This window comes from Paenibacillus tyrphae (assembly GCF_000722545.1).
GTDB classification, from domain to species: Bacteria; Bacillota; Bacilli; order Paenibacillales; family NBRC-103111; genus Paenibacillus_G; species Paenibacillus_G tyrfis.
The window spans coordinates 57672-288357 of the sequence record NZ_JNVM01000008.1 but is presented as its reverse complement, the minus strand read 5'-3'; the positions used below and the strand labels follow the sequence as shown (position 1 = coordinate 288357).

General features: G+C 52.6%; 229 protein-coding genes, 1 tRNA gene, 2 pseudogenes, 1 riboswitch and 1 other annotated feature (1 of these 234 running past the window's edge). Of the genes and pseudogenes, 188 read left to right on the top strand and 44 right to left on the bottom strand.

Annotated elements, in window-relative coordinates:
• Window positions 1–26: 26 nt before the first annotated feature.
• Entirely contained in the window at window positions 27–242 is a 216-nt protein-coding gene (locus tag ET33_RS11445; protein ID WP_036680807.1) for a DUF378 domain-containing protein, read from the bottom strand.
• A gap of 180 nt (window positions 243–422) precedes the next feature.
• On the opposite strand from ET33_RS11445, the gene ET33_RS11440 reads away from it, so the two are divergent.
• The 5 genes from ET33_RS11440 to ET33_RS11420 all read left to right on the top strand — a co-directional run bounded on the left by ET33_RS11440 (window position 423) and on the right by ET33_RS11420 (window position 5432).
• Window positions 423–1064, top strand: a complete 642-nt coding sequence (locus ET33_RS11440; protein ID WP_036680805.1) for a stage V sporulation protein AA — start codon at window positions 423–425, stop codon at window positions 1062–1064.
• Window positions 1061–1486 carry a stage V sporulation protein AB gene (locus tag ET33_RS11435; RefSeq protein WP_036680803.1) on the top strand — a complete coding sequence of 142 codons (426 nt, stop codon included), beginning with the start codon at window positions 1061–1063 and terminating at the stop codon, window positions 1484–1486. Before ET33_RS11440 ends, ET33_RS11435 begins: the two co-directional genes overlap by 4 nt.
• 45 nt (window positions 1487–1531) lie before the next feature.
• Entirely contained in the window at window positions 1532–3367 is a 1836-nt protein-coding gene (locus ET33_RS11430) for a spore germination protein (protein ID WP_036680801.1), read from the top strand.
• A 120-nt stretch (window positions 3368–3487) separates the two neighbouring features.
• On the top strand, window positions 3488–4822 hold the full coding sequence (gene lysA / locus ET33_RS11425) for a diaminopimelate decarboxylase (protein WP_036680799.1): 1335 nt from the start codon (window positions 3488–3490) through the stop codon (window positions 4820–4822).
• A 178-nt stretch (window positions 4823–5000) separates the two neighbouring features.
• Window positions 5001–5432, top strand: coding sequence for a peptidylprolyl isomerase (locus tag ET33_RS11420; RefSeq protein WP_036680797.1), 432 nt, complete (start codon window positions 5001–5003; stop codon window positions 5430–5432).
• Window positions 5433–5739: 307 nt separating this feature from the next.
• On the opposite strand, the gene ET33_RS11410 is transcribed toward ET33_RS11420, so the two are convergent.
• Window positions 5740–6009 carry a hypothetical protein gene (locus ET33_RS11410; protein ID WP_036680792.1) on the bottom strand — a complete coding sequence of 90 codons (270 nt, stop codon included), beginning with the start codon at window positions 6007–6009 and terminating at the stop codon, window positions 5740–5742.
• 425 nt (window positions 6010–6434) lie between these two features.
• Window positions 6435–6597: riboswitch (FMN riboswitch) on the top strand.
• Between the two features lie 303 nt (window positions 6598–6900).
• On the opposite strand from ET33_RS11410, the gene ribD reads away from it, so the two are divergent.
• The 20 genes from ribD (at window position 6901) to ET33_RS11310 (ending at window position 25378) form a co-directional block, all read left to right on the top strand.
• Window positions 6901–8022: a bifunctional diaminohydroxyphosphoribosylaminopyrimidine deaminase/5-amino-6-(5-phosphoribosylamino)uracil reductase RibD gene (gene ribD / locus ET33_RS11405; protein WP_268808315.1), complete on the top strand. Its 1122-nt coding sequence runs from the start codon at window positions 6901–6903 to the stop codon at window positions 8020–8022.
• 40 nt (window positions 8023–8062) lie between these two features.
• The gene (ribE, locus tag ET33_RS11400) at window positions 8063–8737 is read left to right on the top strand and encodes a riboflavin synthase (protein ID WP_036680790.1); all 675 of its coding nucleotides are present in this window, start codon (window positions 8063–8065) and stop codon (window positions 8735–8737) included.
• Between the two features lie 40 nt (window positions 8738–8777).
• Entirely contained in the window at window positions 8778–9992 is a 1215-nt protein-coding gene (locus tag ET33_RS11395) for a bifunctional 3,4-dihydroxy-2-butanone-4-phosphate synthase/GTP cyclohydrolase II (protein ID WP_036680788.1), read from the top strand.
• A gap of 36 nt (window positions 9993–10028) precedes the next feature.
• Entirely contained in the window at window positions 10029–10499 is a 471-nt protein-coding gene (ribH, locus tag ET33_RS11390; RefSeq protein WP_036680785.1) for a 6,7-dimethyl-8-ribityllumazine synthase, read from the top strand.
• Between the two features lie 38 nt (window positions 10500–10537).
• Complete coding sequence (locus ET33_RS11385) at window positions 10538–11323, top strand: segregation and condensation protein A (RefSeq protein WP_036680783.1); 786 nt, start codon at window positions 10538–10540, stop codon at window positions 11321–11323.
• Window positions 11292–11906, top strand: coding sequence for an SMC-Scp complex subunit ScpB (scpB, locus tag ET33_RS11380; RefSeq protein WP_036680781.1), 615 nt, complete (start codon window positions 11292–11294; stop codon window positions 11904–11906). Before ET33_RS11385 ends, scpB begins: the two co-directional genes overlap by 32 nt.
• Window positions 11907–12026: 120 nt before the next feature.
• Complete coding sequence (locus tag ET33_RS11375) at window positions 12027–12701, top strand: DUF2953 domain-containing protein (protein ID WP_036680779.1); 675 nt, start codon at window positions 12027–12029, stop codon at window positions 12699–12701.
• 151 nt (window positions 12702–12852) lie between these two features.
• Entirely contained in the window at window positions 12853–13347 is a 495-nt protein-coding gene (gene ytfJ, locus ET33_RS11370) for a GerW family sporulation protein (RefSeq protein ID WP_036680968.1), read from the top strand.
• A 274-nt stretch (window positions 13348–13621) separates the two neighbouring features.
• Window positions 13622–14728 carry an HD-GYP domain-containing protein gene (locus tag ET33_RS11365; RefSeq protein ID WP_036680777.1) on the top strand — a complete coding sequence of 369 codons (1107 nt, stop codon included), beginning with the start codon at window positions 13622–13624 and terminating at the stop codon, window positions 14726–14728.
• 17 nt (window positions 14729–14745) lie between these two features.
• Window positions 14746–15423, top strand: coding sequence for an SOS response-associated peptidase (locus ET33_RS11360; protein ID WP_036680775.1), 678 nt, complete (start codon window positions 14746–14748; stop codon window positions 15421–15423).
• Between the two features lie 189 nt (window positions 15424–15612).
• Window positions 15613–16785, top strand: coding sequence for a D-alanyl-D-alanine carboxypeptidase family protein (locus ET33_RS11355; RefSeq protein ID WP_036680773.1), 1173 nt, complete (start codon window positions 15613–15615; stop codon window positions 16783–16785).
• A 19-nt stretch (window positions 16786–16804) separates the two neighbouring features.
• Complete coding sequence (locus ET33_RS11350; protein ID WP_036680771.1) at window positions 16805–17404, top strand: nucleoside recognition domain-containing protein; 600 nt, start codon at window positions 16805–16807, stop codon at window positions 17402–17404.
• Between the two features lie 6 nt (window positions 17405–17410).
• The gene (locus tag ET33_RS11345) at window positions 17411–17944 is read left to right on the top strand and encodes a spore maturation protein (RefSeq protein WP_036680769.1); all 534 of its coding nucleotides are present in this window, start codon (window positions 17411–17413) and stop codon (window positions 17942–17944) included.
• A 137-nt stretch (window positions 17945–18081) separates the two neighbouring features.
• Window positions 18082–18423: a peptidoglycan recognition protein family protein gene (locus ET33_RS11340; protein ID WP_036680766.1), complete on the top strand. Its 342-nt coding sequence runs from the start codon at window positions 18082–18084 to the stop codon at window positions 18421–18423.
• Window positions 18424–18441: 18 nt separating this feature from the next.
• Complete coding sequence (locus ET33_RS11335) at window positions 18442–19203, top strand: pseudouridine synthase (RefSeq protein WP_036680764.1); 762 nt, start codon at window positions 18442–18444, stop codon at window positions 19201–19203.
• Between the two features lie 77 nt (window positions 19204–19280).
• Complete coding sequence (resA, locus tag ET33_RS11330) at window positions 19281–19820, top strand: thiol-disulfide oxidoreductase ResA (RefSeq protein ID WP_036680762.1); 540 nt, start codon at window positions 19281–19283, stop codon at window positions 19818–19820.
• A 2-nt stretch (window positions 19821–19822) separates the two neighbouring features.
• A complete protein-coding gene (gene resB / locus ET33_RS11325; RefSeq protein ID WP_036680760.1) occupies window positions 19823–21502 on the top strand; it encodes a cytochrome c biogenesis protein ResB in 1680 nt (559 codons plus the stop codon).
• Window positions 21499–22746 carry a cytochrome c biogenesis protein CcsA gene (gene ccsA, locus ET33_RS11320; protein WP_036680757.1) on the top strand — a complete coding sequence of 416 codons (1248 nt, stop codon included), beginning with the start codon at window positions 21499–21501 and terminating at the stop codon, window positions 22744–22746. The genes resB and ccsA overlap by 4 nt, the downstream gene beginning before the upstream one ends.
• A gap of 69 nt (window positions 22747–22815) precedes the next feature.
• The gene (locus tag ET33_RS11315; protein WP_025846431.1) at window positions 22816–23532 is read left to right on the top strand and encodes a response regulator transcription factor; all 717 of its coding nucleotides are present in this window, start codon (window positions 22816–22818) and stop codon (window positions 23530–23532) included.
• 1 nt (window position 23533) lies between these two features.
• Entirely contained in the window at window positions 23534–25378 is a 1845-nt protein-coding gene (locus tag ET33_RS11310; RefSeq protein WP_036680753.1) for an ATP-binding protein, read from the top strand.
• A 108-nt stretch (window positions 25379–25486) separates the two neighbouring features.
• Here the strand turns inward: ET33_RS11310 and serA are convergent, their stop codons facing one another.
• On the bottom strand, window positions 25487–27070 hold the full coding sequence (serA, locus tag ET33_RS11305; RefSeq protein WP_036680751.1) for a phosphoglycerate dehydrogenase: 1584 nt from the start codon (window positions 27068–27070) through the stop codon (window positions 25487–25489).
• 73 nt (window positions 27071–27143) lie between these two features.
• Window positions 27144–27385, bottom strand: a binding site (T-box leader).
• Window positions 27386–27547: 162 nt separating this feature from the next.
• Here serA and ET33_RS11300 point away from each other — a divergent pair.
• The gene (locus tag ET33_RS11300) at window positions 27548–27868 is read left to right on the top strand and encodes a rhodanese-like domain-containing protein (protein ID WP_036680748.1); all 321 of its coding nucleotides are present in this window, start codon (window positions 27548–27550) and stop codon (window positions 27866–27868) included.
• A gap of 63 nt (window positions 27869–27931) precedes the next feature.
• Here ET33_RS11300 and ET33_RS11295 read toward each other — a convergent pair whose 3' ends face one another.
• Window positions 27932–28846, bottom strand: a complete 915-nt coding sequence (locus ET33_RS11295) for a hypothetical protein (RefSeq protein ID WP_036680745.1) — start codon at window positions 28844–28846, stop codon at window positions 27932–27934.
• Window positions 28847–28914: 68 nt separating this feature from the next.
• On the opposite strand from ET33_RS11295, the gene ET33_RS11290 reads away from it, so the two are divergent.
• Together ET33_RS11290 and ET33_RS11285 are read left to right on the top strand one after the other, a co-directional pair.
• Window positions 28915–29511: a CPBP family intramembrane glutamic endopeptidase gene (locus ET33_RS11290; RefSeq protein ID WP_036680743.1), complete on the top strand. Its 597-nt coding sequence runs from the start codon at window positions 28915–28917 to the stop codon at window positions 29509–29511.
• Window positions 29508–29738 carry a hypothetical protein gene (locus ET33_RS11285; protein ID WP_036680742.1) on the top strand — a complete coding sequence of 77 codons (231 nt, stop codon included), beginning with the start codon at window positions 29508–29510 and terminating at the stop codon, window positions 29736–29738. Before ET33_RS11290 ends, ET33_RS11285 begins: the two co-directional genes overlap by 4 nt.
• Here ET33_RS11285 and ET33_RS11280 read toward each other — a convergent pair.
• Window positions 29728–30618 (bottom strand): polysaccharide deacetylase family protein, encoded by an 891-nt coding sequence (locus ET33_RS11280; RefSeq protein ID WP_036680739.1) that lies wholly within the window; start codon window positions 30616–30618, stop codon window positions 29728–29730. The two genes, ET33_RS11285 and ET33_RS11280, sit on opposite strands and share 11 nt — an antisense overlap.
• 121 nt (window positions 30619–30739) lie before the next feature.
• On the opposite strand from ET33_RS11280, the gene ET33_RS11275 reads away from it, so the two are divergent.
• From ET33_RS11275 to ET33_RS10975, 63 genes are all read left to right on the top strand, one after another.
• Window positions 30740–31081: a hypothetical protein gene (locus ET33_RS11275; RefSeq protein ID WP_036680737.1), complete on the top strand. Its 342-nt coding sequence runs from the start codon at window positions 30740–30742 to the stop codon at window positions 31079–31081.
• Window positions 31082–31372: 291 nt separating this feature from the next.
• Window positions 31373–31972, top strand: coding sequence for a genetic competence negative regulator (locus ET33_RS11270; RefSeq protein ID WP_036680733.1), 600 nt, complete (start codon window positions 31373–31375; stop codon window positions 31970–31972).
• An 88-nt stretch (window positions 31973–32060) separates the two neighbouring features.
• Window positions 32061–33566 carry a DnaB-like helicase C-terminal domain-containing protein gene (locus ET33_RS11265; protein WP_036680732.1) on the top strand — a complete coding sequence of 502 codons (1506 nt, stop codon included), beginning with the start codon at window positions 32061–32063 and terminating at the stop codon, window positions 33564–33566.
• Between the two features lie 200 nt (window positions 33567–33766).
• Window positions 33767–34459: a glutamic-type intramembrane protease PrsW gene (gene prsW, locus ET33_RS11260; protein WP_036680730.1), complete on the top strand. Its 693-nt coding sequence runs from the start codon at window positions 33767–33769 to the stop codon at window positions 34457–34459.
• A gap of 53 nt (window positions 34460–34512) precedes the next feature.
• On the top strand, window positions 34513–34677 hold the full coding sequence (locus ET33_RS39210; RefSeq protein ID WP_167336428.1) for a hypothetical protein: 165 nt from the start codon (window positions 34513–34515) through the stop codon (window positions 34675–34677).
• 141 nt (window positions 34678–34818) lie between these two features.
• On the top strand, window positions 34819–36180 hold the full coding sequence (gene ypeB, locus ET33_RS11255) for a germination protein YpeB (protein ID WP_036680728.1): 1362 nt from the start codon (window positions 34819–34821) through the stop codon (window positions 36178–36180).
• A 366-nt stretch (window positions 36181–36546) separates the two neighbouring features.
• On the top strand, window positions 36547–37200 hold the full coding sequence (locus ET33_RS11250; protein WP_036680726.1) for a flagellar brake protein: 654 nt from the start codon (window positions 36547–36549) through the stop codon (window positions 37198–37200).
• A gap of 65 nt (window positions 37201–37265) precedes the next feature.
• Window positions 37266–37499 (top strand): hypothetical protein, encoded by a 234-nt coding sequence (locus tag ET33_RS11245; protein ID WP_036680723.1) that lies wholly within the window; start codon window positions 37266–37268, stop codon window positions 37497–37499.
• A gap of 121 nt (window positions 37500–37620) precedes the next feature.
• Entirely contained in the window at window positions 37621–38301 is a 681-nt protein-coding gene (cmk, locus tag ET33_RS11240; protein ID WP_036680722.1) for a (d)CMP kinase, read from the top strand.
• A gap of 1 nt (window position 38302) precedes the next feature.
• Window positions 38303–38884: a lysophospholipid acyltransferase family protein gene (locus tag ET33_RS11235; RefSeq protein WP_036680720.1), complete on the top strand. Its 582-nt coding sequence runs from the start codon at window positions 38303–38305 to the stop codon at window positions 38882–38884.
• A gap of 91 nt (window positions 38885–38975) precedes the next feature.
• Window positions 38976–40193: a 30S ribosomal protein S1 gene (gene rpsA, locus ET33_RS11230; RefSeq protein ID WP_036680717.1), complete on the top strand. Its 1218-nt coding sequence runs from the start codon at window positions 38976–38978 to the stop codon at window positions 40191–40193.
• A gap of 51 nt (window positions 40194–40244) precedes the next feature.
• Window positions 40245–41297, top strand: coding sequence for a type 2 isopentenyl-diphosphate Delta-isomerase (gene fni / locus ET33_RS11225; RefSeq protein WP_200879204.1), 1053 nt, complete (start codon window positions 40245–40247; stop codon window positions 41295–41297).
• Window positions 41298–41373: 76 nt separating this feature from the next.
• A complete protein-coding gene (locus ET33_RS11220; RefSeq protein WP_051775254.1) occupies window positions 41374–42012 on the top strand; it encodes a YphA family membrane protein in 639 nt (212 codons plus the stop codon).
• Window positions 42013–42054: 42 nt separating this feature from the next.
• Window positions 42055–42969: a YIEGIA family protein gene (locus ET33_RS11215; RefSeq protein ID WP_036680713.1), complete on the top strand. Its 915-nt coding sequence runs from the start codon at window positions 42055–42057 to the stop codon at window positions 42967–42969.
• Window positions 42970–42974: 5 nt separating this feature from the next.
• Window positions 42975–43157, top strand: coding sequence for a capping complex subunit for YIEGIA (locus ET33_RS11210; RefSeq protein ID WP_036680711.1), 183 nt, complete (start codon window positions 42975–42977; stop codon window positions 43155–43157).
• Window positions 43158–43334: 177 nt separating this feature from the next.
• On the top strand, window positions 43335–44657 hold the full coding sequence (der, locus tag ET33_RS11205; RefSeq protein ID WP_036680709.1) for a ribosome biogenesis GTPase Der: 1323 nt from the start codon (window positions 43335–43337) through the stop codon (window positions 44655–44657).
• A 12-nt stretch (window positions 44658–44669) separates the two neighbouring features.
• A complete protein-coding gene (gene plsY / locus ET33_RS11200) occupies window positions 44670–45269 on the top strand; it encodes a glycerol-3-phosphate 1-O-acyltransferase PlsY (protein ID WP_036680707.1) in 600 nt (199 codons plus the stop codon).
• A gap of 24 nt (window positions 45270–45293) precedes the next feature.
• Complete coding sequence (locus ET33_RS11195) at window positions 45294–46343, top strand: NAD(P)H-dependent glycerol-3-phosphate dehydrogenase (protein WP_036680705.1); 1050 nt, start codon at window positions 45294–45296, stop codon at window positions 46341–46343.
• 82 nt (window positions 46344–46425) lie between these two features.
• Window positions 46426–46704, top strand: a complete 279-nt coding sequence (locus ET33_RS11190; RefSeq protein ID WP_036680703.1) for a stage VI sporulation protein F — start codon at window positions 46426–46428, stop codon at window positions 46702–46704.
• 112 nt (window positions 46705–46816) lie between these two features.
• Complete coding sequence (locus ET33_RS11185; RefSeq protein ID WP_036680702.1) at window positions 46817–46996, top strand: DUF2768 family protein; 180 nt, start codon at window positions 46817–46819, stop codon at window positions 46994–46996.
• 16 nt (window positions 46997–47012) lie between these two features.
• Complete coding sequence (locus ET33_RS11180) at window positions 47013–47306, top strand: 2Fe-2S iron-sulfur cluster-binding protein (RefSeq protein ID WP_036680700.1); 294 nt, start codon at window positions 47013–47015, stop codon at window positions 47304–47306.
• 27 nt (window positions 47307–47333) lie between these two features.
• Entirely contained in the window at window positions 47334–47948 is a 615-nt protein-coding gene (locus ET33_RS11175) for a nucleotidyltransferase family protein (protein WP_036680698.1), read from the top strand.
• Between the two features lie 16 nt (window positions 47949–47964).
• On the top strand, window positions 47965–48306 hold the full coding sequence (locus ET33_RS11170) for a 2Fe-2S iron-sulfur cluster-binding protein (protein ID WP_036680696.1): 342 nt from the start codon (window positions 47965–47967) through the stop codon (window positions 48304–48306).
• Window positions 48306–49031, top strand: coding sequence for a hypothetical protein (locus ET33_RS11165; RefSeq protein ID WP_036680695.1), 726 nt, complete (start codon window positions 48306–48308; stop codon window positions 49029–49031). The genes ET33_RS11170 and ET33_RS11165 overlap by 1 nt, the downstream gene beginning before the upstream one ends.
• Window positions 49032–49285: 254 nt before the next feature.
• Complete coding sequence (spoIVA, locus tag ET33_RS11160) at window positions 49286–50764, top strand: stage IV sporulation protein A (RefSeq protein WP_036680694.1); 1479 nt, start codon at window positions 49286–49288, stop codon at window positions 50762–50764.
• Between the two features lie 194 nt (window positions 50765–50958).
• A complete protein-coding gene (locus ET33_RS11155) occupies window positions 50959–51231 on the top strand; it encodes an HU family DNA-binding protein (RefSeq protein WP_010494971.1) in 273 nt (90 codons plus the stop codon).
• A gap of 166 nt (window positions 51232–51397) precedes the next feature.
• A tRNA-Pro gene (locus ET33_RS11150) sits at window positions 51398–51471 on the top strand.
• A gap of 177 nt (window positions 51472–51648) precedes the next feature.
• Complete coding sequence (gene hprK / locus ET33_RS11145; protein WP_036680691.1) at window positions 51649–52557, top strand: HPr(Ser) kinase/phosphatase; 909 nt, start codon at window positions 51649–51651, stop codon at window positions 52555–52557.
• A 198-nt stretch (window positions 52558–52755) separates the two neighbouring features.
• Window positions 52756–53682 (top strand): phosphatase PAP2 family protein, encoded by a 927-nt coding sequence (locus ET33_RS11140; protein WP_051775253.1) that lies wholly within the window; start codon window positions 52756–52758, stop codon window positions 53680–53682.
• 309 nt (window positions 53683–53991) lie between these two features.
• Entirely contained in the window at window positions 53992–54213 is a 222-nt protein-coding gene (gene mtrB / locus ET33_RS11135; RefSeq protein WP_036680686.1) for a trp RNA-binding attenuation protein MtrB, read from the top strand.
• A 108-nt stretch (window positions 54214–54321) separates the two neighbouring features.
• Window positions 54322–54843 carry a hypothetical protein gene (locus tag ET33_RS11130; protein WP_036680683.1) on the top strand — a complete coding sequence of 174 codons (522 nt, stop codon included), beginning with the start codon at window positions 54322–54324 and terminating at the stop codon, window positions 54841–54843.
• Window positions 54844–54932: 89 nt separating this feature from the next.
• Window positions 54933–55796, top strand: coding sequence for a heptaprenyl diphosphate synthase component 1 (locus tag ET33_RS11125; protein WP_036680678.1), 864 nt, complete (start codon window positions 54933–54935; stop codon window positions 55794–55796).
• 10 nt (window positions 55797–55806) lie between these two features.
• The gene (locus tag ET33_RS11120; RefSeq protein ID WP_036680674.1) at window positions 55807–56547 is read left to right on the top strand and encodes a demethylmenaquinone methyltransferase; all 741 of its coding nucleotides are present in this window, start codon (window positions 55807–55809) and stop codon (window positions 56545–56547) included.
• A gap of 4 nt (window positions 56548–56551) precedes the next feature.
• Window positions 56552–57427 (top strand): UbiA-like polyprenyltransferase, encoded by an 876-nt coding sequence (locus ET33_RS11115; protein ID WP_036680669.1) that lies wholly within the window; start codon window positions 56552–56554, stop codon window positions 57425–57427.
• On the top strand, window positions 57424–58029 hold the full coding sequence (locus ET33_RS11110; protein WP_010495117.1) for a UbiX family flavin prenyltransferase: 606 nt from the start codon (window positions 57424–57426) through the stop codon (window positions 58027–58029). The genes ET33_RS11115 and ET33_RS11110 overlap by 4 nt, the downstream gene beginning before the upstream one ends.
• Window positions 58022–58885, top strand: coding sequence for a menaquinone biosynthetic enzyme MqnA/MqnD family protein (locus ET33_RS11105; protein ID WP_036680659.1), 864 nt, complete (start codon window positions 58022–58024; stop codon window positions 58883–58885). Before ET33_RS11110 ends, ET33_RS11105 begins: the two co-directional genes overlap by 8 nt.
• Window positions 58882–59856, top strand: a complete 975-nt coding sequence (locus tag ET33_RS11100) for a polyprenyl synthetase family protein (RefSeq protein ID WP_036680656.1) — start codon at window positions 58882–58884, stop codon at window positions 59854–59856. The genes ET33_RS11105 and ET33_RS11100 overlap by 4 nt, the downstream gene beginning before the upstream one ends.
• Window positions 59857–60091: 235 nt before the next feature.
• The gene (ndk, locus tag ET33_RS11095) at window positions 60092–60535 is read left to right on the top strand and encodes a nucleoside-diphosphate kinase (protein WP_036680654.1); all 444 of its coding nucleotides are present in this window, start codon (window positions 60092–60094) and stop codon (window positions 60533–60535) included.
• 18 nt (window positions 60536–60553) lie between these two features.
• Window positions 60554–61333 (top strand): CheR family methyltransferase, encoded by a 780-nt coding sequence (locus ET33_RS11090; protein WP_036680651.1) that lies wholly within the window; start codon window positions 60554–60556, stop codon window positions 61331–61333.
• A gap of 84 nt (window positions 61334–61417) precedes the next feature.
• On the top strand, window positions 61418–61582 hold the full coding sequence (locus ET33_RS39205; protein ID WP_167336427.1) for a hypothetical protein: 165 nt from the start codon (window positions 61418–61420) through the stop codon (window positions 61580–61582).
• A gap of 204 nt (window positions 61583–61786) precedes the next feature.
• Window positions 61787–62950 carry a chorismate synthase gene (gene aroC / locus ET33_RS11085; protein WP_036680650.1) on the top strand — a complete coding sequence of 388 codons (1164 nt, stop codon included), beginning with the start codon at window positions 61787–61789 and terminating at the stop codon, window positions 62948–62950.
• A gap of 17 nt (window positions 62951–62967) precedes the next feature.
• Window positions 62968–64065 carry a 3-dehydroquinate synthase gene (gene aroB / locus ET33_RS11080; RefSeq protein ID WP_036680649.1) on the top strand — a complete coding sequence of 366 codons (1098 nt, stop codon included), beginning with the start codon at window positions 62968–62970 and terminating at the stop codon, window positions 64063–64065.
• 3 nt (window positions 64066–64068) lie between these two features.
• On the top strand, window positions 64069–64446 hold the full coding sequence (gene aroH / locus ET33_RS11075; protein WP_036680647.1) for a chorismate mutase: 378 nt from the start codon (window positions 64069–64071) through the stop codon (window positions 64444–64446).
• Window positions 64447–64768: 322 nt separating this feature from the next.
• Window positions 64769–66310, top strand: coding sequence for an anthranilate synthase component I (gene trpE, locus ET33_RS11070; RefSeq protein ID WP_036680646.1), 1542 nt, complete (start codon window positions 64769–64771; stop codon window positions 66308–66310).
• A 30-nt stretch (window positions 66311–66340) separates the two neighbouring features.
• The gene (gene trpD / locus ET33_RS11065; protein WP_036680643.1) at window positions 66341–67384 is read left to right on the top strand and encodes an anthranilate phosphoribosyltransferase; all 1044 of its coding nucleotides are present in this window, start codon (window positions 66341–66343) and stop codon (window positions 67382–67384) included.
• Window positions 67374–68183: an indole-3-glycerol phosphate synthase TrpC gene (gene trpC, locus ET33_RS11060; RefSeq protein ID WP_036680641.1), complete on the top strand. Its 810-nt coding sequence runs from the start codon at window positions 67374–67376 to the stop codon at window positions 68181–68183. The genes trpD and trpC overlap by 11 nt, the downstream gene beginning before the upstream one ends.
• Before the next feature lie 7 nt (window positions 68184–68190).
• Window positions 68191–68883 carry a phosphoribosylanthranilate isomerase gene (locus ET33_RS11055; RefSeq protein WP_036680639.1) on the top strand — a complete coding sequence of 231 codons (693 nt, stop codon included), beginning with the start codon at window positions 68191–68193 and terminating at the stop codon, window positions 68881–68883.
• On the top strand, window positions 68876–70081 hold the full coding sequence (gene trpB, locus ET33_RS11050; protein ID WP_036680637.1) for a tryptophan synthase subunit beta: 1206 nt from the start codon (window positions 68876–68878) through the stop codon (window positions 70079–70081). The genes ET33_RS11055 and trpB overlap by 8 nt, the downstream gene beginning before the upstream one ends.
• The gene (gene trpA, locus ET33_RS11045) at window positions 70068–70877 is read left to right on the top strand and encodes a tryptophan synthase subunit alpha (RefSeq protein ID WP_036680636.1); all 810 of its coding nucleotides are present in this window, start codon (window positions 70068–70070) and stop codon (window positions 70875–70877) included. The genes trpB and trpA overlap by 14 nt, the downstream gene beginning before the upstream one ends.
• A 332-nt stretch (window positions 70878–71209) precedes the next feature.
• A complete protein-coding gene (gene hisC, locus ET33_RS11040; protein ID WP_036680634.1) occupies window positions 71210–72310 on the top strand; it encodes a histidinol-phosphate transaminase in 1101 nt (366 codons plus the stop codon).
• Window positions 72307–73395: a prephenate dehydrogenase gene (locus tag ET33_RS11035; protein ID WP_036680632.1), complete on the top strand. Its 1089-nt coding sequence runs from the start codon at window positions 72307–72309 to the stop codon at window positions 73393–73395. Before hisC ends, ET33_RS11035 begins: the two co-directional genes overlap by 4 nt.
• 396 nt (window positions 73396–73791) lie before the next feature.
• Complete coding sequence (locus ET33_RS11030) at window positions 73792–74385, top strand: RNA polymerase sigma factor (protein WP_025846334.1); 594 nt, start codon at window positions 73792–73794, stop codon at window positions 74383–74385.
• Entirely contained in the window at window positions 74382–75008 is a 627-nt protein-coding gene (locus ET33_RS11025) for an anti-sigma factor family protein (protein WP_036680626.1), read from the top strand. Before ET33_RS11030 ends, ET33_RS11025 begins: the two co-directional genes overlap by 4 nt.
• A 66-nt stretch (window positions 75009–75074) precedes the next feature.
• A complete protein-coding gene (locus ET33_RS11020) occupies window positions 75075–75665 on the top strand; it encodes a histidine phosphatase family protein (RefSeq protein WP_036680623.1) in 591 nt (196 codons plus the stop codon).
• Between the two features lie 185 nt (window positions 75666–75850).
• Window positions 75851–76978, top strand: coding sequence for a hypothetical protein (locus ET33_RS11015; protein WP_036680620.1), 1128 nt, complete (start codon window positions 75851–75853; stop codon window positions 76976–76978).
• 87 nt (window positions 76979–77065) lie between these two features.
• Window positions 77066–77578: a gamma carbonic anhydrase family protein gene (locus ET33_RS11010; RefSeq protein WP_036680961.1), complete on the top strand. Its 513-nt coding sequence runs from the start codon at window positions 77066–77068 to the stop codon at window positions 77576–77578.
• A 54-nt stretch (window positions 77579–77632) separates the two neighbouring features.
• On the top strand, window positions 77633–77824 hold the full coding sequence (locus ET33_RS11005) for an IDEAL domain-containing protein (RefSeq protein ID WP_010501006.1): 192 nt from the start codon (window positions 77633–77635) through the stop codon (window positions 77822–77824).
• Between the two features lie 115 nt (window positions 77825–77939).
• The gene (locus ET33_RS11000) at window positions 77940–78383 is read left to right on the top strand and encodes a DUF2487 family protein (RefSeq protein ID WP_036680617.1); all 444 of its coding nucleotides are present in this window, start codon (window positions 77940–77942) and stop codon (window positions 78381–78383) included.
• A gap of 249 nt (window positions 78384–78632) precedes the next feature.
• Window positions 78633–79178: a ubiquinol-cytochrome c reductase iron-sulfur subunit gene (locus ET33_RS10995; RefSeq protein ID WP_036680615.1), complete on the top strand. Its 546-nt coding sequence runs from the start codon at window positions 78633–78635 to the stop codon at window positions 79176–79178.
• A gap of 19 nt (window positions 79179–79197) precedes the next feature.
• Window positions 79198–79869, top strand: a complete 672-nt coding sequence (gene qcrB / locus ET33_RS10990; protein WP_036680612.1) for a menaquinol-cytochrome c reductase cytochrome b subunit — start codon at window positions 79198–79200, stop codon at window positions 79867–79869.
• 57 nt (window positions 79870–79926) lie between these two features.
• On the top strand, window positions 79927–80823 hold the full coding sequence (locus ET33_RS10985) for a menaquinol-cytochrome c reductase cytochrome b/c subunit (RefSeq protein WP_036680611.1): 897 nt from the start codon (window positions 79927–79929) through the stop codon (window positions 80821–80823).
• A 157-nt stretch (window positions 80824–80980) separates the two neighbouring features.
• The gene (locus tag ET33_RS10980; RefSeq protein WP_051775261.1) at window positions 80981–81604 is read left to right on the top strand and encodes a DUF1405 domain-containing protein; all 624 of its coding nucleotides are present in this window, start codon (window positions 80981–80983) and stop codon (window positions 81602–81604) included.
• A 54-nt stretch (window positions 81605–81658) separates the two neighbouring features.
• Entirely contained in the window at window positions 81659–82546 is an 888-nt protein-coding gene (locus tag ET33_RS10975; RefSeq protein ID WP_036680608.1) for a sporulation protein YpjB, read from the top strand.
• 3 nt (window positions 82547–82549) lie between these two features.
• On the opposite strand, the gene ET33_RS10970 is transcribed toward ET33_RS10975, so the two are convergent.
• Window positions 82550–83416 carry a YitT family protein gene (locus tag ET33_RS10970; RefSeq protein ID WP_036680605.1) on the bottom strand — a complete coding sequence of 289 codons (867 nt, stop codon included), beginning with the start codon at window positions 83414–83416 and terminating at the stop codon, window positions 82550–82552.
• Window positions 83417–83624: 208 nt separating this feature from the next.
• Between ET33_RS10970 and ET33_RS10965 the strand changes: the two genes are divergently transcribed.
• The 14 genes from ET33_RS10965 (at window position 83625) to ET33_RS10900 (ending at window position 97039) form a co-directional block, all read left to right on the top strand.
• Window positions 83625–83960: a nucleotide pyrophosphohydrolase gene (locus ET33_RS10965; protein ID WP_010501017.1), complete on the top strand. Its 336-nt coding sequence runs from the start codon at window positions 83625–83627 to the stop codon at window positions 83958–83960.
• An 89-nt stretch (window positions 83961–84049) separates the two neighbouring features.
• Window positions 84050–84571, top strand: a complete 522-nt coding sequence (locus tag ET33_RS10960; protein ID WP_036680601.1) for a tetratricopeptide repeat protein — start codon at window positions 84050–84052, stop codon at window positions 84569–84571.
• Between the two features lie 43 nt (window positions 84572–84614).
• Window positions 84615–85418: a 4-hydroxy-tetrahydrodipicolinate reductase gene (gene dapB / locus ET33_RS10955; protein ID WP_036680598.1), complete on the top strand. Its 804-nt coding sequence runs from the start codon at window positions 84615–84617 to the stop codon at window positions 85416–85418.
• Window positions 85419–85503: 85 nt separating this feature from the next.
• On the top strand, window positions 85504–85929 hold the full coding sequence (mgsA, locus tag ET33_RS10950) for a methylglyoxal synthase (protein ID WP_036680596.1): 426 nt from the start codon (window positions 85504–85506) through the stop codon (window positions 85927–85929).
• Window positions 85926–86630 (top strand): bacillithiol biosynthesis deacetylase BshB1, encoded by a 705-nt coding sequence (gene bshB1 / locus ET33_RS10945; protein WP_036680594.1) that lies wholly within the window; start codon window positions 85926–85928, stop codon window positions 86628–86630. Before mgsA ends, bshB1 begins: the two co-directional genes overlap by 4 nt.
• A 42-nt stretch (window positions 86631–86672) precedes the next feature.
• Window positions 86673–87839, top strand: a complete 1167-nt coding sequence (gene bshA / locus ET33_RS10940; protein WP_036680591.1) for an N-acetyl-alpha-D-glucosaminyl L-malate synthase BshA — start codon at window positions 86673–86675, stop codon at window positions 87837–87839.
• Between the two features lie 22 nt (window positions 87840–87861).
• On the top strand, window positions 87862–89157 hold the full coding sequence (locus ET33_RS10935; protein ID WP_036680590.1) for a CCA tRNA nucleotidyltransferase: 1296 nt from the start codon (window positions 87862–87864) through the stop codon (window positions 89155–89157).
• On the top strand, window positions 89157–90128 hold the full coding sequence (locus tag ET33_RS10930) for a biotin--[acetyl-CoA-carboxylase] ligase (protein WP_036680955.1): 972 nt from the start codon (window positions 89157–89159) through the stop codon (window positions 90126–90128). The genes ET33_RS10935 and ET33_RS10930 overlap by 1 nt, the downstream gene beginning before the upstream one ends.
• Before the next feature lie 337 nt (window positions 90129–90465).
• Complete coding sequence (gene panB, locus ET33_RS10925; protein ID WP_036680953.1) at window positions 90466–91341, top strand: 3-methyl-2-oxobutanoate hydroxymethyltransferase; 876 nt, start codon at window positions 90466–90468, stop codon at window positions 91339–91341.
• A gap of 21 nt (window positions 91342–91362) precedes the next feature.
• Window positions 91363–92250: a pantoate--beta-alanine ligase gene (gene panC / locus ET33_RS10920; RefSeq protein ID WP_036680588.1), complete on the top strand. Its 888-nt coding sequence runs from the start codon at window positions 91363–91365 to the stop codon at window positions 92248–92250.
• Window positions 92251–92304: 54 nt separating this feature from the next.
• The gene (gene panD / locus ET33_RS10915; RefSeq protein ID WP_010501035.1) at window positions 92305–92688 is read left to right on the top strand and encodes an aspartate 1-decarboxylase; all 384 of its coding nucleotides are present in this window, start codon (window positions 92305–92307) and stop codon (window positions 92686–92688) included.
• 119 nt (window positions 92689–92807) lie between these two features.
• Window positions 92808–93455 (top strand): tetratricopeptide repeat protein, encoded by a 648-nt coding sequence (locus ET33_RS10910; protein WP_036680586.1) that lies wholly within the window; start codon window positions 92808–92810, stop codon window positions 93453–93455.
• Window positions 93456–93569: 114 nt separating this feature from the next.
• Window positions 93570–96422 (top strand): ATP-dependent DNA helicase DinG, encoded by a 2853-nt coding sequence (dinG, locus tag ET33_RS10905; RefSeq protein WP_036680584.1) that lies wholly within the window; start codon window positions 93570–93572, stop codon window positions 96420–96422.
• A complete protein-coding gene (locus ET33_RS10900) occupies window positions 96419–97039 on the top strand; it encodes a redox-sensing transcriptional repressor Rex (RefSeq protein ID WP_036680582.1) in 621 nt (206 codons plus the stop codon). Before dinG ends, ET33_RS10900 begins: the two co-directional genes overlap by 4 nt.
• Window positions 97040–97156: 117 nt before the next feature.
• On the opposite strand, the gene ET33_RS10895 is transcribed toward ET33_RS10900, so the two are convergent.
• Together ET33_RS10895 and ET33_RS10890 are read right to left on the bottom strand one after the other, a co-directional pair.
• Window positions 97157–98158, bottom strand: coding sequence for an inorganic phosphate transporter (locus tag ET33_RS10895; protein WP_036680579.1), 1002 nt, complete (start codon window positions 98156–98158; stop codon window positions 97157–97159).
• A 57-nt stretch (window positions 98159–98215) separates the two neighbouring features.
• Window positions 98216–98836, bottom strand: a complete 621-nt coding sequence (locus tag ET33_RS10890) for a DUF47 domain-containing protein (protein WP_036680576.1) — start codon at window positions 98834–98836, stop codon at window positions 98216–98218.
• A gap of 314 nt (window positions 98837–99150) precedes the next feature.
• Between ET33_RS10890 and ET33_RS10885 the strand changes: the two genes are divergently transcribed.
• From ET33_RS10885 to gyrA, 19 genes are all read left to right on the top strand, one after another.
• Window positions 99151–100410, top strand: a complete 1260-nt coding sequence (locus ET33_RS10885) for an amidohydrolase (protein WP_200879203.1) — start codon at window positions 99151–99153, stop codon at window positions 100408–100410.
• Window positions 100411–100446: 36 nt separating this feature from the next.
• Window positions 100447–100941: a cell wall elongation regulator TseB-like domain-containing protein gene (locus tag ET33_RS10880; RefSeq protein ID WP_036680570.1), complete on the top strand. Its 495-nt coding sequence runs from the start codon at window positions 100447–100449 to the stop codon at window positions 100939–100941.
• Between the two features lie 262 nt (window positions 100942–101203).
• A complete protein-coding gene (locus tag ET33_RS10875) occupies window positions 101204–101737 on the top strand; it encodes a hypothetical protein (RefSeq protein ID WP_235206690.1) in 534 nt (177 codons plus the stop codon).
• Window positions 101730–103229 (top strand): AAA family ATPase, encoded by a 1500-nt coding sequence (locus ET33_RS10870; protein WP_036680568.1) that lies wholly within the window; start codon window positions 101730–101732, stop codon window positions 103227–103229. The genes ET33_RS10875 and ET33_RS10870 overlap by 8 nt, the downstream gene beginning before the upstream one ends.
• A 217-nt stretch (window positions 103230–103446) precedes the next feature.
• Entirely contained in the window at window positions 103447–105249 is a 1803-nt protein-coding gene (locus tag ET33_RS10865) for an N-acetylmuramoyl-L-alanine amidase family protein (protein WP_036680566.1), read from the top strand.
• Window positions 105250–105262: 13 nt separating this feature from the next.
• The gene (locus ET33_RS10860) at window positions 105263–105871 is read left to right on the top strand and encodes a GerMN domain-containing protein (RefSeq protein ID WP_036680563.1); all 609 of its coding nucleotides are present in this window, start codon (window positions 105263–105265) and stop codon (window positions 105869–105871) included.
• Between the two features lie 44 nt (window positions 105872–105915).
• Window positions 105916–108669, top strand: a complete 2754-nt coding sequence (locus ET33_RS10855) for an S-layer homology domain-containing protein (protein WP_036680561.1) — start codon at window positions 105916–105918, stop codon at window positions 108667–108669.
• Window positions 108670–108839: 170 nt separating this feature from the next.
• The gene (gene nth, locus ET33_RS10850; protein ID WP_036680559.1) at window positions 108840–109547 is read left to right on the top strand and encodes an endonuclease III; all 708 of its coding nucleotides are present in this window, start codon (window positions 108840–108842) and stop codon (window positions 109545–109547) included.
• A gap of 21 nt (window positions 109548–109568) precedes the next feature.
• Window positions 109569–109841, top strand: a complete 273-nt coding sequence (locus ET33_RS10845; protein WP_036680557.1) for an NAD/NADP transhydrogenase subunit alpha — start codon at window positions 109569–109571, stop codon at window positions 109839–109841.
• Between the two features lie 100 nt (window positions 109842–109941).
• On the top strand, window positions 109942–113688 hold the full coding sequence (locus ET33_RS10840) for a dynamin family protein (RefSeq protein WP_081890285.1): 3747 nt from the start codon (window positions 109942–109944) through the stop codon (window positions 113686–113688).
• Window positions 113689–114101: 413 nt separating this feature from the next.
• Window positions 114102–115940, top strand: coding sequence for an ABC transporter ATP-binding protein (locus ET33_RS10835; protein ID WP_036680555.1), 1839 nt, complete (start codon window positions 114102–114104; stop codon window positions 115938–115940).
• On the top strand, window positions 115937–117787 hold the full coding sequence (locus tag ET33_RS10830; protein ID WP_036680553.1) for an ABC transporter ATP-binding protein: 1851 nt from the start codon (window positions 115937–115939) through the stop codon (window positions 117785–117787). The genes ET33_RS10835 and ET33_RS10830 overlap by 4 nt, the downstream gene beginning before the upstream one ends.
• 115 nt (window positions 117788–117902) lie before the next feature.
• Window positions 117903–118670 carry a sugar phosphate isomerase/epimerase family protein gene (locus ET33_RS10825; protein WP_036680551.1) on the top strand — a complete coding sequence of 256 codons (768 nt, stop codon included), beginning with the start codon at window positions 117903–117905 and terminating at the stop codon, window positions 118668–118670.
• Between the two features lie 164 nt (window positions 118671–118834).
• On the top strand, window positions 118835–120259 hold the full coding sequence (locus tag ET33_RS10820; RefSeq protein WP_051775252.1) for a M23 family metallopeptidase: 1425 nt from the start codon (window positions 118835–118837) through the stop codon (window positions 120257–120259).
• A 172-nt stretch (window positions 120260–120431) separates the two neighbouring features.
• The gene (locus ET33_RS10815) at window positions 120432–121367 is read left to right on the top strand and encodes a GDSL-type esterase/lipase family protein (protein ID WP_036680548.1); all 936 of its coding nucleotides are present in this window, start codon (window positions 120432–120434) and stop codon (window positions 121365–121367) included.
• Window positions 121368–121385: 18 nt separating this feature from the next.
• Entirely contained in the window at window positions 121386–122363 is a 978-nt protein-coding gene (locus ET33_RS10810) for an ABC transporter ATP-binding protein (RefSeq protein ID WP_051775251.1), read from the top strand.
• Complete coding sequence (locus ET33_RS10805) at window positions 122356–123348, top strand: ABC transporter permease subunit (RefSeq protein ID WP_036680545.1); 993 nt, start codon at window positions 122356–122358, stop codon at window positions 123346–123348. The genes ET33_RS10810 and ET33_RS10805 overlap by 8 nt, the downstream gene beginning before the upstream one ends.
• Window positions 123349–123402: 54 nt before the next feature.
• Complete coding sequence (gene parE, locus ET33_RS10800) at window positions 123403–125376, top strand: DNA topoisomerase IV subunit B (RefSeq protein WP_036680543.1); 1974 nt, start codon at window positions 123403–123405, stop codon at window positions 125374–125376.
• 14 nt (window positions 125377–125390) lie between these two features.
• Entirely contained in the window at window positions 125391–127826 is a 2436-nt protein-coding gene (gyrA, locus tag ET33_RS10795) for a DNA gyrase subunit A (protein WP_036680540.1), read from the top strand.
• On the opposite strand, the gene ET33_RS39200 is transcribed toward gyrA, so the two are convergent.
• Entirely contained in the window at window positions 127823–127990 is a 168-nt protein-coding gene (locus ET33_RS39200; protein ID WP_167336426.1) for a hypothetical protein, read from the bottom strand. The two genes, gyrA and ET33_RS39200, sit on opposite strands and share 4 nt — an antisense overlap.
• 198 nt (window positions 127991–128188) lie before the next feature.
• Between ET33_RS39200 and ET33_RS10790 the strand changes: the two genes are divergently transcribed.
• From ET33_RS10790 to ET33_RS37390, 3 genes are all read left to right on the top strand, one after another.
• On the top strand, window positions 128189–128602 hold the full coding sequence (locus ET33_RS10790; RefSeq protein WP_036680538.1) for a MarR family winged helix-turn-helix transcriptional regulator: 414 nt from the start codon (window positions 128189–128191) through the stop codon (window positions 128600–128602).
• Window positions 128603–128751: 149 nt separating this feature from the next.
• The gene (locus ET33_RS40260) at window positions 128752–128835 is read left to right on the top strand and encodes a putative holin-like toxin (protein ID WP_220389023.1); all 84 of its coding nucleotides are present in this window, start codon (window positions 128752–128754) and stop codon (window positions 128833–128835) included.
• A 298-nt stretch (window positions 128836–129133) separates the two neighbouring features.
• Entirely contained in the window at window positions 129134–129223 is a 90-nt protein-coding gene (locus tag ET33_RS37390; RefSeq protein WP_235206689.1) for a stalk domain-containing protein, read from the top strand.
• 77 nt (window positions 129224–129300) lie between these two features.
• On the opposite strand, the gene ET33_RS10785 is transcribed toward ET33_RS37390, so the two are convergent.
• The 3 genes from ET33_RS10785 to ET33_RS10775 all read right to left on the bottom strand — a co-directional run bounded on the left by ET33_RS10785 (window position 129301) and on the right by ET33_RS10775 (window position 132188).
• Complete coding sequence (locus ET33_RS10785) at window positions 129301–130008, bottom strand: RluA family pseudouridine synthase (protein WP_036680534.1); 708 nt, start codon at window positions 130006–130008, stop codon at window positions 129301–129303.
• A 3-nt stretch (window positions 130009–130011) separates the two neighbouring features.
• The gene (locus tag ET33_RS10780; protein ID WP_036680531.1) at window positions 130012–130875 is read right to left on the bottom strand and encodes a class I SAM-dependent methyltransferase; all 864 of its coding nucleotides are present in this window, start codon (window positions 130873–130875) and stop codon (window positions 130012–130014) included.
• A gap of 185 nt (window positions 130876–131060) precedes the next feature.
• Window positions 131061–132188, bottom strand: coding sequence for a peptidylprolyl isomerase (locus ET33_RS10775; RefSeq protein ID WP_036680530.1), 1128 nt, complete (start codon window positions 132186–132188; stop codon window positions 131061–131063).
• A 214-nt stretch (window positions 132189–132402) separates the two neighbouring features.
• Between ET33_RS10775 and glgB the strand changes: the two genes are divergently transcribed.
• The 4 genes from glgB to glgA are packed head-to-tail and all read left to right on the top strand — an operon-like array spanning window position 132403 to window position 138109.
• Window positions 132403–134343, top strand: coding sequence for a 1,4-alpha-glucan branching protein GlgB (glgB, locus tag ET33_RS10770; RefSeq protein ID WP_036680529.1), 1941 nt, complete (start codon window positions 132403–132405; stop codon window positions 134341–134343).
• Window positions 134336–135505, top strand: a complete 1170-nt coding sequence (locus ET33_RS10765; protein WP_036680528.1) for a glucose-1-phosphate adenylyltransferase — start codon at window positions 134336–134338, stop codon at window positions 135503–135505. The genes glgB and ET33_RS10765 overlap by 8 nt, the downstream gene beginning before the upstream one ends.
• 6 nt (window positions 135506–135511) lie before the next feature.
• Window positions 135512–136621 carry a glucose-1-phosphate adenylyltransferase subunit GlgD gene (gene glgD / locus ET33_RS10760; protein ID WP_036680526.1) on the top strand — a complete coding sequence of 370 codons (1110 nt, stop codon included), beginning with the start codon at window positions 135512–135514 and terminating at the stop codon, window positions 136619–136621.
• 42 nt (window positions 136622–136663) lie between these two features.
• Window positions 136664–138109, top strand: a complete 1446-nt coding sequence (gene glgA, locus ET33_RS10755; RefSeq protein ID WP_036680524.1) for a glycogen synthase GlgA — start codon at window positions 136664–136666, stop codon at window positions 138107–138109.
• Between the two features lie 79 nt (window positions 138110–138188).
• Here glgA and ET33_RS10750 read toward each other — a convergent pair whose 3' ends face one another.
• Window positions 138189–138449 carry a hypothetical protein gene (locus ET33_RS10750; RefSeq protein WP_036680522.1) on the bottom strand — a complete coding sequence of 87 codons (261 nt, stop codon included), beginning with the start codon at window positions 138447–138449 and terminating at the stop codon, window positions 138189–138191.
• A 302-nt stretch (window positions 138450–138751) separates the two neighbouring features.
• Between ET33_RS10750 and ET33_RS10745 the strand changes: the two genes are divergently transcribed.
• The gene (locus ET33_RS10745; protein WP_235206688.1) at window positions 138752–140143 is read left to right on the top strand and encodes an Nramp family divalent metal transporter; all 1392 of its coding nucleotides are present in this window, start codon (window positions 138752–138754) and stop codon (window positions 140141–140143) included.
• A gap of 122 nt (window positions 140144–140265) precedes the next feature.
• On the top strand, window positions 140266–140943 hold the full coding sequence (locus tag ET33_RS10740) for an MOSC domain-containing protein (protein WP_036680519.1): 678 nt from the start codon (window positions 140266–140268) through the stop codon (window positions 140941–140943).
• An 89-nt stretch (window positions 140944–141032) separates the two neighbouring features.
• Here the strand turns inward: ET33_RS10740 and ET33_RS10735 are convergent, their stop codons facing one another.
• Window positions 141033–141596, bottom strand: a complete 564-nt coding sequence (locus ET33_RS10735) for a nitroreductase family protein (protein WP_036680517.1) — start codon at window positions 141594–141596, stop codon at window positions 141033–141035.
• A gap of 200 nt (window positions 141597–141796) precedes the next feature.
• On the opposite strand from ET33_RS10735, the gene cls reads away from it, so the two are divergent.
• The 4 genes from cls (at window position 141797) to nagA (ending at window position 146076) form a co-directional block, all read left to right on the top strand.
• The gene (cls, locus tag ET33_RS10730; protein WP_036680515.1) at window positions 141797–143242 is read left to right on the top strand and encodes a cardiolipin synthase; all 1446 of its coding nucleotides are present in this window, start codon (window positions 141797–141799) and stop codon (window positions 143240–143242) included.
• A gap of 74 nt (window positions 143243–143316) precedes the next feature.
• The gene (locus tag ET33_RS10725; RefSeq protein WP_051775248.1) at window positions 143317–143928 is read left to right on the top strand and encodes a C40 family peptidase; all 612 of its coding nucleotides are present in this window, start codon (window positions 143317–143319) and stop codon (window positions 143926–143928) included.
• Window positions 143929–144068: 140 nt separating this feature from the next.
• Window positions 144069–144833: a class I SAM-dependent methyltransferase gene (locus ET33_RS10720; protein WP_051775247.1), complete on the top strand. Its 765-nt coding sequence runs from the start codon at window positions 144069–144071 to the stop codon at window positions 144831–144833.
• A gap of 94 nt (window positions 144834–144927) precedes the next feature.
• Window positions 144928–146076, top strand: a complete 1149-nt coding sequence (nagA, locus tag ET33_RS10715; RefSeq protein WP_036680513.1) for an N-acetylglucosamine-6-phosphate deacetylase — start codon at window positions 144928–144930, stop codon at window positions 146074–146076.
• A 28-nt stretch (window positions 146077–146104) separates the two neighbouring features.
• Here nagA and ET33_RS10710 read toward each other — a convergent pair whose 3' ends face one another.
• Entirely contained in the window at window positions 146105–147160 is a 1056-nt protein-coding gene (locus ET33_RS10710; RefSeq protein WP_036680511.1) for a LacI family DNA-binding transcriptional regulator, read from the bottom strand.
• Window positions 147161–147400: 240 nt separating this feature from the next.
• Between ET33_RS10710 and ET33_RS10705 the strand changes: the two genes are divergently transcribed.
• The 6 genes from ET33_RS10705 to ET33_RS10680 all read left to right on the top strand — a co-directional run bounded on the left by ET33_RS10705 (window position 147401) and on the right by ET33_RS10680 (window position 154547).
• Window positions 147401–148711 carry an ABC transporter substrate-binding protein gene (locus ET33_RS10705; protein ID WP_036680506.1) on the top strand — a complete coding sequence of 437 codons (1311 nt, stop codon included), beginning with the start codon at window positions 147401–147403 and terminating at the stop codon, window positions 148709–148711.
• Between the two features lie 17 nt (window positions 148712–148728).
• Window positions 148729–149667, top strand: a complete 939-nt coding sequence (locus tag ET33_RS10700) for a carbohydrate ABC transporter permease (RefSeq protein ID WP_036680503.1) — start codon at window positions 148729–148731, stop codon at window positions 149665–149667.
• Between the two features lie 16 nt (window positions 149668–149683).
• Complete coding sequence (locus ET33_RS10695; protein WP_036680501.1) at window positions 149684–150508, top strand: carbohydrate ABC transporter permease; 825 nt, start codon at window positions 149684–149686, stop codon at window positions 150506–150508.
• Between the two features lie 39 nt (window positions 150509–150547).
• The gene (melA, locus tag ET33_RS10690) at window positions 150548–151849 is read left to right on the top strand and encodes an alpha-galactosidase (protein ID WP_036680498.1); all 1302 of its coding nucleotides are present in this window, start codon (window positions 150548–150550) and stop codon (window positions 151847–151849) included.
• Between the two features lie 19 nt (window positions 151850–151868).
• Window positions 151869–152804, top strand: a complete 936-nt coding sequence (locus ET33_RS10685; RefSeq protein ID WP_036680495.1) for a carbohydrate kinase family protein — start codon at window positions 151869–151871, stop codon at window positions 152802–152804.
• Window positions 152805–152996: 192 nt separating this feature from the next.
• The gene (locus ET33_RS10680; protein WP_407668093.1) at window positions 152997–154547 is read left to right on the top strand and encodes a choice-of-anchor Q domain-containing protein; all 1551 of its coding nucleotides are present in this window, start codon (window positions 152997–152999) and stop codon (window positions 154545–154547) included.
• A 172-nt stretch (window positions 154548–154719) separates the two neighbouring features.
• Here the strand turns inward: ET33_RS10680 and ET33_RS10675 are convergent, their stop codons facing one another.
• A complete protein-coding gene (locus ET33_RS10675) occupies window positions 154720–156483 on the bottom strand; it encodes a sigma-54-dependent Fis family transcriptional regulator (protein ID WP_235206687.1) in 1764 nt (587 codons plus the stop codon).
• 246 nt (window positions 156484–156729) lie between these two features.
• Between ET33_RS10675 and adhP the strand changes: the two genes are divergently transcribed.
• The 5 genes from adhP (at window position 156730) to ET33_RS10650 (ending at window position 162831) form a co-directional block, all read left to right on the top strand.
• Window positions 156730–157743, top strand: coding sequence for an alcohol dehydrogenase AdhP (adhP, locus tag ET33_RS10670; RefSeq protein WP_036680493.1), 1014 nt, complete (start codon window positions 156730–156732; stop codon window positions 157741–157743).
• Between the two features lie 95 nt (window positions 157744–157838).
• Window positions 157839–159359, top strand: coding sequence for an aldehyde dehydrogenase (gene adh / locus ET33_RS10665; RefSeq protein ID WP_036680490.1), 1521 nt, complete (start codon window positions 157839–157841; stop codon window positions 159357–159359).
• 12 nt (window positions 159360–159371) lie between these two features.
• Window positions 159372–159737 (top strand): DUF779 domain-containing protein, encoded by a 366-nt coding sequence (locus ET33_RS10660; RefSeq protein ID WP_200879201.1) that lies wholly within the window; start codon window positions 159372–159374, stop codon window positions 159735–159737.
• A 604-nt stretch (window positions 159738–160341) separates the two neighbouring features.
• The gene (gene aac(2')-IIb / locus ET33_RS10655) at window positions 160342–161061 is read left to right on the top strand and encodes a kasugamycin N-acetyltransferase AAC(2')-IIb (protein WP_036680485.1); all 720 of its coding nucleotides are present in this window, start codon (window positions 160342–160344) and stop codon (window positions 161059–161061) included.
• A gap of 291 nt (window positions 161062–161352) precedes the next feature.
• Window positions 161353–162831, top strand: a complete 1479-nt coding sequence (locus ET33_RS10650) for an S-layer homology domain-containing protein (RefSeq protein ID WP_036680482.1) — start codon at window positions 161353–161355, stop codon at window positions 162829–162831.
• A gap of 81 nt (window positions 162832–162912) precedes the next feature.
• Here the strand turns inward: ET33_RS10650 and ET33_RS10645 are convergent, their stop codons facing one another.
• From ET33_RS10645 to ET33_RS10625, 5 genes are all read right to left on the bottom strand, one after another.
• Window positions 162913–163611: a response regulator transcription factor gene (locus tag ET33_RS10645; protein WP_036680478.1), complete on the bottom strand. Its 699-nt coding sequence runs from the start codon at window positions 163609–163611 to the stop codon at window positions 162913–162915.
• A complete protein-coding gene (locus ET33_RS10640) occupies window positions 163598–165844 on the bottom strand; it encodes a sensor histidine kinase (RefSeq protein WP_036680473.1) in 2247 nt (748 codons plus the stop codon). The genes ET33_RS10645 and ET33_RS10640 overlap by 14 nt, the downstream gene beginning before the upstream one ends.
• A gap of 136 nt (window positions 165845–165980) precedes the next feature.
• Window positions 165981–166454, bottom strand: a complete 474-nt coding sequence (locus ET33_RS10635) for a GNAT family N-acetyltransferase (protein WP_036680470.1) — start codon at window positions 166452–166454, stop codon at window positions 165981–165983.
• A gap of 42 nt (window positions 166455–166496) precedes the next feature.
• On the bottom strand, window positions 166497–166874 hold the full coding sequence (locus ET33_RS10630; protein WP_036680468.1) for a glyoxalase superfamily protein: 378 nt from the start codon (window positions 166872–166874) through the stop codon (window positions 166497–166499).
• Window positions 166875–166931: 57 nt separating this feature from the next.
• The gene (locus ET33_RS10625; RefSeq protein WP_036680466.1) at window positions 166932–167972 is read right to left on the bottom strand and encodes a flavin-containing monooxygenase; all 1041 of its coding nucleotides are present in this window, start codon (window positions 167970–167972) and stop codon (window positions 166932–166934) included.
• A 437-nt stretch (window positions 167973–168409) separates the two neighbouring features.
• Between ET33_RS10625 and ET33_RS10620 the strand changes: the two genes are divergently transcribed.
• A complete protein-coding gene (locus ET33_RS10620; protein WP_235206686.1) occupies window positions 168410–169594 on the top strand; it encodes an MFS transporter in 1185 nt (394 codons plus the stop codon).
• Window positions 169595–169719: 125 nt separating this feature from the next.
• Here the strand turns inward: ET33_RS10620 and ET33_RS10615 are convergent, their stop codons facing one another.
• The 3 genes from ET33_RS10615 to ET33_RS10605 are packed head-to-tail and all read right to left on the bottom strand — an operon-like array spanning window position 169720 to window position 171875.
• Window positions 169720–170253, bottom strand: a complete 534-nt coding sequence (locus ET33_RS10615) for a DedA family protein (protein WP_036680462.1) — start codon at window positions 170251–170253, stop codon at window positions 169720–169722.
• Between the two features lie 30 nt (window positions 170254–170283).
• Window positions 170284–170832, bottom strand: a complete 549-nt coding sequence (gene pssA / locus ET33_RS10610; protein WP_051775245.1) for a CDP-diacylglycerol--serine O-phosphatidyltransferase — start codon at window positions 170830–170832, stop codon at window positions 170284–170286.
• Between the two features lie 5 nt (window positions 170833–170837).
• The gene (locus ET33_RS10605) at window positions 170838–171875 is read right to left on the bottom strand and encodes an AI-2E family transporter (protein ID WP_036680461.1); all 1038 of its coding nucleotides are present in this window, start codon (window positions 171873–171875) and stop codon (window positions 170838–170840) included.
• 193 nt (window positions 171876–172068) lie between these two features.
• Here ET33_RS10605 and ET33_RS10600 point away from each other — a divergent pair, with 193 nt between their 5' ends.
• From ET33_RS10600 to ET33_RS10590, 3 genes are all read left to right on the top strand, one after another.
• Window positions 172069–172749 (top strand): response regulator transcription factor, encoded by a 681-nt coding sequence (locus ET33_RS10600; protein WP_036680459.1) that lies wholly within the window; start codon window positions 172069–172071, stop codon window positions 172747–172749.
• Window positions 172746–174500, top strand: a complete 1755-nt coding sequence (locus ET33_RS10595) for a sensor histidine kinase (RefSeq protein ID WP_036680458.1) — start codon at window positions 172746–172748, stop codon at window positions 174498–174500. The genes ET33_RS10600 and ET33_RS10595 overlap by 4 nt, the downstream gene beginning before the upstream one ends.
• Before the next feature lie 160 nt (window positions 174501–174660).
• Window positions 174661–176049 (top strand): family 16 glycosylhydrolase, encoded by a 1389-nt coding sequence (locus ET33_RS10590; protein WP_036680457.1) that lies wholly within the window; start codon window positions 174661–174663, stop codon window positions 176047–176049.
• 102 nt (window positions 176050–176151) lie between these two features.
• Here the strand turns inward: ET33_RS10590 and ET33_RS10585 are convergent, their stop codons facing one another.
• Together ET33_RS10585 and ET33_RS10580 are read right to left on the bottom strand one after the other, a co-directional pair.
• Window positions 176152–178107: a glycoside hydrolase family 15 protein gene (locus ET33_RS10585; protein WP_036680454.1), complete on the bottom strand. Its 1956-nt coding sequence runs from the start codon at window positions 178105–178107 to the stop codon at window positions 176152–176154.
• 14 nt (window positions 178108–178121) lie between these two features.
• Window positions 178122–179147: a LacI family DNA-binding transcriptional regulator gene (locus tag ET33_RS10580; RefSeq protein WP_036680452.1), complete on the bottom strand. Its 1026-nt coding sequence runs from the start codon at window positions 179145–179147 to the stop codon at window positions 178122–178124.
• A gap of 563 nt (window positions 179148–179710) precedes the next feature.
• Between ET33_RS10580 and ET33_RS10575 the strand changes: the two genes are divergently transcribed.
• The 4 genes from ET33_RS10575 (at window position 179711) to ET33_RS10560 (ending at window position 184319) form a co-directional block, all read left to right on the top strand.
• Entirely contained in the window at window positions 179711–181018 is a 1308-nt protein-coding gene (locus tag ET33_RS10575) for a sugar ABC transporter substrate-binding protein (RefSeq protein WP_036680450.1), read from the top strand.
• A 91-nt stretch (window positions 181019–181109) separates the two neighbouring features.
• Entirely contained in the window at window positions 181110–182423 is a 1314-nt protein-coding gene (locus ET33_RS10570; protein ID WP_036680448.1) for a carbohydrate ABC transporter permease, read from the top strand.
• Window positions 182420–183265, top strand: a complete 846-nt coding sequence (locus ET33_RS10565; protein ID WP_200879200.1) for a sugar ABC transporter permease — start codon at window positions 182420–182422, stop codon at window positions 183263–183265. Before ET33_RS10570 ends, ET33_RS10565 begins: the two co-directional genes overlap by 4 nt.
• A 583-nt stretch (window positions 183266–183848) precedes the next feature.
• The gene (locus ET33_RS10560) at window positions 183849–184319 is read left to right on the top strand and encodes a DinB family protein (RefSeq protein ID WP_036680446.1); all 471 of its coding nucleotides are present in this window, start codon (window positions 183849–183851) and stop codon (window positions 184317–184319) included.
• 160 nt (window positions 184320–184479) lie between these two features.
• Here ET33_RS10560 and ET33_RS10555 read toward each other — a convergent pair.
• Window positions 184480–185681 (bottom strand): annotated as a pseudogene (locus tag ET33_RS10555) (IS110 family RNA-guided transposase).
• Between the two features lie 348 nt (window positions 185682–186029).
• Between ET33_RS10555 and ET33_RS10550 the strand changes: the two are divergent.
• Window positions 186030–187091: a DUF2332 domain-containing protein gene (locus ET33_RS10550; protein WP_051775244.1), complete on the top strand. Its 1062-nt coding sequence runs from the start codon at window positions 186030–186032 to the stop codon at window positions 187089–187091.
• 102 nt (window positions 187092–187193) lie between these two features.
• A complete protein-coding gene (locus tag ET33_RS40255; protein WP_036680924.1) occupies window positions 187194–187322 on the top strand; it encodes a hypothetical protein in 129 nt (42 codons plus the stop codon).
• Between the two features lie 288 nt (window positions 187323–187610).
• Here ET33_RS40255 and ET33_RS10540 read toward each other — a convergent pair whose 3' ends face one another.
• The gene (locus tag ET33_RS10540) at window positions 187611–188240 is read right to left on the bottom strand and encodes a YfbR-like 5'-deoxynucleotidase (RefSeq protein ID WP_036680442.1); all 630 of its coding nucleotides are present in this window, start codon (window positions 188238–188240) and stop codon (window positions 187611–187613) included.
• Window positions 188241–188574: 334 nt separating this feature from the next.
• Between ET33_RS10540 and ET33_RS10535 the strand changes: the two genes are divergently transcribed.
• Window positions 188575–189120: a tyrosine-type recombinase/integrase gene (locus tag ET33_RS10535; protein WP_235206685.1), complete on the top strand. Its 546-nt coding sequence runs from the start codon at window positions 188575–188577 to the stop codon at window positions 189118–189120.
• 68 nt (window positions 189121–189188) lie between these two features.
• Window positions 189189–189557, top strand: a complete 369-nt coding sequence (locus ET33_RS37385; RefSeq protein WP_327204056.1) for a phosphoglycerate mutase family protein — start codon at window positions 189189–189191, stop codon at window positions 189555–189557.
• On the opposite strand, the gene ET33_RS10530 is transcribed toward ET33_RS37385, so the two are convergent.
• Window positions 189529–190308, bottom strand: a complete 780-nt coding sequence (locus ET33_RS10530; RefSeq protein WP_036680434.1) for an alpha/beta fold hydrolase — start codon at window positions 190306–190308, stop codon at window positions 189529–189531. The genes ET33_RS37385 and ET33_RS10530 overlap by 29 nt on opposite strands.
• Before the next feature lie 234 nt (window positions 190309–190542).
• Between ET33_RS10530 and ET33_RS10525 the strand changes: the two genes are divergently transcribed.
• Window positions 190543–191046: a hypothetical protein gene (locus tag ET33_RS10525; RefSeq protein WP_036680430.1), complete on the top strand. Its 504-nt coding sequence runs from the start codon at window positions 190543–190545 to the stop codon at window positions 191044–191046.
• Between the two features lie 163 nt (window positions 191047–191209).
• Here ET33_RS10525 and ET33_RS10520 read toward each other — a convergent pair whose 3' ends face one another.
• Window positions 191210–191959 carry an alpha/beta fold hydrolase gene (locus tag ET33_RS10520; RefSeq protein WP_036680426.1) on the bottom strand — a complete coding sequence of 250 codons (750 nt, stop codon included), beginning with the start codon at window positions 191957–191959 and terminating at the stop codon, window positions 191210–191212.
• 134 nt (window positions 191960–192093) lie between these two features.
• Here ET33_RS10520 and ET33_RS10515 point away from each other — a divergent pair, with 134 nt between their 5' ends.
• Together ET33_RS10515 and ET33_RS10510 are read left to right on the top strand one after the other, a co-directional pair.
• Complete coding sequence (locus ET33_RS10515) at window positions 192094–192675, top strand: TetR/AcrR family transcriptional regulator (RefSeq protein WP_036680422.1); 582 nt, start codon at window positions 192094–192096, stop codon at window positions 192673–192675.
• Between the two features lie 264 nt (window positions 192676–192939).
• Complete coding sequence (locus ET33_RS10510; protein ID WP_036680419.1) at window positions 192940–193845, top strand: aminoglycoside phosphotransferase family protein; 906 nt, start codon at window positions 192940–192942, stop codon at window positions 193843–193845.
• Between the two features lie 151 nt (window positions 193846–193996).
• Here the strand turns inward: ET33_RS10510 and ET33_RS10505 are convergent, their stop codons facing one another.
• From ET33_RS10505 to ET33_RS10490, 4 genes are all read right to left on the bottom strand, one after another.
• Window positions 193997–194332, bottom strand: coding sequence for a nuclear transport factor 2 family protein (locus tag ET33_RS10505; protein ID WP_036680416.1), 336 nt, complete (start codon window positions 194330–194332; stop codon window positions 193997–193999).
• A 271-nt stretch (window positions 194333–194603) separates the two neighbouring features.
• Window positions 194604–196346 (bottom strand): alpha-glycosidase, encoded by a 1743-nt coding sequence (locus tag ET33_RS10500; protein WP_036680413.1) that lies wholly within the window; start codon window positions 196344–196346, stop codon window positions 194604–194606.
• 187 nt (window positions 196347–196533) lie between these two features.
• A complete protein-coding gene (locus tag ET33_RS10495) occupies window positions 196534–198684 on the bottom strand; it encodes an alpha-amylase family glycosyl hydrolase (RefSeq protein WP_036680411.1) in 2151 nt (716 codons plus the stop codon).
• A 246-nt stretch (window positions 198685–198930) separates the two neighbouring features.
• Window positions 198931–199665, bottom strand: a complete 735-nt coding sequence (locus tag ET33_RS10490; protein ID WP_036680408.1) for a TylF/MycF family methyltransferase — start codon at window positions 199663–199665, stop codon at window positions 198931–198933.
• Window positions 199666–199894: 229 nt separating this feature from the next.
• On the opposite strand from ET33_RS10490, the gene ET33_RS10485 reads away from it, so the two are divergent.
• From ET33_RS10485 to ET33_RS10470, 5 genes are all read left to right on the top strand, one after another.
• A complete protein-coding gene (locus tag ET33_RS10485) occupies window positions 199895–200881 on the top strand; it encodes an ABC transporter substrate-binding protein (protein ID WP_051775243.1) in 987 nt (328 codons plus the stop codon).
• A gap of 80 nt (window positions 200882–200961) precedes the next feature.
• Entirely contained in the window at window positions 200962–201132 is a 171-nt protein-coding gene (locus ET33_RS38390) for a hypothetical protein (RefSeq protein WP_200879199.1), read from the top strand.
• Window positions 201133–201224: 92 nt separating this feature from the next.
• Window positions 201225–202049, top strand: coding sequence for a TrmB family transcriptional regulator (locus ET33_RS10480; RefSeq protein WP_036680402.1), 825 nt, complete (start codon window positions 201225–201227; stop codon window positions 202047–202049).
• Window positions 202046–202780, top strand: coding sequence for an AzlC family ABC transporter permease (locus ET33_RS10475; RefSeq protein WP_051775242.1), 735 nt, complete (start codon window positions 202046–202048; stop codon window positions 202778–202780). Before ET33_RS10480 ends, ET33_RS10475 begins: the two co-directional genes overlap by 4 nt.
• Window positions 202771–203109 carry an AzlD domain-containing protein gene (locus tag ET33_RS10470; protein ID WP_036680399.1) on the top strand — a complete coding sequence of 113 codons (339 nt, stop codon included), beginning with the start codon at window positions 202771–202773 and terminating at the stop codon, window positions 203107–203109. The genes ET33_RS10475 and ET33_RS10470 overlap by 10 nt, the downstream gene beginning before the upstream one ends.
• 53 nt (window positions 203110–203162) lie before the next feature.
• On the opposite strand, the gene cysC is transcribed toward ET33_RS10470, so the two are convergent.
• On the bottom strand, window positions 203163–203699 hold the full coding sequence (gene cysC, locus ET33_RS10465) for an adenylyl-sulfate kinase (RefSeq protein WP_152570617.1): 537 nt from the start codon (window positions 203697–203699) through the stop codon (window positions 203163–203165).
• A gap of 179 nt (window positions 203700–203878) precedes the next feature.
• Here cysC and ET33_RS10460 point away from each other — a divergent pair, with 179 nt between their 5' ends.
• Entirely contained in the window at window positions 203879–204619 is a 741-nt protein-coding gene (locus ET33_RS10460) for a sulfotransferase (protein ID WP_036680395.1), read from the top strand.
• 82 nt (window positions 204620–204701) lie between these two features.
• Here the strand turns inward: ET33_RS10460 and ET33_RS10455 are convergent, their stop codons facing one another.
• A complete protein-coding gene (locus ET33_RS10455; RefSeq protein WP_036680392.1) occupies window positions 204702–205670 on the bottom strand; it encodes a class I SAM-dependent methyltransferase in 969 nt (322 codons plus the stop codon).
• Window positions 205671–205892: 222 nt separating this feature from the next.
• Between ET33_RS10455 and ET33_RS10450 the strand changes: the two genes are divergently transcribed.
• Together ET33_RS10450 and ET33_RS10445 are read left to right on the top strand one after the other, a co-directional pair.
• The gene (locus ET33_RS10450) at window positions 205893–206345 is read left to right on the top strand and encodes a MarR family winged helix-turn-helix transcriptional regulator (protein ID WP_036680385.1); all 453 of its coding nucleotides are present in this window, start codon (window positions 205893–205895) and stop codon (window positions 206343–206345) included.
• A 92-nt stretch (window positions 206346–206437) separates the two neighbouring features.
• A complete protein-coding gene (locus ET33_RS10445; RefSeq protein ID WP_036680381.1) occupies window positions 206438–207472 on the top strand; it encodes a serine hydrolase domain-containing protein in 1035 nt (344 codons plus the stop codon).
• Window positions 207473–207477: 5 nt separating this feature from the next.
• Here ET33_RS10445 and ET33_RS10440 read toward each other — a convergent pair whose 3' ends face one another.
• Genes ET33_RS10440 through ET33_RS10430 form a run of 3 tightly spaced genes read right to left on the bottom strand, consistent with a single transcriptional unit; the run spans window position 207478 to window position 209464 of the window.
• Window positions 207478–208707, bottom strand: a complete 1230-nt coding sequence (locus tag ET33_RS10440; protein WP_036680377.1) for an adenosylhomocysteinase — start codon at window positions 208705–208707, stop codon at window positions 207478–207480.
• Complete coding sequence (locus tag ET33_RS10435) at window positions 208695–208895, bottom strand: hypothetical protein (protein WP_036680374.1); 201 nt, start codon at window positions 208893–208895, stop codon at window positions 208695–208697. The genes ET33_RS10440 and ET33_RS10435 overlap by 13 nt, the downstream gene beginning before the upstream one ends.
• A 2-nt stretch (window positions 208896–208897) precedes the next feature.
• Entirely contained in the window at window positions 208898–209464 is a 567-nt protein-coding gene (locus ET33_RS10430; RefSeq protein ID WP_081890280.1) for a class I SAM-dependent methyltransferase, read from the bottom strand.
• A 207-nt stretch (window positions 209465–209671) separates the two neighbouring features.
• On the opposite strand from ET33_RS10430, the gene ET33_RS10425 reads away from it, so the two are divergent.
• Window positions 209672–210328: a hypothetical protein gene (locus tag ET33_RS10425; RefSeq protein WP_036680368.1), complete on the top strand. Its 657-nt coding sequence runs from the start codon at window positions 209672–209674 to the stop codon at window positions 210326–210328.
• The gene (locus ET33_RS10420; RefSeq protein WP_051775241.1) at window positions 210325–211125 is read left to right on the top strand and encodes a metallophosphoesterase family protein; all 801 of its coding nucleotides are present in this window, start codon (window positions 210325–210327) and stop codon (window positions 211123–211125) included. The genes ET33_RS10425 and ET33_RS10420 overlap by 4 nt, the downstream gene beginning before the upstream one ends.
• Before the next feature lie 94 nt (window positions 211126–211219).
• On the opposite strand, the gene ET33_RS10415 is transcribed toward ET33_RS10420, so the two are convergent.
• Window positions 211220–212500 (bottom strand): zf-HC2 domain-containing protein, encoded by a 1281-nt coding sequence (locus tag ET33_RS10415; protein ID WP_036680366.1) that lies wholly within the window; start codon window positions 212498–212500, stop codon window positions 211220–211222.
• Window positions 212487–212975, bottom strand: a complete 489-nt coding sequence (locus ET33_RS10410; protein ID WP_036680365.1) for an RNA polymerase sigma factor — start codon at window positions 212973–212975, stop codon at window positions 212487–212489. Before ET33_RS10410 ends, ET33_RS10415 begins: the two co-directional genes overlap by 14 nt.
• 208 nt (window positions 212976–213183) lie before the next feature.
• Between ET33_RS10410 and ET33_RS10405 the strand changes: the two genes are divergently transcribed.
• From ET33_RS10405 to ET33_RS10380, 6 genes are all read left to right on the top strand, one after another.
• Window positions 213184–213879, top strand: a complete 696-nt coding sequence (locus ET33_RS10405) for a response regulator transcription factor (RefSeq protein ID WP_036680918.1) — start codon at window positions 213184–213186, stop codon at window positions 213877–213879.
• Window positions 213880–213883: 4 nt separating this feature from the next.
• Window positions 213884–215356: a sensor histidine kinase gene (locus tag ET33_RS10400; protein ID WP_036680363.1), complete on the top strand. Its 1473-nt coding sequence runs from the start codon at window positions 213884–213886 to the stop codon at window positions 215354–215356.
• Window positions 215353–216480 carry a hypothetical protein gene (locus tag ET33_RS10395; RefSeq protein ID WP_036680361.1) on the top strand — a complete coding sequence of 376 codons (1128 nt, stop codon included), beginning with the start codon at window positions 215353–215355 and terminating at the stop codon, window positions 216478–216480. The genes ET33_RS10400 and ET33_RS10395 overlap by 4 nt, the downstream gene beginning before the upstream one ends.
• Before the next feature lie 164 nt (window positions 216481–216644).
• Entirely contained in the window at window positions 216645–217400 is a 756-nt protein-coding gene (locus ET33_RS10390; RefSeq protein ID WP_051775240.1) for a polysaccharide deacetylase family protein, read from the top strand.
• A gap of 16 nt (window positions 217401–217416) precedes the next feature.
• Window positions 217417–218793: an ABC transporter substrate-binding protein gene (locus ET33_RS10385; RefSeq protein ID WP_036680358.1), complete on the top strand. Its 1377-nt coding sequence runs from the start codon at window positions 217417–217419 to the stop codon at window positions 218791–218793.
• A gap of 266 nt (window positions 218794–219059) precedes the next feature.
• Window positions 219060–219635 (top strand): GNAT family N-acetyltransferase, encoded by a 576-nt coding sequence (locus ET33_RS10380; protein WP_051775239.1) that lies wholly within the window; start codon window positions 219060–219062, stop codon window positions 219633–219635.
• A gap of 645 nt (window positions 219636–220280) precedes the next feature.
• Here the strand turns inward: ET33_RS10380 and ET33_RS10375 are convergent.
• Window positions 220281–221030: a hypothetical protein gene (locus ET33_RS10375; RefSeq protein WP_036680355.1), complete on the bottom strand. Its 750-nt coding sequence runs from the start codon at window positions 221028–221030 to the stop codon at window positions 220281–220283.
• Window positions 221031–221337: 307 nt separating this feature from the next.
• On the opposite strand from ET33_RS10375, the gene ET33_RS10370 reads away from it, so the two are divergent.
• The 3 genes from ET33_RS10370 (at window position 221338) to ET33_RS10360 (ending at window position 223466) form a co-directional block, all read left to right on the top strand.
• Entirely contained in the window at window positions 221338–222567 is a 1230-nt protein-coding gene (locus ET33_RS10370; protein ID WP_081890279.1) for a helix-turn-helix domain-containing protein, read from the top strand.
• A gap of 204 nt (window positions 222568–222771) precedes the next feature.
• On the top strand, window positions 222772–222987 hold the full coding sequence (locus ET33_RS10365) for an aspartyl-phosphate phosphatase Spo0E family protein (RefSeq protein WP_407668092.1): 216 nt from the start codon (window positions 222772–222774) through the stop codon (window positions 222985–222987).
• A gap of 26 nt (window positions 222988–223013) precedes the next feature.
• On the top strand, window positions 223014–223466 hold the full coding sequence (locus ET33_RS10360) for an AbrB/MazE/SpoVT family DNA-binding domain-containing protein (RefSeq protein ID WP_036680348.1): 453 nt from the start codon (window positions 223014–223016) through the stop codon (window positions 223464–223466).
• Between the two features lie 309 nt (window positions 223467–223775).
• Here the strand turns inward: ET33_RS10360 and ET33_RS39195 are convergent, their stop codons facing one another.
• Window positions 223776–223979 (bottom strand): hypothetical protein, encoded by a 204-nt coding sequence (locus tag ET33_RS39195; protein ID WP_051775238.1) that lies wholly within the window; start codon window positions 223977–223979, stop codon window positions 223776–223778.
• Window positions 223980–224151: 172 nt separating this feature from the next.
• Window positions 224152–224835: a DNA alkylation repair protein gene (locus tag ET33_RS10350; protein WP_036680345.1), complete on the bottom strand. Its 684-nt coding sequence runs from the start codon at window positions 224833–224835 to the stop codon at window positions 224152–224154.
• Between the two features lie 405 nt (window positions 224836–225240).
• Between ET33_RS10350 and ET33_RS10345 the strand changes: the two genes are divergently transcribed.
• From ET33_RS10345 to ET33_RS10320, 6 genes and pseudogenes are all read left to right on the top strand, one after another.
• Window positions 225241–226080: an SPL family radical SAM protein gene (locus ET33_RS10345; RefSeq protein WP_036680343.1), complete on the top strand. Its 840-nt coding sequence runs from the start codon at window positions 225241–225243 to the stop codon at window positions 226078–226080.
• A complete protein-coding gene (locus ET33_RS10340; protein ID WP_036680339.1) occupies window positions 226070–227314 on the top strand; it encodes an MFS transporter in 1245 nt (414 codons plus the stop codon). The genes ET33_RS10345 and ET33_RS10340 overlap by 11 nt, the downstream gene beginning before the upstream one ends.
• Window positions 227315–227328: 14 nt before the next feature.
• A pseudogene (locus ET33_RS37370) lies at window positions 227329–228150 on the top strand (hypothetical protein).
• A gap of 188 nt (window positions 228151–228338) precedes the next feature.
• Entirely contained in the window at window positions 228339–229250 is a 912-nt protein-coding gene (locus ET33_RS10330) for an acetamidase/formamidase family protein (protein ID WP_036680335.1), read from the top strand.
• A 652-nt stretch (window positions 229251–229902) separates the two neighbouring features.
• Entirely contained in the window at window positions 229903–230352 is a 450-nt protein-coding gene (locus ET33_RS10325) for a hypothetical protein (protein WP_036680332.1), read from the top strand.
• A gap of 329 nt (window positions 230353–230681) precedes the next feature.
• Window positions 230682–230686 carry the beginning of a hypothetical protein gene (locus ET33_RS10320; protein WP_036680330.1) on the top strand. It continues 574 nt past the right edge of the window, so only the first 5 of its 579 coding nucleotides appear in the window; its start codon is at window positions 230682–230684; its stop codon lies beyond the right edge, outside the window.

The window sequence follows — 230686 nt, the reverse complement described above, 5'->3', positions numbered from 1 at the left end:
GCGCGTTCTTGAGGACAGCCTTGCCGTTACCGGGCCCGGGCTCTGTCGTCGTCGCGGAACAGCAAGGCGATGCAGTACAGCCCCGCCAAACCAACCAATGTATAAATAATTCGGCTTAAGCCCGAAGATACCCGATGAGCGTCGCCTCCGAACAAGGCGGTAACCAAGTCCCATTGAAACAATCCGACCAACAGCCAGTTTAAAGCCCCGATGATTACGAGCGTTAAAGCTGTTTTTCTCATATGCTCGCACCTTCCTCTAAGAAAAGTTTGGGTGATCTTTGTACTTGCCCTTACTGTTTGTTATGCCGCTTTCCTTTATGCTTCGGCTCCCAGTGAAATTTTTGCCAAAGTCCGGGATGTTTACCGCCATGCGTTATTATTCATACTACCGTTAAATGCTTGGTAAGGGAGGATTCGGAGATGAACCGTGGTTCCCTTCCGTTCCTGTACATCCGATTGCGCAAACGGATGCGGGTCAGCCGCGGCGATCCGATCCGGCTCGGGCAAATTGCCGTCTTTTTGACGGAGCCCGAATACGAGGCGGAACTACTTGAGCTGGAATTGTACCGCCCCGAGGAGCGTGACGGCAGTTTACTGCTTATTGATATGATGCTGGTCGTGCGCAAAATCAAAGAGCGGTTTCCGGCCATGACTATCGAGCATTTCGGCGAACCGCATACGCTGGTTGAAATTTCGGGCAAAACGCGCCCTCCCAGCATATTTCTCATCGTTTTGGTATGGCTGCTGCTTTTTATCGGATCAGGTTTGGCCATTATGAACTTTCACGCCGACGTCAGCATGGCCGAAGTCCACCGGAGCCTCTATAAGCTGCTCACCGGCAAACAGACCGAGCGCCCGCTGCTGCTGCAAATTCCATATTCGTTTGGCATCGGCATTGGGATGATCGTCTTTTTCAATCACCTCTTCAAGAAAAAGTTCAACGAGGAGCCGAGCCCGTTGGAGGTGGAAATGTTCATGTACCAGGAAAACGTCAACCAGTATGTCATCGCCGAGGAATATGCCAAAATCAATCGCTCGCCGGGCCGGGAGCCGCCGTCTTGACCGGACTGCTGAGCGGGTTTATGGTTGCTTTTGTCGGCTTGGCCGGTGGTATTGCGGTGGGCAGCGGCATGATTGCTTTTCTGGTGGTGCTGGACATCATACCGAGGCTGGCGCAAATCAGCAAATCGTACCGGTCGATCCGTTTATACGAAGGGGCAGTCGTGCTGGGCGCGGTTTTTTTTACGGTGACGGATTTCTTTCAGTGGACCTTCCGGCTGTTTCCGTTGTCCGCCTCGCTGCTCGGCCTGTTGGCCGGCTGCTTTGTCGGAATGCTTGCCGCAGCGCTGACCGAGGTCATCAACGTTCTGCCGATTTTGGCTAAAAGAATCCGGATGGAAGAATATATGCTCTGGCTGCTGATGGCGATGATTTTCGGGAAGGTGCTCGGCTCGTTGATCGACTGGCTCGGGCTGGTGCAGTAATCCCCGAAGCTGCGTCGCAACAAAATTCGCTGGGAGGTGAAAGGCGTGAACAAGCAAATCAAACGTGCGAAATGGATAGGCGGAAAGCCGAAAAAACTTCGCAGCCTCAAGCCGCCGGAGGAAGATAAGCTGATCGTCGACCGGGAAGGCAACATTATCGGCAGCCTGTCGGCGGACGAACCGGAGGAGCGATCCGTAAAGGACGAAAAGGAGCGCGATACCGAATCGGGGGATTCCGAAACGGGAATGTCGCGCAAGATGCGTCAGGAGACGCAATTGACGGCGGAAGAGCAGGAGCTCAAGGAGAGCACGGAAATTTCCGAGGATTTCGACCGTCTGAAGCGTCAGTTGGAAGAAAAGGTAGGCTTGAACAAAAGCTTCGACGTCATCTTTCGCGAAATGGTGTTCGGCGGGCAAAAAACGGGAATTTTTTACTATAACGGGTTCATTAAAGATTATGTGCTGACCGAAATTCTGGAACGGCTTTCTTATGCCGATCAGGTGCATAAAGAAACGGAGCACCGAAAACCGGTGGAGGAGCACCGGAGACCGTACCGGAACTGGAGAACGGACCGCGCGGAAGAGCCGTCAGGGCGTCAGGAGGAGGGCGAGCGTCGCAATACCATCGGCTTGTTCGAAGAGGCCCTGATTCCTCACGTGCAGGTGAAGCGGGTCTGCAAGCTGAAGGAAGCGATCGATAATGTGGCGATGGGCGGTACGGCCTTTTTCTTCGAGGGCGAACGCGAAGCCGTGCTGGTTGATGCCAAGAACTTTCCGGCCCGTACGACCGAAGAGCCCGAGCTCGAACGGGTCGTGCGGGGCTCTCGCGACGGTTTTGTCGAGACGCTGCTTACCAATGTTACGTTGGTACGTCGCAGAGTACGGGACCCGCGGCTGAAGTTGGAAATTACGCAGGTCGGCAAACGAACGCAGACCGACGTTTGCATAGGTTACATTCAAGATATTTGTGACATGAAGCTGGTGGAATCGATCCGCGATAAAATCAAAGAAGTGAAAGTGGACGGGGTACCACTTGCCGAGAAACAGCTGGAAGAAGCGGTGGTTGGGAATAGCTGGAACCCCTATCCGTCGGTCCGGTATTCGGAGCGTCCCGATGTGGTGGCGGCTCACCTGCTGGAAGGCCATGTCATCGTGTTTGTCGATACGTCCCCTTCGGTTATGATTTTGCCGACGACGTTTTTCCACCATGTGCAGCATGCGGAAGAATACCGTCAGACGCCGATTGTGGGCACCTATCTCCGATGGGTGCGGTTTATCGGTATCGCCGCGTCGATCTTTCTGCTGCCGCTTTGGCTGCTTATCGTGACTTCGCCGGAGCTTAAACCGGCGGGACTCGAATTTCTGGGGCCGCAGAAGCCGGGAAAAATCCCGATCCTCGGCCAGTTTCTTATTGCGGAGCTTGGCATCGACTTGATGCGGATGGCCGCCGTACATACGCCTTCGCCGCTTGCGATCGCGATGGGCTTGGTGGCGGCAATTTTGGTAGGAGAAGTAGCCGTCAAGGCGGGTTTGTTTTCCAACGAAATCATTCTGTACTTGTCGGTTGCCGCGGTCGGTACGTTTGCGACCCCCAGCTACGAGCTCAGCTTGGCGAACCGTATTTGCCGGCTCGTCCTGCTCGTGATTTCTGCGGTTTTCAAAGTGCCGGGGTTTGTCATCGGCTCCACCTTGCTGCTGCTCATGCTGGCGCTGCAGCGTTCGTACAATACCCCGTACTTATGGCCGTTTATCCCGTTCAATATGAACGCGATGGGGCATATTTTGGTAAGAGTTCCGTTTCTGTCCATGAAAACGCGCCTAAGTCTGACAAGGCCGAAGGACAAAACTCGACAGCCCCGGCGGCCCCGGCGGCAAGAATAGTTTCACGCCTCGCGCCCCTTCGAACCGCCTTCGGAGGGGTGTTTTGCATATTGTGTTTTTGCGCTTGTCTGTGGTACTTTAAAAGTAATGTCTTTTCATGGGGAGAAGGAGTCGAACAAGATGTATCTACACGGCACCAGCAAGATTAACGACAGGGGACATCTGGAAATCGGCGGTTGCGACACAGTCGATTTAGCCGAGCGCTACGGAACACCGCTGTATGTCATGGACGAACAATTGATCCGCCAGCGCTGCCGCGAATTTGTGCAAGCTTTTCGCGCTACGGGCCTCCGGTTTCAGGTAGCATATGCCAGCAAAGCGTTCTGCGTTATGGCTATGTGCCGTATTGTCGAGGAAGAGGGTATGTCGCTGGACATCGTATCGGACGGCGAATTGTATACCGCACTGGAAGCCGGTTTTCCGGCCGAGCGGATTCATTTCCACGGCAACAACAAAACGCCGCAGGAGCTTGAGATGGCGGTTAATGCCAAGATCGGCTGCTTCGTCGTCGATAACTTCGTCGAGATGCACATGCTGAATGCCATTGCGGGAGAGAAACGGCAAAAAGTAAATGTTCTGTTGCGCATCACCCCAGGGGTGGATGCTCACACGCATGAATATATATCCACGGGCCAGACCGATTCGAAGTTCGGCTTCGATCTGGCCAATGGCGCGGCCGAGCAAGCGGTCAAGGAAGCGTCGGAGCTGCCGAATATCGAGCTGCTCGGCGTTCATTCGCACATCGGCTCGCAAATTTTCGAGGTCGGCGGCTTCCGGCTTGCGGTCGATAAAGTAGCCGATTTCGCAGTCCATATCCGGGAGCAGCTAGGTCTGACGTTCCCGGTCATCAATCTGGGCGGGGGCTTCGGCATCCGTTATATCGATGGCGATTCGCCGCTGCCTGTCGCCGAGTATGTGAATTCGATCGCCGAAGCGATCCAGACGAAATTCGGCCAAAACGGCTATCCGCTGCCCGAAATCTGGACCGAGCCGGGCCGGAGCATCGTTGGAGACGCAGGGACGACGCTGTACACGATCGGCACGTACAAGGATATTCCTGGCGTGCGCAAATACGTAGCCGTCGACGGCGGGATGACCGACAATCCGCGTCCGGCGCTGTACGAAGCGCAGTATGAAGCCATGCTCGCGAACCGGGCGTGCGAAGCGAATGAAGAGGTCGTATCCATCGCGGGCAAGTGCTGCGAGAGTGGCGATATGCTCATCTGGGACGTCAGCCTGCCGCAGGCGCGCACGGGCGATTTGCTTGCCGTAGCCTGCACCGGTGCGTACAATTACGCGATGTCTAGCAACTATAACCGAATTCGCCGGCCGGCGGTCGTTTTCGTGAAGGACGGCGAGGCCGATATCGTGGTAAAGCGCGAATCGTTTGAGCATTTGCTCGGCAACGATGTCGTCCCCGAGCGGATGCGGAAAGTGACGGCCAAAACGTTATAAGAAAGCGAGAGAGAACGTCCGGTCCTTGTGGCCGGCGTTTTTTTTCGTCGGTGTAAGCGATAAGGGGGGATGCGGATTTGTGCGGAACAGCTTTTCATAGTAAAATAGGAAGGGTTGTCCGGGGGCATCGCAGAAGGATGCGTCCGGCAGAACAAGCAATTAAAGGAGTGTTCGTCCTATGGCAAAACAGGCGATTATTAAAATGACCGACGGCAACGAAATCGTGCTCGATTTGTTCGAGAAAGATGCGCCGAATACGGTAGCAAACTTCGAAAAGCTTGCAAACGAAGGCTTCTACAACGGAGTCGTGTTTCACCGTGTCATTCCGGGCTTCGTAGCGCAAGGCGGCTGCCCGCACGGGACAGGCACCGGCGGCCCGGGCTATACGATCAACTGCGAGATCAACCCGAACAAGCATGAACGCGGAACGCTAGCGATGGCGCATGCCGGTCGTAACACCGGCGGCAGCCAATTCTACATCTGCTACCAGCCGCAGCCTCACCTGGACGGTCAACATACCGTGTTCGGGAAAGTCGTCAAAGGCATGGAGCATGTCGATGCGTTCAAAGGCCGCGACAAAATGGAATCCGTTCAAATCGCGGAAGTTTAATCGGTTTCCGACTTTAGTGTGCTTGGAGCGGAAAAACGCTGAATCCCCTAATGAAACAAGGGGGTTCGGCGTTTTTTTTAAGTTAACGCTGTCCTTTTTTCTTAGTGATGTTATTGTTGGTCACTTTAGTTTTCACGACACCTACGTCGGAAGCGTTGATGGCGAAGGCGTTGCCGCCCGTCGAGACCGCCTTTTGAAATATTTGGATGACGATGTCCCGGCGAATGCTATAAAGCGAAAATGGGACAGCGGCTGAATATTTAGAAACGTCAACAAGGAAAAAGCCCCAAAGAAGGGGCCCAGGCTCTTAATTCTGTTGAAAGATGTAAGCTCCGTTTGTCGGACCCTTAGTTCTAATTGCGATTTTTGTAGAAAAACCGCCGCTTAAAGAACCAATTCTAGCAATACCATAAGGTTTTACAGCAATGGTCACAGTATTATTCAATAGTAAAACAAAAGATTTATTGCTGTTGTTGGAAATCGCCAGAGTTCCATTAATTCCTTTGGGTACGGTAAACAATGTTTTTATGCCTGCACTCGTAAAATTAAACGATCCGGTATTGGCATATTTAGCCATCCATTATCACCTCCAATTTAAGTTATTCGGAATGGCGAAGTAGGTATGGGTGTTTGGATGGTACATATGCGAGGATGCGGCCTATCTCAATACGCTGGGGAGCGTTTTAGATGCTGATTCTCGATGTGAATATTTCCGGATAATTAACCATTTCGTGTTTAATACATAGGTAAGCGCGGAGTGATCAAAGCATCACGCGATGTATTTTCGATTGGCTCGAAGGAAAGAGGAGCAGCAAAAGCAGTTGCTTTTTTCATTTTGTAGTGGTAGTATTTCATTCAAGTTACATGATTTTCTTTGGTGATTTTTCGGTAGGATTTTTGGTAGGTTAAATAACCGTGAAATCGAGACAAGCCTTGTGGATACTGGTATGATCGGCACTACAAGGAACCCAAGAAATATCACAGGTAACAAACTTAATAATTCGTTTCCTTCGGGGCAGGGTGAAATTCCCTACCGGCGGTGATGTTTCGGCTGGTTTGTTATCGGCCGAGCTCAGTCCGTGACCCGTGCAGCCAGCTTCTGGTTGCCGGTGGACTCGGTGTAACTCCGAGACCGACAGTATAGTCTGGATGGGAGAAGGGAAAGCGGAATCGGCGATAGACTGTCTGCGTGCGTAATGTGCGTTATTTCACATACTCAAAAACTGCCACAGGTGTGTCTGTTCGAGCATGTCTTCTTGCCGTGTGTTTGGACACGGAGCAAGGTTTATTTAGGCATGCATCGACGCGGCTTGAGTGGCATGTACTGCATTGCGGTCTGTCTCTGCAAGGATTCCGCCTGCGTTTGTTTACCTAAACGCGACACTTCTCACAAGCCCCTTTTGCTAAGCAAAAAGAGGGCTTTTTCGCATTTTCCGGCAAGTTAATCTGGAGAAGGAGGCTGCGCCAATTGACTGCGAAGTTGCTGAACGACGAGTATTACATGAATCTGGCTTTGCAGTTGGCCGCTTCGGCGGCCGGACAGACAGGCATTAATCCGGTCGTCGGCTGCGTCATCGTCAAGGAAGGACGTATTGTCGGCATGGGCGCCCATCTGAAGCGGGGTGAAGCGCATGCCGAAATTCATGCACTGAACATGGCGGGGAGCGAAGCGGCGGGCGCCACCGCTTATGTGACGCTGGAGCCGTGCAGCCACTTCGGCAAGACGCCGCCGTGCAGCGACCGGCTAGTCCGCGAAGGCGTCAAGCGGGTCGTCGTTGCGGCGACCGATCCGAATCCGCTTGTGGCCGGCAGTGGGATCGCCCGGCTTCGGGCGAGCGGCATCGAGGTGACGGAAGGGGTGCTGGAACGGGAGGCGAACGCGCTGAACGAAGCGTTCAATGCATTCATCGTCCCCCGGCGGCCGTTCGTCACCATCAAATCGGCCAGCACGCTGGACGGCAAAATCGCAGCGAAGACAGGCGACAGCAAGTGGATCACGGGCGAGGCCTCCCGTGCCTACGTTCATACGCTGCGCCATCGCCATCAGGCGATTATGGTCGGCATCGGCACCGTGCTGGCCGACGACCCGTCCCTGACGACCCGGCTGCCGGTGCCGGGTCTGCACCCCATCCGCGTCGTCGTCGACTCGACGCTGCGGCTGCCGCACGAGGCGAAGCTCGTGCGGGACGGGGCTGCGCCGACGGTCGTGCTCACGACCGAACAGGCGCCGGCGGTACGCCGCCGCGAGCTCGAAGCGCGCGGCGTAGAGATCGTCGACTGCGGGCCGGGCCCCGCTGTCGATTTGGACGCCGCCATGGTGCGGCTCGGCGAGCGCGAGATCGGCTCGCTGCTCGTGGAAGGCGGCGGTAAGCTGAGCGGTGCACTGCTGGAACGCAGGCTCGCCCACAAGCTCGTGCTTTTCCTCGCGCCGAAGATCATCGGCGGAGGCGCGCTGGCGCCGGCGAACTTCAACTTCGCCGGCTTCGGGCAAATGCGCGAGGCGATTCGGCTGGAGCGCATGCAGGTCGAGACGTTCGGCGACGACCTGTGCCTGATCGGATACCCGAAGTATACGGAGCCTAGCGAATAGACAAGCTGCTCCGGAAAAGAGGGAAAAGGAGGGAGATTCCATGTTCACGGGAATTATCGAGGAAATCGGCACGCTGCGCCGCATAGCCAAGCAAGGTCAGGCGATGGTGCTGACGATCGGGGCGAAGCGTATTCTGGACGATGTGAAGCTTGGCGACAGCATTGCGGTGAACGGCGTATGCTTGACCGTCATCGCTTATGACGAGGCGTCTTTCACCGTCGACGTGATGCCGGAAACGTTCCGGCGGACGAACTTGTCCCGCCTGTCTAGCGCGTCTCCGGTCAACCTGGAGCGTGCAATGACGGCAGGCGGCCGGTTCGGTGGTCACATCGTGCAGGGACATGTCGATTCGACCGGCATCATCCGGGGACGGAATCCTGAAGAAAACGCCGTCGTCTTCCGCGTAGAGCCGCACGACCCGGGCATCTTAAAATATATCATCCCGCATGGCTCTATCACGATCGACGGGATCAGCCTCACGGTCGTCGAGCTGGGGGAAACGTCGTTTACCGTATCCATCATCCCCCATACGCTCGCGGAAACGGTACTGCGGCATAAGAAGCAAGGGGATGAAGTCAATCTCGAAGCCGACGTTCTTGGCAAATACATCGAGCGCCTGCTGGCCTTCCGGACAGGAGAAGGAGCTGCCGTAACCCAAAGGACAACCCTTGGCGGTCTGAACGCCGCATTTTTAACGGAGCACGGGTTCCTGTAATCCGGTTCCGGACTCACATAGACCTAAGGAGGAGAGAGGAATGGACGAATCGATCCGGTTCCATTTGATTGAAGAAGCGATATACGATCTGATGCTGGGCAAAGTCATTATCGTCGTGGACGACGAAGACCGCGAGAACGAAGGCGACTTCATCGCCCTGGCCGAGAAAGCGACGCCGGAGGTCATCAACTTCATGATCAAGGAAGGACGCGGGCTCGTCTGCGCTCCGATTACCGAAGAGCGGGCCCAGGAGTTGGACTTGCCGCAAATGGTATCGCGCAATACGGATTACCACGGCACCGCCTTCACGGTTTCGATCGATCATGTTGAAACGTCGACCGGTATTTCCGCATCGGAGCGTTCCCGGACTGTGCAGGCGCTGATCGACCCGCAGACGAAGCCGCAGAGCTTCCGTCGTCCAGGACATATTTTTCCGCTTACGGCCAAGAAAGGCGGCGTGCTGCGCCGCGCCGGACATACGGAAGCGGCGGTCGATCTAGCGCGCATGTGCGATGCATATCCCGCTGCCGTCATCTGCGAAGTGATCAAGGAAGACGGCGAAATGGCCCGTGTCCCGGACCTGATGGAGATCAGCCGCAAGCATGATCTGAAGATCGTCACGATCCAGGACCTGATCCGCTACCGCAATCAGAAGGAGAAGCTGGTGCAGCGCGAGGTCGAGGTGCGGATGCCGACGGATTTCGGCGTCTTTACCGCCATCGCGTACTCGAACGACGTTGACCGCAAGGAGCATGTCGCGCTGGTCAAAGGCAAGATCGACAGCGACCGTCCGACGCTCGTCCGCGTACACTCCGAATGCCTGACCGGCGACGTTTTCCACTCTCATCGCTGCGATTGCGGACCGCAGCTTGCAGCGGCGCTAAAGCAGATCGAAGAAGCCGGCTCCGGCGTGCTGCTGTACATGCGGCAGGAAGGACGCGGCATCGGCTTGATCAACAAGCTGAAGGCGTACAAGCTGCAGGAGCAGGGGCTCGATACCGTCGATGCGAACCTGAAGCTGGGCTTCGCCCCTGACCTCAGGGATTATGGGATCGGCGCGCAAATCTTGAAGGATCTCGGCATCGGACGCATCCGGCTCATGACGAACAATCCGCGCAAAATTCGCGGTCTGGAAGGCTACGGGCTTGAGGTGGACGAGCGCGTGCCGCTGCAAATGGAAGAAAACGAGGACAATACGAACTACCTGCACACGAAGCAGGCGAAGCTGGGGCATCTGCTTGATTTTACCATCTAAAAAATATTTCATCAAATGAAGGGAAGTTGAAGGGACATGGCGAAAGTATACGAAGGACATCTGGTCTCGCAAGGATTAAAATACGGGATCGTGGTCGGACGGTTCAACGAATTTATTACGAACAAGCTGCTGGGCGGCGCGCTGGATGCGCTGAAGCGGCACGGCGTACACGAAGACGAAGTCGAGATTGCCTGGGTTCCGGGCGCTTTCGAAATTCCGTTGATCGCCCAGAAAATGGCCGAGAGCGGCAAGTACGACGCCGTCATTACGCTTGGTGCGGTCATCCGCGGGTCCACTCCGCATTTCGACTACGTTTGCAATGAAACGGCCAAAGGCGTCGCTGCCATTTCGCTCAAAACCGGCATTCCCGTTATTTTCGGCGTGCTGACGACCGACTCGATCGAGCAGGCGGTGGAGCGCGCGGGGACGAAAGCCGGCAACAAGGGCTGGGAAGCGGCTGCGAGCGCCATCGAGATGGCCAATTTGACGAAACAGCTGACAACCTGACGAAAGCTGCATGAGGATTAAGGGGGAACGAGAGGAAAGTGAAAGTCACAGTAAAGCTGGAAACCTTTGAAGGCCCCCTTGATTTGCTGCTGCACTTGATCGATAAAGCGGAAGTCGATATTTACGACATTCCGATCAAAGAAATTACGGATCAATACATGGAATACTTGGACGCCATGCAGGAACTGGAGCTCGAAGTGACGAGCGAGTTCCTCGTCATGGCCGCGACGCTGCTTTCCATTAAGAGCAAGATGCTTCTGCCGAAGCCGCCCGTCGTGGATTTGGAATTCGACGATTACATGATGGACGAGGAGTACGACCCCCGCGCCGAGCTCGTAGCGAAGCTGATCGAATACCGCAAGTATAAGGCGATTGCGGATCATCTGCGGGACAAAGAGATGGAGCGCAGCCTCATTTATACGAGAGAGCCGGAGGATTTGACCCCGTATGTGCCTGCGGTGCAGGAGAACCCGGTCAAAGGGCTGCATGTGGCCGATCTCGTGAACGCGTTTCGCAAGGCGATGCGGCGGATGCAGAGCCGTCAGGCGATTGCCAAAATCCGCAAGGACGAAATCTCGGTGAAGGATCGCATGCATGAGGTGGTCGATACGCTCGAGAAGTGCGGGGGCAAAGTCATGTTTTCGAAGCTGCTGGACGATGACGCGACGAAAGACGCGATTGTCGTTACATTTTTGGCGCTGCTGGAGCTGATGAAAGTCAAGCGAATCGTCTGCTTCCAGCATAAGCTTTTTGACGATATTGTGATTCAGGCAAGAGAGGAAGGAACGGCGGATGGATTTTGGGCAGATGAAATCAGTTATTGAAGGCTTGTTGTTTGTGGCGGGAGACGAGGGATTGGACGCCAAACAGCTGGCCGATGTGCTGGAGCTCAGCGCCGAGTACGTGACCGACCTTGTGCTGGATCTGCAGGAGGACATGAAGCGTCAGGGCCGCGGGATTCAAATTGTCGAGCTGGCGGGTACCTATCAGCTTACGACCGTGCCAGAGCACGCGCCGTATCTTGAGCGGCTTGCCTACTCTCCCTCGCGGACATCGCTCTCTCAAGCGGCGCTGGAGACGCTCGCAATCGTAGCGTACAAGCAGCCGATCACGCGGGTGGAGATCGAAGAGATTCGCGGGGTGAAGTCGGATCGCGCGCTGCAGACGCTGGTGGCCAAAGATCTGATTCAAGAGGTAGACCGCGCGGATGCGCCGGGAAGGCCGATTCTGTACGGAACGACCAAATCGTTTCTCGATTATTTTGCGCTTAGTACGATTGAAGATCTTCCGGAGACGTCGATGTTCGAAAATGACGATAATTTGGAAGAAGAAGCAAGGCTGCTTTTCGAGAAGCTGGACGGTAAACAAATCACGTTCGAGGACGTGACGGAGCCGAACGGCATGTAACATACGCATGTTTTTCCAATGCTGGGCTATACTAACTCCTGAGGAAACGAAGCAGAAGCTTCCGGCTCAGGAGTATTTGTGCTGCCCGCAAGCGTCGGGGCTGAAGAGGAGGAGCATCGCATGATTTGGGCTTGGATCGCCGGAGCGGTCGCGGTCTTGATTTTGGCTGTAGCGCAAAGCAAGATCAAAATTTGCCTGTCTTTCGTACATATGGAGCAAAATGACGAAATTCGAATCGATGTCCGCTCCTTATTCGGACTGATCCGCTACAGGTACATCGTACCGATGCTCCGCTTCCACGGATGGCTGGAAGGGCTGGAACTGAAGTCGGAGAAAACGAATCCGAACAAGGGTGATTTTCAGGGCGAGTCTAAACGCAAAATCGACTTCGATAAAATTAAAGAGGCGATCGAGAACTTTCGTGTATTGCTGCACAACTGTTTTAAGTTTAACCAATGGTTCCGCCGGCTGCTCAGCCATTTTCATTGTACCGAGCTGAACTGGAAAACATCGGCCGGCATTGGGGATGCGGCGGAGACGGCTGTTGTCGTAGGCACCTTATGGGGACTCAAAACGTCGCTGTTGGGGTATATTTTTCGGACGGTTCGGCTCGAGACGAAGCCGGAGCTTCAAGTCATGCCGGTGTTTAATCAGAACGTATTTATGACCGAAGGCATTTGCCGCCTGCATATCCGCTTGTGGCATCTTGTCGTGGCGGGACTCCAGCTGCTTTTCCGGATTTTGAAAGTAAAAGGCGGGCTGCGCGCCTGGAAGAAAGTGCTGCTGCGTACCTGATGAAGCTGTCGTGAACTGCATTATGCAGAAGCGGCGGCTTTTCGGCATTTACGGACCGCATCCCGCATACCGTTTTCGGCTTTGGGCAATGCTAAAAAAGCAATCGAAAATTGTAGCGTTCAAGCCTTTTCGAAAAGGAGGATCTTCATTCATGTCTGAGCATCCGATTCAAGGACTCATGAAAACGGCCATGGAAAACATTAAAGAAATGGTCGACGTCAATACGATCGTGGGCGATCCGGTCGAAACCCCGGATGGCAGCGTCATTATGCCGATCAGTAAAGTAGGTTTCGGGTTTGCGGCCGGCGGCAGCGAGTTTGTGAGCGACGAATCCTCGGTTGCCGGCATTAGCCGCAACGATGCGCATAACGCCAATGTGGTCTTGCCGTTCGGTGGCGGCAGCGGCGGCGGGGTGTCCATCACGCCGATCGCTTTTCTGGTTGTAGGCAAGCATGGCGTCAAGGTCGTGCCGCTCGATAACCAGACCCACCTGCTGGAGCGCCTGATCGATTCGGCGCCGCATGTCGTCGATCGCATTCAAACGATGATCAAGAACGGGGCAAAATCCGGTGCGGGTGCGATGACGGAAGGAAACGGGGCTGCTACCGTTACGAACAACATCGAGAATCAGAACTTTATTGTCTGATTTGTCGGTGTTTGGAAAGAGTTGCTTAGCCTTCCAGCAACACTCCCTTTTCACCCGACCCTTTTTTGGTCATAATAAACCTGTAGACAAAAACATAATTGATATGAAAAGGTTAGATCGTATCATTCGGCGAGCTGCTCCCAGGAGCAGCTTTACATATTTTTTACTGTTTTTTGATTAATTAACATGGCACATATTGCTCTTTCCCGGCAGTTGCACTATAGTTATTTTTGTAACCGTAGGACCGAAGACATGGGGAAAGAGGTATACGTTCATGCGGCTGTTGCCCACCAGATCGTGCGAACCGGGTATGCGCCTCGGGAAGTGCATTTATAACGAAGAAGGCGTCATTTTACTGAATGAAGGAGTGGAATTGACGGGAGGATTACTCGGGCGTTTGGAGAGGCTCGGCATCGATTATTTATATATCGCCGATAAGGCGACGGAGGACCTTAAGATTGAGGAACCGCTTGCAGATGAAACGAGAATCAGAGCGCTAACCGAAATCCGCACTCATTTCCGCAGCTTCATGGAAAATGAAAGCCGATCCAAATTTTCTAAAAACCACGTGCTCGGACGTTCGTTCGGCAATGTCATGAAGATGATTATCGACGACCTGAACGAAAAGCAGGGCACTGCCATTATGCTGCTTAATATGAACGTTCTGAACAACTATTTGTATCAGCACTCTCTGAATGTTTGTATTTATACGACCATGCTCGGCATGGTAAGCGGCTATAACCGGGACGAGCTGATGGCGCTAGGGCTGGGCGCGCTGCTGCATGACATCGGCAAGACCAAGATCAACCTGGACATTATTAAGAAACCGGGACCGCTCACGGCGGAGGAATTCGAAGAGGTGAAGAAGCATACGGAGATCGGCTTCCGCTTGCTCAAGGACGAGCCGAATATGCCCCTGCTTTCCGCCCACTGCGCCTTTCAGCATCACGAACGGGAAAATGGCAGCGGATACCCGAGAGGGATCACGGGAAATGACATTCACGAATACGCCAAGTGGATTGCCGTCGCCGACAGCTACGACGCGATGACGACGCACCGGCCGCACCGGCTCGCGATGCTTCCGCATCAAGCGATGGAAGTGTTGTTTGCAGGCGTCGGAACTCTGTACGATCAGCGCAAAGTAGCGATGTTTCGGGATAACGTCGCCATCTATCCGCTCGGCTTGACCGTCACGCTAAGCACGGGGGAGCAGGGAGTTGTCGTCAATATTAACCCTGCGGTGCCGCAGCGTCCTGTCGTGAGGGTGCTGATCGACGCCTATGGCCAAGGGCTGGGGCAGCCATACGAAATCGATTTGGCCGAAAAGCTGACGGTATTTATTAATCATGCGGATAATCTAACTCAAGCCAGCCAAGCTTGAAAGGGGGACGCTCCGGCATGTGCGGACGCTATACCGTTACCGTTAGTTTCGAAGAGCTGGTGCTGCATTTTATGCTGGACCGGCGTCCGGCGCCGTATCAGCCGCGCTACAATGCGGCGCCGGGCCAATGGATTCCCGCGATCATCGGGGGGACAGGCGGCGGGGCAAACCGGCTTGGCGAGCTTCGCTGGGGCCTTGTTCCTTCTTGGGCGCAGGATGACAAATCCGGCGCGCGCATGATGAACGCGCGAGCCGAAACCGCCGCCGAGAAGCCCGCTTTCCGCAGCCTGCTGAATCGGAAGCGCTGCCTTATTCCGGCGGATGGCTTTTATGAATGGAAACGGATCGGTTCGCAAAAGCAGCCGGTCCGTTTCGTGTTGGCGGACGGAGGATTGTTCGGCATGGCTGCATTATATGACACGTGGCTGGCGGAGGATGGAGCGAAGCTGCACACTTGTACGATCCTTACGATAGCTGCGAACGAATTGGTGGCCGAGGTTCACGAGCGGATGCCCGTCATTTTACCGCGAGAGCAAGAGAGCTTGTGGCTGAACCGGATCGTGCAGGACGAAAGGGAGCTGCTGCCTGTATTGCAGCCGTACCCCGCCGAGCGCATGAGGTATTACGAGGTCGACCCGAAGGTCGGTCGTGTTTCGTACAATGAGCCCGATTGCATAGATCCTTTAGCCTTGTAGTCTGTAGGGGAACACCCACAGGCGCAAGGCTTTTTTTGTTTAGTTTCTTTTCCCATACGCTTCCAGAATGCTGCTTGTCATGGGCCGTTCATAACCTGGAATGACAAGCATATACATGTACAAAGACATGGAGTTGTCCGACCGATGATAGTCGGCCTTTCCTGTAGGATGGCGCGTGGGAGGATAAAGATGAGAAAAGGATGTCTGCTTTTGCTCGCATTGCTGCTGGTTTATATGGGCGCAATTCCGCCTGCGGGAGTCAGCGCCGCTCCGGGCGTATCGACCGGTGCGGAGGCTGTGGCGCTGATCGACGTCGCTTCCGGGCGTCTGCTTTACAGCTCCAGGGGGGACAAACCGATGCGCATCGCCAGCCTGACCAAAATCATGACGGCGATTGTCGCGATTGAGCATGGGCGTTTGACCGACCGGGCGAAAGTGAGCAAGAACGCTTTCGGCAAAGAAGGGTCGTCCATTTTCCTGAGGCTGGACGAGGAAATGAATCTCAAGGATATGCTGTACGGCTTGATGCTCCGTTCCGGGAATGATGCGGCGGTTACGATTGCCGAACATGTGGGCGGCAGCGTGGAAGGCTTCGCCTTCTTGATGAACGAGAAGGCGAAAGTCGTCGGGATGACGAATTCCAGCTTCAAAAATCCTTCCGGCCTGGACGAGCAAGGGCACTATTCGACTGCGAACGATATGGCCAAGCTAACCGCTTATGCGCTCAAAAACCCCGTGTTTCAGGAGATTGTGAAAACGAAAGTGAAGAAGGTGCCGAATCCGAACGATTCCTGGGATTACAGCTGGATCAATAAAAATAAAATGCTTTCGCTTTACGAAGGGGCGGACGGGGTGAAAACCGGATATACGAAGCTGGCCAAGCGGTGCCTTGTCTCCTCGGCGACCCGAGGCGGGCAGCAGCTCGCTGTCGTGACCTTGAACGATCCCGATGATTGGATCGACCACACCCGGCTGCTCGATTTCGGTTTCAAGCATTTTCCCCTGCTTTCTTTGGCCGAGAAGGGGGAGACGATTGAAGGGACCGGGCTTATCGCCGGGGCATCGTTTTCGTATCCGGCGGAGCAGGCGGAACGCGGGAGACTAGCGCGTCAGCCGATTTTATATGATGCGGCTTCCGTCGAAAGTCGGCTCGGGGAAGCGGGGCGGCTGCAGTTTCTGCTGGATGGCAAGCCGGTCGGCTCGGTCCCGCTTGTTGCCAAGGATAGCCCCCGGCTGAAGCAGAAGGAACGGTCCGCCTATTCGTTCGCGGAAGCGGAAGAGCTTGGCGGCGGCAGTTCGCGCAAATGGCTCTACATCTTGACCGAGCTGACCCGGGTGCTGTTTACCGGGCAAGCGGATTAAGCGGAAGGGAGCGGCGGGCATGGTCAACTGGATATGGTTGTTTTTCATTGTTGCGGGGTTTGTCGTCGCTGCTTTTCAGGGCAGAATCGAATTGGTCACGGAGGCGGTATTTGACGGCGCTAAGAGCGGAGTGACGGTCTGCTTCGGGCTCATCAGCATTATGGTGTTCTGGCTCGGCATCATGCGGATCGCCGAGGACGCGGGCTTGCTGCAAAAGCTGGCGAAATTGCTCTCGCCGGTCGTGCGCGCGCTGTTCCCCAGCGTGCCCAAAAATCATCCGGCGCTCGGATACATTATGTCGAACATGAGCGCCAACATCCTCGGATTGGGTAATGCCGCCACACCGATGGGCATTAAAGCGATGCAGGAGCTGCAGCTACTGAACAAGCATAAAGACATTGCAAGCCCCGCCATGTGCACGCTCCTTGCGCTCAATACGGCCAGCATCACGCTGATTCCGACAACGCTGATCGCCATACGAATGAATTACAATTCGGCGAATCCGGCGGAAATCGTCGGTACGACGCTGATAGCTACCTTTATCTCGACCTTGGCGGCCATCATGGTTGACCGGTGGTATCGCAAGCGATCAACGCCGCCCGGACAGGGGAAAGGATGAACCAGCGTGTATAACATAGTCAATTGGATATCGGCATGGGCCATCCCTGTCGTGATCGTTTTCATTCCTCTTTATGCAGCTTACCGCAAGGTTCCCGTCTACGAATCGTTTGTGGAAGGGGCTAAAGAAGGCTTCGATACGACGATCCGGATTATTCCGCATCTGGTCGGCATGATGGTGGCGATCAGTGTGTTCCGCGCATCCGGGGCGATGGATCTGATGATCGGCTGGCTGAAGCCGATTTGCGAGCGGCTTGGCATTCCGGGCGATATTATTCCGCTCGCTTTTTTGCGCCCGATTACGGGTGCCGGCTCTCTTGCCTTCACGACAGACCTGATCTCCGAGTTTGGCCCCGATTCGATGATCGGCCGGATCGCTTCCACGATTCAAGGAAGCACGGATACGACGCTGTATGTCATTACGGTTTATTTCGGCGCCATCGGCATCCGCAGGGCCGGCTACGCCCTCAAGGTCGGTCTTATTTCCGACGCCGTCGGATTCATCGCTTCGATTGCGATCTGCTCGCTGGTATTTGCCTGAACGCAGCAGGTGGATCGCAGGCCCATGCGAGCGGACCCGTCTTCCGCCCGCTCCGGCTTATTCGCCGGGCTCCGCATCACCCCCCATCCTCTCCGCACATATACTGTGAGCAGTCCAGCCTTAACGAGGTGAACCGCATGCAGTATTACGGCATTGTCATCCACCACTCCGCCTGCTCCTCCATTAACGGAAAAGGATATGATTATTTCATCGCCAAAAACGGCGACATCATCCCTTCTTCCGAGCAAACCGATCCGCTCTACATCCACCTGTGTCTCGAAGGGGACTTCTCCGGACCGCGCGCCGTCCGCACTTCTGCGGAGAAAGAGCAGCTGTTTTTGATGAACAAGCTGATCCTCCGGCTGGCGGAAACGTACGGTTTTCAGCCTGACGACATTTTTCCGCATTCGATTACGTGCCCTGGAGGCGATTTTCCGTGGGCGCAACTTGTGATTTCACCCGAGGATAGGTATCATTAGCTTGAGGTGAATCCACAGATGGATAGATTGCAAAAAGTGTTGGCCGAAGCGGGTGTGGCCTCCCGCCGCAAGTGTGAAGAATTGATTACCGCAGGGCGTGTGGAAGTCAATGACAAGGTAGTAACGACCCTGGGGGTGAAGGTTGACCCTTCCCAGGATTTCATTAAAGTGGACGGCAAGCCGATCCGCCGGCAATCGAAAGTGTATGTGATCTTTAACAAGCCGAAAGGCGTCATCACAAGCGCTCAAGATCCCGAAGGACGCAAAACGGTGACGGAGTTTTTCAAAAACATCAAGCAGCGCATCTACCCGATCGGCAGGCTCGATTACGAAACGGAAGGCTTGCTGCTGCTCACCAACGACGGCGAATTCGCCCATTTGCTGACCCATCCGAAGCACCACGTGCCGCGCACCTATTTGGCCACGGTCAAAGGTGTGCCTCACGGCAGCTTGCTGGACAAGCTGAAGAACGGGATTGAGCTGGAGGACGGCATGACCGCACCCGCCGAGGTGGAGTACCAGGACGTGCGTCCGGAATCCAATGAAGCCGTCGTGAAAATTACGATTTACGAAGGGCGCAACCGGCAGGTGCGGCGGATGTTCGACGCGATCCATCATCCGGTGATCAAACTGAAACGGATTCAATTCGGGCCGCTTCAGCTTTCCGGCATCCCCCGGGGCAAGTTCCGCCACCTGACCCCGCAGGAGGTCAACGAGCTTCGCCAGGAAGCGCTTAAAGCGGGAGAAAGCAAGTCACATAAAATTCAAAAAGGCGAATAATTACAAGGACCATTTTCGATATAATGGAAGTGTGATATTTGTCAGTCAGTCAACTCTCGTTTTAAAGGTGTGAGAATATGGGGAAACATAGACGATGGGTCCAAATTTCCATTTTTGCCGTCATTATCGTCATAGGCGCGCTCACGCTCGCGAGCAATCTGTTTGGGAGCGACAAGAAACCGACGCAAGGCTCGGAGGCGCCGGATTTTAAGCTGCTCGGCCTGGACGGCACCACCCGCAAACTATCGGATTACCGCGGCAAAGTCGTCGTCGTCAACTTCTGGGGAACGTTCTGCGAGCCCTGCCGCAACGAAATGCCGGCGCTAGAAAGACAGCATGCCAAGTGGGCGGATAAAAATGTCGAAATTCTCGGCCTCAATCTGGACGAGCCCAGAGTCGCGGTCGAAAACTTCGTCAGTCAATATAACGTTACGTTCCCGATTCTGCTCGACAAGAACGAGGAAACCCGCAAGCGTTACGGCGTTTCCCAGTATCCGACCACGTTCTTCATCGGACCGGAAGGGAAGGTCGACGTCATGCGGATCGGCGAAATGGACGAGGCATATATTGAGAAGACCATCACATCGCTATTACCGCAGAAACAAGGGTGGAAGTAGGCATGATTCAAAATACGAAGTGCGAATGCGGACACCAGAATCATGTCGGCACCCTACTGTGCGAGTCCTGTGGCAAGCCGCTTTCGGACGAAGGCGGCAGCGAGCCGCTTGAGATGCGGTATGACGGGGTCGCCCGGCGATCCCAGCGTGCCAATCCCGGCGTACTGGACCGGGTGTGGAATTTTTTCTCGTCCGTCAAAATCGCCGTTTATCTCATCGCGATCACGCTGCTGGGCTCGATTCTGGGGACCGTATATCCGCAGGAAAATACGTTTCTGAACATCGACCCTGCGGTGTATTATAAAGAAACGTACGGAACGATCGGGTACATTTATTATTTGTTGGGGCTATCCCATACATTCGAATCCTGGTGGTTCATTACGCTGCTGTTCATGATCGGCACGTCGCTCGTCGTCTGCAGTCTGGACCGCGTGCTGCCGTTGTACCGGGCGCTCAATAAGCAGCAGATCCGCAAGCATTTAAGCTTCATCACGCGTCAAAAAGTAACTTTTACAGGACCGCTTCCGGCCGCTGCCCAAGGCTCGGTACAGTCGCCGGAAGCTTGGACGGAGCAGGCGGCGGAGGTGCTCCGCAAGCAGCGCTACCGCGTACATACGGACGGCATGGCCCTGCTGGCGGAGAAAAACCGCTTCAGCCGCTGGGGACCTTATATCAATCATATCGGCTTGATTATTTTTCTGGGCGCCGTATTGATGCGCAGCATTCCGGGGTGGCATATGGATCAGCATATTGCTTTTCCGGAAGGCAGGCTTGTCAAAATTCCTGAGACTCCTTATTATTTGAAGAACGAAAAGTTTACGCTGGAATTTTACAAGCCGGAAGAGATGTCGGAGGGCTTCCGTTCGAAAGGGCAGGACGTTCCGAAGATATTTGAAACGAAAGCGGTGCTGTACAAGTGTAAGGCGGACTGCGACGATCCGGCGAAGGAGCCGGTGCTGGAAGAAGTACACCGCCAGAATATTGTCGTGAACGAGCCGCTGGAGTACAATGGACTTCTCGCGTATCAATTCGACTTCAAGCCGTCTCCGACGCTCATATCCGTCAAGCCGACGCTTAAAAACAAACAAACCGGAGAGACATACGGAAGCTTCGAGCTGCCGATGAACAAGCCTGCGGAATCGTACAGCGCGGGTCCTTACCAATTGAAGCTGAAGGCGTATTTCCCCGAATTTGCTTTGGATGACAAGGGCGTTCCGATGACCAAGTCCAACGAACCGAAAGCTCCGGCGTTCGTATTCGCCATTTCGGGACCGGGCTTGAAGCCGGAAGGGGAGCCTTACATGTACTTCCCGCGTCAGTTGGATAAAGTCAATTTCCGTCAAGACGAAATCAACGGAGCGCTTGGCGCCAAGCTGGAGCTGTCCGTTGGTTCGATGGCCGACGTAGCCATTTCGGATTATGTCAGTTACTTGAATATCCGGATCGACCGGGCAATGCCGTATATATGGGTCGGTGCGGCCATTTCGATGATCGGCTTGATCATGGGCTTTTACTGGCACCATCGCCGAATCTGGCTGCGCATCGATAACGGACGGCTTGCGCTGGGCGCTCATACGAACAAGAACTGGTACGGCATCCGGAAGGAAGTGGCCCAGGTCTTGATAAAAACGGGAATCGACATCGATCCGAAGACGCTGGAAAGAAAGGTGATTGAAACGTGAGTAGCACGTTTTTGCTGATTGCTTTTATCGTGTACGCCCTGGCATTGCTCGGCTTCGTCATAGCCGTTACTGGGAAAAAATCGATTCAAGAGGCGGATCCCGAAGGGTTCGCCAAGCGGTGGGGCTTCATCGGCTTCATCCTGACCGTGATCGGATTTTTGTGTCACGTGACGTTTTTCTTTACCCGCTGGGCGGAAGGCGGGCATATTCCGACGAGCAACATGTACGAATTCATGACGTTCCTCGGAATGATGAGCGTGCTCGCGTTTATCGTCGTCTACTTGATTTATCGCACGTCTGCGCTCGGCGTATTCGCGATGCCCGTATCGATTATCATCATCGCATATGCTTCCGTGTTCCCGCGCGAAGTGCAGCCGCTTATTCCGGCGCTACAAAGCTACTGGCTCAAAATCCACGTGACGACTGCGGCTCTCGGCGAAGCGTTCTTCGCCGTCGGGTTTGCCGCAGGCTTGATGTATCTGCTCCAGAACGTCAACTTCGCAGGAACATCCAAAGCGGACCGGAAGGAGCAGCGGGGCGTCGAGTTTACCATTTTTACCCTGCTTATGATTATCTCGTTCGTCGTTGCCATCTTCGGCTTTAACGCAGCAGGGTATAAAGCGAAGTTCGTCAGTGACGTCAAGATGACCGATATCAATAATGTCGAGCAAGTCGTGAAGCAAAACGTTGAGTACGTACTGCCTCCGATCGTCAAACCGTATCAGAGCGAGCAGTTGGAAATGAAGCCTTTTCTCGGGATGACCGAGCCGCTCTTCGAAGCTCCGTCCTGGATGGAGGGGGCGAATTCCGGGCGGAAGTTTAATACGGTGATTTGGTCGGTCCTTCTGGGCGCCTTGTTGTACGCGCTGATCCGTCTTGTGATCCGCAAGCCGTTGGGTCGAGCGCTTCAGCCGGCGATGCGAGGGATTGACTCGGAGGATGTGGATGAGATCGGCTACCGGGCGATTGCTATCGGTTACCCGATCTTCACGCTCGGGGCGCTCATCTTTGCGATGATTTGGGCGAATGAAGCGTGGGGACGCTTCTGGGGCTGGGATCCGAAGGAAGTGTGGGCGCTGATTGTCTGGCTGTTTTATGCGGTGTACCTGCATCTTCGTCTTTCCCGCGGCTGGCAAGGTAAAAAATCCGCCTGGCTGTCCGTGATCGGGTTTCTCGTCGTCATGTTTACGCTCATCGGCGTAAACCTGGTGATTGCCGGCTTGCATTCGTACTCCGGCACGTAAACCGGCATAGCGGCAGCATGCTGAGTTTCAAATAACGGTCGTTAATCTCAATTGAAAAGAGGTTCAGCCATGAGCGAGACGAAGTTGAACATATTGGTTGTCGATGATGAGGAACGGATTCGCCGCCTGCTGCGGATGTATTTAGAGAAAGAAAATTACAGCATTGACGAAGCCGAGGACGGCGAATCGGCGCTGCGCAAAGCGTTGGATCAGGATTACGATCTGATTTTGCTAGACGTCATGCTGCCGGGCATCGACGGCAACGAGGTATGCGCCCGGCTGCGCCAGGTGAAATCGACGCCGGTCATTATGCTGACGGCCAAAGGCGAAGAAACGAACCGCGTTCAAGGCTTCGAATCGGGAGCGGACGACTATGTGGTGAAGCCGTTCAGTCCCCGCGAGGTTATTTACCGCGTCAAGGCGATTTTGCGGAGATCTTCGGTCACCGCGTATTTATCCAAGGAAGTAAATTCGAGCAATAATATCGTATTCCCGAATTTGGTGATCGAGCACGACGCTCACCGCGTTACGGCCGGAGGACAGGAAGTGGCGTTGACTCCGAAAGAATACGAGCTACTTCATTATTTGGCGGTGTCGCCGGATAAGGTGTTTTCTCGGGAAGAGCTGCTTAAGGACGTATGGAACTACGAGTTTTTCGGTGATTTGCGCACAGTCGATACTCATGTGAAACGGCTGCGCGAGAAGCTGAATAAAGTGTCGCCGGACGCTGCCTCCATGATTACGACGGTTTGGGGCGTAGGCTACAAGCTCGAGGTCCCGAAATAACATGTTTATTTTAAAAAGCGTTGTCGGTAAACTGTGGATTACGATTATCGGGCTGGTTGTTGTCGTTTTATTGACGCTCAGCCTTTTTTTGTTCCGATATATCGAAACGTCGTTCCCCAAGTCGAAGGATCAGGCGGAAACGCTCACGAGGCTGGCGGTCAAAGTTGCTAATGAAATCTCCTTGCATAAGGAAGAGCAGCGGTATTTGCAAGTTGTCAATGAGCTGCTTAGCGCCCAAGGGGCGAGCATCCTGATGGTGACTGCCAATTTCGAGCAGATCGATCCGCCGTTCGGACAAGCGCAGGATAAGACGTTCCGTTATACCGATTTCTTCACGAAAGCGGATTTGCAAAAGGCGCTCTCCGGGCAGCCTGTCGACAACCGCAACACGAGCTCGGGCCTCCCTCGCGCGCCATTGAGCAATCAATACACGGCCGTAGCCGTGCCTTATATGAATGAAGGCCAGACGCAAACGGCCGGAGTGCTTATCATGTATCAGCTTACGCAATCGGCGGAGGAGACGCAGGCGTATGTCAAAAAGCTGTTCGTCGTTGTCGGCGTCGCCGGCTTTCTGATGACGACGTTCTTTGCCTTCTTCCTGCTGACCAAAATTACGCAGCCGCTGCTCCAGCTCAAGAAGGCGGCGGATCTTATCTCGAGGGGCGAATACGATACTCGGGTACCGATCACATCTTCCGACGAGTTGGGCGAGCTGGGCAAAACGTTCAACCATATGGGACAGAAGCTTTCGGATACGATCAAAGCGTTAAGTCACGAAAAGGAGCACTTGGCCAGCGTACTGCGAAGCATGGGGGATGCGGTGATTACGTTCGACGCCGACGGGAAAGTCATTCTGACCAATCCTCCGGGAGATAAGGTCGTACGGGATTGGAACGAGATTCACTGGACGGACGACTGGTCCGGTCAGGACGAAAGACAAATGCTGCAGAAGCCGGAAACGGTCCCCGAGCCGCTTCAGCCGTTATTCCAAGGGGTCATCTCCGAGGCAAAGGAAATGACGGCGAAGCTGCATGTACAGAGTGAAGTATGGTCCGTCGTGATGGCGCCGTTGTATTCGCATGAGATTGTGCGCGGGGTCGTCGCCGTTATGCGGGACGTCACGGAGGAATTCCGGCTCGACAAGCTGCGCAAAGATTTTGTCGCCAACGTATCGCACGAGCTGCGCACGCCGCTCTCAATGCTGCAGGGCTACAGCGAGGCGTTGATCGACGATATCGCAGCTACACCGGAAGAGCGCAAGGATCTGGCGCAGGTCATTCACGACGAGTCGCTTCGCATGGGCCGGCTCGTTAAGGATTTGCTCGACCTCGCGAAGATGGAGACGGGCAATATGGAATTGAACTTACGCGAGCTGGAAGTGAACACGTTCATAAAGCGGATACATCGTAAATTCGCCGGCTTGTCCAAGGAACACGGCATTACGATGACCTGCATCCTGCCTGAGGAGGAGCTGGTGCTGTACCAGGCCGATGAAGACCGGATGGAGCAGGTGCTGACCAATCTGCTGGACAATGCGATCCGGCATACGCCATCGCAATCGCTTATTCAACTGAGTGGGGCACGTACGCGTTACAAAGGGGAAGACGCGGTATTAATCGAGGTGGTGGACCAAGGCTACGGCATTCCGGCGGAAGACCTGCCGTATATCTTCGAACGGTTCTACAAGGCGGACAAAGCCCGTACGCGCGGAGCTACCGGCGGAACAGGATTAGGGCTGTCCATCGTAAAGAACATCATAGAAGCCCACGAGGGCAACGTACATGTCAAAAGTCAGCCGGGGCAGGGGACGACATTTTCCATCACGCTTCCCTGCAAAGCGGTGTAAAACCAGACAAAAGCCTCCGATTCGTCATCGGAGGCTTCTTTCTTTTTGTAGAACGAACGTCTTTTTTCTTGTTGTTCGTGAAACAATCATGGAGCGTCCAATATCCGATTAGAGCGTCAGCTCGTGGGCATTGGTCAATTCCGGAAGCTGGATGAGACGGTCGAGCACTTCCTTCGGCGTTTCTTTATCGGTGGTGAGTACCATGATGGCCGAGCCGCCGACCACTTTACGTCCGACTTGCATCGTCGCGATATTGACGCCGTTGTCGCCGAGCAGCGTTCCGACTTTGCCGATGATGCCCGGTTTATCGTTATGCGAGATCAGAAGCAGATGGCCGGACGGCGCGATATCGACAGGATATTGGTCGATTTGAACGATCCGCTCGCCGTAGCCGGAAAGCAGGGTGCCGGCAAGCACGCGTTCTTCTTGCTTCGTTTTCAGTGTAACGGAAACGAGGTTCGTAAAGCTCTTCGCTGTGGACGATTTTTGAACGACGACATTGAGTCCGCGCGTTTTGGCCAGATGCATCGCATTGACGATATTCACGCCTTCCAATTGGTTGTCGAGAATGCCTTTGACGATGTAGCGGGTGAGCGGTGTCGTATCGACGTCGGTCAAATCGCCGGAATAATTGACCACGATTTCGCTGACCGGTCCGTCGATCGTCTGACCGAGGAAGACGCCGAGCTTCTCGCCGAGGTTGAAATAAGGCTGCAGCGCATTGAGCACGTTAGCCGGCACCGGCGGCATGTTGACGGCGTTCTTGAACGGCTGGTCGCGCAGAATGTGGAGCACTTCCTCGGATACGTCGATCGCGACGTTCTCCTGTGCTTCGACCGTCGATGCACCGAGGTGCGGCGTGACGACAATTTTCGGATGGTTCAGGAACGGATGATCGGCAGCCGGAGGTTCCTTCTCGAACACGTCGAAAGCCGCTCCGGCGACGATGCCAGCATCGATCGCTTCGACAAGGGCCATTTCATCGATAATGCCGCCGCGTGCACAGTTGATGATGCGCGCGCCTTTTTTCATCAGCTCAAATTGCGGCTTGCTGATCATATGGCGGGTTTCGTTGGTCAGCGGCGTATGAACCGTAATGAAGTCCGCTGCGGCACAAATCTCGTTCACGGTGCCGAGCTTCACGCCGAGCTTTTCCGCACGCTCTTCGGTCAGGAAAGGGTCATAGCCGAGCACTTCCATACCGAACGCTTTAGCCCGCTTGGCGACCTCGCTGCCGATGCGGCCCATGCCGAGCACGCCGAGCACCTTGTTGCGCAGCTCTACACCGACGAACGTTTTGCGGTCCCATTCGCCGCCAACCGTTTTCTTGTACGCTTGCGGAATCATACGAGCGACGGACATCATCATTGCGAATGTCAATTCGCAGGTGGCGATCGTATTGCCGTCCGGTGCATTGATGACGACGATGCCGCGCTTCGTCGCCGCTTCTAGATCGATATTGTCGACGCCAACACCGGCACGTCCGACAACTTTCAATTTGCTGCCGGCGCCCATAATGCGTTCGGTTACCTTCGTGGCGCTGCGCACCAATAAAGCGTCATAGTCTGCAATAATCGCTACAAGTTCGTCTTCGGACAATCCGTTCTTTTTTTCCACCTCAACATCCGGTGCGTCATACAACAGTTGAATTCCCATGTCACTGATTCCATCCATAACTAGCACTTTGTACATTTTTCCCAGACCTCCATGAAGTAAATTACGAAAAAAACACAAAAAACTCCCCGCCCCGACACGACTAGCGTATACAAGGGACGAGGAGCTGATTCTCGTGGTACCACCCTACTTCGCTGTGCGCTCGCGCGCAACAGCCTCATGAGGTCTGCTATGAACAGACCGGGAAAAATAACGGTTTCCGGCCGGCTGCGCCTACTGTTATGTTCGGCACAACAACTCAGGAGTGCTCCGCATATCGAATTCGTCCGGTTCGCACCAACCACCGGCTCTCTGATCGATTCGGGTTATGCTTGGCTCCGTCAAAGTTTTGTTACAGGTGAAATTTTTCATTAGCGTAACATGACTATTTCGACATTGTCAATAGGGAGGCAACCGATTTGCAAATCCGAAATATTTGTGAAAAATAAATTCGTCGTGATAAAATAAACCGTGCAACCCGTATGAAATTATCGTACATAGAAAGGGGCATTCGTCATGTTCGAAAGTATAGAGCCCGAAGCGTTCCGGGCAAAAACGGACAATGGAGAGCTGGGGGACGCGCTGGTGGTCGACGTCCGGGAACCGTACGAATGGGAGTATTATCATTGGGAACAAGCGCAGCTGATGCCGATGAACAGCATACCGGGAAGGCTGGCCGAGCTTCCGAAGGATCGGACGATTTATGTCGTTTGCGCCCATGGCGTGCGAAGCGCCAATGTGTGCTACTATTTGAAGCAGAACGGCTTCAACGATGTGGTTAATGTCGAGGGCGGCATGGCAGCGCTCGCAGCCCTTCGCGGGTTCCAATACGATTAATAGACGCACGGCAAAAAGCCACGAGTACGGGAACCGGACGTCGTGGCTTCGGAAGCTTATGTATTAATTGGTGGTGAAAAACGGAAGTTGCGGCAGCGTTTCTTTGCCGTAATATTTGTCTTTGTTTTGGATAAAGTCGCTTTTGCGAACGGCATCGGTAGCCATTAGCACATCGACGACTTGCCCCACGTCGTTCAAATTCATTTTTTGCGCTTGACCGGACTGGATCATTTCGTCGATCCGACTTGTCAGATCTTGCGGGGTGAACGGTTTAAACAGCTTATTGCCGAGCATCAGCTGGGCGACATATTCGTTTTTCATATTCAGGCTTTGGCTCTTCCAATCATTTAGGGAGAGCGGTTTGGTCACATCGATAGACTTAAATTGCGGGTTGATCGTAGCATACCATTTATCGATCGATTCGTAGTAGCTTTTTTCAGCCTTGAGCGCGAATGTCTTCGCTTCGCCGAGATAAGGGTCCGCTTGAAGCTGTGCGATCAGCTCGGCCGCCGGAATGCCGTTTGCCTTGGCCGAATAGCTTTTCAGGCCCTCGCCGAACAGCTTTAAGCTTTTCATGTAATCCTTATGCGCTTCCTGCAGGAGCGGAGAGGAGTCCGGCATCGATTTCGAACCGAGACTGTCGTAGCTTTCCTGCGCGAGCTTGCTCAAGTCCTTGAGAATCAAGGAGGCGTCGGCCGTACGATTCGTTAGCAGCTCGTCGGTTTTCTCAAACCACTTTTTATGAAATTCCCTGTATGGCTGATAAATGGTATGATAGAAAGACACCAAGTACTGCTGATGGTAGGCGGTAAAACTCTTGGCCGCTTCATTTTGCTTGTTGAGCATATCTTCGTATTTCAGCGAAGATCGGTCCTGTCCCATTTTTAAACCGAAGAAGAAGGCCCCCATAGCCACGACAAGCATGAAAATGAAGGTAACGGCGAATAAGTAGTCCGTTCGGGTAAGCCGTTTTTCCATGATCGAGCACCTCAAATTCTTGTTCTATGCAGATAGTATAGGTGAAATTGTCGAAAAAGGGAATCAGAATGAAAAAATTTGACTTTAAACGGATCAAGCTGCGAAAAATCAATCCGGACGAAATCGACGAGCGCTTTCTGCTCGCAAACTTATATGTGACGCAGCTTCTCGTCTTCCTGGCAGCCGTCGTTCTGATGCTTTTTCAGAAGCCGGACCTGCGGGCGATGTTTTCCCCGGGATCGGGCTATACGATCCTGCTATGGGGAACGGGCTTTGCCGTCGCCGTTCTGCTCGTCGATCTGCTCGTTTCCAGATGGGTGCCTCCCGAAGTGACGGACGACGGGGGCATCAACGAAATGCTGTTTAAAAACAGGCCTCTTTGGCATATTGCACTCATCTCGCTCATTGTCGCATTTTGCGAAGAACTGCTGTTCCGCGGTACGATCCAAGCCTGGTGGGGACCGTACTGGACCAGCATCCTGTTCGCGGCCATTCACGTCCGCTATTTGCAGCACTGGCTGATGACGGGACTTGTCTTCAGCATCAGCTACGGGCTCGGCTGGGTTTATATTCAGACCGGGTCGTTGTTAACACCGATTATCGCCCATTTCCTGATTGATTTCGTCATGGGCTGCATTCTTCGTTACAGGAGAGAAGAATCATGAACAACAAGCATCTGCAACCTCCGTACCGACCGAAGGAGGAGGCCGATCATCAACCCGACCCGGAGAAAGAGGAGGGAACCGACGATCATTACCTGCCTCCCCGCAAAACCGTGCATCCGACAGAGAAAGAAAAGTGGCTGCCTTATTTTTATCGGTCGTTGCTATGGATTTTTATACTCCTTGTTGCAGGTCTTTCCGTTTGGGGCTGGAAACTCGTCATGATGTAGTTTCAATTTCTTCCGGATTCACGAATCCGTAGCCTTTTTCCTCGAGTTGTGTCAAAAGTTTGTCCAGCGCCTCCACCGTCCACGGCAGTTCGTGCATTAAAATGTTGCTCCCCGGGTGAAGCTGACTCAGCACGTTGCTGATCACTTGCTCGGGGCTGTTTTTCTTCACCGTCATTTCCCAATCCTTCGATCCGTTGGACCAGGTCATGAACAGCAGCCCTTCTTCCTTGGCCTTGGCCCGAACGTCATCGCTGCCGGAGCCGAACGGCGGACGGAAGAAGACCGGTGCTTTACCTGTCAGCTCTTTGATCGCTTTTTGCACATCTCCGATTTGTTGATTTACCTTTTCTTTAGTTTCCTTTTTCAAATCGATATGATCCCAGGAATGATTGCCGATCGTTTGGCCGCTGGAAGCAAGCAGCTTGACGAGCTCGGGTTTCTGCTTAATGCGGTAGCCGTTCAGGAAAAAGATCGCCTTCGCTTTATGCTTCTGCAGCGTATCGAGTAGCGCTTTGTTCATCTCAAGGTCCTTCGGACCGTCATCGAATGTCAGCAGAACGACTTTTTTGGACGCTCCGTTCGGATCGATCGGCACGATATCGTAGGTTTTCGGATTCATCGTATAGCGTTTCGCGACTTGCTGCTCTTGTTTTTTGACGCTATCCGCAGGCACAGTTTCTTTGCCTTCCTGGGCAGGACTCGGTGCAGGCTGATTCGAAACGGAGGCGCCGTCCGCGGATTTCGGTTTTTCGCCCCCCGAAACCGGCTGCGAAGCAGGCGGCTCCGTTTTGGCCGCGGCGTTAGGCGAAGCGTCCGGTTTGGAGCCGCAGGAAGTCAGAAGCAGAAGCGCGGCCAGAATAGCAATCCATTGTTTAGACATGTGTAATCCCCTCGTTAGGTTTGGTATGAATCTTTTGGCTTTTCCTTATTTTATCATGCATGATTCATAGGATGTAGCGAAAAATAGTAACGAATTAGAAAACAATACGGGAGGGATTGGCATGAGATGGGGTGCTTTTCTGCTTGGCGGGCTTGTCGGAGCGACCGCAGCGGTCGTACTCACGGGCAAAAGAAAACCGATGCTGTTCTCCGCAATGACGAATAGCGACGCCATTGGAGGTTTTCTGAACCAGGTCATGGATCGATCTGACAAAAAAGAAAAGGTTCTGACGGATTCGGCCGAGCCGAACGGCGATTACGGCAAGAGCGTCGCCGACGCGGCCACTTCCGCCGCGGGTCTCGGCAAGGTCCAGCAGTTGATAAATCGGGATTCGGGGCTTAAGACAGCAGTGAACGACATTTTGGCCAGCAACGGGGAAAAATCCGAAATTCGGGCGCATTAAGCGTTCGGTTTGCGCGTAAAGACACAACTCCGCCTCCTCAAAAAGGCGGCGTATGTGTCTTTTTGTATGAAAAGGGCATTTTTTCAGGCGACAACCGTTCTTTTCTTCGCGGTTTGTGATATAATAGACGTAGCATGGCAAACAAGCTGTACCGTTTCCGAGGGGGAAGGCAGGAGGACGCAAATTCGAACGCGTTTTCGAATCCTTTATATAGCGGAACGAACACGGCTCACCTTTGTTTACCAAACTTCATAAGCTGTTTATTATTAGTCGGCAAGGGAGGAATCCAGTATGAAAATGGAGCGTTTAAGTCAAGACAAGATACGGATTTTCCTCACATTCGATGACTTAACGGAGCGCGGGATTCACAAGGATGACATGTGGAGAGAAATCCCCAAGGTTCACGAGCTGTTCAGCGAGATGATGGACCAAGCCTATACCGAGCTTGGCTTCGACGCAACCGGACCGCTTGCCGTGGAAGTCCTCGCCATGCCGGCGCAAGGGATGATGGTGATCGTCACACGCGGCCGAATGAATTTCAGCCAAGGCGACGATACGCTAGAGGACGAAATGGAAGAAGTGTACGAGCTTGAAGTGACGATGGATGAGACCGATGAAATCATTTACGCTTTCCATGATTTCGAGGACCTGCTCCGGCTCGCCAAAGTCATCAATCCGCTCCTGACGGACGGAGGAACGTTGTATTCTTATAAAAATAAATGGATCCTGCTGCTGGATGCCGTCGAGATGGAGGAAAAGCGGCTACAATCGGTCGTGGCCGTCTTGTCCGAGTTCGGAGAAGCCACATCCGTCACGCAAGCGGTTCTGGAGGAATACGGCAAGGTCGTGATTGAATCCGATGCCGTAAAGGTGCTTTGTTCCAAGTTTTAATGAGACTTATTCAGCTTAATGAATCGTAAGCATTCTCAAAAACAGCGTTGTTTTTGCGGAATGCTTTTTTTGCGGGGGGAAGAACGTCATGAGCGAAGTTCAACACATTGGCGCAGCCAAGACCGCGTTTGATTTGGAGGAGCTTGTCACCCATTACCACAAACAGCTTCGGGAAGAAGCCTATGCTTATTTGGAGCGGCGGGGTATCCATCAGGAGACGGCGGAGCATTATCGAATTGGCTTTGAGCCGGGCAAGTTCGGGTTTTACATCAACTCGGACAAGCTGGGTGATTTTTTTGAAAACCGCATTATTATTCCGATTACGAACGCGGATGGGATCACGGTCGATTTAGTCGGACGATCGGTCGACCAGCGCGAGCCGAAATACAAATTGCTGCTCGGAGAGGGCGATTATTTATTCAACGAGTCGATTCTGGAGCAGACGGAGGACGTCATCGTGTGCGGTGGGGTGTTCGACGTGCTCAGCTTGGCTCAGGCGCATTTGCCGGCGGTATGCGTGCCGATCTGGATGTCCTTTAAAGAAATCCATGCGGACAAGCTGCGGGACAAGCGGGTGTTCATCTGTCTGGGCAACGATGAAGCGGGGCGTCGCGAAAGCGTCAGAATCCAAGCACTGCTGCAATCGACGGCCAAGCAAACGTTTATTATGCAACTGCCCGAGTCGATTCGCGACGTCAACGATTTCTTCGTTCGAGTGCAAAATCCTCTGGATTCGTTCATGCGGCTGTTGAACGAAACGATGGAAGAGACGATGCTGCTTCCGATTGCTCCCGATACGAAAAATATTACCATATATACCGAAGAATTCATGAAACGGCATCGTGGACAAGCGTCGGGCGTGCCGACCGGTTTCGCCACACTGGACGAAGCGTTGTTCGGCGGGCTTCGGAGCGGGTTGTATTTGCTGGCCGGAGCCGCTTCTTCGGGAAAAACAATGCTGATGAAGCAAATGGCGGACCATATCGCGCTGCACCAGACGCCGGTCGTTTACGTATCCTGGGACATGACGGGATTCGAGCTCTGGGCGCGAAGCATAGCCAGACTCATCGGCACCGAGCCGCAGAACGTGCTCAGCGGGAAGATCGAGCCGCGGCAAGTGGCCGAAGCCAATAAACGCTATATGCCCATCAGCAATATGCTTTGGACGATCGAATGCTCGCTCGATTCCACGATCGATCGCGTCATGACCAATGTCGAGCGGATTGCGGGAATGTCCGGCAAAACACCGGTCGTATTCATCGACCATATTAACCGCATCCCGGCAGGCGGATTGCCCAATCCGCCCCGCTCGTCCGCCGAGCATCAGACCGTAATCGCTTATATGCTCAAGCATTGGTCCAAGGAATGGGGAGGCCCGGTTATTGCGGCCGTTCCTTCGGATATCGGGGACGAGCGTCTGCCGGAAGGGGCGGAAGCCTCAGCCGACGTCATTATGCGGCTGAAGCCGGAGCCGGACGGAACGTCCGCTAACGGGATACGCTCTAGTCTGCAGCTTCTGAAACACCGCAATGGGACGTTGGCGACCATTCCGCTCCGGTTTTACGACCAGCAGGCGCGTTTTGCGGAAGAATGAAAGTCTTATGCCGGGTGAAAGCGGAAGTGTATGCCAGATTCCAAGAAATGATGGAAAAAGCGATTCAAAATGTCTATAATATTCATAGGATAAGAAGTATCGACAAACGCCTGCCCGGATCACGGTCGGCATCCGCACAGTTGCGGGGGCCGGCCGTTGCTGCGGGCGGGTTTAACCTATTGTGACGGAGGGGAGACACTTTGAGCGTCTTAACTGTCCTGACGGCGGCTATAGCGCCGGGTGTCGCTCTGCTGGCCTATTTTTATTTAAAAGACCGATACGATACGGAACCGATCTCATTAGTAATCAAGCTGTTCTTGTTCGGCGTTCTGATCGTATTCCCGATCATGGTGCTGCAGCGGGCTTTGGTGCATGGGCTCGGGGAGGACCCGTTCGTTTTTTCGTTCCTTATCTCTGCGCTGCCAGAGGAATTTTTCAAGTGGTTTCTTGTTTATTTCATAACCTTCAAGCATGCTTCGTTCGACGAACCGTACGACGGCATCGTGTACGCAGTAGCGGTGTCGCTCGGATTCGCCACGCTCGAAAACGTATTTTATGCGTTCTTGAATGGGTCCAGCTTTTCGTCGCTCATGATTCGGGCCTTCCTGCCGGTGTCCGGTCACGCCATGTTCGGTGTCATGATGGGCTACCATCTCGGAAAAGCCAAATTTACGCCGGAGCATACCCGCAAGCATCTGCTTTTGTCGTTGGCGCTGCCGATTTTTTGGCACGGGGTGTTCGACTACACGCTGCTCCTAAGCAAAGCGTACTGGGTCTGGTTCATGGTGCCGCTCATGAGCTTCTTGTGGCTGCGCAGCCTGCGCAAAGTGAACCGGGCCAATGCCAAATCGCCGCTCAGGGTCGCCACGCGGGAGGATCAGGTTAAAATTTAGCCGGAATGACTATAATGGATATATAAAACCATAGGTCGTACCGGAGGGATATGATGAATGTCGTTAGTCCGCGGGTGAAAGTTGCCATCCGCTGCAAGCATTGCGGCGAGAAATTCATCCTGAAGGGCCGGAAAGAAAAGGAAAAGATCGATACCGGGTTCAAGCAGTGCATATGCAACAATGAAAAAGATTTCGATATCGAAACCCTTGATTTCTAATCCGGGAAAAGAGTCGGCCACGCGCCGGCTTTTTTCTTTTTTGAACGGTTGGATTGCGATCTCTGCGTTTCGTGAATAATCCGTCTCGCTTCAGGCGAAAACTAAGCCCAAGTTTTGCTGATGAAGGGAGATTTCTCGAACATGTACAAAAGACTGAGCAGCGTCATGTTTCCGATTCTTTTGGTGGCACTCATCGGCACCGGGGTCTGGGGCTACTTGGAGCATCAAGAGAAAAACGCCGTCTTGATCAAGGCGGAAAACCATTATCAACGGGCGTTCCACGATTTGTCGTTTCACGTGGACAAGCTGCATACGGAGCTCGGCAATACGCTCGCGGTAAATTCGACATCCCAGGACGCCTACAAAAAAGGGCTGGTCAACGTTTGGCGGATCACAAGCGAGGCGCAGAACGAAATCAGTCAATTGCCGCTGACCATGCTGCCTTTCAACAAAACCGAGGAGTTTTTGGCTAATATTTCGAATTTTGCTTATCGGGCGGCAGTCCGGGACCTTTCGAAAAGTCCGCTGGACGGAAACGAAATGAAGACGCTCAATACGCTTTACGAGCACGCGGCGGAAATTTCCAAAGATTTGCGCGGGGTTCAAAGCAAGGTCATTTCAAACAACTTGCGCTGGATGGACGTCGAGCTGGCGCTGGCTACGCAGAAGGAGCCGCATGACAACGTCATCGTCGACGGGTTCGCTACAGTGGATAAAAAGGTGCAAGAATATCCGGAAATCAACTGGAGCCCGGCGGTCATGAGCATGTATCAGAAGCGGGACATGCACATGCTTTCCGGCCCGGAGGTGAATGCCGACGAAATTAAGCAGAAGGCCGCTCAGTTTCTTGGCATCCAGGACCCGTCCGGACTCCAGGTCGTAGAAAACGGTCCCGGGACCGAGTATCAGTCCTTTAGCGTGACGGCTCCTAAACAGGGCACGGCGGACGGCGCTCATTTGGACTATTCGAAAAAAGGCGGCCAGCTTCTGTGGTTTGCGGCTTCCCGCAATGTGCCCGAGAAGAAGCTCGACTTGCGGCAGGCGCGAGACATCGGGGCGCAGTTCCTGGATGAGCACGGCTACAAGAACATGACGGCTGTAAGCTACGACGAACATGGTAACGTCGCCCATATGACGTATGCGACGCGTACGAACAACGTGATCAATTACATGGAAAAGATCGCGGTTCAGGTGGCGATGGACAATGGCGAAGTGACGGGACTCGAAGCGACCGACTACGTGTACGGCAAGAAGGACCGCCAGATCAAAGCGCCTAAGCTGACGGCAGATGAAGCCCGCAAAGTGCTGAATACCGAATTTAAAGCGGACAGCGTCAACCAAGCGCTCATCAAGAACGATATCGACGAAGAGGTGCTCTGCTACCAATATATCGGTCGCGTCAACGGTGGCTTGTACCGAATCTACGTCAATGCCGAGACCGGCGCGGAAGAGAAAATCGACCGCCTGGGCGCGGAAGAAGCCACCGCCGTCACGCCAACCTGATGTTCAGTTTTCTACTCTCTCCCAAGCCCGATGCGTTCGGGCTTTTTTTGCTTTTGTATTAGGATTGCGGGGTGATGAGCCGAAGGCGAAATCGCGATTGGCGGCGAGTTTTTTGACCTGGTCCCAATTCCATAGAAAATTGTTCCATGGGACCGGGTCAAAACGTGTCTGAGCATTAGCCAATCGCGATTTCGCCGCAGGCCGCGCCACCGTTCATTCCACCATTCCTTCCACACGCTCCCCAACACTTCAAAGAAGCTCCAACAAAACTCCGAACGCTGGTCGTTCACCCCTTCCCATATTCGCTTCACGTGCTATAATAAAGCTTGGACTTATCGAAGTTTTCACTCCGGGGAGGTGAGCCGATTGCTGCCGAAAGTAAACCAGACGCTTTTTATCCAAATCAATTCCATCGATGAGGAAGAGGCGAAGCAGGAATATAAATCCAGAATTGCCGACGTCTCGGATACGTATATCAGCATGGAAGTTCCTATGAACGACAAATCCGGGAAGCTGAAGCGTTTGTATCCGGGCGACGAGCTTTCCGTTTATTTTATAACCGAGGGCGGCGTCAAGAACTACTTCTTCTCGTCTGTACTCGGATTTTCCGACGATGTAATCCGGCTTGTTCTGATCAAAAAACCGGATCCCGAATCGATTACGAAAGTGCAGCGCCGCAACTTTTTGCGCGTGCCGGCCATACTCGAAATCGCCGTGAAATTCTCGGAGCAGCTGCAGTTCGTATCGCTGACCGACGATGTCGGGGGCGGAGGCATATCGTTTTTATGCGAAGGCTACGTGCCGGTGGAGTCCGGCCATACGGTCGAGTGCTGGCTGCTCGTCCCGTTCAAGAACGGCCAGATCGAGCATGTGCCGTTCAAAGGCGAAATCGTGCGCGTCAAAGAGCTGGAGACGGGCAAAAAGCAGGTCATGATGCGCTTTTCGGAGATCACGGACCGAGACCGGCAAAAGATTATCCGGTACTGTTTTGAGCGGCAGCTTGATTTCCGCAAAAGATAATACATAATCGCTTGGCACGACGGGCACACTATCCCCCAAATATTGGATGGGGCGGGTGGCCGCGGATGAATACAAAGAATCAAAATGAATCGGACGATAGGTACGAAGAATTATTTTTGCAGTTCGCCCATCGGGCGGAACGATGGATTGCCTGGGCATTGGCAGGGTGCGCCATTGCTTTGGTCGCTTCCCAATTGCTGCTCCTTAACCCGCGAATCCGCTATGTTTTAGTTAAGGTGGAGCAGCTGGAGGGACTTCCTTATTCGATGTCTCGGCTTCAGGCCGCGGAAGGAAAATAATGGAGGGTGCGTGAGTTTTGCAATCCACGGTAAAACTATGGTATAATTTTCTTCGTTCGAGGCTTCGGCCTGTTTTTTTTTCAGGCTGCTCGTCCGCTTCATTTTGTAAGGAGGCCGCATCTTGGAAAAGTTTAACATCGCAATCGACGGTCCGGCGGGAGCGGGGAAAAGCACGATCGCTCGTCTGGTCGCCGGTGCGCTCGGCTTCGTTTATGTCGATACGGGAGCCATGTACCGAGCTGTGACTTGGAAGATTTTACGGGAAGGCCTTCAAGCGGAACAGATCTCGGACATGATTGCGCTCACAGGCCGTATGGACATTCGCTTAGTGCCGGGCAGCGATGGCCAAATGGTCTTTGTCGATGGCGAAGACGTGACGGGCATGATTCGCCTTGCGGAGGTGACCGGAAACGTCTCAAGAATCGCTTCCATCGCTGAAATTCGCAGTATCCTTACCGCCAAACAGCAGGAAATGGCCCGAAGCAAAGGAATCGTCATGGACGGCCGGGATATCGGCAGTCATGTGTTGCCGGACGCCGAGGTCAAGGTGTTTTTGACAGCAAGCGTTAGCGTCCGAGCCCAGCGCCGGTTCAAAGAAATTTGCGATTCGCAGCCGGACATCACGCTTGAGAGATTGGAGCGCGATATTGCGGAGCGGGACCGGATGGACGAGCAGCGCGAGGCTTCGCCGCTTGTGAAAGCGCCGGATGCCGTACTGCTGGATACGACCGAGATGACGATACCGCAAGTAGTGGATCGCATTTTGGAGCTTTGCAAGCTCCGGGTCGGTGGGGGGCAATAGCATGTTCTACGTCTTTTTTCGAGGGGTTTTTCGCGTCTTGTTCCGCTCCGTGTTTTTTTTGCGGGCGGAAGGGCTTGAGAACATTCCCTCCGAAGGCGCCGTCGTTCTGTGCGGCAACCACACCAGCAACTGGGACCCGCCGCTGATGGGGAGCCCGCTGAAGCGAAAGGTGCATTACATGGCCAAGGCCGAGTTGTTCGACGTTCCCGTTTTGGGATATGTTTTGCCGAAAATAGCGGCATTTCCCGTCAAACGGGGTGGTGTCAGCAAAGAGTCGATTCGCTTGTCTCTGCAACTGCTTAAAGACGGCGAGGTTATGGGCATTTTCCCGGAAGGGACGCGCAGCAATGCGGGAGGCATGGGTAAAAAGGGAGCGGCCAGCTTGGCATTGAAGTCCGGAGCTGCAGTCATTCCGGCAGCCATTATCGGCAATTATAAGCCGTTTCGGCAAATGAAGGTCGTGTATGGTCCGCCAGTCGATTTGAGCGAATTTGAGAACAGCGGTTCGGAAGGCTTGGAACAGGCGACCGACAAAATCATGAGTACGATCCGAAGCATGGTCAAGCAGCACGAATCGAAATGATAAATTGTGGCATACTTAAGAAAATGATGAAGTAAATTTTTTATCCAAATACATTACACGTTGTCAGGTTGTTTAAGGAGGGTAATTGGACATGTCAGAAGAAACAAAGTTCGATCAAGAAGTTCAATCCGCAGAGGTATCTCAGGAAGAGTCCATGGCGAATGTCAACATTATCAAAAAAGGTGACATCGTTACCGGCAAAGTCATTAAAGTGGATGCGGATCAAGCAGTTGTCGACGTAGGCTACAAATATGACGGCATCGTGTCTGTGCGCGAGCTTTCGTCCGTCCAATTGGACAATGCGGAAGAAATCGTACAAGTCGGTCAAGACATCGAACTGAAAGTTCTTACCATCGATGACAACAAGGAAAAGCTCGTGCTTTCCAAACGCGCCATTGACAGCGAGAAATCGTGGGAGAAGCTTGCAGCCGACATGGAAAACAAAACGATTCTCGAAGCGAAAGTCGCCGAAGTGGTTAAAGGCGGTCTTGTCGTTGACGTAGGTCTGCGCGGATTCGTTCCGGCTTCCATGGTAGAGCGCACGTTCGTCGAAGATTTCAGCGATTACAAAGGCCGCACGCTTCGTCTGCGCGTGAAAGAAATGGACCGCGAGAAAAACAAAGTCATTCTTTCTCAAAAAGACGTGCTGGATGAAGAGTTTGAAGCGAAAAAGCAAGAAACGATTTCCAAACTGTCGGTCGGTCAAGAGCTGACGGGTACGGTTCAACGTTTGACGCAATTCGGCGCATTTGTCGATATCGGCGGCGTGGACGGACTCGTTCATATTTCCGAGATGGCTTGGCATCATGTCGAGCACGCGTCCGAAGTCGTGAAAGAAGGCGACCAAGTCCGCGTTCAAGTTCTGAAATTGGATCCGGCCAACGAGCGCATCTCCTTGAGCATCAAAGCAACGCAGCCAGGACCTTGGGAATCCGTTAAGAACAAGATCAATATCGGGGATATCGTCACCGGTACCGTTAAACGGCTCGTACAATTCGGCGCGTTCATCGAAGTGGCTCCTGGGGTTGAGGGATTGGTTCATATTTCCCAAATCGCACACCGCCACATTGCAACGCCGTTCGAAGTGCTGAAGGAAGGTCAAGAGGTTCAAGTGAAAGTGTTGGATATGAACCCGGGCGAGAAACGCATCTCGCTCAGCATCAAAGAAACGGAAGAAGCGCCTGCTCGCGAACCGAGACCCGAAAGAGAGCGTGCGCCGAAACGGGAATCCGTTTCCCACGAAGAACTCCAAGGCCTGAACCTGACGCTCGGAGAGCGTTTTGGCGACAAGCTGAGCAAATTCAAGTAAACCGCTGTCTATAGACGAAGAGAGGAATCAGGGGTGCGCATACCGCGAAAAATGGAGCATGTTCATCATGCGCTCCAGCTTGGGCAAAGCGGCGAGCAGGGCTTCCGCGACATTAAGCTGGTCCATAATTGTCTCCCCGGTATTTCTTCGGAATCCATAGCATTGCATACCCGAATCGGCGAACTCTTATTGAGCTCGCCGATTGTTATTAATGCCATGACCGGAGGAGCCCGCGAGACCGAAGAAATTAACCGAGAGCTTGCCGTCGCCGCTCGAGAGACGGGGCTCGCTATGGCGGTAGGGTCGCAGATGGCCGCCATCAAAAACCCGGAGACGGCTGAAAGCTACCGTATCGTAAGAAAGATAAACCCGCGCGGCATCGTATTTGGCAATCTTGGCAGTGAAGCGACGCTGGAGCAAGCGCTAAGAGCGGTGGACATGCTGCAAGCCGACGGGCTTCAAATCCACCTGAATGTGATGCAGGAGCTGATTATGCCCGAAGGGGACAGAGATTTCCGGGGAATGCTTGAACGAATCCGGACAATCGTCGAACGGGCGGGCGTTCCCGTCATCGTCAAGGAGGTCGGCTTCGGTATGGTGCGGGAGAGCGCAGAGAAGCTGATCGGCTGCGGGGTTGGATGTATCGATGTCGGCGGATCGGGAGGTACTAATTTCGCCGCAATCGAGAATGCCCGGCGTGATTTGCCGATGGACTGGCTGAACGATTGGGGCTGCAAGACCAGCATCGCGCTGTTGGAAGTATTGGAGGCTAAGCGTCGTCTGAACCGGCCGGACGTGGCGGTCGTGGCGACAGGCGGCATTACAGGCGCGCTGGAGATTTGCAAAGCTTTAACGCTCGGAGCCTCCGCGGTCGGTATGGCCGGAGCCATGCTGCGAGTGCTGCGTACATCGGGGACCGAAGCGTTGATCGGGAAAATCACGTCATGGCATCACGAGCTCCGGCTGCTGATGACGGCGTTGGGCGCATCCCGAATTGAAGCTTTGCACGAGCTTCCGGTCGTCATTACGTCGGAAACGGCAGAGTGGTGCTCGGTTCGGGGAATGGATATCTCCGCCTACGCAAGGCGAATGGGTTACGCCTAAAGATTGAGTAAAACTAAATAAAGAAAGCCATACTAAAGGAAAAAGAGGAACAAGCTTTTTCTACGGGTGAGAGCGAATGAATGCGGGTTACGTGTCCTTATTGCTAATCGTCGTTGCGCTGATTTTGTTCGCCAGTGGCTGGAAGAACGTCATATTAAGAGGTATTACTCCTACGAGTCTACTTCTTTTTTTTATGCTTTGGATATTGTTTATGCCGTGGAGCATGGATTGGGGCAGCATTCGGGTATACGGCTGTACGGTGCTGCTGCTGATTGTTTCGCTCTGGGTCATGGTCCGTACACCAAGCTTTTTGTATCGGTTCCATTTACTGTCCATCGCCCTGCTGCTCGGGTCGGTTTATTTCTTCCTTAGAGAGACCCTTCATCTGATGCCTGCGGTCATCTGGTTCAGCTCGGAATGGACCGTTGCCGCAAGCGTCGGTTTTTTGGCAGCGACTCTGCTGCGTTGGCCGCCCCTGCAGATCGCAGGGCTGTCGCTCGGCCTGCTGATCGGGGACGTTATGTCGGCCTGCGCACACCGGGAACAGATGGCGATGACGCTCGGGCAAGCGGAATTTCAGGATGAATGGTGGCTGACGGCCTTTGCAGCCCGAGGCTGTTCTCTGCTGCTGGAAGGGATGGTCGCGGGGAGCAAGCTGGCATTTAAGCATGTACGGCAAAGGGTTAGGTCGGTCAGAGAGCCGGAGAACGATTGACAGGCAGAAGCTGTTGCTGAGAAGGAAGGAGACGCGATCGACGTGTGGGCTTGGCTGGTGGAGCAAAAATATACCGTAGGAATCATACTGGGCGTATTGTTCGGTGTGCTGGCCCGGCTGACGATGCTGCGGACCGATTACCGGCAATATCCGACGTATCCTCACGGCAAAATCATTCATCTCTCCTTGGGCGTCATCGCGGCGGGACTCGGAGCGGTCGCCGTCCCTTCACTGCTGGATAAGAACTATACGGCCATGACGTTTTTGGCTATGGCGGCACAGCAGTTCCGGGATGTCCGCAATATGGAGCGGCAGACGCTGAGTAAAATCGACAGTATGGAGCTGGTGCCGCGGGGAGCGACCTATATTGAAGGGATTGCGATGGTGTTCGAAGGCCGCAACTATTTAGTCATTTTTACCGCGTTCGCTACGGCGTTCTTTGGCATCGTGTTCCCATGGTATTGGGGGATTGTGGCCGGCATTGCAGCTATTCTGTTTACCAATATGTTTAAGACAGGCAAATCCTTGTCGGCGATTGCAGATGCAAACATCGGCCGAGTGTGGCTGGACGGGCCCAATCTGTTCGTGGACGACATTTATATCATGAACATCGGATTAAGCGATACGCAAAACGTCATCCGGAAGAATGCCATCGGCATTGTGCTTGTGCCCAAAAACAAAAATGCCAAGGTTACCTTGGCTAATCCCGGCCAACGGCAGGCGCTGCTGCATGACGTGTCTACCATCATGGGCGTCCATCGCGACCAAGGCGAACCGGCGCTCGTTCCGCTGGCCAAGCTGAATATGGATGACGGGCGGCTGGCGGTGCTGCTGCTTCCGCAGGAGTGCGATCCGGAGAAAGCCCGGCAAGTGGCGATGAACTCGCCGGTGCTGGAAAGCGCAGTGCGGATGCCGAGCGAGGCGCATGTGCAAACCGGCGGAAAAGCGGGAGGATAGCGTTAATGGGACAAATTATGGCGGTAGTAGCAACGGAAGCAAACCGGCAAACGGTGGCCGGTGGAGCTCCCATCTTTATCGCGGACGATGCAAATCATCAGCAGCAAGTCGCCTTTAAACTGGAAAAAATTTTGGATGCTTCGGCTCACGATTTGGAGAACGGGATCGTTATTTTAGTGAAGCATTAACGGTTGGAAGGCTACCCGCTAACGTTTCGTTCATTTACTTGTGAATTCGATTTTGATATAATATCAGAGCTTGCAAGCCTTGAAAACAGGATTGTCTTTGTACATAACGCCCCTCGGCCGAACGGTGGAGGGAGACATGAAGCAACATTGCGGTAGTCGAAGAAGGGAATGAAGTGCATGGCAAGACCAATCGTAGCGATTGTCGGCCGTCCGAACGTGGGCAAATCTACGGTATTTAACCGTATTATCGGCGATAAGCTGGCTATTGTGGAAGATAAACCGGGGGTTACCCGGGACCGGCTGTACGGCAGGGGAGAGTGGCTGGATACCGAGTTCAGCGTGATCGACACCGGCGGGATTGAGATCGACGGGGAAGATCAGATCATGAAGTCCGTACGCGTTCAAGCGGAGCTTGCCATCGAGGAAGCGGACGTGATCGTGTTTATGGTGGATGCCAAAGCGGGCATTACGCCGGCAGACAGCGAAGTCGCGGAAATGCTGTTCCGGGCGAAAAAGCCGGTTATCATTGCCGTTAACAAAGTGGACAATCTGAAGCGGATGGACGATATTTACGAGTTCTACAGCCTCGGCTTCGGCGACGTGGTCGGCATCTCCGGCTCTCACGGCACGGGAATTGGCGACCTGCTTGACGAGGTGATCAAGCATTTTCCGGACACGAGCGAGGAAGAGTACGGCGAGGATGTGATCAAGGTCGCACTGATCGGCCGGCCGAACGTCGGGAAATCGTCGCTCGTCAACGCCATCCTGGGAGAAGAGCGCGTCATCGTCAGCAATGTTGCCGGAACGACGCGCGATGCGATCGATACGCCTTTTGAGAAAGACGGCCAAAAGTACGTCATCATCGATACGGCGGGGATGCGCAAGCGCGGCAAAGTATACGAGACGACGGAGAAGTACAGCGTCATGCGTGCCATGAAGGCGATCGAGCGAGCGGACGTCGTCCTGGTCGTCATTGACGGCGAGGAAGGCATCATCGAGCAGGATAAGCACGTGGCCGGGTATGCGCACGAGGCGGGCAAAGCGGCGATCTTCGTTGTGAATAAATGGGATATCGTGGAAAAAGACGACAAAACGATGCATCAATTTACGCAAAAAATCCGCGACCATTTTTTGTTTATGACCTATGCTCCCGTCGTGTATTTGTCGGCCAAGACGAAGCAGCGGCTGCATAAGCTGTTCCCGGTAGTGACCAATGTGGCCGAGCAGCATTCGGCGCGTGTGGCGACGCACGTGCTGAACGACGTCGTATCCGATGCTGTGGCCATCAACCCGCCCCCGACGGATAAAGGGAAACGGCTGCGTATCAATTATGCGACACAGGTGGCGGTCAAGCCTCCGACCATCATTTTCTTCGTCAACGATCCGGAGCTGATGCATTTCTCCTATCAAAGATATTTGGAAAATAAAATTCGCGGCGCGTTCGGTTTCGAGGGGACGCCTCTACGCATGTTCACGCGTCGTAAATCGGACGACGAATAGGAGAGAACCGCGGTGACTAACTTGCTCTCACTTTTGATCGGTTATTTGCTCGGCTCGATCAGCTTTAGTTATTTGGCAGGCAAACTGCTGAAAGGCATCGATATACGCGAACACGGAAGCGGGAACGCGGGGGCGACGAATACGCTGCGGGTGCTCGGCAAAGGGCCGGGCATCGCAGTGCTTCTCTTGGATGTATTGAAGGGCGTGGCGGCCGTCTGGATCGGCACGTGGTTAAGCGGGAGCGATCCGCTGTTTGAAGTGCTTGCGGGTATCAGCGTTATCGTAGGGCACAATTGGCCCATATTTTTCGGGTTTCGAGGAGGTAAGGGCATTGCCACGACGATCGGAGTGATGGTGACGCTTGCCTTTTTGCCTGCGCTTATCGCCGGGATTGTTGCTATTATTTCTATTGCTATTACGCGTTACGTTTCCCTGGGATCTCTATTGTTTACTGCACTTTTACCGATATTCATATGGTTTATGGTCGATTCCCGGGAGATTTTCGTGCTCAGCCTGCTTCTCTTCGTATTCGCTTGGGTCAAGCATCGGAGCAATATCGTGAAGCTGTTAAAAGGACAAGAGAACAAGCTTGGTGCCAAAAAACAAGTTTGACGAAATAGACGGAGGTGTTCGTTCATGCCGGTTTCCGGTAAAACCGCCGTGCTGGTAGCGGGAAGTTGGGGAACGGCCATTGCCTCGGTGCTGGCGGATAACGGCCGCGACGTGCTGTTATGGTCGCGCAACCGTGATCAGGTACGGGAAATTAACGAGGAGCACCGCAACAGCCGGTTTCTGCCCGAGGTTTTGTTATCCCCGCGGATTCGGGCGACGGATTCTATGGAGGAAGCCGTAAAAGATGCGGATGCCGTCGTGGTTGTAGCGCCGTCCTCGGCCATGCGGGATATCGCTGGTCAGCTTAAACCGCATTTGAGCCCTGATTCGCTTTTGGTCCACGCGACCAAAGGGTTCGAGGCCGGCAGCTTAAAGCGCATGAGTGAAGTGTTGTCGGAAGAGCTGCCGTCGTACGATTCGAACCGGCTGGTCGTACTATCCGGGCCAAGCCATGCGGAAGAGGTTATCCGGCAATGCCCGACAACGGTCGTCGTGGCCTCGCTGGACAAAGAAGCCGCCGAACAGGCGCAGGATCTGTTGATCAACTCCTATTTTCGTGTATATACGAACCCCGATGTCATTGGTGTCGAGGTTGGCGGCGCGCTTAAAAATATTATCGCGCTCGGAGCAGGTCTTAGTGACGGGTTGGATTTCGGAGATAATGCCAAAGCGGCTCTGCTTACCCGGGGACTGGCCGAAATCGCCAGACTTGGGACGGCGATGGGGGCGAGTCCGTTAACGTTTGCGGGATTGGCCGGAATCGGAGATTTGGTAGTTACGTGCACAAGCAGGCACAGCCGCAACTGGCGGGCCGGCTCGATGCTGGCGCAGGGACATTCGCTGGAAGAAGTGCTCACGCGGATGGGAATGGTCGTAGAAGGCGTCAAAACGACGCAGGCGGCCTATCAGTTGTCCCGCCGCTATGAGATTTCCATGCCGATTACGGAACAGCTGTATCACGTCCTGTTTAACGGGAAAAACCCGAAAACGGCCGTAGAGCATTTGATGGGACGGGGACCCCGGCATGAAACCGAAGAAATCGCCGACGACTCTCAAAACGGTTGGCTTCGTTAAGGCAAACGCCTACACCGACGGCAACTTTTCCACATATACTACCTCAGGCTTTATTGCATAACCAGTCTGAGGAGGGACAACGATGGCAGATAAAAACATGCCGAAAGACGTGCTCAATGTGGTTAAGAAAAAAACCGGCAAAAGCGTCTCCGAGAAAGATATATACAAGCTTGCGAGCGGGGTAAAGCCGTCCACGCTGCAGAGCGATACGCAGCTGCGGCAGCTGATTAAGCAAGTTGCGGGCCTTGTGAATGTTCCCGTTTCGGATCAAACGACGAATGAGCTGATTCAAGCTATCAAAAGCAGCAAAGTGAGCACGGACAATTTGGAACAGCTCATGAAGATGATCATGAAGAAGTAAGGTGACATTTTTAACAGTTTTATGGCATGAGCCGCCGATCAAGCGCGCTTGTGCTTTTTTTGTGTTATGATGGAGTCAATTACGTTACCAAGCTAGGGGTTGGAAAATTTTTATGTCGCCGTTGGACAAAATGTGGGCATCTTTTATTGCGATCGGTCTCATGGTTCTCGCTTCGCTGCTGATCACGTTTGCGAGAAATAAAACGACGGGTATTGTCCGATTTGTGCTATCGCTGGTCGCGTTCTTGATGTTTATCCCGATCTTTATCTATATGGTTGTATCGCTATTCTAAGGAGATTGCTGCCTACATGATTACCTTAAAAGGACGCAGAGTAACGAAGTCGATCGAGCCGGTGACCGGGTTCACGATCTTAGATTTGGCGCTGAAGGCGGAAGTGGACTGGGGTTTCTCCTGCATGCGCGGTACCTGCTCCCGTTGCCGCTGTCAAGTAAGCGAGGGCATGGAGCATTTGAACGCTCCGACGGACGAGGAGCTGGACAATTTGGAGCCGGACGAGCTGGAGCAAGGCTTTCGGTTAGGCTGTCAGGCGAAAGTAAAAAGCGAGGGCGCGATCGCGGTTGCGCATAAGCCTTATTTTTGACCATTTTGCTTAGCATAGGATGATAAGATGAATACTCAACAACTTGGCACGGTGCCGGATCCGCTTAAGGAGATTTTTTCCGAGCTTGCCGTACATACACGGGGATCTGACTCCATTTGGCTGGTCGGCGGCAGCACAGGACTGCTGCTGCAAGGCGTGCAGCTTGACGCGCTTCCCCGGGACTTGGATTTATACGCTGACCGGAGCAATGCGGAGGATTTGCATCTGGCGCTCCGGCGGTATGCAACTGACGATCAGACGGAGAGCGAAACGCCGATCTATCGGTCGATTCTCAGCCATTATGAAATGAACGGCGTCAAGGTGGAGCTGGTCGGGGCTTTCGAGGTGCGGGCGATGGAGAGTAAATATCGCGTGGAAGCTGAGTATTTGGCACAGACACATGCGCCTGCTGTTCCGTATAGCGAAGGAGAGATTGTCCGGCTAATGCCGCTGGTTCATGAACTGGTGTTTAACGTGCTGAGGGACCGCCCGGACCGTTATGAAGCGATTGCGAGGGTGTGCCGAGTCCAAGAACCTGAACGCCACAGGCTGGCTCTCGATGACTTGATTGCCCGCAACCGCTTCAGCGGGGAGCTCGTAGACAGGCTGCGTACGCTGCTCGACCCGAAAGCGAATAGTTAACGGAAGGAGAGCACGTATGGCCGCGAAAGTCACTTTTTTACCCGACAACAAAACGGTTGAAGCAAGACCGGGCACGACGCTTCTGGACGCGGCACGGCGCGCCCGCGTGCATATCCGTACCCGGTGCGGGGGCAAGGCGGCTTGTCTGATGTGCAAAGTTCGTGTGACGGAGAACGTTGGTACAGGGCTGTCCGAGCCGAACCGCAATGAGGCGCTGAAGCTTGGCGGCTTGCAGCAGGACGGCTATCGTCTGGCCTGTCAGGCGAAAATCACCGGGCCAGTCACGGTCCTCGTGCCGGAGGATCCGTTGAAAAGCGCTATACGTAAGCAGTTGGAAAAGCAGGAGGAGGAATGGTGATGAAGCGTTGGCTGCAGGCGGCGTCTTTGCTGCTGGTCTGCACGCTGCTCGGCGGCTGCATGTATCCGAAGGAGATGCGCAAGGAGAACCAGATCGCGAGCGGCGAGTATGTGATCGTCGTTCAGAACGCGATCGATCAATATAAGGCGAAAACCGGCGTGCTGCCGATCAAAAACTTCGAGGCGACCACGCCACTGTATGAACAGAATCCGATCGATTTCAAAAAGCTGAAAGGGCGTTACCTTAGCGAAGTACCGGCCAATGCGTTCGAGAACGGCGGGACGGCGAGCTATGTCCTGATCGATGCGGAGACGAAGCCGACGGTCAAGATGATGGATCTGCCTTCGTTCCAGCAGACTGTCGAATTGCAGCAGGAGGTGGACCGTTACAAATCGAAGACGGGCACGCTGCCGGCTGGGGAATCGGTCGCTCCCGGCTTTGTCGCCATCGATTACGCCAAGCTGAACCGAAAGCCTCTGGAAGTAACCAGCATGTATACGCGTTCGGTAATGCTTCCGTTCCTGATGAGCGAATCGGGTCAAGTCGCCATCGATTACGCGCCTGAAATTATGCGGCTTATCGACAAGAAGCAGCTTCAAAGCCGTCTTGATGAAAAGCAGGATTTGCGCGCACTGCTCGTTCAGGAATCGTATTTCGTCCCTGCGCGTTCGTTTGCTTACATTTGGAAAGACAATAAGCCGGTCCCCGTCCCGGAATCGTTCTAACCTAGCCTCTATCAACCTTCTATTCAAGGTGATAGAGTTTTTTTTCTTGCCATAGCTAGAATAATCGTAGAATCTCCTACATATATTTGTCAGGGATGAAGTTAAGGACGCAAGCGGCGAACACGGTAAAGCCGGATTTCCGGTGAAAATTATTTCTGCGCCTGTCATCATATTTTGAACCGCCGTACATATATTTGTACTAGTCCAAAGCGTGTACGAGTTTCGTCTTAAACAACCTGTAGGAGGGATTCTCATTGGAAAAAGTGGATATCTTTAAGGACATTGCAGAGCGTACTGGCGGGGATATTTACCTGGGGGTCGTTGGAGCGGTCCGTACGGGAAAATCAACGTTCATCAAGCGCTTTATGGAGTCGATCGTGCTGCCGAACATCCAGAATGAAGCCGACCGGATCCGGGCAACCGACGAATTGCCGCAAAGCGCCGCCGGACGGACGATCATGACGACGGAGCCGAAATTCGTACCGAACAATGCCGTGCAGCTGCATGTTGCTGAAGGACTGAATGTCAACGTTCGACTGGTCGACTGCGTCGGATATGTTGTCGAAGGCGCCAAAGGATATGAGGATGAGAACGGCCCAAGGATGATCAATACGCCGTGGTTCGATGAAGCCATTCCGTTCCAGGAAGCCGCGGAAATCGGCACGCGCAAGGTGATTCAAGAGCATGCGACGCTTGGCGTCGTCATTACGACGGACGGCTCGATCGCCGAAATTCCGCGCGCCTCCTACGTGGATGCCGAAGAACGCATCATTAACGAACTGAAGGAAGTCGGAAAGCCGTTCATCGTCATCGTGAACTCGACCCGTCCGCAGAGCGATACCGTGATTGAGCTGCGCAACGAGCTGCAGGTGAAGCACGACGTGCCGGTCGTGGCGATGAGCGTTGCCAATATGAGCGAGGACGACATGATGTCCGTGCTTCGCGAAGTGCTGTACGAATTCCCGGTTCACGAGGTCAATGTGAATCTGCCCAGCTGGGTCATGGTGTTGGAGGAAAACCACTGGCTCCGCTCCAGCTTCGAGAACTCCGTCCGCGAGACGGTACAGGACATTCGCAGGCTTCGCGACGTGGATCGGGTCGTCAGTCATTTCGAGGAATACGAATTTATCGATAAAGCGGCGTTGGCCGGAATGAATATGGGGCAAGGGGTTGCGGAAATCGATCTGTACGCGCCCGACGAGCTGTATGACCGCATTCTTATGGAGGTCGTCGGCGTGGAAATCCGCGGCAAGGATCACCTGCTGCAGCTCATGCAGGATTTTACGCATGCCAAGCGGGAGTACGATCACTTCGCCGAAGCGCTCGAAATGGTCAAAACGACCGGCTACGGGATTGCTCCTCCGACGCTTGCGGAGATGGCGCTCGACGAACCGGAGCTTATCCGGCAAGGTTCCCGCTTCGGAGTCCGGCTCAGAGCGACGGCACCGTCGATTCATATGATCCGCGTCGACGTGGAGTCGGAATTCTCGCCGATTATCGGGACAGAGAAACAAAGCGAGGAGCTCGTTCGCTACTTGATGCAGGACTTCGAGGACAACCCGCTCAAAATCTGGGAATCCGATATTTTCGGACGGTCGCTGCACTCGATCGTGCGCGAAGGCATTCAAGGCAAGCTGGCCATGATGCCGGACAACGCGCGCTACAAGCTCCAGGAGACGCTTGGACGGATTATAAACGAAGGCTCCGGCGGCCTCATTGCGATCATTTTGTGAGATGCTTCTCATTTTTCGTGAAAAATGCACTCCGAAGGGTGCATTTTTTGTGTTTGCACTTGAAAATGGTTAACGTGTGTATTACTATAATCTTGTTTCTTTCACCTTTGCATCGTTCCGAATGTATATTTTTCGGCGAAACGGTTAACAAAGAAAGTAACAGGACTCGTTTGTTTCGGGGGGAGGTGAATCGCATGAATAAATCCGATTTGATCAATAAGGTTGCGGAATCCACTGAGCTTTCCAAAAAGGACGCAACCAAAGCGGTTGAAGCTGTATTCGAAGCTATTTCCGAGGCGCTTCAAAGCGGAGATAAGGTACAATTGGTCGGATTCGGCAACTTCGAAGTTCGTGAGCGTTCCGCCCGCAAAGGCCGTAACCCGCAAACCGGCGAAGAAATCGAAATTCCTTCCAGCAAAATCCCGGCCTTCAGACCTGGCAAAGCGTTGAGAGACGGAATCCAGTAAGCTCTTGCGGCTTTTAGGCTTTCTACATAATGGGGCCGGTTCATCGGCTCGAAAAAGCGCTCGAATGCGGTTCGGGCGTTTTTTTCTTTTCTATGGAAAAAACCTTTACAATCGATAGGGCATAAGATATAATACTCTTTGCCGGATTTTTTTACCGGATCATTTTCGGGGTATGGCGCAGTCTGGTAGCGCGCACCCTTGGGGTGGGTGAGGTCGTGGGTTCGAATCCCGCTACTCCGATAGCAAGTTATGGCCGAATCGCTTTCTTGACGGATACATCCGCCGGAGGAAGCGGTTTTTATTTTCTCCAAATCTATTCATAGGTCGGGGTAGCCGAAGAGGGAAACGCTCTCTTATGTAGAATTAGTTAGCAGATTCCGTTTGGCATTGCAGTAGAAGGCGAAGGGGGATGAACGGGTGAAATCTGTAACAGTAGAAGATTTGGTAAAACGATTTTCGTTGGAAGTATTGGCCGGGGCCTCGCAGCTCCATCGAACGATTTCCAAGACGAGAGTGCACCGTCCGGGGTTGGAATTCGTCGGGTATTTCGATTTTTTCTCGCAGTCCCACCTGCAGGTGCTCGGCAGTAAAGAAATCACTTATTTACATACGCTCACAGAAGAGGAACGCAATGACCGGATCGGAAACATCGTGAAGTATCATCCGCCGTGCTTTGTCGTAACCCGGAATCAGAAAGGGCTTAAATATTTGATGAAATATTGCGAGGAAGAGGGCATTCCCTTACTGCGGACACCGCAGGCGACGAACAAATTTATCGAGCTGGTGGACGCTTTCTTGACGAAATCGATGGCGCAGGAGATTGCCGTGCATGGGGTTTGCGTCAACGTATCCGGGATCGGCATTTTGCTTCGGGGCAAATCCGGGGTAGGCAAAAGCGAGACGGCGCATACGCTTATTCGGCGGGGCCACCGGCTGGTAGCGGACGATATCGTGGTGCTTAAGAAGATCAGCCCGGAGACGCTTCTCGGCACGCATAACGGAAAGACAAAAGAGTTTCTCGCCCTTCGCAGCATCGGACTCATTAATGTTTCCCGCCTGTACGGCCGCAAAGCGTTTCAGGACGAGACGCGGATCGTTCTCGACATCGAATTGACAAAGTGGCAGGACAATGCGCTCAATAACGAATTGGAGCTGCTCCCGAAGTTTTCGGATTATATGGACATCAAGATTCCACATATCGAGATCCAGCTTCAGCCTGGACGGGACGTGGCCGGTTTGGTGGAAGCGGCGGCCAACAACTGGTATCTCCGGCAGCAGGGCTATAGCGCGGCAGAGGACTTTATGAAGCGTCTTCAAGAGGAATGAAAGAGACCGGCGATTCGGTGCGAAGCGCAGGCGACACGGGACATTTGCCCCGTGTTTTTTAATTCTGAAGCTTTTCTTAAATGTAAAAAAATTATGAAGCAAAATCATTGTTTTTTTGTTATACTTAGTTGACCTTATTTCACGAAATGGGTATGCGTTAAGCGGGGTAGGTACAGTATTTAGGGGGAGTTACCGAAAATGTCAGAGAAACTTAGACGATGGTCGAACGCAAACGATTGGACGATGTACGGCATACTGGCATCGATCTTTTTGGTATGGCGTATCGGCGTGGTCGGGAATTGGAGTTTGGAATGCTGGGTCTTGCTTTTAATATGTCTGATGGGCGTCCGAAAAGATCAGATTGACGTCGATTGGAAACGTTTTTTTGTGGTAGGCATCCCACTTCTTGGCGTATTTTATTACTTTTATGGCTCCGGCAGCGGAGTATGGTGGAAAATTGCCAATTGGATGTTCGAAAACAATCGTCATGTATGGAAATGGGATGACATGATGAGAAGCATACCCCTAAACGATGCCGCATGGGCCCGGGCGATCAATCACCCGGTATTCGACCAGATCATGGCTTGGATCTACAACTACGGCTTCGTGCTTTCGCTCTGGATTTGCATTGTCCGAAGCTACTGGACCAAGAGTGTAAAAAAGATGATGTCCTACGCTTTATCCGGACATTTGATGCAGTTTCCGCTGATCCTTCCGTTTTACAACTTGATTTTGCTTCGCGAGGTATGGTGGGTAAAAGGGCAGCCTGACTTGCTTGCGCGCAAATTTGCCACGGAAAACGATATGCTGGTCAATGTCATGAACTGCTTTCCGAGCATGCATACGTCGATTTCGTTCGCCATGCTGCTGCTGGCGCTTCGGGAAAAAGACCGCATCTTCAAATATATGATGGTTACGTATTGCTCCGCGATTATTTTCTCGACGATGTATTTGCAGATTCACTGGGTGCTCGACGTCATTGCGGGAATGCTGTTTGCTTACGGTGTCGTTAAGCTTTCCGATTTGATCATCTATTTGGCTTCCAAGCTCGTACCGAGCCGCTTTAAAGGGTTCTACAACAAAAAAGATCAAGCTTACGGGACAGAGAAAACGGTAGTCGCCTAAGAGGGCGTTCTAGCTGTGGAGAAACCCTAAAAGTAGAAAATCTCAGACAAATAGAAGTGGGGTATATCCCGTAAGAGTTTACGTCCACCTTTGAACCGTGAAAATACCGCTAATTCTAATCAAGTTCACGGGGTTCAAGAGCGGCTGGAGGGATATACCCCACTGGAGTATGCAGAGAATTTCTACGCGAAGCGGGTTTCTCAACAAGCTCAGCCGCCTAAGAGGGCGGCTTTTCTCTTGAGTTGACAGCACGAGTATTTTTTTGCATGATAAAGGTAATTGGACAGATTAGCCCCGGGGGGAATAAGGATGGAATCGAATCAGAGTGAATATTTTGTGGTAAAAGCCAAGGAAAACGGAGTACAGGTCATCGGCTTGACCAGAGGGCAGGATACCCGGTTTCACCACACGGAAAAGTTGGATAAAGGCGAGATTATGATCGCTCAATTTACTGAACATACATCAGCTATCAAAATCCGTGGGAAAGCGGTTGTGGCCACGAAATTCGGGCTTATCGATACGGAGGAATAATTTTTCGGGCAGCGGCAGGCATAGCCTGCTTTTTTTCGTTGTACAATGTAACAGACAGGGCAATAAGCCAAGCATTCGGACCCCGTCAAAAGGAGGAAGCGGTTCGGGATGAAATGGGCTCCCCGTTTGTTGATCATTACAGCCTTATCGATAGCAGTAGCGTCGGCTTTGTCTTATTTGTCACAGCTGGATGAGAGTCTTAGCGTGTTTCGAAGCGTTAAAGCGCATCCCGTATCCGAAAACAATATTGTCGACGTCGTATCGAGGATGCAGCTTCATTTAAGAATTCGCCGGGTAGAGGTGAATCATGCCGTTGTGTCGATCGATTTGCTGGCCGTAAAAACGAGCGATAAATCCGAGATGCTCAGCGATATGTACGAAGTGCCGACAATGATGTTCGCTTCGTCTACGAATATCAATCAGGTATTGGTCCGTGTGCTGGATGCCTCCGGGGACCGGGAAGGGAATCCCCAACCATTGGCAGCGGTAGACGCCAGGCGGGAGAGATGGCTTCCGAACGAAGCGGGACTCCGCTCTAGAAATATGGAAGAACTGCAGCAGTATTTGGATACCCGCTTTCGGATGACGTATACCTCGAAATGGCAGGAGCGTTTTACTCCGAAAAGCTGATCCGGGTACATGCGAAAATAATTCGATTATGCTATAATAGTTTAGATTGCGAGTGAAGAGATTTTTCTTATCGGTTCGGAGGCTTACATATGAACACTTATCGGATTCCGGAGATGGCCAAGAAGTACACGGAGCATGACATGATTCAAAAGCATACGGATCTGCCGCTCTTTCCCGAATTCCGCACCCGGCTTCTGTATGCTTTTTTAAATAAACACAGCACATTAGCCGGTTACAGCGAGCTTTATACGCTTGTGACATCCCTTGTACAGCTCGGTCTGGATACGCATGATATGGTCAGCGTAACCAACGACGCCAAGGAGCAGAAATCCGCCCGCTCCCGGCAGCTCAAGGTGCTTGCGGGAGACTATTTCAGCAGCCGCTTTTACTACCTGCTGTCGCATTCCGGACAGATTGATTTGATCGGAGTACTGTCCGCAGCGATATGCGAAGCCAACCGCCTTAAAATGAACCTGTACCTCAAGATGAAGCAGCTAAAGCTTACGGCGGACGAATACATTGGGCAGTCGGTCGAAGTGAAGACACAATTGTTTCTATCCTTCGCCAATCTGCTCGAGGAGCGTTTTTACGTCGTGTGGCCCGAAGTGCTTCGCCTGTTTACCCGCTGCGAAGTGCTGCTTCAGGAAATCGTCCGGTCCGAGTCGTCTCAGCCGTATCGGGATAGCTGGGGCTTTTGGCATGTTCTGCAGCAGGCGACACGAGAAGAAAAGAAGCTGCTGCAAAGCGAGGAGCCAGACGCGACAAAATGGCGTCCGTTGTGGCTGAAGTATAAGGTAACGCCGCAACTGCACCAAATGCTCGATACCTGCATGAAGGAGCTTCAAGACAAGCTGCAGTCGTTCGAACCGGAGAAATTAGGCAAAGAGCTGCTGTCGATCGGCGAACCGTTCCGCCAGTATTTATCGGCCCCGCAGGCGACACAAGAAGTTTGAGGTGACACTTATGGAAATGAAATCGAACAAGGAACAGTTCGTTCACTCCGTCTTCGAAAGCATCGCGCCGAAGTACGACTTGATGAACGACATTTTGAGTTTCCGCCGGCATAAAGCCTGGAGAAACTTAACGATGAAGAAAATGGACGTGAAGCCGGGAGCAACGGCGATCGACCTGTGCTGCGGCACCGGTGATTGGACGATCAGTCTCGCTAAAGCGAGCGGCGCCGGTAAGATCGTAGGCCTTGACTTTAGCCAGAACATGCTGGATGTAGGCGAGGAAAAAGTCAAGCGGCTCGGAATGGACAAGCAGATCAAGCTTGTGCAGGGCAACGCCATGGCGCTGCCGTTCGAGGATAATTCGTTCGATTATGCGACGATCGGCTTTGCGCTCCGCAATGTGCCTGATTTGGTCAAAGTCATCGAGGAAATGCAGCGGGTGGTGAAGCCTGGGGGAATGGTTGTCTCGCTGGAGCTTTCCAAACCGACCTGGAAGCCGTTTAAGGCGATTTACTTTTTTTATTTTCAAAAGGTTCTGCCACTGCTCGGCAAACTGATCGTCAAACGGTACGAGCAGTACAAATGGCTGCCGGAATCGCTTAAGAACTTCCCGGACCATAAGGAGCTCGCCGACATTTTCCGAAAGACCGGTTTGACCCGCGTCGAGGCCTACCCATTGACCGGCGGGATCGCGGCGCTTCACATCGGCATTAAGCCGCAAGCGGCAAATGGATCTAAGGGAGATGTCTGACAACATGGCATGGAGAAAGACCAAAATCTTTTTAGAAATGATCAAAATCGAGCATACGCTCTTCGCGCTTCCGTTTGCTTTCATGGGAGCGCTCCTCGGTTCGGTGGTAGCCTTTAACCACCTGCCGTCATGGGGGCAGATCGGCTGGATTCTGCTGGCGATGATCGGGGCGCGGAGCGCAGCCATGGGGCTGAATCGGGTCATCGACAAAGTGTTCGATGCCAAAAATCCGCGGACGGCGATGCGGGCGATACCGGCCGGCTTGATCTCTTCGAAAGAAGCCATCATTTTTATTATTATTTCGTTCGTATGCTTGTTCTGGGCGGCCTATCATTTAAGCCCGCTCGCGATGAAGCTGCTGCCGGTTGCCGTATTTTTTCTGGTGTTCTATTCTTACACGAAACGTTTCACTTGGACATGCCACTTGATTCTGGGAATGACGGTTGCGCTCGCGCCGCTGGGTGGCTGGATCGCCGTGACAGGGGAGTTTTCGCTGGCGGCGCTCGTGTTTTATGTAGCCATCGTCTTTTGGCTGGCAGGCTTCGATACCATCTATGCGACGCAGGACGTCGAATTTGACAAGAAAGAAGGGCTGCATTCGATACCGGCCCGGTTCGGCATTCCTAAGGCGCTGCTCATCGCTCGCTGGTTTCATATCGTCACTGCGGCAGGTTTGATCAGCCTGTTTTTTTTAACGGATTTGAGCTGGGTCTACTTGGCCGGGGTGCTTGTCTCCTATGCTCTGCTGATGTATGAGCATCTGATTGTAAAGCCGACGGACCTCACCAAATTGAATACGGCCTTCTTTACGATGAACAGTACGCTTAGCATCTCGCTGTTTGTGTTCACCTTGATCGATTTGGTGGTGTTTAACGGGTGAAAAGACCGTGGGTAGTCGGCATTACTGGGGCGAGCGGCGCAGCGTACGGCGTGCGGCTCTGCCGCTTTTTGCTGTCGGCGGGGGAAGACGTTCATCTGATTGTAACGGATGCAGGCTGGCGTGTGCTAAAGGAAGAGCTCGGCTGGGACGCCTCGAAGCGGCAGGAAAGCGTTCGTCTGCACTTCGAATCCGACAACTGGCCGGGAAAGCTCGAATATGTGCCTGTGCAGGATATCGGAGCGAAGACGGCCAGCGGCTCGTTCCGGACGCAGGGCATGGTGGTCGTGCCGTGCTCGATGGGCACCCTGTCCGGCATCGCGAACGGCGCATCGGACAACCTGCTTGAGCGAACCGCGGACGTGATGCTGAAGGAAGGGCGCAAGCTGATTGTCGTGCCGCGGGAAACGCCGCTGCATGCGATTCATCTCGAAAACATGCTGAAGCTGGCAAGGCTTGGCGTACGTATCCTGCCGGCGATGCCGGCATTTTATCAAGGTCCGCAGACATTAGACGATATGATCGATTTTGTAGTCGGGAAAATATTGGACTGCATGGAGATCGAACATCAATTGTATAAAAGATGGGGTATGCCAAATGACTAACAATCAGGCGTCCGTACGCATCGGCCGTATCGACTTCACCAATGTGTGGCCGCTCTTCTATTACTTTCCTTTCCCTTCCTTCGGCAGCGATCTGGAGGTAACTCAACAGGTACCGTCGGGGTTGAATCGCGCCATGGCCGAAGGACGAATCGATATCGGAGCCATTTCGTCATTTGCGTACGGAGAAAATTTCGACGAGTATTTAGTATTTCCTGACATGTCGGTCAGCGCTTTCGGACAGGTCAATTCCATTCTTCTGTTTCATCGAAAACCGCTGGAGGAGCTGGGGGACGCCAAGATCGCGCTGCCGACGACTTCCGCCACCTCCATCAATTTGTTAAAAATTATTTTAACCAAGTTTTACGGGCTTCAGCCCGAGTACGAATACGCGGCTCCGGAGCTTGAACCGATGATGAAGAGTGCAGATGCCGCGCTGTTGATTGGCGATCATGCGATTCGGGCAAGCTGGGAAAAGAACGGATATCTCGTTACCGATCTCGCGACGGAATGGACTCGCTTAACCGGCCAGTGGATGACGTTTGCTGTCTGCACGATCCGGAAGCAAACCGTGGAGCAGTATCCGGAGCTTGTCAGCCGCATCTATGAGGCTTTTCTCGAGAGCAAGAGGAAGTCGCTTGCCGATCCGGCGGCGCTGGTTCGTGATGCACAAAAGCTGATTGGCGGGACGGAGGCCTATTGGCAGCGTTATTTCTCCGAACTGTGCTACGAATTCGGTCCGAAGCAATGGGCCGGGCTCTCGTTATATTATCAGTATGCCGCAGAGCTCGGTTTTCTGAAGCGGAACGTTCCTCTGCAAATATGGAAAGACAATTCTGTAGTACGGGTGACGGAATGAAACTGTTGGATTTATATGCTAAATTAAAAAAAGATATCAATATGATTGAAAAAGAGCTGGAGCGAAGCATCGATGTCGATCATCCGGTGCTTCGCGAGGCTTCCCTGCACTTGCTGAAAGCAGGCGGTAAGCGGATTCGTCCAGTATTCGTGCTGCTTGGCGCCAAGTTCGGGCAGTATGATCTGGGGCGGGTAAAGTTCGTAGCCGTGCCTCTGGAGCTGATTCACATGGCTTCGCTTGTGCACGACGACGTCATCGACGATGCGAACACGCGGCGCGGTCAATTGACGGTCCGCTCCAAATGGGATAACCGGGTGGCCATGTACGCCGGGGATTATATTTTCGCCAAAGCGCTCAGCATCGTCACCCAACTGCCGGACCCGTCCATCCATCGGATCATGTCCAATGCTTTGGTCGAGATGTCGATCGGAGAAATGGAGCAAATCCGCTTCTTTTTCCATACGGGGCAGACCGTCCGCGACTATATGCTGCGCATTAAGCGCAAGACGGCGTTGCTGCTTGCAATCAGCTGCCAATTGGGAGCGATTGCGGCTGGTGCTCCCGAACAGACGGCCAAGCGGCTGTACGATTTCGGGTATTATACCGGGATGGCGTTCCAAATCCGGGACGATCTTCTCGATTTGTGCGGTACGGAGAAAGAGATCGGCAAACCGCCGGGCAGCGACATCAAGCAGGGGAATATTACGATTCCCGTCATCTTTGCGCTTCAAAATCCGCAGCTTCGTCCGGCTCTGCTGGAGGAAATCTCGCGTATCGAGGCCTGTGACGGGCAAACCGACATCACCGCATTTTTGAATATGATCCGGCGCAGCGAAGGAATCTCCCGCGCCGAAGCGATGGCGTCGGCATACATAGATAAAGCGATTCGTTCCCTGGAGGGCTTGCCCAATATCCAGGCGAAAAAAGACTTGGTTAGTATTGCTCATTTTGTGGGGAACCGTTCTTATTAGGAGCTTGGTTTGATACCTCCTCTGATTTTGCAACGACGACTTTGATGTAAAGATATTGCTGCTCCACCGCTCTTGAAATTCAAGTTGTATTCAATATACCTTGCGGTAACAACTTGATTTCAAAGGCGGCCGTGAACTTTCCGCAGCAATATCTTTACCCTGTCGCATGTTGAAAAAGCACCAAAGCAAAACCAAACTCCTAATAAACTTTATTATAGGGTAGGAGGAGAAATATATGGAAAAAACGTTTTTGATGGTCAAGCCTGACGGAGTACAGAGAGGGCTCATTGGGGAGATCGTGGGCCGCTTCGAACAAAAAGGGCTGCAATTGGTTGCGGCCAAGCTGGTGCAGGTCAGCCGCGAGCAAGCGGAAAGACATTATGCGGAGCATGTGGGCAAGCCGTTTTTCGATAACTTGATCAAGTTTATTACCTCTGGGCCCGTATTTGCCATGGTTTGGCAAGGGGATCAGGTGATTACGCTGTCCCGAACGATGATCGGCAAGACGAATTCTTTGGAAGCGCTGCCCGGTACGATCCGCGGCGACTATGCGGTCCATACGAATTTGAACCTGATTCACGGGTCCGATTCTCTGGAAAGCGCCGAGAGGGAAATTGCAAACTTTTTCCGTCCCGAAGAAGTGCTCGATTACAGCAAAGCGATACAAACTTGGATCTGATAAGGCGGGGATGGCGGCATGGAGGATAAAGATTTCCTGTTATTCATCAAGAAAGTCAAGGACTACACGTCCATCGACTTGTCCCAGTATAAGGAAGCACAGATGAAACGCCGTCTGACTACGCTGCGGATGAAAAAGGGGTATACGACGTTCGCTTCGTTTTTTGAGGCGATGGCGAAGGACAAAGAGCTGTTTTACGAGTTTTTGGATCGTATGACGATCAACGTCTCCGAGTTTTGGCGTAATCCGAACCGTTGGGAAGTGCTGGAACAGAAGTTTTTGCCGGACATGCTCCGCAAATCGCGCAAGGTCAAGTGCTGGAGCGCCGCATGTTCCACGGGGGAGGAGCCTTATACGCTGGCGATGATTTTGGCGGAACTGAATGCGCAGGACAGCGTGGTGCTGGCGACCGATATCGATGAAGGCGCTTTGGAAAAAGCGAAGAAAGCGATTTATTTGGATCGTTCGGTACGGGACGTGCCGGCCAAATATTTGCAGAAATATTACCGTCAGGAAAATTTGACTTATCATATTGCGGATTCGCTTAAAAAATCGATCCGCTTTCAAAAGCAAAACCTGCTGGTCGATACGTTCGATACGGGCTTCGATTTAATCGTATGCCGCAATGTTATGATCTACTTTACAGAAGAAGCCAAGCACTTATTGTATCATAAGTTTGCTAATGCGTTGAAGCCGGGGGGCATCTTGTTCGTCGGCAGCACCGAGCAGATTTTCAGTCCGGGCCAGTACGGATTGGAGTCCGCCGAAACGTTTTTTTACCGTAAAACGGAAGTGTAATGAATAAACGTTTCCATGCGATCCCATACTATGAATAAAAAGTAGACAGATCCTTTATGCCCGAAAAGCAGCAGGAGGAATCGCATGGATAAACGTAAAGTCATCAACGCTTACCGCCGGGGCTTCATCTCGGTACAAGAATGCGCCCAAATTCTCGGGATCGATTCGCTGCAAATTATGGGGCTGGTTCATGATCCGCAGACCCAGGAACGCCCGCAAGTGTTAAAAAAACAACCGGCCGGAGGCTGACATACCTTCGTCCGAAACGGAAAGAAGCGCAGCCATCGGCTATATGCCTTTGGCCTGCGCTTCTTTTTGTTCTTGCATATTCTTGTCAAAGCCGCAGGCCTATACTATAATTAGCACATGACTCAGCACATAAAAGCGCTAAAGCGTTTTGAAAGAAAGAAAGCTTACGCTTTTCATGGGATAGGATGAAAGGAGACAAATCAGGTGAGATATTTAACCGCAGGGGAAACGCACGGACCACAATTGACAGCTATTATTGAGGGATTTCCAAGCAACGTAACGATTGATTTCGAAGCGGTGAACGAACAGCTCGGCAGACGGCAAAAAGGCTACGGGCGGGGACGCCGCATGCAGATTGAGAAGGATACCGTGAACATCGTCGGCGGCGTGCGCCACGGCAAAACGACCGGCGCCCCGATTGCGCTTGTGGTGGAAAACAACGATTGGAAGCATTGGACTTCCATCATGAACATCGAGCCGATCGAAGGCAACGACGAGTCGAAGCGCCGGGTGAACCGCCCGCGTCCGGGTCATGCCGATTTGAACGGCGGTTTGAAATACAATCAGCGCGATTTGCGCAACATTCTCGAGCGCTCCAGCGCGCGGGAAACGACGATGCGCGTAGCTGTCGGCGGCATGGCTCGCGAGCTGCTGAAGGAATTCGGCATCAAAGTCGCCGGTCAGGTGATTCGCATCGGGGAAGTGGAAGTACAGCGGCAGGAGATGCCGATTGACGAGCTGATCCGCATCACGGAGGAATCGCCGGTGCGGGTGACAGATAAAGACGCGGAAGCGAAAATGATTGCAGCCATCGATGCGGCCAAGGACGACGGCGATACGCTTGGCGGTGTCGTGGAATGCATTATCGAAGGCGTGCCTACGGGTCTCGGCAGCCATGTGCAATGGGACCGCAAGCTTGACGGACGCATTGCTCAGGCGGTGCTGTCGATTCAAGCGTTCAAGGGCGTGGAATTCGGGATCGGATTCGAGGCGGCCAAGCGCAGAGGCTCGTCCGTTCACGACGAAATCATACATGACGAGGAGCGCGGCTTTTATCGTGCGACGAACCGTGCAGGCGGATTCGAAGGCGGAATGACGACCGGCGAGCCGATCGTCGTACGCGGCGTCATGAAGCCGATCGCGACCCTCTATAAAGCGCTGCAAAGCGTAGATATCGATACGAAGGAAGCGTTCACCGCGCAGGTGGAGCGCTCCGATACGTGCGCGGTACCGGCGGCCGGCGTCATCATGGAGAACGTCATTGCTTGGGAAGTGGCGAGAGCGTTTATGGAAAAATTCGGCGGCGATTCGCTGGAGGAAATCCGCAGAAATTACGAGAGCTACTTGGAGCAAATCAAATCTTACTAAGCGGGAGAGCCGGATTTATGGTCAGAGAGCTAACGGTAGACCTTGGTACGAGGTCCTACCCAATTTATATCGGGGAGGGCCTGCTCGCGGATATCACCGCGTACTTCGAGAAGCACGGGATTAGCAAAGCATCGCCGCTGCTTGTCGTGACCGACGATCATGTGGCGAAGCATCATCTGAAGCCGGTCCTGGACCGATTGGCAGAGGGCGGCTTTACGGTGGTGTCCTACACCGTTGCGGCAGGCGAGAAGTCCAAATCGCTCGCGGTGCTGGAGGACGTCGTCGGCGCCTGCTTGCAGGCAGGGTTGGACCGCAAATCGACGGTCGTCGCGCTTGGTGGCGGCGTTGTCGGGGATTTGGCTGGATTTGTGGCGGCCAGTTACATGCGCGGCATCCGGTTTGTGCAGATTCCGACGACGATCCTGGCTCACGACAGCAGTGTGGGCGGCAAGGTCGCCGTCAATCATCCGCTGGCGAAGAACATTATCGGCGCGTTCCATCAGCCGGAGATGGTATTGTATGACACATCTACGCTGCTCACTTTGCCGGATCGGGACGTGCGCGCGGGGTTGTCGGAAATGATCAAGCACGGGCTGATCTGGGATGCCGAATTTACCGCGTGGTGCGAAGCGAATGCGGAGAAGCTCATCGGGCTGGACCCGGAAGCGCTCCAGTACGGTCTGTACAATGGCTGCGCCGTCAAAGCGGCGGTCGTATCGAAGGACGAGCGGGAAAACGATCTTCGCGCCATCCTGAACCTTGGGCATACGATCGGTCACGCGCTGGAGGCGGTGGCCGGGTACAACGAGCTGCAGCATGGCGAAGCGATCTCCATCGGCATGGTCGGCGCGGCGATGCTGTCGGTGCGTATGGGCAATCCGGAAGAGATTCTTACGGTAACCGAACGCATTTTCAAGAAGTTCGGTCTTCCTACGCGCATTCCGGCGCACTTCGATACCGAGGCGATCATGCGTGCGATGATGCACGACAAAAAATTCAGCGAAGGCCGCATGGTTTATATTATTCCGACGGCCATCGGCAAAGTCGAAATTAACAAAAACGTATCCGCGGAATGGGTCAGAGAGATCGTGGATCGGTTAAAACGGGAGGACTGACGGATGTTCGTAAGAGGAATCCGCGGAGCAACGACCGTGGAGCACAACGAAGAGAATGACATTTTAACGGCAACAACAGAACTGCTCCATCAAATTATCGCGGAAAACGGGATCATTCCGGAGGAGATTGCCAGCGTATTCGTTACGGTGACGCCGGATTTGACGGCTACGTTTCCTGCGCGGGCCATCCGCCAGATGGCAGGCTGGGACTTGGTCCCGCTGATGTGCTCGCTCGAAATCCCGGTAGAGGGCGGATTGCCCCGCTGTATTCGTTTAATGGTGATGGTCAATACGGACAAACAGCAAAATGAAATCATTCATGTGTATCAAAGAGAAGCGATGCGGCTTCGTCCCGATTTGTCCAAATTGACAAAAGCATAATTGAGGTAGTATAGTTGATTACAACGAGTTAAGCAGATAAGAGTGAGTTGCAGTAACAGAGCAGAGTAGAGAGTTAGCCTAGTTCAGTTTGAGATGAGAAGAGAGAAGATTACCCGTTCGTGGAAAGAACCGTCAGGATGCGTTCGGCGCACTATCGGCAGGTTTATTTTTAACCTACCTTAGGGCTGTTTGACGTACTTTGGACATACTTTCCGTTGGGACGAATCCTTCATCCGCTGAATACCGCCTCTACGATGCGTAGAGGCTTTTTTACGTTTGCAGAGCCTAGTTATTTTTTGAGTTGAGAAGAGGAGAGATGACGATGCACACACCGTCAGCAAAGGAAGTCGTTCGGCTTGCCAGCCAGTATAACCTGATCCCCGTCGTCCGCCATCTGATGGCTGATACGGAGACGCCGATCCGCGTATTTCAACATTTTTACGAAGAGAAACGTGCCTTCTTGCTGGAAAGCGTGGAAGGCGGGATCAAGTGGGCGCGATATTCATTTATCGGAACCGACCCGTTTATGTTTATTCAGGCCAAAAACGGTGTGACTCGCATCGAAGGTCCGGAAGGAACGACAACCTCGAAGGAAAAGCCGGTGGATGTGCTCAAAGCGCATTTAAGCGCGTATACGAGCCCTTCGCTGCCGGATTTGCCCCGCTTTACGGGTGGAGCCGTCGGATTTTTCGGTTATGATCTGCTGCAGTATTACGAGAAGCTGCCGGCGCATCGGCAGGACGATCTGCAGATGAATGATTTGGACTTTATGTTTTGCGATCAAGTGATCGTGTTTGACCATTTTAAGCAGCAGCTGAAAGTGATCGCCAACGTGCATGTGCCTCCCCACGGAACGGAAGCGGAAATCATCGCCGCCTACGAAAAAACATGCGCCAAAATCGATGCGACCATTGAACGCCTGAAACGTCCGCTGCCGGCGCTCAAGATGAATCACCAGTCCATCCCGGATGACGTTGATTTGGGAGAAATCCGTTCGAACGTCACGAAGGAGCAGTTTCTGGCGAACGTCGATCAAGCGAAGGAATATATTCGGGCGGGCGATATTTTTCAAGTGGTTCTGTCCCAACGCTTCGAGATCGAAACGGACATTTCGCCGCTGCACGTGTACCGCATCCTAAGAACGATGAATCCGTCGCCTTACATGTACTGCCTCAAAATGGATGAGGAGGTCATCGTCGGGACGTCCCCCGAGCTGCTCGTCCGCGTTGAAGACGAGAAGGTGGAGACCCGGCCGATCGCCGGTACCCGTCCCCGCGGGCGGACGACCGAAGAAGACCTGGCACTCGAACAGGAGCTGCTGGCCGACGAGAAAGAGCGCGCCGAGCACTTGATGCTCGTTGATCTCGGACGCAACGACCTCGGGCGCGTCTCCGAATTCGGTACCGTCCAATGCGATACGTTCATGCAAATCGAGCGGTACTCTCATGTCATGCATATCGTATCCAACGTTTCCGGCAAGCTGGCGAAGGACAAAGATTTCTTCGACGCTTTCATTTCGTGTCTGCCCGCCGGTACCGTCTCGGGCGCTCCGAAGCTCAGAGCGATGGAAATCATCGCCGAGCTGGAGAACGAGGCGCGCGGTCCTTACGCCGGTGCCATCGGTTACTTCGGCTTCTCGGGCAACCTCGATACGTGCATTACGATCCGCACCATCGTATTCAAGAATGGCAAAGCTTATGTCCAAGCAGGCGCTGGGATCGTCTGGGATTCCGTTCCGGAGAACGAGTACCAGGAGACGATCAACAAAGCCAAGGGCATGCTGAAATCGATCCGCATGGCGGAAGCCGTTTTTGCATCGAAACCGCCGGAGTATGCATTGATCAATCACGATTATTATCAGTAATAAAATCGGGATAAAGGGGAGGCACGGACAATGGAGCAAACGACGTTGACGGTTCAACAGGCGATTGGGAAAATTATCGGACTGCAGCATTTGACGCGGTCCGAGGCGCGCGATGTGATGTCCGACATCATGGAAGGCGGGGCGACGCCTTCGCAGATCGGAGCTTTGCTTACGGGACTCCGCATAAAAGGGGAAACGATCGAGGAAATTGCCGGCTTTGCCGAGACGATGCGAATGAAAGCAAGCCGGGTCAGCACCAGACAGACAAATCTGCTTGATACGTGCGGCACCGGAGGCGATGGCGCAGACACGTTCAACATTTCGACGACAGCGGCCATCGTAGCGGCGGCGGGCGGTATCCGCGTGGCGAAGCATGGGAACCGGGCCATGTCCAGCAAAAGCGGCAGCGCCGACGTGCTCGAAGCGCTTGGCGTTAATATTCAATTGAATCAGCAGCAGGCGGCGCGCTGCTTGGAACAGGTCGGAATCTGCTTCATGTTTGCGCAGCTGTATCATCAGTCGATGCGGCACGTTGCCGCCCCGCGCAGGGAGCTCGGCGTCCGCACCGTGTTTAACCTGCTGGGCCCGCTCACGAACCCGGCCGGAGCCGATCGCCAGGTGCTCGGCATCTTCGACCGCGGCAAAACGGAAACGATCGCCCATGTCATGCAGGCGCTCGGCGTAAAGCGTGCGCTCATTGTCGCCAGCCTCGATGGGCTGGACGAAATCAGCATCTCTGCGGGCACGCAGGTGACCGAGCTGAAGGACGGGGACATTCGTACTTTTGAAATCACGCCGGATGAGTTGGGACTTCACACATACAGCATCAAGGATGTCATCGGAGGAGACGCCCATGTGAACGCGGGCATTATTCGCCGGATTTTCGCCGGCGAGACCGGCGCTTGCCGCGACATCGTGCTGGCCAATGCCGGAGCGTGCTTCTACGTTACCGGAATGGCCGGAACGCTGCAGGAAGGCGTGAAGCTTGCCGCATCGGTTATCGATTCGGGCCGGGCCCAAGCGAAGCTGGAGCAATTAGTCCAATGTACGGGAGAAGAGAGCTATGTTTCTTGATCGCATTGTTGCCACCAAACGGCAGGAAGTGGCGTCGCTTAAAGAGCAGATTACCATCGCCGAAATGGAAAAAACGATCGCCGGACTGGCGCCGTGCCTCGGGTTCGAGCGCGCGCTCAGCGCAGGACGGAAGCGTCCGATGGGACTGATCGCGGAGGTGAAGAAGGCTTCGCCTTCCAAAGGCTTGATCCGGGAAGATTTCGAGCCTGTCCGGTTGGCGAAGGCTTACGAGGACGCCGGGGCGGATTGCCTTTCGGTGCTGACCGACGTTCCGTATTTTCAAGGCTCGAACGATTATTTGAGCCGGGTAAGGCAGGCTGTCGGCGTGCCGCTTCTGCGCAAAGATTTTACGATCGACCCGCATCAAATCTATGAGGCGCGCTGCATCGGTGCCGACGCGATTCTGCTGATTGCCGCCATCCTGACGACCGAGCAGATGCGGCAATTCCAGTCCATCGCTCGAAGCATCGGTCTTGATGTGCTGATTGAAGTGCATGATCAGGAGGAGCTGACTCGAGTGCTGGAGCTTAACCCGACGATGATCGGCATCAACAACCGCAATCTCCAAACGTTCGTGACCGATCTTCACACGACGGAACAGCTTGTGGACTCCATCCCGAAAGGGACGACCGTCGTCAGCGAAAGCGGCATCTCGAAGCCGGAGGAGATCGAATGGCTACGTTCGGTCGGAGCTCATGCGGTGCTTGTCGGAGAGCATTTCATGCGCCAGCCGGACGTTTCCGAAGCCGTCCATACCTTGATGGGCACTTACTCCGAAGCGGGTGCCGGTAAGGAGTGAGCAGTAGATGACAGCGCGGGTGAGCGTAAAAATATGCGGTCTGCGGACGGTTGAAATGGCGGAGCAGGTTGCCGGTCTTCCTGTGGACTACGTCGGCTTCGTCTTTGCGCCGAGCAAGCGGCAGGTGACGCCGCAGCAGGCAGGCGAGATGATCCGCAGCATGAAGTCGGCCGCCGGGACGCCGACGCCTGCCGCCGTCGGCGTCTTCGTTAATCCGACGATGGAAGAGCTGGAGGCGGTGCTGCAGGAGGCGGCGCTGGACGTCGTACAGCTTCACGGGGAAGAGAGCGCCGAGTTTTGTCGCGCCGTGAAGCAGGCTTTTCCGGATACGCGCGTATTTAAGGTGTTTACCGTCAAAGCCGGAGAAACGACGGCTGGGAATGAGTCCCAAGGCATAAGCAGGTTGGAACCGTACCGTCATGCCGTAGACGGCATGCTGCTGGATACGCACGATCCGGTTTACGGCGGGGGCTCGGGCAAAACGTTTGCTTGGGATACGATTCCGCCTTATCTCGCCTGGTGCCGGGAGGCCGGCATTCCGCTGCTCGTGGCCGGAGGGCTGCAGCCGGATAATGTGCGGGACCTGCTCGATGCGTATATGCCCGATGGCGTAGATGTGTCCAGCGGCGTTGAAACGGAAGGCGTCAAAGATATCGTGAAAATTAAAAAATTCGTCGAGAGGGTGCAGACCATTGTATAACGGACCGGATATTCACGGCCGATTCGGCAAGTTCGGCGGGCGTTACGTGCCGGAAACGCTGATGAACGCTTTGATCGAGCTGGAAGAATCGTTTAAAAAATATGCCAAAGACGCTCGTTTTCAGGAGGAGCTGAACTACTGGCTGCACCGTTATTCGGGTCGTCCGACTTCCTTATATTACGCAGGAAGACTGACCGAGCAATTGGGCGGCGCCAAAATCTATTTGAAACGCGAAGATTTAAACCATACGGGCGCCCACAAAATCAACAACGCGCTCGGCCAAGGGCTGCTTGCGAAGTGGATGGGCAAAACGAAAATTATCGCCGAAACCGGCGCCGGCCAGCATGGCGTTGCTACTGCAACGGTCGCCGCGCTGCTCGGCTTTGAGTGCAAGGTGTTCATGGGCGAGGAGGATATGAAGCGGCAGCAGCTTAACGTGTTCCGGATGAACCTGCTCGGCACGGAAGTGGTTCCGGTGCTTTCCGGTACCCGGACGCTGAAGGACGCCTGCAATGAGACGCTGCGTTATTGGGTGAGCCACGTGGACGATACGTTCTATATCCTTGGTTCGGCTACAGGACCGCATCCGTATCCGATGATGGTGCGGGACTTCCAGCGCATTATCGGCGACGAATCCCGCAAGCAAATTCTCGAGCTGGAAGGGCGGCTGCCGGATGCGGTTATCGCAGCCGTAGGCGGGGGCAGCAACGCGATCGGGATGTTCTATCCGTTCGTGCAGGACGAGAACGTGCGTTTGATCGGTGTCGAGGCCGCCGGACGAGGCGTCGATACGGATAAGCATGCCGCGACGATGACGAAAGGCAGCCAAGGGGTGTTCCAGGGCTCGTACAGCTACTTGCTGCAAGACGAATTCGGCCAAGTGCAGGAAGCGCACTCGATATCCGCAGGTCTTGACTATCCGGGCGTTGGGCCGGAGCATGCTCATTTGAAAGATACCGGCCGGGCGGAATACGTCCCGATTACGGATAAAGAAGCGCTGGACGCATTACAGCTGCTGAGCCGCAAGGAAGGGATCATCCCGGCGCTCGAAAGCGCGCACGCCATCGCCGAGACGATCAAGCGGGCGCCTGCGATGAGCAAAGACGAAATCATTGTTGTCAGTCTCTCCGGACGCGGCGACAAGGACGTGGAAGCGATCATGAATTATTTGGGAGGAACTGCCGATGAATCGCATTGACCGGAAATTTGCCGAGCTGCGTGAGCAAAAACAGCCGGCTTTCATCCCGTTTTTGACGATCGGAGACCCGGACGTGCGGACCTCGGTCGATATCATGAAAGAGCTTGAGAAAGCCGGAGCGGCGATGATCGAACTGGGGGTTCCGTATTCGGACCCGCTGGCGGACGGACCGGTCATTCAACGCTCGTCCATGCGCGCGCTCAAAGCGAACCGCATCTCGATTCTCGATTGCATCGGAGCGGCCCGCGAGGCGCGCAGCGAAGGCTGCGAAATCCCGTTTATTTTATTTACTTATTATAATCCTGTACTGCAAACGGGACTTGACCGAATTTTCAAGCTTCTGCAAGAAAATGGAATCGATGGACTTATTATTCCCGATCTGCCGATGGAGGAAGATGAAGAGGTACGAGCGCTGGCGCAGCAGCACGGCCTTCATCTCATCCCGCTTGTCGCCCCGACATCCAAAGAACGCGTGCAGCGAATCGCGTCGCGCGCCAGCGGCTTCGTTTACTGCGTATCGTCGCTCGGCGTTACGGGGACGCGGACCGAGTTCCACAGCGGCATCGACGAATTTTTGACCACCGTTAAATCGTCGACCGATCTGCCGATCGCCATCGGCTTCGGCATCTCTACGCCGGAGCAATTTGCGCGATTCGCCGGGACGTGCGATGGGATCGTTGTCGGCAGCGCGTTGGTGCGTACGGTGGAAGAAACGCTGCCGCTCCTCACGAATGAGTCGACAAAATCGCAGGGGCTCTCGAAAATTCATGAATTTGTTCGACAACTGATTGGATAAGAGGAACAGCCTCGCTAAATTGACGAATTTAGCGAGGCTGTTTAGAATTTTTCGTTGTTCGCTCACGAGCAGAGGCCGTGGCGGGGCGTTCTACCCTAGTTTTGGGGATTTCCCTATCGGCAATGGCATCCAGTTTTCCGGAAACACTTCCGGAACCCGTATACATCACTTTGGAAGACACAGCAAGGAATTCCGGCCTATTGTGTAAATAAATGGGTTACTAGATAGCAATAAATATAACGCTTAACATTTTCTTAGACTTATGCGAAAATTAATGGGGAAATGATTCCGGTATTGGAGCTATTAATTCATGTGACGAGGTGACCTTTGTCGTGCAGCCTAAACAGAATATCGTTCATCTCCCGGTCTACCAGCCGGGAAAACCGATTGATGAAGTCAAGCGCGAGCTTGGTCTGACGGAAGTGATCAAGCTTGCTTCCAATGAAAATCCTTTCGGGTGCTCACCCAAAGCGAAAGAAGCGATTGCCGCGATGCTGGACCAAGTCAGCATCTATCCCGACGGCGGCGCCGTTGAGCTGACGAATGCCGTTGCCGGCAAGCTGGGGGTACAGCCGAATCAAATTATTTTCGGACTCGGGTCGGATGAAGTGATCTTGATGATCGCCCGCGCATTCCTGACCCCGGAAGACGAGACCATTACTGCCTATCCAACGTTTCCGCAGTACAAGCACAACGCCGAGGTCGAAGGGGCCAAGGTGATCGAGGTACCCGTGGATGCGAACGGGAAGCACGATCTGCAAGCGATGCTGGGCAAAGTAAATTCCCGGACGAAGATTGTTTGGGTCTGCAACCCGAACAATCCGACAGGCACGATGCTAAGCGAAGCGGAAATTACGGCGTTCCTGGAGGCCGTGCCGAAGAACGTTATGGTCGTGCTGGACGAAGCTTACGCGGAATACAACGTGAGCGGGCAATATCCAGACAGCGTCAAGCTGTTGGAGAAGCACAATAATGTCGTCGTGCTGCGCACGTTTTCCAAAATCTACGGCTTGGCGTCTTTGCGCATCGGTTACGGCGTAGGCCATCCCGATGTCGTCCGCTCGATCAACCAAGTGCGCGAGCCGTTCAATACGACGAGCTTTGCCCAAAAAGCGGCGCTGGCGGCGGTAAACGACGATGCGTTCATCGAGTCCTGCCGCGAGGCGAACGCGAATGGAATTCGTAAGCTGACAGCGAAATTCGCCGAGTTGGGACTGCCGTACTTTGATGCCCACGGCAACTTCATTATGGTGGACGTGAAGCGGGACGGAAACGCGGTATTCCAGGGACTGCTGCGCAAAGGAATTATCATCCGCCACGATCCGAGCTGGGGCTACCCGACCATGATCCGGGTAACGGTTGGCAGCGAAGAGCAGAATAACAAATTCCTTGGGGCGCTGGAGCAAGTATTAAGCGAAGTGGCTGTCTCATGACAAAGATCGCCATATTCGGTGTCGGATTGATCGGCGGCTCGTTAGCCTTATGCTTTAAGGGGAAGCCAGGTTTGACGGTCGTCGGCCATTCCAATAACCCGAAGTCCGTCGAGAAATATTTGAAGCGCGAAGTCGTGGATCATGCGACGACTTCGATTGAGGAAGCAGCGGCGGACGCAGATTTTATTTTTTTATGCGTCCCAGTCGGCAATCTTGAGGAGTATTTGCACAAATTGTCCGCGCTCCCGCTGAAACCGGGCTGCATCATTACCGATGTAGGCAGCACGAAAGCGAGCGTAACTGACTGCGCTTCGCGCCTTCAGCTGCCGGGCGTCCATTTTATCGGAGGCCATCCGATGGCGGGCAAGGAAAAATCGGGCGTGGAGGCGGCGAGCTCCAGATTGTTTGAGAATGCCTTTTACGTGCTGACGCCGGATGCCGGAACGCCGAAGGACGCTTACGACCGGCTTGCGGAGCTGCTTCAGCATACCCGGGCGCATGTGGTGAAGGTAGACCCGGTGCTCCATGACGAGATCGTGGGCGCAATCAGTCACCTTCCGCATATTATTGCCGTGGCGCTCGTGAACCAAATCGCTCGTTATAACGAAACGAACGAGCTGTATCAGAATTTGGCGGCCGGCGGCTTCCGCGACATTACGCGGATTGCTTCCAGCGATCCGGTCATCTGGCGGGACATTCTGATCAACAACCGGGAAGTGGTTTTGAAGCTGCTTCGGGATTGGAATGACGAAATTGCCGGGTTTATCGGTCGGTTGGAGGCGGAGGACGGCCCTGGCATCGAACGCGAGTTTCAGAAAGCCAATCAGTTCCGCAGCGGATTACCGGAGCGGCGCAAGGGCGTCATTCATTCGTTCTACGATATTTATGTGGACGTGCCCGACCATCCGGGGATCATCGGGCAGATTACGACGCTGCTCGGCAGCCACCGCATCAACCTCAGCAATATTCAGATCATCGAAAGCCGGGAAGATGTCCCCGGTGTTTTGCGCTTGTCGTTCCGAGAGGAAGGACAAATGGACAAAGCACTTGAATTGCTTAAAAAAGACTACGCGGTTCACGTGTAGTCTTTTTTTCTAAAAAAGTCGAAACCGTTTTCAAAAAAACCATTGACATTTTGTAAACGTATACATATAATAAAAGTACAGTATGGTTTCTCTCCACTCCTATCCGAATAATGGCACACTGTGCAACCGCCTGAATTTCAGGCGGTCTTTTTTTTGCCGGTATGCATATACAGAAAATGGGTTCATAAAGAAGTAAAAGTGCACACCTGTTTTTGGAAAAAGTTATGAATCTTGTCGGAAAAGCAGGATTTTTGGCTAGTTACCTCGAATCTTATATGATCGTCCCCAATTCTAAAAAAAATTTTAAAATCGACCGCAACTTTTTTACTCCCCCAACAGTACAACAAAGTAGCATCGCTGGGAGTAAGCAGGAATCACAAGGAGGGTCGCACTCGCATGACCGATTCCCAGTTGATCAGAGAAATCAAGGACGGCAACGTCCAACTATACGATGAATTAATGCGCCGCTACGAACGTAAAATACTGGCATTCATCTTTCATATGCTGAAAAGCGCACAAATGGAATCGCTGGCGGAGGACTTGTGCAACGAGACCTTTTACAAGGCTTACCGCAGCCTGCATTCGTTCCGAGAGGTAGAGGCGACCTTCTCCACTTGGCTCTATACCATTGCGCGCAATACGGTTCTTAGCGAGCTGCGTAAACATAAGAACACCCAGGTTTCGTTGGAGCAAAGCGGATACACGCCTCAAACCGCAGTGGAAACATTGCCGGAACAAACGGTGCTTCGCAACGAAAAGGTGACTATGGTTCGCGATGCGATCAATAATTTGCCTGAGAAGCAGCGTTCCGCGCTTATATTGCGAGAGTATGACCAGCTTGACTATCAAGAGATTGCGAATATCCTCGGACAAACGGTGAGTTCGGTCAAGTCTTTGTTGTTCAGAGCAAGGGCCAGTGTAAAGCTTCAACTGGAGCCATACTTTCTTGAACCGATCTTTGAGGAGTATGAGGAGATGAATCGACGATGAAATGCGATGACGTTTACGATTTTTTCGGCGTATACTGGGATCTGCCGGAAGGTGATCCGAACCGGCTGGCGGTGGATGAGCATATCAAAAATTGCCCCGCATGCGCTGAAGAATTTCAAATATGGCAGGAGAGCACGGAATTAATCCGCACGGCCGGGGTGGAAACGACGTTCGATAGCGGCGAGGTTTCCGTATCTTCCAGTGTAATGAAGCGAATCTATGCGGATGAGTCGTGGCGCACTCCCGTCGGCGACCGTCTGTATCAGTTCTCTTATAAGCTGCGGCGGAACCTGACTGCGGTGATCGCTTGCTTTATTGCGTTGTTTATGGTCACCTTTTACTTTTCGTTTATGAACGACGGCCGGTACGAAGCCGGATCTCCGCACGAATCCGCGGTTTTCGGGCGGATGAACGATCCCGTCGTTGCCGTTGCCGGGAAATCGGATTCGATGAACGTGCATGCGATGCCTACGGCTGTAGCAAGCCTGCGCGGGTTCAGCGATCCGTTCATGTACCAAGTCGGACCGATTCGTACGATCAACGATTATATGCTTTTCGTTTCGTTATTCGGATTGACCGGTACGCTCCTGATCATGAATTGGTTTTCGCGCACGCGTCAGTAACGAGAAGGCCCCGTTTCCGGGGCTTTTATCTTTTGCATCAGACAGAAAAGGAGAGTCGGCGAACGAATGTTAACGCTGGGGTTTATACGTCACGGGACAACGGAATGGAATTTGGCGGGACGCATGCAGGGGCAGATGGACACGCCCTTGGCTGAAGTAGGCCGGGTACAGGCCGAATTGCTGGCAAAGCGGCTTGCGGGAGAGGCATGGGACGGCATCATCGCCAGCGACCTGCTTCGGGCTAAGGAAACGGCTCTTACGATATCCCGCCTTACCGGAGCTCCGCTTCTTGGATTGGATGCCAGACTGAGGGAGCGTGCGTTCGGCGAGCTGGAAGGAACCACACTGCAGGAACGCATTGACCGCTGGGGCGAGGGGTGGAGAGACCTGGATCTCGGCGTGGAGAGCGATGAGAAGCTGCTGGCGCGCTGGGCGTCCTTTCTCGTCGATGTGGACCGCGAGCATCAGGGCAAACGAATCTTGCTGGTCAGCCATGGCGGATACATCGCACCGGTGCTGGCTCAGTTCATCGGAAAAAAGATTGAAGAGCATCTGAGCAATACGTCGCTCACGATCATGGAGCGGACGCCGGACGGCTGGCATTGCCGTCTGCTGAACTGTACTGTTCATCTTGCTGAGCTTGGGCAAGGGGCTTGACGGGTATCATATTTAGCCGAAATGAAGCGGCTTTGCACACATTTCTATTTTTAGAAGTGCGTGCAAAGCCGCTTTTTTTATATGGGATGAAAATAAACTTTTAAACGACCGCGTTTAAATCTAGAACATTTTCCCATACTGGGTACTAAGAAAGCCTTGGAGGGAAGTTCTGGAGGGACGAACGGATGAATTTAGCCGACATGTTAAGCTATGCCGACATTCACCAGTTGAGCCGTATTGCAGGTACTTATAACTGCGAGTGCAATGGGCATTCGAAGAACGAGCTGATTCAATCGATTTTGTCAACCGTAGGACGAAGGGACATTTTCGACAGTCAGATCGGCGCGTTGTCCACCCAGGATATCCGGTTTCTTAACTCGCTGCTGTTCGACCAGCGGGGATCGTTCAGTCTGGAGGAGTTGGTCGCCCGAGCACAGCAAAGCCGGTTCGAGAAAGAAGAAACGGATGTGGCTTGGAATCCGCGCGATACGATTACCCGTTTCAAACAGCTGGGCTGGCTGTTTAACGGCCATTCGCAGCAGACGAAATATTTGTTTCAAGTGCCTGCGGATCTGAAGCGCCGGTTTGTTACCGCCCTGACCAAGCGATTCGAGCAGCAACTGGATGCTGCCGAAGAGCCTCCGGTCTACCGGGACGAGCAAAAGCTGATCCTGGACGATATCGCGAACTTTCTGCTCTTTCTCCGCGATCAGGAAGTCATGCTGACGAGCGATAACGCGATGTACAAAAGGAGTCTTCAGCAGGTGCTGGAACGGCTGGCCGTACGGGAGGAGCCGGTAGGGAAGACGGCTTGGCGTTTCGGCTACGGACGGATGTTCCGCGAATATCCGAACCGCTTCTCCTTCATCTACGACTATTGCTACTATAACGATCTCGTCACTGAGCATCATCAGGTGCTTGCGCTGACGGAACAAGGGCTGGCCCGGGTTAACGAAGGGGGGAAGGAAGACCCGGTTCAGGTGTACCGTTTCTGGTTAAGGCTTTATAAAGGCCCCGTTCCTCACCTGCAATCGATCGCTCAATGGTTGAACCGTTTGTGCAAAGGCTGGGTGACGTTCGATTCCGTGAAACGGACGCTCGTACCGCTGATCCGTCCATTTTATTACGATACGTCCGATTCCATCCTGGAGCAGCGTATCGTCCAAATGATGATGCATCTGGGACTGCTGCGGATCGGAGAAGAAGAACGGTACGGCCGTGTCATCCAGGTGACGAAGCTCGGCAGCAGTATTATCGAGGGCACCTATGTGCCGGATGAAGAGAATATTGTGCTGCCAATTGACAACCGGTAATCCCCTTGCTACAATCACTCCATTTAACCCGCCTGATCCGTCTCTTCAAGAACGGATGCTCAGGCTTCTAAAGGAGTGGCGATAATGATGCTTCACAGCTATAACGGCATTACCCCTACGGTTCATCCTACCGCTTTTCTCGCACCGGGCGTGCAGATCATTGGCGACGTGGAAATCGGCGAGGGCGCAACGATCTGGTACAATACGGTACTACGCGGCGACCTGGCCCCGATCCGAATCGGAAAAAGGAGCAACATTCAAGACGGATGCATCGGTCACGTCAATACGGACCAGCCGCTCATCATCGAAGATGAGGTTTCCGTCGGACATGGCGCGATTATTCACGGGTGTCGAGTAGGCAAAGGCACATTAATCGGCATGGGGGCGATTGTACTTAACGGCGCCGTGATCGGTGAATATGCTTTAATAGGAGCGGGTTCACTCGTGACCGAAAACAAAACGATCCCCCCGTTTACCCTGTCGCTCGGATCCCCGGCTAAAGTGGTGCGCGAGCTGAAGGAGTCGGACCTTGCACGAATGAAACGGACAATGGAAAGCTACTGCTTAAAGGGCGAGGAATATCGGAAGGAACGGACGTAAGGGAATGCTGGAATGAATCGAAATAATCATGACCCGGTTTGGAGGTAGGTTCTCATGGGCAAAATGAATGTGACGAACGAAATGATGCTGAGTTTGTTTGCTGAAATGTTGCTTGATGAAGCGCTGCGTAACTACAAAGAGCAGGTTCTATATAAAGAGATCGATCAAGCTCTGGCCAAGGGAGACGAACAATCCTTCATTGCCCTAACGACCGAACTCAATACGCTGCGCTCTCTGGGGAAATGACGATTTCAAGGCAGTCCGGAACACAAACGTGTCATTTTTGCGAAAAGACATATGAAGCTCGTTCATATGTCTTTTTTCTATGTTAAAGTAAAGATTAGGAAAGAAGGTGATACATATGAAATTCAGCGAAATTCAAGAAACGCAGTGGGAGGAGCTTCGTCCTTACTTGGACACGTGCCTGCTGCCGGTAACCGGACTCCGGGGAACGGAAGCGCCGTGGCAGGCGGCAAACGAGCTCGAGCGGCTGCGGGACGCGCTCGATTTATTAGAGATTCCGTTTAAAGGCCGGACCGTTACCTACCCGGCCATTCACTTCATTCCGTCGGGCTCGTTAGAGACGTTCCTTGGAGAAACCTGTCTCAGACTGAAGGAAGCCGGTTTCCGGTATGTGGTGATCGTGACGGCCAAATCGGAGGAAGAGCTTGTTCTAAACCCGGAAGAGCTGGGAGGAAAAGCGGATCTTTTGCTTCGATTTACACCGGATGAGCTGCGCCAATCCGCCTCGGACGCGAAGAGACGGGCTGCCGAAGAGGTAACGGCTTTGTGGGCCGGAAGGTAAACGTTGTGAAGCATGTATGATCTGTGGGAACTATGCAAATTCTATGCAAGAGCCCTCGTTTTCAGGGTGTTCCGGCAGTTGTGACAATTTCGTTAACACTGTGATCAGCGGCCAGAATTACACGCCGGAATGGCCTGTCTGCATTCTTGACGCACCCAGAGACGTAAGCTATTATTAGTTATGTCCTAGTATCTGGTGTAAAGTTATGTCGAACGACTGATATATGTTGCAAAAGGGGGTAGAACGAAAATGAACGATCACTCGAATCAAGAGTCGCAGCATCACGGTGAGAAGCCGGTGGCGCGTCGTGAAATGTCCAGACGCCAGTTTCTTAACTACACCCTTGGCGGAGCTGGAGCTTTCATGGGTGCCGGGATGCTGGTTCCGATGATTCGGTTTGCGGTGGATCCGGTTCTTCAGCCTAAAGCTCAGGCTCAATGGGTTAAGGTTGTAGAAGAATCGAAGGTAACGAACGAGCCGAAATCCTTTAAATTTAAAGTACATCAAGTAGACGGCTGGTACGAAAGCGAACCGGAGCTTGAGGCGTGGATTTCCAAAGGGAAGGACGGCAAAGTCTTCGCGCTCAATCCGACGTGTAAGCACCTTGGCTGTACGGTCAACTGGAACGGCAGCCCGGAGTATAAGGACCAATATTACTGTCCTTGCCACGGCGCCCACTATACCGCGGACGGCAAAAACTTGGCCGTCGCACCGCTGCCGCTCGACGAATACCAAGTGAAGATCGAACAGGGCTTTGTGTACCTGGGCCAGCTCGGTCCGAACAAACGGGTGTAATAAGGAGGCGTAACATCAGATGTTTAAAAGTGTCTATAACTGGATTGATGAACGTCTGGATATCACGCCGATGTGGAGGGACGTAGCGGACCATGAGGTACCGGAGCACGTAAACCCGGCGCACCACTTCTCCGCATTCGTCTATTGCTTTGGCGGGTTGACATTCTTTATCACAGTTATACAAATCTTGTCCGGTATGTTTCTTACCATGTATTACGTGCCGGATATTATCAATGCCTATGCGAGCGTCGATTACCTGCAGCATAAAGTGGCTTTTGGCGTTATTGTCCGCGGCATGCATCACTGGGGAGCCAGCTTAGTTATCGTGATGATGTTCTTACATACGCTCCGCGTTTTCTTTACGGGTTCTTACAAGGCGCCTCGCGAGATGAACTGGGTTGTAGGTATGCTCATCTTCTTCGTCATGTTGGGACTCGGTTTGACGGGTTACCTGTTGCCTTGGGATAACAAATCCTATTTCGCAACAAGCGTTACGCTCAAGATCGTTGAGTCGGCGCCGTTCATCGGTCCGTATGCCAAGACGCTTCTGCAGGGCGGCGAGATCGTAGGCGCTCAGACGCTGACCAGATTCTTTGCTCTGCACGTGTTCTTCCTGCCGGGAGCTTTGCTTGCCCTGCTCGCCGGACACTTCTTCATGATCCGCAAGCAAGGGATTTCCGGTCCGCTGTAAGAACCGGTGAGGCCTGCTGAGCCGGTATTCATGAGAAAATGAGAAGGAGGGCGAATCGTGGCTCACGGTCATAAAACTGATGAAAAAATCGTTTACGTCGGGGATTCGCGCGTACGTGCCAAGTCATCACGGATGATTCCCCAAGATTATTCCGCTTATCCCGGAAAATCGGAAGTATTTATTCCGAACTTTCTATTAAAAGAATGGATGGTCGGCGTTGTCGTTCTGGTCGGGATTCTGACTTTGGTTATGTCCGAAGCGGCTCCGCTCGGTTATCCTGCTGATCCGACGAACACGCAATTTATCCCGATGCCGGACTGGTACTTCTTGTTTATGTACCAGCTGCTGAAATACCCGTACACTTCGAACCATTTTGTGGTTCTTGGTACGGTTGGCGTTCCAGGTATCCTCTTCGGCGGGCTGTTGCTGGCGCCGTTCTTGGACACAGGAAAAGAAAGACGTTTTTATAAACGTCCAATCGCTTCCGCTCTGATGTTCTTGAGCTTGACTGCGGTTACATATCTGACGTATACGTCCTGGCATCACTACCAGCTGGAGCTGAAAGAGAAGAACGTTATTCCCGAGCATATCAAGCGGGAAGAGGAAATGCACGCCAACAAGGGGAAAGCTGGCGGAGAAGGCGGTGGCGGAGCCAAGAAACCGGCTGCGCAAGCTGCGGCAATCGTCGCTCCGGATGACCCGGCGGCAGCGATTTACCAAAAATCCACTTGTCTTTCTTGCCACGGCGGCGAACTAAAAGGAATGCCTTCCGCCAAAATTCCGGCGCTTCGCGGAGTCGGCGACAAGCATTCGAAGGATGAGATTCTCGGCATCATCAAGAAAGGCCAAGGCAGCATGCCGGCCCAATATGATGCGAACATCTCAAAAGGTTTGACGGAAGCTGACATCGACAAGCTGGCCGATTGGCTCTCCAAGCAAAAAGCAAGCAAATAAACCAACCGAACCTGACCGTTAAGCGCGGTCAGGTTTTTTTAAGATCATGGAAGCTAAGGTTCGGCGGGGTTAAACACATAAGGAGCTGGAGGGAACCGTTTTGTTGGGAAGGAGCTTGTCGTACTGGTTTTCGCGCGAATTTTTGAGCAGCCGGTTCATGCTGTGGAGTTTGTTCTGGATTAATCTGCTTGGGACGATATACGGCTATATATGGTACGGCAATCAGTTGGTCTATACGGCTGTTGAAATGTCACCGCTTTATTTGCCATTTGTGCCGGATAGCCCTACCGCCAGTTTGTTTTTTACTTGGGCGGTAGCCTATTGGCTTCTTGACCATTATCGATCGCCGGCCGGCGCTTTGAATCCAACAAAGAAAAGCGGCTGGAGAAGCTTTGTTGAAGCGTTCGCTGTCGTGACTTCGTTTAAATATGGAATTTGGGCCGTTACGATCATATTTGCCGGCGCTTATAAGGGAGATACTCTGGTGTGGCAGGATTGGATGCTGGTGTTCTCCCATCTTGGCATGGCGGCTGAAGCGCTTTTGTACTTTCGCTTGTACCGATACCGTTGGCTATCTGTCATTCTTGTCGCCTGCTGGGTACTGCTGAATGATGCGATGGATTACGGCCAGGGTGTTTATCCATGGCTGCCGAAAGTTCTGGAGGACAATTTATCTGAAATTGCCACGTTTACTTTGGCTTTGAGTGTCTTTAGCGTCGCTATAGCTCTGATGTTGTGGCTCGTTAGAGAGCTTCGGCCGGCAAGAACCTCGTCCAAATAGTCGGTCTAATCGGCACTTTCTCTCCATAGGATGAACTTAGGAGGGGATGTCCCAATGGCCGGAGAGGTTCGAAGATGGTATAGGTTCGGAGTTTGGCTGGCCCTGTCCGTCAGTTTAATGCTGGTTGCAACAGGGTGCGGGGAGGGGAACAGCTCAAAAGAAACGTCGGCGTCCAAGCCCTCGGCGGAGCAGGTGCAGAAGACAGAGCTGCTGGGCCGGACGGCGGAAGAGCTGTACCAAAAAGCAAAGCAAGGACACGTTTCGGGAAGTCTGATGGCGCTTCAGCAGCTAAGCGATCAAATACCGAAAATACGCTTTGAAGGCCTCACGTCAATCGAAGGAATGAACGCGCTCACGAGAGCCGTTACGGATGCGAAACGGGTGTTCAACGCGGCAAGCTTCAAGCCGGAGGAAGGAGAGGTTGCAGCCGCAAAAATTCGTCTCGCAGCGGATGCGCTGACGCACCCTCATACTCCATTGTGGCTGCAGTACGACAAACTGCTCTCCGATGACGTGAACCTGCTTGAAAAGGCCGCTACCGATAAAAATAGAGCTGAGGTTCGAAAAGGGGCGGCATTGCTTGAGGAGCATATCGGCCTCATCCGTCCGAGCTTGCTTATCAGCCGCAATCCTACCGACGTCGAGAAGCTCGATTCGCTTGCAACTTTCATTAAGCTTCAAGCTCAAGGGGAAGGCGAGCTGTACCGCAACGTGCTCAATGCGGTTCCTCCGCTTCGCGGTCTGTTGGATAAACTATTTTTGAAACGGGAAACGACTGCCTATTTGCCTTACCCCGAGCAGCAGAACCCGATTCTATGGATTGTGACGCTTGGTTCCGTCATCCTGGCATCGCTCGGCTTTGCCGCTTGGCGGTTGTCCAAGAAAAACGGCGGCCTCGTTCCGGTCCGCCGTCCTGACCAAGAAAAGCCGGGAGCTGAATAAGGTTTAATTGGGCTTAAAGCCTTCACCGACAACGTCGTGAACCTCCGTAATAATGAGAAATGCGAGGGGATCGATGGAGCGGACGAGGTCTTTAAGCCTTTTCATTTCGCTCCGGGCTACGACGCAGTAGACGACATTTTTGGGCTGCTTGGAGTAGGCTCCGATCGCGGGGAACAAGGTCGCACCCCGGTCCAATTCCTTCGCAATGGCCGCGGAGACCGCATCCGCGTGATCGGTGATGATCATAAACGATTTGGCGGCGTACGCCCCTTCAATAAGAATGTCAATCATCTTCGAAGCGATGAAAACGGCGACAAAGGTATATAAGATTTTCTCTTTCGGAAGAAAAAAGAGCGAGGCTCCAATGACGACGACGTCCATGATTAAGATCACTTGCCCGATGCTCCAGCCCTTCAATTTATGGGCGACTCTTGCCAGGATGTCCGATCCGCCGGTCGTACCCCCGTACCTGAAAACGATGCCTAGACCGAGACCGAGCGTAAACCCGGCGTAGGCCGTTGCCAGGAAGAAATCGTGCTCCGTCCGGAACGGAACCAACCATCCCACCTGAATGAGCCGCTCCATGACCCAGAGAAAGAACGATACGGATAAAGTGCCCAGCACCGTATACCCCATCGACGCTTTGCCCAAAATGCGCCATCCCAAATAAAAAAGCGGGATATTCAGAACTAAAGTCGTCAAGGACGGCGGTAACCCGAAAATATAAGAGAGCAGCAGGGCAACCCCGGTCACTCCGCCTTCCATCAATTCATTGGAGATCACAAAATAATGAAGTCCGAACGCGTAAATCGCCGTTCCGAGTATGATGGGAACGATGTTTTTCAGATGTAGTTTTAGGGATTCCGACATAAATCCACCTCGATTCGAAAAGATGTTTATAGTAACATTCTCTTAGGTTATCGCGTTGCCCTTTTTTTCATGATAAAGTAAATAAAAAAGTTTTAAGAAGCAAAAAAAATTTGTCATTCCCCCTCACTTTGCGTTAACATGGTACTGATACGGTTGTCTCGTATAACCGTCAGTCATCTGAATATAAGGTGGGTGAACATCTCCCGGTATGTCCGAGAAAACGTTAAAGGACCTCCAAGGCGAGGTGCACGAATACATATCGCAGTTTAAAGAGGGGTATTTCAAGCCGCTGACGATGCTTGCCCGGATGTCGGAAGAGGTAGGGGAGCTGGCGCGGGAAGTCAATCATCGTTACGGAGAGAAGCCGAAGAAGGCAACCGAGGAGGAAAACTCCATCGAGCTTGAGCTTGGCGACATTTTGTTCATTACCATCTGCTTTGCGAATTCGCTAGGCATCGATTTGACGGAAGCGCATGATAAAGTCATGCACAAATTCCGGACGCGCGACGCGGACCGTTGGACGAAAATAAACACGGACGCTTGATCCTTTTCATATACTGTATCATCACCTTGTACTTCTCATGTCGGCTTGGAAGGTTGCTTCCGGCTTGGCTGAGGAAGGAGATGATATAATTGAAAGGCGAAGAGGCAATCAAGAAAGCGTACGAATCGATTCTTAATCACGATTTCGAACAGGCCATCGCCTGGTTTGAACGTGCGATTGCGACGAATCCCGAATGCGCGGCGTACCATTATAAGCTGTCCATTACGTACGCCCGCAGCGGCAAGCTGGATAAAGCGGCGGCACATGCAAGCCAAGCGGTAAGGCTTGAGCCGAAGGATGAACATTACACGTTCCATCTGCAGCACCTTCAGGCGCGGCAAATGACGCTTCAAGCAGAGAAGCTGTTCGAGGAGTCGGACGAACGGCTGTGGCTGGCGGTGTCGCTACTGCAGCAAGCGGTGATGCTCGATCCGCTTTCACAAGAAGCTTTTTTACTATTGGGTATCGCTTATTGCCGGCTTCGGGAGTTCGCTCCGGCCGTGCAGGCCATTCAGGAATTGCTCAAGCTGGATCCGCAGCATTCCATCGGCTTGCGACTGCTCGCGGACTATCGGCAAAAATGGAAGGAATATATGAGCGTCACCCTATAAGTGCCAATCATCGACACCTAAGCGGAAAGGACAATGAATTCATATGAAACCAATCATCAAAGTAGCGGTTGCCGGAGCGGGAGGCCGTATGGGGCGCGAGGTCGTCAAGCTGGTTTTGGGCGATCCGGAGCTAGAGCTGGCCGCTGCGGTTAACCGTTCCGCTGTAGGAACGGATGCAGGCAGGCTGGTCGGCCTGGATGCTTGCGGAATTGCGGTTACGAACGATTTGGAGCTTGCTCTTGCGGAAACGAAACCCGACGTGCTGGTAGATTTTACGGCTCCGCATTCGGCGGTCGCGCACACCCGTCTGGCTATAAAACATAAGGTTCGCCCCGTCATGGGGACGACCGGCTTTACACCGGAAGATATTGCCGAACTGGACAGGCAGTGCAAGGAGGCAGGGATCGGGGGATTAATCGCTCCGAACTTCTCGATCGGCGCTATTCTGATGATGAAATTCGCTGCCCAAGCTGCCAAACATTTTCCTCATCTGGAAATTATCGAGTATCATGGTGACCAGAAGCTGGACGCGCCTTCAGGCACTTCCGTGAAAACGGCGGAGCTGATCTCGGAAGCACGGCAGGAACTTCGCCAAGGCAATCCGAATGAAGAGGAGACGATCGAAGGCTCCCGTGGAGGATATTATAACGGATTCCGGATCCATAGCGTTCGGCTGCCGGGCATCTTCGCCCAGCAGGAGGTCGTATTCGGTGCTTTCGGACAAACCTTGAAAATCCGTCACGACTCGTATGACCGGGCCGGTTACATGCCTGGCGTTAAGGTAGCCGTTCAGAAAGTCATGGAATATGCCGGTATGGTTTACGGCTTCGAACATTTTATCGATTAAAAACGAAAGAGGACATGGGGCCGGGCCGAAGAGGACCGCTCGAGTGTCCTCGTTTTATAGGAGTTTAGAGAGGAGCTGCCATCCTATGGCATTGAAAATCGCACTTATCGCACACGACCGCAAGAAGGAAGAAATGGTAAATTTCGTTATGGCCTACGAGAATGTGTTTCAAGATCATACGTTGTATGCGACCGGAACGACTGGCACGCGCATTATGGAAAATACGAACCTGCAGGTGAACCGCTTTATGTCCGGTCCGCTCGGAGGGGACCAGCAAATCGGAGCATTGGTGGCGACCAATGAAATCGATTTGATTATCTTTTTGCGCGACCCGCTAATGGCGCAGCCGCACGAGCCCGATATTATCGCTTTGCTTCGTCTGTGTGACGTTCAAGGGATTCCTTGCGCCACCAATATCGCGACCGCGGAAATTTTGGTCAAAGCACTTGACCGGGGGGACTTCGCATGGCGGGAGCTGGTTCATAAGTACAAGCCGGGGATCGACCAATGAACGAGTCACTTGATCTGCTCATTTTCGGCGCTCACCCGGACGATGCGGAAATCGGTATGGGCGGTACGATTGCGAAGCATACGGCAGACGGACTTAAGGTCGGCATTTGCGATTTGACTTTGGCGGAAATGTCCTCGAACGGCACGGTCGAAACACGTCAGCAGGAGGCCAAGGCGGCATCGGAGGTGCTCGGTCTGGCGGTTCGCACCAATCTGCAGCTGCCGGACCGTGGGCTTTATCTGCTGCCGGAGTACGTGGAGCGCATTGTTCTGGAAATCCGCACATGGAAGCCGCGCATCGTATTCGCTCCGTATTGGGAGGACCGGCATCCGGACCATATCGCTTGCAGCAAGCTGGTGCAGGAAGCGCTGTTCAATGCCAAGCTGAGACGGTACTTGCCCGATCACCCGGCGCATACGGTAGAAGAAAGCTATTTTTATTTCATTAACGATGTGATAGAACCGGACGTGATGGTCGACGTGACCGCCCATTATGAGAGCAAGCGCTCTTCGCTCCTTGCGTACCGGAGCCAATTCGAAACTTCGGGCTCAGGTGCCGGGAACGACATCGTACGCACACCTCTGAACCAAGGCTATCTGGAACGGGTGGAGGCCCGAGACTCTCTGCTTGGGCAAAAACGGGCGGTTCGTTATGCGGAAGGCTTTATCAGCAAGCTGCCATATTTGACAGAACTGTTCTAAAAGTGTGACCAAATTCAGGAGCAAAAGGAGGCGGCTCGAAATATGAACCGGTTAAAAATCGGAATTACATGCTATCCCACGCTAGGGGGTTCGGGCGTCGTCGCCACCGAGCTCGGCAAGCTGCTTGCGGAAAAAGGGCACGAGGTTCATTTTATTACGCACAGCATGCCTTTTCGACTTGGAAAGTTCGACCGCAACATCTTCTATCACGAAGTCGAAGTCAACGACTACTACGTGTTTAAATATCCGCCTTACGATTTGTCTCTAGCCAGCAAGCTTGCACAGGTGGTGAAGCTGGAAGAGCTGGATTTGCTGCATGTCCACTACGCCATTCCGCACGCCGTTTGCGCCCTGCTTGCCAAGCAGATGGTCGGGCCTGAGCTGAAAGTGGTAACGACCTTGCATGGCACCGATATTACGGTTCTGGCGCAGGACGAATCGCTAAGCGATCTGATCCGGTATGCGATCAACCAAAGCGATGCGGTGACCGCCGTATCCCAGGACTTAATCCAGGAGACGCGGCAGTTGCTTGGCATCGAGAAGCCGATCGATTTGGCTTACAATTTCGTGGACAAACGGGTATATTATCCGCGTGAAGTCGCATCGCTCCGTAAGGAGTTTGCGCATCCCGACGAGAAGATTTTGATTCATATTTCCAATTTCCGTCCAGTCAAGCGGGTAACCGATGTCGTGGACATTTTCGACCGCGTGAGCAAAGAAGTGCCTTCCCGCCTGCTGTTCGTAGGCGAGGGCCCGGAGCTGTCCAAGGTACTTTGCAAGGTTAAGGAGCTCGGGCTATTGGATCGGGTGACGTTCTGCGGCAAGCAGGACGACGTCGCCCAGCTGTTGTCGTTAGCCGACCTGATGCTGCTTCCATCCGAGAAGGAAAGCTTCGGCTTGGTTGCGCTGGAAGCGATGGCCTGCGGCGTTCCGACGATCGCATCGAACGCCGGCGGCATTCCCGAATTGATTACCCATGGCGAGACCGGGTACTTGGCGGACATCGGCGATGTGGAGCAAATGGCGGCGTATGCGATCGCGCTGCTGAAGGACGAAAGCTTGTACAAAAAGACGGTGGACGCTTGTTTGTACCGTGCGCGCTATACGTTCTGCAACGATTTGATTACACGGCAGTATGAAGAGTTGTATTATCGGGTGCTTGGGCGGCCGATCCCGGATTCGATTCGGGAAAATCCGCTTAATTGCTGACAAAGGAAGCGGGATTACGTACATGAGCGATGCTTTAAAGCAGGGGGCCATGCAGATTGTCCGGCGCTTGTGCGAGGCGGGCTTCGAGGCTTATTTGGTCGGCGGATGCGTTCGGGACGAACAGCTCGGACGCCCCGTAAAGGATTATGATATTGCCACTTCCGCGCATCCCGATCAGGTGCAGAGGCTCTTCGAGCGCACTGTACCCACCGGATTGCAGCATGGGACGGTTACGGTCGTGGCCGATAAAAAGCCTTACGAAGTAACTACGTTTCGCCGGGAAGGCGGATACGAAGCGTTCCGCCGCCCGACCGAGGTGGAATATATCGACAGCTTGACCGAGGATTTGCAGCGGCGCGATTTCACGATGAATGCGATGGCTATCGATCAAAACGGTCGTCTGATCGATCCGTTCGATGGCATGAAGGATTTGGAACGCGGGGTACTTCGCTGCGTCGGTCAAGCGGAAGAACGGTTCGGGGAAGATGCGCTGCGAATGATGCGGTGCCTCCGTTTTGCGTCGGAATACGGCCTGATGGTTGAACAGGCGACTTGGGACGCTCTGAACTCCGGCATTTCGCTGCTGCGGCATATCGCCATGGAACGTATCCGGGCGGAGCTGGAGCGCATGCTTGGGGGCAGTGATCCGAACCGGGCCATGAGCTTGCTCTCGGGAAGCGGGGCGCTGCGTCACGCGAAGCAGGAGCTGCTGCTGTCCGGGCTAGGCAAGGAAACGGAGTGGCCGCCCCTCTCACGGTTAACGGAAATGGAGCATCGGCTTGCTTTTATCTACATTCGACTGGGAGCCGATCCGGCGGATGTTGAAGAGGATATGATCAAGCTAACCTTCTCCAGACAGCAGATGGAGACAGTCAAACGAATCGTTGCCGCGCACACCGTTCTTGTATCCGGATTGGATGAATCGGCGGAATGGGACGAAGAACCATACTTGAGACGAATATGGATCGCCGCCGCGCTCGACTACGGCGTTTCTGCACTCCGTACGCTAAGAGAGATTTACCTGCTGGAGGACGCCCCGATTCGGACGGACAACGTCAAATCTGGCAGCGCTGTGGATGTATGGAAAAGATTGGGCTCCGTATGGCTGGAGCAGATGCCCGTTTCTGCTCTTGGAGAGCTCGCTGTCGGAGGGAAGGAGCTTATGAGCCATCTGGGAGCCAAAGGCGGTCCGTGGACCGGCAGGCTGCTCCACCGATTGCTTGAAAGCGCTGCGCTCGGCGAACTCCGCAACGACAAAGAAACGCTGCTTGCAGCAGCCCGGGAGCATTACGATAAAATGCAGGAGAACGATGAATGATGATGGATCGACTGATCGGACTGTTCGAGCAATCGGACGGCAAATTTTTGTCTGGCGAGCAGTTGAGCGAGGAGCTTGGCGTCAGCCGGACGGCCGTTTGGAAGCAGATCGAGCGTTTGCGGCAGCAGGGATACCGCTTCGAAGCGGTGTCGCGCAAAGGCTACCGGCTGTTGTCCAAGCCGGACAGGCTGAATATGAGTCGCTTGCAATTGAAGCTGGAGACGGAACGGTTCGGCCGGTTCGTGAAATATTACGACCAAGTGGAGTCGACGCAAATCGTCGCGGCGCGTTGTGTTGCGGAAGGTGCGGAGGAAGGCACGCTTATTCTGACGGAAGAGCAAACTGCCGGGAAAGGCCGGATGGGACGCCAGTGGCATTCTCCGGTCGGAAAAGGCATCTGGATGAGCCTGATTTTGAAGCCGGCTTGGATTCCTTTGTTATTCACCCCTCAATTGACTTTGCTCGTTGCCGTCGCTTTATGCCGGGCCATCCGCAGCGCGACAGGGGTGGAGGCGGGGATCAAATGGCCTAACGATCTGCTTGTCGGCGGCAAGAAGGTCGCCGGCATTTTGCTCGAATCGAGCGCCGAGGATGAGCGTCTGCAGCACGTTATCGCCGGAGTCGGCATAAGCGTAAATCTGCAATCGGACGATTTTCCTCCGGAGCTGCGGGATACAGCCACCTCGCTAGCCATCGAAGCAGGTCGTCAGGTGGACCGAATCGAGGTGCTCAGCCGGTTTTTGCTGGAGTGGGAGCAGTTGCACGAGCTATACCGCAAGGAGGGCTTTGCCCCCATCAAGCTGTTGTGGGAAGCGTTGACTGTGTCGCTTCATCGGAATATCCGCTGCCGGACGCCACAAGGAGAGCTTGAAGGATTTGCCGAGGGGATTGATGAGCATGGCGCTCTACAGCTTCGCATAGCGGACGGAACGGTAAAAAAGTTGTATTCCGCCGATATCAGTTTTGGGTGACACAAGTTGAAAACTTTGGTATAATGTACGGTACGAAGACGGTATCCGCAAGGAGCTGTACTTCAACCGTATGTTTTTTTTTGCTTGAACAACTGAATAGCTTTACCCAAGCAATATGTCGGATTCTGCTCTGAGCCTAACCGGACCGAGACAGAAGGATCATATGAGAAGGACATGTGAACCTTTTAGCCTCTGTATGGGCTGAAAGGTTTTTTTGCTCTTTGCAACAATCCGGCCGATTATCGCAATACTATCAGGAGGAAGCGCGGCAGAGGGGGTGCTCCCCCGAGCGTACGGAACCCTGAACCATTCCAACCCGGAAGGCAAGGTGTTAATCATGGACATGCGTAAACCGATAACGACGGCCAAACTGAGAAAAATGAAAGAAGACGGGATTCCGATCAGCGTGATGACGGCATACGATTACCCGACGGCCATGCTGGCGGAGGAAGCCGGCATCGATGTCATTCTTGTAGGGGATTCGCTGGGCAATGTCGTGCTCGGCTACGATTCGACGGTCCCTGTCACGCTGGACGATATGATCTACCACTCGCGTGCAGTGACGCGTGCAGTCCGGACCAGCTTTGTGGTGACGGATCTTCCGTTCAATACGTATCACGGCAGCATCGATGCATCGCTGCGGAATGCGGGACGGATTATGCAGGAAGGGCTGGCCAAAGCGGTGAAGATGGAGGGCGGAGCGGAGATTGCGCCAACGGTCGAAGCGCTCGTGCAAGCGGGCATTCCTGTGATGGCCCATCTCGGCCTGACCCCTCAGTCGATTCACCAGATCGGCGGTTATAAAATTCAGGGTAAAACGGCCGCTCAAGCGCAAAAATTGCTCGACGATGCCAAAGCCTTGGAACAGGCCGGAGCTTTCTCCATCGTGCTGGAGCTGGTAACCGACCAAGTGGCCGCACATTTGACGAGCAAGCTGTCTATTCCGACCATCGGTATTGGCGCCGGCAAAGATTGCGACGGGCAGGTGCTCGTATTTCATGATGCGCTCGGCTACGGATCGGACATTCATCCGAAGCGTTTTGTGAAGACCTACGGGAATGTCGGCGAGATGATCCGCAGCGGGCTTCACCAGTATGTGGACGACGTGAAGCAGCGCAGCTTCCCAGGAACGGAGCATTCGTTCCGTATGGACGACGAAGTGGCGGAGTCCTTGTATGGCGGTGGGATTCCGGTATCAGCACATAGAGAATAAGAAACGGAGCTTCGATTACCGATGCAGATTGTTCATCAGATTGAATCATTACGACAGTTGATTAAAGCAAAACGGGCTGCCAATCCGGCCGTACGCATCGGCTTCGTGCCGACGATGGGTTTCCTGCACCGGGGCCATGCCTCGCTGCTCGAAGCCGCGCGCAAAGAGTGCGACGAAGTTATCCTGAGCATTTTCGTCAACCCGCTGCAGTTCGGGCCGAACGAGGATTTAGACCGCTATCCGCGGGACGAGGAGCGGGATATGGCCATCGCGCGCGAAGCCGGGACGGACATCGTATTTTTCCCGCAGGTGAGTGAGATGTACCCGAAGCCGACCAGAACGATTGTCTCTGTATCCGGAGTCACTGAACGTTTGTGTGGAGCTTCCCGGCCAGGGCATTTTGACGGCGTCGCCACGGTTGTTACCAAGCTGCTGAATATCGTTCAGCCTGACAAAGCGTATTTCGGGTTGAAGGACGCCCAACAGGTAGCGGTCATCGAGCAGATGGTGTTCGATTTGAACATCCCCGTCACCATCGTCCCACGTCCGATTGTCCGGGAAGAAGACGGACTTGCGATGAGTTCGCGCAACGTGTATTTAACCGAGGAAGAGAGAAAGCAAGCCCTTGTCCTTTCCGAAGCTCTGGAAGAGGCGGAATCGCTGCTCGCGGCTCGTAAAGAAACGATCTCCCCGGAAGAGCTGCGGCAGACAGTCGTTCGGCATATTCAGTCCGCGCCTTTGGCCGATATCGATTATGTGGAGCTGCTGTCTTATCCGGATCTGGCTCCAGTGGATTTTTGGAGTAGTGACGAGAGGATTATTATCGCCGTGGCCGTCCGTTTCGGAGTAACGCGCTTGATCGATAATCGGATACTTCATGCTCCCGTTGCTTCATTGAGTCATTCGTAACCCGAAAGCTGCGGGATAGGTCCCGAGAGCGCAAAAACGTAGGAGGCGTCAGCCATGTTTCGTACCATGTTAAAATCGAAAATTCACCGTGCAACCGTAACGGAAGCCAATTTAAACTATGTCGGGAGCATTACGATCGATCAAGATTTATTGGATCTGGTCGACATGCTGCCTAACGAAAAAGTCCAAATTGTCAATAATAACAATGGCGCCAGGTTCGAGACCTATATTATTCCCGGACCGCGGGGCTCGGGTGTTGTCTGCTTGAACGGCGCTGCGGCCAGAATGGTTCACCCCGGAGATATTGTCATTATTTTATCGTATGTCATGTTATCGGACGAAGAAGCCCGCAAGCATACCCCGAGCATTGCCATTATGGGCGAGAACAATCAAGTCGTCGGCGTGCTGAAGGAAGAAATTCATTCCACGGTCCTTTAAACGAGAATGAAACGGGACGGGTAGACGCACAATGTAGATACGATCACAGCTGGCGCCACAGCCGCGGCGAAGACGTTTAAAGCTGCTGTGGGAAAAGAAGCAAAGGTGGGATACGGCCGATGTTTAAACATCTTTTTGCTTCCATGAACGAAATGCTGGATGAAGTCATCTCGCAATACCCGTCCTCCCAAGGCGCCGAACGCAGGGAGCTGCAGGAAAAGCTGCGGGCTCTAAAGGCGATGAGCGACGCCTGCATTGAAGAATGGCTGCTGTTCGAAGAGAAATGGAGCAAGCTGTTAAGCATTGCCGGGATTTCATTGAACGGTATAGGAGCCGATCCGCTCGATCCCGAATTTTCAGGCAAACGAACCGATTTGTTTATCCGGGGGCAGGGGTATTACAAGCTCCATATGTTCGACCGGGCGATTGCCGAATTCGACGAGTTGATCCGGCTCCAGCCCGATTTCAATTTGGCGCGTATTTATTTGGCCATGTCTTACTTGCGCAAAGGGGAAGCCGGGGAAAGCTACTTGCATTTTCAATTTTTATCCCGGCTGACCGAAAACATGCAGCTCAAAGCGATTTCCTTTAACGCCATGGGTTGTATCCAAGCGCAGCTGCACAATATGGACAAGGCGTGCGAATTGTTCAACATGGCTTACCGGACCGATCCTTCCAGCGTACAACCTTTGCTCGATTTGGGCGTTTGCTGCGAGAAAAAGGGCGGGCTTCAATTTGCGTTCGATATGTCTCGGTCTTCAGATTAACCCGAATGTTCGTTCCTGTTTTTTTGTAAAAAGGGTAAGTTTGCTATTCCCTTTTTCCCTCAGTATTGGTATGCTTATGAGAAGAGTGGGAATGAAGGGATTGACACGACTCCGATGAAATTTGCAGTATTAGACTTTGAAACGACGGGGAGCACGGCGACGGATCGCATTATCCAAGTCGGGCTCTTTCTTATAAACGACCATGAAATGACCGACAGGTATACTTCTCTCGTCAATCCGGGCATAAGTATACCTTCTTCAATTACAACGCTTACCGGAATCGACGACGAAATGGTAAAGGATGCTCCCGCGATGGAAGAGGTTATTGCCGAGATGGTTCCTCTCCTCCAGGACGCAGTACTGGTTGGTCATAATATTGCTTTTGACCTTGCTTTTCTGCAGCGGGCGCTGGACGATAACGGTTACTTCCCGTTCGACGGACGCGTATTGGATACGATGGACGCGCTGCGCGTCTTGTTTCCCGGCTTGTCGAGCCTGCAGCTTTCGATGGTATGCCACGCCTTCGGTATCGAGCACGAACGGCCGCATCAGGCGGATAGCGATGCCGAAGTTACCGCGCTGATCTGGCTCCGCTGCATGGAACGGTTTCAATCGCTTCCGCTGCTTACTCTGCAAAGGCTGGAGCTGGTATTTACGGATTCGGCGGGAGATTTCGGCTGGTTTGTGAGCGAAATGCGGCAATACAAAGAACTTCACCAACCGCTTGACCCGGATCTGGATCGTTATTTCCGGCAATTTGCGTTGAACGTAGGGGAATGGGGAGAAGAAGAGCCGGTGCGGGAGGAAGAAGATGTCCTGAGGCTGCCGGACGATTTTCCTTCTTTCTACGTTCAGCTTAAGCAAGAGCTCCAGCAGCGGTTTGCCGCTTACGAGGACAGGGAGTCTCAAGTGCAAATGCTCAGTGAGGTAGAGACGGCATTCGAAGACGGCAAGCATCTGATGATCGAAGCCGGCACGGGGACGGGGAAGTCGCTCGGTTATCTGATTCCTTCGCTGTATTACGGGCTCAAGCAAGACAAGAAAGTGCTGGTCAGCACGCATACGATCAATCTGCAAGAGCAGCTCAGAGAACGGGACGTGCCGCTGCTGCACGAGCTGTTCCCGGTTGGCTTCCGGGCAGCCGTCCTGAAGGGGCGGAGCCACTACTTGTGCCTGCGCAAATTCGAGCACAAAATGAATATGCTCGACTTCGAGCACGGCAAGGAAGACCGAATTACGGCCGGGCAGATGCTTGTCTGGCTGGGAGAAACGAAGCATGGGGATGAAGAGGAGCTTCATTTTGCCAATAAAGGAAAACAGTTTTGGCAATCGGTGGAAAGCGATACGGATTCTTGCTTGAACCGCGCCTGCCCATGGTTTAAAAAATGCTTCTATCACCGCGCACGTCACGAGGCGAACACCGCAGATGTCATCATTACTAACCACTCGCTGCTGTTCACCGATATGAAAGCGGAAAACCGGCTGCTGCCAGGATACAAGCATTTGGTTATCGACGAAGCCCACCACTTCGAGGAAGTGGCCGGCAAGCATCTCGGGATCGAGCTGCACTATCACGGTTTGTCCAACACGCTCCTCTGGCTTTATAAAGATGCGCGTTCAGGACAATTGTCCAATCTGCGGATTCGGCTGCAGCGGTTCGAGGACGAGCGTGCTCAAGGCTGGTGCATATCGATTGACCGGGTTGTTGAGAAGCTTCTGCAGTTGAAGGAAGAATGGGATCAGCTAACGGAGCTGCTGTACCAGCTTCTGGCTTCGCGAAGCGATCCGTCCCAATCGGAAGGGAACGGCCTTGTCTATCGGGTCAAAAAAGACTCGCTGCCCACAGGTTGGGATAAGCTAGAAGTGCTAGAAGAGAACATGCAGCTTAACTTCGGGGAAGCTCTTAAGCCGCTCGACAAGCTGATCTCAGAGATCAAGGAGGTACAGGACGAGTACGATGTCCAAAGCTTAATAACGGACCTCAGCGGGACCGTCAAGGAGCTGTACCGGCACAGGGATTCGCTTCATTTCTTCATGACGATGCCGGATGCGAACTACGTCTATTGGCTTGAAGCCGGGACCTACAGCAAAAACCGGTCGCTTCAGTTGTTCTGCGTGCCGATTGACGTCAGCGAGATGCTGAAGCAGCATTTCTTCGGACCGAAGGATAGTGTCATCCTGACTTCGGCTACGTTATCCGTCGGCAAATCGTTTGATTATACGTGCGACCAACTGGGCTTGCGAGAAAACGGGGCGGACGGCAAACTGAAAACCGTTCAGCTTCCTTCGCCGTTTAATTACCGCGATCAGGCGCTCGTGGCCATTCCCCGGGATTTCCCTACGCTGCGCGGAGCAAGCGGCGAGAAGGAATTCGTCGACCGTCTCGTACCGTCGCTGGCCGAGGTGGCGCTGGAAACGCGGGGCCGGATGCTGGTATTGTTTACGTCCAATCGGATGCTCAAGCTGGTTCATGGCGCGTTGAAAGAAATGTTGAGCCCGTTCGGTATCGGCGTGCTGGGCCAGGGTGTGGACAGCAGCAACCGGAGCAAGCTGACAAGACTGTTTCAGAACAGTCCGAATTGCGTTCTGCTAGGTACAAGCAGTTTCTGGGAAGGCGTCGATATTCCTGGAAATGCGCTTACCTGTCTGGCGATCGTCAGGCTGCCGTTTCAACCGCCGAACCATCCGTTGATCGAAGCAAAGACAGAGATGATCAAGCAGCGAAACCAGAACCCGTTCATGAAGCTGTCGGTACCGCAGGCGGTTATCAGGTTCAAGCAAGGCTTCGGCAGGCTGGTGCGCACGGCTACGGATAAAGGCATCGTCATCATATACGATACCCGGGTGATCGACACGAATTACGGAAAATATTTCTTGTATTCGCTGCCGGGCCCCAAAATCGAGCACATGAATTCGAATCAGCTCGTACCAAGAATAAAGCAGTGGATGGGTGAGAACCAAGCATGAAGACGATGAAAATTTCCGAAGCCGTCGTGCGCCGGCTTCCGGTATACCTCCGGTTTTTGAATGAACTCAGCAAAAAGAACGTACAGACGGTATCCTCTCAGGATCTGGGGCAAAAGCTGGACTTGAATCCGGCGCAAATCCGTAAAGATCTGGCCTATTTTGGGGAATTCGGCAAGAAGGGGATCGGTTACGATGTCGACTATTTGATCGAAAAAATTCGTCAAATTTTAAAGCTCGATAAAATCATCCCCGTAGCGCTGGTAGGCGCGGGAAATCTGGGCCGCGCCCTATGCAATTATAATGCCTATCTGAAGGATAATATGAAAATCGTAGCCGTCTTCGATTCACACGAATCAAAGATCGGGGATACGATCAACAATTTGAAGGTCAAGTCGACGCGCGAAATGAAGGCTACCATCCAAGAGCTAAAAGTGCGCATCGGGATTATTACCGTCCCGGCAGCAGAAGCGCAGCAGGTGGCCAATCAATTTGTGGAAGCCGGTGTCGAGGCGATTCTGAACTTTGCTCCGATGATTATTAAAGTTCCGAGTGAAATGCGGGTGCATCATGCCGATTTTACGACGGAGCTGCAAAGCCTCGCTTATTATCTGGATTAACCGGAATTTTTAAAAATCGGTTTATGCTGAACATGAGAAAAGGATAGAGCCTGACAGAACGTTGTTCTGAAGCTCTATCCTTTTTATATTTGCCGGATTGCCCGGGCTTGTCCGTTCTTACGCTACAAGCGCGAACAAAATTTTATAAATGATAAAAGCAAGAACCATACTGATCGGAATGGTAATCACCCACGTCAGGACCATGCGGGTGACCGTCCCCCATTTCACATCATGAAACCGCATCACGGAACCCGTCCCGATAATGGAAGACGAGATGACATGCGTCGTCGAGAGCGGCATGCCGAGATGCGTAGATGTCTGAATAACGATAGATGAGTTCAAGTCGGAGGCGAAGCCGTTGATCGGTTCGATTTTCAGCAGCTTTTTGCTCATCGTCTTGATAATTCTCCAGCCGCCGATCGAGGTTCCCAGCCCCATGGCCGTCGCGGCCGCTACTTTAACCCACATCGGCACATCCAAATTATTTTGATACCCTAATGCAACGAGAGCGAAGACGATAATCCCCATCGCTTTTTGCGCGTCGTTACCTCCGTGGGAGAAAGACAGCAAGCCGGCAGAAAGCACTTGGAAGCTCTTGAAGGTACGATTCATCTTCGAACGGGATTGGTTGCCGCTTAACAAGATAAGCTTGCGGATGATCCACATGACGACGAAGCCCGTTGCGAAAGCGATAATCGGCGAAAGGACAAGAATAAGCACGATTTCTTTAAATCCGGACCAATTGAGCGCCCCGACTCCCGCTCCCGCAATGACCGCTCCGGCGAGAGAACCGATCAACGTATGGGAGGAAGACGAAGGAATCCCATAATACCAAGTCAGCAAGTTCCAGATAATGGCGGACAACAGCGCGGCAATAACGATGTATACGCCGTTGTCGATCGTAGCGGGATTGGCGACCTTACCTCCGACCGTCTTGGCGACCTCCGAGGAAAAGACCGCACCGATGAAGTTCAGTATCGCAGCAAAAAATACGGCAAAACGGGGCGATAACGCCCGGGTTGAAATCGATGTAGCGATGGCGTTGGCCGTATCGTGGAAACCGTTAATAAAATCGAAGAGGAGCGCCAGAGCTACGATGATAATGATAGTGGTTAACATAGTTTCCTCCTAGGCAGGCTGAGTCGTACCCATGTTCCGAATTGCAAAACGGTCCTGTTAGGAATACCGCAGGACTACGCTATCCAAAATGTTGGCTACGTCTTCGCACGCGTCGGTCGTTTGCTCCAGGCGCTCATAAAGTTCTTTTAATTTAAAATCGTGATAAGGATCTTTCGGGTGGGTGAAAATCTCGCGAATGCCTTCTCGCATGAGGCGGTCGGCTTCATTTTCCAAGCTGTTGATCTGTACGGTATGTTCGGTAATTTGCATATATTTTTTCTTGGACAGCAGCTTGAAAGAGTCCAGAATATGCTGACAGCTTGCAACGAGCACGGCGGAAAATTCTTTCATATATTTATCCGATGCGGTTATGTTCAAGTAATCGAAACGGGCGATTGTAGCTTCGATCCCGTCGATCACGTCATCCACTTTGGAAGCTAACTCCATAATATCTTCGCGGTCCAGCGGCGTGATGAACACTTTGTTCAATCCTTTGAAAATTTGGTGTGTGATTTGGTCCCCTTTGTTTTCGAGTTCTTTCAGCTGCGGGTAAAACGTAGCCGGCGGCTCGCTACCCATGACGGCGTTCCGAAACATCTGCGCGGCGTCAAGCGTATTCTCCGACGCTTTAATGAGCAGCAGCAGAAAATCGGTGTCATTCTTTTTTGTAAACAACATACAGTTTTGGCCTCCCAAGTAATTGAAGATTTACAAGAAATTAAAATAAAAAGAGAGAAATATGTAGAAAAAACGCGCCAATTCACACAAAATTAAAAATAACATAATCAAACAACGGAATGCAATTCTTAGTTTATCCATTTTACCATATGTTCATGAATCTTTTGCTATGTAAGCGTATTACCCCCGGAGGGTATAGTCAGCTTGATTTTTGTCCTCCGCAGGGTGTACATTGAAAACGAGATTGTATTTGTATTAGGAGGGGATTGTGTCCGGTGAAGAAAACAATTATTGAAAACGGAACGTTTCTAACGATGAATGAAGAGGCACCTATCATCCAGGGGTGCATGGTCATTGAAGGAAACCGCATTACATATATCGGAGAACAGGCGCCGCTTCCTGCGGGTTCATACGACGAGCGCATCGACGGCTCGGGCAAGCTGTTCATGCCGGGGCTCGTCAATACGCACGGGCATGCCGCGATGTCGCTGCTTCGCGGTTACGGCGACGATATGGCCCTTCAAGTGTGGCTTCAGGAGAAAATGTGGCCGATGGAAGGCAAGTTCACGGCGCAGGATGTGCGTGCAGGCACCCGTTTGTCCGTGTTGGAAATGCTGAAAGGCGGAACAACGACCTTCGTCGATATGTACGATCATATGAATGAAGTCGCGAATGCGGCGGTCGAGAGCGGGATTCGCGCTTGCCTTACGCGCGGCGTGATCGGACTGTGCCCGCGGGAGGTACAGGACGCGAAGCTGGCTGAGGCGATTGCTTTTGCAAAAAATTGGCACGGCCAAGCGGACGGCCGCATCACGACCATGATGTCGCCGCATTCTCCGTATACCTGCCCTCCGGATTATATTGAACGTATTGTGCAGGCGGCGCACGACTTGAATTTGCCGATCCACACCCACATGTCGGAGACGGCCAGAGAAGTGCAGGAAAACGTCGATCAATATGGGTTGCGTCCGGTAGCGCATTTGGAGAAGCTCGGCGTATTTTCCCGTCCGACTCTCGTAGCTCATGGCGTACACTTGACAGACGAAGAGATCGAAGTGCTGAAACGGTACGACGTTCGTATTTCACACAACCCCGGCAGCAACCTGAAGCTGGCTAGCGGCGTAGCCCGCGTGCCGGAGCTGCTCAAAGCGGGAGTACTCGTGTCCTTGGGAACGGACGGAGCCGCCAGCAATAACAACCTGGACATGCTCGAAGAGGTGCGGCTGGCTGCCCTGATTCATAAGGGCGTATCCGGCGATCCGGTTGCGGTATCCGCTTCGGAGGCTTTGAAGCTTGGCACGCTCGACGGCGCCCGTTCGATCTGGCTAGACGACGTCGGAGCGCTTCAGCAAGGAATGAAGGCCGACTTTATCGCGCTTGACATCGATCAGCCGCATTTTTACCCGCGGACGAATTTCATCTCGCACGTCGTTTATTCCGCCGTATCCAAAGATGTGACGGATGTTTGCATCGGCGGACGCTGGGTCGTCCGGAAAGGCGAATGCCTGACGATGGACGAAGAGAAGGTCAAATTCGAGGCGCAGCAAAGCTTCGAGCGTTTGACGGCACTATAAGCCCCTCAGCACGACTAGGCAGAAAGGAGGCCGCCGGTGCGCAAAGCATGGAAGATCACGATCATTGCCGGGGCCGCGGCAGTTGTGATTGTGACCGGGTTGAGTATGACTTTTAACTTTATTATGGATAAGGAATGGACGGAGCAGCGCGCTGCCGTCCTTACCGCTTACGAGAAGACGATATTGGCCAAAGCCGTTAAGGTCGAACGGTTCGTTGCGGAGAAGCCTTATACGGTCATCACCGGGGAAGATAAAATCGGCCAGCCGGTGTATGTATGGGTGGGCCAGGACGAGATCCATACGGAAATGGGCAGTGCGGGCATCGATGCGGCGCAAGCCGAAGCGAAAGTGAAAGTGGCGCATCCGGAAGCGAAGGTGCTCCGGACGACTCCGGGTATCCGCAGCGGCCAGTTGGTCTGGGAAGTATTCTATAAGCTGCAGCCGGAGGACAAGATGGAACAGCATTTTTACGATTATTACGCTTTTAAGGACGGCCAACTGATCGATACGCTGCGCTTGACCATTCAGTAGCATGATCCGGCGATCAAACGCTGAAACCCGCCGCGGGAAACGCCGAACGAAGCGGCATTTTCCGCGGCTATTTTTTATCGTTAGCTTGCGAGAAGAGTCCAAAGAACAGCGAGGTACACACCGCCATTCATTCAATTGCCACACATTGCATCAACATTCGTATATACGATATGATATACTTACGGTATGGCTAAACGTATAGATGGGAAACTTCGTCGGAAGATTTTTCACATGAATTTATAGAAAGGGGGACGTATAGCTGATGAATATGAAGTTACGTCTCTTGCCTGTCGTATTGAGTGTTCTTGTGTCGGCAACGCTGCTGTTCGGCGGTTATTTTGCTTACCGGACATTTGCGATGGAAAGTCCGCTGCAGAAGGTTGTCTCCACCATTTCCGGAGTTGAGCTGGTTTCTATGGATTTAAGCGGGCCGGATGCCCGGATGGAATTGAAACTCGCACCGGGTACGAACCTGCGTGAAGTATATAGCAAGATCCAGACCGAAGGCCGTTCGACGCTGGGAACCAAGGAATTGAAGCTCAAAGTCGTGAACGATCCGTCACCGAAGCTGGAGCAATGGTGGTCTTCCGCTTTGTTCGAGGTGGCTCAGGCCATGGAAACGAAGCAGTATGCGCAAATCCCGAAAACGCTGCAGGCTCAAGGCGGCGACGGAATCAAAGCGTCCACCGAGATGGACGATAAATATGTGTACGTCACGCTATCGGACGGTACGGCAAGCAAATATGTCATGCTGCCAAGAACGCCTGCCAAACTGGGGGTGTGGCCGAATGAGTAAGTACGGTAAGGAGATTTTACTGGGCTTTATCCCGGTTCTTGTTATTTTCCTGCTTTATATCGGAGTTAATCTGTTTCCTATCGTATTTATGGCCGCGATTTTGGGTACCTTTTTGTATATGGCCCGTGCTCGCGGAGGACTGAACGTAGGCTCGGAGCGCAAATCGCGCGGCAAAACGCCGGGCTTTCTGACGTTCGACGATATCGGCGGACAGGATCGGGCAAAGGGCGAGCTCAAAGAGGCGCTTGATTTTCTGATCCGTTACGACGATATTAAAAAGCTCGGCATTCGTCCGTTAAAGGGCATTCTGCTGACGGGTCCTCCGGGAACCGGGAAGACGCTGATGGCCAAAGCTGCTGCGCATTACACGAACTCCGTGTTTTTGGCCGCATCCGGCAGTGAGTTCGTCGAAATGTATGTCGGCGTTGGGGCGAGCCGCATCCGTGACTTGTTCAAGGAGGCCCGCTCGCGCGCTGCGAAAGAGAACAAGGAGAGCGCTATTGTTTTTATCGACGAGATCGACGTGATCGGCGGTAAACGGGATGGCGGTCAGCATCGGGAGTATGACCAGACGCTGAACCAACTGCTCACCGAGATGGACGGGATTCATACGAGCGATACGCCCCGCGTATTGATCATTGCCGCCACGAACCGCAAGGAAATGTTGGATGGCGCGCTGCTGCGTCCCGGACGGTTCGACCGTCATATCGAAGTCGATTTGCCAGACAAGAAGGGCCGGCTGCATATCTTGAACATTCATGCCAAAAACAAGCCGCTGGCCGAAGGGGTCGACCTGGACGCCATCGCGCGGGAAACGTTCCATTTCTCCGGTGCACAGCTGGAAGGCGTCATGAACGAAGCGGCGATATATGCTATGCGGGAAGAATCGGATGCGATCGGACAGCAGCACTTGTCGCTGGCCGTCGATAAGGTAATGCTCGGCGAGAAGACGGACCGCGAATCGAATAAGGAAGAGCGGGAGCGCGTCGCGCTTCATGAGCTTGGACACGCTATTGCCGCCGAGCTGGTGCGTCCGGGCTCCGTCTCTCAGGTGTCGCTCAGCCCTCGCGGGAAAGCGCTCGGTTTTGTGCGTCATAATCCGCAGCAGGATCAGTATTTGTACACGAAAACGGAGATCGAGCAGCAAATTATGATTGCGCTCGGCGGTGCCGTCGCAGAGGAAATGTTCTATGGCGGACGGAGCACCGGCTCCCGCAACGATTTCGAGCAGGCGTTGAATATGGTGCGTACAATGATGGATTCAGGGCTTACAAGGCTCGGCATCATTGACCGTGAGATGGTTACAAAGCAGGAGCTTATGAAGGAAAATTCCGCGATTTTGGAAGAGTTGACGGAGTCGACCCGGCACATGCTGGAAAGCCACAGAACCGTATTCGAACAATCGCTTGACATTTTGATTGCCGAAGAAGTGCTTTCCGGAGACCAGTTCCGCGAGCTTCTTAAGCAATCGTCGCAAGTTCAAATTGCCTGAAAATCATGGAGAACCGAAGCCGAAGGCGACAAGCCTTCGGTTTTTTCGTATTTCCTCCCGAATTCTACGAAATTTGCCGAACGTGCAACTTTTTTGATAGAATTTAGTCTAATATATTGGTAGTTTTCACCACGGTATTCTTTTTGTCGGCTGGAAGTCGCAATCACTTCCAGCTTTCTACATATAGCGAAAAAATTATAAGATTTTGAGGTGCAAAATGAAATTTTTAACGGCTTGGTTCACCCTGTCGATCGCGTCGCTCCTGTTGCTGCCGGCCGTAGGCTCGGCTGCCGCTCCGTCCAAATCATCTACGCCGAAGTCGTCTAAGCCGCCCGCGCCGCCAATTCAGTTGGTTTTAAACGGAAAAAAACTCGCGCCGGAAGTTGCTCCGCGCAACGTGGACGGGAGTGTCATCGTGCCCGTTCGTATCATTGCGGAAGAGCTCGGCTCCAAGGTTGCATGGGACGAGAAGCAGCGAAAGGTTACGGTAGTTAAAGACGAAACCAATATACAGCTGTTTATTGACAAAAAGAACGCAACGGCAGGCGGAAAATCGTTTCAGCTTGAGGCGGCGCCCACGATCATCGAGGGCAATACGATGCTGCCTGTGCGATTCGTAAGCGAGCAGTTAGGGGTAAAAGTATCATGGGAGGAACCTACCCAGTCGGTTATTTTGTCCACGCCGGATAAGAGCAAAGACGATAAGGCCCCTTCAAAAACGGACAAGCCGGGTGCAAAAGAACCCAGCGTGCCGGCCGACGGCAAGCCCGCTTCCTCGTTCGAGCCGGACAATACGGTAAAAGCAGGGGATAAGCCTGACAGCGGAAAGAACGATGGCAAGGAAAACGGCACTTCGCCAGGGAAAGACAGTTCCGGTCCACTGCTGGCCTGCGTTCCAGCTGCCGGGGGCATGCAGTCGACTAGCGGCGGCGTAACAGCGGCCACAGGAAGCCAGCAGGCAGTGATCGGTGGCACGCAATCGGCGGCCGGCGGCGCTCAAGCCTCGAACGGAGCTGTACAAGGAGCGGCAAACGGTGCCAATCAGCCGGGAAGTGGGGCCCAGCAGACAACGAGCGGGACGCAGCCGCCGGTCGCGAGCAAGCCGGAGACGGCTGGCGACAAGGGAGCGACGAACGGCGTGGTTACCGTACAGGCGATTTCGCTGCAAGGCGACACGTTGACCATCAAAACATCGGATTGCGCCAGAAAGCCGAATATATTCCGTTTGGCCAATCCGGACCGAATTGTCCTTGACCTGCCTAACGCGCAGCTTGACCCGGCGCTCATGGCCAAGCTCAATCCGCAAGGCGAAGGAACTTTGCCGGATAAGAGCGAATTTGTCACACAAATTCGTTATTCGCTATTTTCAAAAGAAGCATCTATCGTTAGAATGGTATTAGATTTGCCGCAGAAGGGGGAGCTTCGCTTAGCCTCTGTGCAGCAAAACGGGGAAATTACCGGGAAAATATCTTTCGGTAAAACCCGCTACCGGGTCTACATCGATCCTGGACATGGCGGCAAGGATAACGGCGCCAGCTCGCTGAATAAGCGATACGAGAAAGATTTCGTTCTAGCTCTCGGCCAGAAGGTGACGGCACTGCTGGAGAAAGAACCGAAAATCGAAGTGACGATGACCCGCTCGAACGACACGTTCATCGAACTGGACGAACGCCCGAACATGGCAAACAATGCCGATGCCGATTTGTTCGTCTCGATTCATGCCAATTCCGCGGGAAGTGAAACTGTTGGCGGGACAGAAACGTATTATTGGACGGAGCAAAGTCTCGATTTTGCCAAACTGATGCATAAGTATCTTGTCGAGGCTACCGGTTTTCCGGACCGCAAAGTGAAGCAGGAGCGTTTTGTCGTTATCAAAAAATCCACCATGCCGGCCGTGCTGCTGGAGGTCGGCTTCTTGACGAATCGAGCGGAAGAGGAACAGATGTATCAGGATGCATTTCAAAACAAGGTCGCCGCATCCATCGTGACTGCTATCAAGAAGCAGTTGAATCTCGAGTAAGGAGTGGGTGACGATGCACAAGACATGGCAAAAAGGAATGGCTGCTGCCGCAATCGCGGCTCTGTTGCTGGCAGGCTGCGGAACTAGCAAAGCGCCGTTACAAGGCACCGCGGAAACACCGCCCTCCAAGAGCGGACAAGCTGCGCAGCCCGGGACGGGTGGAGACAAGACGACAACTCCGACGACTCCGCCGGAGACGTCCACCCCGAAGCCGGACCCGGAAAAAAAAGAGCTGAAGATCAAAGCGTATTACAGCGATGCTCAGCTTGAAAAACTGGTTCAAAAAGATGTGACGATCAGTATTAAGCAAGATCAGGACAAATATTTGGCCGCACTCAACCAATTGAAGAAAAGCCCTGACGACAAGACGATTCCGTTATTTAAAGGGTTTACCTACAAAAGCGTCGCGTTGAAAGACGGTCAGTTGAACCTTGACGTATCCATTGCGGATGACGGAAGACTGGGCTCCGGCGGGGAAGAAATGCTGCTGGATGCGCTGCAAAAGACGATGTTCCAGTTTTCTGAAGTCAAATCCATTGAATTGCTGGTTGACGGAAAGCAGGTCGAGAGCCTGATGGGACATATGGATCTGCCGCATCCGATCAAACGCAGCCAAAGCTAACTTACATCATGAACTAACATAAGTCGATCGAGAGGAGCTATTTCATGAAAAGCATCAATTCCAGACAAGCACGCAGATTGGCGGCAGCCGTTTTGGCGCTGTCGCTCGCGTTCGGAAGCCCGGTCTTTGCCGCCGCGGCTGAAACCAAAAGCAACATTTCGACGGGAAGCTCCGTAAGCTCGCAGCGCTTTACCGACGTCGGGGACCAGCACTGGGCGATCAAGCATGTCACCAAGCTGGCTTCTCTCGGGGTGATCGAAGGATATGAAAAAGGGGAATATCGTCCGGAAAACTCTGTATCTCAGCAGGAAGTCATCGTTATGGCACTGCGGTTCATGGGCCTCGAATCGGAGGTTACGAAGAGCAAGGCAGGAACGGCGTTGCCTTTCACTGTAGACAATTTCTTCAAGCCGTATGTTGCCTATGCGATTGACCACGGCTTAATTAATATTCAAGAGGAAACGGCAGACGGCACAAACGCCAAAACGGCTTGGGGAGCTAAGGAAGCATCCCGCGAATGGGTGGCTAAGCTGGTCATCCGCGCGATTGGCAAACAGGAGCTGGCCAATCAGCAGGCTCAATCCTCTTCGTCATTTACGGACAGCAAAAATTTCTCGTCGTGGGCGGCCGGTTATATCAACGCGGCGGTATCGCTCAAGATCGTACAAGGCTTTGAGGACAATAGCTTCAAACCGAAGGATAAAGTTACCCGCGCCCAAATGGCGACGTTCCTAAGCCGCGCGGATAAAGAATCGACCTCCCGCTCCTCCCGTGTTGTTACCGGATATGTGATGGAGCTGACAGACCGCAAAATCAGCGTGCTGAATGCCAATGGGCAAACGACGGAATATACGTTGTCTTCCGATACGGCTCTCTATAGCGGCAAAGACGACAGCCGGATTTCGCTGTCCAACATTAAGCTCACAAACGAAGTGTACCTTGTGCAAAATCAAGGCGCGGCGCTGTACATAGAACTCACCAACGATCAACAGAAGATGGAAACCTACGAAGGAACGCTGGCGGAAATATTCACCGACCGGATGATGGCCTCGATTCAGCGGAACGGAAAGAACGAGCTGTACGATTTGTTCCCGACCGTCACGGTGACGGATAAGGACGGCCGCGGCCTAAGCTTGAGCTCTTTGACGCCGGGAAGCGTCGTCGAATTGAAGCGGAATACGCTGCTAAAAGAATCGAAAATCTCGCAAATCGTACTTAAGCAGACACCGGTCAGCAAAACGTCCGAAGGTACGGTACTCAGTCTGAACAAAGATTCAAACCAAGTGACATTCTTGGAGCAGGGGACCGGGCAGAACGAATCGTTTACGCTCACTACACGTACGGTCGTGAGGCTCCAGGACGGCACGACGGCCGACCTCTCGAAGCTGCGCGTCGGCGACGCGGTCAGCTACGAGGTGAAAGCGAACGAGCTTCAAGTCGTTTCCGTGAAGAAGCCGGCAGATTTTAGCCAATCCGTAGAAGGAACGATGGCAAGCTTAAGCAGCGACAAACGGATCTTGACGATTAATAAAGCAGGCGGCTCGCTCGGCGCTTATCATATCGCTGACAATGCGATTATAACGATTGACGGGTTGACGAATCCAAGCTTGTTCGACATTGAATCCGGCGATCAGTTGAAGATGGATCTGGTAAACGATAAAATCGTCAAAATTTCCGTTACCAGCCGTTCGGTCAAGCAATTTGTATATGCGACGATCCTTAGTTATGACGCCAACTCCAAAGTGGTGACGATCAGCACCGAGAGCGACGGAGTAGGGGCATATCGGCTGACGGATAATACGACCATCCGCTTTATGGGCGGTCCGGTACAGCAATCAAACTTCCAGAGCACGTTCATAGGCAACGGCAACGACAAGAAAAGAGTGGATCTGAAAGTATCCAAAGATAAAATCGTGCAGATCGAATCGACAATGAATGTAGAAGGCACGATCGCTCAAATCAATACGAGCAATATTACAAACGACTTGACTATTCGTACCGCCGGAGGGCAGAACTTAACATTCAAAGTCAATTATGGCGCGCCGGTGGAAATGTTTAACAAAACGAACGGAACCATTTCGGACCTGAAAGTCGGCGATGCGATCCGTTTGACGCTCACAGGGAATCAGGATTTCGTAACAAACCTGATGGCCAAGAAAACGGGCGTATACAAAGTACTGGTCACCAACTCCAGCACGAACCAAGTCACCGCGAAAGACGAGACAGGCTCGCAGCTAACGTTTAAAGTGGAGAATAACGATCAAATCATTAACCCGGGCAAGCAATCCCACGCCTTCTCGGATATTTTGATCGACGAGTACGTCAAAGCCAGCTTTAGCGGTACCAAGCTCGACAATCTTCAATTGCTCAATTCGATGCGGGGCAAAGTAACGAATGTGGACGTAGCGGCAGGCACGTTGACCGTTCAGGATTTCCAAGGCAACATCCAGGTGATCACGGTCGGCCAGCAGTTCACAATAAGACAGAATGCAAACACGTCCGCCGCGTTGAATACGATCAAGCAAAATGACCGGGTGGAGATTATCCGGGACGCGAACGATAAGGCGATCATTCAAGTGGCGACCGCGACGAAGCGGACGGTATCCTCTTACGATACGGTGCTGAATCAATTGCTTCTGAAGCCGACGGCGAATAACGATAAGACATCGTATAACCTATTCGCTAAAGCGTATTTGCACAAAGGCACCCAAACGGTGGCTCCAAGCACGTTCATGGAGAATGAAGAAGTGATGGTGTACGTGATCGACGATAAAATTTTCGAAATTGAAAAGCCCTAATCGGTTTATTTGAAACTTTTATCCGGTGTGAGCCGTCTGTGTAGTGAGAACCTTCTTGCTGCATAGGCGGTTTTTTCGTAAAAAGTTCGCATTTTGTCGGCATTAGTCATTGATTCGACTGCTATGTTTCGGTAAACTGTAAGAAACAGGCGAAAGAAAGGACAGGGAGCATGAATCAGACGCAAGCGAGAACCATACTGGATACGATTGCCGATATGTTCCCGGATGCCCATTGCGAGCTTACCCACTCGAATCCGTTCGAGCTGACGATCGCCGTCCTGTTGTCGGCCCAATGTACAGACGAGACGGTCAACAAAGTTACCGCCACGTTGTTTCAGAAGTACAAGAGGCCGGAAGACTATTTGGCCGTACCGCTCGAAGAACTGGAGCAGGATATTCGGCGGATCGGTTTGTTCCGGAACAAAGCCAAGAATATTCAGGCTTTGTGCGCAATGCTTTTGGACAAGTATAACGGGGAAGTACCCCGTGAACACGAGAAGCTGGTGGAATTGCCGGGCGTCGGACGAAAAACGGCGAACGTCGTCGTTTCCAATGCCTTCGATGTGCCTGCTATAGCCGTCGATACGCATGTGGAACGGGTATCCAAACGGCTCGGGCTTGCCGGAGTTAACGATTCGGTGCTCGAAGTGGAAAAAAAGCTGATGAAACGGGTGCCGCGCGAGGAATGGACGCAAACGCATCATCGGCTCATTTTTTTCGGACGTTATCACTGTAAAGCGCAAAACCCAAAATGTGAGGTTTGCCCGCTGGTCGATCTTTGCCGAGAAGGTAAAAAACGAATGAAATCGAACTCGAATAGGAAGCCTATACCAAAAGCGAAAGCAGCTAATAAGGCTGCAAAAACTAAAGAGGCGTAATACGAAAGGATAGGATTAGAGATGAAATGCATATCGGTTTACACCAGCGATTTTGAACTGTTTTCGGATATTTACGAGAAAGTGCTTGAGACTCCTTTGCAGGAAAACGAAGAGAAGCAGGTTGAAGGCGTCGTCGTAACGGAGTCGGGCAGCGTACCGGAAAATTATTTGAGCCGTATGAAGCAGCGTCCGGAAGTTGTCGTCATGAAAGTGAAGGATAAAGACATTACGATTTTGCAGCATCGTGATGTTTTCGAAATATTTATCCCGGAGACGGAAAATATGGTACACTAAAAACCGAAGCGATTCGGTTTTTTCTTTTTGTTCGGAAAACAAAAAGCTATACGACGAGCGCTTCGGTTTAGACAGAGGATGAACAGGGGCAGGAGAAACGATGAAAAGCGAATTGACTATAGCAGAAGCAACGTCAGTAGAAACAGGGAACGAAGAGGGGCTGCAAGGCGGAGCTCCGCAGGATGAAATGCTTGCCGCCGTTCAAAGGCTACTAGCGAAGGTAGAGCAAACGGGGGACGGAGAGCATGGAAAGAAGCTGCGGCAGCTGTTGGCGAAAGCGCAGAGCGAGCGGCTTTATTTGGCGTTTTGCGGGCACTTCTCGGCCGGTAAGTCGAGTCTGATCAACCGGCTGTGCGGTCATATGCTGCTGCCGTCGAGTCCGATTCCGACGAGTGCCAACATTGTGAGTATTGTGAACGGGGAAGCCGGAGCGCGGGTCATTTACCGCGGCGATGAGGCAGACGATCAGGCTCAAGGAATGGGTGAGGCGCGGTCCGAAACGGTGCCGTTGGACGAGTTGGCGGAGCACTGCCGTAACGGTGAAGCGATTGAAACGGTGGAGATCCGCTATCCGATCCCGTTCCTGGGAGAGCATGCGGCGCTGCTGGATACGCCGGGCATCGATTCGACGGACGACGCGCATCAGCTGGCGACGGAATCGGCGCTGCATTTGGCCGATGTTGTGTTTTATGTGATGGATTATAACCATGTGCAGTCGGAAATCAATTTGGCGTTTACGAAAAAAATGACGGAGTGGGGGAAGCCGCTCTATTTGATCGTGAACATGATCGATAAGCACCGGGAGCAGGAGCTTTCGTTCGCCGCATATCAGGAAGGCGTGCGCGAAGCGTTCGCCAACTGGGGCGTGCGGCCGGACGGAATCGTCTATACGTCGGTCAAAGTGCCGAATCATTCGTCCAGCGAGTGGAGCAAGCTGGAGTCGCTGCTCGGGCAGTTGATCGATCTGCGGCAGCCGCTCGTGCGGCTCAGCCTCGAGAAGTCGGCGCGGGCGCTCGCCGCGGCGCACGCCGAGAAGATGGCCGAGCGCAATGAGCCGGCCAAGGAAGCGCTGCGCGAGCAGCTCGCTGCCTCCGGCGAAGACCTGGACGCCGTCCAGGCGGAGTATGTGGAGGCAGGCGCCGAGCTGGCGCGGCTTGAATCGCTGCCTGCGGAGCTGCAGGCAGCCGTGCGCAAAGACGTGGCGGCGGTGTTGGACAACGCCAACGTCATTCCGGCCGTGACGCGGGACTTCGCGCACGCGTATTTGGAAAGCCGCCGACCCGGCTTCAAGGTAGGCTGGTTTGGCGCCGCGGCGAAGACGGCGGCGGAACGGGAGCAGCGGCTTGCTGCGCTGCATAAAGATTTTGCGTCGCAAGTGGAGACGCAGGTGGCCAGACACGTGCAGCAGACGGTCAAAGCGAAGCTGGAAGGCCACGGCCTGCCGGCCAGCGCCATTACCGAGGCGGCCGACCGGATCAACGTGCAGCTTACGCCGGAATGGCTGGCCGGTCAGGTGAACGAGGCCGCGGTGTTCGGAAACGAGTATACGTTGACGTACTCGAAGCAAATTGCCGCGGAAGCGAAAAGCTTGTACCGCAAGGAGGCGTACGCCGTCGGCGACGAGCTGATCGCAGCGCTGGCGGCCGCCCTGCAGCCGCGCCTCGCGGCGCTGCGTGCGCAGCTCGCCGAGCTCGACGCGCGGCTCGCGGGCCTGCGCGAGCTGGAGCGCCTCGCGCAGGCCGAGGCCGCCTACGGCGCCGCGCTGCTCGCGCAGCTGCCGGCAGCGGCTGCGCCGGCGCTGCCCGCGCCCGCGGCTGCGCCCGGCTCGCCTGCGGCGGCTGCGCCGCAGGCCGCGGCGCCCGCCGGGCGCGAGTCACGCGAGTCCCTCGCGTGGCTCGCGCAGCGGGCGGGCCACGGCGACGCCGATGGCGGCGCGGACGCGCTCGCCGCAGGCGGACACCGGCGGCGGCTGCACGAAGCCGCCGCGCGCCTGGGCGGCGCCGCGCAGGAGCTTGCCGGCGCCGCGGCGCTGCAAAGCATCCGCCGCTCGCTCGAAGAGAAGGCGGAGCGGCTGGCGAACAACCGCTTCACGATCGCGCTCTTTGGCGCGTTCAGCGCGGGCAAATCGTCGTTCGCCAACGCGCTGATCGGCGAACGGGTGCTGCCGGTATCGCCGAATCCGACGACCGCGGCGATCAACAAAATTATGCCGCCGGCCCCGGAAGAGGGCTGGCCGCACGGCACGGCCAAAGTACGAATGAAAACGGCGGAACGGCTGGCCTCCGATATCTTTTATTCGTTGGAAGTTTTGGACGTAGCTGTAAATTCGATGGATAAGGCGCTGGCTGCGATTCATAAGCTGGCAGCCGATCAAGTTCCGGGCAAGGGCAAGCCGCATTACGCGTTTCTTAAGGCCGTCGAGAAAGGCTGGGCGGAGATGAGCCCGCACCTCGGCCAAGAGCTGCGCGTCACAGCCGATGAGTTCGGCCGCTATGCCGCCGACGAGGCCAAGTCGTGCTTCGTCGAGCTGATCGAGCTGTACTATGCGAACCCGCTCACCGAGCAGGGCGTCGTGCTGGTCGATACGCCGGGAGCGGACTCCATTAACGCGCGTCATACCGGCGTAGCGTTCGATTACATCAAGAACGCCGACGCGATTTTGTTCGTCACGTATTATAACCATGCGTTTTCCCATGCGGATAAAGAGTTTTTGCTGCAGCTCGGACGTGTGAAAGACAGCTTTGAGCTGGATAAAATGTTTTTCATCGTCAATGCTGCCGACCTGGCTTCCTCGGCCGAAGAGCTGGAAGGGGTCGTCAAGCACGTCGAAACGAACCTGCTCCAGCATGGCATTCGGCACCCGCGGATTTATCCGCTATCGAGCTATTACGCGCTCGAAGGGAAAATCCAAGAGGACCGGGAGACCGTCGAGCAATCGGGCATTCTGCGCTTCGAGCGGGAGTTCGTCCGCTTTACGTTCGCGGAGCTGACCGAAATGGCAGTCCGGGCGGGCGATGCGGATATCCGCCGTGCGGCCGATGTGCTCCAGCGCTGGATGGACAGCGCCCGGGCAGACGTTTCCGAGCGCCGCCGCCAGGCCGAAGCCCTGCGTACGGCGCTTGCCGAAGCCCAGAAGCGGCTTGCCTCCCCCGACACGGACGCGGAAGCCCGCGAGCTGTCCAAGGAAATTCAGGAGCTGCTGTACTATGTCAAGCAGCGTACGTCCTACCGCTTCGGCGATCTGTTCAATACGGCCTTCAACCCGGCCGTATTCCGCGACGACCGGCGCGATTCGAAAACGGTCATGCAGTCCGCTTGGGAGGATCTGAGACGGATGCTGTCCTTCGACTTGAACCAGGAAGTGCTGGCAACCACGCTGCGGATCGAGAACAAAATCAACCGCATGGCGGGCGACGCCTCGAAAAACTGGTCGGAAGCGGTCCGGACCGGAGGAATCCCGTCCTTCGAAGCCCCGGGCTTCGAGCCGTTTAAGCTGAAGACGCCAGAGCTGAACGCGATGCTGGAGGCCGCAGACGTACAGCCGAAGTGGCTGGCAGGCTTCTTTAAAAATGCGAAGCAGTTCTTCGAAGGCGACGGAAAAGCGGAGCTGCGCCGGGAGCTGGAAGCCCGCTTGAACGGGCCGATGACGCGCTTTGCCGATACGCAAGCGGCCTTTCTGGAGGACGCCTACGCGGAGCAACTGCGGAGTGTAATGCAGGAGCTGGCGGACCGGCTCCGGCAGGCGCTCGAGGAGCACGGCGAAGGGCTGCTGGAAGCGCTGGAGATGAAGATCGATTTGAACGAGCTTCAGGCGAAGCACGGCAAATTGTTGAATTTTATTGGATGAAATGACGATATTTTTAGATGAAGGTGCCTCATTTTTATGGAGTGCCGAACGATTATATTCGAGGTTGTCCGATGGCGGGCGACCTCGGATTTTTGTTTTCGTGAAAAGGCTTTCATTTCAACAATTTCGTATTATTCGGGAGAAATAGTAGCGCTGTGCTTTCAAATTGTGACGATTTGAAGGAATACTCTGGGAAAATCAAGATTATGGGGCAACCCGTATTTGCCGCCCCTTGGGGATGATGCTACACTACTTCTCATAGCTGAAACGCTTTCGGAGCCATCATTCCGCTTCGAAAGTCATTTTTGCTTTTGCGGCTCTATCGCCGTATTCCATGAGAAAAAAATGTGTCGGCAGAGGCTTTGCGCAGAAAGGAAGCGCTCTCGCAGCAAAGCCGGAGAAGGAGGAGCTCCATGGAAGTATTTAAGCAGCTGAAGGAGTTTTACTGGTCGGAACGAAGGTTTCTGTACGCCTCGATCGTTTGCTTGATGACGGCAACGGCACTGGGACTCGTGTACCCGAATCTGCTTCGGTACTTGATCGACGAAGTGATTTCGAAAGGGCAGTTCTCGGCCGTCCCGTACTTGGCGCTTCTCGTGGCCGGCGTGATGATCGTCAAGGCGACCTTTCAGTTTCTGCACGGCGCGACCAGTGCGCGACTCGGCAACCAAACCGCTTTCAACCTGCGGGCCGCCCTTTACCGGAAGCTGCAGTACTTGTCGTTTCAGTATTACGACAAAGCGCGCACAGGAGATTTGATGTCGCGTCTCACGGCCGATCTGCAAGCCGTACGGGATTTTATCGGCTTCGGCTTCGTCCAGATTTTGAACGTGATCATGATGTTCGCATTCGGCGTGATCATGATGGCGTCGATCAATTGGCAGCTAACGCTCCTCACCATGGTTTGCATGCCGTTCCTCGTCTATACGGCGATCCGGTTCGAGGGAAAAATTCATCCGGCGTTCCGGTCGATCCGTCAATCGATGAGCAGTATGACGACCTCCGTGCAGGAGAACATCACCGGGGTAAGGACGGTTAAGTCGTTCGCGAGAGAGCCGCATGAAATCGACAAATTTTCCGAACGCAACGGAAACTACAAGGAAAACAACGTGTTGACCGCAGGCATTTGGGCTAAATATTTTCCTCTGATGGAGCTGTTCGCCAACCTGAGCGTGGTCATTTTGCTCGGCGTCGGCGGCTGGATGGTGATGAACGAAAGCATTTCACTCGGAGAGCTTGTCGCTTTCTTCAGCTTGATCTGGTACATCATCGGTCCGATGTGGGGCATCGGCTTTCATATCAACAACTTCACGCAATCGAAAGCGGCCGGCGAACGGCTGCTCGAAGTGCTGCATCAATACGAACACGTGAAAAATAAAGAGAATGCGCTCGTTTTGCAGCCTGACCGAGTACAAGGCCACGTCCGTTTCGACAACGTGACCTTCGCGTATACGGATAAGCAGCCGGCGCTTACCGATTTCAATCTGGATGCGCCTGCGGGCTCGGTCATCGGTCTGCTAGGCGGTACAGGCTCGGGGAAATCGACGGTCATTCAGCTGCTTTTGCGGGCCTACAATGTGAAGGAAGGCCGGATTACGCTCGATGGAACAGACATTCGCGACATTACGCTGGAAAGTCTGCGCAGCCAAATGGCGATCGTTTTTCAGGAGACGTTTTTGTTTTCTTCCAGCATCAAAGGCAATATCGCTTACGGTGTCGACGACGTGACTATGGAAGAGGTCATTCAGGCGGCGAAGCTGGCCAAAGCGCACGACTTCATCATGGAGCTGCCGATGGGCTACGATACGATCGTCGGCGAACGCGGTCTGGGCCTATCCGGCGGGCAAAAGCAGCGGATTGCGATTGCGCGGGCGCTACTGAAAAATCCGAAAATTTTAATTCTCGACGATGCCACGAGCGCCGTGGATATGGAAACCGAGCACGAAATTCAACAAGGCTTCGAAGAGGTGATGAAAGGCCGTACGACGTTCATTATCGCGCACCGGATCTCTTCCCTGAAGCATGCGGATGAGATTTTGGTGCTGGATGAGGGCCGGATCGTGCAGCGGGGCACCCACACTGAGCTCATGAAGCAGGAGGGGCCGTACCTCGAAACGTACAAAATTCAATTTGCCGATCAGCCGGAGGATATCGATGCCGATACCGGTACCGAGGAACCGGCGAAGCACAACGAGTCGACGGCGGAAGTGGCTGCTGCCTCTCAAGCCAACGTAAGGAGGTTTGCACATTGAGCGGACAACGGAAACATTCATCCGGCGGTTCAAAGCCCGAAGGCGAGGAACTGCTGAAATCCCGGTTCGTCTATCAAGACGACGAGGAGCTTGACAAAGGGTTTGACTGGGTTCAGGTCAAGCGCGTCGGCAAATATATGAAGCCGTATGCGAAGCAGATGGCGCCCGTCATCCTGATCATGATGGCTGTCGGGGCTCTGACGAAGCTGCTGAATCCGCTCCTGATCGCCTTTGCGATCGATAACGTGCTGAAGCAGAAGGACGGCAAGCTGCTCGCGCTCTGCGTAGGCGCCATGTTCGTACTGTATGTCATTCAATGGCTCGCGAACAACTACCGGATCCGGTATACGAACGAGATCGGCCAGCGGATCATTTACGATTTGCGCCACGATTTATTCAGCCACATTCAGCGGCTGTCGTTCCGGTTTTTCGACAAACGTCCGGCTGGCTCGATTCTCGTTCGCGTGACGAACTATGTAAACTCGCTTCAAGACTTGCTGACAAACGGTGTGGTCAACCTGTTGATCGACTGTGTGCAGCTGATCGGCATCATCTTCATCCTATTATTTTACAATGTCAAGCTGGGCGCAGCGATTATTGTCACGGTTCCGATCATGTTCCTGATTTCTACACGGCTGCGCGTGAAAATTCGCCGCGCCTGGCAGGTTGTCCAGACGAAGACATCGCGCATTAACGCTCATTTGAACGAGTGCATCCAAGGCATCAAGGTGACGCAGGCGTTCACGCAGGAGAAGCAGAATATCGCTTATTTTGAGCAAATGAATCGGGACAACCATAAATCGTGGAACCGCGCATCGACCTTAAACCAGTCGTTTAACCCGATCATTGAGGTTACCGGGGCGGTCGGCTACTTTATTTTGTTCCTGCTTGGCGCTTATTTCATTCAAAGCGGGGAAATGACCGTAGGCTTGTTCGTAGCTTTCGCCTCTTACATCGGCAGCTTCTGGGAGCCGATCAACCGGCTCGGCCAAATGTATTCGCAGATGCTCATTGCGATGGCTTCGTCGGAGCGGATCTTCGAATATATCGACGAGCAGCCGAACGTGGCGGAGAAGCCGTCTGCCCGGCCGCTGCCGACGATTCGCGGAGATATTGACTTCCAGCAGGTGGAATTCGAATACGAGCCGGGACGGCACGCGCTGCAGCGGATCGATCTGAACGTGAAGGCCGGCCAATCGATCGCACTTGTCGGCCATACCGGTTCGGGCAAAACCACGATCATCAACCTGCTTTGCCGCTTTTATGACGTGACGGGAGGCAGCATTGTCATCGACGGCCACGATATCCGCGATGTAACGATTCAAAGCTTGCGTTCGCAGATCGGGATCGTGCTTCAGGATACGTTCATTTTTTCCGGGACGATTCGCGACAACATCCGGTTCGGGCGGCTCGATGCGACCGACGAGGAAGTGGAGGCGGCGGCCAAAGCTGTCCGCGCTCACGAGTTTATCGTGAATTTGCCGAACGGCTACGATACCGAGGTACAGGAGAGAGGGAACGTGCTGTCGATGGGGCAGCGCCAGCTGCTTTCGTTTGCCCGGGCGCTTCTGGCGGACCCACGCATCCTTATTCTGGATGAGGCGACGGCCAGCATCGATACGGAGACGGAGCTGAAAATTCAAGAAGCGCTCAAGACGCTGATGGCGGGACGCACATCCTTCATCATCGCTCACCGGTTGTCGACGATTCGTCATGCCGATCATATTCTCGTATTGGATCACGGACGAATTATGGAGCAGGGCAATCACGAGGAACTGATACGCCACCAAGGCATTTATCACGGACTGATTCAAGCGCAGTACCGCTTTTTGAAAGAAACGGGTTAACAGATATTGGCCGGTGTGGTATGATTGTTAACGTGAACAATACCCACCGGAAGCGCATTTGTCAGGCATCGTCTGCTTTATGCGCTCTCCTTAAATCAAAGGAGCTGACATCGTTGTGAAGAACAAGTTTGCGGCACAATTGTATACTCTGCGTGACGAGCTGGAGAAAGATTTTCCGGGCGTGCTGCGGGAGCTGAAACGGATGGGCTGGAGCGGCGTACAAATTTCCGGTTTGCGGGGCTATACCGCCGAAGAAATCGCAGCCGTCCTCAAGGAGACGGGGCTTGGCACCGCGGGGATGCACGTTAGCTACGAAGCGCTGCAAAACGAACTTGAAACGATCGTCGAGCAGGCCAGGCTGTTCGGTACGCGCGACCTGATCTGCCCGTTCATCGCTGCCGATCTGCGTGGCGAAGAAGGGTACCGGGCAGTACGCGCCAAGCTGAACGAAGTGGCGGGGAAGCTCGCTCCGCTCGGCTTCCGGCTCAGCTACCACAACCATGCGTTCGAGTTCGACACGACTGTGAACGGGGTATCCGCGCTCAAATATTTGCTGGAGCCGTCCAAGGACAATGCCGTGCTGGCCGAAGTCGACGTGTACTGGGTGAAAAAGGGCGGCCTCGATCCGGTGCCTTTTATCCGCCCATATGCCGGCCGTATGCCGATCATTCACCTGAAGGACATGTCGAATGACGAACATCAGACGTTTGCCGAAGTGGGTACGGGCGTCATCGATTTCATCCCGATCCTCCAGTGGGGCGAAGCAAACGGCATCGAATGGTACGCGGTGGAGCAGGACGTTTGTCCGGGTAACCCGCTGGATAGTCTGCAAATCAGCTTAACCAACCTTCATCGCATGGCCGATCAACTGGCGTCCAAGTAAGCGGATCGTCATGTTATGCCTGCCCTCGTCGTTTTTGCGCAAGCAGAAACGTCGGGGTTTTTTTGTTTTTTTGTCTACTCGCCGTACCTCAGACATATACATGGGGAAGTGAACTTGTTCGCTGGTCCGAACGTCGAAACGATCCGTTAAGGGAGGGAATGACGTTGAAAAAGCGCATCGTCACACCCGGCTTGCTGCTGGAGGTGGTGCAATGGGGAACGGCCTTTGCGGTCATCGTCGCCGTCTTGATCTCAGGCCGCTGGTTCGCGAAGGCGCAGCCGGTCTATCGGTTTGACGTGTTTTTGGACGATCAGCATGTAGGAACGGTCAGCGACCCGGAAATTGTCAAGCAATGGAAGACGGCCCGGTACGAAGAAGTAGAGCGGCAGTACGATAATGCGCGCGTCACGTCCAATCTGGAGCAGCTTCGGTTCGTTCGGTTCGAAGGAAACAAAACGTTCCAAGGCGCATACGACAATGATGCGGTAATCGCCGCGCTGAAAGATAAACTTGTTTTTGCTTTTTTGGCCACGGAGATTCGGATTGACGGCACGACAGTCGGCATTGTGAAGGACGTCTTTACTGCCGCAGCTCTCCTGGATCAGGTAAAGGCGCCTTTTTTGAATGTGTCCAAGGAGAAGGAGGCTACAATATTGTCGGAGGAAGACACCGGTAACCGGTCGAAGGTGAAAATGACCGCCGAATTTACTCAGGACGTGCAGCTGCTCGAAACGGCCGTCGCCCCGAGCAAAGTCGAGCCGGCCGAAGCGGTGCTGAACCGGATGTTAAGCGGCGCCGCCCAGCCTCTTACGTATACGGTTCAGAAAGGAGACTGTATCTCGTTGATCGCGCAGCGGTTTCAAGTTGCTGCCGATGTGATCCGGGCAAACAATCCGGAGATTAAGAAGGATTTGATCCGTGTCGGACAAACGCTTCAGCTTTCGGTCAATCAGCCGCTTTTGTCGGTCAAAACGGTCGAGACGCGTACCGAGCAGGTCCGGATAGCGAGCGGCATCGTCTACGAAAAAGACAACGAGCTGCAGGCGGGTGTCATTCAGATTGTAGCCAACGGTAAGCCCGGCTGGAAGCAGCTGACCTACGAAGCCGTCCGCATAAACGGCGAGCCTGCAAGCGAGTCGGTGGTCGAGGAAACGGTACTCGAATTGCCGGTACGGACGGTGGTGAAGCAAGGGACGAAAGTGATTCCCGGCGTGGGTACGGGCAAGTTCGTCCTGCCGGTGCTGCAGCCCAAAGTAACGAGCGAATTCGGGCTGCGGTGGGGGAAAAATCACAACGGTACGGATTTCGTCTCGGAGCAAAAGGCGATTATGGCCGCCGATCACGGCAAGGTGACGTTCGCCGGTTGGAAGTCGGGCTACGGAAACTGCATCGTCATCGATCACCAGAACGGGTACGAGACGCTGTACGGGCATCTTAGCAAAGTCGTAGTCCGCGAAGGGGACGGCGTCAAGAAAGGCGATAAAGTCGGCGTGATGGGCAGCACAGGAAACTCGACAGGCGTCCATCTGCATTTCGAGATCATCAAGAACGGCCAACAGCAAAACCCGCTTAAATATTTGAGCGTCTGAACTCGCAATTTGACGCTTTTCTTCGCATGTCGCTTGCCTCTGATCACCCCTCTTTCAATCCCCTCTCCTCCCCAAAGTTTGCAAATCGCACGGCAAACCGCTACTCTAAAATGTATAGTTACTGAAGTGATCAGTCCTTGCAGGTAACGCTGCTGAAACTGGGGGAGAATGCATGAGATCCACGCGATGGTTGTGGCGGACCGTCGGCTTTGCCGCGCTGTTATCGACGGTGCTGTGCGCTGTCGGATTCGCCTACGGCATCAATCAGATTATTTTTCCGAAGCCTGTTGCGTGCGACGCAACAGAGGCCCCGCAGCAGCCCGCTGCAAAACCGAAGACGGACAACTGGGAAGCGAAGGACCAGATCCGCATCGTGGCCCTAGGAGATTCGCTAAGCGCGGGCACTGGCGATTTGTCGGGCAAAGGATATGTCGGCGACGTAAGGGACAAGCTGGAGAAGCAGCTGGGCAAACCGGTGTTCGTTTACAACAATTTTGCGATCCCGGGTTATCGGACGGCCGATGTGCTTAAGGATTGGGACAAGAAAGCCGACATCGCCAAGTCGCTTGCCGAGGCCGATCTGGTGCTGCTGACGATCGGGGGCAACGATTTGTTCCAGGGCGGCGCGGCCATCTTTAGTTTGGGCGACGGCAGTAACGGCTCAACCGGGGCAGACTCTTCGAAGGCGCAGACGTCCCAAAGCATCCAAGGCGCCGAAGCGCCGAAAAGTACCCCGGGCTCGCCGGATCAGGAGGCCGGGGCGGGCTTTAACCCGAAAGCGGCGGCCGGGCGCATTCCGGGCGCATTGAAGAGTCTGGAGCAAATTTTCGACCGGGTCAGCAAGGCAAGCCCGCATGCGCGAATTTTTTACGTCGGCCTGTACCATCCGTTCCTCGATCTTGACCCTCAGCGCGAAGGAGCTCCGGTTATCCAGCAGTGGAACGCGGCTGCGTTCGATTTGGCGAACCGGTACCCGAACATTACGCTGGTGCCGACGTATGATTTGTTCGAGCTGAATTTGAGCAAGTATTTATACACGGACCACTTTCATCCGAACCAAGACGGCTACGACCGGATCGCGGATCGGATCGTCGAAATCTTGAAATAGCAGGGAGGCCGGAAGCGCATGGCTCAGGCCGGGGAACAGCATCGGAAAGGAAGAGACGCGGACATTGTTCTGGCGGTCGATAACGTAAAAAAGACGATCAGCAAACGGCTGATCATCAAAGGCATTTCGTTCGAAGTGCGCGCTGGAGAGATTTTCGGCTTTCTCGGACCGAACGGCTCGGGAAAAACGACGACGATCCGCATGCTGGTGGACTTGATCAAGCCGACGGAAGGCTCGATCCGCATCTGCGGCTACGACGTGCACAAGGAGCATAACGAAGCGCTGCAGTATGTCGGCTGTATCGTGGAAAATCCGGAGTTGTATTCGTACCTCAGCGGCTGGGAAAACCTGGAGCATTTCGCCCGGATGCTGCCGGGTGTGGGTGAGAAGCGCATCCGCGAAGTGGTGGACATCGTCGGCATGGACGCGCGCATCCACGATAAAGTCAAAACGTACTCGCTGGGGATGCGGCAGCGTCTTGGTATCGCCCAAGCGCTGTTGAACGATCCGAAGCTGCTCATTTTGGACGAGCCGACCAACGGCCTCGATCCGCAAGGGATCAAGGAGCTGCGTGAATTTATCCGCCAGCTGGCCGAGACCGGGCTCAGCTTGTTCATTTCCAGCCATCTGCTCAGCGAAATTCAGCAAATGTGTGACCGGGTCGCGATCATAAGCCACGGCGAGGTCATTACGGTCGGCGAGGTATCATCGCTTGTGGACGAATCCGTCAGCACGGTTGTCTGGAGCGTGCTTCCGGTGGAGACTGCGCTAAAAGTTTTGCAATCGCACCCCGAGGTGCAGTCGGTCACGTTCACGGATGAGTCCAGCACGGAAGCAGGTGTACCGCGACTGGTTGCCCTGCAAAATCCGGAGGCGATTCCGGAGCTGTCAAGGCGGCTCATGGAAGCGGGCGTTGCGCTCCACGGCATCGAAATCAAGCTTCCGACTCTGGAAGATTTATTCCTGAAGCTGACGGAGGGTGAGCGCATTGGTTAGTTTGTATCCGCTGGTCAAGAACGAATGCATCAAAATGATCAAAAAAAAGCGGCTGCTCGTCGTGCTGCTTATTTTGGCCGCGATCATCCCGATGTTTACGTATGCGCAAATGAAGGTGGCAGAGAGCAACCGGAAGCAGTTCGGAACGACTGACTGGCGGGTCGAGCAGCGGCAGAAGATTGTGGACTATACCCGCAGTCTCAGCAGCGGGCGCGTGCCCGAGGAATGGAAGCAGTGGCGCCGCGTCGAAGTGAAGCTGGCCCAGTACTATCTGGATAAAGATGTGAATCCGGCCGAGCCGAACGGGGTAACCTTTACTAGAGAGTTTGTGAAAAATGCCGTAAATCTGTTCATTCCTCTCATGGTTATGGTCGTTGCTGCCGATATGGTATCCGGGGAGCATACGACGGGGACGATCAAACTGCTGCTGACACGTCCGGTCCAGCGCTGGAAAATTCTCTTAAGCAAGCTGCTGAGTCTGATCTTGTTCACCTCGTTTATCGTTATTGCGACAGCCATTTTATGCTATCTTATTTCCGGCGTCGTGTTCGGCTACGGAGGCTGGGACATGCCGGTGTTCTTCGGGTTTCAGGTGAAGGGGACGGAGGTCGACTTTTCGTTCGTCCGTCCAATCGACCAATGGCTGTACCTGATCATGGAATTCGGGCTGGTCTGGTATGCGGCGCTCGTCGTCGCGGTGATGACGCTGATGATCTCGGTGCTTGTGCGCAGCACGGCGGCGGGAATGGGCATCATGCTGGCGCTGCTCATCTCGGGCACGATCTTGACGAATATGGTCTCTTCTTGGGAGACGGCCAAATATTTGTTCATGGTCAACTTGAACTTGACGACGTATCTCAGCGGGACGCTTCCGCCCATCAAAGGCATGGATTTGCCGTTCTCCTTGGCGGTGTTGACCGTATGGGGAATCGCATCGGTTATCGTCTCGTTTGCGGTTTTTACGAAAAAAGATGTATTGAACTAATCCGATCAAATGTTATAATGTTGCGGAGACATAGGTGTTTTTAGGGAGGCTGCGATGGCGGATCAACTCGATTTGTTAGGAAAAACGACAGCAGCGCCGGCGGACTACGGTGCAGACGATATCCAGGTGCTCGAAGGACTGGTAGCGGTACGCAAGCGGCCGGGGATGTATATCGGCAGTACCAGCACGTCCGGGCTTCACCATCTGATCTGGGAAATCGTCGATAATGCCGTGGATGAGCATTTGGCCAAGCATTGTACGCAAATTGACGTGACGATCCATAAGGATCAGTCCGTAACGGTGTACGACAACGGCCGCGGTATTCCGACCGGCATGCACAAAACGGGGATTCCCACACCGCAGGTGGTGTTTACGATGCTTCATGCCGGCGGCAAGTTCGGCGGCGGAGGATATAAAAAATCCGGCGGCTTGCACGGCGTAGGCGCTTCCGTGACGAATGCGCTGTCCGAATGGCTTGAAGTAGAAATTTACCGCGAAGGCAAAACACACCGCCAGCGGTTTGAATATTGGGTGGACGGACAAGGCAAGGAGCACGTCGGAGAACCGGTCACCGGCCTGGAAGTGATCGGTTCGACGCGCAAAAGCGGAACGAAGGTGACGTTCAAGCCCGACAAGCGCGTCTTTCAGGGCGGAACGACGATCAATTTCGATACGCTCTACGAGCGGTTGCAGGAAATCGCCTTTTTGAACTCAGGATTGAAGGTCACGCTGACCGATCAGCGCGCGGATAAGCAAGAGGAGTTCCAATACGAAGGCGGCGCCAGCCAGTTCGTGCAATTCTTGAACGAGGAAAAAACGGTGCTGCATGATGTCATTCACTTTGTAGCGGAGAAAGACGAAATCGAAGTCGAAGTGGCGATGCAGTATAACGACGGTTACACGGAGACGCTCGTGTCGTTCGTCAACTCGATTCCGACGCGTGGCGGGGGAACGCACGAAACGGGCTTCAAAACCGCCTATACCCGCGTCATGAATGACTACGCGCGTAAGAACGGGATGCTCAAGGAAAAGGAGAAAAACCTGGACGGGCAAGACCTGCGCGAAGGCATGATGGCGGTCATCAACATCAAGATGGGTGAGGTCGAATTCGTCGGCCAGACGAAGGACCAGCTCGGCAGCGCTTCGGCGCGGAGCGCGGTCGATTCGGTCGTCTCCGATAAAATGGCGGTATTCCTCGAAGAAAACCCGCAGGTCGCGCAGATGATCATGAAGAAGGCGATCCAGTCGGCCAAAGCGCGCGAAGCGGCGAGAAAGGCGCGAGAAGAGGTGCGCAGCGGCAAGAAGGGCAAGAGCGAAAGCTCGAACCTCGGCGGCAAGCTGACGCCGGCGCAATCGAAGGACTATACCCGCAACGAGCTGTTCATCGTCGAAGGCGATTCCGCTGGCGGGTCGGCGAAGCAGGGGCGCGATTCGAAGCATCAGGCGATTTTGCCGCTCAAGGGCAAGCCGATGAACCCGGAGAAGGCCAAGCTGCTCGATATTATGAAAAACGACGAATACAAGGCGATCATTGCCGCGATCGGTGCAGGGGTGGGTCCGGAATTCGACGAGTCGGAAAGCAATTATGCGAAAATTATCATTATGACCGACGCCGATACCGACGGCGCGCATATTCAGGTGCTGCTTCTGACGTTCTTCTACCGGTACATGAAGCCGCTCATCGACGTGGGCAAGGTGTATATCGCCCAGCCGCCGCTGTTCAAGGTGACGAAAAAAGCCGGCAAAAACAGCACGGTCCGTTACGCTTGGACCGACGAGCAGCTGCAGGCGCTGACCAAAGAGCTCGGCAAAAATATCGAGCTGCAGCGTTACAAAGGACTCGGTGAGATGAACCCCGACCAGCTCTGGGAAACGACGATGGACCCGGCGACGCGCACGCTGCTGCAGGTGCAGATCGAGGATGCGGCCAAAGCCGAGCGGCGCGTATCTACGCTGATGGGGGATAAAGTCGATCCGCGGAAGCGCTGGATCATCGAGAACGTGGACTTCACGGAATTTGAAGAATAAACGGGGGGCCTTTTGTGAGTATCCTGGAAAATTTTTTGCCGGCCTTTCTGGAAGAGGTTGTAGGCGACCGGTTCGGCCGGTATTCCAAATATATCATTCAAGACCGCGCGATTCCGGACGTGCGGGACGGCTTAAAGCCGGTGCAGCGGCGTATTCTATACGCCATGTACGATTCCGGGAACACACCGGATAAGCCGTACCGCAAATCGGCGAAGACGGTCGGGGACGTAATGGGTAATTACCATCCGCACGGCGACGCCTCGATTTACGAAGGCATGGTGCGGATGGCACAGCCTTGGAAAATGAGCCACGTCCTGGTTGACGGCCACGGCAACTGGGGCTCGATGGACGACGATCCGCCGGCTGCGATGCGGTATACCGAAGCGCGGTTGTCCGAAATCGCGATGGAGCTGCTGCGGGACATCGAGAAGCGGACGGTTCAGTTCAAGGACAACTTCGACAATACGACGAAAGAGCCGGTCGTGCTGCCTTCGCGGTTTCCGAATTTGCTCGTTAACGGCGTTAGCGGCATCTCGTCCGGATTTGCGACGGAAATTCCGCCGCACTGCCTGCGCGAGGTGGTCAATGCCTGCATTGCATTGATCGATAAGCCGGACAGCACGCTGGAGGATTTGATGGGCACCATCAAAGGCCCGGATTTTCCGACCGGCGGCATTATTATGGGCTCGGAAGGGATACGCGACGCGTACCGGACCGGCCGGGGCCGTATCTACGTGCGGGCGCGCACGGCGATCGAGGACCTGCGCGGCGGACGCCAGCAGATCGTCATTACCCAAATACCTTATCAAGTCGTGAAATCCCGCCTGGTAACGGCGATGGAAAATATCCGTCTGGAGAAAAAACTCGAAGGCATTGCGGAGGTTCGCGACGAAAGCGGCCGCGAGGGTCTTCGTATTGTCGTCGAGCTGAAAAAGGACGCGGATGCGCAGGGGATTTTGGCGTATTTGTTTAAGAAAACCGACCTGCAGGTGGCCTATAATTTCAACATGGTCGCTATCGTCAACAAGACGCCGAAGCAGCTCGGGCTTCGCGATATGCTGGAAGCCTACATCGACCACCAGAAAGAAGTGGTCACCCACCGCTCGCGATTCGAGCTGGAGAAGGCGGAAGATCGTGCTCATGTGCTCGAAGGGCTGGTCAAGGCGCTCAACATCCTGGACGAGGTCATCGCCGCGATCAAAGCGTCGAAAAACCGTCAGGACGCCCAGAACAACCTCGTCGCCAAGTTCGGTTTTACCGAACGGCAAGCCGATGCGATTTTGACCTTGCAGCTGTATCGTTTGACGAATCTGGAGATTCATTCTTTGGAAAAAGAATGGAAGGACGTTCAGAAAACGATCGCGTACCTGAAAGGGATTCTTGGCAGCGAAAAGAAGCTTTTGGCTGTCATTAAAGATGAAATGTCGCAAATTCGAGATAAGTACGGCATCGACCGCCGATCGGACATCCAGGACGAAGTGGAAGAGCTTAAAGTCAACCTGGAAGTCATGGTGACGGCTGAAGACGTCTTCGTTACGCTTTCCAGCGAAGGCTATATCAAGCGTACGGGCAAGCTGTCGTTTATCCGCTCCGGCGGCGAGATTGACAAGACGGGACTGAAGGAAGGCGACTATCTTCGCTATCTGCTTGATGTCAATACGCTGGAGAGCCTGCTTATTTTCACGCAGAAAGGGCAATATTTCCTGCTGCCTGTACATCAAATTCCGGAGTACAAATGGAAGGAGAACGGCACTGCCATCGTCAACGTCATCCCGATTTCGAAGGACGACCGCATTATTCACGTGCTGCCGGTCAAGGATTTCGAGGAGCCGGGCAAGTCGCTCGTGTTCGTTACGCGCAAAGGGCAGGTCAAACGGACCGAACTGAAGGAATATTTTACGAATCGTTCGACCGGGATCGTTGCTTGCAAAGTGGGCGATCAGGACGCAGTGCTCGACGTATTGCTCAGCACAGGCTCAAAAGAGCTGCTGCTGGTGACGAAGCAGGGGATGGCCATTCGCTTTAAGGAGGACGAAGTAAATCCGATGGGGCGTGCCGCTGCCGGGGTTCGCGGCATTCAGCTTAAGGATGACGATGAGATCGTCGCCGCCGATTGGATTGACGGGGACGAAGGAGAAGTCGTCGTCATGACGGAGCTTGGGTATGCGAAGCGCTCGCTCGTTGCGGATTATCCCGTACAGGGACGCGGGGGCAAAGGGATTATTACGTTCGAATTCAAGGAGGGCAAGCGGGTAAAGCCGAACGGATCGGAGCTGAAAGGCGCTTTTGTTGTTAAAGAGCCGTTCGACCTGACCGCCATCCTCAGTACAGGCGGAAGAGTGACGTTCTCGACCGAGCAGACGCCGATCGATGACCGCAAATCCACAGGGAAATACGTCGTACCGGCCAATAAGAACGAAACGGTAACGGATATTTTGAAAATCACTTAATCATAGCTGGTGTACTGCGGCTCAAGCTTTTCGAGCAGCTCCAGCATCAATTGCAGAACGGCCCATACCGGCATCGAATCGTCCAGCTTTTCGAGCCAGTCTGGGTCGTTTATTATTCCTTTCGTCAATGCGGTTTCTCCGATTTTGCGCTTCCAGTCGTCCATTCTTCCACTCCTTGTCTTCCATGGATTGACAAGCTCCGCGTATAGGCGAATGTCCCATGTGCAGTATATGTTGAACTCCGTCAAAAGGTACCCGATTTTATCGTTTTATGTCCTAAAATATTCATGGGGTTAACCTTTAAAAAGGCGGAAGTCAATGCTATAATAAGGGAAAAGATTGGTTTTTCGGGAGTGATGATTATGATAACTCATGAATTTGCCAAGCTGTGGTGGAAATTGTCCAAAGATTTGCGCACGCATATGGAAACGGAGCTTGCTCCGACGTTGACGGAAGGGCAGCTTACGGTGCTCGAAAGGCTGCTGGCTTCCGAGCGGGACCGGATGAAGCCTTCGGATTTCATCGAGTATTTGGCGACGACGCCCGCGGCGATTACGACGCTGCTTGACCGGATGGAAAAGAGCGGGTTAATCGAAAGAGAGCGTGACGAGAAGGACCGCCGTATCGTGTGGGTATTGGTAACGGAGAAGGGGCGCTTCGAATGCGAACGCGGCGTGCAAATCCGCGAACGGTTTTTGCAGCAATATTTGAGCCGAATTTCCTCGCACAATCAGCAATTGCTTGTATACTTGCTGGGCAAGGTTGCCAATGCTTAGCGTTTTTGTAAACTAAAATACGAAAATATGTTCTCATTTGTCATGGTGTATGGTATAATGTGGATGCAATAGGGAAGGCACTCAAGGACGGTTGGCACACCCCTGTCATTGATGGGTTCGCATCAGCGAATCCGGAAGGAGGTGATGCCATGGAAGTAAAGGATGCCGTAACGTTGATGTTCATGTTCGGCATGTTTATTCTCGCTTTACTTTCCTACTTAAAAAAGAAGTAGACCTCCCTTGAGCCTTGGAACCCGAGAGGTCTACCGCTTGGTTATTCCTTGCGCCGATCGCCTTGAGGGCAATCTATTGTAGTGAGGTCGCGGATGCTGGAACATTCGCGGCCTTTCTGGTTTGCAGGCAATAACTTTTTTTGTAAATCCATCATACCATACTCCCGCTTGCTTTGAAAAGACGTTCAATGATTTTGTACAACCTTGTCGGATGACGGCGCCCGGTCTTTTTCCTGTATGCCATATCTTACATACTTACAAGCAGGAGGAACTCTATGCCGCTGGAAGTTCCAGCACGATGGTGCCGGTTCGGTTTATCAGCGAGGCTCTTGGCAGCGAGGTGAGCTGGGACCAGGCGGCCCAGACGGTGTATATCAAGACAAAATAAAGGCCTTAAATCGAAAAAGCAAAACCTCCGACACCACATGAATCATGGTTTCGGAGGTTTTATCGCGTTCATGGGGGTTATACGGCCCCTGCGGCGTTCAGGTCCCAGAGCTGCCAGGGAAAGGCTCCCGGCGGCTCCGACGTGAAGCGGAGCGCTTCCTGCGTGACCGGGTGCGTGAATTCGAGCAGGGTGGACCACAGCGCGATTTGCTGACCGGGCTTCGCCAGAGCGCCGCCGTACCGCTGATCGCCTACGAGCGGGCATCCGATGGCCGCGAACTGGACGCGGATTTGATGCGGCCGGCCGGTATGCAGCTCGACCTGCACGAGCGACAAGCCGTCCTGGCCGGACAGAACGCGGTAATCGAGCACCGCCTCCTTGGCGCCGGTCTTCGAAACGGGAACGACGGACACCATATTCGTTTTGGTATCTTTCAACAAATGATGCCGCAGCGTTCCTTGAGGTTCTTTGGGCCGCCCGTTCACGACGGCGGTGTACACTTTGCGGATCGTACGCGTACGGACCGCATCGGAGAGCCGGGAGGCCGCCTTGGATGTTTTGGCGAATACCATGACGCCCCCTACCGGCCGGTCAAGCCGGTGCACCAGACCGAGATACACGTTGCCCGGCTTATGATGCCGCTCTTTGAGATCGGCTTTGATCAGCGTCAGCAGGTCGGGGTCCCGGGACGCGTCCTCCTGCGTTGGAACGTTCGTTGGCTTAACGACGACGATAACGTGATTGTCCTCGTACAGCACCGGCACGTGCGGATGAGAGCCGCTCATACGTTATGCCTCCCAGCGGCCGAGAATGCCGCACGGCAGCATCAGCTTCGAGGCCGTAATCGGCAGGCCGATTTCGCCACAAGTGATCGTTCCGCCATGGCTCCGGCCGAGAGACAGCGCAAGAGTGTTGTGGAGAACCGTAGCCGAAATGCCCGTCGTGTAGGAGTTGATGAGGAAAAACAAAGGCTTGTCCGTCAAAATGCTCATGCACGTTTCCACAAACGGATACAGGTTCGTCTCCAGCTTCCACGTCTCGCCGTTCGGGCCGCGTCCGTACGATGGCGGGTCCATAATAATGGCGTCGTATTTGCTGCCTCGGCGCTGCTCGCGCTGGACGAATTTGAATACGTCGTCCGTAATGAAGCGCACCGGACGGTCCCCGAGACCGGACAGCTGCAGGTTTTCTTTGGCCCACTGCACGACGCCCTTGGACGCATCGACATGGCATACCTCGGCGCCCGCCGAAGCGCACGCAACGGAAGCGCCGCCGGTATAAGCGAACAGATTCAGGACGCGGATCGGCCGGCCGGCGCTGCGGATTTTATCCATCATCCAGCTCCAGTTGACGGCTTGTTCCGGGAACAGGCCGGTGTGCTTGAAGCTGGTCGGTTTAATATGAAACGACAGCCCGCGGTACGAGATCGTCCAGCGCTCGGGAATGTCCTTGCGGTATTCCCAGTTGCCGCCGCCGCTGGAGCTGCGATGGTAATGGGCGTCGGCTTCGCGCCATACGCCCGTCTCCTTGGGCAGCGGCCAAATAATTTGCGGATCGGGACGCCGCAGGACGATACTGCCCCAACGTTCCAGCTTCTCGCCGCCCCCGGTATCGATCAATTCGTAATCTTTCCAATCTTGTGCTGCAAACATAAGTAGCGACCATCCTTTAATTTGATTTCCAGTCTCAGCATTGCCCATTCAGCAAAGCCGTTATTCTTCAACATTTTACACGATTCCGGCAGACGAATCCATCGGCCGGACGCAAAAAACCGGAGACGCCACGAAAGAGCGCTCCGGCTTGTTCATCATAGTGCGATTTTTTTCGTATAGATGAATTACTTGGCCTTAGGTAGGTCGAGCTTTTCGATCAATCCCGGCAGCTCTTGATCCATAAATGTACGGTAAGCTTTGGTCATCGCTTCATTCTTCATCTCGTCCTTCACTTCGTCGAACGACTGCGTGGAACGGGCTTCGACGCGCATGATATGGTAGCCGAACTCCGTCTCGATCGGATCGCTGATTTTGTTCAGCTCCAGCTCGACAGCCGCTTTCTTAAACGCCTCAGTCCAGTCCGTTACCGGCTGGTTCTCATACAGCCCGCCCGTATCTTTGGAGCCCGGGTCGTCAGTATACTGCTTGGCCAGCGCGGCGAAATCCTCGCCGTTTTTCAGCTTCGCGGCAATGTCGAGCGCCAGCTTCTTGGCGTCGTCCTTCGAGCGCGCTTTGCCTTCGGCGTCCTTGAAGCCGATCAAAATATGCCGTACGGACGCTTCTACGAACTCGCCGGTTTTCGCTGCGATGGCCGCATCGTAGGTTTCTTTCAGCTTCGCGTCGGTCGCTTGGATGGAGAGTGCCTCCCCGGCGGCGATATAGAGGCCGAGATAGTCGCGCACATCCTGCTCGTTCAATCCTTCCTTGGCCAGCAGGGAGGCAATGTCCTCGGTTTGGTGCAGTTCGATCAAATATTTTTTTATTTCCCCGTATTCTTTGTCGACTTCAGCGGGGAGGGCGGCTTTCTGCTCCGCGGTAATCTTCCCGGCTAACACTTTATAGGCGATCATATGCTTCAGGAATTGTTCATCAACCTCTCCGGTACTGTTCAGCAAGTGCAAGACCGAAGCGAACTTGTTGGCCTCACCCCATGTAATCTGCCCGCCCTTATAGGTTGCGACGATGGCGTTCGGATCGCCTTTCTTGCCGACCCAGATCGTCCCGCTGTTGTCGTCCCAGCTTACTTCCTTGCCGAGCGCTTCACTGACGAATCGGAGCGGCACGTAGGTGGTGCCGTTATAGATGAAACCTTGCCCCTGCTCGGCGGTCGGTTTTTTCTCTACACCGTCGAACATATATTTGAGCTGCTTAAAATATACCTCAATTTGAGTGCCGCTCGCATAGGCGACCGATCCCGTCAGCATGACGCCCAGCGATAGGCCCAGCGCCAAACCTTTCAGCTTGTCATTCATACATTAATCCATCCTCTCTCTTTGGGTGTGACTTACTACTTCCACAAAGGGAAGCAAAATCCTTTTTTTTCATCTTTTCGGATTGCCGCCGTTTTTGCCAAATTCTGAATTCACGAAGAATTTGCACTTTTCAGACAGGAATTTATTCAAGCGCGTAGTATTTGTGTAAGTAGAGGCAGAAACAATCATCGAAAAGGGGGATGAACGGAACGTGATGAGCTTGATCCCCGGTCCGGAGGACTTGTATCTGTTCCACGAAGGCAATTTATTCCGAAGCTACCGGATGCTTGGCGCCCATCTGGCCGAGTCAGGGGGGGGATGCGGCGTTCGCTTCGCCGTCTGGGCCCCTCACGCCCGCGAGGTCCGGGTGGTCGGCGACTTCAATTGCTGGGACGGCTCGGGTCACGCGATGCAAAAGGTAAGCACCTGGGGCGTCTGGTCGTTGTTCGTGCCCGGCGTCCGGGAAGGAGAGTACTACAAATACGAAATCGTCACCTCTACCGGAACGCTGCTGTATAAAGCCGATCCGTACGCGTTCTGGTCCGAGCTCAAGCCGGGAACGGCTTCGCGTATCTGCTCCTTGGACGGCTACGAATGGACCGACCGGGAATGGCAATCGCGCAAAACGTCCCAATCCGTCTACCGCTCCCCGTTAAACATCTATGAAGTGCATCTTGGCACCTGGAAAAAAAAGCCCGACGGTGCCTACTATTCCTACCGTGAACTCGCAAGCGAACTGGTCGATTACGTAAAAGAGATGGGGTACACCCATATCGAGCTGCTTCCGCTTGCCGAACATCCTTATGACCGGTCCTGGGGCTATCAGGCAACCGGCTATTATTCGGTCACCAGCCGCTTCGGCACGCCGAAAGATTTCATGTATTTCGTCGACTGCTGCCACCGGGCGGGGATCGGCATCATTATGGACTGGGTGCCGGGCCATTTCGTCAAGGACGAGCACGGTCTGCGGCAGTTCGACGGCCGGCCGCTTTATGAGCCCAGCGATCCCGCCTTAGCCGAGAAGCCCGAGTGGGGCACACTCGCCTTCGATTTTTCCAAGCCTGAAGTCGTCAGCTTCCTGATCTCGAACGCGATGTTCTGGATGGATGTGTACCATATTGACGGACTGCGCGTCGATGCGGTCGCGAGCCTCCTTTATCTGAATTTTGGCAAGCCGCGCGGGCAGTGGGTCAAGAACGTCAATGGGGGAGACGAGAATCCCGAAGCGATCGCTTTCCTGAAAAAATTGAACCGCACGGTATTCGCTTGTTACCCCGATGCGCTGATGATGGCCGAAGATTCGACCGCCTGGCCGCTTGTGACGACGCCGGTTGACGCCGGGGGCCTTGGGTTCAACTACAAGTGGAACATGGGATGGATGAACGACATGCTGAAGTACATGGAGACGGACCCGTATTTCCGTCCCGGAAGCCACGGGCTGCTGACGTTCAGCTTCATGTACGCCTTCTCCGAAAATTATGTGCTGCCGCTGTCGCACGACGAAGTGGTGCACGGCAAAAAATCGCTGCTCAACAAAATGCCCGGGGATTATTGGCGGAAGTTCGCGAATTTGCGGGTGCTCTTCGGCTATATGATGGGTCATCCGGGCAAAAAGCTGCTGTTCATGGGCGGCGAATTCGGACAGTTCGACGAATGGAAGGACCTGGAGGATCTGGATTGGGAGATGCTCGGCTACGACAGCCACCGCAGCACGCACCGGTATGTCCGGGACCTGAACCAACTGTATCTGCGCGAGCCGGCGCTATGGGAGCTGGACCATCAACCGGAGGGATTCGCCTGGATCGACCCACACGACCAGCGCCAGAGCGTGACGACGTTTATGCGCAGCTCCGGCAATCCGGAAGACGTGTTGGTGATCGCTTGCAACTTTACGCCCGTGTATCATGCGAAGTACCGGATCGGCGTCCCGTTCGCCGGAGAGTACGTGGAGCTGTTCAACAGCGACGCGGGCGAATACGGCGGCTCCGGCAAGCTGAACGAGGGCATACTTCGGACGGAAGACGTCCCGTGGCACGACCGGCAGGACAGCCTGCATATTTCGCTGCCTCCGCTGGCTGCCGTCATCTTCAAGCCTGTCAAAATCAAACGCAAGCGGACCAAGGCGACTACGAGGAGGGGGAAAGCCGATGCGTAAAAAAGAGTGTGTGGCGATGCTGCTGGCCGGCGGGGAAGGAAGGCGTCTGGGCGTTCTGACCAGCAAGCTGGCGAAGCCTGCGGTTCATTTTGGCGGAAAATACCGGATCATCGATTTTACCCTCAGCAACTGCACGAACTCGGGCATCGACACGGTCGGCGTCTTGACGCAGTACCAGCCGCTGGTGCTGAATACGTATATCGGAATCGGAACGCCGTGGGATTTGGACCGCAAGAGCGGCGGCGTGACGGTGCTGCCCCCTTATATGGAGCAGAGCGGCGGCGACTGGTACAAGGGAACGGCGAACGCGATCTACCGCAATATTTCGTTCGTCGAGCAGTATGATCCGGAGTACGTGCTGGTCATCTCCGGCGACCATATTTACAAGATGGATTACGACCGGATGCTCGATTTCCATAAAAGCAAAGCGGCCGACTGCACGATCGCCGTCATCGAAGTGAAGTGGGAGGAAGCGAGCCGCTTCGGCCTGATGAGCACGGATGACGAAAACCGGATTACCGAGTTCGCCGAAAAGCCGAAGGAGCCGAAGAGCAACCTGGCTTCGATGGGGATCTATATTTTCAATTGGCAGGCGCTCAAGGAATACTTGATCAAGGATGAGGCCGATCCCGAATCGAGCAAGGACTTCGGCAAAGACGTCATTCCGCTGATGCTGAGCGAAGGGCGGCCGCTCTTTGCGTATCCTTTTGAAGGCTATTGGAAGGATGTCGGGACGATTCAGAGCTTGTGGGAAGCCAATATGGACCTGCTGGAGGATGAGCCTGAATTCAACCTGAACGACCGGGAATGGCGTATTTATTCGGTCAATCCGTGCCAGCCCGGGCAGTACGTGGCCCCGACGGCGCAGGTGCGGCGGTCGCTGATCAACGAAGGCTGCTGCGTGTTCGGCGAGGTCGATCATTCCGTGCTGTTCTACGGCGTACAGGTCGGCGAGGGTACGGTCATCCGAGACTCCGTCATTATGCCGAACGTGACGATTGGTAGCAACGTGAGCATCCATAAGGCGATTATCGGCGAAGGAACGGTCGTGGAGGACGGGTGTGTCATCGGACAACCGGACGAGGACGGCGGCGGAGATATCGTATTGATCGGCAGCAACGAGTGTATCGGCAGGACCACTAGTGCCTCTGGGAAAGGGTGAAGCCGCATGAAGCGAATGATGGGCGTAATCAATCTTGTCAACGAGCGGGACGATTTGGAGGAGCTGACCTATTCCCGGTGTGTCGCATCGGTGCCGTTCGGCGCCAGGTACCGGCTGATCGATTTTACGTTGTCCAATATGGTGAACTCGGGCATCGAGAATGTCGCCGTATTCACGCAGCATAAGTACCGGTCCCTCATGGACCATCTTGGATCTGGAAAAGAGTGGGACTTAGACCGCAAGCGCGGCGGCTTGTTCATCCTGCCCGCCGTCCTTCACGGGGACATCGGACTGGCGCGGGGCGATCTGTTCCAGTTCTACAGCCACCGCGATTACTTTTACCGCGGCCGGCAGGATTATGTGATCATCTCGCGCAGCCACATCGTCTGCAATATCGACTACAATGCCGTGCTGGATTACCATTTGGAGAAGGGCGCCGACATCACGGTCGTCTATAAAAAGTCGGACAAAGACGAATGCGCCTCCTTCCGCCGGATGGCCGTCAAGGAAGACGGCAAAGTCACGCTGATCGAAGACCATTCGGGACGGCTGCGCACCGATAACGTGTCGATGGAAATGTACGTCATGAGCAAGGAATTGCTGCTCGATATGGTCGAATCGTGCCTCGCCCAAGGGTACGATCATCTCGTCCGCGACGGGATTATGAAGAACGTCGACAAACTGGGCGTTTACGGCTACCTTCACGAAGGCCATACTGGCATAGTAAATACGATCCAAAGCTACTACAAGCACAGCATGCAATTGCTCAATCCGAAACTATGGCGCGAGCTGTTCTTCCAGAAGAACCTGATCTACACGAAGGTCAAGGACGAACCGCCGGCCCGCTACGCCGAGAACGCCCATGCCCGCAACGCGCTGATCGCCAACGGCTGCATCATCGAAGGCAAGGTGGAGAACAGCATCTTGTTCCGCGGGGTCAAAATCCGCAAGGGTGCATACGTCAAAAACAGCATCATTCTGCAAAACTGCGAGATCGAAGAAAATGTCATTATCGAGAACGCGATCTTGGACAAAGACGTGTTTATCAGCCGCGGCCGCGTGCTGACCGGCGATAAGCAGGCGCCGTTTATCGCTTCGAAGACGAAGGTGATTTAGGTTTGTTGCTTCACCGGATTTTAAAAGGAGGGAGAGGAAGCCATGAAAGTGTTATTTGCCGCGTCAGAAGCCGTACCTTTTGTCAAGACGGGGGGACTTGCCGATGTCATCGGCTCGCTGCCTAAGGAGCTGGCGAAGCAGGAGATTGACGTCCGGGTCATCCTGCCCAAGTACGAGGACATTCCGGCACGTTTCACGGAGCAGATGGAAACCGTCGCTTCCTTTACTCTCCAAATGGGCTGGAGAAGCTTATACTGCGGTATCCAGAAGCTGGAGCATGAGGGTATTACGTTTTACTTTGTCGACAACGAATATTACTTCCGGCGCAAGGGCTGTTACGGCTACGGTGACGATGCGGAACGGTTCGCCTTTTACTGCCGCGCCGTGCTTGACGCTTTGTCGCATATCGATTATATGCCGGACCTGCTGCACTGCCACGACTGGCAGGCGGGCATGATTCCGGTGCTGTACAGGGCGCATTTCAGCCATCAGCCGCTGTACTTCCATCTCAAAACGATCGTTACGATCCATAACCTGAAATACCAGGGCGTCTTCGGTAAAGAGCAGTTTCAGGACTTTTTTGCTCTGGGCGAAGAGCATCTGCACGGGTATGCGCTGGAAATGTACGGCGGGGCGAGCTTCCTGAAGGGCGGTCTGCTGTACTCGGATTATATTACGACCGTCAGCCCGACGTATGCGGAAGAAATTCAGACGCCGTATTACGGGGAACATCTCGACGGGCTGCTGCGCAGCCAAAACGGCCGGCTGCAAGGCATTTTGAACGGGATCGATTACGAGGAGTTCGACCCGATGACGGACCCGCATCTGGAGGTCAACTACCGGGATTCATACGCGAAAAAGCAGGAGAACAAGCTGAAGCTGCAGGAGCGCTTGGGCCTACCGACCGACAAGGACGTGCCGTTGATCGCGCTGGTGACGCGTCTGGTCGACCAGAAGGGGCTGGCGCTCATCGACCGGGTGATCGCCGAACTGATGGCGCTTGATGCGCAGTGGGTCGTGCTGGGTACCGGAGAGCCGCGGTTCGAGGAGCTGTTCCGCGGGGCCGCTGGTGCATTTTCGAACAAGCTGTCGGCGCAAATTTTATTCGACGAAGCGCTGGCCCGCCAAATTTATGCCGGGTCGGATCTGTTCTTGATGCCTTCATTGTTCGAGCCGTGCGGGATCGGCCAGTTGATTGCGATGCGGTACCGCTCCGTCCCGATCGTCCGCGAGACCGGCGGGCTTCGGGATACCGTGACGCCTTATAACGAAACGACCGGGGAAGGGACCGGCTTCAGTTTTACGAATTATAACGCCCATGACATGCTGTTCACAATCGAACGCGCCGTCCAGTTATATCGGGAGCCGGAAGTGTGGACGAACTTGATGAACAACATCAAGAAAAAAGATTTCAGCTGGCACAGGTCGGCTCAGCAATATGCCGACTTGTACCGGCAATTGGTGGTTGAGTCCGGGATTGGGCAGTGAACGAACCAGCAGCTTCAGCCAAATGGAGCGAAAGCCGGGAGCGCCTTGCATGTGCGCGTACCCGGCCTTCTTTTTTAGATTAGGCGCCGTCAGGCCCCTCTTCATAGTACATGGTCTCCTGGTTAAAGGAGCGGTTAATCGCCAGAAAGGCGTGCAGCAGTTCGAAGAGCTCGGCTTGGTTCAGCACCAACGCCGGCCTGCCTTCCGACCCTGCCGAGTCCGAAACCTGGAACAGGATCGACTTGTACGTCGGATTCATCCGAATCTCGAACTGATCTTTTTTTAGCACGCTTTCCCACATCGTCTCATCCAACCCTTTCGCTTTCGATGGTCGCTCCACGAATGGAACGCTGTTTCCTACGATATGCGCCTTTCTGCGGATGTATTCCCGCTAGATTCTCAGTCAAGGTTTTATTCCTGCAGCGCCTCCAAAAAATAATTCTTGACGAAAACGAATAGATGAGTAAAATTTTTAGTATAGAATTATTTTAATCTGAATAGTATTTTCTACGACTAATTTTTTTACCCCAAAAGTTGCACTAGGACAACAAATTTAACCCGGGACATAAATGTTAGATAATGACATCATTTTTTGACTGGGGCATCTTGTTGCTGGAATATATACAGATAGAGGTGTAGAACATGAATGAAGAACTGGGAGTACAAACGAGAATCGAACAAAGCCCGAGAGCCAAAAGACAAGAGCGTACAGAAAACGAGAGTGGTTGGAGATTGGAAAGAACGCAGCATTCGCTGCCGGAAGTATACCGCTCTTTGAAAATCCCGAAGAGCGGAAGCTGGATCAAAAAGTTTCTGGCTTTTGCCGGACCCGGTTATTTGGTTGCCGTAGGGTATATGGACCCGGGGAACTGGGCTACGTCTATTGCCGGGGGCTCCGTATTTGGCTACTCGCTGTTATCGGTTATTCTGATTTCGAATCTGATGGCGGTTCTGCTGCAGGCCCTTGCCGGGAAGCTCGGAATCGTCACCGGCCGGGATCTTGCTCAAGCGTGCCGCGACCACTATAGCAAGCCGGTCTCGATGATGCTGTGGGTGCTGTGCGAGCTGGCCATAGCCGCGTGCGATCTGGCCGAGGTCATCGGCTCCGCCATTGCGCTGCAGCTGCTGTTCGGCATTCCGCTGCTGTACGGGGTCATGATCACCGTGCTGGACGTGCTGCTTGTGCTGCTGCTGCAAAACAAAGGCTTCCGTTACATCGAAACGTTGGTCATCGTGCTGATCGTGACGATCGGCGCCTGCTTCGCGGTCGAAATCTTTTTGTCCAAGCCGGACATCGGCGGTATCGCCTTGGGATTCGTTCCGACAACGCAGATTGTCACCAATCCGGCCATGCTTTATATTGCCATCGGTATTTTGGGCGCGACCGTTATGCCGCATAACCTGTACCTTCATTCGTCGATTGTTCAAACGCGGCAATTCGAGCAGACGACGGCCGGTAAGCGGCAGGCGATCAAATACGCCACCTGGGATTCGAGCATCGCTTTGTTTTTCGCGCTATTCATTAATGCCGCGATTCTGATATTGTCGGCTGCGACATTTCACCGGGCGGGCTTAACCGAAGTGGCGGAAATCAACGACGCTTATCAACTGCTGACGCCGCTGCTGGGAACCGCCGTCGGAAGCATTTTATTCGGCGTAGCGCTTCTGGCCTCCGGACAAAACTCGACATTAACCGGGACGCTGGCCGGACAGATCGTTATGGAAGGCTTTCTCAACTTCCGGATGCCTTCGTGGCTGCGCCGGCTGATCACACGGCTGATTGCGATCATCCCTGCCGTCATCGTTACGGCTATCGCGGGAGAAAGCGGGACGGCGAAGCTGCTCATTCTCAGCCAGGTCATCTTATCTTTCCAACTGTCGTTCGCCGTCATCCCTCTCGTTAAATTTACGAGCGATAAGAAAAAAATGGGCGAATTCGTCAATGCCCGGTGGCTGACGGTCTTGTCTTGGAGTGTCGCCATCTTTATTCTCGCATTGAATGTTTACCTGCTCTATGCTACGTTCACAGAGTAACCGTCTGGGAAAGAAATGGGAACATTTTACATTACGCTCCGATGGGTTCTTTTATACCGGCGTATTTTCCTGTATAGTGGAATGAACAATGCAATTTTCGACGGCAGGAGCTGGAATAAAGGATGATCAAGATTGTTTCTCTCAATGTAGGTAAACCGCAACCCGTTCCGTTTGAGAAAAAGGAAGTGTCCACGGGCATTTACAAGCATCCCGTCAAGGGTGAGGTATTCCTGTCTTCCTTGAATTTCGACGGGGATGGGCAGGCGGATCTTGTACATCACGGCGGCAAAGACAAAGCGGTGTGCGTCTATCCCTACGAGCATTATGCTTATTGGGTCAAGCAGCTCGGAAGAGAGCTGCAGTACGGTGCATTCGGAGAAAATTTGACGACGCAGGGTTTGTTGGAAGACGATGTCTGTATCGGGGATACATTTCAGGTGGGCGGCGCCATACTGCAGGTTAGCCAGCCGCGGCAGCCTTGCTTCAAGCTGTCGGTCAAATACGGCGTACCCGAGCTGCCGCTCTGGGTGCAGAACACCGGCTATACCGGCTATTACTTCCGGGTGCTGCAGGAAGGGAAGGTCGCTGCAGGAGACGAGCTAATCTTGCTGGAGCGTCATCCGCACGGCAGAACGCTTACGTTCGCCAACCGCATTATGCATCATGAGAAGCAAAATGCAGAAGGAATGCGCGCCATGCTGGCCGTTGACCAGCTGTCCGACAGCTGGCGCAAAACGTTCGAGAAACGGCTAGGTGGCATCGAAACCGATACGAAGGAACGGTTGACTGGTCAAGCCTAAGGAGCCGGGTCTGGCGGCTTCGGCTTTATGAAAAAAGGACGTGTCCACATGTTATAAAAGCATGGGGTACGTCCTTTTTGCGATTCAGATTACAGCCACGTGGTTTTTTCTGTGAACGGCGTTCGTTTCGTCGGCGCAGCTTCGCCTTCAGGGTAGCCTACGCAAAGCGTGGCTATGATTTTTTGCCCTTCCGTCGCGCCCACAAAACGGTGAAGCCGTTCGTCCCGGACCAAGCCGACGCCGCGGGTTCTCCAAACCATTCCAAGGCCAAGCTCGCCGGCCGCCAGCCACATGGAATGGATGGCGCAGGCAACGGCGTATTCGTTGTCCTCGGACGCTTCCGCATCGCCCGGCACGACATCCGATGCGACAACGATAAGAAGCGGCGTGTTCCGGACTGCCGTCATGGAAGCTTCGATCAGCTCCGGCTTCGTAGGAAACCGCTCCTGCAGGAAGGCAAGCGCCAGCTCCGTGTAGCGCTCCTTGGCCTCACCGCGCACCACATAGAAGTGCCACGGCTCCCGAAGCCGGTCGTTTGGCGCCGAAGTCGCAGCCTCCAGCAGCTTTTCGATCTTGTTCGTTTCGACTTCGCGGGCTTGAAAATTGCGCACGGCTCTACGGCGGCGCAGTGCTTCTGTAATCGTATTATTCATGAGTTCCGCTCCTCCAAACCGTCCGATATAATGATGAAATGAATGAAGTTTGACAATGATGATCAACGCTTATTGTATGCTTTTTCCGGTATGTTTTCAATCCGCAGCTACGGCTCTACCCGGTTGCCCCGGTTAAGGTCCAATGCTACAATGAAAGGACCATAAGGTCCGTTGGGCAGTGAAAAAAGGTGGCTGGCAGCTTGAACATCTTCGGAAATTTGTACTTTGTACTTTCGTTTATCAACATCATGTTTGCATTTGCCGTCATCTTCCTGGAGCGACGAAATATCGGGGTCACGTGGGCGTGGCTGATGGTCCTGCTGTTTTTGCCGGGGATCGGATTCGTCGCCTATTTGCTGTTCGGGCAAAACCTCAGCAAGCGCAAAATTTATAAAGCGCAGGAAGCGCAGCTGCACAACATGGCGCTGCTGGTCGAGAAGCAGATTGAAGCGGTCGCCATGCGCCGGATCGAATACCACGATCCGGTCATGGAAGATTACCATGATATGATCTATATGAATTTGCAGAACGGATACGCCTTCTTTACGCAAGATAACCGGATCGATATTTTTACGGAAGGCAACCGCAAATTCGACTCGCTCTTCGAGACGATCGCCGGGGCGAAGCATCACATTCATTTGATGTACTACATCGTTCGGGACGACAGATTGGGCCGGAGGCTGATCGCCGCGCTTAGCGAAAAGGCGAAGGAAGGCGTACAGGTCCGTTTTTTATACGACGATATCGGGTGCGCGGGACTATCCAAGCATTTCTTCCGACCGCTTCTGGCGGCGGGCGGGCAGGCGTCCGCCTTTTTTCCGTCCCGCATTCCGTATGTGAACATGCGGCTGAACTTCCGGAATCACCGGAAGCTGGCGATCATCGACGGAACGTGCGGATACATCGGTGGGTTTAACGTGGGGGACGAGTATCTGGGGTTGGACTCGCGCTTCGGTCCGTGGCGGGATACGCATCTGCGAATCGAAGGCAGCTCCGTGCTTCAGATGCAGGCGCAGTTCATTATGGATTGGAATCTGGCTTCGCGAATCAAGTTGAACCCGATCGAGGAGTATTTCCCGCTGCCGATTCACGAGGGGCACGCAGGGGTGCAAATTTTGTCGAGCGGGCCCAACAACGACCGGGAACAGATCAAAAATGCCTATATTAAAGTGATCAACTCCGCCAAGGCGTCCGTTTATTTGCAGACGCCGTATTTCATTCCCGATGAAAGTCTGCTGAATGCGTTGAAGATGGCCGCGTTGTCCGGGGTCGACATCAAAATTATGCTTCCTGCCGTACCCGATCATAAAATCGTATATTGGGCGTCGTTCTCGTATTTGGGCGATCTGCTCGATGTCGGCGTCAAGTGCTACTTGTATCACCGGGGCTTCATTCATGCCAAGACGATCGTAGCCGACGGCAAGGTCGGGTCCGTCGGAACGGCCAATATCGATATCCGCAGCTTCAAGCTCAATTTTGAAGTCAATGCTTTAATCTACGGAGGAAATACCGTGTCCAAGCTGAAAAAAATATTCGAGCACGATCTGAAGCACTGCACGGAATTGACGCTGGAGCGCTATTACAGCCGTCCGCGTTTTCACCGCGCGCGCGAGTCGGTCACCCGACTGCTGTCGCCGATTTTATAGATCGCGGATCCGCCATCAATTCCCACGCATAGCCTTGCCTCTCTATTTTCACAATAGGGAGGAGGAGGGATTGCATGGGCAAATCGTGGCAGAGCATCGTATGGACGCTATCCGTCCTGCTGTTCGTTGCAGGAGCGGCTGCTTCCTGCAGCCAACCGCAGCCGAAAAGCCGGATCAACTCGAATGTGCCGGGTGAAAAAGCGGCCTTGCCGCCCACGCCCGACAGCAGCGTGCGCATGAAGGAAGCCGGCGGCGCCAAATCGTGGCGTACAACGGCCGATGCCATTATCGCGGAAGGCGTTAAGTATATGGGGACTCCATACGTCTACGGGGCGGAACGGTTTGAGGACAAGGCGTTCGATTGCTCGTCCTACGTTCAATATTTGTACGGTCACCATGGGGTCTCACTAGGCTATAACGCCAGAGAGCAAGCGGTCCAAGGAAAAGATACTACGTTCATGAACATGCGGCGGGGCGACTTGATGTTTTTCTCGGACGAAGATTTTCCGAATGAAACGGGTCTCAATAAAGTCCGGCATGTGGGGATCTATATGGGGGAAGGAAAAATTCTTCATACGTACCAGCCCGGGATCGGCGTAGTGATCAGCAATATTCATAAGGACGAGAAAGAAGGAGAGTACTGGTTCCAGCATTTCTTGCTCGCACGGCGGGTTATTCCGGATTGAAATTAGGAGAATATTTTTATTTTTGTTGAAAAAAATGAAGTTTTGCTCCATAATGAATAGCGAAGCCCGTCGGACGCTTTGGCGTTGCGGCGGTGCAGCGCTATTTTTTTGTTTCCTAACCAAACACGGGGGTGAAAAAGGTGATTCAACCTGCTCTAACCGAATTCGAATACTATTTGAATGAGACCGATCAACCGTTTGCCGGATGGGATTTCTCGCGTCTTACCGATACGGGAAGAATGCGGGAGTTTCCGCTTCGCTGGAATTATTACGTTCACGTCCGGGAACGGCTGTCCGCCGTCCGGTCGCTGCTGGACATGGGCACGGGTGGAGGCGAGTTTCTTGCTTCGCTCGCGCCGCTTCCGGCGGATACCGTGGCGACCGAAGGCTACGAGCCGAATATCGCGGTTGCCGCAGAACGGCTGAAGCCGCTGGGCGTACCGGTCGTGCCGGTGAAAGACGACGAGCGTCTTGCTCTGGAGGATGCCCGGTTTGAACTGGTCATTAACCGTCACGAATCGTTCGCTCCGCAGGAAATCGCCCGCATCCTGAAGCCGGGCGGCACTTTCCTTACGCAGCAGGTCGGCGGGGACAACGATCGTGAAATTAACGATTGGCTCGGCGCACCGCCGTTCGAGCTTGCCGATTGGCGCCTTGAAGTGGCGGCGGAGGGGCTGGAGCGTGCCGGACTGCGGGTCATATCTCGCGACGAAGAACGCACGAAGACAAGATTCTACGATATCGGAGCCATCATTTATTATCTGCAGGCGATCCCGTGGCAGATTCCGGATTTCTCCGTACGGAAGTATGAGGCCGCCCTGAGAGAAATACATGCCCATATTCGCAAGCACGGCTATATCGACACGACGTGCAGCCGGTTTATTTTGACGGCTATCAAGCCGTAAGTGCTCGTATCGAAAACGGAAGCTTCCGCTCGATGCGGGACTCCCGGTCATTGCCATGATTTGAATCCCATTATACTTGGAGGTCGTACATCCCATGACAAACAATTGGATAACGAATGTTCGAGTCGCGCTTGTCGATCAAGTGCTGCCGCTGGCTTCTGTGCTCGTAGAGAACGGGCGGATCGCAGCGGTGAAGGAAGGGGGGCATGAGGGTCCGAACGTCATCGACGGCCAAGGCGGACTGCTGATCCCCGGGATGATCGACGTCCACATCCACGGAGCGGACGGGCTCGACATGATGGACGGCACGCCCGAAAGCATCGAAGCGGTGTCCCGCGCCTGCGTGCGGACCGGCTGCACTTCGTTCCTGGCGACTTCGGTCAGTTCGACGATCGAGCAGCTTCTGGCGATGATCGAGTGCGTGCGGCGTGTGGCCGGGCATGAACCCGGAGCGCGAATAGTCGGAATTCATATGGAAGGTCCTTATCTGCATCCGAAGCGGAAGGGAATGCAGAACGAGCGTTACCTGAGGCACCCCGATCTCGCGGAAATGGAGGAGATCCTCCGGCAGACGGGCGATCTGATGAAGATGGTGACGCTGGCTCCCGAGCTTCCCGGCGGAAAAGAGCTCGTGGCCTATTTGGTTGCCAAAGGAATCATCGTTGCTCTAGCGCACTCCGACGCGACTTACGAAGAAGCGAAAGAAGCGTTCGCGCTGGGCGCCAGCCACATGACGCACTGCTTCAACGGGATGCGGCCGATTCATCACCGGGAGCCCGGTCTCATCGTCGCGGCGCTTGAGGACGAACGCGTCAGCTTGCAAGCGATCGTCGATGGCGTCCATCTGCATCCGGCTATCGTCCGGCTCACGCACCGAGTGAAAGGCCCGGAAGGCATGGTGCTCATTACCGATGCGCTGCAAGCGATGGGGCTTGGCGACGGAACGTACCTGTTTGGCGGCCATCAGGTGGAAGTGAAGGACGGCGTCGCCCGGCTCCAGGACGGCTCACTTGCCTCCAGCACGGTCACGATGAACTTGGCGCTTCGCCAGACGGTAGAGCTGGGCATCCCGCTGCATGAAGCCGTCGCCATGGCTTCGACGACGCCGGCCCGCATTCTCGGCTTGACCGGCAAGGGGCGGATCGAGCCGGGCGCCGATGCCGATATCGTGCTGCTGGACGCGGACTATAACGTCCGGTGGACGATGATCGAAGGCGAATTCGTGTACGGCCAAACGATATAAAACGAAAAAGGACAGACCGAGCGGAAGTTCACTCGGCTGTCCTTTTGTTGTTGTGGGCGGCTTCTCCCGGCAGTATCCATTCGCTCGATTGGCGGAACATCGGCTCGAACGGCACCAAAATTTTGATCGGCAGCGGGTACGGATCGCGGATGCATTGCAGCATCGTTTTTGCGGCAACAACGCCGATCTCGTACGTCGGAATATGGATCGTGGATAGCGGCGGAATCGTGTAGCGTGATGGCTCGTTATCGTCGAAGCCGACGATGGCGAACTCGCTCGGAATGCGGTAGCCCTTCTCGGCAATCGCCCGCATCGCCGCCATGGCCATAATGTCACTTGCGGCAAAAACCGCCGTCGGCAAATCTTCGACGTGCTTGTCCAAATACCGCAGCATGAGCTGATACGCATTGTTCGGCTCCCATCCGGCGTCGATAATCCGCTGCGCCCGGATCGGCAGCCCCGCCTGCTCCAAAGCCGTCCGGTACCCCCGGTAGCGCTTCTCCTTCTCGAATTTGCCGGAGCGTCCGGTGCCCCCGATAAACAAAATGTCGCGGTGGCCTTGCTCGATCAGATGATGGACGGCCTGCCGCGCCGCTTCCACCCGGTCGTACGATATCGTTGGAATGTCGGGGTCCGACACGTCGATACCGACGATATTGCGCATGTGCTTTTTCAGATGGTTGTATAATTTGGTCTCGATGCCCTCGATGACGATCAAGCCCTCGACCTGGCTGTCCTGAACGGCATGCTTCAGAATTTCCGGCTTTTTCAGCTCTTCCTGCGTATAGGTGAAGGCGATTTTATAGCCGTGCTTGGCCAGCTCCTTCTCGATGCCGTCGCAAATGACCGAGAAGTAAGGGTGATAGTGGCGGTTCTGAAGCGTCGACACGATACAGCCAATGCCCCGTACGGCTCTGCCGTCGTCGCCGGACGATTTGATCTGATAGCCGAGCTCCCGGGCGACGTCCCATATTTTTTGTTTGGTTGCGGTATTCACGGTCCGGTTGGCGTCGTTGGCCAAGACGCGGGACACCGTGGAGACGGACACGCCGACGCGGTCCGCGATATCTTTCAGTGTTGGCATAACGTAACCCCGCTTCGTATCGGATAATGAGAAAATTTGCCGCAAATTCTACTCTTCATGTTACGCAAAACGACGCGTCAGGTCAACTGAAATGATCACTGCAAAACGAAATATATTTTTGCAGTAATTGCCGCAAATAACTGAAAAATAATTGTTGACTTTGCGCAATGAAAGCGGTACATTTTGGATAGGCAATCGATTCCAATCTACGATGACGATCTACGAGAAAGGGGAACTCGAATGAAAGGTGCACAACGATTGACGAAGGCATCGCTTTTTGCCGCTTTGGGCTTATCCGTTGCACTATCCGGCTGCTCGCAAGAGCCGGCGTCCGGTGCAGCTGACGGTAATGCGGGCGGAGGAAACGGCCAAAAGGTGAAGCTGGTGTTTTGGAGCCATCAGGCGGACGCATTCAACGATAATTATAAGAAGCTGATTGACAGCTATATGAAAGCGCACCCAAATGTGGAAATCAGCTATCAAAGCTTTCCTTACGACGTCTATAACCAAAAGCTGAAAGCGTCGTTCTCCGCGCAAAATCCGCCGGACATCGCCGAGGCGTTCGGCACGTGGGTGCCGGAATATTCCAAGAACGGCCTTCTATCGGAGGTGCCGGGCGGTGTGGAGGCCGGCAAAGCGTACTACGAGGCTCCGCTGGGCGGGTTTAGGTGGGACGGCAAGCTGTACGGGCTTCCGCTCGAATTCAATATCGAGAACGGCGGCATGCTGACGCATCCCAAAATGTTTAGCGACAAAGGACTCGCTTATCCGCCGAAGACATGGGCGGAGCTGGTCGACAGCGCCAAGGCTTTGACGGTGCGCGACGGCAGCGGGATGAAGGTAAAAGGCTTCGATTTCATCTCGGGGGACAACATTACGTTTACGTTCCTGTCGATGATTTTGCAGCAGAACGGCAAGTACTGGGGCAGCGACGGCCATGTCAATTTCCAGACGCCCGAGGCGGTCAAGGCGATGACGACACTCAAGGATTTGGTTGTGCGGGATCAAGTGACCGATCTGACAGCCTTCGGGGGACAGCTCGATTCGTCCGACTACTTCTTCAAGGGCGGGGCGGCGATGACCTACCGGGGACCATGGACGATTGCCGCCGGTCTCGACAATTACAAGGCAAAAGATTTCGAATACGTGCCGGTGCCGTCCTTTACCGACAATCCGCCATCCTTTGCGGCCGAGTCCGGGTGGGGCCTGGTTGTCTCGAAGAAGAGCAAGGCGTCCAAGGAAGCGTGGGATTTCATTCAATTCCTCTCGTCGAAAGAAAATCTGAAAGCGTGGAACCTCGGCACCTTTACGGTACCGGCCAAGAAGGAGGTCGCGGAAGACCCGGAGTTCGTAAGCAAAAACCCGTTCATGAGGACATCCGTCGGCTTGCTGCCGCACGGGCAATGGATCGGCCTCATCTGGGACCGCGACTATTTCTTTAAGCAAATCAACGATCATTTCCAGCTCATGGTGAGCGGGAAGGAAACGGTGGAGAACGGATTGAAAGCGATCGAGAAGGCTGTCAACGATAGTCAAGATCAACACAAGTAAACCGGGAGTGTTAAGGGATGGAAAACAGCTCTAGTATACCTAGCAAGCCCGGCGGCAAAGCGCTCCGGAGCAGCGCAGCCGCCCAATACCGCAAGGAAAAACGGTTCGCGTTCGTATCTTTGACGCCGATTCTGCTGCTGTTCGGCCTGTTCGCCTTCGCTCCGATCGCCTGGAGCCTGATCTTATCGTTCTACAAATTCAGCCCGCTGGCGGACCAATCGCCGTTTGTCGGATTGGACAATTATGTCCGGCTGTTTCACGACGCCCTCTTTTTGAAGGCGCTGTGGGTGACGTTCAAGTTCGTCGCGTTCACGGTCGTCGTCAACATTGTCATTACGCTGCTGATTGCACTCGGGATTCACCGGGTCCGGTCGCGGCGGCTGCGCAGCGTGTTCCGCACCGTCTTTTTTCTGCCCGCGATCGCGCCACTGTCCGGGTCGGCCGTCGTCTGGGGGACGATGTTCAGCGATCAAGGCCTGTTCAATCTGGTGCTGAGCAAGCTGCACATCCCGCCGGTGCATTGGCTGAGCGATCCGAACTATGCGCTGCTGTCGGTCATTGTCATGACACTATGGGCGGACATCGGTTACAATATCGTGCTGTTCATCGCCGGGCTCGATTCGATCCCCGACATGTACTACGAAGCGGCAACACTCGACGGCGCGAGCCGGTGGCACATGTTTCGGCATATCACGCTGCCGCTGTTGAGCCGCTCGACACTGTTCGTAACGGTCACGACCGTCGTCTCGTATTTCCAGGCGTTCCCTCAATTCCAGGTTATGACCAAGGGGGAGCCGTTCAACGAAACCCGGGTGCTGGCGCTGAACATTTACGATCAAGCGTTCGGCAACTCGAATATGGGCTACGCTTCGGCGATGGCGGCGGTGTTTCTGCTTATTATTTTGCTGGTGACACTGCTGCAGCTCCGATGGGGGCGGTCCCAATGGGAGCATTGAGAGGAGGCTGCGGAACATGAAAACGAAAACGACCCTATTCGACGGCGTGCTGATCGCGGTTTTAACCGTGGCCGCCTGCATCATGCTGCTTCCATACCTGTGGATGGTGCTCTCGTCGCTCAAAAGCAACATGGAAATCATCTCCGCGACGCCGACGCTGCTGCCCGAGCAGCCGAGCTTCGCCGGGTATGAGACGGTATTCCGGGAGGCGCCGTTCTGGAGATGGCTGGCGAACAGCGCGGTCACTTCGGTTCTGGTCACGGCCGCTACGCTGTTCACGAGCGCGCTCGCCGGTTATATTTTCGCCAAGTACGAATTTCCGGGGAAAAAGGTGCTGTTCGTTCTTGTGCTCGGCACGATGATGATTCCGTTCCAGGTCATTATGATCCCGACATATCTGATCGTCTCCAAGCTGGGATTGATCAACCATCTGGCGGCAGTCATCCTGCCGAATCTGGTCAGCTCGTACGGCGTTTTTCTGGCGAAGCAGTTTATCGAGGATATTCCGAAGGATCTGATGGAGGCGGCCCGGATCGACGGAGCGGGCGAGCTGAAGGTGATGTGGCGGATCATTACGCCGCTGATTATGCCGATGCTGTCGGCGCTTGGAATTTTTACGTTCATGGCGTCGTGGAACAATTATTTGTGGCCGCTGATCGTGCTCAACGATACGGACAACATGACGGTGCCGCTCGCGCTGGTCTTTTTCAACGGGGCGCATACGGTCAACTACAATGTGGTCATGTCCGCCGCCGTGTTGATTACGGTTCCGGTCATTATCGTGTTCCTGATTTTCCAGAAGCAGTTCATTAAGGGTCTGACGATGACGGGGATGAAGTGAGTTTTACAGAAGTAAACAAAAGGACGGGAGAAGAGAGCGATGACAAAAATTGCGATTATTGGGGCTGGCAGTGCGTTTACCCGCGAGATTGTGATGGATATTTTTTGTATTCCCGGCTTGGACGAGGGCATCATCGCCTTGGTCGATATCGATCCGGCCCGGCTCGCTATTGCGCGCGGATTGGTCGAGCGCATTGTTGAGATGACCGGCAAACGCTGGCAGGTGCTGGCGTCGACGGACCGCCGCGAGGTGCTGGCCGGCTCGAATTTTGTAATTAACCAGATCGAGGTCGTCGGACTGGAGACGGTCAAGTACGAATTCGAAATTCCGCTAAAATACGGCGTAAAGCAGTGCATCGGCGATACGCTGGGCCCGGGCGGCTTGTTCAAAACGCTGCGCACGCTGCCGAGCTGGATCGAGATCGTCCGGGATGTGGAGGAGCTGTGCCCGGATACGATCATTCTGAACTACACGAATCCGATGTCGGCGGTAACGCTGCTTACGTCGCGCATTACGGATATTCCGGTCGTCGGGCTGTGCCATTCGATTCAGAACTCGTCGCGCCAGCTTGCGAAGTACGCGGGCGTTCCTTACGAGGAATTGAAGTGGAGAGCGGGCGGCATCAACCATATGTCCTGGTTCGTCGAATTGACGCATCAAGGGAAGGACTTGTATCCGGTGCTGCTGGACAAAATTCAGGACCCGGAGCTGCTGCGCAAAGACCCGGTCCGTTTCGACGCCATGAAGTACCTCGGGGCGTTCGTCTCCGAATCGAGCGGCCATTTCTCGGAATACATTCCGTATTACCGCAAAAGACAGGATTTGATCGACCAGCACTGCAGTACGGGGTATAACGGAGCCACCGGCTTTTATGCGAACAACTGGCCGATCTGGCGGAAGAAGAACGACGAGGAAATTTTGCAGCAGCTGTCGGGCGAGCTTCCGCTTGAAATGAAGTCGAGCCACGAGTACGCCGCCGTCATCATCGAGGCGATGGTGAAGAACGAACCGAAGGTCATTTACGGCAACGTCGTCAATCAAGGGCTGATCTCGAACCTGCCGCAGGATGGCGTCGTCGAAGTCGCCTGCATGGTGGACCGCAACGGCGTGAATCCGTGCCGCTTCGGATGGCTGCCGGAGCATTTGGCCGCTTTGTGCCGCAGCAACATGGCATTCTTCGAGCTGGCCGTATCGGCCGTGCTGGAGCGGGACAAGGACATGGCGCTGCACGCACTGATGGTCGATCCGCTTACCTCCGCCGTCTGCTCGCTTGCCGAGATCAAGGCGATGTTCGAGGAGCTGTATGAAGCGGAACGCGCGTTCGTGCCGGAGCTGAAGTAGAAAAAGGGAGGAAGAAACCATGTCTGTCGTCGTGCTTGGCGAATTGAACGTAGATATCATTATTTCGGGGAACGATCTGATGCCCGAATGGAACCGGGAGAAGCTGATCGACTCATTCGACATCGTACTCGGCTCCTCCTCGGCTATTACGGCGTGCGCGCTGGCCGGACTCGGGCAGGACGTCCGGTTCGTCAGCGTCGTTGGCGATGACGATTTCGGTCGGTTCTGCATCCGCGAGCTGGAGCGAATGGGCGTCGATACGGCGCATGTGAAGCGCGACCCGGGGCTGAAAACCGGCGTGACCATGTCCTTCTCGACACCAAGCGACCGGGGGCTGATGACGTATCCGGGCAGCATTCCGATGCTGCAGCCGCAGGATGTGCCGGATACGCTGCTGAAGCAGGCGGCTCACGTGCATTTCGGCTCGTATTTTCTGCAGGACAGCATGCGCGATCATTGGAAGCCGCTGTTCGAAACCGTGCGCAGCCAGGAAAGCAGCACGTCGTTCGATACGGGATGGGATGTGCGCCAGCAGTGGCATCGGGCTTCGATCCACGCGCTGCTCGGCGCTACGGATCTGTTTATCCCAAGCGAAGAGGAGCTGCTGCACATTTATGGTGCTGCGACGCTCGAAGCGGTGTGGGAGCTGCTGCCGCCAGACGCGCAACTGGTGGCGGTCAAGCGTGGAGCGGCCGGCGCAGCGCTGTTTCAACCGGGCGCGGCGCCGCTGTCCGTTAAAGCCTACGATATCGTCCCGGTCGATACGACGGGGGCGGGGGACGCCTTTAACGCCGGGCTGATCCACGCCTATCTGGGCGGTCAGCGGGGAGAAGCGCTTCTCCGCTATGCCTGCGCCTGCGGAGCGATCGCCACACAGGGTGTCGGAGGAACGGGACGGCTGCCAACCGCGGAAGCGGTGGAGCGGCTGCAGACTTCTGTGGCGCTTCGAAGCTGAAGCGGGTGTAGGCGGTCGTGAGACGCGGGCGGCCTATCTTCGGGGCATTTTTGGAGGAGAGGCCGCCTGATGCTCAGCTAAAGGAGGTGGTGCGCTCCAGGCGACAGAAGTGATTTTAGGGGAAGTCTGCATGCAGCAGGTGATAACTACGCCGAAATTTAACCTCAAAGGAGATGAACGTTTGTGATCCGTATTCGTAACCAGGCGCCACGTGTCATCGCAGCCGCCGCCATCCTTTTCGGCATGCTGGCAGCAAATGTGGGAACGCCTCAAGCGCAAGCCAATCCCGTGACGTACTACGTGTCGACGAACGGCAGCGACAGCAATCCAGGTACGAGCAGCAGCGCCGCGTGGAAAACGCTCCAATATGCCGCCGATCATGCCGCCCCGGGGAGCACCGTCTATGTATTGGGCGGCGTGTATAACCAGAAGCTGAAGATTACAAAATCCGGATCGGCAGCCGCAGGCCCGATCACCTTTGAGAGCTCGCCTGCTCAAGCGGCGATTATCGACGGAACCGGCTTGCCCGTATCCGGCGGCGAGGGTCTTGTGGACATTGCCGATGCCAGCTACTTCACGCTGAAAGGCTTCGAGATCCGCAACTACGCAACATCGGCCAAGGGCAAAATGCCGGTCGGCATTTTCGTCCACGGAGCGGGCAGCCATATCGAGCTTCGCAACAACAACGTTCACCACATTAAGAACACCGCGACGCTCGGCTCGGATTTGGCCGGCCGGGATGCGCACGGCATCGCCGTGTACGGCACGAAAGCACCGGCAGCGCTGGAGCATGTCGTCATCGACGGCAACACGCTGAGCGATCTGGTGCTCGGTTCCAGTGAATCGTTGGTGGTGAACGGGAATGTCGATTCATTCGAAATTACGAATAATCTCATTCACGACAACGACAATATCGGGATCGACGTTATCGGCTTCGAGGGAAAAGCGCCCAATCCAGCCTACGACCAAGCCCGGAACGGCCTGATTCGCGGCAATACCGTCTACAACATTACGTCCAACAACAATCCTTCCTACGGCAAAACGCTTCCGAACGATTCGAACGCTGCGGGCGGTATTTACGTGGACGGCGGAAAAGACACCGTGATCGAGCAAAACTACAGCTACAACAACGATATCGGCGTTGAAATCGCCAGCGAGCATCAAGGAAAAGCGACCAGCGGCGTCACGATCCGCAACAACTTGGTGTACGGCAACCGGTATACCGGCATTGCTATGGGCGGATACGATACGAAGCGGGGATCGACGGTCAATTGCATCGTCGTCAACAACACGCTCTATAAGAACGATACGAAAAATCTCGGCGGCGGCCAACTGCTGCTCCAATATGATACGCAGAACAACATTGTCAAAAACAATATTATGGTGGCCAGCGCATCGAACATTTTGATTTATAACGAATATACGAAAAACAGCGGCAATATTGTCGATTATAACTTGTACTTTGCGCCCGGAGGCGCTTCAAATGCGACGTGGACGTGGAAAAACAAGGAGTATACCGGATTTGCCGCCTATAAGTCGGGGACGGGGAACGACGCGCACTCGCTGTTTGCCGATCCCGGGTTTGTGAACGCAGCGGCAAACAATTTTCATTTGAAAGCGACCTCTCCTGCGATTAACGCCGGGTCGACGGAGCCGGCCGTCATCGGCGCCACGGATCTCGATGGGAAGCCCAGAGTGCAGGGGAGCGGCGTCGATATCGGCGCGTATGAAGCCACGCCTTAACTTGGAAAGCGTGCGAGCGTTCCGTTTGAGTGTAGGAGTAACGAAGCGGGAAAAGAAATGCCGATTCGCGTGGAAGAAACAATGAGAGGTTAGTCGGCATGATGGCCAAGGTAGCTTTGGGAGAGCACCGTGTGGATACGGGAGCTCTCCCCTTTGATTTTATCGTTAAAGGTTACGGCTCGATGCCATACTGCTCGATCTTCCGGTACAGCGTCGTCCGGCCGATGTCGAGGAGGGCAGCGGATTTGCTCAGGTTCCAGCCGGTCGACTGCAACGCCCGTCGGATCGCTCCGATTTCTGCATCCTTTAATGTCGGCACGGTCGGGCCGTCATTCCGGTACTCGACGGCGTCCGTTTGGTCGAGCTCGTCAAAGTGCAGATGCTCGGGACGGAGCGACCCTTCCCCTGCAAGAAACGAAGCCTGTGTCAAAACGCCGTGCAGCTCGCGGATATTGCCGGGCCAGCCGTAGCGCAGCAACTTGCGCTTCGTTTCTTCCGGAAGTTGGCGGTGGGGGCAGCCGTTCTTATGCAGCCAATGCTCGACGAGCGTCAGCAGATCGGATCGGTCTCGCAAGGACGGCAGCGTGATCTGAATGCCCTTCAGCCGGTAGTACAAATCCGCGCGGAAGCGTCCTTCCTTGATTTCCAGCGGCAAATGCTTGTGCGTGGCTGCGACGATCCGCACATCGATGCGTCTCGATTTGGTGCTGCCGACAGGCGTGACGGTGCGCTCCTGCAGCACGCGCAGCAGCGCAGCCTGTGCGCGCAGTGACATATCCCCGATCTCGTCCAAAAAAATCGTCCCCGTATGCGCCGCCTCGAATTTACCCGTACTACCCTCTCGGTTTGCTCCCGTAAACGCTCCTCGCTCGTAGCCGAACCATTCGCTTTCCACCAGACTATCCGGAATCGCGCCGCAGTTTACGGCAATGAAAGGGCGGTCCGCCCGCAGACTTGCCGAGTGGATCGATTGGGCGAAAAGCTCTTTGCCCGTACCGCTTTCGCCGAGCAGAAGGACAGGAATATCGGTGAGTGCCGCTTTGGAGGCCAGTTCCTTCTTTTCTACAAAATGGGGGCATGTCCCGGCGATGTCGGAGAAGCTGTAGAGGCCGTGCCGACCTTCTTGCGGCTTGCGGACAGCTACGGAGCGCCAGACGGTGCGGCTGCTGTCTTGAATGGTTTTGATGGAGAAACCTTCGATGCCGTTGAACGGCTTGCCGATCGCATCTCTGCCTACGGCACGTAGCGCCGCCTGGTTCGCCCGAATGATCCGGTTGTCCCTGTCGAGCGACAGCAGCGGGAGCGGGTTATGGTTTGCGGTGAATTCAAGCTCCTGAAGCGTAACGAGATGATCCTGCTTCGCTTCCTCCAGCAGCAGCCGGTTTTGCAGCGATTCCGCGACCATGACGGCAAGAGTCAGATTGTAGTGGTGGTAGCTCTCCCGCTTGCCGCTGAAATTGATGACGCCGATCAGCTCGCCTGTCGGACTGAAAATCGGGGATGAAGCGCAGGTGAGAAAAGCGTTGGCCTGGCAAAAATGCTCCGCCGCATGGACGCGGACGGGAATTTTTTCGGTGATGGCGACGCCGATCGCATTGGTACCCTTGCGTTTCTCGTCCCATACGGCCCCGACCTGAAGCTGAACGGCTTCCGCCCGTTTCGAAAAGCCGGGGTCCCCGGCAGCGTACAGAATGCAGCCTTGGGCATCGATAAGCAGGGCCGTTTGGCCGGATTGCTGAATGAAAGGTTTGATGGTGTCGAAAATTTGCGAGGCATGACGAACGATTGTTTCGTTTTCTTTCAATCGCTCCTGAAAGAGCTTTCCGGTCAGCAGACGGTCATCAAACGGGTCGGTCGGCTTCAATCCGTACCGCTGGCAGCGCTTCCATGAGCTGGCTACAACCTCCGTATAAGTCTGAATGTCCAAGGATGACAAGAAAGACACCTCCGGAAACATCAATATAAGTATAGAATATCACAACCTACGAAGGTTCACCAATTGTTCACAGCAATTGTTCCATTTTGAACCGGAAAGAACGGAGGGAGTGTTCCGGAATGAAACAACTTTTAATAAAACGCTTACAAAGGTTCCTTGCGTGACGCGGCCCACACGTATTGGCACGCTTTTTGCTTTATTTATGGCGAAGTCAAAAAAAAGTTCTCAAGGGGAGGAATTCATCAGATGAAAGCGGCCGTTGTGAACGAGTTTCACCAGCAATTGGAGATTAAAGACGTACCCGTGCCGGAGATCGGCCACGGTGAAGTGCTCGTCAAGATTAAAGCGTGCGGGGTTTGCCATACCGATCTGCATGCCGCTCACGGAGATTGGCCGGTCAAGCCGAAGCTGCCGCTTATTCCCGGACATGAAGGCGTCGGCGAAATCGTGGCGCTGGGCGAAGGCGTGACTTCGCTTAAGGTCGGTGACCGCGTAGGGATTCCTTGGCTCTATTCCGCGTGCGGCGAATGCGATTATTGCTTGACGGGATGGGAGACGCTCTGCAAAAACCAGCTCAACGCTGGCTATTCGGTAGACGGCGGGTATGCCGAGTACTGCAAAGCGCCGGCCGCTTATGTGGCGAAAATTCCGGATAGCTTGAGCTACGTGGATGCCGCTCCGATCTTCTGTGCAGGCGTGACGACGTATAAGGCGCTGAAGGTGACGGGAGCGAAGCCCGGCGAGTGGGTTGCCATTTACGGCATCGGCGGGCTCGGCCATGTTGCGCTCCAGTACGCCAAGGCGATGGGGTACCATGTAGTCGCCGTCGACATTCATGACGATAAGCTGGAGCTTGCCATGGCGCTGGGTGCCGACTTGACCGTCAACGGGCAGAAGGAAGATCCTACGGAAGCGATTGAACGGGAGATCGGAGGAGCGCATGCCGCGATCAGCGTCGCCGTGACGCCGAAAGCGTTCGAGCAGGCTTACCGTTCGGTTCGCCGGGGCGGCACGCTGGTCGTCGTCGGACTGCCGAACGCGGATTTGCCGATCCCGATTTTCGACACCGTGTTGAATGGCGTAACGGTTAAGGGCTCGATTGTCGGCTCGCGGAAAGATTTGCAGGAAGCGCTGGATTTTGCGGCGCGGGGCAAGGTGAAGACGAATATCGAGACGCAGTCGCTGGACCGGATCAATGAAGTGTTCGACCGGCTGCAAAAAGGTCAGGTCAACGGACGTGTCGTTCTGACGCTCGATTAACGGTACAAGGCATACATTCGAATCCGCCGCATACATCTGTATCAACATAACCCAATGTCATAATCTATCCAATCCAACCGTGGGAGGACGAAACGATGATCTATGCACAACCAGGACAAACCGGAGCCAAGGTGACGTTCAAGAAGCGCTACGAAAACTTTATCGGCGGTCAATGGGTCGCGCCGGTGAAAGGGCAGTATTTTGATAACATTACGCCAGTGACGGGTCAAGCCTTCTGCGAGGTTCCCCGCTCTACGGCGGAAGATATCGAGCTGGCCCTGGATGCAGCTTATGCCGCTAAAGACGCGTGGGGCCGCACATCGGTTGCCGCCCGCGCGCAAATTTTGAACAAAATCGCGGACCGTATGGAAGCGAATTTGGAGCTGCTTGCCGTCGCGGAAACGTGGGACAACGGCAAGCCGATCCGGGAGGCGCTTGCCGCCGACCTGCCGCTGGCTATCGATCATTTCCGCTATTTCGCCGGTTGCATCCGTACAGAGGAGGGCACGATCGGGGAAGTGGACAGTGATACGGTCGCCTATCATTTCCATGAGCCGCTAGGCGTCGTCGGGCAGATCATTCCGTGGAACTTCCCGCTGCTGATGGCAACGTGGAAAATCGCGCCTGCGCTGGCGGCCGGCAACTGCGTCGTGCTCAAGCCTGCGGAGCAGACGCCGGCGTCGATTCTCGTGCTCGCCGAGCTGATTGCCGACCTGCTGCCGCACGGCGTGCTGAACATCGTGAACGGCTTCGGTCTGGAAGCCGGCAAGCCGCTCGCTTCGAGCAGCCGCATCGCCAAGATCGCATTCACCGGCGAAACGACGACGGGACGCCTGATCATGCAGTACGCTTCGCAGAACATTATCCCGGTGACGCTGGAGCTCGGCGGGAAGTCGCCCAATCTGTTCTTCGAGGACGTGTACGCCAAGGATGACGCCTTCCTGAACAAGGCGATCGAAGGCTTCGTGCTGTTCGCGCTGAACCAAGGCGAAGTGTGCACCTGCCCGTCCCGCGCGCTCATTCAGGAGTCGATCTACGACCAGTTCATGGAGCGGGCCTTGCAGCGGGTAGCGGCGATCAAACAGGGCAACCCGCTCAATACAGAAACGATGATCGGCGCGCAGGCGTCCTCCGAGCAGGTCGAGAAAATCATGTCGTACTTGAGCATCGGGAAGCAGGAAGGAGCCGAATGTCTGATCGGCGGAGACCGTGCGGCGCTCGAAGGAGACCTGAGCGGCGGTTATTACGTTCAGCCGACGGTATTTAAAGGCCACAACAAAATGCGCATTTTCCAAGAGGAAATTTTCGGACCGGTCGTTTCCGTCACGACCTTCAAGGATCAGGAGGAAGCGTTGGCCATCGCCAACGATACGCTGTACGGACTCGGCGCCGGACTGTGGACGCGGGATATCAACACGGCATACCGGTTCGGAAGAAACATTCAGGCTGGCCGCGTCTGGACAAACTGCTATCATGCCTATCCGGCGCATGCGGCGTTCGGCGGGTACAAGGGCTCCGGGATTGGCCGCGAGACGCATAAGATGATGCTGTCGCATTACCAGCAAACGAAAAACCTGCTGGTCAGCTACAGCACGGACGCCCTGGGCTTCTTCTGATCCGGAGGCGCGATGGATATGGTCCCGAAGGTGCTCGCAACGGACGAAGCGTTGGCCTTGATCCGGCTGCTCCAGGACAAACACGGCCCCGTCATGTTCCATCAATCGGGAGGCTGCTGCGACGGCAGCTCTCCCATGTGCTATCCGGAGGGGGAATTCCTGCTCGGGGAACAGGACGTTCAGCTCGGCGAGATCGGCGGCGCTCCGTTCTATATGAGTCAAGCGCAGTATGACTATTGGAAATACACGCAGCTGATCATCGACGTAGTGCCCGGGAGAGGCGGCATGTTTTCGCTTGAAGGCCCGGAGGGGGTGCGGTTTTTGACCCGGTCGCGCGTGTTTACCGATGAGGAGCGGAAAGCGCTCGGACTGCCGTAATCCCGTCGGAAGTTTGTCGCGGAGAACGCTTTTAACTACACTAGGGCTGTAAAAGAGGGTGGACGATGACGGTCCTTCTTTTCATGCAGCTAAGCGTGCCGCCGACAAAATCCGGAAATATATGCACAGTGGCTTGATCGTCCGATGTCTGGCCTCCGTACGGTTCTTATCTACGTAAAGAACCCGCGGAGGCTTTTTTTATTTTTTCCGCGGGACTTGGACACAGCCGCATCTATAATAGAGGAACGGCGATGCGCTAAATGACTTTGCGGTGACCGCCGCCTGAACATAGAGGAAGTGTGATTCGCTATCCGTGTCGAAAAATATGAAAAAGCTTTCTACGCAGCATAATAGCGCATCTGAGTTCCTTTAAGCTATCAAATCGGCCGGAGGGAGGCCGGATAGCGCATCGTGGTTCCTCTATATTTAACTCACAGGGAGCAGCTGTTTTCGGGAAAGGTTGGTATCCCGCTTGCAGGGGTTCCAAAAAATGTTCGAAAGGATAATTTGATTATCATTATGTTTTCTCAAGTTATTTCGGATCATTTTTGATACTCTTAAAAAAGAGGTACCTAGTCGTAGTAACGGATTGGAGAGTGGAAGCGTGAGCGATAGAGAACAAATCAAACCAACCGCCCATGAATTGATGGAAATGCATGTCGAAGCATTGTTTACGCATGATCGGAACATGAGGCTTCGCACAATAAACGAGCCATGGCCGGGAGAGCCTCCCGCCCCTCGGTTTTTCTTAGGACGAACGATAGAGGGTTCGGCTCTCTGCCGGTTTCGGTATGATGTCCCGGAGACGCTTGCCCGGCTATTGGAGGAACTGTGCGCCGACGAACCGAACGTAAAAGATTTCCAGACGAAGCCGAAGCATTTCGAGGCCTATATGAACCTCCTTCAAAGCGAACGCTTCACGATGGGCCCATGCTATCTTATTCCCGACGCCACCGTGCCGACAATGGAAGTAGTCAGCGTCACTCGTGAAAATATGACCGAATTATTGCGCGGCAGCTTCGAATGGCTGATCTCGGAAATCGACTACGCGCAGCCCTGTATAGCGCTCGTACGCGAAGGCAGGGCCGTTTCGATCTGCCGCAGCGTCCGTATCACATCCCGGGCGCACGAAGCAGGACTTGAAACTTTGGACGAGTTTCGTGGGAGGGGATATGCCGCCGAAGTTGTTGCCGGGTGGGCGATGGCGGTGCGGCAGATTGAGGGCATCCCGTTATACAGCACTTTGTGCGACAATTTTTCGTCCCAGAGTGTGGCGAGAAAATCAGGCTTGTCCTACTATGGAGTCAATTTCACCATTACTTGATCTCATGCCGCGTTATTGATATTTCGACAGCTCGTTAGCTTTTATAAATCTGTCTTTGTAAAGCAGGGGAACGTCTTTGAAGACGTCCACCAGGGAGCGAACAATTGACGATTAACTTTAAGGACAAGGGACCTGGGTGTGATGTCACGCTCAGGTTTTTTATGTTTTTGTAATGCGGCCGCCGTTATTTTTATTCGATTGTAACGGCCCGGGCGGTAAGATAGGCTTTGTACGAAACAACTTCATAAACCCCTGCTTGAAAATACGTTCCCTGAAAGCGAGATGACTTTGATGAAAACGAAAAAGATGATCACGACCGTCGCGCTGACGACTGCCGTCACGCTCGGTTCGCTTGCTCCGATTCATGTATTGCCTGTGCAGGCAGCGGCCTCGTTCACCGATATCAGCGCATCTGCGCCTTACCAGACGGCGCTTGAAGCGCTCGAAAAAAGCCAGGTCGTTCAAGGCTACGGCCAGCATGACTTCCGTCCGAATCAAGCGATCACCAGAGCCGAACTCGCGACGATGGCGGTCAAAGCATTCCAGCTTCAAGCCGCAGGACAGGCTGCCGCATGGAGCGATGTTAAGGCATCCGACTGGTTCTACGAATACGTGAACGCGGTTGTTGACCAAGGCGCCATGACTGGGGAGAACGGCAGCTTTAAGCCGAACGATTCGCTGTCGCAGGATCAATTGATCGCGATTGTTGCCAAGGCATCCAAAGCCGATGCGGCCACGCTGAAAAATGCACTGGGTACGACATATTCGGGAAGCAGCACCATGACCCGCGCCGAAGCCGCTATCGTGGTCCATGCCGCGCTGCAGGTCGCTTCCATTCAAGTGGCGGAATGGAAGGCCGTGAACCCGATCACGCTTCAAATTACGTTCTCCGCGCCGCTGCCGAAGGAAGAGATCGATGTGGAGAAGGCCAAAGCGAACTTTACGTTCGACAACGGCTTGACGCCGCTTAACATTCCGCAGCTGAAATCGGGCTCGAAATCGACCTATATTTTGCCGGTTTCCCCGCAAAAAGCGGGTACGACCTACACATTCACGTACAAAGGCAAAAAAATAGGGACCTTCGAAGCGATGACGAACAAAATTTCGATGAGCTCCGCGCAGCAAGTGGCTTCCGATACGTTCGAAATCGAATCGAAGCTGGAAGACGGCGTTACTGACTACGGTAACGTGGTCGTGGCTTACCAAGGGAAGCGCGGCGGCCTTGAGTTTAGTCTGGACGATAACAACATGTACAACGGTAAAACGTATCAGCTGATTTCGTCCATGAGAGGCAAGCAAGTCACGATTACGCCGGAGAACGGAGAGCCGATTGTCGCTTCGTACGTACCTTTCACGCAAGCGACGGACGGACGCCAGGCCCCGAAATTCCGCTTGCCGGAAGGTCAGGCGCTGAAGCCGGGCGTTAAGTATACGGTCACCTCCGATTGGTCGACCATTGCCAATCCGACGTTTATGGCGAAAGAAATCGCGCCGCTTCAAATTCAATCCGTCGAACAAGCCGATGCCGCTTCGCTGAACGTGACCTTGTCGGCGGACCCGAAAGACGAGCTGTTCGCTCTCCGCAGCATCGTGCTGACAGCCGCCGACGGCACCAAGCTGAACGCGACTTACAGGCTAACCTCGCGCAAAGGCGCCGTCGGGACGTTCGATCTGCAGAACGGCGGCAAGCTGACGCCAGGGACGACGTATACGGTTGCACCGCTCGGAAACTGGGCGACGGCAGCGAACATTACGCTTACCGCGAAATAAGGTCGGCAGGAGACGTAGTGACATAATCAGCCCATATAAAAATCCATCGGTCCTTGTAAAAGGCCGATGGATTTTTGACGTTTAACCGCTGTTTTGGATCATGTAGCCTACGCCGGGATAGGTAACGATCCATTGGCCTTCCGGGAGGACGGCTTTCAGCTTCTGCCTGATGCGTGCGATGGTGACGCGCAAATATTCCACATCGTCGCGGTATTCGCTGCCCCAAATTTCGGTCAGCAGCTGCTCGTGGGTAAGCACCTTGCCTTCATGCTGAAGCAATTGGACAAGCAGCTTGTATTCCGTGTCCGTAAATTTGATTTCGCTGTCGCCGTTCCACGCCCGGCGCTGGGCCAGATTGACGACCACGGGGCCGAGGCGCAGCTCCTTGGTGGCGGGTATTTGTCCGCTGCCGCGGTCAAAACGCCGCAGCACGGCGCTGACGCGGGCGAACAGTTCATCCAGCGAGAACGGCTTGGTCAAATAATCGTCGGCTCCCAGATTCAGTCCTTGCACCTTGTCGCTGGAGTTGCTCCGCGCCGTCAGAATGATGACCGCCACGTCCGTATAGGTCCGCAGCCGGGTCAATACCTCGAAGCCGTCCATTCCCGGCATCATGACGTCGAGCAGAATCAGATCGGGATCGAACAGGTCAAGCGCCTCCAACGCTTCGGCGCCGCTTGCGCACGTGGCGGTTTCGTAGCCGGCCGATTTCAAATTGGCGGCGATAAACCGTAAAATTTTCGGTTCGTCGTCTACGATCATAATTTTATGCTTCTTCATTGTCGTCCTCCGTTTGGCCGTAATAGCTTGGCACCGAGACGATCATCGTCGTGCCTGCGCCTTCTGTGCTGTGCACTTCGATCGAGCCGCCGTGCGCGTCGATGATGCCTTGGCAGATCGCAAGTCCCAGTCCCGTTCCTCCGGTACGACGGCTGGACGAAACGTCGACCCGGTGGAACCGGTCGAAAATATGGGGCAGATGCGCTTCGGGAATGCCGATGCCGTTGTCCTTGACGAAAATTCGTACGTTCAGCCCGTTCGGCTCGGCCGTAACCCGGATATGAGGCTTCGATTCCTTATAGCGGATGGAGTTGGTGAACAGATTGATAAAAATTTGCTCTATTCTCCGTTTGTCCGCATAGAGGAACGGCAGTTCCTCGTCCAAGTCGATATGAAGCTGCGCATCGGCCGAGAGGGTGTGGGGCAGTCTCTGCCAAGCTCCTTCGACGACGGAGCGGACCCGGACGGGAGCGGGATGAATGCTCAGCGCTCCGGCTTCGATCTTGGAAATGTCGAGCCATTCGTCGATCAGCTCCTGAATCCGGCCGATATCCTCGTGAATGCCTTCCAGCAGCTCCTGCTTGAACTCCTCATCCCATCCGGCATGCTTGCGGAGCAGCGTCTCGACGCTTCCTCTGATACTCGTAATCGGAGTCTTGAACTCATGCGAGGCAAGCGAGATCAGGTCGTTCTTCAGCGTGTCGATCTCATGCTCCTTCGTCATGTCCCGGAAGACATAGCCGCGCCCGAATTCCTTGCCGCCGTCCGTCACTTGGAACGAGGCTAACTGGATGACCCGTTCGTCGCCGGGGGAGCGGACCAGCGTAAATTTTCCGTCCGGCTGCGGCATACGTCCGATTCGGGCGAAGTCCTCATCCGGCTGCGGCATTTTGCGGGCGATCCGATGCAGCAGTTCCTCCTCCGTCAAGCTTAGGAGCTCTTTGCCGTCGAACCCGAACAACTCGGCCATCCGGCGATTGACAAGCACGACCTGCTGATTCACGTCGATAAGGACGATGCCGTCGGAGTAGCTCTCCAGGACGGCGGCGAGCGTCGCATGCTGCTGCTGCAGGCTGAGCGTCCGTTCTTCGACCCGCTGCTCCAGCTCGCTGTTCAGCTCAAGCAAGGCTTGCCGGTTGTCATGAATCTGCTCGGCCATCTGCGCAAATTGGCTTGCCAAATAGTGCATCTCATATGGTGCACCCGGCGAAGACAGCGGCTCGCTCGGCACGGTATAGCGGTCGGCCGCAAGCGACTGCGTGTAGCGCACCAGCGCATGGATCGTCCGGTTCAGCCGTTTGGCCAAATAGGAACCCAGAAGCACGGTCAAGCCAAGCGTAAGCAAGAGCAGCAGGAACGTTGATTTAAGCGAGGCGAAAAAAGCCTCCTGTACGGCAGCGTAAGAGCGGCCGACCCACACCGTCCAGCCCAGACTGTCGATCGTTTTGAAGGAAACGAGCTCCTTCTGTCCGTTGGCGCCGGAGACGAACTTGTCCATCCCTTCCTTGAGGGAGGCCGCCGCTTGGAATGCCGGTTCGCCAGACAAATCCGCGATGGACTGGACCAGCTCGCTCCGAGGATAATAGATGACCCTGCCGGCCGGACCGAGCACGGCGGGATAAGCGCCCGGCCCGTAGTCGTATTGGGTGACGAGCCTTGCGATTTGGCCCATGTCGAGTATTCCGATCACAACGCCTTCAAAAGCCCGGCTTTCGCTGTAAAACGGGGCGGCGACGGCAACGAACGGCGCAGATCCGCCCTCGGCGCCATGCATCGGTTCGGAGATCGCGGGCTGCAGCGTTAGCTTCACTTTTTTCCAATACTCCTGTGAGCTTATATCGGTGCCGACTGGCAGCGCATACGCATTGCCGTTTTCCGCATCCGGCGAGAGAGCTTTTATCGCGCCGTTCTCATCCGTCACATAGAGCTGAGAAAAGCCGGGCAGGTTGTTTTTCACCGACTGGATTTTGCGCGTCAAGCCGGCCCGGTCGCGAAACCCGGGACCCGATGCGCTGATCGTTGTGGCGAGCGTATCTACGGCGTTGCGGTAATAATAAACGTACGTCTCGACGGCGTCGGCAAGACGCTTCGTGGCATGCTCCTGCGTCTTGTTGTATTCCTGCGTCAGCTTGTTGATTTGCTGTACCTGAATGGTGCCCAAGATCAGCACCGGCACAATCGCCATAACCGCAAAGGCCAGCGTCAGATGAGTGCGTAACGAACGATGATTCACGGGTTCCTCCCGGTTTGTTAAAGTGGGTGGGAAAATAGAAAAGCAGAAGCCTTTCCATGCGGCACCGCCGCTGGAAATTCCCCTGCTTGTACTTTCTAGTGTAGCTTGTATTCGCTCTCAGGTCAATAGAGGAGGCCTATGAACGGAGCATTCCTTTGTAGATTCCCGGCTTGGAATCCGGAATTTCGATCGCGCCGACCGTTTTTTCGTAAAAAGCGACCGGACCCGCGCCGCCGATCACGGCATAGCCGTACCCTTGGGCTCGCATGTCGTGCAAGCAGGCCAGCAGCAGGCCGGTGCCGACGCCTTTGCCGCGGCATACGTCGTCCACGCCGGTCGGGCCGAAAAAGCCTTTGCAGGTCGCATCGTAACACGCGAATCCGACCAGCTTGTCCTCCAAGGTAGCGATAAAGCAGGAGGTCGGATGTCCGCTAATCGCGACGTCACATTCGCTCTCCCAATGGGGATTGAATTTTTCCTTTACCCAGCCCCGGATCAGATGCTTCTCCGGCACGAGCGCCCTGCGGATCGTAAAACCCGCGTCCTCCAGTTTGGCCCGGAGCGGGGCGTCATCCGGAAGCTCGTACAACTTCACTAACATATCCGGCATCGTTCTGTTATCCCTCCTGATGTGATGTGCTTTTGAGATTCGTTATACCGCTTCGAAAAAAATGAGGCGGTTCCCAAACGGGTCCGTTACGGTAAGCTCTCGGGTGTCCCAAGGAGTAGTTTCCAGGCCAGGCTTGGCGTATTTATAGTCTTTAGCTCCAAGCTCCGCATGGAACGCTTCGAGGTTCTCGGCTCCGATGCGAACCGCAGCACCCGGGCAGCAATCCCCATGATGCTCGCTTAAGTGTAGCGTACACGCTCCTAGTGAGATTTGCATGTATAAGGGCAAGTTTGCTTCGAACCGATGCTCCCAATCGATCTGAAAGCCGAGATAGTCCACGTAAAACGCTATTGCTTTAGTTTCGTCGAATATTCGAAGAATCGGGGTGACCGATTTCAAGGCGTATGACATATCGCTCATAGACGCACCTCCGTCACATTTATTAACTTTATTGTATAACAAAACCGGAATGCAAATCTACGAAAGCCGGATCTTTTCCGCCAGCTTCGCCGCATCGCGGCCTACCCAGCCGAGCAGCGCCGAGCCCCGGGACGATTGCCACGGCAGGCCGAGATAATAAAGCCCGGATACCGGGCTGACGCCGCCGTGGTGAATAGCGTTCCCCTGCGAATCGATGGCTCCGTCGATCCGTATCCACCGGTAGTCGCTGCGGTAGCCGGTCGCCCACACGATATTGTTGACTTCCGCTTCGGTACCGTCTTCGAAAAGAAGGCGGTTTTCCTTCGTCCCGGCCGCTCTCGGCTTAAGCAGCACTTTTCGATCCGCCATAAGCGATTTTAGTTCGAGTCCGTAAATTTGTTCGGGCCGACTCTTCAGCCACGAACCGAGTAGGGAGCCTTTATCCGCACGGATAAATCCGAACAGGTCGAAATACCGAAAAATGCTTTGGCCCAGCACATACAGCGGTTTAAAATGCAGCTTGCTTCCGGCGGATAAATAGACTAGCCGCTCCCGGGACAGCTCTGCGGCGATCTGCGCGCCCGAATTGCCGGCGCCGACGACAAGCACAGGGCCGTCCCGCAGCTCACCGGGATTCCGGTATGCGCTGCTGTGCGTTTGATAGATTTCGTCCGGAAGCCCGGAGGCAAAGCCGGGAATGTAAGGCGTGTGGAACGGACCGGTTGCCACGATGACTTTGCCCGCCCGATAGGTTCCCCGATTCGTTTCGAGCAGGAAGCCCTGGCGCGTCTTGAACATTGAAATGACCCGCGTCTGCAATTGAACCGGCAGGGAATAACGCTTGGCGTAAGCTTCCAGGTAGTCGGCTGTTTCGTCCTTGGCCGGCAGTCCGTTCGGATCGCCAGGCATGGGCATGCCCGGCAGCGAATATTTTCGAGGCGTGAACAGTACCAAGGAGTCATACCGATTCCTCCAGCTGTTCCCGATGCGGTCGCTTGCATCCAGCAAGGTAAACGACACCGCTTGTTGTTTCAAATAATATCCCATTGCGAGACCGGCTTGTCCGGCTCCGATCACCAGCACATCAATCTGCTTCATCTTCATCGAGCTCCTTAGACGACATTGTAGTTGAATAAAAATATAATATATGATCACTTATTCATATATTAATTGTAAAACAGTTCCTCCCACAGTTCAAGAGAAAAATTCAGATAACTTTTTTGGCAGCAGGGAAAGCATGCGGGGAAAGGGCAGCCAGAGGGAAATTTACCGTTTGGATGCGTGCACACCTTGGGGCAGATTCGTTACTTTTAAATTTACCCTACCTATATTTTGTAAACTGTATGTAACGGAAGCTATACCAATCGGAGGTGTTTCATTATGCAAAGTCCTACCTATTCATTCCACCAAGAAAACAAAGGAACGTTAAAACAATAAACGGCATGACCCGTCCATCGGTGTGCAAGAGGCGAAAGCGCAAGAAACCGTATTGCCCTGTGTGACGTGCCGTCTGCCGGAAAGGCGGATCTGTCTGCATGAAATTACACGCGTCACAAGTATATAAGATTAAAGTCTTTATGACGTCACTCGCCAATGCGACGGCCTTTACGACCTATGCGGTCTATTACATAAGCCAACTTGGGCTAAATCCGTTCGAGCTGCTGCTCGTAGGGACGGTTCTGGAAGCGGCGGTATTGATTTTCGAAGGAATTACGGGCGCGGTCGCCGATACGTATGGCCGGCGGCTGTCGGTTATCGCGGGGATGCTGGTCATCGGGGGCGCGTATGTGCTGGAAGGCAGCGTGCCGTGGCTCGGAGGCGTCAGCCCTTTAATTTCGCTGTTCGTGTGGATATTGATTGCCGAATGCATTCGCGGCGTCGGTGAGACGCTGATCAGCGGAGCCGACACGGCTTGGATCGTTGACGAAGTCGGCGAGCATCATGTGGGGCGCCTTTTCCTGGAAGGCAAACGCTTGTCGCTTGTCGCTACGCTGATCGGTATTGCGTTTAGCGTCGGGTTATCCACGCTTGCGCCCAATTTGCCGTATGTCATAAGCGGTCTGATGTTTCTCGGCCTCGGGGCGTTTTTGTTCCTTTTCATGAAGGAAACCCAATTCGTCCGTCCGGAGCGGCTGGACAAGTTCTCCTATTGGCAGGAGATGAAGACGACGTGGCTGTCCGGAGCACGGGTGATACGCCGACAGCCGGTGCTGCTGATGATTCTCGTCGTCACGCTGTTCAGCGGCGCGGCGTCGGAAGGCTACGACCGGCTTTGGGAAGCGCAACTGATCAAGGAGATCGGTTTTCCGGCAGATCTGCCGTTCTCGATGGCGGTGTGGTTCGGCCTGATTTCCGTTCTCACGACGTTCCTCAGTCTGATCGCCGTACGGCTGGCCGAGAAGCGGCTGGATATGAGCAGCGAACGGGTGGTCGTCGTGGCGATGTTCGTTTTGACCGGCTTGCGAGTTGCCGCCATCTTGTCGTTTGCCTTTGCTCCCGGCTTTGCTTGGGCGCTTGGCTCCGTACTTGCGCTAGGCATCATTGGAGCACTCAGCGGGCCGCTCTACGATACGTGGCTTAATCTGAACATCGAAGGCAAAGTCCGGGTGACCGTGCTTTCGATGATTAATCAATCGGACGCGCTCGGCCAGACGGGGGGGGGGGCGGTCCGTTCGTTGGATGGATCGGCAGCCGTCTGTCGCTTCGGGCGTCCCTTGTGACTGCCGCGATGCTGCTGCTGCCGATTCTGGCCGTGTTCGGCCGGACGCTGCGCAAAAGATAAGAACAACAAAAGGCACGCCTTCGAGGGCGTGCCTTTTTCGTTCCACTGGGCTTGTCCGGGCTGTTATTTCGAGAAAAAACGGTGCATCAGCGACGCATGGAAATGCGAGAAATCGATCTGCGCCCCGATAAAATAGCCGATGGAGATGAAAATCATGCACCAGCTGAATGCACCGACAGCCGAGAATAGCAAATACTTGCGCTTGCCCATGCCGATGACACCGGACAAGTAGCAGGTTAAGTGTCGGACGCCGGGAATGAAATAGCCGAAGCTGACCGTCCAAGGCCCGTAACGCTGGAACCACGCTTCCACTTTTTCCAGCCGCTCCGGGGTCAGCTTGATCCATTTGCCGTGCTTCCACAGCAGCGGCTTGCCGAACTTGCGGCCAAGCGTGTAGCTGCAGAGCATGCCGGTCATCGCTCCCGCCAGACTGACAGCGACCGAGAGCGAATAATTCAACATACCGACCGACGCCAGATAACCGATAAAGGTCATCAGCAGCTCGTCGGGGACGGGCAAGCCCACAATGCCAAGCGCCAGGCTGAAGAATAAAGCGATATATCCGTACTGTAAGATCATCTCCTGTATAAATTGCATTCGGACACAGCTCCTCTCCAGCCGTAGGTGCTAAACGTTCTCGGTATCGTACACGGCTTTGTTTGGACGAAATGCGGGAATCTTAATCGTGCTGATCATCAGGAAAGAAAGCCCGATAATGACTACCACCGTCACTGCCACAAGATGCGCGGGAGGGTTCCACAAGGCAAAGGCGGATAACAGGCAGCCTGCTCCGGTAATTGGCAGACCGATATGACAGCGGTTCTGACAGGTTTTCACGTTGAAACGGGCCAGCCGCAGCGCTCCGCATACCATGAACAACCCCGTCAGCACCGTACCGCCGTATAACGGCAGCTCGCGAAGGGCGACGACATAAATAATGATGGAAGGCGCGGCGCCGAAGGAAATCAGTTCGGATAAGGAACGAAGCTCCTTCGCGAATTCGCTCGACAATTCCAGCTTTTCGGCAATATAGCCGCCGAATAAATCCAACAAGGCCGCAATCGCGACAAACAGCACCGCCGAAGCCACATCGCGGTGAAACGCGAGCAGAAGCGAAACCATGCCTATACCCAGACCCGCTGCCACAAACACAAACGGGATCGATTTTTTTAACACTATGATCATTCCTCCTTAGGGGATGGGGAAAGCGCAAGGCGAATCGGTTGCCCCACCGTTTGTACCTCTAATAAATCCAGCAAAAATACGAACGTTGGAATTCCGACGATCAGGCCCCAGATTCCGAAGAAATGTTCGGAGAACAAGAGCACGATGAAGGTGTAAAAGATCGGCAGATGCGTCTTGGAGGCCATCAGCCGCGGATTGAGCACATAGGCTTCCAAAGCATGAATCAAGGTAATCGTCACGACCAGATAGATTACATAGACGAAGCCGCCGAGGCTGAAAGCAATGGCGCCCAGCGGAACCAGCGAAACGAATACGCCGGCCACGGGAATTAAACCCAGGACGAAGATTAAGAGCGCCAGGCCGAACAGGTTTGGAAAGCCCATCGCCCATAAGGCGATTGTCGTCAACACGCAGTTGATCAGCGCGATCATCAGCTGGGTTTCGATGACTTTACCGAAGGTAAGGACGAACTTTTGACCGAAATATCCGATTTCATCCACCAGCCATCCGATCTTGCTCGCGCGGAGCTTATGCGTAAACCGCATGACACTCGATTTGCTGAGCAGTAAAATCAAGCTCATAATGACGGCCAGAAACCCTTCGAAGCCCCAATGGCCGACTTTCTTGATCATATCTAATCCGGGCATGATGATGCTGTGCAGGTCGAGCTGATGAACGGTGGAGACGAGATACCTCACAAATTCGTTCTGCGGATGAGCGTATACATGCTTGACGATCACGATCAGCTGGCCTATTTCGTGAACCAGGGCGGGAAACACTTTGAAGCCCCCGGCCACCAGTACGGCGACAAACAAAACGTACAGAATGGAAAGCAGCAGCTTGGAATCGACAGGAATGATCGGTTTAATCCAGCGATGGACCAAGTGATGAAGACGATCCATGAGGAACGTCATCAAGAATGTCAATAAGATGAGGTTCAGCATGCCTCTCAGCCAGAACAACAGCAGGCAGAAGAGCGCCAGAATGCCGAAGCGCCGCACATCTTTTCTTTGAAGAAAGGCCATCATATTCATACGAACATCCTTTCGATGGGAAAACGCACCAAGTTTGTCTACCGACATTATAACGCGCCGTTGTGTACTTCATGTGTACTATTGACGGAAGACGGCTTGTTTTCATTGCATTCCGGGACACACGAAAAACACAAGACTCATGTATAATTGAATAGGTAAACACGTTACCGGATAAACAGGAGTTGTCATCGCTATGGAACGAAAAGTTCTTCTCATCGAAGATGAGAGCCTGATTCGCGAGATTGTGGCGGATTATTTCGAAAGGGAGCAGTGGACCGTCTATGAGGCGGAGAACGGCAAGCAAGCGTTGGACATGCTGGAAAGTCTGAATGCGGACCTCGTCATTCTGGATATTTTGATGCCGGAGCTGGACGGATGGACGGTATGCAAGCGGATCCGCGCGAAGTCGGCAATCCCGATCATCATTCTGACTGCGAAATCGGAGGACGACGACAAAATGCTCGGCTTCGAGCTGGGAGCCGATGATTACGTCACCAAGCCGTTCAGTCCGAAGGTGCTGATCGCCCGCGCCAAAACGCTGATGAAACGCGTCGAGGGGACGGTCGGAAAAGAGGATCATATGCTCAGCTTTGGCCGGGTTACCGTAAACAAACGGTCACACCGCGTCGAAATGGAAGGGCAGGAAGTCGAGCTGACGCCCAAAGAATATGAACTGCTGCTTTATTTGGTCAAAAACGAAGGGATCGTACTATCCCGCGAAGCGATTCTGAATCAAGTATGGGGGTTTGATTATTTCGGCGATCCGCGGGTCGTCGACACCCATATTAAAAAATTGCGCGGGAAGCTGGGTGACGAGGCGCGGCATATCCGCACTGTCATCCGCGCCGGCTATAAATTCGAGGAGGACCGATGAAAAGAGGCGGCGTTACCTTCAAGCTGTTCGCGATCACAGCGTCTTTTTTCTTGTTATTTTATGCGATCGTTCTGCTCGGACAATTGCTATTTTTTGAGAAATTTTACCAGAATCAGAGATTGGCCGGATTGGAAAAAAAGCTGCAGTCCTTCAGCGAGCAGTATGCGTCGAACCGCTGGGACGAACCGCGCATTACCCGCGAGATGGGACTGTTCATCAGCCAAAATAAAGCGCAGCTGGCGATCTTGAATCCGGAAGGAAAAGTGAAGTACGATAATTTTTTTCGAATCGTCATTCGTGACGATAAAGGCGCTTCCATCAAGATTTCCTTGATGCTGCTGTCCGAGTCCGATCAGAAGGAATTGCTGGCGGCCCACTTGCAGCGCGGCGACCGGATTCAGGTCGAGGGTGTATTCGATGACGAACAGAACAAAGAATTGATCTACCCGCTCGTCATAAAAAAAGCCGGAATGAAGGACATCGGCAGCGCGGATATGAGCGGCATTGAAGGACCGTTGGAGCATATTTCCGGCGTCATCACCGATGCGCTGCTGCCCAGCCCGAATCTATGGAACTTGCGCCAGGGCTTATTGTACCTTGCCATTGACGATTGGTTCCCGCTTACCGATGACCAGAAAGCCGATTTGCAGAACGGCCGGATGATCGAAAAGGAATGGACGGAGACGATTACCGGCGTGCGCAGCTTTATTGCGGTTCAGCCCGTGATGCGGGAGGGCAAAGTCAGCGAGCTGCTGTTCGCGGTCATGTCGCTGCAGCAGATTAGCGAGGCATATGATGCGCTGCGGCTGTTCTACCTGTATATAGGGGTTGGGGGCATCATACTGATTTTGCTGCTCTCGCTGATTTTTTCCAAATTCGTGACCAAACCGCTTCTTGCGCTTAACAAAATCGCGCTGCGCATGGCCAAGTTGGACTTCTCCGCCAAATCGCCCATCCGGAGCAACGACGAATTCGGCAGCTTGTCCCATAGCTTGAACAGCTTGTCCGAATCGCTGGATCATACGCTCAAGGAGCTGCATCAAGCCAATGAGCAGCTTCGGGCGGATATGGAGCAGAAGCAGCGGATGGAGCAAATGCAGAAGGAGTTCGTCTCCAACGCCTCCCATGAATTGAAAACGCCGCTCAGCATTGTCAAGGGGTTCGCCGAGGGGCTGCGGGACGGCATCAGCGAAAGCAAGCGCGAGAGATATCTGGAAGTGATACTGGACGAAACGGGAAAAATGGAAGACCTTGTCAAAGATATGCTGGAGCTGACGAAGCTGGAATCGAAGACCATCAAGCTGAAGAAGAGCCGGTTTATGGTGAGCGAGCTGATCGAGGATATCGTCGACAAGCTGTCGCATCATTTGAACGAAAAGGGATTGAAGGTCGTTCATATGGCTGCGGGCGAGCATCCCGTCTATGCCGATCAATCCAAGATCGAGCAGGTGCTGTTCAACATCTTGATCAATGCGATCCGTCATGCCGTGCCCGGCAGCGAAATTACCGTACGCATCGAAAGCGACGGGGAACGGATCAGAGTCGCCATCGATAACGAGGGAGAGAACATTCCCGAGGATCAATTGGATGATATCTGGGAAAGATTTTACCGTGCGGAACGCTCCCGCAACCGGAAAACCGGAGGAACGGGGCTGGGACTCGCGATCGTCAAGCATATCTTGGAGCTGCACGAAAGCCAGTACGGGGTAACGAATACCGAGAAGGGCGTCAGTTTTTATTTTATGTTGTAAGCCGGAAAGCAAGTAAACATCGGTCGGATCGACTCCGGGTTCGGAGCTCGACAAGGCCGGTGTTTTTCATTTTATTTACAGAAAAGATTGACGTATTCCTAAGGCTCGTTTATGATAATCCAAATGATTAAACCAATGAATGGAAGGGAGGAATGGTGTGATGAATAAAAAGACCAATCGAAGTTTCCGTTTTGTTGTAAGCGCTTTTCTGGGTTTATCCATGCTCTCGGCCTTGATTTATTCCGTCCCGGCGCCGTCCTTCGCCGCAGGGCCGCTTCCGGCCGATACGAATCTGGTGAAAAACGGAGGCTTCGAGCAGGGAAAGGCCGACTGGGAGGATTGGGGATCGGCGACCGTGGTAACCACCGACGTTCAAAGCGGAGCCAAGGCACTGAAGCTTGGACCTACTGAAGGCGGCATGGGGCAAAAGATTGACGCGATAGGCGAAAATACGATCGTCACGTTAAGCGGCGCTGGCAAAGCCGGCACCCCGGGGGAAAAAGCCTGGATCGGAGCGGACTGCCTCGATGCCTCCGACAAGAAGCTGGCGGGAGGCAAATTTGTGCTTGGCTTCGAATCTGCGGCTTACGAGCAGAAGGCGCTCTCGTTCCGGACGGTTCCCGGCACCCAGAAGGTGCAGGTTTATGTTTATAAAAATCCGGACAACGGCAAATTCGCCTATGTCGATGACGTCGCTCTCAAGATCGGCGGCAGCTTGCCGGACGAAGATCCTCCGGTCAAGTCGGTAGGTCCGCTCCCGCCGCCGCATCCTCCGGGCGTATTCTTTGACGATTTCAAGAATGGCATCGACCCTGAAAAATGGCTTATCGCAAAGCAGCAGTGGGGCGGTCAAGACGTGAACGGCGGCGTGCTTCCGGCCAATGTGGCCGTCACCCGGGACGGCATTGTGGAGCTAACTGGCAACGGTGACCTGTACAGCGGACCGATCCGGGGAATTAACCGGGATGGCTCGATGCGGGCGGACGGCAAACGAACCGGAGCGTCCATTGTGACGAAATATGCCTATGCGTCGGGAAGCTATGAAGTGAGAGCCAAAATAGTGCCGAAGCTCGGCGCGGTGTCCGCCTTCTGGACCTTTTTCAACAACGGCGAGGTCAATCATGAGATCGACTTCGAAGCGCCCGGTGACAAGAGCCTCCAAAAGATCATGACGACGACCTGGGTCGTTGAAGCGCGGAATACTTCGCAGGTGACGGACTTTCCGGAGCAGATCGACGGCAATTGGCACGTGTACCGGTTCGATTGGCATACCGATCCGAAGAGAGTCGATTTCTACGTCGACAATCGGCTGATTTATACGAGCTATACGAACGTTCCCCGGGCGGCCTCGAAATTTTGGCTTGGCGTCTGGTTTCCGAAGGAATGGGCAGGGGTGCCTAACTTTGCCACCGACAAGATGTACATCGATTGGGTAAAAATTACGCCGTTTCTGGAGAAGGGGGATGTCCGGGCAGGGAACGGGGAAACCGGGGAAATCGGTCCGGGCACCGGCTGGGCCGGCTTGAACGAGTATCCCGCTCCGCGGTAAACGCGTCAAGCAACTAACCGGTCGATTCGCAGCGAAATGTCCAGGAACATAAATCAAGCCCTTGGCCGCTCCTGTCGGGAGAGAACCAAGGGCTTGTGTGTTTTAATCCAATTGTCCATGCTCCGCAAGCAGGGCAACGGCTAAAATAAACATCGCGTGCGACCAAGTCAACGGAACGACCCAAGCGGTTTCTCCCGTTTGCTTATCGACCTGTTCGGGCAGCAGTCCTGCCGCCGTCCGATGATCTATCGCCCATTGCAGGAGCGATTTGGCTTCGGAGTACTGTCCGCGATGAATGCGGTAGTGGCACAACCACAGCGTCGTTAAGATCCACGGATTGCCGCCAATGTAATGATCGTTCTCGTAGCGCTTGATGCCGCCGACCGCGGGAGACGTCAAGTATTGCTCGATCTTATCGGCTGTGCGGACCATGCGCGGATCATCGGCAGGGAACACGCCGAACGGAACGGAAATGCCGATCAGGCTGATATCGACGATCGGGTCGTGCTCTAGGAAGTAGGTCGTATATCCTTTCGCATTGACGCTTACGGAGGTGCCGAGCCCTTGCTGCTGGGCCTCGCGATATGCCGCCTCCGGCACCGCCAGCTTTAACGCGCGGTAGAAGGCGCCTTTCTCCTCGTTCCAGCACAGCTCGCCGATCGACTGGCGGATGCGCTCCGCCGCGAGGCTCCATTCGCTTGCCAGCTCCGGCTTGCCGAGCCGTTCGGCAAAGGAGGCTGCCGCTGTCAAGCCGCCAAAAACCGCACCCGCCGAATACGTATGCTCGGCGAATCGCTCTTCCCACAGATCCATACTGCATGCGGGCAATCCGGTTTCCGCATCGATGTAGCCGGTAAGGAAGCGGGCGCCCCGTTCGACGGCCGGCCATACGTTTTGCAGGAAAGCTTCATCCTGCACCTGCAGATAATGCTGCCACATGCCCCAAATAATCGAGGCGCCTTCGTCGATCTGCAATCCCCAGGACGGAGCCAGCCGGCCGTCGTGGTAATGCCGCTGCTGCCAAGAGCCGTCCGGGTCCTGGGCCGTCAGGGTCCATTCGTAAAACTTCGCGGACAGCTCCGTCAGGCCGACGCGGTCCAGCGCCGTCGTAATAAACGCGGCGTCGCGGCCCCAGCAATAAGAGTAGCCGCCGCAGCGGGAAAATTGCTCGTCGAATTCGGGAGCGGCCACGACGCTGCCGGACTTCTCGTCGCTCATCAGCTTCATTGCCAGCAGCGAACGCTCGTACAGCTCGCGGATATCGCTTCGCGATCCGGGAGCCGGCACGGCATCGAGCAGGAAGCGGTGCCAGTAGCTCTCCGTGAAGTCGTACCAGTACGTATGCGGCTGACTCTTCGCTTTTGCCAGCGATTGCTGGGAGGCAGCGCGCGTCTGGCCCGCGGCAATGTATACGGGCACCTCGACAGCCGCGCCCGGCTCCAGCTGTTCAATGTGCCAGCACAGCGCACCGTCCGGCTTCATGTCGATCCCGTTCCCGTTTAAATGGCCGGATTGCGCGTTTTCCCACACGGCGGCTCCGGCTTGGTATCCTGTGCAAACGTTTGAACTAGAGACCGAAAAAATATACTCGTGCCGCAGGTGCATGAGCGAATCGTGCGCTTCGTCGAACTGGGTCGTATGGTAAAAAGGCGTTTCCATCGAGCGGAACGACGAGTAATACATAAAGCGGAACGATACCGGCGCCTCGCCGCGATTGGTGAACGTATACTGGCGGACGATGAAATCTTCGCCCGGAACGGCGTAATCGACCGTCTCTGCGGACAGCGGGCAGCGCTCGGAAACAGCCGTCGTTTTAAACATGTTTGTCCGAGGCACGTAGGAGGCTTCGTGCCGCCAGCCGTCTTCCTCGCCGTCGAACCAAGTCGTCCCTGATGTCCCTTCGATGTACAGGCCGCTGCGGATTTCGTCCACATGCTGAGGGTAGTCGATATGCGGCCACCACAGGCGGTACATCCGGCCGGTGCGGCCCAGAGAAGCGAGGAAACGGGAATTACCGACGATCGCGTCGATCAAGTAAGGCTTTTTCGTTGTGTACATGTGCTGCATCTCTCCTAGTCTTTAGCTTGAATGAGGGACGATTCCCGCACGATCAGACGGTGGGGAATGATCACGCGCTTTTGGGGCATAGCTTCGCCCTTTACAGCCCGGATGAGCGTTTGCGAAGCGGTGTAGCCGATCTGGTAAATCCCGATATCCATGGAGCTGATCGGCGGCGTCGACAGCTCGGACAACGAGATGTTGTTGAAGCCGACCAGGCTGAGATCGTCCGGAACCTTGTAGCCGAGCTCCGTCAGCCCCCGCAGCACGCCGAAAGCGACGACGTCGTCAATCGTCACAAGCGCCGTCGGCCGTTCGGGAAGACACATAAAAAACGACATCGCACGATAGCCGCTTTCCTGCAAAAAATCCCCTTCGACGATCCATTCGGGGCGAGCTTCGATCCCGGCGTCCTTGAGCGCTTGCAAATATCCCTTCATCCGGTCGCCCGATACGATCAGATTCGGCGGACCGCTCACAAATCCGATCCGCTTGTGCCCTTGGGCGATCAAATGGCGGGTAGCATCGTAAGCCGCCTGCACGTTGTCGTTGTCCACCGACAAAATATCGGGAAACTCGTCGCTTCGCCCGATCAGGACAAAAGGGAAGCCGTGCTCAAGCATAAACGAAATGAGCGGATCGCTTTGACGCGAATACAGCAAAATCACGCCGTCGACCCGCCGGCCCTTGACAAGCCGGGTAACGGCTTCAAGCTCTTCCCGCTCCGTTGCCCCCGTCGTCATCATGAGATCGTACCCCGTACGTGCCGCTTGGGTAACGATGCCGCGGATCACCTCGGAGAAGAACAGGTTTAGGAACAACTCCTCCGCCGGTCTGGGCAAGATTAAACCGATCGTATTTGTCGTTTTGGAGACGAGGCTCTTGGCCATGATGTTGGGGTGATAGCCAAGCTCCTTCAGCACTTCCCTCACCTTCGCCGCAGTCGCCGGACTGATCCGGGGATGATTGGAAAGAACGCGCGATACGGTAGAAGGAGAGACGCCGGCTTTTTTGGCGACGTCGACAATTGTGATTGCCATGGATGTATAACCTCCGGATGTTCTGTTGATAGGAGAGCCGCTTTCTTGCGGGATGTTGGGCAGTTGGCTGCTGCCTTGCACGAATAAGGAAGTACGTTTCCCCCATGGTAACATATCAGAGGCGGCTAATGTAAAAAATGACTTTGTGCAAACGTTTGAACAAAAGGCGGCATAAAATGGTTGCCGTTTATTTTTTTATGTTAGCGCAAAAGCTGGGCAATTGTAAATACACGTTTGAAAATGATCACAAAAGGATTCGTTTTCCCTAAATTATGGATTGAAAATGGCGGAAAGCTGAGAAAATGGAAGGATAAGGGGGATTAGAGCGGGTATTCCAGCAAAAATCGGCTCAAATAACCTGCGCAAACGTTTTTACAAAATTTTCTGCATGAGTTATGATATGTCCTGAATGAAACGTTTTCAAACGGAGATTCCATTGAAAGCAAGCTGTTTTTTGGCAATCCTTACGGCTTTATGCGCAAAGGTTTGCACAAATTGCAGTTGCCGTAAGCGCAAAGGCAGAGCAGCAATTATTTCGGAAACTGAAAGGGGTACTTACAAAAATGGAATTCAAAAAGAAGCTCTTGGCGCTGGTTGCCGTATCCTCCTTATCCGTCTCGATGGCAGCTTGCTCCACCACGAACAAACCGGAAGCCGAGACTCCGGCTGCGAACAACAATGCGCAGTCGTCGACAGCAGCGGGGGAAACAGGCGCGTTGACACCGGAAGCTGGCGCAAAGCTGGTGATCTGGGAGAGTAAAGATGAACGCGTGTTCACTGATGAAATCGCGAAGCTTTTTACGGAAAAATACAATATTCCGGTTCAAATCGACGAAATCGCTCCGACGGACCAAGTGACCCGACTGACCAATGACGGTCCGGCGGGCGTAGGCGCCGACGTGGTGGTGTTTCCGCACGACCACTTGGGCCGGGCCGCATCGGCGCAATTGATTCTGCCGAACGATTCGTTTGCCGAGGAAACGAAGAAAAACAATACGGACAACGCGATTCAAGCCGTTACCTTCAACAACACGCTGTACGGTTTTCCGCGGGCCGCCGAAACCTATGCGCTGTACTACAATAAAGAACTGTTGAAGGAAGCTCCGAAATCGTTCGAGGACGTCGTTGCGTTCAGCAAAACGTTCACGAACAAAGACAAAAATAAATTCGGCATTATGTGGGAGACGGGCAATACTTACTTCAACTATCCGTTCATCGCTTCGACGGGCGGGTACCTGTTCGGCAAAAACGGCACGGACAAAACCGATATCGGCCTGAACAGCGAAGGCGCACTAGCAGGAATGAAAGTGTATGCCAGCCTGAGAGAAATTTTGCCCGTGAAATCAGGCGATATTAACCCGGACATCAAGCGGGGACTGTTCACGGCAGGCGATGTGGCGATGGACATCAACGGTCCGTGGGAGCTGACCGGCTACAAGAAAGCGCTTGGCGACAAGCTCGGCATCGCTCCGATTCCGGCGATCGGAGGCAAGCCGGCGGTATCGTTCTCCGGGGTCAAAGCATGGTACGTCAACTCGTTCTCGAAATATCCGAACGCGGCCAAACTGTTCGCCCAATTCGCTTCCAGCAAAGAAGCGCAGCTCATGCTGCACAAGAAGGTCGGATCCATCCCAACGAACAAAGAGGCGCAAGAGGACCCGCAAATCAAGAACGATCCGATCATTTCCGGTTTTGTCGCGCAGTTCAAAAACTCGCAGCCGATGCCGTCGATCCCGGAAATGGACAGCGTCTGGAATCCGCTTGACTCTGCGCTGACGGAAGTATGGAACAACGGCAAAGACCCGAAAGAGGCGCTCAATACGGCGGCTACCCGTCTGAAAGAGCTCATCAACAGCGGTAAAAAGCAATAATGGACCGGGAGGCTGAGCCTGGGTTTCACCCGTCGCGGAATACGGCGGGTGATTCCACATTTTTTTTCGGGGAGAGGAGCTTCATCATACTATGTCTCAACATCGGATCACCGCAGCGGTGCTGTCATGCATCGGATTAGGCTTAGGACAATGGTATAACCGGCAATGGCTTAAAGGGCTGGTGCTGCTGCTCATCGAGGTGGCGGCGCTGAAGTATTTCGTCCAAAATTTAGGCCAGGCGCTGTGGGGCATTACAACGCTTGGCGAACAAGCGATGCATTTGGAGAAGGTTAACGGCATTGCCAAAATGGTTCCCGGCGACCACTCCATCTTTTTGTTGATTCAGGGCGTCATTACCTTGCTGGTGCTTGGCTTGTTCATCCTGCTGTACGTGCTTGTCGTCAAGGATGCGTATCTCGTCGGAAAGCTGCGGGAGGCAGGGGGAAGGCCGAATAATTTCATCCAGTCGCTTGCCTATATCCGGGACAGAAGATTTGCGGAAGCGTTTCTGATGCTGCCTGCGGCCGGCATTTTGTTTTTTACCATCATGCCGATCATCTTTATGATTCTGCTGTCCTTCACGAACTACTCTTCACCGAACCATATGCCCCCGGCCAAATTGGTCAACTGGGTAGGGTTTCAGACGTTTAAGGACCTCGTCGGACTCAAGACTTGGAGCCATACGTTTTTCGGCGTCTTGCGCTGGACGATCATTTGGGCGGTATTGTCGACGATCACGACCTTTTTCGGCGGGTTTCTGGTGGCCCTGATCATTCAGCAAAAGGATATCCGTTTCAAAGGGTTTTGGCGGACGATCATGATCATCCCTTACGCCATTCCTCAGCTCATTTCTCTACTGGTGATGCGAAATCTGTTCAACGGCCAGTTCGGACCGATCAACCAATATTTATCGTATTTCGGACTAGAGAAACTGCCGTGGCTGACGGACCCGCTGTGGGCTAAAGTGACGGTCATCGTCGTGAACATGTGGGTCGGCGTGCCCGTTTCCATGCTGCTGATCATGGGCGTGCTGACGACGATCCCACGCGATATGTACGAGGCGGCGGAAGTGGACGGAGCGACCGCGTTGCAGAAGTTCCGCATCATTACGCTGCCGATGGTCATGTTCACGACGGCTCCGATACTCATCACGCAGTTTGCGGGAAATATCAACAACTTCAATGCGATCTTCCTGCTGACGGACGGCAATCCGGTCGAAGGGGAGTATCAATACGCGGGCGCAACCGATCTGCTTGTTACCTGGTTATATAAGCTGACGCTGAATCAAAGCCAGTTCAACATGGCCTCGGCGGTTGGCATTATCATTTTCCTGATCATCGCTTCGTTCTCGATCTACAATTACCGCAGGACCCGTTCGTTCCGGGAGGAGGATATGATCCAATGATAGGGAAAAAATTAAGCAACGCGATTCGGCTGACGTTCAGCTATCTGTTTCTGATCGTGGCGTGCATATGCTGCTTATATCCGGCATTGTGGGTCATTTTGGCTTCCTTCCGGCCGGGCCGTTCCTTGTACAGCAAAACCTTGCTTCCCGAGCAATTCGTTTTCGAGCATTATACGGAGCTGTTCACGTCCAAAAGCTTCCTGTTCGGCACCTGGTACTGGAATACGCTCAAAATCGCCACCTTATCGATGATTTTCGGCACGCTGATGGTGCTGCTGTGCGGCTACGCGCTGTCCCGTTTCCGATTCAAAGGACGCAAAACCGCGCTGTCCACCTTGTTGATTCTCGGGATGTTTCCCGGCTTCATGAGCTTGATCGCCATTTACATCTTGCTGAAGGAATTGAACCTGCTGGATACGCATCTGGCGATGATCATCGTCTACTCCTTCGGCGCTCCGCTAATGGGAAGCTTTATTGCCAAAGGCTTTTTCGATACGATCCCGCGCAGTCTGGATGAGGCGGCAAGAATCGACGGGGCGAACAACATTACGATCTTCGTCAAAATCATGCTTCCGCTCTCCAGGCCGATGCTGGCGTACGCTGCGTTGACGCAGTTTGTCGGCCCTTGGATCGATTTTATTTTCGCGCGGATGGTGCTGCGTACAAGGGACAAATGGACGCTCGCCGTCGGCCTGTACGACCAGATTAGCAGCAACCAGAACAGCAATTTTACGCTGTTTGCGGCGGCGGCTGTGCTGATTGCGGTTCCAATCTCGCTTCTGTTCATTTATTTGCAGCGTTTCCTGGTGGAAGGGCTGACGGCGGGGGCAAGCAAAGGTTAAGGCGGCGTTTGGAGTCCAATTGAAGTGATAAAAGGAAAGGGGACAAGTCCCGCTATTCTGTAACATTAAAGGTGGAGGAAGTCCACTAAAACCAACAACAATAAGCAATTGAATACAATGTTAGACATTTTAAGAAAGGATGAGTCATGCAAAGGGATTATCCCCTTATGCATGGTGCTCATCCTCTTTTGTTTTAGGCTATGTTAAACGTTGTTGTTGACATTGCTTGTTAAACGGGCAGGAGGATTAGTTGCCTTTAGATCGAGTTGTGTTTGTAAAAGTATTGCAATAGTTTTTGCTTAACTAGTCGAATTTGATCGTCATCTCTCCGTCCCAAGTGTTCTCCCGATGGTCAAAAGAGGTTGACGTACTGGAAATTATCATGTAAGATTATGGCATTGACAAAGGAGGTGGGAGCTATGAATAAAAACCGCATAGATGTTGTGTCGCAACTAGCCCCCCTTACGGAACAGATGTTGATTTAGGATACGCCGTGCGTGTCCGCTCGATTCTGACCATGGGCTTGATTGCCCGTGGTCTTTTTTATGTTTAAAATTCAGGATTTTATTAGGAGGCAAAACAGATGTTGAAATTATTCGAGTATAACTGGCAAGTTCGGCAAGACTGGTTCGCTTGGTGCCAAGACGTTTCCGAAGAAGAACTGCTCAAGAAGCGGACAGGCGGGACCGGAGGCATTTTGCACACATTGTTTCATGTTGCAGATGTGGAATTCAGCTGGATATCTGGTCTGCAAGGGAAGCCAGACTTCACGGAGCCGTTCGAATCCTATGCCAGCCTGCAGAAAGTAACGGATTTATCCGCCAAGTTTCACGAGGAAGTTCGTCCTTTTGTCATGTCGTGGACCAATGAAATGGAATTGAAGGATTTATCGGAATTAACGCCAAAGGGGGAGCCGGTTATCTTCAAATATGGAGAAATTATGCGGCATGTCATCGCCCATGAAATCCACCATATCGGTCAATTGTCCGTATGGTCGAGGGAAGTGGGCAACGTCCCCGTGACGGCTAATTTCATTCGCCGGGGATTATTTTAACCGAATGACACCGCCGCTTTGAGCTAAAACCAGCTAATAGGTTGTCAACATTTTTCTCTTAAATAATTTTGGCACAAGGCTTATACTTATTTGGGGCATGCTTAAGAACCTTCCTCATAACTGATGGAAAGTTTTTCACGTCATATGAACTTGGTGGGCCTTAAGTTAAATCAAGGAAAGGCTGCTTCTTGATCAAGATGGCATAAATCCAGTGAAGAAGCTTGTTGATGCATGCAATAATTGTTACTCGATAAGGCTTTCCCTCGCCGCGCTTCTTGTCATAAAACTCACGAAGCCTCTTGTTCCTAGAGTCTTTGAGCCCGCAAAGGACAGCCATGTATAGCGCATGTCTTAGTTGCTTCGAACCTCGTTTCGTAATTCGGTTGGTCGTTGCAGTGAACTTCCCCGAAGAGTAAACGCTTGGATCAACTCCAGCAAATGCGACTAACTTTTTTGCGCGATTAAATCGGTCGATTTCCCCAATCTCTGACAGAATCGTTGCCGCGATTTTGCTGCCAATTCCGGGTATCGACTGGATAATCTTAAAATCCTCAACTTCTTTAACAAGAGCATCGATCTTATTCTCAAGGTGGGACAGATGCTCTTGGTATTGAAGTAGCAATTTTACAAATAAATCAATGCTAACAAGATGGCTGCTGAAGATGGATTCTTTAAACGGATTCTCTTCCGCAGCCTTTATGATACGCTTCGCTCGCTCACGAGCCCAGCTCTCCGAGCGGTAGGGCAGAGGCACGCTACCCGTTTGGCAAGCTTAGCTTCTCCAGACTCCAGGATGTCCTTAGAGGTAGGAAACTCCTTTAGAAGCAGCAAAGAAACCTTTGAATAGAGATCCCCGAAGGTGCCCCTATATTGAGGAAAAACTTGATCTAGAGCTGCCTGAAGATGGAGTTGGGCTTGAACATACATATGGGTAAGTGCATCACGCTGCCGCGTGAGATGACGGAGGTTTAACAACAGAACTCCTCGTCGCTTGTGATCCTCGAATTCTTCTTTGTAGTAAAGCTCGCAAAGCTGGTATGCGTCAACCGCGTCTGTCTTTACCTTGTGGAGGCTAGATTTCTTCGCTTGGTAAGAAATGAGAGGGTTAACCACCAGAAAAACAATCTCTTGTTCTTCAAGGAATTGCACAATAGCCTGATGGTAATGCCCCGTAGATTCCATGATGATAAGCGGGGGTATTCCGGTATTTTGCTGGATTTCCGTTACCTTGCTTAAAAGCTGCTGTAGCCCTTCAACGGTGTGATGAAAACGAAACGTCTTACCATAAGGCTTGCTTTTGTCTAAAAAGGCTTGTCCTTCGCTTTGTCCCTTGGAAATATCTAGACCGATGACTGGATTCATAAGTTTCTCCCCTCAAAAATATTGCCGGTAACCCCTATACTGCTTGCAGTTCCACAGCATCGCTTGTTATGCGGGATCGGTGTCCCAACCAGCTTAAACATGGTTTCTACAAGTAGGGGGCGAACAGTTTTAGCTACGGGATGCGTTCCCACGGGTACGATCGTTCAGCCCCGGCTACCCGATAAATACCCCACTAAATGAAAAGTGGTCAACCAGTAAAAACTGGCTGACCTCATAATACGACGGGTAGGATACTTCCAATGATACCCATCATTTTTAATGTAATTATGCGATAAAGAAGTGCTATCGATGAGATAGGAAATTTGAAGCATTGTTTATCGATAATTCATGATACTATACCACTATCTAGAAAGGGTGGTGGATGTGTTGCATATTGATGTGCTATCGGAACGATTTAAGATTTTTGCAGAAATGGAATGTAAAAACTCGAGCAGTCTTTATGAACATCTTGCAGGGAACATTGCAAATGACCTGGACTTGCTTAAAATGGCTGCACATTCGAAACCTGGACAGCCTGTACCTAACCTCTTACTTGGGGCGGTTCATTATTTGCTTTTAAGTGGGAAAGAACATGAGTTGACCGCGTATTACCCCAGCATTGTAGACGAACCAAAGGAATCTTCAGGAGCTATAAATTGTTTCAAGGATTTTTGTATGCAGAACGAATATGAGATCATTCAGCTTTTAGAAAACAAACTTGTCCAAACTAACGAAGTCCGACGATGCGCATATTTGTACCCCAGCTTTTGTCGTATTTATAAAATAACAAAGAAGCCGTTAATCCTTGTAGAAATAGGAACAAGCGCAGGCCTTCAACTCTTGTGGGACAAATACAGCTACTCCTACAAATCCAACCAAAAGTACGGATCTAAACAATCGACTTTAGAGATAAGTGCAGATGTTAAAGGAGATAGATTCCCATTATTGTTTGAGCATAGTCCACCTGTCATACGCAGAATCGGTTTGGATTTACATGTAAATAACCTAAATGATCCTGAAGATTACCTTTGGCTAAAAGCATTGATTTGGCCTGAACATAAGGAGCGTAATTCGTATTTTGAAAAAGCTGCTCATTGCGTTAAAAGCCAGGATTTAGAGCTAATTGAGGGAGATGGAGTATCCATTCTCCCGGAAATAGTCCCAACCGTTTCTCACGATTCAACAATTTGTATTTTTCATACCCATGTGGCCAACCAGATACCGGCCGATGCGAAGAAGAAATTGAGTGAGCATATTCAATTCTTGGGTAAAGAACGGGAAGTGTTTCATCTCTATAACAATATGTGGGACCTAGACCTTCATCTTGATTACTTCGTTAATGGGAATGAATACAGTGAAACACTGGCAGAAACAGACGGACACGGCCGTTGGTTTAAGTGGAAATTATGATTCGTCAACATTCAACTAACGGGCACGCTAGTTGAATCAATCAGTCTTAAACCTTCTATTAGAAGCAAACTAGAATTAATTGCTCCAATAGGAGGTTTTATTATGAAATTAAGCGAAATTTGGTACCATTATGAAGCGGACAATCGAATCCAAGGGTTTAGTCCAAATACATTGAAAGCCTATGGCTTGCAGCTAAAGATGCTGGTTTCAGATCTCGGGGATATAGATTAAAAAAAAGCGAAGGACTCCAAGTTCCCTCGCTTCATTTATCATTCAATTATTTATTTTCTCCCATAGACCTCGATACGATTCAATGCTAGAGCAATTTGTCAACAGTCCATAGATGGTGTCTTTTTTGCAACACGAAAAAGAAGGAAAAGTCTTCAAAGGGGCAGAAATGGACATGTACTGCCAAGGATTTATCAGTGTATGGATTTTGGCACTGTTTTTTTGAACGGATAGAGGAGATACAAATTTGAGATATTAACTAGAGGTGGAAGGGGAAAAGAGTTGTAGATATTATGAAGCTAATGCATCCTTCGTAATCTGTTCAAAATCGATTGAAGATTTTGATCCTGCAATAACGATATCAGGCAAAATATGTTGAAGGAAATAGTCAACACAATGGAGTTGAATCCCTTTAATTTTTATTAGAGCATTTCGATACATCAGAATGAATTCTTTATCTGTATTCCCTAGTTGTAACTCAGTAAAGGCCTCATAAATCTGATCGAGTTTATCAGCGACTTCCAATATTTTTCCTTCTACTGAATCGTCTTTGCCTTCCCGCAGTTGACTGCGAAATATATGCTGGAATTCTTCTGGAATATGCTCGTCAATGAAATGGGCAACCATGCCTTCTTCTACTTGTTGCAGCATGGCTCGAAGTTCTAGTGAATAATGCTTCACAGGTGTTTTAATATCTCCAATAAAAATCTCACCGTAATCATGGCTGCTTGTTATTTCATAAAGCTTTTTCCAATCAACAACAACTCCATTACTTTCTTCTATATCAGCCAACGTTTTGGCATATTGAACTACCTTCCAGGAATGAGCGGATACACTGTGCTCCTGAAATTTGAATCTGCCTGGGCAACGGATAATTCTTTCTAAATCGGTTAACGATTGGAAATACGTATGAATACCCATAGTTTAGTCTTCCTTTCTATAATGTATGGCGTGATGCTATATGAAAAGTATACAAACTATTTGTTATCGGATAGTTAACTTTATCTGGGAGTTATTTCATGTTTGTGGCGTGATCTTCGGACAGGGGTTCAACTCCCTTCGCCTCCACCATGTAAATCCACTACCGCATGATGTCACATTGCAGTTGCTCAAAGAATACTTAGCGAAACAATCCGACAGATTGAAACCTAGTAGTTTAGGACACCGCATCCGTTTTATTCGTTCCCTTTTTCGTTTCGCATACGAAGAAACGTACTTAACTTCAAATCCTTCATTAAAATTAAGAGAACCCAAGATGGATAAGCGAATCCCAAAGTTTTTAATTGAGGAAGACGTGATAAACTTGAAAATATCGTGTTTATCGCTACGGGAACGAGCAATTCTTGAATTCCTTTACAGTACTGGTTGCCGGGTTGGTGAAGTTCAGAAAATAAACATTGAGGATCTGAATTGGGAAAACTGCTCTGCTATTGTTAATGGTAAAGGTTCCAAACAGAGAGAAGTTTATTTCACGACCGAGTGTAAGGTATGGTTGAAAAAATACCTAGTAAATCGACAAGACTCCTGCAAAGCTTTGTTTGTGACAGACAAACATCCTACACGTAGGATGGCCATCCCCACCATTAGGTGGGAATCAAAAAGGCTCGCGAATCGGGGAAAGATTGGGGTTAATGTTTATCCTCATCGGTTTCGCCATACCTATGCATGTCAGCTGCTGGATAACGGAGCACCATTAGACTTTATCCAAGGCATGTTAGGCCATGAAAAAGCATCGACGACCCAGATATATGCTCAATTACGTGGGGAGTGTCGACGAGAACTCTATCGTCGTTACTTTTAAATTGCAGCGGCGGTTGTTTTATTGAACCGCCGCTCAACTAAAGGGCAGGTTACTTCCAATATGTGTTAATGTTATTAGTGTTCGAATTGCAATGGAAAAACAGAACTAACATTTTCCGTAAAACTCAGGAGGGAATAATGGCTATCTATTTTATAAGACATGGTATAGACGAGGAAGGATTTCGTGGTGGCTGGAGTCAACGAGGACTTATAGTTGAAGGATATAGGCAATCAGAAAAACTAGGTTCTTATCTTAAGGAAAATCAAAGCAGTTTTCAATTACATCGTGTCGTAAGCAGTGACTTGCAACGGGCGTTCCCAGCTTCAAATACTCGGGCAGATTTACTCAATCATCGGGCATTATCGGATTATATTTATGGGGAGCGATGGTGCGGCCTAATCCGATGCGTTATGCAAAAGAAGATAATAGTTGGTTGAATCTATCGCGCTCCTCCAAAAAAGGGCAATGGCTGCTGTATTGGAATGGAACTAATCGCGAATTTTTAATCAGCTTATTTGTTTCCTGAGCTTGGGTAAACGGAACGACTTTATCATGAATTCCATGAATAATTAATGTGGGCACATCGATCTGTCCAAGATCGTTGTAAACATTTTCGTCTCTTAGCGTGACCATAATGGCGGAAGTTGACCAATTCGCAGCTTGTAAACCCATTAGAAAGAACCATTCGGATTTCGGTTCGGAAATGTACTGAAAGAAAAAAATCCCCGTTTGGTCTTGCAGCATTTTCGGACGGTCATTGTTTGTTTCTTCGATGATTTTATTCGTAAATTCTTTTGGAACGCTTGATGGAGACGCAGCGTCGATCAGGACGAGTTTAGATACCCCGTACCCTTTGTAGCGAGCCATATAACGAATCGAGATCGCGCCTCCGGTAGAGTGTCCTGCCAGTGTTATGTTTTTTAGCTGTAACGCTTCGATAACCATACGGAGATCATCTGCTAATCTGTCGAAACCGTAGCCGTCGAATGGTTTATCCGAATTGCCGTATCCTCTCCAGTCCATTCCGATACAACGATATCCGAGCTTAGGAAGGAAATTGAACTGATATTCGAACTGGTTATGGTTTAGCGGCCATCCATGAATAAAAAGTATCGTTTTATTTCCCTTCGGATTGATATCCTCTATAAATACTTTTACGCCCGGTTCCACAGTAACGAAGTATCCCAAGTGTATCGCCTCATTTTTAAAAAATGTACTTCCCCTTAAGATATTCGCCCTAGGCAGGGTGAATGCCTAATTTCGGCGTCAAATTGGGTTTAAAAGTGCGTAGAGATTTATGAGGAATAGCTTGAGTGAAACAATTTCTTCAGATCATTGAGCTAACGGATACGTTAGTTAAAAAAAGGGAACGGATTATGGTATCTTGGTGTGATGTGAGCGATTCCAAATGGAGGTTATGTCTTGAAAGAAATCCTCGATATAATTAAGTATAGCTTTATAGATGAAATTTATTTAACTGGTTTCGTAGATACAGATGATACAGGCGTCACTGAATTTACGGCTCTTATGAGATACCTATTTTTCGAATTTAATGGTCAACTTTTAAAGATAGAATCAGTTGAGCAATATTCGAAGTTATCAATTTCTCAAGCTATATCAGTCCAATTAGAAATTGATCTGGAAGATGTTATCCCAGCAAAATCAAGAATCAGCAATATAATATTTAATAATCCATTAATAGATAATAAAGTTGCAGAAATCGAGTTTTATAACTTACAAGTAGATAATCTTAACGAAATATTATGTGATGCATTGAAAATAATACTTCAAAATAAGCAAGAAATATTCTTGGACCCTTCATTCTTGGGGATCAATATTGGTCCATCAGATGTAGAAAAATTATGGAGAGATAATCTAGCAGAAGACTATGTAGTTACTCTAACTCGAATTAATTTTGAAACTTAAAAGTCTGGATTAGTCATTAATTGCGACGATTGATTAAATGACGGGTACGATTTTGGGAGCAGGTCGCCTAGCGGCAGCTGCTCCCTGGATTCGTTGAAGTAACGGGCAGCATTCCTTAATCAAGCCTTAACTTTGCTCTTAGTCAACGTTGATCATTAAAAGTTTAGGCTTCCAAAAACGTAACTATATTCTTATACACCTCTTCCGAATGAGTAAGGTTGATCTTATGGTCTCCCCCTTGGATTTCAACAAAATGAATGTTAGGAACCGCGCGAAAATGGTCGGCTATCCGGAAACAGTCAGCAAAGTCGTGTGTTCCTAGGATGAATAGCGTTCTTACCTGTAGTTGGTCCAATCGTTCAATGGCAGGAGGCTTCGGCCAAATCGATTTTGGTGTAGCCCACTCGAACATCTTTTTGATGTTATGCTCCGTCATCTCCACCATGAGACCGCGTTGCGGGCTTTTATTGGAGATGGTGTAAAATGGGGAGGCGAGCGTAAGCTCCGTCATTTTAACAACATCGGGTACGGCGGCTTGCACTCGTTGGAGCACCTCTATTAAATCCGTAGAGTGAACAAATCCTGACAGTGCTGGTGAGAGTAAAATAAGATTTTGCACACGTTCTGGGTAGGACAGCGAAAATTCAGTTGCGATCTGTCCACCGATAGAATTTCCTACGAGTGTAACCTGTTCGATGTTCAAGTGGTTCAGAAGAGAAAGCACATCTTCGATATAATTGGAGGGCTCCGTCGGAGCAGGAGACTTTCCGCACCCGCGAGCGTCAACGGTAACGACTTTGAAATGTCTGGAAAGGAGAGGAGCAAGTAAAGTCCAATCCCGCATATCGGTTCCGCCTCCATGGAGCATGACAAGAGGCTGGCCCTCGCCATGTATTTCATAAAATAAATCCATTGTTATCCCTCCACATATTTGATAAGTTCAATTTATCATTGAATGTACGGTCAGTCAATAATTAAGTTGACTAACCATTCAGTGTTCGTTACCATGATGTTAACGAAATCGAAAATTGTCGGGGAGTGTTTATGATGCCGCGAACACGCGAGGAGAACGAACGAATTCGGCAAATGGCCAAGGAAAACATATCCAGGGCAGCAATTGAAGTTTTTATCGAAAAAGGCTATCATGCAGCATCCATTGATGATGTGGCTAGGCGTGCTGGGATTTCTAAAGGCCTTTTGTACAATTATTTTTCCGGAAAGGCCGATCTTTTAAGGGAATTAATTCTGAGCCGTATAGAAGAAATCGTTCAAGTCATGAAGGAAGCGGCCACGAAACCAACTCCAGTCGAACAACTGATGTATATCGCCGAACATGCGCTTCATAATGTTCAAGAGCGGCCGAGTGTATATCGTTTTTACTTGCACATTCAAACACATCCAGAAGCAGACGAGGTCGTATCCACATATAGTCAATTGCTTAAAGATGAAATGACTCGCCAATCCAAACACCAGGTTGATATCTTTCGCAAAATGGGGGTTCCCAATCCCCATTTGCAGTCGCTCCACTTCTCGACTGCCCTTCATGGCATGATGCTTATGTATGCCACTTATCCGGAGAATTTCCCCCTGCCTGAATTGAAGGTGAAAATGCTCTCCACGTTTTTTTGAAATATTATGGGGAAGTAGGAATCTAGACTACTTGTAGGTCTTGTAGCTTACGGGTACATTCCTATAGCAGTTGATCCTGTTTTCATTGAAGTAAAGGGAGGTTTGCACTAACGGCACGATAGTATGGAGCTGCCGCGAGGGCAGCTCTTCTTTGATGTTATTGAAGTAACGGGCAGGATAGTTGATTATTAAAGGTTTTGTACCTATGAGGAATACAGCTATGGTGCTAAGATATTTTTATATCTTAATCAAGGAGCTGCTGTAGTGTCGGAGAAAGGCAAACTTATTTCACAAGTGTTATTAATAGCAGAGAAAGCTGGATTAACTAACATTACACCTATTGAGCTTAGTAATGGTGGGAACCTGATCATTCACTTGGCTCCCCATCCGATTGTGTCCCGAATAGCCACTGTCATTTCAAAAGAAGATGCAGAGAACGCATACAAGATACTTGATCGAGAGTTGCGGGTTGCACGTCACCTCCAATCCAAGAAAGTCCCCGTGTTATTACCTACTGACCTGACTAATGCAGGACCGTACGATGTTGGCGGTACATGGATGACGTTCTGGAAATATGTTCCTCCCATACAATTAGAATCACCTTCACCCAGTGAAGCCATTGAATTGATAAACAGACTTTCAAGAGCAATGAAAGACTTCGCTGACGAGCTTCCTGTGCTTGGTGTTTGGGAGCGGACATGTCAATCGGCTGTTAGATTGAGTAGACACTCCGATCAGCGTATACAAACACTATTAAATGTGTTTCTAAGGGTAGATGAACAGATACGGCTCGAACCAAGTTTACTAATACCGTGTCATGGAGATGCCCATAGAGGAAACTTATTACCAAGTCCTGAAGGTTGGGTCTGGTCGGACTTTGAGGATGTATCATTGATGCCCGCATACTGGGACCTAGCTTCATTTGTTGGTAATCTTGCATTATTCGGAGGAATTCAGGAGCCAACCTTTAGATGCATATTGGACCATATCGACAATGGTACTGATCTAAAAGCCTTTGGATTTGCTATAACCGCACGTATACTAATGTCTACAATAGGTAATTTGGATTTTGCCCTTACAGGTCACGGAGACTTGGAATTTGCAACTAGACAGCTAGAACTGGCGGAAGATTTTATACGTCAGATAGACCTAATAATTGGAGTGAAATAGAGGGTATGATTGAACTAACGGGTACGATAGTGCAACAGAGCAAAGGCTGCCATTATGGCAGCCTTTGCTCAATGGGCAGGATAGCAACCGAAGGGGAGCAATAGAGAAGAAGCATTGTATATATCTTCTCCACTTGTTTTTTTAATTTTCACTAATCACCTTTAAGAAACCAAACCTTTGTAATTAGATCATCCTTTATTTCATACATTGCAACTGCTTCTATAATGGCACCTTCTAATCTTCCGGTTATTTCTTCATGGTCTATTACATATTTTCCGTGAAATATTCTTTTATCAACAGTTGCTAACATATTAGGGTATGATTCGAACAATTTATGATAGCGCTCTCTCATGGCCTCTTGCCCTTCTATGGTAAGTGTATTAGGAAAATCATATATTTTAACATCTTCACTATAACATCCCATGAATAAGTCAATATTTTTATCGTTATATGCTTGTAATTGTCTTTGTACAACAGATTCTCTCATACTACTTCCCTCCAAAAACAAAGATATTGTCAGTAGATAGTATATTAAAAATAGCCTCAAAGTAGAAGAGTTATCTAAGAGTAGATAAAATGGATAGAGATTCAGATCTCTTCTGAAACCTCTATCCATTCTTATTATCACCAATAAAATGTCCAACATTGTATTCAAATGCTTATCGATATTGGTTATATTGTACTTTCTCTAACTTTTAATAAAAATACTTGCGGAGCTTGTCCTTTTTTCGTGCGGACACTGGCTTTGAAGGCGTCCATTATTGCGCCAGCAGAAGACGGAAGCCGTTTGCGGGCAAGCGCAGTTGCAATTCGCCGTTGTCTGCGATCAGGTCTTCTTCGGTCAAGAGGTCCCTCCAATGACGGCCGGCGACCAGCAGAGCCAGCGTATCGGCTTCAGCCCCCGCATTGGCGGCGACGATCAAGCGGTCGCTGCCCAGCGAGCGTTCGTAGGCAAGGCGCATATCGTTTTCCTGCGTGAACAGGAAGGTCAGATCGCCCGTGCGCAGCGCTTCGTATTGTTTGCGCAGCGCGATGACTTGCTGGAAGAACGCGAACAGCTCGCGGTCCTGCTTCGCCTCGTCCCATTCCATGCATTTGCGGCAGCCGGGATCGTAGCCTCCGGTCAGGCCGATTTCGTCGCCGTAATAGACGCAGGGCGTGCCGGTCAGCGTAAATTGAAGCAACGTAGCCAGCTTCATCCGCTGCTTATCTTCATCGCAAAGGGTCAGCAGACGCACCGTATCGTGGCTTCCGAGCAGGTTGAAGGCGGCCTCGTTCGCTTGCTGCGGATAGCTTGTCAGGAGGGCGCCCAAGGCGTCGGCAAAGCTCGCGCCGTCCCGTTCCTTCTTGGCGGCAAACTCGTTGATAATATTCGTCAGCGGATAGTTCATCACCGCATCGAACTGGTCGCCCATGAGCCATGGCATGGAATCGTGCATAATTTCGCCGAGAATGTAGGCGTCGGGCTTGGCCTTCTTCACAACGTCGCGGAATTCGCGCCAGAAGCGGTGGTCGACCTCATTCGCCACGTCCAGACGCCACCCGTCGATGTCCATTTCTTCGATCCAGTACCTGGCTACATTCAGCAGGTATTCTTTGACTTTAGGATGCTCGGTATTCAGCTTGGGCATGATCGGCTCGTAAGCGAACGTATCGTAGGTCGGAATGCCGTCCTTGACGTCGAGAGGCCACTCCCGCACGTGGAACCAGCCGGCGTAACGGGAATCCGCTCCCTTTTCCTTGACGTCGAGGAAGGGAGGAAACGTGTGCCCGCAATGGTTGAAGACGGCGTCCAGCAGCACGCGGATGCCGCGTTCGTGACAAGCCTTGACCAGCTTCTTCAGCGTCTCGTTCGTGCCGAAGTGAGGGTCCACCGTCATATAATCCGCGGTATCGTATTTATGATTGGTGGTCGCTTTGAAGACCGGGTTAAAATAAATGGCGTTGACGCCAAGCTCGCTCAGGTGATCCAGATGGTCGATGACGCCTTGCAGATCGCCGCCGAAATAGTTTTTGGGCGTCGGCTCGCCGCCCCACGGTTCCACACCCTCCGGATCGTTGGCTGGATCCCCGTTGGCGAAACGTTCAGGGAATATTTGGTAAAAAATAGCATCTTTGATCCAAGCTGGAGGCGTGAATACGTCCACTGGATTCAGGAAGGGGAAATCGAACATTTTGATGCTGTCCTTCGGCTCTTCGTTCAAAATGCCGGTCTCGATCAACCAGACGGCTTCTTCGCCCGCTTCCAGCCGGAAGGCGTACTTCATCCGGCGCAGCGGCGGCTGGACCTCTATGTGCCAATAATCGAACAGCTTGTCGCTGATCCATTTGGCCATAGGGATTTCCTCGACGGTGCGGTCCCACGCGTATTTGTCGCCAACGATCAAAGCGACCCGTTCGACGTCATCCCGCTTGGTACGCAGGCGCAGATGGATCGTGCGCTCATCATAGGCATAGGCCCAGTTGGATTTCGGACGATGGTAAATGGCTTCCAATAACATCAGTGCATTCTCCTTCTTGGCAACAAAAAAAGGCACAACCCCGATGTAAAACGCGAGGTTGTACCTTTTGCTTGGTAGCATTGCCTTTAATTTTAGCTATACTATAGCATCTCATCGGCGGAAACTCAAGACCGATTCGCTTCTCTCGGACTGTTTTTTAGCATGCCGCAATCCATCGGCATGAGCATTAAGGCTGCCAGTTCACCGTTACGGTTGCCGTACCGCTGGAAGGCGTAGTAAACGTATGGTTGGATCCGCCTTCCCAGGTGACGGAGCTGCCGTTTTTCTTGAGAAATTTAAATTCGATGGCCGTTCCCGCTGGAACGCTGACATCGTAATACCAGTTCGGATACGCGTACATCACCTTGTTAAACAGCGGACCGATCGCTTTGGCCGGTTCCCACTGTCCGAGCTCGCTCACGCTGCCCGTCAGATAGACGTTTTCCCCCAGCGTCGTCGAGGCGTTATTCACCACGAAGCGAACGCTGACCTGCTCCTTGGTCAGGAGATTGAAGCTGTCGTACACGTTGCTGTCCGCCGCGCCGGCCGTTCTGACTTTGATGCCGTATTTGCCCGCTGTGGCTGCCGGTACGACGACTTTGATCTCGGTATCCTCCCAAGAGACGATATTGGCGCCGGTAACGGCTGTCGTGCCGAAATAGACCGTGCCCTTCGGCGAACCGAAGCCTCTGCCGTCAATGGTGACGGTATTGCCGGCTTTCGCCATCATCGGGCCGACATGTCCAATCGCCGGAGCCGTTTGCGCAGCCGTGTATTGCCAGACCGATACGCCGCCGGCGGCCAGTGTGAACGCGGATGCGGCTCCGCCGCTGCCTACCGTCAGGCCGCCACCGTTAAGCAGTCCTCCCAGCGCATCGGTGTAAGTGCCTGACGGCAGCGAAGTAACGAGCCCGCTGATCGAGGCGGGGGAGGTCAGGCTGCGGTTGATGGCGACGACCGCCGAGCTGCCGCCGAATTTGCGCTCGTAGATGTAGACGTCGTTGTTGATCCACCGCTGCTGCGTTGTTCCGTAAGCGATCGCCGGGTTCGACTTGCGGAGCGGGGCAAGCTTCTTGACGACGCTATAGGCGGTAGTCGCCGTCGAGAAGGAAGCCATCTTCGCCCGGTTGTTCGGATCGCCATTCCCGGTCATATATTGCTCGGTTCCGTAATAAATGGCCGGTACGCCACGGGAAGTCAGCGTAAAGGCAAGCGCCTGCTCCAGCTTCCGGTTGCTTGCACCCTGTACCTGGAAACGGTCCATGTCATGGTTATCGATGAAGGTCACCTGATCGTTCACTTGGGCATAATCTGCTGCCGTCCCGGTAACCATGCTGTCCAGGCCAAGCATGGAGTCCGTATTGTCGCGGAACACTTGCCGCACTTTTTGCCCGAACCGGAAGTCGAGCAGGCTCATGCCGCTTTCGTTGGCAAAATTATGATTCGCCGGATCGACCTCGTTCGTGCCCAGAAACCATTCGCCGAACGTGAAGACGGGCTTTGTGTTGTAGATGGAAGCCATCCAATTTTTTTGCCAGCCGAAAGGCATATGCTTGACCGCATCCACCCGGATGCCGTCAATACCGAGATCCAGCCAGGTTCGGATCGCTTCTTTAAAATACGTATCGATGAAGCTGTTATTGTGGTCCAGATCCGCAAGATCGAACAGGTTTTTGTAGATCCCGTTTTCTAGCGTCGAAAAATCCGTCCCGCCGTTATGGTGGAAATAACGGTTCGTATCTCCGGTATAGCTTCCGACCAAGGCGCCGTTATTGTAAAGCTTGCCGTTTTCTGCGAAGGCGGCGTTCGTCTCCATGGCCGGGGACGTATGGTTCGGCGCAAAATCGATAATGACCTTGATGTTTTTGGCGTGAGCGGCATTGATCAGGTTTTGAAAGTCGGTCATGCTGCCGAAGGCGGGATTCGTCTTTTTGAAATCGCGCGCCCAGTAGCCGTGGTAGGCGGTGCTGTTCGCGTCGGAATAGCTGATGACGGAATAAATATTTTCGACAGGCTGAGAAATCCAGATCGCGGTAATGCCCATGCCGGTCAAGTAGCCGTCGTTGATTTTATTAACAATGCCCTGCCAGTCGCCGCCGCAATACAGCTTCAGATTGCTGCTGCAGGTGCTGTCGAACGCGTTCCCGGTCGGATTGTTGCCCGGATTGCCGTCGGAAAACCGGTCGGTTACGATCTGGTAAATGACGTCCGTCGAAAAGTTCTGCTTGTTGGACACGGACGTATCCGGAGAGGCCGACACCGGCAGTGAAAGCGGGGGCAGGGCGGCGGTTAGCGACATCGCGAGAACGGCTGCAAGAAGTTTCGGCAAAGTTTTCAATATGATGGCCTCCTGGTTCCTAAGTTTTGTGTAAAATGAAACGCTTACATTTTTGTTGTTTGCGTGCGGTTTCCGATGGATCACCCCCTTAAAAGCGAACAACCCCGGCGTCTCCTAAGAGATACCGGGGTTGTTTTTCAAACCGATAGCGGTCTAAAAAATGCATGGCCCTTATGTTGATCTTCTACAAGGTTATTGTAAAATCGGTTGCATCCATTTGTCAATGGAGAGATTTTTTTCTTCAGTTTACGGCTTTGACTTGCGCCAAAATACGCCGGTCGTATCGATCGGAATGAGCGGGTCCTCGATGTTGTGCGTTTTCCGGTAATCGTGTACCGCGGCCGAACAGTAACCGATCGAATAGTCGTCGATAATGACATAGCCTCCGACAGATACTTTCGGGTACAGGTTCATCAAGCTGTCCATCGTCGAGGAATACATGTCGCCATCGAGCCGGGCAATGGCGATTTTCTCAATCGGCGCCGTCGGCAGCGTGTCTTCGAACCAGCCTTTCAGGAAGCGCACCTGATCATCCAGCAGATCGTACCGCTGAAAATTTCTGATCACTTCGGATAACGAGACTTTCAGAAATTCCTGCTCGTGGAATATAGACCCCTTATCGATGGGATAACGGGCTTCGTCCGGGGCAGGCAAGCCTTCGAACGAGTCGGTCACCCAGACGCGCCGGTCCTTCACGCCGTTCGCTTTCAGAAAGCCTCTCATAAAGATACATGCTCCGCCACGCCATACCCCCGTCTCGATAAAATCGCCTTCGATGTTCTCCGCGAGTACGGAATCCATATGCTGATGCAGACTGTCCATGCGCAGCCTGCCGATCATACTGTGCGCGATCATCGGCCAGTCCATGCCTTGCCTGCGGTTCTCGACGGTAGCACCGGGTTCGTGTTCCAGCCATATTTCATACAAAATCGTTTTCTTCAGCAACTCGAGATACAATTCTTTCGCCGTATCGCTCGGCATGCTCTCACTTCCTCTCGGTGTCGTTCCGCTAAACCTAATATATTCGGTTTCACCGGCAAGGTGTGAGCGTTTGTCCTGTGCGCACGGGTGGGGAAGACCGGCATAGCCGAAAATGTATTGACAAAACAGCTAATATCAGGTAATTTCTTTCGTGACAATGATAATCATTATCATCATTTATTAAGCACATTGGGGGAGAGCGTAGTTGTTAAAACAGTTTGGATTTAGAATGTCTGCTTTTTTTCTGCTTTTCATGATGATCGTCCTTGCAGGCTGCGGAACGAAAGCGCCGGAAACGGGCGGGAACGCAGCTAACGGTACCGACAGCAAAGGAGCCGCTTCTTCAGCTGCACCTGCGGCCAAAGCGGACGAGGTACGGAAGATCAAGCACATCATGGGCGAGACGGAAATCAAGGGAACGCCGAAGCGCGTCGTCGTCTTGACGAACGAGGGGACGGATGCCGTGCTCGCGCTGGGCATTAAGCCGGTCGGAGCCATTCAATCGTGGGAAGGCGAGCCGTGGCACGATCATATCAAAGCGGAGATGGATGGCGTCGCGGTGCTCGGCTACGAGGATCAACCGAATCTTGAAGCGATTGCCCAGCTCAACCCCGATATCATTATCGGCAACAAAGTGAGGCACGAAAAAATTTACGACCAATTGACGAAAATTGCGCCAACGGTATTTTCCGAAGAGCTTTCGGGACGCTGGAAAATCAATTTCACGTTCTATGCGGACGCTCTGAACAGAAAAGCCGAAGGCGAGAAAGCGCTGATGGAGTTCGATCAGCGCGTAGCCGACGCCAAAACCAAGCTTGGACCGAAATTGGCGAGCAAAGTGTCCATCGTCAAATTTTCGTTCAAAGGCACGCAAATCTACAAAAAGGACACGTTCAGCGGCGTGCTGCTGGAACAGATCGGGTTCGCTCGTCCGGCATCTCAGGACAAGCCGGAGTTTGCCGAAATGATCTCGCAGGAAAAAATGGATCTCATGGATGGCGATATTTTGTTCTATTGGGTGTCCGAATCCAAAGGGAAAAGCGAAGTTTCGAACAAAGCGAAAGAATGGTTCGACAGTCCGGTATTTAAAAACTTAAACGTCGCCAAAAATAATAAGGTGTTCAAGGTGAATGAGACGATCTGGAACACGGCGGGCGGCATTAAAGCGGCCAATCTGCTGCTGGACGACATCTTGAAGCGTTTTGAAGTGAAGTAGCATCCCGTTCGGGCGCAAAACAGTCGGAATTCCTGTTTTTAGATTAGGAAATCCGGCTTTTTTGCATCGGAGGGAGGCGCATGCAAGCGATGCAGGCCCACTTGATCGCCATAAAGTCCCCGGGGCTAGTCAGACTGCGGCGTATGCTTGCGCCGGTGATGCGCCGGACACCGATTTTTCATCAGATGAGGAATAAGATTGCTCTAGGCGTTCAGCGGGTGGATGTGAGCACCTCGTATTTTATGAGGTAAAACCGGCCTCAAACAAGATACATTTTGACAATTGGAATCCCTTTCGTTTAAAGTAGGTAGTATACTAACTACTATCGTTCGGAGGGTAAGTTATGGAAGACGTATTCAAGGAACTGCAAAAGCTCGGCTTTTCGCCATACGAGTGCAAGGCTTACGTCGGCCTGCTGAAGTCGCACCCTGTAACCGGCTACGAAATCAGCAAGCGTTCGGGGGTGCCCCGGTCGATGATTTACGAGGTGCTCGGGAAGCTGATGGACAAAGGCGCAGTTCATCTTGTTCCTTCCGAGCCGGTAAAATACGCACCGGTGCCGGCGGACGAATGGATCGGCCGATTGAGGAAGCAATTCGACCAATCCTTTGCGTATTTGGAGAAATCGTTGACGATGCTTCAGCAAGAGCGGGAAATGGATGTGATCTGGCATATTCGCAGCGACGAATCGGTCATGAACGAAATCGCGGATCTGATCGGCAGAGCGGAGAAGGAGCTGTGGCTTTCCGTCTGGGAGCCGCAGGTTCCCGAGGTTAAGGCGTCGGTGGAGCGTCATCTCCGGGAAGGTGTTTCTGTTTTTTCCGTTCTGTTCGGAGCGCCGGAGACGCAAATCGGGACGACCTTTCACCATGACTACATGACGCCGGAGGTGGTGAAGGAGCGTACCGGCGGTTGTTTGACGATTGCCGCCCGGGACGGTCAAGAGGTGCTGATCGCGAACTTTTCGGGGGAATCGACCGCTTGGGCGGTCAAGACGTACGACCCGGCCCTCGTGCTGGTGGCGACGGAATATGTCCGGCACGACATTATGCTCGAAGAAATCACGGTCCAATTCGGTCCGGAGAAGCTGGATGCGCTGTGGCGGAATAACCCGGCCCTGACTCATGTCGTGACCGGAAAACGGATCGACGGACGGGAGGAACCATGAGCGAAAAGCCTATTCATGCGACTTACCCGGGGAACACTGGAAACGAAGAAGGCTTTATTCAAGGCGTGAAGGACTGCCTGCCCACGGTGCTTGGCTACTTGAGCATCGGCTTCGCAGCCGGCGTCGTCGAGAAGACGGCAGGGATGTCCCTTGCCGAAATTGCGCTGATGTCCTTGCTGCTCTATGCCGGTTCGGCGCAGTTTATCGCTGCCGGCATGATGGCGGCTGGAAGCCCCGCCACAGCTATCATTTTTACCGTATTTTTCGTCAATTTGCGCCATCTCTTGATGAGCGCTGCGCTGGCGCCTTATTTTCGGCATCTGCCGGTATGGAGAAATGCAGGGATCGGCTCCCTGTTAACCGACGAGACGTTCGGTGTAGCCGCTTCCCGATTAACGGGCAAGTCCAAGGGCAGCGAGAAGTGGATGCACGGCTTAAATGTGACCGCCTATCTCAACTGGCTCATCGCCAATGTGGCCGGGGGCATTTTCGGTCAATGGATTCCCGACCCGGAAAAATTCGGGCTGGACTATGCGCTGCCTGCCATGTTCATCGGGCTGTTCATGCTTCAACTGATGGAGCGATCGAAGCCCGGCGTAGATCTCCTCGTTGCATGTAGCGCCGTGGTGACGGCCATTGCCGGGAGTGTTTTTATATCCGAAAGCGCAGGCGTGCTGATCGCGATCTTGATTGCTGCAAGTATAGGAGTGTGGATTGAAAAATGGAAATAAGGCCGAGCTTTTTATGGATGCTTCTGGGAGCGTCGCTCGTGACGCTGCTCCCGAGAATTTTGCCGCTTATTGTGCTGAGCCGCATCCGTTTGCCGGATTGGGGGCTTCGCTGGCTCGGGCATATCCCGATTGCCGTGATGTCCGCTTTGCTGGCGCAAGAGCTGCTCGTTTCGAAAGGGGCTTTCTCGCCGCAGCCCGTCGCCCTGCTGTCCGCCGTTCCTGCCTTTGCCGTAGCTTATTTCACGCGGAGTTTGTTGGGCACGGTTGTGACGGGGATTGCGGCGACGATGCTGTTCCGTTACCTTTCATCGCTGCTTGCCTTGTCATGAAATAGGTATCGAGAGGGGATAGGGAGTGAGATCGAAGCGAAGGAACGGTTTACTCAGAAACGCGCGTCGATATAACCCCTTGCGATTAAATACTCCACGACTTTGGCTGCGCTTGCTTCTTCGGTTTCCTGCTCTGTATCGACGACAAGCTCGGGCTGTCCGGGCTCTTCATACGGATCGGAAATCCCCGTAAAATGAGCAATTTCCCCGTTGATCGCTTTCCGGTAAAGTCCTTTGACGTCCCTGCGGATACATTCCTCCAACGAGCATTTTACATATACTTCGATAAAAGGGGCAATTTCCTGGCGTACATAGTCTCTCATGGACCGGTAAGGGGATATAAAAGAAGCCAGCACGATCACCCGGTTGCGGGTGAGCAGCTTGGCCACGTAGGCCACCCGCTCGATGTTTCGGAAGCGGTCTTCGCGCGAGAAGCCAAGATCGGCGCAAAGCTGCCGCCTTACCACGTCGCCGTCCAACAGTTCGACGGGGAGTCCTGCCGCTGCGAGCTTTTCTTCGACAAGCCGGCAGATCGTTGTTTTTCCGGCGCCGGACAGACCGGTTAACCAAACCGTGGCTCCGCTGGACATATGCATTTCTCCTTTGTTGAAAATGTTCATGAAATAAGGACAATGTCTATGCGGCAAATGATTATACAGGATACATTTGACGGGCATAGACATATAAGAAAGATGCTTGAAGATGGCACCTATGGTCGACGAACCGCATCCGGACTTGGCTGCCATTTTGAGCGAAAAGGGGAATTGGAATGGATGTCATCATCTCGGCCGTCACTAACCGGACGGGCTCAACTTTAGTCCAGCGCATCTTCAATGCCCGCCGGAAAACGCTGATTTGGGGAGAGCACGGCGGAATCGTAACCGAATTCGTCAGAATCGGCGAGTTGGCAGGACACTTCTCGATCCAAGGCAGGGAGGAAAAGGAAGCTTACTTCATGAGTGGCGAGAATCCGAACACCTGGATCGCCAATATGTCGCCCGATTTGGAGCGGATCAAGGAAGGGATCGTTCAAGGTGTCAAGGCATGCTTTAGATCCATGTATGCGGAAAACCGGGACAATCACGACCGAATCGGCTTCAAGGAGGTCCGTTACGGGAAACCGGAAATCGAATTGCTGAAAACATGCTACCCGGATGCCGTTATCGTTCTCATGGTCCGTCATCCCGTTGATGTATGGAAAAGCGAAACGTCATACTGGTCGGGGGATGCTGGCTTGTTCGGCCATACCTGGAACGAGCGGGCGCTGCAGTATGCGGAGCTTCACAATCCGGAGCGGGGCCTTCATTTGTTGCGGTACGAGGAGCTTGTCGAACGGGATGAAACCGCGCTCGGTCTGCTGGAGGAGCTGGCCGACGTTTCGCGCGGCAAGATCGACAACGTGCTGAACGTGAACTTGAACAGCACCCGTACCGAGCGGCCAGCCGCCGATATCGAGCAGATTCGGGCAATTTGTCAGGAAGGGATGGAGCGGCTTCGCTACATGGATTAAATCGTGCAATCGGGAGCCTTGTTCATTGAAAAGGCTCCTAACTTTGCCCGTAAACCTGCTTCGCGCAGAAAGGCGTTCGACGCTAAGCTTGAGCCTTCCGCAAGGTGGTCATCGAGAAGCCGCAGCCCTGCAGCAGCGTATCGATAAACCGGTTTAGAGCGGGATTGCCCGTATCCGCAACGCGGGATTGTGTGAGCTCGTTGCCGTAGATTTGCAGCAATTGGTCGGTTAAATATTTGTTGAGCCAACCCGTGACAAGGTCTGCTGCGACGCGGCTCGTCGGATTGTCGATGCCGGCGAACGCCGTGTAGAATTCCTCACCCCAGAACCGGCTGTTGAGAATGTTGCCGATGTTGAGGAGAGGGCGGATCGGAAAAGGGAACGCTTGAACGATTTCGAAGTGCTTGGAAAACCGGTCGAGGATGTCTTCCAGCGTTTCGACGCCGATATGTCCTTCCATATACACGTATTTGCGCACGGTATCGTCCGGATTTTTGGGATTGCAGTTCAAATAGTCGATAAACCCCGACTCAATTCCGTGAAAGCCGTATCCGCCGGGCTTCGTAATGCGGCTTATTTCCGCAATCATCGGATCCTTGCTCCGGAATTCCACATGACCGAAGAAGTCCATCGTATAGATGAAATCGAACTCGCTGTCGGCATACGGCAGCCCTTGCACGACATCGTACGTCACAGCATGGTCGAAGCCGTTCTGCTTGGCGATCTCAATGCAGCTTGAGCTCATATCGACGCCGAACAATTCAATTTCCGGGAAAAAATGCTTCAGTCTCGCTCCAAAGGTTCCAGAGCCGCATCCGACTTCGAGCACCTTGACCGGGTGGTTTCCGGGATCGGACAAGCAGCGACGAAGCGCTTCGTGCAGATAATGCGCTTTTTGGTAGATAAGCGTATTCTGCGTTACCCGACCCTCGTTTGCTACGACACCCACCACATCGCCGTATGCGTATCTTTCCTGGTAATAAGCGGCAGGATCGATGTCGAATAGGGCGTAGGTAATATCGTCCTTCGTAAAAGGAGTTTTTTCGCTCAACGTTCATTCCTCCTCGGATCGTGCGCAGCCCGCGCAGTCGCATAAACCACTATATTCCGCGATCGCATGCGGCGAAACCTCAAAGATGGACCTTCTTGCGAAATTTGGCATTCGATCCGGAGTTAATGCGGGACGGACCGGCTGGCTCCGGTAAATTTGACATGCGGATGGGAAAACAAGTAAACTAATATTGAAGTAAACTTAATAGTTAAGGTGATTAAGATGAATGAAGAGCTGATCCGGTACGTGAAAGAGATCAACAAAGCCGAGTACGACACCAATGTGATGCTAACGCTGGAATATACCGCGTTGGTCGATGAGACGATTACAGATAAGCAGCTCGTTGTGCTCGGTATGGTTCATGAGCACGGCCGGCTCAATACGGGCGAGATAGCCGATAAAATGGGAATTACGCCGAGCGCCGTCAGCCAATTTCTCGGCAAGCTGGAGAAAGCGGGGTACATCAAGCGGTCGATCAATCTAAGCAACCGCAGAGAGATCATCGTCGAGCTGGCTCGGCGGGGTACCGAGTATATGGCCCGAAACGAGAAGATCGAGCGTTCCATTATTGAGCGCTACTATTCGAAGCTGGGGATGGACGATATTTTGACTTTGAGAAACATTGTCTTGAAGCTGAAAGCGATTGTTGAAGAGGAGCAGGCGAAAGGAAAGTAATTTTTTTTGACAAACTGTTAAGTTAGCTAAAATATTAATATAAATTAATTGTTGGATAACGAAATCGACTCCAAGAGAGGAGATCAACTCAAATGCGCGTTAATCATACGGCGAATGTTGAACATGCTGTCAAGCGTATCGTTCAGCCTTATGTCAGCAAAAGGAAGCATGTGGTGCTGTCGGTCGGCATTTTACGAGGAGGGGAGCGGCTTGTATACGGCTTCGGGGATTTGCGGCCGTTCGGAGCGGTATCCTACGACAACCTTATGTACGAAATCGGCTCGATTACGAAAGTGTTCACAACCTCGCTGCTCGCGCTGCTGATCGCCGAAGGGTCGCTTCGCCCGGACGACTCGCTCGGGAAGTTCGAGCCTTCCCTTCCCGGCCGTCATCCGGTGACGCTTGCCCATCTGGCTGCGCATACGTCGGGGCTGCCGGGCTTTCCGGTCTTCAAAGCATGGTGCAACCGTTTCGATAAAACGCAGCATCGCGATCCATACTGCCACTTTACGCCGCAGGAAGCCTTTTCCTATCTGCGAAACGTTCCTCCGGGCAAAGTAGGGCGCAAATTTCACTATTCGAACGAGGGAACGGGGATACTCGGCAGGCTTCTGACGACATGGCTGGGAACGGATTACGAGACGGCTATCACCGAACGTCTATGTGAGCCGCTGCATTTAACGGACACTGGCATCTCGCTGCCGCCGGAGCAGCAGGCGAGAATGGTTCCGGGCTATGCGGGGAAAGACGAGCAGCGGCCCGAGACGCTGCTGCGCGATTATCCCGGAGCCGGAGCGCTTCGCTCCACGCTCAACGATCAGCTCACATTTCTATCCGCCCATTTGGGCGGCCATCCCAACGAAGAGTTGTGTCAAGACCTGTTGATCAGCCAACAAACCTATGCGCGTCACAGCAAGACGATTGGCGTCGGATTGGGATGGATTATTGATGAACGAGGCAAGTTCGCTTGGCATAACGGATCTACGCACGGATTTTCCAGTTTTATGGGGTTTCATCAAGACCGGTCGTCCGGCATTGTCGTGCTCTCGAATTACCGGTCCGGTCTCTTGAGCGATTCCGTCGACCGGATCGGTCTCGACTTGCTCGATCTATTGAAAAGGCCGTAGCCAAACTACCGGTCCGCAGCCTCGTCGATATTCGCTCCGAGCGATTGAAGCTTTAAGACAGCAATTTCCTCGCCCAGCGCGTAGGGCGCCTTCAAGACCTCATTGCCCAGCCGGTCGTAATGCTCATTCATATATTGGAGCGACAAAGCCAGCAGAGCCAAGCGCATATCGGTCATCTCGGCGCAGTTGTGGTCCGCGGTTATCCCGTTCACAGGCAGCTTTGCGTCATAGATATAAATGCTCCGCCCGTCGATAAGCTCATACCGCTCTAGATTTTTCCGAACGGTGCAGTGCGATACGGCGATATCCGCAAGCTCGTTCGTATTGATCTCGCCGCCGACAAGCCCTGTCTGGCAAAGCAAGACGCCGTCTTTCATCAAAAAGTAATGCTTCCCGCCAATCGTATCCAGAGCTCCGGTGGCGGTGATCAGAAGGTCTCCGATCAAGGCCGCTTCCTGCAAGCGCATGACTTGGCAGCCATCCATAAAAGCCTCGACCGCCTTTAACGGATCGATTTCTGCGGCCACGACGTGGGCGCCGAGGGCCTTGGCCTGCATGGCGATCGCTTTGCCGCGCCGGCCGTAGCCTGCGACTACGACGGTTTTGCCTGCTGCGGTGAAGTCCGTCGTCCGCAGCATGTCATCCCATACGGCCGGTACGGTTCCGCACCGGCGGTCAAACGTATCCATGTCGAGGGCATCGTCTGGAACGATTATCGAAAACGGAAGCCGTTGTTCCTTTTCCAGTCTCGTCAGGTGCAGCAGACCGGCTCTCGTCCGTACCACGCCGCCGCGAATGCCCGCAAGCAAGTCCGGGCGCTCCGACTGAATCATGCCGACGAATTCCCCGCTGTCGTCAACGATCAGGTGAGGCCCCGTCTCCATGGCGCAGATAAGCCGTGCCTTGGCAGACTCCGGCTCCGAATCGGATTGGGCGATCACGGTGATTCCGTCGGCTGCCAAGGCGGCGCTTATCTCGCCATCGTTCGAGTGTGGGCCGCCGCTGGTTATGACCAGTTCCGCGCCCCCGGCCTGGAGCGTCTTCCCGAGACAGGCCGTCGCCGCTTCCAGAGGAAGAGCAAGAACGATCTTCAGTCCCTTGAGCGGTTGCCCGAGCACGAACCGGTCTCGGATTCGGCCAAGAACGGGCATTTGCGAGCTAGCCCGGACGATCTTCACCCTTCCTGCCTGCGTTAAGCCGTTATCGTCAATCCAAGCATGGACTATGGCTTGCATCGTTGTTTATCCCTTCCTTTCCACGGTAGTATTAGAAATACGCAAACGAGCAATAGTGCGATGATCCGATAGGGAAATTCGAGCCAGCCCAGTACACAGCCATAAATGAGATAACCAAGTTCTTGAAACGGAATCGTTTCGCCCGTCGCCATCCGTGAGAGCCAGGAGAGAAGCGACACGATATCCATCGTCAGCTCTCCTCCTTACGGCATACATACACAAACGCCGGAGGGACATTGAACGGAACGAAATGAATCCCTTCAATGGCAAATTGTTTGCTGAACTGCTTGCGCATTTGCTGTGAATATTGAAAAGCGATAAACTGTCCGCCCGGTCTGAGGGAGGCCGTAATTTCGCTAAGGAGCCGATCGCACAAGCTTTGCGGGAAATTGAAATACGGAAGTCCGCTGATCACGCAGTCGAGCGAATCGATTCCTTCTGTCCGCAGAACGGATTGCAAACATCGGGCATCGTCGTAACAGGCGCAGTCGTCAAATCTCTCCCGCAACCGATCGCGCAGCTCCGCATCTCTTTCAAACAAAAGAGCGCGGGTATTGTCCTTTTTGGCCTTCTGAATATATTCCGTAATCGCGCCCGTACCGGCGCCAAGCTCCGCGACAGCGTTCACGTTCTCCCAGGCCACCGATTCGACCATCTTTTTCGCCAAAAACGCGGAGCTTGGCGTCACGCTGCCGATTTGTTGAGGTGCGCGCGAGAACTTATACAAGAACAGCAGCTTTTCCTGAAGCGTGCTCATGCCAATACTCTCCCTTCTCCATCTGCTTTCTTCATATCCTATCGAATAAATCTTCAGAACGAGCGCAGAAATTTCTAAAGGAATTCTGAAGAATTTATAAAGCGAATTAATCCAAATTATTCGGCGTGTGGGTTTGCGGCAACATTTTTGTTAAAATGGAACATGTTCCGCACGTACCAAACTTCTGCATGAAGAAAGGGGATTGAGATGGCATCACGTACTGTTTTGCCGACACCGGATGAATTGAAGCGGCGCTTGCTGACTCTTGCGGCCTTGGACATGATTTTATGCCCGGAAGAATGGCTCCGGTATCATACGTTTATTCCGAATTGGGCACCAAACGTCTCGCTTGCGAAAATCGACAACGGTGCCGGAGATCACTTGTTCGTTTTGTTTGCGCCGGAGGGCGTCATATTGAAAGGGTTCGACCACGAATCCGAGCTAAGCCCGCACGCCCGAGACGAGTATGCGGTATGGCCGGGAATCTACGACGGGGCGCCGGAAGCTTTGCTGGCCTTTCTGGAGGATGAAGCGCTGGAGAAAGAAGACGTAACCTTCTGTATATGGCGCGAAACCGGCGACTCGCAGTGGAGAACGGGCAAAGTGCGGATGCCGAAAGGCGCAGACGACGGCTCGGATTTTTTGCTCGGAGCGATCTGCGAAACGCCGGAGGACTATGCGGACTGGGCGGAAGGCTACTTCGACATGCCGATTCCGATCGAGCCTGTCAAAGCATTGTATGAGGCCCCCGCAATTAGCGTAGAGGCGATCCGTTCCTTGAATCCGGAACGAAACGTAGAGGAAGCTCTTCCAGAGCTTGAAGCTTTAGGGATTACGGTGACGGACCGGGGCAGATTATCATGATCATGAGGATCGAATCGCTTGGCGCGGAGCCTGTAGAATGGTTCGCTTATCGGACCGCGACCGGCTCGGGCGGTATCGAGGAAGCGCAGCTGCCTGTGTACGTGGGGCGGATGAGCACTTTGCCGTCGTCGGTCGACGCGCTGATCGTGACCTCCGATTTGCAGGGGATGATGCGGACCACGGACGGGAACGACGTCATGCTGGGCGAAGGACTCCCCGACTATTTGTCGCTGCTGATCGGCATCGAGCGGTCCGATCTTGCTCCCGATCGGGTCGGGGTCCTGCTGTGCGGCGATCTGTATGGTGACCTCCAGCGAGGAGGCAGCGGCGATCCGTCCGGCGTATGGCTTAAATTTGGCGAAACGTTTCGCTGGGTCGTCGGAGTCGCTGGCAATCACGATCTGATGGACGATGCCAAGAAGCGGCAGCTTTCCGGCCGAAGCAACATCTGTCCGATCGACCGGCCGGGAATCGTTGAATTCGGCGGCGCGGCATGGGGCGGTCTCGGAGGCGTGATCGGCAGACCCGACAAGCCGAACCGGATGACGGAAGCGGACTACCTGCAAGCCTTGCGCAAGCTGCTTAACAAGCAGCCTCACGCAATGCTGCTTCATCAAAGCCCGGATGTGCCGGAGCGGGGATGCGCAGGCAGCCCCGAGATTCGCGCTGTACTGGAGAGCGGGCCGGAAGCGCTCGTATTCTGCGGCCATTCCCATTGGGACGACCCGCTGGCTTGCCTGCCCGGCGGAACACAAGTCTTGAACGTCGATGCCAAGGTGTGCATCTTTATAAGATAGGGCGGAGCTACGGAAGCCGATTATGAGCAGACGGAGACCACCGGCCATATCGGGCCGGTGGTCTCCGTCTGCTCTCCCGGGCTTTCCGTTGCGGCTAAGGCTGATCCTTTGGCCGCTCCGGATCGAACGCCCGGTAGCTGCCGGGCAAATCCTGCTCCGTCGTCAGCTTGGTCAGCTCTACGGTTTGAATGTTCCCGCTTGGGTCCATCGCTTTAATCTCGACGCTGCGATAATTCAGCTTCCGCTCTTGCAGCGTACGCAGAACGGCTGCGCTTTTGGCCAAAAACGCTTCCTTCGTCAGCTTCTCGTATCTTGCATCAGATGCGCCGAATAGGATCTCGTAGCGCAGCTTCCCGCTCTCGCTGGCCCGCAGCTTCTCCGCTTTGTCCAGTTTGTCGGGGGACAAATAATGGAAGTTGGCGTCCAGGTCGTCCTTCGTAATCTCCAGCTTCGCTTGCGGCGATGCTTCAACGGTAAGCGAAGGCACCGGATCGACCGCTGCGGCGATCGCGGTTTTCAAATCGTCGCTGCGTTCTTCGCCAAATTGGTTGTCCAGCTTAAATTTGTACTCGTCGGTCACGCTGCCGTCCCGGTAAAACCCGATGCTCGCCGTCTGCCGCACCCCGTTCATCACAAATTCGTATTTCCCATAATGCAGCTTGTCTTTGAAGCTGAAGTACACTCCCTTGAAGTCGAGCGTCCCTTGTTCATACGTCCGGTTGACGTAATCGTTCGTTTGAAGCAGCGCCTTCGTATATCCGACCGGATTGCCCCAGAAGGAGAAATAACCGGCGCAGCCGAAGTAAAGGATCGCCGCTCCCAGCGCCATTAATCCCGCTTTGACTGCCAGTTTTGCCTGCCTGAGCCCTAGCCTTACAAGCATTGCCGCCCCGACGCCGACCGCCCCGTTGACAAGAGCGATCACGGTAAAGAACGGAATATAGCTCGAATTGTGCTCGCTTAACAGTCCGCCGAGCAAGCCGAACGGAATCGTTGACGCAATAATCGGCGACGAACGGGAGTAGTATAAGCGGCATACGAACGGAGTGAGGATCAGGAACGGAATCGTCGACAGAAAGTGAACCTCCGCACCGCTGATAATGCAGGTCATCAGCATCGCTACCAGGACGCTGACCAGCTTGATCCTGCGCTGATATTTGCCGAGCTGCGCTATCAGCTCCTCAATCTGCCGCTTCTTGTCTGGCTCGGGCCGGCTCTGCTCGTGGCTCTCGTAATCCTGCTTCACCGCCTCGTAGAAGCGGCGGCACTCCTCACAATCCGCAATATGCCGTTCCACAAGCGCCGCACTCTCCTCACTCGCGAGCCCCTCGACATGGAGCGGCATTAAATCTTTCACGATACTACATGTATTCATCCTCGCCGTACTCCTTTCTCAGCTTTTCTTTCATCCGGTAAAAATTAACGCGGCAGTACGTTTCGGTCCGGTCGGTCAATTGCGCAATTTCTTTAAAAGATAGTCCATGGAGCAGCCGCAGCCGCATAATATCCCGATGGGGCGGATCGAGCCGGTTCAACCGCTCCATGATTTGCTCAGCCAGCACCTTGTCGCTAAAATCCGTATGGGCGGCGAGCTCCGATTCGGGAGAATCGTCCAGCGGAAGCTGGATTTTGTTTTTTCGTAGGCTCCGGTACAACTGATGCTTGGCGATGCCGAACAGCCACGTTTTTATCGAAGAGTCGCCCTTGAAGCTATCCATATGCCGGAGCGCCTCGAGGAACGTATTTTGTATGATGTCGTCGATATGGTCGGGGTTCGGGTACCGTGTAACCAGGAAACGGTATAAATCGTCGTAATAAAGCAGATAGATCTTCGTTATCGGATCATACATTAACGCACCTTCTTGTCGGCTCGGTTTCGTAAAAGCTTCTTCTCTCACATATTAGTGCCCGCATGCCCCGTTTTCGTTACAGCCGTCCTATCCAAAATTGTAAAAGAGCCCGCACATTTTGTCAGCCAAATGCTGGCGCTTTTAACATCGAAGTAGATCGAAAGCCATGAGGTATGCTACCATGTTCGGTAAGAATGGAGTGGACAAGATGGACAAAGTGAAAATTTTAATTATCGAAGACGAAGAAGCGATCGCGGACTTGCTGGCCTACGGCTTGAATAAAGAAGGCTTTCTTACGACGATTGCCCATACCGGAGCGGATGGGCTCAAGGCCATCGAGCACTTCCAACCGGATCTGCTGCTGCTTGATTGGATGCTCCCGGACGTCAGCGGGCTCGATATATGCAAAAACGTAACGGAGACCCGGAACATTCCGATCATCATGCTGACGGCCAAATCGGACATTACGGACAAAATTGTCGGCCTGGAGTTTGGCGCTGATGACTATATTACCAAGCCGTTCGACCTCCGGGAAGTGATCGCGCGCATCCGCACGATACTCCGGAGAATGACCCATCCCCATAAGCCTGCGGAAGAGCAGGCCGACGAGCCGGTCCGATTCAAAAATATCGAGATTACCGAGAGCGAGCGGCTGGTCCGGAAAAATAACGAGATCGTCGAACTGACGCCCAAGGAATTCGAGCTTCTGATGACGCTGTACCGGCACAGGGGCAAAATTTTTACCCGGACGGAGCTGCTGGACTTCGTATGGGGCTACGAATATGTCGGCGATACGCGAACGGTCGATATTCATATCCAACGGCTGCGCAAAAAGCTGGAGGCGGGCGATGTGATCGTGACCGTGTTCGGGGTGGGGTATAAATTTGACAAACAGGTGGATTAAAGGCATGATCCCGGCACCGACCATTAAAGTAAAATTTTTGTTGGGTCTCTTTGTTATTTTCGCCGCCTCGTTTTTGCTGCTTAATCACTTTATCGTACAGATTATCGAGACCAGCAACGAGAAGATCATTACCCAGGACTTGATCGGCCTCAAGAAGAACAGCAGTGTCTATGTCAAGCAGGCTTTTATGATCAATCATTTCGGCAACGACGAGATCTATTTCCGGCAAATGGCGAAGGACGTGGTGGAAGAGCTTCGGCAGGTCACTTCTAGCGAGATTAGCGCTTACGGCGTAAATGGAGAGCTGGTCTATGCTTCGGCCGGGTGGAAAAGCTTGAATACGGCGGGCGACGATCTGGACCATGCTTTGAACGGCAAAACCTCGTACACGATCAACTACACGGACAGTGCTGCGGAAGCTTACTACTCGTATCCGGTCGTCATCGATGGGAAAAAAGTAGGGATTTTGCGCTTCGCCAAAGACTTCTCCTTGCTGTATGAGCAGAGCAGGCATATTTTGGATTTTATTTCGTACGTTACGATCGCCATCTTCGCTGCTGCGTTTATCTTTTCGTATATTTTATCGCGAAACATCACCATCCCGATCGTCAAGCTGACCAAGGCATCGACGGAAGTGACGAACGGCAATCTGGATATCCGCCTTTCATTTCGAAGGAAAGACGAAATCGGCCAGCTGGCGGATAACTTCGGGACGATGATCGAGAAGATCAAGGCCCAGATCGGGCGCATCCAACAGGACCGGGACCGGTTGGAGGAGCTGAACCGCCATCGCAAGCAGTTTTTCGACAATGTGACGCACGAATTGAAAACGCCGCTGACATCCGTCCTGGGCTATGCCCAAATGATCAAGGAAAACGGGCAAACCGACGAAGCCTTCTTCGACAAAGGCATGAATCATATCGTCGACGAAAGTAAGAGGCTCCACGATATGGTGGTTAAATTATTGGAGCTTTCCAAGGAAACGTCCGACCAGGAAGCGTTCGAGCCTGTCTTGGCCGGGCGGCTGCTTCAAGACGTATGCGAGGGCATGAAATTCAAAGCCGAGCGGTACCGGAAAACGATTCGCTGCGAGGTGGAGGACGGGCTGTGGGTTGATGGAAGCGAACCCAAACTAAGGCAATTGTTCATCAATATTATCGATAATGCGATTAAGTACAGCTTCGCGCATACGGCGATTTCGGTGAAGGCGCAGCTTGTCTCCGGCCGCGTGCATATGACGGTTGCGAATCAAGGGGAAGACATTCGTCCGGAGGATTTGGCGAAAATTTTCGAGCCGTTCTACCGGGCCAATATGCGGAAGTCCAAAGAATTAGGAAGCTGCGGCTTAGGGCTCAGCATCTGCAAAGCGATTGTCGACGACCACCAGGGGAGCATTGCGATCCGCAGCGCCGATCAGGAAACGAGCGTAGCGATTGAGCTCCCTTATACGAAGCCGAAGAGAGGACATGCAGAATGAAACGGATATTCCTGTGGGCGGCGGCGTTTGTTTTGCTGGCCGTTATTGTCACCGGCTGTACGGGGGCGCTGAAATCGAAGACCGTTATTATTCCCGACGCGGAAGAAGGCCGCGAGCCGCAGAGCTTAAGCGAGACATTCGAAGTGAGCAAAATTTATAAGCTGCCGGAGAACGAGGAGGGCGAGCTGTTCGGCTGGACCGACAAGGAGCACGTGCTTGGATATTTTGGTAAAAGAGGCCGGGAGCGAAGCTTCGAGCAGTTGGACTACGAACTCAAGACCCGGCAGTCATGGCCGGACATCAATGGATTTGTGCACGGCGTCAAAGTATCTGCCGACGGCGCGTATGCTTCGTTTTCCGTTCAGACCGGCGGCAAAGAAAAGCTAATGCTGCTTCGTTTGGCGGATCAAAAGCAAACTGTCCTGAGGGAGTGGACCAACAAAGAGGGTGTTGTCGTGGCGGGACAGATGTCGTGGTCGAATAACGGGCGCTACGTCTCCTTTGTGCAAGAGAACGGGAACCAGAAGGCTGTCATTGTCGTTTATGACGTGACACGTCAGGAGACGAAGGAATTCAAGTTCCCCGGGAAAACGGAGAACCATCACTTTTACTCCGTTCAGGTTTCGGATGACGGGGCAAGCGCGTTAATTTTCAAAATCGCGGCTCGTCAGGCATACATCGTTTTCGGTTCACTTCAAGGCGATGCCTTCGTAAGCCAGTATGAGCATCCCGTAAGCAGCGAGGGAAACGGCGATTTTGTGAATGACGATCAAATTGTTTTTGTCGGGGAGGAAGGTTCGTTAACGTTATTCGACCGCCGGAATGCGAAGACAACGATTTTGCTTGAACGGAGCGGCGTGTTTCAGCTCTCGCGCGACCGCAAATATATCGCCTACTCTAAAGGCCGCGAAAATCTGTACGTGGCCAAGCTGCAAGGAAACAATATCATGAACGAAAAAGAAATCTACAAGGGAATCGTTCCCGAGCAAATCGAGTGGAGCCCGGATAACCGGAGGATGCTGCTGAACGGCAGGAAATGGTATGAGTCCCATCCTGTCGTCAGCGCCCCGAGTGCCGCGCCTTTTTCCCAAAACAATTCCCTATTTATTATCGAATTTAAGTGAAGCGTCCCCGTGTCTTGCTGCGCATGATACGGGGGTTTTTTGTCGGAAAGTGTCCTTGTTTAGACGCTCGGTTACATTTTGTTTACAACTCGGAGAAGTTTTGGTAACAATGTTGACTTATAACTAGGTTCAGGGAAACAAATTTCATAGAAAGGTTGAACGAGATGAAGAGGACAAAACAACTGCTGCGTTTGCGGATTGGCATCGTTATGCTTGCGTTGCTGTCCGGCTATTTTATCGTCGATGCGATGCTCCCCCAGACGGAGGCGAAAGTAAGAGAGGCGAAGAGTGAGCAAGTCCAGAGTCAGACGAACCTGAAGCCGCCGAAGAAGGACAAGCTGGTCGCGCTCACCTTTGACGACGGGCCGGATGCGAAATATACCGTCAAAATTTTGGACATTTTGAAGAAGTATAACGCGAAAGCGACTTTTTTCGTCGTCGGCTATCAGGCGGAGAAATACCCGGACGTTCTATCCCGCATCGTCAAGGAAGGGCATATGCTGGGGAATCATACGTGGAGCCACAAGGATCTGACCAAGTTGAACGGGCAGCAGATCAACAATGAAATCGTCAAGCTGAACAAGGTGATCCAAAGTGCAACGGGCGAGGTCCCCAAATATGTCCGAACGCCTTACGGCGCAGTTTCCAAAAAAGTGACCGAAGCCATCGAGCAAAACGGTCAGCACAATGTGCTGTGGAATGTCGATACGCGGGATTGGGCGGGAGCGACGCCGGAGAACATGCTGAAAAACGTCAAAGCGAATCTAAAGCCCGGAGGCATCATTCTGATGCACAGCTTCGGCGGCAAAAAAGGAGATCTGAGCAATACGATCGAATTCCTGCCCAAGATGATCGAGGAGTTGCAGGAAGAAGGCTATTCGTTTGTGACGATTGATGAATTGGAATCAAAAAGCTCTTAACAGGAGGGAAAGAGAAATGAGAAAAGCATGGCTAGGCCTAAGCGGCTGCCTATTGATGATCGCGGCGACGGCTTGCAGCGCCGGTGGAGGCCCTGAAGGAGCGACGCAGCAGGAAGGCGGACCGAACAAGAACGAGACGCAAACGGAAACGGCAAGTCATACCGCCGAATCCGCTCAAACACAGGGTGGCAAGAAGACGGTTGTACTCTCGACGTTTTTTGAGGACGATTTTTTCAAAGACGCGAAGCGCAAATATGAGGAAAAGCACCCGAATATCGAGATCCAGCTTAACTTTGTCCCAACGGACGACAGTCATGGCGAAGAAAACACGGAAAACTTTATCAAAAAGACGAATACGCAAATGTTATCCGGGAAAGGACCGGATCTGGTGGAGATGGACCTGCTGCCTATGGATAACTATGTAAATAAGAAAGTGCTCGCCAATTTAAGCGACATGATGGAGAAGGACCCCGAGTTCAAGAAGGATCAATATTTCCAGAACATTTTGGAAGGAATCAAGCTGAACGGCAGCGTCTACGGGATGCCGGTCAATTTCTTCTTGTACGGCCTTGTCGGGGACGAAGAGGCGATCCGGAAAACAGGGGTGACCTTCGACGACGCCCGTTGGACCTGGAGCGAATTCAGCGAGACGGCCAAAGCGCTGGCGAAGAAAGGGGACCAGCGTTATGCCTTTATGGTCAATCCCGCCGGACTGTTAAATGAAATGGTAAAAAATAATTATTCCTTATATGTAGATCAGGTCAACCGGAAAGCCAACTTCCAATCCGAGCCCTTTATTCGCTTAATGAAGCAAGTAAAATCGATGTTTGAGGAGAAGGTCGTGACGGAAGAGCCGCGCAAATCGTATTTCACAATGACGCATATCATTTCACCCGCGGATTATATTTTGACGCCGAAGGAAAATTTCGCTCAACCCAAACTGTATTCCAAACCGAAGGGAGAAGGCCAAAAAGCCGGAGATTTTTTCCGGACTTACCGGACGATGGGCATAAACGAGAAATCCACCGTGAAGAAGGAAGCCTGGGATTTTATCAAATTTCTGATATCCGAGGAGAAGCAGTCACCGGAACGAGCCGGCTTTCCTCTGAACAAAGCCGTATTTCACAAGCAGGTGAAGCAATTGCTCCAAACCGGAAAAGTCAAAGCTCACGAGGAAGGACCGCTGAAGGGCAAGACGTTCCAAGTCACCGAAGCGGATCTTCAGGGATTGGAGCAGCATCTGTCGGGGGCCGTCTATCAGGTGGCGTTCAAGCCTTCCAAGCTGGAGGACATTATTATCAAAGAATCGGAAGCCTTCTTCAAGGGCCAAAAGTCCGCGGAGGACGTGGCGAAGCTGATTCAAAATCGGGCGACGACTTTCTTGAACGAATGAAGATGAATTGGAAACGATTCTTTGTTTTTCATTGAATATAATCTTAGATTTTGCTACAATTTGTTAGGATATATTTGAAAGGGGAATTAACTATGCCAGCAACTTTGTAATGGTTGATCTGTCTATAAATTTTCACTATTACAAGGATGCAAAGCATAGTGTGTCTTTAATCACATGATGTAGTGAATCCTTGTGGTTACCTGCATTTTGTGATATTCCTTTTCTTGCACTGCTTTGTATTCCTTCTATACAGTAGGAGGATATCAATGAGTAATTCACAAGATATGGGCAAAAACATCTTTACTATAGAGTGTAAAGATATAATTTTGAGAGAGTATCGGGTTGAGGATTTAGACGAACTCCACAATATTACCTGGCAACCTCACTTTTATGAATTTCTAATGGATTGGAATGTATCTAAGGAACAAAGGGAAGACTGGATCAAAAATTACGAAATACCAGATAACAAACGATTTTTAAATGCTTTATCAAAAGATGGAGATGTTGGAGAACTACGTTTGCGATTGGGTATTATATCCAAAGATTCTGGTCAGTTTATCGGTGTTTGCGGTACAGGAATGTTAGATAAAGTATCACCCCCAAATAGAGAGATTTTTTTTGGGATCTCAAAAGACCACAGGAACAAGGGTTTCACGACTCAAGCTGCAAAAGGATTAGTTAAGTATTTGTTTGATAATACCATTGTCGAGGAACTCATTGCGATCGCTCAAATACGTAACCTTCCATCGAATAAAGTGATTCAAAAATGTGGGTTTGAATTTCTAAACGACATTGAGATTGAAAATAGGAAATACAAGTATTACAAACTTAGAAAGAACTAGCTTCGGTCAAGGTTTTTTTAGCAGTGATCGACCCGGTAGATAGAATAAGAACCTTCGCAGGGAATGCGAAGGTTCTTTGTTTACGCTCATTCGTTGAAGAAAATAAAATAGAAAGTAACACAATATCCAATAAAGGTCAGTATAATACTCAGTAAAATTAACTTCGCATACGGAGTGTTGCGGATCTTATAGTATGCTATTCCCAACGACAACATGCTGACTAAAAAGAAGATAAGCATTATAGTCGCAAAAATTTAGATCATTCCTTTCCGTATGTCAGCTAACCCTGTGGTAATAATATTTTGCATCCTTCGAAGCCGACCACCAAATGTACGAAGGGGGGAGAAGCCTATGTTAAATACGGGGGGCGCGAATCTCTTATGAGCTGCGGAAGGCGTCCGGGCAACCAACAACATAGAATTTAAAGAACAAGGGTCACACCGCAATATAAGCAATAGTGACCCTTGTTTCTAGCGTTTTCTCTTAAAATTAATTACCAATGCCAAGGTAGCAAGCGGACCGATAATAAGAGAAATGAAAAACCAGAATAATCCATTCAGATTCTTACTTTGAGCAAGCCCTGTGTTTACAAGCGCAAGCGAAAGCCAATATATAAGATGGTATTCTATCTAAAGAACCTCCCAATTATTTCAAGGTATGGGTGCTATCATTATACCAAATTTGCTGCCAAATGCCTTTATTGATGTTGTTGAGAGCTGGAGTAATCCCTTCAAATTTGGCATATCCTGCATTCCCATCCCCTTTTAAATAGCCGATAAGAGCATATTCAACGAAGCCTCCAGCGGGAACCATTTTTGCCGTCCAATTCTGCCTTGCATATGCTTCGCTGCCGGAAGTCTCCTTTGATGCGGACCCAGACTCGCTGATAATAACCCCGGGGTTATAATTTCGGTGTGCTCCATTGGCATCGACAACTTTTGTGACACGCCCACCATTAGCGAGATCGAACCTGTACGTAAGTGTCAGGTAAAAAGTTGTAATGCTAACACCTAATATAGTTGACTCCCATTGAGCATTCAACGTATTAGGTAGGTCAGAAACAAAAGTAGCTTTTGTTTCTACTGGTACCCCCTCAATCATCACAGTCTGATTTTTGAGTTCTAACGCTTTCCCAATTTCAGAGGATTGAAGAAGAACTTTCAAAAATTTTTCTTGATCGTAGGAAGAAAGAGCTTTGAATTTTTTCAATACCTCAGTTGCGCCGGGATCAGTCTTTTGTTTCTCCGTCAAATATTCCACATGCCCGGAAACCGTTAAGGAGTTGCTTTGACTAGGGGCAGCAGATGCAACGGTGGAAAACATCGCCAAAATAATGCATACAACGAGCGGCCAAAGCGTTACTTTTTTGAAACCATTCGTCATTGATAAAGTCATTCAAACCGCTCCTTCAAAAAATATTTTGAACAATGGTCGGCCGATTGGCTTGTTCGAACATAATTTAACACAATGACACAAAATATGGGATAGGAATGAACGTCTATTTTTGTTTCTGTAATTTCCTCAAAATGTACAAGTGATTACAGTGATTACCAAATAACAGTTAAGCTTTGTAGAAGTTTATCGAATCGTTGTATTTCATGTAAGAATTTAGGCCGAGGAAATCAATTAATTGTAAGACGAAACTTACTTTGCTATAATTGAAAATTGTAAAATTATACATTTAAAAGGAAGGTTATGTGCTATGGTGGGCGTTAAATTAAAAACCATCTCAGATATTATCTTCCAACTTAGAAAAGAGAAAAATTTGACATACGCAGAACTCGAGGAGCTGACAGGGGTAAGTAAAAGTGTGCTAAATCGAATAGAACGCGGGGAAACAAAGCGGCTAGAATTTAAAAATTTGAAGGCTATAGCTACAGCTTTTCCTGCACAGTATTCCGAGATTATGGAGTGTTACCTTGAAGAAGAAAACCGGATTAACACTTTGTTTGAAGTACTCGAAGAGGTGACTACCTGCGAAGAGAGCTTTTTGCTAGTTCCGAAAGTGGGGGCGCGGATATTGGAGTTGCATACGGTAAAGACGGAAGAATCGCTTCAGCGATTGTTTGACTTTACCAGAACAGTAAACCATGATTCACTGAAAATATCGCTTTATGCAATAATCATAAAGTATTCCAGAGAACGCGGAGTGCCGTATTACGTAGCCAAAGGGCTGCTTCAAAAGTATTTGATTGAGAGGAACGATTTCGAAAAATTGGAAGAATCCTTTCAATCAGGCCAAGAAATTTTACACTACACTAATTTTTTATCACGTGAGGAGAAAACTACTTATTATTTTAGAATGGTTTTACATGCATATAACATCAAAAGGTTTAAAGAAAGCATACAACTCTGTGAGGAAGGTCTTCCGCTAGAAAAAGAAGATACTGAACTTAAAGCGAGGGCCTATTTGACGATGATTAATTCATATTCGCAATTAAAAGATTACGATGCGGTTGAGAAGCACCTGGATACTTTTGAAAACATGAAGAATGATTTTGTTATCGAATCCGCCAAGATTACTCGGGCCTTAACAAAAGCACGAAAGAAAGAGTTTGATATTGCTATACCGTTGCTTAAAAAATATATGGACGAGGTCAGCTTGGATAATAAGATACACATTGCAGATGAACTACTTGAAATTTATTTTCAATTGGGGGATTTTAAATCTATTGAAGAAATATTGGAAAGGGAAAAAGAGTTTTTACCTAAACAGCCACTAACGCCACAGAAGTTGGCGTCTATTGGAAAATTGCAAAGATATAAAGGATATTACCAACTTAGTATCGGCTTGCTTGGTCAACAGGTAAAGAGCAAAAAGATCACGGCTGATAACTTGGCGGAAATGTTCCACGAAGTCGGTCTTATTGCATCTCGTTTGAATCATCAGAGTGATCAACTTGTCGGTGAAGACGTTATTGGAAGAGGTTAAAGTAGATGTAACGGCCGGAATGAATGAATATAAGTCATTATAAATAAATGTTTTTCGGTCAAAACAGGTGATTATAAACCTGTTTTTTTATTTTTTGAAGTTGCACAAAATGGAATTACAAGTTTTTTATGAGATGTATGGTACAGTTAATTTTGTGAAAAAATAAAATTGCAATAGTTTAAAAAAGGGGACTGCCATATGACCATGTTAGCGAATGGAAAGGAGGCTTGTGTAACCCTTGGACTAAACAATTTAGACGATGGTGCGTTACTCAATGCCATGAAAAACATTCGGAACCAAATGAAAGAGGCGGTACAGCAAGGCGAAGGCTTAACGAGTGAATATGTGGTCCAGTTGAGTCAACAATTAGATACATACGTTTTAGTTGCTCAAATTCGAAAAATGCGATGTGTGAGCTAGAAATCGTTTTTGTTTGAGGTGTGCTTATGCAAGAGGATAGAAGAACTGGAATTGTTAGAGTGGTTGACAATGTAGGTAGAATCGTAATTCCTACGGAGCTTAGGCGTATGTTGAATCTTAATCCCAATGTTCAGACGGAGTATTTTTGCGATGACGAGAGAAAGGCGATTATGGTTTATAGATATCATAGCAAAGAATGTTTGTTTTGTTTGAGTGAGAAACAAGCCATTTACTTCAAAAAATTTTATATTTGTATGTCCTGTATTCAAAGCCTTCCGGAGCTTCAGGTTTTCTTGGCGCGGGTAGAACGTGAACGAGCAAGTGAGAGAAACAAGAAAGAATATACTTCAAGAAGAAAAAAAGCATTGGATCGGCTACATCAAGCGATGAAGGAAAACCCTAGAGCCTCACAAAAAGAGTTAGCCAAAATCTTGGGATGTTCTCCAGCATGGGTCAGTAAATTAATTAGAGACCTATAGATTAACAAAGCGCTGGAAGAGAGGATTGAACATGTCATATCTTTTACATAAATTTTTGCAAATGCCTGATGTCACGACTTTTTTTAATTATATTTACGTCCTTGACGATCATGGAGTCGGGGGCTAAACACAGAAAAAAAGGAGTCCCGGCCAGTGGTCAAGGACTCTTTTTAACGTTATTCATATAACTAAGTGCTTAGAACACCGGCTGTAAGTCCAGCAAAGTTAGTAATTGTTTGGTTACCCGATAAACCATTCCCTGTGGCTTGTAGAGTATAGGTATGGGTGCCATTCAGTGGTGTCTCGTCACTATTGCATCCAGCCAACCATACCTTTATAACGGTGTGCAAGAGCTTTGTGGAAATATTCCTGCTCGGCATATTGGTAAAACAACGGAGGATTGCCCGCACAAGCCATCTTCATTCGCTCAAAATGTTCGGCTTTCACAAAATGATAACCAGCCATTTGCTCAGGATCGTAAGACCTATTTTGTAAATTATCCGTTCCGGACAAAATAACACACTCCTTTTTAAGATTTGGTATCCTTTCTAGGCAATAATAATATATGACAATAGCCCGAAAATGTACTAATGACATTAGCCTAATCTAGGTAGGATTCTGGACATCGGGAGGACCGAGGTGCATCTGAATAATAAATAAAAGCAGGAAAAATACACGTGCTAATTTATTTCCGTTTCATACTACGAATGAGAGCTTTCGTTTCTTTATCTACACGATAAGATTCTGTAATTTTTTGTAAAGCTTTATTATAAGTAAAATCATCGAGAGTATTATGTTTTAAATAGTCCAATGTTAAATCAGGGAATTTTATATAGCAGATAGATACCGCCCAAGCAACAGCCATTTTTGCGTAAAAACCATTATGTTTTGTGTTATCGAGTAGATTTAGAACTTTACTAATGTACTCATATTCAATATAAAAGTCTAAAAGCATGACTACGCCAAAGCGAACTTCATATTCATTTTTTGATGAAAGATAAGGTTGTAAGAATTCCCATACATGCTCTCTATGTTCTTTGGTAAATTTAAGTCCTATGCAGAAACTATCGCAAACTGACCAATTATCTATGTTGGGTACGAAAGAAGCTACATAAGATAATTGGTCATTAATATCCGTTTTAACATAGCCAATAACCATACCTTGTAACATAATTTCCTCAAAATATTCATCTTCGGCTGTTTTTAGATAAGTACGCCAATCATCCTTTGCAATCTTCTTTGCTATTTTGCGTAGTTCAGGTAGTCGAATACCCAAAACATTATCAATATTAGGTATGAGTGCTGCTGAAAATTTTTGATATTCTGGATCAATAAGTTCAGATATTTGTGTTCTAATTGTATTTTTCATCCGTATCCTCCTGGTATTTAACTATCATCGATTGGAAAAGCGGTAGGAAATCGCAAACATGAAATTCCTCCTGTTTTGCCATACATAACTCTAATATATTTTTATCATACATTGCTTTTATTTGATTTTGTAATCTTGCTCTTATGTTCCCAAATCCGTACAAATGATGAATTTTGGTTTATACTAGTTTTCCGCGGAGGTGATTACATGAAAAACAAAATAAGCCAACAGCAACAGACAAAGTCAATTTTACTGATGAGAGATGGCGGGCTATCGTACAAAATGATGCATCATACAATGACAAATTCTATAGGAGAACTTCCATCCATGTAAAAGGTGCAAGCCTATTCAAAATAAACCATGAAGAACTACCAATTATTTAAATCATATAAAAGGAGGGACAACGTGAATACAGAGTTGTTATATAAATATCCTAAAACGCTTATGAATAAAGGTAGTGGTTTTCTTTCTGGATATAGTCATACATTAAATCCTTATACTGGCTGTGCATTTTCATGTTCATATTGTTATGTACGTCAAATGCCTGTTTCAACGTTTCGCAAACAGGAATGGGGGACTTGGATAGATATTAAAAAAGAGGCTGCACCCACATTCCAAAAAGAATTGCTCAAAGCTAAGGCCAAAGGTCCGGTCACCATCTTCATGTCATCCAGTACGGACCCTTATCAACCAATCGAACACAAGGAGAAAATTACGCAGTCTTTACTGGAAATTATGGTGGACAATCCCCCGGACTTCTTGCTTGTTCAAACACGAAGCCCGCTTGTCCGCAGGGACATGAAGATGCTGCAACAGTTGGGAACCAAAGTTCGGGTAAGTATGACAGTAGAGACCGATAGGGAAGATATTCGCAAGCATTTTGCGCCCTATGCTCCCCCTATTCCAGCAAGACTTAAAACACTCCAACTGCTTGCTGAATTTGGTATTCCTGCACAGGTTGCCATCGCACCCGTATTACCAAGTAGCGAGCGATTTGCAGAAATATTGCGTCCCTTGGTTAACCGAGTATGTATTGACGATTATTTTATGGGGGACGGCAGCGGTGGTAAACGAACACACAAGATGGGCTTACAAGCGTTATATAGAAATCTGGAAATGGAGGAATGGTATCATCCATCCGTCTATCAAATGGTTTATAAACGAATGCGGCAGTATTTTTCGGAAGATGAACTTTTCATTAGCCAGAAGGGTGAACTAAAATCAGAGGTGTATTATGAAAAATAAAAAATATTTTAATTTTTACAAGCTTTGGCTAGGACAGTCTATAAGTTTGTTAGGTACCCAGCTTACAGTAGTAGCTTTGCCTCTTTTTGCATTAGAGGTGCTAAAAACAAGTGAGGCGAATGCTGCCTTGCTTCGTGGGGTTATATTCATACCCTACCTAATTTTCGGATTAGTAGCCGGTGCTTTGATAGACATCCTTCATAGAAAAAAGGTTTTGCTAATTTGTGGTATATGTCAAGGCGTTTTATTTTTATCAGTATTCATACTGGCTGTAACAAATGAAATAACGTTCCCTTTATTGGTGTTTCTCATGTTTTTAAATGGAATATTTACCACGTTTTACAACATTGCAATTCCTTCTTTCTTACCGGAAATATTAACAGATAAAGACAACTTAAAAAAAGGAAATGCTCAACTAGCCCTTTCGGAGTCTCTTGCTATAGTAACTGGTCCTATGCTAGCAGGAATCGTTATTACTCTAGTTGGATTAACAGGCTCATTCACTGTTGACGCAGTAACGTATTTTGTTTGTTTTGCGTGTGTATTATTTATTTCAAGGTTTACACCGCATACAGAGGGCTCTTTAAAAAACGTAAATATAAAATCCATATATAAAAACATATATGAAGGTTTGATATATTTTAAAAACCACCCTGTATTGGAACCAATTGTAAGCTGTGGCGCTGTTTACGGTTTTTTTAAATACATTCTAAATAGCATTTTAGTAATATTCCTTTATAAGGTAATGGGTCTATCTGAACTTGAAATAGGCTTTGTTGTAGGTTCGGCAGCGGTGGGATTTTTAATAGGCAATACGATACTCATAAAAAAAAGTCAACAAATTAATAATACAAAAATGCTTATTTATAGCGCTACTGTATCAGTTATAGGTCTGTCCTTTATACCCATAATGGGATATTTGGGAACCGTTTACGGTATAGTGGCTGTAAGTATCATACATGGTATGGGAGAAGGTGTATTTGCCCCTTACGCTGCAACCATACGACAACTTGCCTCACCAAGTCACATGCTAGGCAGAGTAAACGCTGTACAGCGTACGCTTAATTGGGGAGCTTGGGCATTAGGAAGTTTTGCTAGTGCATTTTTAGTTTCTATATTTGGGCTTCAAACTACGTTATTTATAGGGGGCTTCGGAACAACATTGTGTTTAATAATGTTGTTAAGGCGAGGCGTATTAAAAGGAACCAACATTGAATATACGAGTTCAATTTAAAGGAGATGATTATGATGTATAAGGTATTAAAAGGAACTGACATAGAAAATACACCACACGTTTTATTTATAGGGGGATGGACAAAGCCTATACAAGATGCTTTAGACAGGGGGTATACTGTTTCGTATATAGGGTCTTACACTAAACACATATATTTCGATGGAACGATCTTAGAAAAGTGTTTCTATAACAAAGAAAATAGACACAACAAACATACCCGTGTGTGTGTACTATGCTGAAAAATTGTACAAAGAGAAACCGTTTGATGTGGTTGTATCTTTCAACGAAGTAGCCTTAGATACGGCTTCCATAATTGCAAAGATTTTTAATGTTAAAGGATTTTCTTTCAACGCTAATATGATAACCCGCAATAAAGACATGATGCGTGAAATTCTAGCAGGCAAAGACTTTTCGATAGATTCGATAGTTTGCAACAACATAAAAGACATTGATGAATTTTTGAACAAAAAAGATAGTATTAAGCTATGTCTTTAAGCTTGATTCCAAAACCAGGTTGCTTAAAAGAAATCAAGTATAAAGGGTTAGCTAACATATCCGAGGTCGTATTAATTGATCTATTAGTAAAAGAGGGCGACACCATACCAACTATTGTAGAGAGTACTCAACGCAAAGGATATATATTATTTACGGCTAATGATATAAAAGATATGTACGAAGTTGCAGATAAAATATGTGACAATATAACGTTTGTTTATCAGGATTTGTCAGAATGGAAACCTTCTTTTAAAAAAATATTTAAAGAAACCATTTCAGAAAACCAGGCGTGGGAACGAGAGGACAGGGGAAGCGGATGGCAGGCGTATGGTTCTATATAAGTTGAACTAATGTTTTTTCACAAGTCTGATGCAAAGTCGATCTTCGCAAATGTCCATCACGATTGTGTTCGCCATTAACGGTTGCATGCTGTTAGCGGTTACCCTTATACTGAAAATACCAAAATTGTCGATGCTCTCAAGCAATGTAATAGTCAAGGGAAATTCCTCGATCTAAAGGAGGCGAAACGATGGCTGTACACCACTTTCAACCCAAACATTACCATAACACCATAGGGGCGCACGAGCCCGTACTCAAAATTGCCGACGGCGATTCCGTCGTGACCTCCACAGTAGACGCCAGAGGCTGGGACTACCGAGGGGAAAGCGTGGCCGGGCGCGGCAATCCGATGACGGGACCATTCTATGTGGAAGGGGCGCAGCCCGGCGATACGCTTGCCGTACGGCTTGAGTCGATGGTGCCGAGCCGGGATTGGGGCTGGACGTTCAACGTGCTGGCGCCGAACGTTGTCGATCCATTAGCTGTCGCAGCTTTGCCGCCACTCGACATTGTGCGTTGGTCTGTGGACGCTGAGCAAGCTTTGGTTGTTTTGGAAAAGCCGACGTCCGGTTTGGCCGGATTGAAGCTGGAAGCGCGTCCGTTTCTGGGCTGCTTTGGCGTTGCTCCTCCAAAAGATCAGGCGATTTCAACGGCAACGAGCGGGGAATACGGCGGGAATATGGATTATAAAGGCCTTGTAGCCGGTGTTACCGTCTATTTTCCGGTTTTTGCGGAGGGGGCGCTCTTCCATCTTGGGGACGGGCATGCCGTTCAAGGCTGCGGGGAAATTGTAGGCACCGGTGTGGAAATATCGCTCGACGTCCGTTTCACTGTTCAGGTATTGAAGGGGAAAACGATCGGTTGGCCGCGAGGCGAATCGGACACGCACTGGTTTTGCATCGGCAACGCCAGGCCGCTTGATCAAGCGCTGCAGCATGCAACGACGGAAATGCTGGCTATGCTGACGAAAGACTACGGCCTGACTGCCTCGGAAGCAAGCCTGCTCCTGGGCCAGGCTGTGGAATACGAGGTGGCCAATGTGTTCAACCCCGCCTACAGCGTCGTTTGTAAAGTTCCAAAAGCCGTGCTGTCCATGCTATAAAAGAACTGTTTATCTGACAAAATGGCGATCGCTCTACGGTATAGAACCGGGAGCGATCGCCATTTTGCTCTGGTATAGCCAGGCAATTATATCGATTCTCGTATCGAACATGGGCGCTGATATGATTGAAGACTTCAGTATCATGCAGCCGTCGCTTTGACGCTCGTTCGATTGTATATCGGCTGGAAATGGTTGAGCGCAGGTAGGGGCAAGCTGACAGGCGCAAATCCGTTTGATGCGAGCGGCTTTTTAAAAGGAGCGGTTGCCAAACCCATATTGGAGACAGGATCGAATCATCCGCTTTATCCGGGATAGGTGGAGTTCCGGAACCATTTTGCTTTGCCGAATGCCAAGTTGTTTAGCACGTTAGTCATGTATGGCGAGTTTATGGTAGGACTGGGCCTGCGAGGAAGCGAGGGCGGTTATTAGTGAGAAGCTACAGTGGTACATAAGAGAAATTACAGAAGAGTTGCAGCAGCATCACAGCAATTAAATGCATCCGACAAGTTTTTTTTTGAAAGTCGACTTATTTTGTACAGGATAATGCCGCTTTTCTGCCAGATAATCCAAAGATCATACATTAATGGGAAAATATTGTATGATTGGTATTGTTCAGACATTCTGAACTAACTTATTTCAAGGAGGGTTTGGTATGAAAAAAGCGGTTGTTGCAGTTGCGGTTTTGGCAATGGTGGTTTCAGCAACCCCAGCATTTGCTGCGGATGCAACAGGTACTAATGTGAAGAACACATCTCAACAAGAACTCGCAGGGAGGCATTCTTACAGTTTAGACTCCCGTGAAACGTGGGTGTCTCCCACTGTTAGTACACCAAGAGGTTATTCCAGAATAAACCTGGATATCGATCAATACAGCAAAAAGTTCACTGATTTCTATTATAGAGTCTATGAAGTAGTTGATGGAAAAACGACAAGGTTGGATGATTTCCACGTTACCGGGGACTCTGGCACTTCTGATTACTGGAAGGCCAAGGCTGGAGCAGAATATTATATTAAAGTTACTAACTACAGCAGAGAAAGTTTTGATGAATCATCCCCGGGTATATCTGGAACTGGAAGTGTTAATATTTATTTTACCAAATAATTCGCAGGAATAGGAGATTTGTTGGAATTTAAGAAAGGACAAAAATAGTCCCGGCCAGTAATCAGACTGGTCAGGGACTTTTTGCGTTTTTCAACTTTAATTCCAAAGTATCGCTTTCCACAAGTTGCCCACAAAAATGATGTCAAACTATAGTCAAACTTCTCATGCATTGTTCACTCTAAGAGCCTGAGAACCGGCTAAATTACTGGATTTTGTACCAAGTTGTCCATCTCCGTTACATTTTGTTTACAACTCGGAGAAGTTTTCGTTACATCCTCCATTTATAACTAAGCATAGGCATGGACAATAACAAAGGAGTGAGAGACCAGATGAA

What these genes read in the sequence shown, in the direction of transcription:
- ET33_RS11445 (WP_036680807.1), bottom strand. Translation starts at nt 242, where the DNA reads ATGAGAAAAACAGCTTTAACGCTCGTAATCATCGGGGCTTTAAACTGG.
- ET33_RS11440 (WP_036680805.1), top strand. Translation starts at nt 423, where the DNA reads ATGAACCGTGGTTCCCTTCCGTTCCTGTACATCCGATTGCGCAAACGG.
- lysA (WP_036680799.1), top strand. Translation starts at nt 3,488, where the DNA reads ATGTATCTACACGGCACCAGCAAGATTAACGACAGGGGACATCTGGAA.
- ET33_RS11420 (WP_036680797.1), top strand. Translation starts at nt 5,001, where the DNA reads ATGGCAAAACAGGCGATTATTAAAATGACCGACGGCAACGAAATCGTG.
- ET33_RS11410 (WP_036680792.1), bottom strand. Translation starts at nt 6,009, where the DNA reads ATGGCTAAATATGCCAATACCGGATCGTTTAATTTTACGAGTGCAGGC.
- ribE (WP_036680790.1), top strand. Translation starts at nt 8,063, where the DNA reads ATGTTCACGGGAATTATCGAGGAAATCGGCACGCTGCGCCGCATAGCC.
- ET33_RS11395 (WP_036680788.1), top strand. Translation starts at nt 8,778, where the DNA reads ATGGACGAATCGATCCGGTTCCATTTGATTGAAGAAGCGATATACGAT.
- ribH (WP_036680785.1), top strand. Translation starts at nt 10,029, where the DNA reads ATGGCGAAAGTATACGAAGGACATCTGGTCTCGCAAGGATTAAAATAC.
- scpB (WP_036680781.1), top strand. Translation starts at nt 11,292, where the DNA reads ATGGATTTTGGGCAGATGAAATCAGTTATTGAAGGCTTGTTGTTTGTG.
- ET33_RS11375 (WP_036680779.1), top strand. Translation starts at nt 12,027, where the DNA reads ATGATTTGGGCTTGGATCGCCGGAGCGGTCGCGGTCTTGATTTTGGCT.
- ytfJ (WP_036680968.1), top strand. Translation starts at nt 12,853, where the DNA reads ATGTCTGAGCATCCGATTCAAGGACTCATGAAAACGGCCATGGAAAAC.
- ET33_RS11365 (WP_036680777.1), top strand. Translation starts at nt 13,622, where the DNA reads ATGCGGCTGTTGCCCACCAGATCGTGCGAACCGGGTATGCGCCTCGGG.
- ET33_RS11360 (WP_036680775.1), top strand. Translation starts at nt 14,746, where the DNA reads ATGTGCGGACGCTATACCGTTACCGTTAGTTTCGAAGAGCTGGTGCTG.
- ET33_RS11355 (WP_036680773.1), top strand. Translation starts at nt 15,613, where the DNA reads ATGAGAAAAGGATGTCTGCTTTTGCTCGCATTGCTGCTGGTTTATATG.
- ET33_RS11350 (WP_036680771.1), top strand. Translation starts at nt 16,805, where the DNA reads ATGGTCAACTGGATATGGTTGTTTTTCATTGTTGCGGGGTTTGTCGTC.
- ET33_RS11340 (WP_036680766.1), top strand. Translation starts at nt 18,082, where the DNA reads ATGCAGTATTACGGCATTGTCATCCACCACTCCGCCTGCTCCTCCATT.
- ET33_RS11335 (WP_036680764.1), top strand. Translation starts at nt 18,442, where the DNA reads ATGGATAGATTGCAAAAAGTGTTGGCCGAAGCGGGTGTGGCCTCCCGC.
- resA (WP_036680762.1), top strand. Translation starts at nt 19,281, where the DNA reads ATGGGGAAACATAGACGATGGGTCCAAATTTCCATTTTTGCCGTCATT.
- resB (WP_036680760.1), top strand. Translation starts at nt 19,823, where the DNA reads ATGATTCAAAATACGAAGTGCGAATGCGGACACCAGAATCATGTCGGC.
- ET33_RS11315 (WP_025846431.1), top strand. Translation starts at nt 22,816, where the DNA reads ATGAGCGAGACGAAGTTGAACATATTGGTTGTCGATGATGAGGAACGG.
- ET33_RS11310 (WP_036680753.1), top strand. Translation starts at nt 23,534, where the DNA reads ATGTTTATTTTAAAAAGCGTTGTCGGTAAACTGTGGATTACGATTATC.
- serA (WP_036680751.1), bottom strand. Translation starts at nt 27,070, where the DNA reads ATGTACAAAGTGCTAGTTATGGATGGAATCAGTGACATGGGAATTCAA.
- ET33_RS11300 (WP_036680748.1), top strand. Translation starts at nt 27,548, where the DNA reads ATGTTCGAAAGTATAGAGCCCGAAGCGTTCCGGGCAAAAACGGACAAT.
- ET33_RS11295 (WP_036680745.1), bottom strand. Translation starts at nt 28,846, where the DNA reads ATGGAAAAACGGCTTACCCGAACGGACTACTTATTCGCCGTTACCTTC.
- ET33_RS11290 (WP_036680743.1), top strand. Translation starts at nt 28,915, where the DNA reads ATGAAAAAATTTGACTTTAAACGGATCAAGCTGCGAAAAATCAATCCG.
- ET33_RS11285 (WP_036680742.1), top strand. Translation starts at nt 29,508, where the DNA reads ATGAACAACAAGCATCTGCAACCTCCGTACCGACCGAAGGAGGAGGCC.
- ET33_RS11280 (WP_036680739.1), bottom strand. Translation starts at nt 30,618, where the DNA reads ATGTCTAAACAATGGATTGCTATTCTGGCCGCGCTTCTGCTTCTGACT.
- ET33_RS11275 (WP_036680737.1), top strand. Translation starts at nt 30,740, where the DNA reads ATGAGATGGGGTGCTTTTCTGCTTGGCGGGCTTGTCGGAGCGACCGCA.
- ET33_RS11270 (WP_036680733.1), top strand. Translation starts at nt 31,373, where the DNA reads ATGAAAATGGAGCGTTTAAGTCAAGACAAGATACGGATTTTCCTCACA.
- ET33_RS11265 (WP_036680732.1), top strand. Translation starts at nt 32,061, where the DNA reads ATGAGCGAAGTTCAACACATTGGCGCAGCCAAGACCGCGTTTGATTTG.
- ET33_RS39210 (WP_167336428.1), top strand. Translation starts at nt 34,513, where the DNA reads ATGAATGTCGTTAGTCCGCGGGTGAAAGTTGCCATCCGCTGCAAGCAT.
- ypeB (WP_036680728.1), top strand. Translation starts at nt 34,819, where the DNA reads ATGTACAAAAGACTGAGCAGCGTCATGTTTCCGATTCTTTTGGTGGCA.
- ET33_RS11245 (WP_036680723.1), top strand. Translation starts at nt 37,266, where the DNA reads ATGAATACAAAGAATCAAAATGAATCGGACGATAGGTACGAAGAATTA.
- ET33_RS11235 (WP_036680720.1), top strand. Translation starts at nt 38,303, where the DNA reads ATGTTCTACGTCTTTTTTCGAGGGGTTTTTCGCGTCTTGTTCCGCTCC.
- rpsA (WP_036680717.1), top strand. Translation starts at nt 38,976, where the DNA reads ATGTCAGAAGAAACAAAGTTCGATCAAGAAGTTCAATCCGCAGAGGTA.
- fni (WP_200879204.1), top strand. Translation starts at nt 40,245, where the DNA reads ATGGAGCATGTTCATCATGCGCTCCAGCTTGGGCAAAGCGGCGAGCAG.
- ET33_RS11220 (WP_051775254.1), top strand. Translation starts at nt 41,374, where the DNA reads ATGAATGCGGGTTACGTGTCCTTATTGCTAATCGTCGTTGCGCTGATT.
- ET33_RS11210 (WP_036680711.1), top strand. Translation starts at nt 42,975, where the DNA reads ATGGGACAAATTATGGCGGTAGTAGCAACGGAAGCAAACCGGCAAACG.
- der (WP_036680709.1), top strand. Translation starts at nt 43,335, where the DNA reads ATGGCAAGACCAATCGTAGCGATTGTCGGCCGTCCGAACGTGGGCAAA.
- ET33_RS11195 (WP_036680705.1), top strand. Translation starts at nt 45,294, where the DNA reads ATGCCGGTTTCCGGTAAAACCGCCGTGCTGGTAGCGGGAAGTTGGGGA.
- ET33_RS11190 (WP_036680703.1), top strand. Translation starts at nt 46,426, where the DNA reads ATGGCAGATAAAAACATGCCGAAAGACGTGCTCAATGTGGTTAAGAAA.
- ET33_RS11185 (WP_036680702.1), top strand. Translation starts at nt 46,817, where the DNA reads ATGTCGCCGTTGGACAAAATGTGGGCATCTTTTATTGCGATCGGTCTC.
- ET33_RS11180 (WP_036680700.1), top strand. Translation starts at nt 47,013, where the DNA reads ATGATTACCTTAAAAGGACGCAGAGTAACGAAGTCGATCGAGCCGGTG.
- ET33_RS11175 (WP_036680698.1), top strand. Translation starts at nt 47,334, where the DNA reads ATGAATACTCAACAACTTGGCACGGTGCCGGATCCGCTTAAGGAGATT.
- ET33_RS11170 (WP_036680696.1), top strand. Translation starts at nt 47,965, where the DNA reads ATGGCCGCGAAAGTCACTTTTTTACCCGACAACAAAACGGTTGAAGCA.
- ET33_RS11165 (WP_036680695.1), top strand. Translation starts at nt 48,306, where the DNA reads ATGAAGCGTTGGCTGCAGGCGGCGTCTTTGCTGCTGGTCTGCACGCTG.
- ET33_RS11155 (WP_010494971.1), top strand. Translation starts at nt 50,959, where the DNA reads ATGAATAAATCCGATTTGATCAATAAGGTTGCGGAATCCACTGAGCTT.
- ET33_RS11140 (WP_051775253.1), top strand. Translation starts at nt 52,756, where the DNA reads ATGTCAGAGAAACTTAGACGATGGTCGAACGCAAACGATTGGACGATG.
- mtrB (WP_036680686.1), top strand. Translation starts at nt 53,992, where the DNA reads ATGGAATCGAATCAGAGTGAATATTTTGTGGTAAAAGCCAAGGAAAAC.
- ET33_RS11130 (WP_036680683.1), top strand. Translation starts at nt 54,322, where the DNA reads ATGAAATGGGCTCCCCGTTTGTTGATCATTACAGCCTTATCGATAGCA.
- ET33_RS11125 (WP_036680678.1), top strand. Translation starts at nt 54,933, where the DNA reads ATGAACACTTATCGGATTCCGGAGATGGCCAAGAAGTACACGGAGCAT.
- ET33_RS11120 (WP_036680674.1), top strand. Translation starts at nt 55,807, where the DNA reads ATGGAAATGAAATCGAACAAGGAACAGTTCGTTCACTCCGTCTTCGAA.
- ET33_RS11115 (WP_036680669.1), top strand. Translation starts at nt 56,552, where the DNA reads ATGGCATGGAGAAAGACCAAAATCTTTTTAGAAATGATCAAAATCGAG.
- ET33_RS11105 (WP_036680659.1), top strand. Translation starts at nt 58,022, where the DNA reads ATGACTAACAATCAGGCGTCCGTACGCATCGGCCGTATCGACTTCACC.
- ET33_RS11100 (WP_036680656.1), top strand. Translation starts at nt 58,882, where the DNA reads ATGAAACTGTTGGATTTATATGCTAAATTAAAAAAAGATATCAATATG.
- ndk (WP_036680654.1), top strand. Translation starts at nt 60,092, where the DNA reads ATGGAAAAAACGTTTTTGATGGTCAAGCCTGACGGAGTACAGAGAGGG.
- ET33_RS11090 (WP_036680651.1), top strand. Translation starts at nt 60,554, where the DNA reads ATGGAGGATAAAGATTTCCTGTTATTCATCAAGAAAGTCAAGGACTAC.
- ET33_RS39205 (WP_167336427.1), top strand. Translation starts at nt 61,418, where the DNA reads ATGGATAAACGTAAAGTCATCAACGCTTACCGCCGGGGCTTCATCTCG.
- aroB (WP_036680649.1), top strand. Translation starts at nt 62,968, where the DNA reads ATGGTCAGAGAGCTAACGGTAGACCTTGGTACGAGGTCCTACCCAATT.
- aroH (WP_036680647.1), top strand. Translation starts at nt 64,069, where the DNA reads ATGTTCGTAAGAGGAATCCGCGGAGCAACGACCGTGGAGCACAACGAA.
- trpE (WP_036680646.1), top strand. Translation starts at nt 64,769, where the DNA reads ATGCACACACCGTCAGCAAAGGAAGTCGTTCGGCTTGCCAGCCAGTAT.
- trpD (WP_036680643.1), top strand. Translation starts at nt 66,341, where the DNA reads ATGGAGCAAACGACGTTGACGGTTCAACAGGCGATTGGGAAAATTATC.
- trpC (WP_036680641.1), top strand. Translation starts at nt 67,374, where the DNA reads ATGTTTCTTGATCGCATTGTTGCCACCAAACGGCAGGAAGTGGCGTCG.
- ET33_RS11055 (WP_036680639.1), top strand. Translation starts at nt 68,191, where the DNA reads ATGACAGCGCGGGTGAGCGTAAAAATATGCGGTCTGCGGACGGTTGAA.
- trpA (WP_036680636.1), top strand. Translation starts at nt 70,068, where the DNA reads ATGAATCGCATTGACCGGAAATTTGCCGAGCTGCGTGAGCAAAAACAG.
- ET33_RS11035 (WP_036680632.1), top strand. Translation starts at nt 72,307, where the DNA reads ATGACAAAGATCGCCATATTCGGTGTCGGATTGATCGGCGGCTCGTTA.
- ET33_RS11030 (WP_025846334.1), top strand. Translation starts at nt 73,792, where the DNA reads ATGACCGATTCCCAGTTGATCAGAGAAATCAAGGACGGCAACGTCCAA.
- ET33_RS11025 (WP_036680626.1), top strand. Translation starts at nt 74,382, where the DNA reads ATGAAATGCGATGACGTTTACGATTTTTTCGGCGTATACTGGGATCTG.
- ET33_RS11020 (WP_036680623.1), top strand. Translation starts at nt 75,075, where the DNA reads ATGTTAACGCTGGGGTTTATACGTCACGGGACAACGGAATGGAATTTG.
- ET33_RS11015 (WP_036680620.1), top strand. Translation starts at nt 75,851, where the DNA reads ATGAATTTAGCCGACATGTTAAGCTATGCCGACATTCACCAGTTGAGC.
- ET33_RS11010 (WP_036680961.1), top strand. Translation starts at nt 77,066, where the DNA reads ATGCTTCACAGCTATAACGGCATTACCCCTACGGTTCATCCTACCGCT.
- ET33_RS11005 (WP_010501006.1), top strand. Translation starts at nt 77,633, where the DNA reads ATGGGCAAAATGAATGTGACGAACGAAATGATGCTGAGTTTGTTTGCT.
- ET33_RS11000 (WP_036680617.1), top strand. Translation starts at nt 77,940, where the DNA reads ATGAAATTCAGCGAAATTCAAGAAACGCAGTGGGAGGAGCTTCGTCCT.
- ET33_RS10995 (WP_036680615.1), top strand. Translation starts at nt 78,633, where the DNA reads ATGAACGATCACTCGAATCAAGAGTCGCAGCATCACGGTGAGAAGCCG.
- qcrB (WP_036680612.1), top strand. Translation starts at nt 79,198, where the DNA reads ATGTTTAAAAGTGTCTATAACTGGATTGATGAACGTCTGGATATCACG.
- ET33_RS10980 (WP_051775261.1), top strand. Translation starts at nt 80,981, where the DNA reads ATGCTGTGGAGTTTGTTCTGGATTAATCTGCTTGGGACGATATACGGC.
- ET33_RS10975 (WP_036680608.1), top strand. Translation starts at nt 81,659, where the DNA reads ATGGCCGGAGAGGTTCGAAGATGGTATAGGTTCGGAGTTTGGCTGGCC.
- ET33_RS10970 (WP_036680605.1), bottom strand. Translation starts at nt 83,416, where the DNA reads ATGTCGGAATCCCTAAAACTACATCTGAAAAACATCGTTCCCATCATA.
- ET33_RS10965 (WP_010501017.1), top strand. Translation starts at nt 83,625, where the DNA reads ATGTCCGAGAAAACGTTAAAGGACCTCCAAGGCGAGGTGCACGAATAC.
- dapB (WP_036680598.1), top strand. Translation starts at nt 84,615, where the DNA reads ATGAAACCAATCATCAAAGTAGCGGTTGCCGGAGCGGGAGGCCGTATG.
- mgsA (WP_036680596.1), top strand. Translation starts at nt 85,504, where the DNA reads ATGGCATTGAAAATCGCACTTATCGCACACGACCGCAAGAAGGAAGAA.
- bshB1 (WP_036680594.1), top strand. Translation starts at nt 85,926, where the DNA reads ATGAACGAGTCACTTGATCTGCTCATTTTCGGCGCTCACCCGGACGAT.
- bshA (WP_036680591.1), top strand. Translation starts at nt 86,673, where the DNA reads ATGAACCGGTTAAAAATCGGAATTACATGCTATCCCACGCTAGGGGGT.
- ET33_RS10935 (WP_036680590.1), top strand. Translation starts at nt 87,862, where the DNA reads ATGAGCGATGCTTTAAAGCAGGGGGCCATGCAGATTGTCCGGCGCTTG.
- ET33_RS10930 (WP_036680955.1), top strand. Translation starts at nt 89,157, where the DNA reads ATGATGGATCGACTGATCGGACTGTTCGAGCAATCGGACGGCAAATTT.
- panB (WP_036680953.1), top strand. Translation starts at nt 90,466, where the DNA reads ATGGACATGCGTAAACCGATAACGACGGCCAAACTGAGAAAAATGAAA.
- panC (WP_036680588.1), top strand. Translation starts at nt 91,363, where the DNA reads ATGCAGATTGTTCATCAGATTGAATCATTACGACAGTTGATTAAAGCA.
- panD (WP_010501035.1), top strand. Translation starts at nt 92,305, where the DNA reads ATGTTTCGTACCATGTTAAAATCGAAAATTCACCGTGCAACCGTAACG.
- ET33_RS10910 (WP_036680586.1), top strand. Translation starts at nt 92,808, where the DNA reads ATGTTTAAACATCTTTTTGCTTCCATGAACGAAATGCTGGATGAAGTC.
- dinG (WP_036680584.1), top strand. Translation starts at nt 93,570, where the DNA reads ATGAAATTTGCAGTATTAGACTTTGAAACGACGGGGAGCACGGCGACG.
- ET33_RS10900 (WP_036680582.1), top strand. Translation starts at nt 96,419, where the DNA reads ATGAAGACGATGAAAATTTCCGAAGCCGTCGTGCGCCGGCTTCCGGTA.
- ET33_RS10895 (WP_036680579.1), bottom strand. Translation starts at nt 98,158, where the DNA reads ATGTTAACCACTATCATTATCATCGTAGCTCTGGCGCTCCTCTTCGAT.
- ET33_RS10890 (WP_036680576.1), bottom strand. Translation starts at nt 98,836, where the DNA reads ATGTTGTTTACAAAAAAGAATGACACCGATTTTCTGCTGCTGCTCATT.
- ET33_RS10885 (WP_200879203.1), top strand. Translation starts at nt 99,151, where the DNA reads ATGAATGAAGAGGCACCTATCATCCAGGGGTGCATGGTCATTGAAGGA.
- ET33_RS10875 (WP_235206690.1), top strand. Translation starts at nt 101,204, where the DNA reads ATGAATATGAAGTTACGTCTCTTGCCTGTCGTATTGAGTGTTCTTGTG.
- ET33_RS10870 (WP_036680568.1), top strand. Translation starts at nt 101,730, where the DNA reads ATGAGTAAGTACGGTAAGGAGATTTTACTGGGCTTTATCCCGGTTCTT.
- ET33_RS10865 (WP_036680566.1), top strand. Translation starts at nt 103,447, where the DNA reads ATGAAATTTTTAACGGCTTGGTTCACCCTGTCGATCGCGTCGCTCCTG.
- ET33_RS10860 (WP_036680563.1), top strand. Translation starts at nt 105,263, where the DNA reads ATGCACAAGACATGGCAAAAAGGAATGGCTGCTGCCGCAATCGCGGCT.
- ET33_RS10855 (WP_036680561.1), top strand. Translation starts at nt 105,916, where the DNA reads ATGAAAAGCATCAATTCCAGACAAGCACGCAGATTGGCGGCAGCCGTT.
- nth (WP_036680559.1), top strand. Translation starts at nt 108,840, where the DNA reads ATGAATCAGACGCAAGCGAGAACCATACTGGATACGATTGCCGATATG.
- ET33_RS10845 (WP_036680557.1), top strand. Translation starts at nt 109,569, where the DNA reads ATGAAATGCATATCGGTTTACACCAGCGATTTTGAACTGTTTTCGGAT.
- ET33_RS10840 (WP_081890285.1), top strand. Translation starts at nt 109,942, where the DNA reads ATGAAAAGCGAATTGACTATAGCAGAAGCAACGTCAGTAGAAACAGGG.
- ET33_RS10835 (WP_036680555.1), top strand. Translation starts at nt 114,102, where the DNA reads ATGGAAGTATTTAAGCAGCTGAAGGAGTTTTACTGGTCGGAACGAAGG.
- ET33_RS10815 (WP_036680548.1), top strand. Translation starts at nt 120,432, where the DNA reads ATGAGATCCACGCGATGGTTGTGGCGGACCGTCGGCTTTGCCGCGCTG.
- ET33_RS10810 (WP_051775251.1), top strand. Translation starts at nt 121,386, where the DNA reads ATGGCTCAGGCCGGGGAACAGCATCGGAAAGGAAGAGACGCGGACATT.
- parE (WP_036680543.1), top strand. Translation starts at nt 123,403, where the DNA reads ATGGCGGATCAACTCGATTTGTTAGGAAAAACGACAGCAGCGCCGGCG.
- ET33_RS39200 (WP_167336426.1), bottom strand. Translation starts at nt 127,990, where the DNA reads ATGGACGACTGGAAGCGCAAAATCGGAGAAACCGCATTGACGAAAGGA.
- ET33_RS10790 (WP_036680538.1), top strand. Translation starts at nt 128,189, where the DNA reads ATGATAACTCATGAATTTGCCAAGCTGTGGTGGAAATTGTCCAAAGAT.
- ET33_RS40260 (WP_220389023.1), top strand. Translation starts at nt 128,752, where the DNA reads ATGGAAGTAAAGGATGCCGTAACGTTGATGTTCATGTTCGGCATGTTT.
- ET33_RS37390 (WP_235206689.1), top strand. Translation starts at nt 129,134, where the DNA reads ATGGTGCCGGTTCGGTTTATCAGCGAGGCTCTTGGCAGCGAGGTGAGC.
- ET33_RS10785 (WP_036680534.1), bottom strand. Translation starts at nt 130,008, where the DNA reads ATGAGCGGCTCTCATCCGCACGTGCCGGTGCTGTACGAGGACAATCAC.
- ET33_RS10780 (WP_036680531.1), bottom strand. Translation starts at nt 130,875, where the DNA reads ATGTTTGCAGCACAAGATTGGAAAGATTACGAATTGATCGATACCGGG.
- ET33_RS10775 (WP_036680530.1), bottom strand. Translation starts at nt 132,188, where the DNA reads ATGAATGACAAGCTGAAAGGTTTGGCGCTGGGCCTATCGCTGGGCGTC.
- glgB (WP_036680529.1), top strand. Translation starts at nt 132,403, where the DNA reads ATGAGCTTGATCCCCGGTCCGGAGGACTTGTATCTGTTCCACGAAGGC.
- ET33_RS10765 (WP_036680528.1), top strand. Translation starts at nt 134,336, where the DNA reads ATGCGTAAAAAAGAGTGTGTGGCGATGCTGCTGGCCGGCGGGGAAGGA.
- glgD (WP_036680526.1), top strand. Translation starts at nt 135,512, where the DNA reads ATGAAGCGAATGATGGGCGTAATCAATCTTGTCAACGAGCGGGACGAT.
- glgA (WP_036680524.1), top strand. Translation starts at nt 136,664, where the DNA reads ATGAAAGTGTTATTTGCCGCGTCAGAAGCCGTACCTTTTGTCAAGACG.
- ET33_RS10745 (WP_235206688.1), top strand. Translation starts at nt 138,752, where the DNA reads ATGAATGAAGAACTGGGAGTACAAACGAGAATCGAACAAAGCCCGAGA.
- ET33_RS10740 (WP_036680519.1), top strand. Translation starts at nt 140,266, where the DNA reads ATGATCAAGATTGTTTCTCTCAATGTAGGTAAACCGCAACCCGTTCCG.
- ET33_RS10735 (WP_036680517.1), bottom strand. Translation starts at nt 141,596, where the DNA reads ATGAATAATACGATTACAGAAGCACTGCGCCGCCGTAGAGCCGTGCGC.
- ET33_RS10725 (WP_051775248.1), top strand. Translation starts at nt 143,317, where the DNA reads ATGGGCAAATCGTGGCAGAGCATCGTATGGACGCTATCCGTCCTGCTG.
- nagA (WP_036680513.1), top strand. Translation starts at nt 144,928, where the DNA reads ATGACAAACAATTGGATAACGAATGTTCGAGTCGCGCTTGTCGATCAA.
- ET33_RS10710 (WP_036680511.1), bottom strand. Translation starts at nt 147,160, where the DNA reads ATGCCAACACTGAAAGATATCGCGGACCGCGTCGGCGTGTCCGTCTCC.
- ET33_RS10705 (WP_036680506.1), top strand. Translation starts at nt 147,401, where the DNA reads ATGAAAGGTGCACAACGATTGACGAAGGCATCGCTTTTTGCCGCTTTG.
- ET33_RS10700 (WP_036680503.1), top strand. Translation starts at nt 148,729, where the DNA reads ATGGAAAACAGCTCTAGTATACCTAGCAAGCCCGGCGGCAAAGCGCTC.
- ET33_RS10695 (WP_036680501.1), top strand. Translation starts at nt 149,684, where the DNA reads ATGAAAACGAAAACGACCCTATTCGACGGCGTGCTGATCGCGGTTTTA.
- melA (WP_036680498.1), top strand. Translation starts at nt 150,548, where the DNA reads ATGACAAAAATTGCGATTATTGGGGCTGGCAGTGCGTTTACCCGCGAG.
- ET33_RS10685 (WP_036680495.1), top strand. Translation starts at nt 151,869, where the DNA reads ATGTCTGTCGTCGTGCTTGGCGAATTGAACGTAGATATCATTATTTCG.
- adhP (WP_036680493.1), top strand. Translation starts at nt 156,730, where the DNA reads ATGAAAGCGGCCGTTGTGAACGAGTTTCACCAGCAATTGGAGATTAAA.
- adh (WP_036680490.1), top strand. Translation starts at nt 157,839, where the DNA reads ATGATCTATGCACAACCAGGACAAACCGGAGCCAAGGTGACGTTCAAG.
- ET33_RS10660 (WP_200879201.1), top strand. Translation starts at nt 159,372, where the DNA reads ATGGATATGGTCCCGAAGGTGCTCGCAACGGACGAAGCGTTGGCCTTG.
- ET33_RS10650 (WP_036680482.1), top strand. Translation starts at nt 161,353, where the DNA reads ATGAAAACGAAAAAGATGATCACGACCGTCGCGCTGACGACTGCCGTC.
- ET33_RS10645 (WP_036680478.1), bottom strand. Translation starts at nt 163,611, where the DNA reads ATGAAGAAGCATAAAATTATGATCGTAGACGACGAACCGAAAATTTTA.
- ET33_RS10635 (WP_036680470.1), bottom strand. Translation starts at nt 166,454, where the DNA reads ATGCCGGATATGTTAGTGAAGTTGTACGAGCTTCCGGATGACGCCCCG.
- ET33_RS10630 (WP_036680468.1), bottom strand. Translation starts at nt 166,874, where the DNA reads ATGAGCGATATGTCATACGCCTTGAAATCGGTCACCCCGATTCTTCGA.
- ET33_RS10625 (WP_036680466.1), bottom strand. Translation starts at nt 167,972, where the DNA reads ATGAAGCAGATTGATGTGCTGGTGATCGGAGCCGGACAAGCCGGTCTC.
- ET33_RS10620 (WP_235206686.1), top strand. Translation starts at nt 168,410, where the DNA reads ATGAAATTACACGCGTCACAAGTATATAAGATTAAAGTCTTTATGACG.
- ET33_RS10615 (WP_036680462.1), bottom strand. Translation starts at nt 170,253, where the DNA reads ATGCAATTTATACAGGAGATGATCTTACAGTACGGATATATCGCTTTA.
- ET33_RS10605 (WP_036680461.1), bottom strand. Translation starts at nt 171,875, where the DNA reads ATGAATATGATGGCCTTTCTTCAAAGAAAAGATGTGCGGCGCTTCGGC.
- ET33_RS10600 (WP_036680459.1), top strand. Translation starts at nt 172,069, where the DNA reads ATGGAACGAAAAGTTCTTCTCATCGAAGATGAGAGCCTGATTCGCGAG.
- ET33_RS10595 (WP_036680458.1), top strand. Translation starts at nt 172,746, where the DNA reads ATGAAAAGAGGCGGCGTTACCTTCAAGCTGTTCGCGATCACAGCGTCT.
- ET33_RS10590 (WP_036680457.1), top strand. Translation starts at nt 174,661, where the DNA reads ATGAATAAAAAGACCAATCGAAGTTTCCGTTTTGTTGTAAGCGCTTTT.
- ET33_RS10585 (WP_036680454.1), bottom strand. Translation starts at nt 178,107, where the DNA reads ATGTACACAACGAAAAAGCCTTACTTGATCGACGCGATCGTCGGTAAT.
- ET33_RS10580 (WP_036680452.1), bottom strand. Translation starts at nt 179,147, where the DNA reads ATGGCAATCACAATTGTCGACGTCGCCAAAAAAGCCGGCGTCTCTCCT.
- ET33_RS10575 (WP_036680450.1), top strand. Translation starts at nt 179,711, where the DNA reads ATGGAATTCAAAAAGAAGCTCTTGGCGCTGGTTGCCGTATCCTCCTTA.
- ET33_RS10570 (WP_036680448.1), top strand. Translation starts at nt 181,110, where the DNA reads ATGTCTCAACATCGGATCACCGCAGCGGTGCTGTCATGCATCGGATTA.
- ET33_RS10565 (WP_200879200.1), top strand. Translation starts at nt 182,420, where the DNA reads ATGATAGGGAAAAAATTAAGCAACGCGATTCGGCTGACGTTCAGCTAT.
- ET33_RS10560 (WP_036680446.1), top strand. Translation starts at nt 183,849, where the DNA reads ATGTTGAAATTATTCGAGTATAACTGGCAAGTTCGGCAAGACTGGTTC.
- ET33_RS10550 (WP_051775244.1), top strand. Translation starts at nt 186,030, where the DNA reads ATGATACTATACCACTATCTAGAAAGGGTGGTGGATGTGTTGCATATT.
- ET33_RS40255 (WP_036680924.1), top strand. Translation starts at nt 187,194, where the DNA reads ATGAAATTAAGCGAAATTTGGTACCATTATGAAGCGGACAATCGAATC.
- ET33_RS10540 (WP_036680442.1), bottom strand. Translation starts at nt 188,240, where the DNA reads ATGGGTATTCATACGTATTTCCAATCGTTAACCGATTTAGAAAGAATT.
- ET33_RS10535 (WP_235206685.1), top strand. Translation starts at nt 188,575, where the DNA reads ATGGATAAGCGAATCCCAAAGTTTTTAATTGAGGAAGACGTGATAAAC.
- ET33_RS37385 (WP_327204056.1), top strand. Translation starts at nt 189,189, where the DNA reads ATGTTATTAGTGTTCGAATTGCAATGGAAAAACAGAACTAACATTTTC.
- ET33_RS10520 (WP_036680426.1), bottom strand. Translation starts at nt 191,959, where the DNA reads ATGGATTTATTTTATGAAATACATGGCGAGGGCCAGCCTCTTGTCATG.
- ET33_RS10515 (WP_036680422.1), top strand. Translation starts at nt 192,094, where the DNA reads ATGCCGCGAACACGCGAGGAGAACGAACGAATTCGGCAAATGGCCAAG.
- ET33_RS10505 (WP_036680416.1), bottom strand. Translation starts at nt 194,332, where the DNA reads ATGAGAGAATCTGTTGTACAAAGACAATTACAAGCATATAACGATAAA.
- ET33_RS10500 (WP_036680413.1), bottom strand. Translation starts at nt 196,346, where the DNA reads ATGTTATTGGAAGCCATTTACCATCGTCCGAAATCCAACTGGGCCTAT.
- ET33_RS10490 (WP_036680408.1), bottom strand. Translation starts at nt 199,665, where the DNA reads ATGCCGAGCGATACGGCGAAAGAATTGTATCTCGAGTTGCTGAAGAAA.
- ET33_RS10485 (WP_051775243.1), top strand. Translation starts at nt 199,895, where the DNA reads ATGTCTGCTTTTTTTCTGCTTTTCATGATGATCGTCCTTGCAGGCTGC.
- ET33_RS38390 (WP_200879199.1), top strand. Translation starts at nt 200,962, where the DNA reads ATGCAAGCGATGCAGGCCCACTTGATCGCCATAAAGTCCCCGGGGCTA.
- ET33_RS10480 (WP_036680402.1), top strand. Translation starts at nt 201,225, where the DNA reads ATGGAAGACGTATTCAAGGAACTGCAAAAGCTCGGCTTTTCGCCATAC.
- ET33_RS10475 (WP_051775242.1), top strand. Translation starts at nt 202,046, where the DNA reads ATGAGCGAAAAGCCTATTCATGCGACTTACCCGGGGAACACTGGAAAC.
- ET33_RS10470 (WP_036680399.1), top strand. Translation starts at nt 202,771, where the DNA reads ATGGAAATAAGGCCGAGCTTTTTATGGATGCTTCTGGGAGCGTCGCTC.
- cysC (WP_152570617.1), bottom strand. Translation starts at nt 203,699, where the DNA reads ATGTCCAGCGGAGCCACGGTTTGGTTAACCGGTCTGTCCGGCGCCGGA.
- ET33_RS10460 (WP_036680395.1), top strand. Translation starts at nt 203,879, where the DNA reads ATGGATGTCATCATCTCGGCCGTCACTAACCGGACGGGCTCAACTTTA.
- ET33_RS10450 (WP_036680385.1), top strand. Translation starts at nt 205,893, where the DNA reads ATGAATGAAGAGCTGATCCGGTACGTGAAAGAGATCAACAAAGCCGAG.
- ET33_RS10445 (WP_036680381.1), top strand. Translation starts at nt 206,438, where the DNA reads ATGCGCGTTAATCATACGGCGAATGTTGAACATGCTGTCAAGCGTATC.
- ET33_RS10440 (WP_036680377.1), bottom strand. Translation starts at nt 208,707, where the DNA reads ATGCAAGCCATAGTCCATGCTTGGATTGACGATAACGGCTTAACGCAG.
- ET33_RS10435 (WP_036680374.1), bottom strand. Translation starts at nt 208,895, where the DNA reads ATGGATATCGTGTCGCTTCTCTCCTGGCTCTCACGGATGGCGACGGGC.
- ET33_RS10430 (WP_081890280.1), bottom strand. Translation starts at nt 209,464, where the DNA reads ATGAGCACGCTTCAGGAAAAGCTGCTGTTCTTGTATAAGTTCTCGCGC.
- ET33_RS10425 (WP_036680368.1), top strand. Translation starts at nt 209,672, where the DNA reads ATGGCATCACGTACTGTTTTGCCGACACCGGATGAATTGAAGCGGCGC.
- ET33_RS10420 (WP_051775241.1), top strand. Translation starts at nt 210,325, where the DNA reads ATGATCATGAGGATCGAATCGCTTGGCGCGGAGCCTGTAGAATGGTTC.
- ET33_RS10415 (WP_036680366.1), bottom strand. Translation starts at nt 212,500, where the DNA reads ATGAATACATGTAGTATCGTGAAAGATTTAATGCCGCTCCATGTCGAG.
- ET33_RS10410 (WP_036680365.1), bottom strand. Translation starts at nt 212,975, where the DNA reads ATGTATGATCCGATAACGAAGATCTATCTGCTTTATTACGACGATTTA.
- ET33_RS10405 (WP_036680918.1), top strand. Translation starts at nt 213,184, where the DNA reads ATGGACAAAGTGAAAATTTTAATTATCGAAGACGAAGAAGCGATCGCG.
- ET33_RS10400 (WP_036680363.1), top strand. Translation starts at nt 213,884, where the DNA reads ATGATCCCGGCACCGACCATTAAAGTAAAATTTTTGTTGGGTCTCTTT.
- ET33_RS10395 (WP_036680361.1), top strand. Translation starts at nt 215,353, where the DNA reads ATGAAACGGATATTCCTGTGGGCGGCGGCGTTTGTTTTGCTGGCCGTT.
- ET33_RS10390 (WP_051775240.1), top strand. Translation starts at nt 216,645, where the DNA reads ATGAAGAGGACAAAACAACTGCTGCGTTTGCGGATTGGCATCGTTATG.
- ET33_RS10385 (WP_036680358.1), top strand. Translation starts at nt 217,417, where the DNA reads ATGAGAAAAGCATGGCTAGGCCTAAGCGGCTGCCTATTGATGATCGCG.
- ET33_RS10380 (WP_051775239.1), top strand. Translation starts at nt 219,060, where the DNA reads ATGAGTAATTCACAAGATATGGGCAAAAACATCTTTACTATAGAGTGT.
- ET33_RS10375 (WP_036680355.1), bottom strand. Translation starts at nt 221,030, where the DNA reads ATGACTTTATCAATGACGAATGGTTTCAAAAAAGTAACGCTTTGGCCG.
- ET33_RS10370 (WP_081890279.1), top strand. Translation starts at nt 221,338, where the DNA reads ATGGTGGGCGTTAAATTAAAAACCATCTCAGATATTATCTTCCAACTT.
- ET33_RS10365 (WP_407668092.1), top strand. Translation starts at nt 222,772, where the DNA reads ATGTTAGCGAATGGAAAGGAGGCTTGTGTAACCCTTGGACTAAACAAT.
- ET33_RS10360 (WP_036680348.1), top strand. Translation starts at nt 223,014, where the DNA reads ATGCAAGAGGATAGAAGAACTGGAATTGTTAGAGTGGTTGACAATGTA.
- ET33_RS10350 (WP_036680345.1), bottom strand. Translation starts at nt 224,835, where the DNA reads ATGAAAAATACAATTAGAACACAAATATCTGAACTTATTGATCCAGAA.
- ET33_RS10340 (WP_036680339.1), top strand. Translation starts at nt 226,070, where the DNA reads ATGAAAAATAAAAAATATTTTAATTTTTACAAGCTTTGGCTAGGACAG.
- ET33_RS10330 (WP_036680335.1), top strand. Translation starts at nt 228,339, where the DNA reads ATGGCTGTACACCACTTTCAACCCAAACATTACCATAACACCATAGGG.
- ET33_RS10325 (WP_036680332.1), top strand. Translation starts at nt 229,903, where the DNA reads ATGAAAAAAGCGGTTGTTGCAGTTGCGGTTTTGGCAATGGTGGTTTCA.